At 73.5% G+C, this 228939-nt stretch carries 205 protein-coding genes and 4 pseudogenes (2 of these 209 cut by a window edge); 132 read left to right on the top strand and 77 right to left on the bottom strand.

The features are described from left to right. Positions 1 to 726 carry the 3' portion of a PucR family transcriptional regulator gene (locus tag IE177_RS09230; RefSeq protein ID WP_190014633.1) on the top strand. The gene continues 456 nt to the left of window position 1, outside the view, so only the last 726 of its 1182 coding nucleotides appear in the window; its start codon lies off the left edge, out of view; the stop codon is at positions 724 to 726. A 236-nt stretch (positions 727 to 962) separates the two neighbouring features. Next, positions 963 to 3380, top strand: coding sequence for a SpoIIE family protein phosphatase (locus IE177_RS09225; RefSeq protein WP_190014631.1), 2418 nt, complete (start codon positions 963 to 965; stop codon positions 3378 to 3380). 77 nt (positions 3381 to 3457) lie between these two features. Here IE177_RS09225 and IE177_RS09220 read toward each other — a convergent pair whose 3' ends face one another. The 3 genes from IE177_RS09220 to IE177_RS09210 all read right to left on the bottom strand — a co-directional run bounded on the left by IE177_RS09220 (position 3458) and on the right by IE177_RS09210 (position 5894). Beyond that, complete coding sequence (locus IE177_RS09220) at positions 3458 to 3790, bottom strand: putative quinol monooxygenase (RefSeq protein WP_190014629.1); 333 nt, start codon at positions 3788 to 3790, stop codon at positions 3458 to 3460. Between the two features lie 140 nt (positions 3791 to 3930). After that, positions 3931 to 5547 carry a sodium/solute symporter gene (locus IE177_RS09215; protein ID WP_190014628.1) on the bottom strand — a complete coding sequence of 539 codons (1617 nt, stop codon included), beginning with the start codon at positions 5545 to 5547 and terminating at the stop codon, positions 3931 to 3933. Beyond that, positions 5544 to 5894 (bottom strand): DUF485 domain-containing protein, encoded by a 351-nt coding sequence (locus IE177_RS09210; RefSeq protein ID WP_229815960.1) that lies wholly within the window; start codon positions 5892 to 5894, stop codon positions 5544 to 5546. The genes IE177_RS09215 and IE177_RS09210 overlap by 4 nt, the downstream gene beginning before the upstream one ends. 311 nt (positions 5895 to 6205) lie before the next feature. On the opposite strand from IE177_RS09210, the gene IE177_RS09205 reads away from it, so the two are divergent. The 3 genes from IE177_RS09205 to IE177_RS09195 all read left to right on the top strand — a co-directional run bounded on the left by IE177_RS09205 (position 6206) and on the right by IE177_RS09195 (position 10154). Then, positions 6206 to 7213: an NADP-dependent oxidoreductase gene (locus IE177_RS09205; RefSeq protein ID WP_190014624.1), complete on the top strand. Its 1008-nt coding sequence runs from the start codon at positions 6206 to 6208 to the stop codon at positions 7211 to 7213. Beyond that, positions 7210 to 8013 carry an SDR family NAD(P)-dependent oxidoreductase gene (locus IE177_RS09200; RefSeq protein ID WP_190014621.1) on the top strand — a complete coding sequence of 268 codons (804 nt, stop codon included), beginning with the start codon at positions 7210 to 7212 and terminating at the stop codon, positions 8011 to 8013. The genes IE177_RS09205 and IE177_RS09200 overlap by 4 nt, the downstream gene beginning before the upstream one ends. A gap of 74 nt (positions 8014 to 8087) precedes the next feature. After that, the gene (locus tag IE177_RS09195) at positions 8088 to 10154 is read left to right on the top strand and encodes a SpoIIE family protein phosphatase (RefSeq protein WP_190014620.1); all 2067 of its coding nucleotides are present in this window, start codon (positions 8088 to 8090) and stop codon (positions 10152 to 10154) included. A 101-nt stretch (positions 10155 to 10255) separates the two neighbouring features. Here IE177_RS09195 and IE177_RS09190 read toward each other — a convergent pair whose 3' ends face one another. From IE177_RS09190 to IE177_RS09140, 11 genes are all read right to left on the bottom strand, one after another. Then, positions 10256 to 11101, bottom strand: a complete 846-nt coding sequence (locus IE177_RS09190; RefSeq protein ID WP_190014618.1) for a cytochrome c oxidase assembly protein — start codon at positions 11099 to 11101, stop codon at positions 10256 to 10258. Then, complete coding sequence (locus IE177_RS09185; RefSeq protein ID WP_190014616.1) at positions 11101 to 11655, bottom strand: DUF2243 domain-containing protein; 555 nt, start codon at positions 11653 to 11655, stop codon at positions 11101 to 11103. Before IE177_RS09185 ends, IE177_RS09190 begins: the two co-directional genes overlap by 1 nt. A 220-nt stretch (positions 11656 to 11875) precedes the next feature. Continuing rightward, entirely contained in the window at positions 11876 to 12769 is an 894-nt protein-coding gene (locus IE177_RS09180; protein ID WP_190014614.1) for a S1 family peptidase, read from the bottom strand. 464 nt (positions 12770 to 13233) lie between these two features. Next, positions 13234 to 16596, bottom strand: a complete 3363-nt coding sequence (locus IE177_RS09175) for a tetratricopeptide repeat protein (RefSeq protein WP_190014613.1) — start codon at positions 16594 to 16596, stop codon at positions 13234 to 13236. After that, positions 16593 to 17069, bottom strand: coding sequence for a hypothetical protein (locus IE177_RS09170; protein ID WP_190014611.1), 477 nt, complete (start codon positions 17067 to 17069; stop codon positions 16593 to 16595). The genes IE177_RS09175 and IE177_RS09170 overlap by 4 nt, the downstream gene beginning before the upstream one ends. 93 nt (positions 17070 to 17162) lie before the next feature. Next, positions 17163 to 20480 carry a P-loop NTPase family protein gene (locus IE177_RS09165; protein WP_190014608.1) on the bottom strand — a complete coding sequence of 1106 codons (3318 nt, stop codon included), beginning with the start codon at positions 20478 to 20480 and terminating at the stop codon, positions 17163 to 17165. A gap of 186 nt (positions 20481 to 20666) precedes the next feature. Beyond that, positions 20667 to 21017 carry an ArsR/SmtB family transcription factor gene (locus IE177_RS09160; protein WP_190014606.1) on the bottom strand — a complete coding sequence of 117 codons (351 nt, stop codon included), beginning with the start codon at positions 21015 to 21017 and terminating at the stop codon, positions 20667 to 20669. Positions 21018 to 21146: 129 nt separating this feature from the next. Next, entirely contained in the window at positions 21147 to 21575 is a 429-nt protein-coding gene (locus IE177_RS09155) for an ATP-binding protein (RefSeq protein ID WP_190014604.1), read from the bottom strand. Further along, positions 21572 to 23290 (bottom strand): SulP family inorganic anion transporter, encoded by a 1719-nt coding sequence (locus tag IE177_RS09150; protein ID WP_190014602.1) that lies wholly within the window; start codon positions 23288 to 23290, stop codon positions 21572 to 21574. The genes IE177_RS09155 and IE177_RS09150 overlap by 4 nt, the downstream gene beginning before the upstream one ends. A 187-nt stretch (positions 23291 to 23477) precedes the next feature. Next, positions 23478 to 24863, bottom strand: coding sequence for an MFS transporter (locus IE177_RS09145; RefSeq protein ID WP_190014600.1), 1386 nt, complete (start codon positions 24861 to 24863; stop codon positions 23478 to 23480). Continuing rightward, a complete protein-coding gene (locus IE177_RS09140) occupies positions 24860 to 26770 on the bottom strand; it encodes a glycoside hydrolase family 15 protein (RefSeq protein WP_190014598.1) in 1911 nt (636 codons plus the stop codon). Before IE177_RS09140 ends, IE177_RS09145 begins: the two co-directional genes overlap by 4 nt. A 246-nt stretch (positions 26771 to 27016) precedes the next feature. On the opposite strand from IE177_RS09140, the gene IE177_RS09135 reads away from it, so the two are divergent. The 3 genes from IE177_RS09135 (at position 27017) to IE177_RS09125 (ending at position 30525) form a co-directional block, all read left to right on the top strand. Further along, positions 27017 to 29665 (top strand): winged helix-turn-helix domain-containing protein, encoded by a 2649-nt coding sequence (locus tag IE177_RS09135; RefSeq protein WP_190014596.1) that lies wholly within the window; start codon positions 27017 to 27019, stop codon positions 29663 to 29665. Between the two features lie 2 nt (positions 29666 to 29667). Further along, positions 29668 to 30201, top strand: a complete 534-nt coding sequence (locus tag IE177_RS09130) for a hypothetical protein (protein WP_190014594.1) — start codon at positions 29668 to 29670, stop codon at positions 30199 to 30201. Positions 30202 to 30327: 126 nt separating this feature from the next. Further along, a complete protein-coding gene (locus IE177_RS09125; protein ID WP_190014592.1) occupies positions 30328 to 30525 on the top strand; it encodes a DUF8691 family protein in 198 nt (65 codons plus the stop codon). Positions 30526 to 30618: 93 nt separating this feature from the next. Here the strand turns inward: IE177_RS09125 and IE177_RS09120 are convergent, their stop codons facing one another. Beyond that, a complete protein-coding gene (locus tag IE177_RS09120) occupies positions 30619 to 32028 on the bottom strand; it encodes a DUF2252 domain-containing protein (RefSeq protein WP_190014590.1) in 1410 nt (469 codons plus the stop codon). Positions 32029 to 32222: 194 nt separating this feature from the next. On the opposite strand from IE177_RS09120, the gene IE177_RS09115 reads away from it, so the two are divergent. The 8 genes from IE177_RS09115 to IE177_RS09080 all read left to right on the top strand — a co-directional run bounded on the left by IE177_RS09115 (position 32223) and on the right by IE177_RS09080 (position 39264). Continuing rightward, the gene (locus tag IE177_RS09115; RefSeq protein WP_190014588.1) at positions 32223 to 32927 is read left to right on the top strand and encodes an HdeD family acid-resistance protein; all 705 of its coding nucleotides are present in this window, start codon (positions 32223 to 32225) and stop codon (positions 32925 to 32927) included. A 166-nt stretch (positions 32928 to 33093) separates the two neighbouring features. After that, positions 33094 to 34452: a hypothetical protein gene (locus IE177_RS09110; RefSeq protein WP_190014586.1), complete on the top strand. Its 1359-nt coding sequence runs from the start codon at positions 33094 to 33096 to the stop codon at positions 34450 to 34452. Between the two features lie 112 nt (positions 34453 to 34564). Further along, on the top strand, positions 34565 to 35032 hold the full coding sequence (locus IE177_RS09105; protein WP_190014585.1) for an SHOCT domain-containing protein: 468 nt from the start codon (positions 34565 to 34567) through the stop codon (positions 35030 to 35032). Positions 35033 to 35063: 31 nt separating this feature from the next. Beyond that, entirely contained in the window at positions 35064 to 35516 is a 453-nt protein-coding gene (locus IE177_RS09100) for a DUF7144 family membrane protein (RefSeq protein ID WP_190014583.1), read from the top strand. Positions 35517 to 35567: 51 nt separating this feature from the next. Further along, a complete protein-coding gene (locus IE177_RS09095; RefSeq protein ID WP_373305053.1) occupies positions 35568 to 36935 on the top strand; it encodes a diacylglycerol/lipid kinase family protein in 1368 nt (455 codons plus the stop codon). Positions 36936 to 36958: 23 nt separating this feature from the next. Beyond that, positions 36959 to 37924, top strand: coding sequence for a YihY/virulence factor BrkB family protein (locus IE177_RS09090; protein ID WP_190014579.1), 966 nt, complete (start codon positions 36959 to 36961; stop codon positions 37922 to 37924). 125 nt (positions 37925 to 38049) lie between these two features. Continuing rightward, the gene (locus IE177_RS09085; protein WP_190014577.1) at positions 38050 to 38880 is read left to right on the top strand and encodes a class II glutamine amidotransferase; all 831 of its coding nucleotides are present in this window, start codon (positions 38050 to 38052) and stop codon (positions 38878 to 38880) included. Between the two features lie 96 nt (positions 38881 to 38976). Then, positions 38977 to 39264, top strand: coding sequence for a metal-sensitive transcriptional regulator (locus IE177_RS09080; protein WP_190014575.1), 288 nt, complete (start codon positions 38977 to 38979; stop codon positions 39262 to 39264). A gap of 136 nt (positions 39265 to 39400) precedes the next feature. On the opposite strand, the gene IE177_RS09075 is transcribed toward IE177_RS09080, so the two are convergent. Continuing rightward, positions 39401 to 40276 (bottom strand): universal stress protein, encoded by an 876-nt coding sequence (locus IE177_RS09075; protein ID WP_190015092.1) that lies wholly within the window; start codon positions 40274 to 40276, stop codon positions 39401 to 39403. Positions 40277 to 40372: 96 nt separating this feature from the next. Continuing rightward, entirely contained in the window at positions 40373 to 41293 is a 921-nt protein-coding gene (locus IE177_RS09070; RefSeq protein ID WP_190014565.1) for a pyridoxamine 5'-phosphate oxidase family protein, read from the bottom strand. 424 nt (positions 41294 to 41717) lie between these two features. Here IE177_RS09070 and IE177_RS09065 point away from each other — a divergent pair, with 424 nt between their 5' ends. From IE177_RS09065 to IE177_RS09055, 3 genes are all read left to right on the top strand, one after another. Further along, positions 41718 to 43256: a bifunctional aminoglycoside phosphotransferase/ATP-binding protein gene (locus tag IE177_RS09065; protein WP_190014563.1), complete on the top strand. Its 1539-nt coding sequence runs from the start codon at positions 41718 to 41720 to the stop codon at positions 43254 to 43256. A gap of 76 nt (positions 43257 to 43332) precedes the next feature. Next, positions 43333 to 44361: an alcohol dehydrogenase catalytic domain-containing protein gene (locus IE177_RS09060; protein WP_190015091.1), complete on the top strand. Its 1029-nt coding sequence runs from the start codon at positions 43333 to 43335 to the stop codon at positions 44359 to 44361. 233 nt (positions 44362 to 44594) lie between these two features. Beyond that, entirely contained in the window at positions 44595 to 45038 is a 444-nt protein-coding gene (locus IE177_RS09055; RefSeq protein WP_190014561.1) for a universal stress protein, read from the top strand. A gap of 26 nt (positions 45039 to 45064) precedes the next feature. Here IE177_RS09055 and IE177_RS09050 read toward each other — a convergent pair whose 3' ends face one another. From IE177_RS09050 to IE177_RS09025, 6 genes and pseudogenes are all read right to left on the bottom strand, one after another. Then, positions 45065 to 45850 (bottom strand): potassium channel family protein, encoded by a 786-nt coding sequence (locus IE177_RS09050; protein WP_229815959.1) that lies wholly within the window; start codon positions 45848 to 45850, stop codon positions 45065 to 45067. A gap of 3 nt (positions 45851 to 45853) precedes the next feature. Further along, positions 45854 to 45937 (bottom strand): annotated as a pseudogene (locus tag IE177_RS35710) (cation-transporting P-type ATPase); the annotation flags it as partial. A gap of 186 nt (positions 45938 to 46123) precedes the next feature. Next, positions 46124 to 46582, bottom strand: coding sequence for a CBS domain-containing protein (locus IE177_RS09040; RefSeq protein ID WP_190014559.1), 459 nt, complete (start codon positions 46580 to 46582; stop codon positions 46124 to 46126). Positions 46583 to 46625: 43 nt separating this feature from the next. Continuing rightward, positions 46626 to 47504, bottom strand: a complete 879-nt coding sequence (locus tag IE177_RS09035; protein ID WP_190014552.1) for a universal stress protein — start codon at positions 47502 to 47504, stop codon at positions 46626 to 46628. A 13-nt stretch (positions 47505 to 47517) separates the two neighbouring features. Further along, a pseudogene (locus tag IE177_RS09030) lies at positions 47518 to 47712 on the bottom strand (DUF1918 domain-containing protein); the annotation flags it as partial. A gap of 193 nt (positions 47713 to 47905) precedes the next feature. Beyond that, positions 47906 to 49288 (bottom strand): nicotinate phosphoribosyltransferase, encoded by a 1383-nt coding sequence (locus IE177_RS09025; RefSeq protein ID WP_190014550.1) that lies wholly within the window; start codon positions 49286 to 49288, stop codon positions 47906 to 47908. A 267-nt stretch (positions 49289 to 49555) separates the two neighbouring features. Between IE177_RS09025 and IE177_RS09020 the strand changes: the two genes are divergently transcribed. The 4 genes from IE177_RS09020 (at position 49556) to IE177_RS09005 (ending at position 52906) form a co-directional block, all read left to right on the top strand. Further along, positions 49556 to 50440 (top strand): CBS domain-containing protein, encoded by an 885-nt coding sequence (locus tag IE177_RS09020; RefSeq protein WP_229815957.1) that lies wholly within the window; start codon positions 49556 to 49558, stop codon positions 50438 to 50440. 115 nt (positions 50441 to 50555) lie between these two features. After that, on the top strand, positions 50556 to 51461 hold the full coding sequence (locus IE177_RS09015) for a universal stress protein (protein WP_190014548.1): 906 nt from the start codon (positions 50556 to 50558) through the stop codon (positions 51459 to 51461). Between the two features lie 27 nt (positions 51462 to 51488). Further along, positions 51489 to 52361, top strand: coding sequence for a universal stress protein (locus IE177_RS09010; RefSeq protein WP_190014546.1), 873 nt, complete (start codon positions 51489 to 51491; stop codon positions 52359 to 52361). Positions 52362 to 52408: 47 nt separating this feature from the next. Next, positions 52409 to 52906 (top strand): flavodoxin domain-containing protein, encoded by a 498-nt coding sequence (locus IE177_RS09005; protein ID WP_190014544.1) that lies wholly within the window; start codon positions 52409 to 52411, stop codon positions 52904 to 52906. A gap of 79 nt (positions 52907 to 52985) precedes the next feature. On the opposite strand, the gene IE177_RS09000 is transcribed toward IE177_RS09005, so the two are convergent. Beyond that, positions 52986 to 53213 (bottom strand): hypothetical protein, encoded by a 228-nt coding sequence (locus tag IE177_RS09000; RefSeq protein ID WP_190015133.1) that lies wholly within the window; start codon positions 53211 to 53213, stop codon positions 52986 to 52988. A gap of 350 nt (positions 53214 to 53563) precedes the next feature. Here IE177_RS09000 and IE177_RS08995 point away from each other — a divergent pair, with 350 nt between their 5' ends. Together IE177_RS08995 and IE177_RS35705 are read left to right on the top strand one after the other, a co-directional pair. Continuing rightward, a complete protein-coding gene (locus IE177_RS08995) occupies positions 53564 to 53851 on the top strand; it encodes an SHOCT domain-containing protein (protein ID WP_190014542.1) in 288 nt (95 codons plus the stop codon). Between the two features lie 46 nt (positions 53852 to 53897). Beyond that, a pseudogene (locus tag IE177_RS35705) lies at positions 53898 to 54002 on the top strand (hypothetical protein); the annotation flags it as partial. A gap of 42 nt (positions 54003 to 54044) precedes the next feature. Here the strand turns inward: IE177_RS35705 and IE177_RS08990 are convergent. The 8 genes from IE177_RS08990 to IE177_RS08955 all read right to left on the bottom strand — a co-directional run bounded on the left by IE177_RS08990 (position 54045) and on the right by IE177_RS08955 (position 63144). Then, positions 54045 to 54260 carry a hypothetical protein gene (locus IE177_RS08990; protein ID WP_190014540.1) on the bottom strand — a complete coding sequence of 72 codons (216 nt, stop codon included), beginning with the start codon at positions 54258 to 54260 and terminating at the stop codon, positions 54045 to 54047. Positions 54261 to 54467: 207 nt separating this feature from the next. Beyond that, positions 54468 to 55469 carry a beta-ketoacyl-ACP synthase III gene (locus IE177_RS08985; protein ID WP_373305052.1) on the bottom strand — a complete coding sequence of 334 codons (1002 nt, stop codon included), beginning with the start codon at positions 55467 to 55469 and terminating at the stop codon, positions 54468 to 54470. Continuing rightward, positions 55466 to 57235: a fatty acyl-AMP ligase gene (locus IE177_RS08980; protein WP_229815956.1), complete on the bottom strand. Its 1770-nt coding sequence runs from the start codon at positions 57233 to 57235 to the stop codon at positions 55466 to 55468. The genes IE177_RS08985 and IE177_RS08980 overlap by 4 nt, the downstream gene beginning before the upstream one ends. A gap of 242 nt (positions 57236 to 57477) precedes the next feature. After that, positions 57478 to 58680 (bottom strand): crotonyl-CoA carboxylase/reductase, encoded by a 1203-nt coding sequence (ccrA, locus tag IE177_RS08975; protein WP_229816000.1) that lies wholly within the window; start codon positions 58678 to 58680, stop codon positions 57478 to 57480. 109 nt (positions 58681 to 58789) lie between these two features. Then, entirely contained in the window at positions 58790 to 59716 is a 927-nt protein-coding gene (locus IE177_RS08970; protein WP_229815999.1) for an alpha/beta hydrolase, read from the bottom strand. Between the two features lie 312 nt (positions 59717 to 60028). Continuing rightward, on the bottom strand, positions 60029 to 61024 hold the full coding sequence (locus IE177_RS08965; RefSeq protein ID WP_190014527.1) for a 3-oxoacyl-ACP synthase III family protein: 996 nt from the start codon (positions 61022 to 61024) through the stop codon (positions 60029 to 60031). An 8-nt stretch (positions 61025 to 61032) separates the two neighbouring features. Further along, complete coding sequence (locus IE177_RS08960; RefSeq protein WP_190014525.1) at positions 61033 to 62100, bottom strand: ketoacyl-ACP synthase III family protein; 1068 nt, start codon at positions 62098 to 62100, stop codon at positions 61033 to 61035. A 345-nt stretch (positions 62101 to 62445) separates the two neighbouring features. After that, positions 62446 to 63144, bottom strand: coding sequence for a TetR/AcrR family transcriptional regulator (locus tag IE177_RS08955; protein WP_229815955.1), 699 nt, complete (start codon positions 63142 to 63144; stop codon positions 62446 to 62448). A gap of 206 nt (positions 63145 to 63350) precedes the next feature. Here IE177_RS08955 and IE177_RS08950 point away from each other — a divergent pair, with 206 nt between their 5' ends. The 13 genes from IE177_RS08950 to IE177_RS08890 all read left to right on the top strand — a co-directional run bounded on the left by IE177_RS08950 (position 63351) and on the right by IE177_RS08890 (position 77195). Continuing rightward, the gene (locus IE177_RS08950; protein ID WP_229815954.1) at positions 63351 to 64739 is read left to right on the top strand and encodes a DHA2 family efflux MFS transporter permease subunit; all 1389 of its coding nucleotides are present in this window, start codon (positions 63351 to 63353) and stop codon (positions 64737 to 64739) included. 615 nt (positions 64740 to 65354) lie between these two features. After that, positions 65355 to 66224, top strand: coding sequence for a hypothetical protein (locus IE177_RS08945; RefSeq protein ID WP_190014521.1), 870 nt, complete (start codon positions 65355 to 65357; stop codon positions 66222 to 66224). Between the two features lie 42 nt (positions 66225 to 66266). Next, complete coding sequence (locus IE177_RS08940; protein WP_190014519.1) at positions 66267 to 67145, top strand: diiron oxygenase; 879 nt, start codon at positions 66267 to 66269, stop codon at positions 67143 to 67145. Continuing rightward, positions 67142 to 67390 carry a phosphopantetheine-binding protein gene (locus IE177_RS08935; RefSeq protein WP_229815953.1) on the top strand — a complete coding sequence of 83 codons (249 nt, stop codon included), beginning with the start codon at positions 67142 to 67144 and terminating at the stop codon, positions 67388 to 67390. The genes IE177_RS08940 and IE177_RS08935 overlap by 4 nt, the downstream gene beginning before the upstream one ends. Then, a complete protein-coding gene (locus IE177_RS08930; protein WP_190014517.1) occupies positions 67387 to 68214 on the top strand; it encodes an aminoacyl--tRNA ligase-related protein in 828 nt (275 codons plus the stop codon). The genes IE177_RS08935 and IE177_RS08930 overlap by 4 nt, the downstream gene beginning before the upstream one ends. Further along, positions 68214 to 69215: an NAD(P)H-dependent flavin oxidoreductase gene (locus IE177_RS08925; protein WP_190014515.1), complete on the top strand. Its 1002-nt coding sequence runs from the start codon at positions 68214 to 68216 to the stop codon at positions 69213 to 69215. Before IE177_RS08930 ends, IE177_RS08925 begins: the two co-directional genes overlap by 1 nt. Continuing rightward, on the top strand, positions 69205 to 70059 hold the full coding sequence (locus tag IE177_RS08920) for an alpha/beta fold hydrolase (RefSeq protein WP_190014513.1): 855 nt from the start codon (positions 69205 to 69207) through the stop codon (positions 70057 to 70059). Before IE177_RS08925 ends, IE177_RS08920 begins: the two co-directional genes overlap by 11 nt. Then, the gene (locus IE177_RS08915) at positions 70052 to 70306 is read left to right on the top strand and encodes a phosphopantetheine-binding protein (RefSeq protein ID WP_190014511.1); all 255 of its coding nucleotides are present in this window, start codon (positions 70052 to 70054) and stop codon (positions 70304 to 70306) included. Before IE177_RS08920 ends, IE177_RS08915 begins: the two co-directional genes overlap by 8 nt. 11 nt (positions 70307 to 70317) lie before the next feature. After that, entirely contained in the window at positions 70318 to 70884 is a 567-nt protein-coding gene (locus tag IE177_RS08910; RefSeq protein WP_190014509.1) for a 4'-phosphopantetheinyl transferase superfamily protein, read from the top strand. A gap of 32 nt (positions 70885 to 70916) precedes the next feature. Next, positions 70917 to 71177, top strand: coding sequence for an acyl carrier protein (locus tag IE177_RS08905; protein ID WP_190014507.1), 261 nt, complete (start codon positions 70917 to 70919; stop codon positions 71175 to 71177). Next, on the top strand, positions 71174 to 73906 hold the full coding sequence (locus IE177_RS08900) for an aminotransferase class III-fold pyridoxal phosphate-dependent enzyme (protein ID WP_190014505.1): 2733 nt from the start codon (positions 71174 to 71176) through the stop codon (positions 73904 to 73906). The genes IE177_RS08905 and IE177_RS08900 overlap by 4 nt, the downstream gene beginning before the upstream one ends. Continuing rightward, entirely contained in the window at positions 73903 to 75600 is a 1698-nt protein-coding gene (locus IE177_RS08895) for a fatty acyl-AMP ligase (RefSeq protein ID WP_190014503.1), read from the top strand. The genes IE177_RS08900 and IE177_RS08895 overlap by 4 nt, the downstream gene beginning before the upstream one ends. A gap of 89 nt (positions 75601 to 75689) precedes the next feature. Then, entirely contained in the window at positions 75690 to 77195 is a 1506-nt protein-coding gene (locus IE177_RS08890) for an APC family permease (RefSeq protein WP_190014501.1), read from the top strand. A 111-nt stretch (positions 77196 to 77306) separates the two neighbouring features. Here IE177_RS08890 and IE177_RS08885 read toward each other — a convergent pair whose 3' ends face one another. The 4 genes from IE177_RS08885 to IE177_RS08870 form a co-directional block, all read right to left on the bottom strand. Then, on the bottom strand, positions 77307 to 78068 hold the full coding sequence (locus IE177_RS08885) for an SDR family NAD(P)-dependent oxidoreductase (protein ID WP_190014499.1): 762 nt from the start codon (positions 78066 to 78068) through the stop codon (positions 77307 to 77309). Between the two features lie 115 nt (positions 78069 to 78183). Next, entirely contained in the window at positions 78184 to 79899 is a 1716-nt protein-coding gene (locus IE177_RS08880; RefSeq protein ID WP_190014497.1) for an ABC transporter ATP-binding protein, read from the bottom strand. Next, positions 79896 to 81656: an ABC transporter ATP-binding protein gene (locus tag IE177_RS08875; RefSeq protein WP_229815952.1), complete on the bottom strand. Its 1761-nt coding sequence runs from the start codon at positions 81654 to 81656 to the stop codon at positions 79896 to 79898. Before IE177_RS08875 ends, IE177_RS08880 begins: the two co-directional genes overlap by 4 nt. Before the next feature lie 550 nt (positions 81657 to 82206). Beyond that, positions 82207 to 82812 carry a response regulator transcription factor gene (locus IE177_RS08870; RefSeq protein WP_190014493.1) on the bottom strand — a complete coding sequence of 202 codons (606 nt, stop codon included), beginning with the start codon at positions 82810 to 82812 and terminating at the stop codon, positions 82207 to 82209. 1104 nt (positions 82813 to 83916) lie between these two features. Between IE177_RS08870 and IE177_RS08865 the strand changes: the two genes are divergently transcribed. Both IE177_RS08865 and IE177_RS08860 read left to right on the top strand, forming a co-directional pair. Continuing rightward, positions 83917 to 85023 (top strand): saccharopine dehydrogenase NADP-binding domain-containing protein, encoded by a 1107-nt coding sequence (locus tag IE177_RS08865; protein ID WP_190014492.1) that lies wholly within the window; start codon positions 83917 to 83919, stop codon positions 85021 to 85023. A gap of 1038 nt (positions 85024 to 86061) precedes the next feature. Next, entirely contained in the window at positions 86062 to 88035 is a 1974-nt protein-coding gene (locus IE177_RS08860) for an AfsR/SARP family transcriptional regulator (RefSeq protein ID WP_190014490.1), read from the top strand. A gap of 140 nt (positions 88036 to 88175) precedes the next feature. On the opposite strand, the gene IE177_RS08855 is transcribed toward IE177_RS08860, so the two are convergent. Beyond that, positions 88176 to 89063, bottom strand: coding sequence for an SAM-dependent methyltransferase (locus tag IE177_RS08855; protein ID WP_190014488.1), 888 nt, complete (start codon positions 89061 to 89063; stop codon positions 88176 to 88178). A gap of 154 nt (positions 89064 to 89217) precedes the next feature. Here IE177_RS08855 and IE177_RS08850 point away from each other — a divergent pair, with 154 nt between their 5' ends. Then, a complete protein-coding gene (locus IE177_RS08850) occupies positions 89218 to 90222 on the top strand; it encodes an Lrp/AsnC family transcriptional regulator (RefSeq protein WP_190014486.1) in 1005 nt (334 codons plus the stop codon). A gap of 118 nt (positions 90223 to 90340) precedes the next feature. Continuing rightward, positions 90341 to 91885, top strand: a complete 1545-nt coding sequence (locus IE177_RS08845) for an MFS transporter (protein WP_190014484.1) — start codon at positions 90341 to 90343, stop codon at positions 91883 to 91885. A 154-nt stretch (positions 91886 to 92039) separates the two neighbouring features. On the opposite strand, the gene IE177_RS08840 is transcribed toward IE177_RS08845, so the two are convergent. Further along, positions 92040 to 94181: an AfsR/SARP family transcriptional regulator gene (locus IE177_RS08840; RefSeq protein WP_190014482.1), complete on the bottom strand. Its 2142-nt coding sequence runs from the start codon at positions 94179 to 94181 to the stop codon at positions 92040 to 92042. Between the two features lie 475 nt (positions 94182 to 94656). Here IE177_RS08840 and IE177_RS08835 point away from each other — a divergent pair, with 475 nt between their 5' ends. From IE177_RS08835 to IE177_RS08765, 15 genes are all read left to right on the top strand, one after another. Next, positions 94657 to 96249, top strand: a complete 1593-nt coding sequence (locus IE177_RS08835) for a tryptophan halogenase family protein (protein ID WP_190014480.1) — start codon at positions 94657 to 94659, stop codon at positions 96247 to 96249. A 16-nt stretch (positions 96250 to 96265) separates the two neighbouring features. After that, entirely contained in the window at positions 96266 to 96793 is a 528-nt protein-coding gene (locus IE177_RS08830; protein WP_190014478.1) for a flavin reductase family protein, read from the top strand. Beyond that, positions 96778 to 98187 (top strand): cation:proton antiporter, encoded by a 1410-nt coding sequence (locus IE177_RS08825; protein ID WP_190014476.1) that lies wholly within the window; start codon positions 96778 to 96780, stop codon positions 98185 to 98187. Before IE177_RS08830 ends, IE177_RS08825 begins: the two co-directional genes overlap by 16 nt. 50 nt (positions 98188 to 98237) lie before the next feature. Then, positions 98238 to 99608, top strand: a complete 1371-nt coding sequence (locus IE177_RS08820; RefSeq protein WP_190014474.1) for a salicylate synthase — start codon at positions 98238 to 98240, stop codon at positions 99606 to 99608. Next, positions 99605 to 100660, top strand: a complete 1056-nt coding sequence (locus tag IE177_RS08815) for a ketoacyl-ACP synthase III family protein (protein WP_190014472.1) — start codon at positions 99605 to 99607, stop codon at positions 100658 to 100660. The genes IE177_RS08820 and IE177_RS08815 overlap by 4 nt, the downstream gene beginning before the upstream one ends. Further along, positions 100653 to 102320 (top strand): (2,3-dihydroxybenzoyl)adenylate synthase, encoded by a 1668-nt coding sequence (locus tag IE177_RS08810; protein WP_190014470.1) that lies wholly within the window; start codon positions 100653 to 100655, stop codon positions 102318 to 102320. The genes IE177_RS08815 and IE177_RS08810 overlap by 8 nt, the downstream gene beginning before the upstream one ends. A 74-nt stretch (positions 102321 to 102394) precedes the next feature. After that, positions 102395 to 102679 (top strand): phosphopantetheine-binding protein, encoded by a 285-nt coding sequence (locus IE177_RS08805; RefSeq protein ID WP_190014468.1) that lies wholly within the window; start codon positions 102395 to 102397, stop codon positions 102677 to 102679. After that, positions 102676 to 104244 carry an amidohydrolase family protein gene (locus IE177_RS08800; protein WP_190014466.1) on the top strand — a complete coding sequence of 523 codons (1569 nt, stop codon included), beginning with the start codon at positions 102676 to 102678 and terminating at the stop codon, positions 104242 to 104244. The genes IE177_RS08805 and IE177_RS08800 overlap by 4 nt, the downstream gene beginning before the upstream one ends. 129 nt (positions 104245 to 104373) lie before the next feature. Next, on the top strand, positions 104374 to 105591 hold the full coding sequence (locus IE177_RS08795; protein WP_229815998.1) for a 3-deoxy-7-phosphoheptulonate synthase: 1218 nt from the start codon (positions 104374 to 104376) through the stop codon (positions 105589 to 105591). Further along, positions 105588 to 106358 carry a 2,3-dihydro-2,3-dihydroxybenzoate dehydrogenase gene (locus IE177_RS08790; RefSeq protein ID WP_190014462.1) on the top strand — a complete coding sequence of 257 codons (771 nt, stop codon included), beginning with the start codon at positions 105588 to 105590 and terminating at the stop codon, positions 106356 to 106358. Before IE177_RS08795 ends, IE177_RS08790 begins: the two co-directional genes overlap by 4 nt. A 25-nt stretch (positions 106359 to 106383) precedes the next feature. Beyond that, positions 106384 to 107034, top strand: a complete 651-nt coding sequence (locus tag IE177_RS08785; protein WP_308431544.1) for an isochorismatase family protein — start codon at positions 106384 to 106386, stop codon at positions 107032 to 107034. Continuing rightward, the gene (locus IE177_RS08780) at positions 107031 to 108995 is read left to right on the top strand and encodes an anthranilate synthase family protein (RefSeq protein WP_190014460.1); all 1965 of its coding nucleotides are present in this window, start codon (positions 107031 to 107033) and stop codon (positions 108993 to 108995) included. Before IE177_RS08785 ends, IE177_RS08780 begins: the two co-directional genes overlap by 4 nt. A gap of 296 nt (positions 108996 to 109291) precedes the next feature. Further along, the gene (locus IE177_RS08775) at positions 109292 to 110518 is read left to right on the top strand and encodes a thiolase family protein (RefSeq protein WP_190014458.1); all 1227 of its coding nucleotides are present in this window, start codon (positions 109292 to 109294) and stop codon (positions 110516 to 110518) included. Continuing rightward, entirely contained in the window at positions 110518 to 112074 is a 1557-nt protein-coding gene (locus tag IE177_RS08770) for an AMP-binding protein (RefSeq protein ID WP_190014456.1), read from the top strand. Before IE177_RS08775 ends, IE177_RS08770 begins: the two co-directional genes overlap by 1 nt. A gap of 146 nt (positions 112075 to 112220) precedes the next feature. Continuing rightward, on the top strand, positions 112221 to 112835 hold the full coding sequence (locus tag IE177_RS08765) for a chloramphenicol phosphotransferase CPT family protein (protein ID WP_190015083.1): 615 nt from the start codon (positions 112221 to 112223) through the stop codon (positions 112833 to 112835). Between the two features lie 66 nt (positions 112836 to 112901). Here IE177_RS08765 and IE177_RS08760 read toward each other — a convergent pair whose 3' ends face one another. From IE177_RS08760 to IE177_RS08750, 3 genes are all read right to left on the bottom strand, one after another. Next, a complete protein-coding gene (locus IE177_RS08760) occupies positions 112902 to 113987 on the bottom strand; it encodes an NAD(+)/NADH kinase (protein WP_190014454.1) in 1086 nt (361 codons plus the stop codon). Between the two features lie 94 nt (positions 113988 to 114081). Then, the gene (locus tag IE177_RS08755) at positions 114082 to 114906 is read right to left on the bottom strand and encodes a CAP domain-containing protein (protein WP_190014452.1); all 825 of its coding nucleotides are present in this window, start codon (positions 114904 to 114906) and stop codon (positions 114082 to 114084) included. 432 nt (positions 114907 to 115338) lie between these two features. Beyond that, positions 115339 to 115533, bottom strand: coding sequence for a DUF2795 domain-containing protein (locus tag IE177_RS08750; RefSeq protein ID WP_190014450.1), 195 nt, complete (start codon positions 115531 to 115533; stop codon positions 115339 to 115341). 189 nt (positions 115534 to 115722) lie between these two features. Between IE177_RS08750 and IE177_RS34745 the strand changes: the two genes are divergently transcribed. The 3 genes from IE177_RS34745 (at position 115723) to pqqB (ending at position 117651) form a co-directional block, all read left to right on the top strand. After that, positions 115723 to 116034, top strand: coding sequence for a hypothetical protein (locus tag IE177_RS34745; protein ID WP_229815951.1), 312 nt, complete (start codon positions 115723 to 115725; stop codon positions 116032 to 116034). Positions 116035 to 116160: 126 nt separating this feature from the next. Beyond that, positions 116161 to 116559: an SseB family protein gene (locus tag IE177_RS08740; protein WP_190014448.1), complete on the top strand. Its 399-nt coding sequence runs from the start codon at positions 116161 to 116163 to the stop codon at positions 116557 to 116559. A gap of 201 nt (positions 116560 to 116760) precedes the next feature. Continuing rightward, entirely contained in the window at positions 116761 to 117651 is an 891-nt protein-coding gene (gene pqqB / locus IE177_RS08735) for a pyrroloquinoline quinone biosynthesis protein PqqB (protein ID WP_190014446.1), read from the top strand. Positions 117652 to 117721: 70 nt separating this feature from the next. Here the strand turns inward: pqqB and IE177_RS08730 are convergent, their stop codons facing one another. Together IE177_RS08730 and IE177_RS08725 are read right to left on the bottom strand one after the other, a co-directional pair. Next, positions 117722 to 118120, bottom strand: a complete 399-nt coding sequence (locus IE177_RS08730) for a MarR family winged helix-turn-helix transcriptional regulator (RefSeq protein ID WP_190014444.1) — start codon at positions 118118 to 118120, stop codon at positions 117722 to 117724. Positions 118121 to 118195: 75 nt separating this feature from the next. Beyond that, positions 118196 to 118546 (bottom strand): VOC family protein, encoded by a 351-nt coding sequence (locus tag IE177_RS08725; protein WP_190014442.1) that lies wholly within the window; start codon positions 118544 to 118546, stop codon positions 118196 to 118198. Positions 118547 to 118846: 300 nt separating this feature from the next. Between IE177_RS08725 and IE177_RS08720 the strand changes: the two genes are divergently transcribed. The 10 genes from IE177_RS08720 (at position 118847) to IE177_RS08675 (ending at position 126647) form a co-directional block, all read left to right on the top strand. Then, positions 118847 to 119134, top strand: coding sequence for a helix-turn-helix domain-containing protein (locus IE177_RS08720; protein WP_190014441.1), 288 nt, complete (start codon positions 118847 to 118849; stop codon positions 119132 to 119134). An 81-nt stretch (positions 119135 to 119215) separates the two neighbouring features. Further along, positions 119216 to 120175 (top strand): SMP-30/gluconolactonase/LRE family protein, encoded by a 960-nt coding sequence (locus tag IE177_RS08715; RefSeq protein WP_190014439.1) that lies wholly within the window; start codon positions 119216 to 119218, stop codon positions 120173 to 120175. A gap of 78 nt (positions 120176 to 120253) precedes the next feature. Next, positions 120254 to 120715: a fluoride efflux transporter CrcB gene (gene crcB, locus IE177_RS08710; protein ID WP_190014437.1), complete on the top strand. Its 462-nt coding sequence runs from the start codon at positions 120254 to 120256 to the stop codon at positions 120713 to 120715. Continuing rightward, positions 120712 to 121092 (top strand): DUF190 domain-containing protein, encoded by a 381-nt coding sequence (locus tag IE177_RS08705; protein WP_190014435.1) that lies wholly within the window; start codon positions 120712 to 120714, stop codon positions 121090 to 121092. The genes crcB (IE177_RS08710) and IE177_RS08705 overlap by 4 nt, the downstream gene beginning before the upstream one ends. Continuing rightward, positions 121089 to 121463: a fluoride efflux transporter CrcB gene (gene crcB / locus IE177_RS08700; protein WP_190014433.1), complete on the top strand. Its 375-nt coding sequence runs from the start codon at positions 121089 to 121091 to the stop codon at positions 121461 to 121463. The genes IE177_RS08705 and crcB (IE177_RS08700) overlap by 4 nt, the downstream gene beginning before the upstream one ends. Before the next feature lie 79 nt (positions 121464 to 121542). Further along, the gene (locus IE177_RS08695; RefSeq protein WP_190014431.1) at positions 121543 to 122379 is read left to right on the top strand and encodes an undecaprenyl-diphosphate phosphatase; all 837 of its coding nucleotides are present in this window, start codon (positions 121543 to 121545) and stop codon (positions 122377 to 122379) included. Positions 122380 to 122494: 115 nt separating this feature from the next. Further along, complete coding sequence (locus IE177_RS08690; protein WP_190014429.1) at positions 122495 to 123232, top strand: FadR/GntR family transcriptional regulator; 738 nt, start codon at positions 122495 to 122497, stop codon at positions 123230 to 123232. Between the two features lie 41 nt (positions 123233 to 123273). Continuing rightward, positions 123274 to 124290, top strand: a complete 1017-nt coding sequence (locus tag IE177_RS08685) for an asparaginase (protein ID WP_190014427.1) — start codon at positions 123274 to 123276, stop codon at positions 124288 to 124290. Between the two features lie 310 nt (positions 124291 to 124600). Then, a complete protein-coding gene (locus IE177_RS08680; RefSeq protein WP_190014425.1) occupies positions 124601 to 125326 on the top strand; it encodes a dienelactone hydrolase family protein in 726 nt (241 codons plus the stop codon). Positions 125327 to 125708: 382 nt separating this feature from the next. Continuing rightward, positions 125709 to 126647 (top strand): glutaminase, encoded by a 939-nt coding sequence (locus IE177_RS08675; protein WP_190014423.1) that lies wholly within the window; start codon positions 125709 to 125711, stop codon positions 126645 to 126647. 146 nt (positions 126648 to 126793) lie between these two features. On the opposite strand, the gene IE177_RS08670 is transcribed toward IE177_RS08675, so the two are convergent. Both IE177_RS08670 and rho read right to left on the bottom strand, forming a co-directional pair. Continuing rightward, complete coding sequence (locus IE177_RS08670) at positions 126794 to 127966, bottom strand: D-alanyl-D-alanine carboxypeptidase family protein (protein ID WP_190014421.1); 1173 nt, start codon at positions 127964 to 127966, stop codon at positions 126794 to 126796. Positions 127967 to 128085: 119 nt separating this feature from the next. Next, positions 128086 to 129240: a transcription termination factor Rho gene (gene rho, locus IE177_RS08665; RefSeq protein ID WP_190014419.1), complete on the bottom strand. Its 1155-nt coding sequence runs from the start codon at positions 129238 to 129240 to the stop codon at positions 128086 to 128088. Between the two features lie 376 nt (positions 129241 to 129616). Between rho and IE177_RS08660 the strand changes: the two genes are divergently transcribed. Next, positions 129617 to 130864, top strand: coding sequence for a cytochrome P450 family protein (locus IE177_RS08660; protein ID WP_190014417.1), 1248 nt, complete (start codon positions 129617 to 129619; stop codon positions 130862 to 130864). 166 nt (positions 130865 to 131030) lie between these two features. After that, on the top strand, positions 131031 to 131915 hold the full coding sequence (locus tag IE177_RS08655; protein ID WP_229815950.1) for a hypothetical protein: 885 nt from the start codon (positions 131031 to 131033) through the stop codon (positions 131913 to 131915). Positions 131916 to 131938: 23 nt separating this feature from the next. Here IE177_RS08655 and IE177_RS08650 read toward each other — a convergent pair whose 3' ends face one another. Beyond that, positions 131939 to 132337, bottom strand: a complete 399-nt coding sequence (locus IE177_RS08650; RefSeq protein ID WP_190015081.1) for a nuclear transport factor 2 family protein — start codon at positions 132335 to 132337, stop codon at positions 131939 to 131941. Positions 132338 to 132409: 72 nt separating this feature from the next. Between IE177_RS08650 and IE177_RS08645 the strand changes: the two genes are divergently transcribed. Continuing rightward, a complete protein-coding gene (locus tag IE177_RS08645) occupies positions 132410 to 132973 on the top strand; it encodes a PadR family transcriptional regulator (RefSeq protein WP_190014415.1) in 564 nt (187 codons plus the stop codon). 5 nt (positions 132974 to 132978) lie between these two features. Continuing rightward, on the top strand, positions 132979 to 133722 hold the full coding sequence (locus tag IE177_RS08640) for a class I SAM-dependent methyltransferase (protein ID WP_190014414.1): 744 nt from the start codon (positions 132979 to 132981) through the stop codon (positions 133720 to 133722). On the opposite strand, the gene IE177_RS08635 is transcribed toward IE177_RS08640, so the two are convergent. From IE177_RS08635 to IE177_RS08615, 5 genes are all read right to left on the bottom strand, one after another. Then, a complete protein-coding gene (locus IE177_RS08635; RefSeq protein ID WP_190014412.1) occupies positions 133700 to 134464 on the bottom strand; it encodes a GntR family transcriptional regulator in 765 nt (254 codons plus the stop codon). The genes IE177_RS08640 and IE177_RS08635 overlap by 23 nt on opposite strands. Before the next feature lie 269 nt (positions 134465 to 134733). Further along, complete coding sequence (locus IE177_RS08630) at positions 134734 to 135702, bottom strand: acetylxylan esterase (protein WP_190014410.1); 969 nt, start codon at positions 135700 to 135702, stop codon at positions 134734 to 134736. Positions 135703 to 135893: 191 nt separating this feature from the next. After that, positions 135894 to 136478: an Rv1733c family protein gene (locus tag IE177_RS08625; RefSeq protein WP_190014408.1), complete on the bottom strand. Its 585-nt coding sequence runs from the start codon at positions 136476 to 136478 to the stop codon at positions 135894 to 135896. A 320-nt stretch (positions 136479 to 136798) separates the two neighbouring features. Further along, on the bottom strand, positions 136799 to 137587 hold the full coding sequence (locus IE177_RS08620; protein WP_373305050.1) for a ferredoxin reductase: 789 nt from the start codon (positions 137585 to 137587) through the stop codon (positions 136799 to 136801). Continuing rightward, entirely contained in the window at positions 137580 to 138185 is a 606-nt protein-coding gene (locus IE177_RS08615; RefSeq protein WP_190014406.1) for a sulfite oxidase-like oxidoreductase, read from the bottom strand. Before IE177_RS08615 ends, IE177_RS08620 begins: the two co-directional genes overlap by 8 nt. Before the next feature lie 230 nt (positions 138186 to 138415). Here IE177_RS08615 and IE177_RS08610 point away from each other — a divergent pair, with 230 nt between their 5' ends. Then, positions 138416 to 139177, top strand: coding sequence for a GNAT family N-acetyltransferase (locus tag IE177_RS08610; RefSeq protein WP_229815949.1), 762 nt, complete (start codon positions 138416 to 138418; stop codon positions 139175 to 139177). Between the two features lie 126 nt (positions 139178 to 139303). Here IE177_RS08610 and IE177_RS08605 read toward each other — a convergent pair whose 3' ends face one another. Further along, positions 139304 to 139744 (bottom strand): MarR family winged helix-turn-helix transcriptional regulator, encoded by a 441-nt coding sequence (locus tag IE177_RS08605; RefSeq protein ID WP_190014403.1) that lies wholly within the window; start codon positions 139742 to 139744, stop codon positions 139304 to 139306. A 283-nt stretch (positions 139745 to 140027) separates the two neighbouring features. Between IE177_RS08605 and IE177_RS08600 the strand changes: the two genes are divergently transcribed. Continuing rightward, entirely contained in the window at positions 140028 to 140840 is an 813-nt protein-coding gene (locus IE177_RS08600; protein ID WP_190014401.1) for a putative protein N(5)-glutamine methyltransferase, read from the top strand. 3 nt (positions 140841 to 140843) lie between these two features. Here the strand turns inward: IE177_RS08600 and IE177_RS08595 are convergent, their stop codons facing one another. Next, the gene (locus IE177_RS08595; protein WP_190014399.1) at positions 140844 to 142922 is read right to left on the bottom strand and encodes a SpoIIE family protein phosphatase; all 2079 of its coding nucleotides are present in this window, start codon (positions 142920 to 142922) and stop codon (positions 140844 to 140846) included. A gap of 316 nt (positions 142923 to 143238) precedes the next feature. Between IE177_RS08595 and IE177_RS08590 the strand changes: the two genes are divergently transcribed. From IE177_RS08590 to IE177_RS08575, 4 genes are all read left to right on the top strand, one after another. Next, complete coding sequence (locus IE177_RS08590) at positions 143239 to 144120, top strand: hypothetical protein (protein WP_190014397.1); 882 nt, start codon at positions 143239 to 143241, stop codon at positions 144118 to 144120. 95 nt (positions 144121 to 144215) lie between these two features. After that, positions 144216 to 144587, top strand: coding sequence for a hypothetical protein (locus IE177_RS08585; RefSeq protein ID WP_190014395.1), 372 nt, complete (start codon positions 144216 to 144218; stop codon positions 144585 to 144587). A 185-nt stretch (positions 144588 to 144772) separates the two neighbouring features. Beyond that, the gene (locus tag IE177_RS08580) at positions 144773 to 146788 is read left to right on the top strand and encodes an NADPH-dependent 2,4-dienoyl-CoA reductase (protein WP_190014393.1); all 2016 of its coding nucleotides are present in this window, start codon (positions 144773 to 144775) and stop codon (positions 146786 to 146788) included. 31 nt (positions 146789 to 146819) lie between these two features. Further along, the gene (locus tag IE177_RS08575) at positions 146820 to 147392 is read left to right on the top strand and encodes a PadR family transcriptional regulator (RefSeq protein ID WP_190014391.1); all 573 of its coding nucleotides are present in this window, start codon (positions 146820 to 146822) and stop codon (positions 147390 to 147392) included. Between the two features lie 30 nt (positions 147393 to 147422). Here IE177_RS08575 and IE177_RS08570 read toward each other — a convergent pair whose 3' ends face one another. Together IE177_RS08570 and IE177_RS08565 are read right to left on the bottom strand one after the other, a co-directional pair. Continuing rightward, complete coding sequence (locus IE177_RS08570) at positions 147423 to 147962, bottom strand: hypothetical protein (RefSeq protein WP_190014390.1); 540 nt, start codon at positions 147960 to 147962, stop codon at positions 147423 to 147425. Positions 147963 to 148144: 182 nt separating this feature from the next. Beyond that, positions 148145 to 149119: a fibronectin type III domain-containing protein gene (locus IE177_RS08565; RefSeq protein ID WP_190014387.1), complete on the bottom strand. Its 975-nt coding sequence runs from the start codon at positions 149117 to 149119 to the stop codon at positions 148145 to 148147. Positions 149120 to 149537: 418 nt separating this feature from the next. Between IE177_RS08565 and IE177_RS08560 the strand changes: the two genes are divergently transcribed. After that, complete coding sequence (locus tag IE177_RS08560; RefSeq protein WP_190015079.1) at positions 149538 to 150281, top strand: glycoside hydrolase family 75 protein; 744 nt, start codon at positions 149538 to 149540, stop codon at positions 150279 to 150281. 44 nt (positions 150282 to 150325) lie between these two features. Here the strand turns inward: IE177_RS08560 and IE177_RS08555 are convergent, their stop codons facing one another. The 3 genes from IE177_RS08555 to dhaK all read right to left on the bottom strand — a co-directional run bounded on the left by IE177_RS08555 (position 150326) and on the right by dhaK (position 152407). Further along, positions 150326 to 150736 carry a PTS-dependent dihydroxyacetone kinase phosphotransferase subunit DhaM gene (locus IE177_RS08555; protein ID WP_190014386.1) on the bottom strand — a complete coding sequence of 137 codons (411 nt, stop codon included), beginning with the start codon at positions 150734 to 150736 and terminating at the stop codon, positions 150326 to 150328. Further along, entirely contained in the window at positions 150733 to 151347 is a 615-nt protein-coding gene (dhaL, locus tag IE177_RS08550; protein ID WP_190014384.1) for a dihydroxyacetone kinase subunit DhaL, read from the bottom strand. The genes IE177_RS08555 and dhaL overlap by 4 nt, the downstream gene beginning before the upstream one ends. A 67-nt stretch (positions 151348 to 151414) precedes the next feature. Further along, positions 151415 to 152407, bottom strand: a complete 993-nt coding sequence (gene dhaK / locus IE177_RS08545) for a dihydroxyacetone kinase subunit DhaK (RefSeq protein ID WP_190014382.1) — start codon at positions 152405 to 152407, stop codon at positions 151415 to 151417. Positions 152408 to 152763: 356 nt separating this feature from the next. On the opposite strand from dhaK, the gene IE177_RS08540 reads away from it, so the two are divergent. Further along, positions 152764 to 153108, top strand: coding sequence for a DUF3040 domain-containing protein (locus IE177_RS08540; protein WP_229815948.1), 345 nt, complete (start codon positions 152764 to 152766; stop codon positions 153106 to 153108). A 402-nt stretch (positions 153109 to 153510) separates the two neighbouring features. On the opposite strand, the gene IE177_RS08535 is transcribed toward IE177_RS08540, so the two are convergent. Both IE177_RS08535 and IE177_RS08530 read right to left on the bottom strand, forming a co-directional pair. Further along, on the bottom strand, positions 153511 to 154074 hold the full coding sequence (locus tag IE177_RS08535; RefSeq protein WP_190014380.1) for a hemerythrin domain-containing protein: 564 nt from the start codon (positions 154072 to 154074) through the stop codon (positions 153511 to 153513). Positions 154075 to 154174: 100 nt separating this feature from the next. After that, a complete protein-coding gene (locus IE177_RS08530; RefSeq protein WP_190014378.1) occupies positions 154175 to 155068 on the bottom strand; it encodes a polysaccharide pyruvyl transferase family protein in 894 nt (297 codons plus the stop codon). A 281-nt stretch (positions 155069 to 155349) separates the two neighbouring features. Here IE177_RS08530 and IE177_RS08525 point away from each other — a divergent pair, with 281 nt between their 5' ends. The 15 genes from IE177_RS08525 (at position 155350) to IE177_RS08455 (ending at position 170965) form a co-directional block, all read left to right on the top strand. Continuing rightward, positions 155350 to 156360 carry an NAD-dependent epimerase/dehydratase family protein gene (locus tag IE177_RS08525; protein ID WP_190014376.1) on the top strand — a complete coding sequence of 337 codons (1011 nt, stop codon included), beginning with the start codon at positions 155350 to 155352 and terminating at the stop codon, positions 156358 to 156360. Between the two features lie 38 nt (positions 156361 to 156398). Beyond that, positions 156399 to 158033, top strand: coding sequence for a carbamoyltransferase family protein (locus IE177_RS08520; protein WP_190014374.1), 1635 nt, complete (start codon positions 156399 to 156401; stop codon positions 158031 to 158033). After that, complete coding sequence (locus tag IE177_RS08515; RefSeq protein ID WP_190014372.1) at positions 158030 to 159025, top strand: glycosyltransferase family 2 protein; 996 nt, start codon at positions 158030 to 158032, stop codon at positions 159023 to 159025. The genes IE177_RS08520 and IE177_RS08515 overlap by 4 nt, the downstream gene beginning before the upstream one ends. Further along, positions 159022 to 159603 carry a D-glycero-alpha-D-manno-heptose-1,7-bisphosphate 7-phosphatase gene (locus tag IE177_RS08510; protein ID WP_190014370.1) on the top strand — a complete coding sequence of 194 codons (582 nt, stop codon included), beginning with the start codon at positions 159022 to 159024 and terminating at the stop codon, positions 159601 to 159603. The genes IE177_RS08515 and IE177_RS08510 overlap by 4 nt, the downstream gene beginning before the upstream one ends. Continuing rightward, complete coding sequence (locus tag IE177_RS08505) at positions 159600 to 160610, top strand: glycosyltransferase family 9 protein (protein WP_190014368.1); 1011 nt, start codon at positions 159600 to 159602, stop codon at positions 160608 to 160610. The genes IE177_RS08510 and IE177_RS08505 overlap by 4 nt, the downstream gene beginning before the upstream one ends. Beyond that, positions 160607 to 161569 carry a glycosyltransferase gene (locus IE177_RS08500; RefSeq protein ID WP_190014366.1) on the top strand — a complete coding sequence of 321 codons (963 nt, stop codon included), beginning with the start codon at positions 160607 to 160609 and terminating at the stop codon, positions 161567 to 161569. The genes IE177_RS08505 and IE177_RS08500 overlap by 4 nt, the downstream gene beginning before the upstream one ends. Further along, entirely contained in the window at positions 161566 to 162798 is a 1233-nt protein-coding gene (locus IE177_RS08495; protein ID WP_190014365.1) for a glycosyltransferase, read from the top strand. The genes IE177_RS08500 and IE177_RS08495 overlap by 4 nt, the downstream gene beginning before the upstream one ends. After that, the gene (locus tag IE177_RS08490) at positions 162795 to 163550 is read left to right on the top strand and encodes a D-sedoheptulose-7-phosphate isomerase (RefSeq protein WP_190014363.1); all 756 of its coding nucleotides are present in this window, start codon (positions 162795 to 162797) and stop codon (positions 163548 to 163550) included. The genes IE177_RS08495 and IE177_RS08490 overlap by 4 nt, the downstream gene beginning before the upstream one ends. After that, a complete protein-coding gene (locus tag IE177_RS08485; protein WP_190014361.1) occupies positions 163547 to 164977 on the top strand; it encodes a PfkB family carbohydrate kinase in 1431 nt (476 codons plus the stop codon). The genes IE177_RS08490 and IE177_RS08485 overlap by 4 nt, the downstream gene beginning before the upstream one ends. A gap of 694 nt (positions 164978 to 165671) precedes the next feature. Beyond that, positions 165672 to 166661, top strand: coding sequence for a glycosyltransferase family 9 protein (locus tag IE177_RS08480; protein ID WP_229815997.1), 990 nt, complete (start codon positions 165672 to 165674; stop codon positions 166659 to 166661). Further along, positions 166651 to 167592, top strand: coding sequence for a glycosyltransferase family 2 protein (locus IE177_RS08475; protein WP_190014358.1), 942 nt, complete (start codon positions 166651 to 166653; stop codon positions 167590 to 167592). The genes IE177_RS08480 and IE177_RS08475 overlap by 11 nt, the downstream gene beginning before the upstream one ends. After that, the gene (locus IE177_RS08470; RefSeq protein WP_190014356.1) at positions 167589 to 168497 is read left to right on the top strand and encodes a glycosyltransferase family 2 protein; all 909 of its coding nucleotides are present in this window, start codon (positions 167589 to 167591) and stop codon (positions 168495 to 168497) included. The genes IE177_RS08475 and IE177_RS08470 overlap by 4 nt, the downstream gene beginning before the upstream one ends. 289 nt (positions 168498 to 168786) lie before the next feature. Next, a complete protein-coding gene (locus IE177_RS08465) occupies positions 168787 to 170037 on the top strand; it encodes an ANTAR domain-containing protein (protein WP_190014354.1) in 1251 nt (416 codons plus the stop codon). A gap of 95 nt (positions 170038 to 170132) precedes the next feature. Then, on the top strand, positions 170133 to 170327 hold the full coding sequence (locus IE177_RS08460) for a hypothetical protein (protein WP_190014353.1): 195 nt from the start codon (positions 170133 to 170135) through the stop codon (positions 170325 to 170327). A gap of 176 nt (positions 170328 to 170503) precedes the next feature. Continuing rightward, a complete protein-coding gene (locus IE177_RS08455) occupies positions 170504 to 170965 on the top strand; it encodes an RpiB/LacA/LacB family sugar-phosphate isomerase (protein ID WP_190014351.1) in 462 nt (153 codons plus the stop codon). Positions 170966 to 171080: 115 nt separating this feature from the next. Here the strand turns inward: IE177_RS08455 and IE177_RS08450 are convergent, their stop codons facing one another. Then, a complete protein-coding gene (locus tag IE177_RS08450; RefSeq protein WP_229815947.1) occupies positions 171081 to 171446 on the bottom strand; it encodes a DUF6479 family protein in 366 nt (121 codons plus the stop codon). Positions 171447 to 171616: 170 nt separating this feature from the next. Here IE177_RS08450 and IE177_RS08445 point away from each other — a divergent pair, with 170 nt between their 5' ends. The 3 genes from IE177_RS08445 to IE177_RS08435 all read left to right on the top strand — a co-directional run bounded on the left by IE177_RS08445 (position 171617) and on the right by IE177_RS08435 (position 175232). Further along, the gene (locus IE177_RS08445; RefSeq protein ID WP_190014349.1) at positions 171617 to 171991 is read left to right on the top strand and encodes a four-helix bundle copper-binding protein; all 375 of its coding nucleotides are present in this window, start codon (positions 171617 to 171619) and stop codon (positions 171989 to 171991) included. Positions 171992 to 172108: 117 nt separating this feature from the next. Further along, positions 172109 to 173671, top strand: coding sequence for a phytoene desaturase family protein (locus tag IE177_RS08440; RefSeq protein ID WP_190014347.1), 1563 nt, complete (start codon positions 172109 to 172111; stop codon positions 173669 to 173671). A 58-nt stretch (positions 173672 to 173729) separates the two neighbouring features. Beyond that, positions 173730 to 175232 (top strand): acyl-CoA synthetase, encoded by a 1503-nt coding sequence (locus IE177_RS08435; RefSeq protein WP_190014345.1) that lies wholly within the window; start codon positions 173730 to 173732, stop codon positions 175230 to 175232. 80 nt (positions 175233 to 175312) lie between these two features. On the opposite strand, the gene paaK is transcribed toward IE177_RS08435, so the two are convergent. After that, on the bottom strand, positions 175313 to 176608 hold the full coding sequence (gene paaK, locus IE177_RS08430; protein ID WP_190014342.1) for a phenylacetate--CoA ligase PaaK: 1296 nt from the start codon (positions 176606 to 176608) through the stop codon (positions 175313 to 175315). A gap of 243 nt (positions 176609 to 176851) precedes the next feature. On the opposite strand from paaK, the gene IE177_RS08425 reads away from it, so the two are divergent. The 7 genes from IE177_RS08425 to IE177_RS08395 all read left to right on the top strand — a co-directional run bounded on the left by IE177_RS08425 (position 176852) and on the right by IE177_RS08395 (position 183491). Further along, a complete protein-coding gene (locus IE177_RS08425) occupies positions 176852 to 177727 on the top strand; it encodes an alpha/beta fold hydrolase (protein WP_190014340.1) in 876 nt (291 codons plus the stop codon). A 28-nt stretch (positions 177728 to 177755) separates the two neighbouring features. Further along, positions 177756 to 178460 (top strand): alpha/beta fold hydrolase, encoded by a 705-nt coding sequence (locus tag IE177_RS08420; protein ID WP_190014338.1) that lies wholly within the window; start codon positions 177756 to 177758, stop codon positions 178458 to 178460. 141 nt (positions 178461 to 178601) lie between these two features. Next, positions 178602 to 178844 carry a DUF397 domain-containing protein gene (locus IE177_RS08415; RefSeq protein WP_190014336.1) on the top strand — a complete coding sequence of 81 codons (243 nt, stop codon included), beginning with the start codon at positions 178602 to 178604 and terminating at the stop codon, positions 178842 to 178844. A gap of 115 nt (positions 178845 to 178959) precedes the next feature. Next, positions 178960 to 179862 (top strand): universal stress protein, encoded by a 903-nt coding sequence (locus IE177_RS08410; RefSeq protein WP_190014334.1) that lies wholly within the window; start codon positions 178960 to 178962, stop codon positions 179860 to 179862. Positions 179863 to 180091: 229 nt separating this feature from the next. Continuing rightward, complete coding sequence (locus tag IE177_RS08405; RefSeq protein ID WP_190014333.1) at positions 180092 to 181357, top strand: extracellular catalytic domain type 1 short-chain-length polyhydroxyalkanoate depolymerase; 1266 nt, start codon at positions 180092 to 180094, stop codon at positions 181355 to 181357. Positions 181358 to 181493: 136 nt separating this feature from the next. Continuing rightward, the gene (locus IE177_RS08400) at positions 181494 to 182948 is read left to right on the top strand and encodes a 3-hydroxybutyrate oligomer hydrolase family protein (protein WP_190014330.1); all 1455 of its coding nucleotides are present in this window, start codon (positions 181494 to 181496) and stop codon (positions 182946 to 182948) included. 45 nt (positions 182949 to 182993) lie between these two features. Then, positions 182994 to 183491, top strand: coding sequence for a hypothetical protein (locus IE177_RS08395; protein ID WP_190014328.1), 498 nt, complete (start codon positions 182994 to 182996; stop codon positions 183489 to 183491). A gap of 15 nt (positions 183492 to 183506) precedes the next feature. On the opposite strand, the gene IE177_RS08390 is transcribed toward IE177_RS08395, so the two are convergent. Together IE177_RS08390 and IE177_RS08385 are read right to left on the bottom strand one after the other, a co-directional pair. Continuing rightward, complete coding sequence (locus tag IE177_RS08390) at positions 183507 to 185474, bottom strand: N-acetylmuramoyl-L-alanine amidase (RefSeq protein WP_190014326.1); 1968 nt, start codon at positions 185472 to 185474, stop codon at positions 183507 to 183509. Positions 185475 to 185746: 272 nt separating this feature from the next. Then, entirely contained in the window at positions 185747 to 186892 is a 1146-nt protein-coding gene (locus IE177_RS08385; RefSeq protein WP_190014324.1) for an aminoglycoside phosphotransferase family protein, read from the bottom strand. Positions 186893 to 187171: 279 nt separating this feature from the next. Here IE177_RS08385 and IE177_RS08380 point away from each other — a divergent pair, with 279 nt between their 5' ends. Then, the gene (locus tag IE177_RS08380) at positions 187172 to 188665 is read left to right on the top strand and encodes a DNA-binding protein NsdB (protein ID WP_190014322.1); all 1494 of its coding nucleotides are present in this window, start codon (positions 187172 to 187174) and stop codon (positions 188663 to 188665) included. 25 nt (positions 188666 to 188690) lie between these two features. Here the strand turns inward: IE177_RS08380 and IE177_RS08375 are convergent, their stop codons facing one another. Further along, positions 188691 to 190121 carry a PP2C family protein-serine/threonine phosphatase gene (locus IE177_RS08375; protein WP_190014320.1) on the bottom strand — a complete coding sequence of 477 codons (1431 nt, stop codon included), beginning with the start codon at positions 190119 to 190121 and terminating at the stop codon, positions 188691 to 188693. A gap of 350 nt (positions 190122 to 190471) precedes the next feature. Between IE177_RS08375 and IE177_RS08370 the strand changes: the two genes are divergently transcribed. Then, complete coding sequence (locus IE177_RS08370) at positions 190472 to 190885, top strand: SsgA family sporulation/cell division regulator (RefSeq protein ID WP_190014318.1); 414 nt, start codon at positions 190472 to 190474, stop codon at positions 190883 to 190885. Between the two features lie 31 nt (positions 190886 to 190916). On the opposite strand, the gene IE177_RS08365 is transcribed toward IE177_RS08370, so the two are convergent. Both IE177_RS08365 and IE177_RS08360 read right to left on the bottom strand, forming a co-directional pair. Continuing rightward, positions 190917 to 191945 (bottom strand): Gfo/Idh/MocA family protein, encoded by a 1029-nt coding sequence (locus tag IE177_RS08365; RefSeq protein ID WP_190014317.1) that lies wholly within the window; start codon positions 191943 to 191945, stop codon positions 190917 to 190919. A 91-nt stretch (positions 191946 to 192036) separates the two neighbouring features. Then, positions 192037 to 193131, bottom strand: coding sequence for a baeRF3 domain-containing protein (locus IE177_RS08360; protein WP_190014315.1), 1095 nt, complete (start codon positions 193129 to 193131; stop codon positions 192037 to 192039). Positions 193132 to 193288: 157 nt separating this feature from the next. Here IE177_RS08360 and IE177_RS08355 point away from each other — a divergent pair, with 157 nt between their 5' ends. Continuing rightward, positions 193289 to 194068 carry an alpha/beta fold hydrolase gene (locus IE177_RS08355; RefSeq protein WP_190014313.1) on the top strand — a complete coding sequence of 260 codons (780 nt, stop codon included), beginning with the start codon at positions 193289 to 193291 and terminating at the stop codon, positions 194066 to 194068. Between the two features lie 256 nt (positions 194069 to 194324). On the opposite strand, the gene IE177_RS08350 is transcribed toward IE177_RS08355, so the two are convergent. Then, complete coding sequence (locus IE177_RS08350; RefSeq protein WP_190014311.1) at positions 194325 to 194849, bottom strand: DUF4232 domain-containing protein; 525 nt, start codon at positions 194847 to 194849, stop codon at positions 194325 to 194327. 170 nt (positions 194850 to 195019) lie between these two features. Further along, positions 195020 to 196627, bottom strand: coding sequence for an alpha/beta hydrolase (locus IE177_RS08345; RefSeq protein ID WP_190014309.1), 1608 nt, complete (start codon positions 196625 to 196627; stop codon positions 195020 to 195022). Between the two features lie 263 nt (positions 196628 to 196890). Here IE177_RS08345 and IE177_RS35550 point away from each other — a divergent pair, with 263 nt between their 5' ends. The 4 genes from IE177_RS35550 to IE177_RS08325 all read left to right on the top strand — a co-directional run bounded on the left by IE177_RS35550 (position 196891) and on the right by IE177_RS08325 (position 201091). Then, positions 196891 to 197574: a chaplin family protein gene (locus IE177_RS35550; protein WP_190014307.1), complete on the top strand. Its 684-nt coding sequence runs from the start codon at positions 196891 to 196893 to the stop codon at positions 197572 to 197574. A 173-nt stretch (positions 197575 to 197747) separates the two neighbouring features. Beyond that, entirely contained in the window at positions 197748 to 198602 is an 855-nt protein-coding gene (locus IE177_RS08335; protein ID WP_190014306.1) for a GNAT family N-acetyltransferase, read from the top strand. Between the two features lie 94 nt (positions 198603 to 198696). Next, positions 198697 to 199476 (top strand): GNAT family N-acetyltransferase, encoded by a 780-nt coding sequence (locus tag IE177_RS08330; RefSeq protein ID WP_190014304.1) that lies wholly within the window; start codon positions 198697 to 198699, stop codon positions 199474 to 199476. A 169-nt stretch (positions 199477 to 199645) separates the two neighbouring features. Continuing rightward, positions 199646 to 201091 carry a hydrolase gene (locus IE177_RS08325; protein WP_190014302.1) on the top strand — a complete coding sequence of 482 codons (1446 nt, stop codon included), beginning with the start codon at positions 199646 to 199648 and terminating at the stop codon, positions 201089 to 201091. A 34-nt stretch (positions 201092 to 201125) separates the two neighbouring features. Here the strand turns inward: IE177_RS08325 and IE177_RS08320 are convergent, their stop codons facing one another. After that, entirely contained in the window at positions 201126 to 203846 is a 2721-nt protein-coding gene (locus IE177_RS08320; protein ID WP_190014300.1) for a glycoside hydrolase family 2 protein, read from the bottom strand. Positions 203847 to 204016: 170 nt separating this feature from the next. Between IE177_RS08320 and IE177_RS08315 the strand changes: the two genes are divergently transcribed. Next, positions 204017 to 205450 carry an APC family permease gene (locus IE177_RS08315; protein ID WP_229815946.1) on the top strand — a complete coding sequence of 478 codons (1434 nt, stop codon included), beginning with the start codon at positions 204017 to 204019 and terminating at the stop codon, positions 205448 to 205450. 110 nt (positions 205451 to 205560) lie between these two features. On the opposite strand, the gene IE177_RS08310 is transcribed toward IE177_RS08315, so the two are convergent. Beyond that, entirely contained in the window at positions 205561 to 205998 is a 438-nt protein-coding gene (locus tag IE177_RS08310) for an SPW repeat protein (RefSeq protein ID WP_190014297.1), read from the bottom strand. 246 nt (positions 205999 to 206244) lie between these two features. On the opposite strand from IE177_RS08310, the gene IE177_RS08305 reads away from it, so the two are divergent. The 5 genes from IE177_RS08305 to IE177_RS08285 are packed head-to-tail and all read left to right on the top strand — an operon-like array spanning position 206245 to position 211676. Then, on the top strand, positions 206245 to 207570 hold the full coding sequence (locus IE177_RS08305) for an NAD(P)/FAD-dependent oxidoreductase (protein ID WP_190014295.1): 1326 nt from the start codon (positions 206245 to 206247) through the stop codon (positions 207568 to 207570). Then, a complete protein-coding gene (locus IE177_RS08300; protein ID WP_190014293.1) occupies positions 207567 to 208298 on the top strand; it encodes a DUF1365 domain-containing protein in 732 nt (243 codons plus the stop codon). The genes IE177_RS08305 and IE177_RS08300 overlap by 4 nt, the downstream gene beginning before the upstream one ends. Further along, positions 208295 to 209566 carry a class I SAM-dependent methyltransferase gene (locus IE177_RS08295; protein ID WP_190014291.1) on the top strand — a complete coding sequence of 424 codons (1272 nt, stop codon included), beginning with the start codon at positions 208295 to 208297 and terminating at the stop codon, positions 209564 to 209566. The genes IE177_RS08300 and IE177_RS08295 overlap by 4 nt, the downstream gene beginning before the upstream one ends. After that, the gene (locus IE177_RS08290) at positions 209563 to 210873 is read left to right on the top strand and encodes a class I SAM-dependent methyltransferase (protein WP_190014290.1); all 1311 of its coding nucleotides are present in this window, start codon (positions 209563 to 209565) and stop codon (positions 210871 to 210873) included. Before IE177_RS08295 ends, IE177_RS08290 begins: the two co-directional genes overlap by 4 nt. Then, positions 210870 to 211676 carry a DUF1295 domain-containing protein gene (locus IE177_RS08285; RefSeq protein WP_190014289.1) on the top strand — a complete coding sequence of 269 codons (807 nt, stop codon included), beginning with the start codon at positions 210870 to 210872 and terminating at the stop codon, positions 211674 to 211676. Before IE177_RS08290 ends, IE177_RS08285 begins: the two co-directional genes overlap by 4 nt. Positions 211677 to 211735: 59 nt before the next feature. On the opposite strand, the gene sigK is transcribed toward IE177_RS08285, so the two are convergent. Beyond that, entirely contained in the window at positions 211736 to 212320 is a 585-nt protein-coding gene (gene sigK, locus IE177_RS08280) for an ECF RNA polymerase sigma factor SigK (RefSeq protein WP_190014287.1), read from the bottom strand. Positions 212321 to 212559: 239 nt separating this feature from the next. Between sigK and IE177_RS08275 the strand changes: the two genes are divergently transcribed. The 4 genes from IE177_RS08275 (at position 212560) to IE177_RS08260 (ending at position 216275) form a co-directional block, all read left to right on the top strand. Further along, complete coding sequence (locus tag IE177_RS08275; RefSeq protein ID WP_190014285.1) at positions 212560 to 213555, top strand: MerR family transcriptional regulator; 996 nt, start codon at positions 212560 to 212562, stop codon at positions 213553 to 213555. A gap of 115 nt (positions 213556 to 213670) precedes the next feature. Further along, a complete protein-coding gene (locus IE177_RS08270; RefSeq protein WP_190014283.1) occupies positions 213671 to 213847 on the top strand; it encodes a DUF8839 family protein in 177 nt (58 codons plus the stop codon). 158 nt (positions 213848 to 214005) lie between these two features. Continuing rightward, a complete protein-coding gene (locus IE177_RS08265; RefSeq protein WP_190014281.1) occupies positions 214006 to 215328 on the top strand; it encodes an aldehyde dehydrogenase family protein in 1323 nt (440 codons plus the stop codon). A gap of 38 nt (positions 215329 to 215366) precedes the next feature. Next, entirely contained in the window at positions 215367 to 216275 is a 909-nt protein-coding gene (locus IE177_RS08260; protein ID WP_190014279.1) for an aldo/keto reductase, read from the top strand. A gap of 7 nt (positions 216276 to 216282) precedes the next feature. Here the strand turns inward: IE177_RS08260 and IE177_RS08255 are convergent. After that, positions 216283 to 217584 (bottom strand): annotated as a pseudogene (locus IE177_RS08255) (serine hydrolase domain-containing protein). A 172-nt stretch (positions 217585 to 217756) separates the two neighbouring features. On the opposite strand from IE177_RS08255, the gene IE177_RS08250 reads away from it, so the two are divergent. Together IE177_RS08250 and IE177_RS08245 are read left to right on the top strand one after the other, a co-directional pair. Further along, positions 217757 to 218149 carry a VOC family protein gene (locus IE177_RS08250; protein WP_190014277.1) on the top strand — a complete coding sequence of 131 codons (393 nt, stop codon included), beginning with the start codon at positions 217757 to 217759 and terminating at the stop codon, positions 218147 to 218149. 36 nt (positions 218150 to 218185) lie between these two features. Further along, on the top strand, positions 218186 to 219256 hold the full coding sequence (locus IE177_RS08245; protein ID WP_190014276.1) for an adenosine deaminase: 1071 nt from the start codon (positions 218186 to 218188) through the stop codon (positions 219254 to 219256). On the opposite strand, the gene IE177_RS08240 is transcribed toward IE177_RS08245, so the two are convergent. Further along, on the bottom strand, positions 219238 to 219753 hold the full coding sequence (locus IE177_RS08240; RefSeq protein WP_190014274.1) for a mycothiol transferase: 516 nt from the start codon (positions 219751 to 219753) through the stop codon (positions 219238 to 219240). The genes IE177_RS08245 and IE177_RS08240 overlap by 19 nt on opposite strands. Before the next feature lie 42 nt (positions 219754 to 219795). After that, positions 219796 to 220707 carry a LysR family transcriptional regulator gene (locus IE177_RS08235; protein ID WP_190014272.1) on the bottom strand — a complete coding sequence of 304 codons (912 nt, stop codon included), beginning with the start codon at positions 220705 to 220707 and terminating at the stop codon, positions 219796 to 219798. Positions 220708 to 220818: 111 nt separating this feature from the next. Here IE177_RS08235 and mgrA point away from each other — a divergent pair, with 111 nt between their 5' ends. Then, positions 220819 to 221811: an L-glyceraldehyde 3-phosphate reductase gene (gene mgrA, locus IE177_RS08230; protein ID WP_190014270.1), complete on the top strand. Its 993-nt coding sequence runs from the start codon at positions 220819 to 220821 to the stop codon at positions 221809 to 221811. 110 nt (positions 221812 to 221921) lie between these two features. On the opposite strand, the gene IE177_RS08225 is transcribed toward mgrA, so the two are convergent. Then, complete coding sequence (locus tag IE177_RS08225) at positions 221922 to 222305, bottom strand: nuclear transport factor 2 family protein (protein ID WP_190014268.1); 384 nt, start codon at positions 222303 to 222305, stop codon at positions 221922 to 221924. 315 nt (positions 222306 to 222620) lie between these two features. On the opposite strand from IE177_RS08225, the gene IE177_RS08220 reads away from it, so the two are divergent. From IE177_RS08220 to IE177_RS08205, 4 genes are all read left to right on the top strand, one after another. Continuing rightward, positions 222621 to 223031, top strand: coding sequence for a hypothetical protein (locus IE177_RS08220; protein WP_190014266.1), 411 nt, complete (start codon positions 222621 to 222623; stop codon positions 223029 to 223031). 80 nt (positions 223032 to 223111) lie between these two features. Then, positions 223112 to 225451: an ABC transporter ATP-binding protein/permease gene (locus IE177_RS08215; RefSeq protein ID WP_190014264.1), complete on the top strand. Its 2340-nt coding sequence runs from the start codon at positions 223112 to 223114 to the stop codon at positions 225449 to 225451. Positions 225452 to 225459: 8 nt separating this feature from the next. Further along, positions 225460 to 226011 (top strand): hypothetical protein, encoded by a 552-nt coding sequence (locus IE177_RS08210; RefSeq protein ID WP_190014263.1) that lies wholly within the window; start codon positions 225460 to 225462, stop codon positions 226009 to 226011. Continuing rightward, complete coding sequence (locus IE177_RS08205) at positions 226011 to 226991, top strand: serine/threonine-protein kinase (RefSeq protein WP_190014261.1); 981 nt, start codon at positions 226011 to 226013, stop codon at positions 226989 to 226991. Before IE177_RS08210 ends, IE177_RS08205 begins: the two co-directional genes overlap by 1 nt. A 12-nt stretch (positions 226992 to 227003) precedes the next feature. Here IE177_RS08205 and IE177_RS08200 read toward each other — a convergent pair whose 3' ends face one another. Beyond that, a complete protein-coding gene (locus IE177_RS08200; protein WP_190014259.1) occupies positions 227004 to 228272 on the bottom strand; it encodes a streptophobe family protein in 1269 nt (422 codons plus the stop codon). 197 nt (positions 228273 to 228469) lie between these two features. Here IE177_RS08200 and IE177_RS08195 point away from each other — a divergent pair, with 197 nt between their 5' ends. Further along, on the top strand, positions 228470 to 228939 hold the start of the coding sequence (locus tag IE177_RS08195; RefSeq protein WP_190014257.1) for a DUF6777 domain-containing protein. It continues 901 nt past the right edge of the window; 470 of the gene's 1371 nt are visible here — the first part of the coding sequence; the start codon lies at positions 228470 to 228472; its stop codon lies beyond the right edge, outside the window.

The raw sequence follows: 228939 nt of genomic DNA, 5'->3' as shown, positions 1-228939 counted from the left end.
CTTTCCGACGCCCGCCGCCGCGCCCACTACCTGCGCGGGCTGCTCCACGGCACGCTGAGTGCGGCCGGCATACACAGTGGTGCGGCGGTCTACGGCCTGGACCCGTCGCGGCCGTACCGGGCGGTCAGAGCCGTGCCCAGCGGGGACGGCTCCCCGGAAGCGCTGCGACGCTCCCTGGAGTCCGGCAGCCGAGGGGACGGCCGGGGCGCTCTGCTCACCGTGCTCGACGGGGCTGTCGCCGGAGTCGTCGGGGCGAGGCCGGCGACCGGTGATCTGGAGCTGACGGCGGGACTCGGCCCGCCGACGGACCTGGCAGCGACGCACCGCTCCTTCCGTGCCGCCGGCAGGATGCTGGAGGCCGCCCGTGCGTACGGTCTGCGCGGCGTGTACGACCTGGGTGACCTGTCCTGGCGGGTGGCGGTCGTCGCCGAACGGGAACTCGCCGAGTTGCTGGTCGACCGTTACCTGCGCCCACTGGAGGCGGAGGGGGACTTCGGTGCGCTCGTCGAGGAGTCGGTGCGGGCATACCTGACGACGGGACGGCGCATCCGGGAAGTCGCCCGCGTCGCGCACGTCCACGTCAACACCGTCCGCTACCGGTTGCGTCGTTTCGAGGAGCTGACCGGCACCGACCTGGACGCCCCGGACACCGCGGTGGAGCTGAGCTGGGCCCTGGCGGCACGCGAGCTGGGGAGCGCACTGGTCCGGGCGGAACCTTCTCGCTGAGCGGACCGGGGCGTCCTCCGGACCCTGGTGCCCGACCCGCCGCGCCACGCGGCGGGCGAGGCCGCCACAGTCCCGCCCCGGGTCACTAGGCTTGCAGGGCGTCAGCAGGTCAGCGCGTATCCGGAATGAGGGTCACACCGCACGGGGCGCCGTCACGCGGCCACCCCCCGCGGTCAGGACCAGCGGCGGAACACCGCCGACCGACTACGAGGTGGAGTCCAGCGGTGGAGAAGCGGATGACGGAGCGCACCGAAAGCCACGACGATCCGTTCGCCCCGCATCTCGCCGCCCTGGCGGTGCTCGACGACCGTGGGATCGTGGTCGGCTGGAACCGGCGGGCGCAGGAACTGCTCGGCCACCCGGACACGGCCGTGCTCGGTCACCCGGTGTACGAGGTCCTCGATCCGCGCGACCTGCCTGCCGCGAAGGAGGCCGCGGCGAGCTGCCGCAGAGCCGGCGGCTGGTTCGGGTCACTCAACGTGCGGCACCGCGACGGGCGGCTGGTGGAGATGGGGCTCAGGGCCCAACCGCTCTCCCGCGGCGGCCGGATCCGGGAGTGGCTTCTCGCCGGGGCCCTGGCGGCCGACGTCCTGGAGTGGCAAAGGGACCGTGCGGTGCTCGACGGGCTGTACCGCCGGTGCCCGATCGGCCTGGTCGTGCACGGGCCCGACCTGACGGTTCTCCGGGTCAACCGGGCCATCGAACGCTTCACCGGCGTCCCGGCGGCGAACTTCCGGGGCCTGCCCACCGGCCACATGCTCCTGCCCGACGACGCACGCAAGGCCGTGGACCGGGTGCGCCAGGTGATCGAGACCGGAAGCCCGTTGATCTACTCCGAGCAGTTCGTCCGCCTGGAGTGGGACCCGGCCCGGGAGCGGGTCGCGATGGTCTCCACCTTCCGGATGGAGGATCCGTCCGGTCGCGTCCTGGGTGTGGCCGAGTTGATCGAGGACATCACCGAGCGCCATCGGGCCCAGCGCCGGCTCGCGCTCCTCGACCAGGCCGGCAGGCGTATCGGAACCACGCTCGACGTGGCGGAGACCGCCCGGGAACTCGCCGAGGTGACGGTGCCCCACCTCGCCGACCACGCGTCGGTGGACCTGCTGCATCCGGTCACGCGCGGGGAGGAACCGGTTCGTGCCCTGGCGGGGCCGGTGGTACGGGTGGGAGCCGCCGGCTTCGGTGCCCAGCAGGCCGGCCCGCCGCATCCGCAGGGCCGACCGGTGGAGTTCGCGCCCGGCACGCCCCAGGCCAGATGCCTGATCGAGGGGCGGCCGGTCCTGGAGCCCGTTCTCCCGCCCGACTGGTTCTCGGCGAAGGGCCACCACGGGGCCCACGCACCGGATCCGGGCGCCCACTCGCTGATCGCTGTTCCCGTCGCCGCACGCGGCCTCGTGCTGGGCGTGATGACCCTGTGGCGGTCACGCCGCCCCGATCCCTTCGAGACGGACGATCTCACCCTGGCCCAGGAGCTCGCGTCGCGCGCCGCCGTCGCCATCGACAACGCCCGGCGCTTCACCCAGCAGCAGCAGACCGCGTTCACCCTGCAGAGCAGCCTGCTGCCCCGGCTCGTCGCGGACCAGTCGGCCGTCGAGGTGGCCCTGCGCTACCTGCCGGCCAGTGCGGGCCCGGGCCTGGGGGGCGACTGGTTCGACGTCATCCCCCTGTCCGGGGCCCGGGTCGCCCTGGTCGTCGGCGACGTCGTGGGACGCGGCATCCACGCCGCCGCCACCATGGGGCGGCTGCGGACCGCCGTACACACGCTCGCCAGCCTGGATCTGGAACCCGACGAGCTCCTGTCCCGCCTGGACGACCTGGTCGATCTGCTGGCGGCCGAACAGGAAGCAGCCGGCGAACGGCCCGTGAACGAGCAGGTCGTGGGGGCGACCTGCCTGTACGCCGTGTACGACCCGGTCTCCGGGCGGTGCTCCGTGGCCCGCGCCGGTCACCCGTTGCCGGTGATGACCGCTCCGGACGGACAGGCGGCTCCGCTCGACCTGCCGGCAGGCCCACCGCTCGGTCTGGGCGGCCTGCCGTTCGAGGCCCGCGAGATCGAATTGGCCGAGGGAAGTCTGCTGTGCCTGTACACCAACGGAGTCCTCGGCGAACGCCACATCGACGCCGACACCGCCCTGGCCAAGCTGTGCGCGGCGCTCACCCGCCCCACGGACGCGCTGGAACGGACGTGCCAAGCGGTGGTCGACTCGCTCGTCCCCGCACGCCCCGCCGACGACGTCGCACTGCTGATCGCCCGCACCCGCATGCTGCCACCGGATCACGTCGCCTCCTGGTGTCTGCCCCCGGAGCCCGAAAGCGCCGCCCGGGCCCGGGCGCTGACCTCGGCCAAGCTGGGCGAATGGGGTCTGGAGCACCTGGCGTTCACCACCGAGTTGATCGCCAGTGAACTGGTCACCAACGTCTACCGCTACGCCGGCGGTCCCGCGACCCTGCGGCTGATCCGTGAGCGGCGCCTGGTGTGCGAGGTCAGCGACACCAGTCACACCTCACCTCACCTGCGCCGGGCCCGCACCACCGACGAGGGCGGGCGCGGCCTGTTCCTGGTGGCCCAGATGGCAGAGCGCTGGGGCACCCGCTACTCCCGCGAGGGCAAGACCGTCTGGACCGAACAGCCACTGGCCGGCCTGTCGATCTGACCGTCCCGGCCTCGCGGGATGACCGGGCGCCCCGGAGCCGCCCGCGAAGACTCGCCGTACCGCCGGTGGCGGGACCGCTACTCGTGGCCGGGGACGGCCATCTCGCCGAGCAGCGACCAGTCGTCCTGCGGAACCGTCGTGTTGACGATGCGCGGCGTCTGAGCCAGATGGGGCGGCAGCGTCTGCTGTGCGGCCTTGAAGTGCGCGGACCGCACGTGCGCGGCCCCGGCCTCGTCGTCGCGGAACGCTTCGACGAGGACGTACTCCGTCGGGTCCGCCACGCTGCGCGACCAGTCGAACCACAGGCAGCCCGGCTCGGCGCGCGTGGCCCGGGTGAAGTCGGCGACGATCTCGGGCCAGCGGTCGGCGTGCTCGGGACGGACGCGGAACCTGGCGGTGATGAAGATCATGGGATTCCTCCGCTGGGGGCGCGGCCCGACCGGCTGACCGGACGGGCCACTCGGGGTCTCGCGACAAGATCGTACGGCCCCTGGCCGCCCCCGGCCGGAGAGGGCCCGGCGGTTTCGGGGCCGCCGGGCCGCAGTCGTGGTCACTCGGCCGCGGCGAGCAGCCGTGCCTCGTTCTCCTCGTACAGCCGCCGGGTCGCGAGGCTGTCCGCGGCGCGGCGCCGGTGGTCCAGACGGCTGCCCAGCCAGCCCGCCAGATAGCCGAACGGGACGGAGACCAGACCGGTGGACTGCATGGGGAAGAGGTCGAAGCCGGCGTCGGGGAAGACGGCGGACGGCGTCCCGGACACGGCCTGGGAGAAGGCGAGCAGCAGCAGTGCGCAGGCCGTGCCGCCGTAGAGGGAGGCGAGCAGGCCGGTGCGGGTGAATCCGCGCCAGAACAGGGAGTAGGTGAGCGTGGGCGCCACCGCAGAGGCGCCCACGCAGATCGCCGCGGTGGTGAGCACGCCGACGTTCCAGTCCTGGACCATGGTGGCGAGGCCGATGGCGACGGTCCCCACGGCCACGCTCGCCCAGACCGCCACCGTCATCTCCGTGCGCGGCTTCGCCCGCCCCCGCCGCGCGGCGTGGGCGAACAGGTCGTGGGCGAGCGACGAGGCCGCGGCCAGGGTCATCCCCGCGACCGACGACAGCAGGGTGATGAAGACCATGCCGGCCACCGCCGAGTAGAGGATCGTCGCGCCCGCGGAGCCGGGCGCACCGCCGAGCACCTGCGACAGCATGAGCACCGACGTCCTGCCCTGCGGGTCGGCCGCGGTGATGTACCGGGCCCCCACCAGCGCCGCCGCGCCGGTACCCATGACGATCAGGAGCAGGCAGAACGCGGTAACCGTGCCGACCGCCCACGACATGGAGCGCCGCACGGCCGGCACGTCCGGTGCGGAGTACAGACGCATCGTGATGTGGGGCAGGCAGGCCACGCCGAGGACCACGGTGACCTGGAACCCGATGAAGTCCAGCCGCTCACCCGCCGAGGTGCCCAGCTGCAGGCCCTGCCGCAGGAAGGCGGGGCCCGCGCCGCTGCCGTGCTGGGCGGCCGTGAGCAGTTCGTCCGGGCTCCAGTGGAAGCGGTGCAGGACCAGCACGGCGACGACGGCGCTCGTGCCGACGAGGATCACGATCTTGATCATCTGTATGAGCGCGGTCCCCCTCATCCCGCCGATCGCCGCGTAGATGATCATCAGGCTGCCGACCATGACGATGCACGCGGTCCGGGCGCCCGCAACGTGCGGGATGTCCAGGATGAAGGTGAGCAGCGATCCGGCCCCGGAGAGCTGGACGACCAGGAAGGGCAGGGTCGCCGACAGCGTCACCAGGCAGGCGGCGACACGCACGGCCCGCCCGGGCATGGTGCGGGCCAGGACGTCGCCCATGGTGAAACTGCCGGCGTTGCGCAGGGGCTCGGCCAGCAGGAACATCAGCAGGACCAGGGACAGGGCCGTGCTGACGGCGAGGACGTAGCCGTCGTATCCGGTGAGCGCGATGATGCCGGTGGTACTGAGCACCGTGGCCGCGGAGATGTAGTCACCCGCGATGGCCAGGCCGTTCTTGAGCGGGGTGAGCGAGAGGTAGCCGGTGTAGAAGTTCGCCAGGTCGTCGCGGTCCGGCCCCGCCATCACGCACATCAGCAGGGTGAAGGTGACCAGGGCGGTGAACAGGAGGAGGACGGACGCCTGCGTCCCGGAGCCGAAACCGTTCATCTCGCCGCTCCCGCGCTCCGGCCGGTGGCACGCGCCCGTTCCCTGACGGCGAGGGCCAGCGGATCCACCGAGCGCCGCGCACTGCGTCCGTACCAGAAGACCGCCGCGAACGTGACGAGGAGCTGGAGCACTCCCAGGACCATTCCCAGGCTCAGCTCTCCGGCGATCCTCGCCCCCATCAGGCCGGGCGCGCAGCAGGACAGCGCGATGTACAGCACGAAGGAACCGAGCGCCGCGAGCGTGGAGATCCGGCGGAGCAGGCGGTAGGCCGAGCGCAGGGCGGCGACATCGGCACCGGGCCGGGGACCGTCCTGCGCGTACGGATCGTGTGCGTACGGCTCGCGCATGTACGCATCGTGCGCATACGGTTCGCGTGCATACGGCTCGTGCGCATACGGTTCGCGTGCATACGGCTCGTGCCAGGGGGCTTGATATGTCATCGCATGGCCTTCCGCTACGGCTCGGATCCTTGGAGGGAACTGCGAGGGACCGATATGGCGGCGCACGATACCGACCGGTTGGGATGTGGTTAAGGTGACCGGAGGTCACGTTTCGAGGTCGTTATCATCCCTGCCGGTGAGTGTGTCGAGCATCACAGGAAGCGACATACCTACCGGTCGGTACCCTGCGGTGGTAGCCGTGAACGACAGGAGGCGCGATGTCCGCGACCAACCGCCGGATCCTTCTGGCAGCCCGCCCCTCGGGCGAGGTCCGACCCGATGACTGGCAGCACGATTCCGTACCCGTCGAGGAACCGGGCCCCGGCCGGTTCGCGGGCCGGACACGCGTCATCTCCCTGGATCCGGCGATGCGCGGCTGGCTGGACGACCGTCCCTCCTATCTGCCGCCGGTGGGCATCGGCGAGGTGATGCGGGCCGGATCGGTCATCGAGGTCACCGCGTCCGAGCACCCCGACTTCCAGCCGGGCGACCATGTGGTCGGTACCTTCGGCGTACAGGAGTACGTGGTCTCCGACGGCAAGGGCGCCATGAAGATCGACACCTCCCTCGCCCCGCCCTCGACGTACCTCGGCGCGCTGGGCATGCCCGGCATGACCGCCTACTTCGGCCTGCTGGACGTCGGGGCGCTGAAGGACGGCGAGACCGTCGTGGTGTCGGGGGCGGCCGGTGCGGTCGGCAGCATCGCCGGGCAGATCGCGAAGGCCAGGGGCTGCCGGGTCGTGGGCATCGCCGGCGGGCCGGAGAAGTGCTCCCTGCTCGTCGACGAACTGGGCTTCGACGCGGCCGTCGACTACCGCGCCGAGGACGTCAGGAAGGCGCTGCGCCGGGAGGCGCCCGACGGCATCGACGTCTACTTCGACAACGTCGGGGGCGACATCCTCGACGCGGCCCTGACGCGGCTGGCGATGCACGCGCGTGTCGTGGTCTGCGGGGCGATCAGCCAGTACAACAACGTCACGCCGGTCAAGGGCCCCTCCAACTACCTCTCGCTGCTGGTGCGCCGCGCCCGCATGGAAGGCTTCGTCGTCTTCGACTACGCACAGCGCTACGCGCAGGCCGCGCGGGACATCTCCGCCTGGATCGAGGCCGGGCGCATCAAGGTCAGGGAACACGTGGTGCGCGGCAGCGTGGACGACTTCCCCGAGACGCTCGCGATGCTCTTCCGCGGGGAGAACGTCGGCAAGCTCGTCCTGGAGCTGGCATGACCGCCGTACGGAGCGCCGCCACCGTTCCCGCGGAACGGACGGACGGCGCCGCCCTGAAGGGCAAGGTGGCCATCGTCACCGGCGGCGCCAGCGGGCTCGGCCGGGCCACGGCGCTGACGCTGGCCGAGGCGGGCGCACACGTGGTCGTCGCGGACCTCGACGCGCGGGGCGGCCGTGAGGTGGCCGACCTGGCCGGCGGCCATTTCCACGCCTGCGACGTCTCCGACCCCGACGCCAACCGCGCGCTGGTGGAGTTCACCCAGGAGCACTGCGGCGGTGTCGACATGGCGTTGCTCAACGCCGGGGTCGCGACCGGATGCGGCGTGGACGAGGACTTCGACCTGGCACGCTACCGCCGGGCGATGGGGGCAAACCTCGACGGCGTCGTCTTCGGCACCCACGCGCTGCTGCCCGCGCTGCGGGCCCGCGGCGGAGGGGTGATCGTGGCGACCGCGTCCCTGGCGGGGCTTGCGGCCGTACCGCTCGATCCCCTCTACGCGGCCAACAAGCACGCGGTCGTGGGACTCGCCCGCTCCCTGGGACCGGCTCTCGCGCCGCACAACGTGCGCTTCAACGCCGTCTGCCCCGGGTTCGCCGAGTCGCGCATCATCGATCCGCTGCGCGACATGCTCGCCGAACAGCGACTGCCGATCATTCCGGCCCAGGTCGTGGCGGACACCGTGCTGCGGATCGTCACCGGCGACGGCACCGGGGAGTGCTGGTTCGTCCAGCCGGGCCGCGACCCCGAGCCGTTCCGGTTCCGCAGCGTTCCGGGCCCGCGCGAGCCCGCCGGCGCCTGAAAACGCTTCAGGGCAGGTCGTGCACCCGCCGGTGCGGCGCGAGCCGGGGCGTCGCGCCGGAGGCACAATGAGGCATGGGCACGACGCACTCCTCCCGGGCGGGCGGCGGGCCGCCGGCGGATCCCGCCGTGCCGCCCAGCGGCCTGATCGACCTGCTCAGCGTCGCCGCGGTGGTGCTGAACGCGCAGGGCCGGGTGGTTCTCTGGAGTCCGCACGCGGAGGAACTGTTCGGCTACACCGCGGCCGAGGCGCTGGGCCGGTACGCGGCCCCGTCGACGGTCCACGAGGAGCACCGGGACGAGGTGATCGAACTCTTCGCCGAGGCCATGGGATCCGGCACCGACTGGGCCGGGGCCTTCCCGATCCGGCACAAGGACGGCAGCACCCGCCGGGTGGAGTTCCGCAACATGCGGCTGCTGGACGAGCTCGGCGACGTCTACGCACTGGGCCTCGCCGCGGACCAGGCCACCTTGGAGCGCGTCGAGCGCGACGCCGCGCTGGCCGTACGCCTGGTCTCCCAGTCCCCGGTCGGACTGGCCATCCTGGGACCGGACCTGCGGTACCTGGCCGTCAATCCGGCCCTCGAACGCATCACCGGCCAGCCCGCCGCCGACCGTATCGGCCGGCCGGTCGGCGAGGTCCTGACCTTCCTGGACACGGACCCCGAGGCGCGTCTGCGCCGGGTCCTGGAGACGGGCGAGTCGGTCGTGGACCGGGACATCGTCTGCCGTCCGCCCGCCGACCCCGACCACGAGCACGCCTGGTCCGTCTCGTACTACCGGCTGGAGGACTCCGGCGGGCGGGTGCTCGGCCTGGCCTACTCCGTCATCGACGTCACCGAGCGCCACCGGGCCGCCGCCGAGGCGGCACGGGCCCGGCAGCGGCTGGCGCTGATCGCCAGGGCCTCCGCCTGCGTCGGGACCACCCTCGACCTGGAGACGACGGCGCGCGAGCTCGCCGACCTGGTCGTCCCGGCCGTGGCCGACGTGGCGGCCGTGGACGTACTCGACAGCGCCCTCGACGGCCGGACCGCGCCGCGCGAGGGCCCGGCCCGCTTCCGCGCCCTCGCCGTGAGCGCCGAGCACCCGACCGAGGCGGTCCACGCGGCCGACCCGCCGGGAGAGCTCGCCTCCTACGACGGCGACCGTCTGATCACCGAGTGCGTACGGACCTGCCGGCCGGTACTGGTGCCCCGCACCACCGCCCGGGACCTGGAGCGCATCGCCCGGCACGGCGAGGCCGCCTCCCTCCTCGCGGCGGCCGGCGTGCACTCCTACCTGGCCGTGCCGCTCGTGGCCCGGGGCGAGGTCCTCGGCGCCCTCGACCTCAAACGCACCCGGAACCCCGCGCCGTTCGACGACGACGACGTCTTCCTCGCCCGGGAGCTGGCTGCCCGCTCCGCCGTCTGCATCGACAACGCCCGCGGCTACCAGGCCCAGCGGCACGCGGCCCTCATCCTCCAGCGCAGTCTGCTTCCCGAGCCCCCCTCGCGGCTGCCCGGCCTGGAGGTCGGCTGCCGCTACCAGCCCGCCGGCGCGATGAGCGAGATCGGCGGCGACTGGTTCGACGCCATACCGTTGCGGGGCGACAGGACCGCCCTGGTCGTCGGGGACGTCATGGGCAGCGGCATCAACGCCGCCGCCACGATGGGCCAGCTCCGCAGCGCCGCACGCGCCTTCGCCGAGCTGGCCCTGCCCCCTGCCGCGGCCCTCCGGCACCTCGACCACCTTTCCGAAGGCGTCGAGCAGACCATCACCACCTGCATCTACTGCGTGTACGACCCGCACCGGGGCCAGTGCGAGATATGCATGGCCGGCCACCTGCCCCCGGCCCTGGTCCGCGCCGGGCAACCCGCACGGCTCCTCGACCTGCCCACCGGCGCGCCGCTGGGCGTCGGCGGGGTGCCCTTCGAGCCCGCGACCATCGCCTTCCGCCCCGGCGACGAACTGGTCCTCTACACCGACGGATTGGTCGAGACCCGGAACGAACCCATCGGCGCCCGCCTGGACGCCCTCCTCGACGCGCTCACCGTGACACACGACGACGGTCTGGAGGACACCTGCGACCGCGTCCTGGAGACCCTGCGCGCACCCGGCGGCGAGGACGACGTCGCCCTCCTCATCGCCCGGGCCCGCCCCTGAGCGACCACCCGGCCCGGCGTCGCCACGACCGCGGCGCCCCCGCCGTGTTCCGGTGGCCGCGCCGCGCGGCGCTCGGCGGGCCGCCGCCCCGGCGCGTCCGCTCAGCGGGGTGCCGCGGCGCCCGTGCCCAGGCGCCCGGGGAGCCGCGCCGCCCGGGGGCGGTGGTCGGGCCGCCAGGTGGACACCAGGGCCGCGGCCAGGAGCAGTTCGGCGATGTCGCCGCCGTAGTACATGATCTCCGCGCCCTGCCGTACCTGGTCGACGGGAGCGTGGACGTGGACGAAGAAGCCGCCGTAGACGGCCTGTGCGAGCAGGGCGTGTGCGGCGACGGCGACGCCCAGGTACACCAGCCGGGTCCGCACACCGGGCCTGGCCGGCGCCGGGTCGGGGCCCGCGATGACGTGGGAGAACAGGCAACCCGACGCCAGGAAGTGCGCGGTCATCAGCCAGTGCCCGGCCGCATGGCTCATGGCGGTGTCGTAGAGCGGGGTGAAGTACAGCAGCGCCAGAGTGCCGGTGCTCAGCGCCAACGCGACGGCGGGACGGGTCAGCACCCGCACGGGCCGACTGTGCAGCACCGCCGTCACACGGCGGGCCCGGGGGGCCGGCAGAGTGCGCAGGAGCAGCGTCACGGGTGCGGCCAGGACGAGCCCCAGGGGCGCGTACATGCCGACGAGCATGTGCTGGGCCATGTGCCCGCGGAAGTCGGTGTGCGCCGCGGGCGCCAGCGGGGGCAGAAGGGCGGTGCCGAGCAGGGCCAGCCCGCCGAGGAAGGCGGCGGACCGCCAGCGGCTCCAGCCCTGGGCGGGATTGCGCCGGCGGGCACGGCGCACCAGGCACAGGTATCCGGCGGCCGACCCGAGCAGGATCAGCACGGTCGGTACGGCCGACGCCGCTCCCGGCAGACCGCCGCCCCCGTGCGGGTGGGTGTGGTGCATGCCGTCCATCAGGCGCGGCCACCGGTCCGCCCGGCGCCGTGCCCGAAGGCCCGGTCGCCGCGCTGGAGCAGGTGGCCGACGAGCAGCAGCAGGGCGCCGAAGACGAGGAACGCCGTGTCCCACCATGCCTGGTGCGGCCCGCCGCGAACGTGGTGGATGCCGAGGATCTGGTGGTCGAGGAGCCCCTCGACCAGGTTGAACAGGCCCCAGCCGGCCAGGATCCAGCCCCACAGGGCCCGTGAGGTCCACACCGCCCGCCGGTCGTGGGTGACCCGGGAGTACAGGATGGCCAGGCCCAGCAGGACGCTGAGCCAGCAGACGGTGTGGAAGACGCCGTCCCACACGGTGTTCATCCTCAGTCCGGAGACCGTGTGGGGGTCGTAGTACTTGACCCCGATGCGGTCGTGGTTGGTGCTGGTCAGCATGTGGTGCCACTGCAGGAGCTGGTGCAGCAGGATGCCGTCGAGGAAGCCCCCGAGGCCCACTCCCAGCACGATGCCCGGCAGCCGAATGGCGCCGGCCGCCGCCGGGGCGGTCCGTGTTCCGTCCGTCGTGGTGGTCACGCCCGTTCTCCGTCCTGCCGCGAGTGCGCTCGAACCTCGCGGACACGGTTCCCCCACCCGGCGCCGCCGTCACCCGGGGGCGTGACACTTGCCCTGATTCAACCGTCCGGAGACACGCCGCCCGCGCCGGGGAGCCGGCGGCGCGCGTCGACCGGACCGGCATCCGCGGAAAGCCCCGTTCACCCGGTAACTCGGGGGAACGGGGCACCACGTCACCGGATCAGCGGCCGAGCAGCCGCTTCACCTTCCGCCCCGCGGCGGACTCGGACAGCGTGTCCCACAGCTTGGCCGAACCCGTGTACGTGTACACGCCCGGGGCCCCCTGCGCCGCACAGCCGTCGCCGTACGAGACGATGCCCGTCTGGTAGACCCCGCGGCGGCCCGGCAGCTTGCGGAACATCGGGCCGCCGCTGTCGCCCTGGCAGGAGTCCCTGCCCTCGACGCCCGCGCAGACGTTGACCTTCTTGTCGTAGCCCGGGTAGGAGGCCTTGCACTCGATGTGCGACACGACGGGGACGTCCACCGCCCGCAGCCGGTCCGGGTAGTCCGGCACCTCGGTGTCGGTGTTGCCCCAGCCGATGACCGTGGCCTTGGAACCCGGGCGGATGAGCGCGTCCGTGCCCGCCGTCGGCAGGTTGACCGGTGCGGTACCGGTGACGGGCTTGTCCAGCATCAGGAACGCGATGTCGTACGCCTCCTGGCCCCGGGCGTAGCGGGGGTGCACGACGATGTCGGTCACGTTGCGCAGGTGGCCCTGGTTCCTCTTGGACAGCACGGTGCGGCCGACGACCGTTTCGAGCTGCTTGGGCCGGGTGTCGACGACGCAGTGCGCGGCCGTCATGACGACGTACGGGTCCAGCAGGCTGCCGCCGCAGAACTGCCGGTCGTGCGGGTTGCCCCGGCCCTTGGCCAGCAGCGCCGCCATGAACGGGTACGAGCCCACGGGCTTCTCGGTGCCGCCGATTACGGGGCTGTCCGGGCGGGCGGGGTGCGCGGGTGCCACCGCGGAGGCCGTCCCGACGGACGTGCCGGCGAGTCCGAGCACCGCGCCGGCGGCGATGACGGCGGACACGGTCCGCCGGGCAGGGGTTCTGTGGGCGCCGGAAAGACGCATGGGGGGTGTCTCCAATCTCCGAGGAAGCCACCACGACGGACACTCCGGAGGCGCTCAACCGGGCCGGGCGACACCGGACCGACCCGTCGGCGGTGGCATGCCGCCCTGTCAGATGTGATCCCCCGGGGCGGGGTTCCCGAAGACGCCGCCGTGTGCGGGAGGGTGCGGTGCCGCGAGGCGACGGTGCCCTTGGTGCACAAGGGCCGGCCGGCCCTGCCCGCCCCGGCCGGCTGTTTCGCGCGCCTGCCGTGTAGGTTCCGCGATTCCGTGGACACTTTCCGAGGGCTTCGAGCCTTCCACGCCGCGATCACGGGGCCCACTGCCCGTCGGTGAGATCACTCGGGTACGGCTTGTTCATGCTCATGCCACAACCCAAGCGAACGCCGGACGTCTGACCGGCGACGTGGCCCAACATCACACCATCGAGCGATGACAAGCCGGATGGAAGATCGCGTACCGCACTCTCACATCCCCAGTACTTCGTATACGGCATCCATGGTGGCTTCTGTCTGGGTCACCATCCTGATGCGATCAGCCCTGGCAGGGGAGCCGAGCTTGTCGAGCACGGCGGCGTAAGTGATCAGTGTGCCTCTCAGGTCGTCCGCGTACTCGTGCGGCGCGTACGCGGCCAACTGCACGAACAGGGCGACCGCTTCCTCCAGCGCGGCCTCGGCCTGCGGCAGCCCGCTGCCCCGGGCGGCCCTCAGTCGGCCCGCTCCCCACAGCGCCTTGGCGATGAAGGGGCGGTAGACAGCCGGGTCGGCCGGAGAGAGGCGGCGCAGGTTCCCGACGACCTCGTCGGCCGCGGTGAGTGCCTCGTCGTACCGCTCACACTTGACCAGCAGGCTGTTGAGCCTGTTCACGGACACGGCGAGATGCGGCAGATGGGCCGCGGGATCCGCTGCGACCAGGCGCCAATAGACGGCCAGCGCCTCGCGCGCGGCCGGCAGCGCCCCGTCCTCCTCGGCCTCGGCCAGCAGACTGCTCAGGTTGACCAGACTCCTGGCGAGGGCCGCCAGGTGGGCCTCGGAGCCGATTCCGGCCAGGCGCCGGTGGATCTCGACCATCTCGCGCAGGGGCACCAGCGTCTCCCGCAAGCGCCCAGCGGCCCGGAGCCGGGTGGCTAACTCCTCCAACAAGGCGATGAGACTGTCGAGTTGGACGTCCGGGTCGGCTTCGGCCAGTCGCCTGCGCACTTCGATCGCCTCCCGCAGGGCGGCCAGCACCTCGGGGCGCCGCGTGCCCCCCAGCAGGGCGCACAGGTTGTCCAGGGTCAGCGCGAAGTCGGGCAGGTGGGCGGCGGGGTCCACATCGGCCAGTCGGCGGCCCACGTCGACCGCTTCCCGTATCACCTGCGACGCCTCGTCCAGACGTCCCAGGCGGGCGAAGACGGCACTCAGGTTGTTCAACGACTTGGCGAGGTCGGGCTCGTGGGCGTCGGGGTTCATCGCGGCCAGCCTGCGGAAGAGCGCCACGGCCTCCTCAAGCGTCGGCACCGCCTCGTCCAGCCATCCGGCGTCGACCTGGTAGCTGCCGAGATTGTCCAGGGCCGCGGCGAGGCCGGGTTCATGGGCACCGGAGTTGGCAGTGACCAGTCGTCTTGAGGTGGTGACGACCTCCTCCAGGGTCAGGGCCGCCTCCTGCGGCAGTCCGAGTTCCCGCAACCACATCGCCCGGTGGCGCAGCGCCCGGGCGAGATCGGGCAGGTAGGCGGAGAGATTCCGCTCCGCGACCAGCTGGAGAAGCTCGATGGCACTGTCGGCCGCCGCCAGCGCGTCCTCCGGCCGCTCCAGGGCGGAGAAGATCATCCCGAGATTGTCCGCCGCGGTGGCGACCGGGACGACGTAACGCTGTCGCGTGGCATCGTCGCCCTGGAGCAGGATGGCCGCCGCCTCCATCGTGACCTGCAGAGCCTCTTGTGGCCGTCGGTGCCGAAGAAGGGCGGAGCCCAGATTGATCAAGGCTCCGGAGAGACCGCTGGGGTCGCTCTCCGGGTCGGCCGCCATCAGTTCCCGCCAGATCGCCGCGGCCTCTTCCGCCACCACCAATTCCTCGGCCTTCCTGCCCACGCCGGGCAGGTAGGCGCTGAGGTTGACCAAAGCTCCTGCCAGGCCTGCCCGGTGGGCCCGAGGATCGGCCGCTGCCAGCGAGCGGAACATAGTGGTGGCACGCTCCGCAGAGGCCACCGCTTTGTCGGCCAGACCGGCATGGGCGTAGCGCGCGGAGAGATGGCTGTGCAGGATCGCCCGGTCGACGGCGGATTCGGTGTCCGCCAGGCGGCGGTCGGTGAGGCGCTCGGCCACCGCGGCGATGCCCGCGTCGAGGTCGATGTGCCGGCTGGCGGGCAGGACCGTGTCGATCGATTCGAGGACCCCGAGCAGGCTGCCGTCCAGCACCTCGCCGTCCGCGATCCTGGCCAGGGCGCCGAGCGCGGCCGAGCCCGCGTCCAGCGCGATCCGGGGATCGGCCTTCACCACCGGGTACAGGTACCCCTCCCCGACGTGCGGCCAGCGGTCCGCCGCCGCCGCGAGGTGGGCGACGGTCCGCGGCGTCCAGGCCGGCACCGCGCCGTCGTCCCCGCGGCGCAGGACCGCGGCGGGAACGGAAGCCGCCCAGTCGTCCGACGGGTACCCGGTGATCGGGCTGCCGGGCAGCATGAGAGCGACGAAGTCCTCTGCCAGGCGATCGGGCAGCAGCGGTTCGAAGGAGTCGACGCGTGCGGGGTCGCCGGGCGGGTAGCAGACGCCGTGGTCCAGGAGGATCCGCTCGGCGGGTGCGTGCGGCATCAGCCGTTCGATGACGCGCCTGGCGGTCCGCCGGTCAGCGGGTCCGATCAAGGTGGCGGCGAACACCGCGCGCGCCATGTCCTTGTCGGGGGTCCGGAAGTCGAGGCCGTGCCGGCCGTTCTCGTACAACTGGCGCCAGTTCTCGTGCTCCCGGTCCAGCAGGTAGACCGTCCGGCCGACCATGTCGGCGGGGGCACGGCGGCCGTGGGCCGCCGCGTCCACCGCCACCAGGGCGGCCATGTGCACCACCAGCGTCACCCCGAAGTCCGGATCGTCCAGGGCATCCGGAGACGTGATCGCCCGGGGTGCGTCGATCTGCGGGTAGTGCCGGGCGAAGCACTCGCACGCCGTGGTGAACATGCGCTGGCGCGCGCTGCCATCGTCGGGCAGCGGCGGCAGGAACTGATCGGACGTGTCGATGAGCTCCCGGAACTGGCCGAGCTTTCCCCGCAGTGCCGGCCATCCGGTCGCCGACCGTCCGATCAGCAGGACCCTCGCCGGGACGGAGTGGCGCAGGATGCGGTTGTGGAGCAGCCAGCTCAGGTCCGCCAGGGGCCAGCGGTCCGCATAGTCGACCAGCAGCAGGATGCCGGTGTGCCCGTCGGGACGCAGGTCCTCGCCGGCTTCTGCCGGCGGGTGGGCGTCGGTGCCGTGCGTCGCGTCGACCACCTTCCAACCCGTGCCCAGGGACGCGGCGGCCAGCAGGTTCGCCAGGCGCGTCTTTCCCTGGCCGCCCTTCCCGTGCAGCCACCGCACCGAGAGACGCGGCCCGGTGTCCCGCCACGTGACCAGCTCCTCCAACTCGGCGGCGCGGCCCGTGAAGTCGACGATCTCCGCGCGTGCGTCGAGCATCCGGCTGGGCTGGGCCCGCAGCCACGGCGACTCCAGGCCCGTCCGCCGACGGTGGCCGAACAGCAGGTACACCGGCCTGCCGTCGCCGAAGACGTGGATGTCCGCGCCGATGCACCCGTAGCCGAAGCCGTTCTCGACGTGCACGACCTGCTGGACACCGGCCGATTCCCCGGACGGCACCTGGGTCATTCGGTGGCCTCGGGCTCGTCGCCCACGACGACCGACGGTGCGGGCGGCGGCTGCGCCGGCCCGTGATGGACGATCACATCGCCGCCGAGCGAGGCGAACACCTGCCCGTGGTCACGGGCGATGTTCGTCTGTCGCTGCTGCCAGACCTGTTGCGCCGACGGCAGTCGCTCCTGGATCTCGCGCACCAGCAGCTGAAGTTCCTCCGCCGCATCGGGATGCTGCCGCAGCAGGGCCGCGAGCTGGAGCCGCCAGACCGGAACCAGGTCCTGACGGACCGCCTCCGCGTTGTCGGAGCTCGCCACCAATGCGGCGTGTCCGTCCAACTGCCCTTCGATGGCGGCTCGTTGGATGTCATCGGCACGGCGGAACAGTCCGGCCATCCGTGCGCGCGCCGTCGACCAGCCGTCGGTGGCCATGGCAGCCACCACCGTTGTCGCCCCGGTCATGGCCAGGGCGGCCACCTCTTCGAACACGACGCTCCCTCGCCATCCGGAATCGGATCCCGCTCCCGCGGCCACTCAACTTATCGGCGCCTACTGTAAGTTGTCCCCCGCCTCGCCCTCCCCTCACTGCGCGACGGCACCGTGGGACGCCACGTCGCCATCGAGCAGGGCGACCGCCAGCGGAGCGAGCTCGGGCCGGGAGAACACCACGGCCGCGAGCCATTCCGGGGTTCTCGTCCGCGTCGCCAGCAGGCGCATGATGTGGCGGCGGCACAGCGCGGGATCGACGGCCACGGCCGCGAGCACCAGCGCCCGCACCTCGCGCTCCTTGTTGGCCAGGCTCCGCGAACCGAGGCTGCCGAAGGCTTCCTCCAGCAGAGCGGCGGCCGCGTCCTGGCCGCCGTCGCGGGCCAGTGCCTCGGCACGGGCGGCGAGCACCGGGATCCGCGGGTTTCGGAGCGCATCGTCCGCGAGATGAAGCATCGCGTCGGCGCGGTCCGGACGGCCTATGCGCGCGGCCACCTCCGCCACGGCCGCCCCTTGCTGCGCCCGTACGCCCTTCGTAGCGTCCGTCCATCCCTCGGCGGCCCGCCGGGCCAGATCCAGGAGGCGGTCGACATGGTCGTCCCTCCCCAGGGCGGCCGCGATCTCCGCGACTCTGAGCAATGCCTGCGCCCTGTTCGGCTCCGTCACCGCCAGCGCCTCGTACTCGGCGCCGCCGAGATCTCCCCCGACCGCGCGCTTCACCGCCGGTCCCGACTGGTCGCTGAACATGTCGGGCATCCGGATCCGGTCGGCGAACCTCCCGGCCCACTCCGGTTCCCCGCTGCGCAGGGCCGCCGACGCCGCAACGGCGGCGGGGTCCTGCTCCAGGCCCCTCCGGGACCTGGAGACCGAGGTCTTGGACACGGACCGGGCCACGGTCAGCAACCGCTCGGCCAGGGCGAAATGGCCCGCCTCGGCGGCTCCGATCGTGGCCTGTTCGAGGGCGAAGACGTAGCTTCTCCCTCCGGCGTGCGAGGCGAACTCCCGGGCGAGGGCGTGGTCTCCGGCGCGTCCGGCACCCCGCCCCAGGATCGCCGCGATGCGGTGCACCGCATCGGCGTCGCCGTTCGAGTTGGCCAGCGCGAACAGGGGTCCCGCCTGGTCGAACCGGCCGTGGTGGGCCACGGCCTCGGCCACTGCCAGGGTCTCCCAGAAATGGCCCGCGCCGGGTGCGCCGAGGTCCCGCAGGATCCGTTCGGCGCGGCCCGGACTCCCGCATCGGGCCAGGGCCACGGCGAGATCGACCCGGCTGTCCGAATGATGGCGCGGACGGTCGATCGAGGCGGCCGCCCGCACGGCGTGTTCCAGATACACCGACGCGGCATCGGAGTTGCCGCCCTCGTGTGCCGCCTCGGCGCAACGTATCAGCGCGGCCAGCCGCGCCTCCGGGTCCACGAGGCCGTCGAGCAGATGCCAGGCCTGAGCGGGGCGGTCGAGCAGCTGGTACAGATGCGCCACGCGGGCGGCCCCCTGCCGGCCCTGCCCGGCCGCCTCTTCCACCAGACGTAGGCAGAGGTCCCGATCGGGCACGCGCGCCGCGGCCTCGGCGAGGGCAAGCACGGCGGAGAACCGTTCCCGGACCGCTCGCAGCACGGCGGCGTCCGTCGCGTCCGGTACGGGAGCGGGCAGCCTGGCCAGCATCTGCTCCGCGACCCGCAGCAGCGCGGCACCGGCCTTGGTCCCCTCCTTGTGGGCGACCCCCCGGGCGAACTCGGCGTACACACGGATCTGCGCACCTGCACCCTGGGGCCGGGGAAAGGCGAGAACGCACCCCTGCGCCCCGCGCACCCGGGCCGAGCGGGCGGCGATGCCGACGAGGGTGTCGTCGCCTCGCCCGCCGGCGCTGTCGGCGAGGCCCTCGGCGGTCCCGAGAATCCGCATGGCGTCGGCGCGGTCGCCGGTCTCCAGGTGGGCCTCGGCCACTGCGGTCAGGGCCACGGCCATGAGATCCGTCCCGGGGCTGGGCGGTGCGACACAGGCGATGTGCTCCGCCTCCCGGAGCAGTTCCAAGGCCGTCGTCCGTGCACCGCAAGCGTGCGCGGTGCGGGCCAGGGCGGCCAGTGAAGGAGCGTTCCAGACTCCGCCGGCCGGATCGTCGAGGGCGATGGCCCGGGCCCGAGCGACGTAGCGGTGGGCGCGCTCGGTGTCCCCCCGGCGTGCGGCCACCTCGGCCATGCCCGTGTACGCCCGGACGGAGTGCCAGATGACCGATGCCAGGCACTCGGCCCAGGACCACTCCCCCTGCTCGGCCCAGGCCACCGGGAGAGCCGGCGGGAAGCCGAAGCTCACATGCCCCGGACGTTCGGTCAGCCGATAGCGGCGCATGGCCAGGACGCACGCCTCGCCCAGGCTGTCCGCCTCCGTCGTGGCCAGGACGTTCAGGACATCGGTGATTTCCTGCCAGGCGGGGGCGGGGTGACCGGCCCGGCGTTGCCACAGCGCGATCCGCTCGGGGGAGGGGAGGGCGGCGAGCGCGGCGATGTCCGCGGCCGCGACGAGCACCGCGGGGTAATGGTCCAGGAGATACGCCGGGGTGTCGTCCGGCCAGGCCCGACGGGCGAACTGTTCGGCCCAGGCGCGCAGAGCGCCGCGATGCCGCTCGGTCTCGGCGTGACCGATCGCGGCGACGGTCTCCCGGCGCAGTGCGTCGTCGGCGAGGTCGAACCGCTCCTGTGACGAGTCCGGGTCGCCACGCGACGCCAGTAGGCCGGAAGGGACCGTTCGCAGCACGGCCCGCGCCTCGTGCGCGTCCATGCCGCCGCCTCGCGCGGCGAGGACCGCTTCGAGGTCGTCCGCGGTCAGGGGGCCGCCGACGGCGAGAGCCCCCAGCAGCGTACGGGCATCACGGTCCGCCAGCACGGTGGCGAGGGGGCTCGCGGACAACCGGACGCGAGGGCAGCGTCGCTCGTCCCGCAGCGGGTGCGACCGGGGTACGGCCTCCGGAATCCGGGGCAGGACGCGGCTGAGGACCAGAACGTGACCGTGGGAGCCCGTCGCGGCGGGCAGCAGGGCCGCGATCGGGGGCGACTCATGGTCCTCGTCGAGGCCGTCCACGAGCAGCAGCAGGTGTCGGCCGCTCGCCTCGGCCCGCGCGCAGGCTCGGGCCCAGAGGCCGTCGAGCGTGCTCGGTCCGGAGAGCGGCGGAGCCGCCTCGCCCAATATCGCCGCGAGCCGGTCGTGGACTTCCTGTCGAAACCGCCTTGTCTGTCCGCCGGAGACGCCCGACGCGAAAAAGGAGACGATGTCGACGTCCCCCGGCGGGTGAGCGGCGAGCCGCTCGGCCAGAGCGGTCTTGCCCGACCCGGGCGGCCCGATAAGCCAGCGGTAGGACTCGTGGGAGCGTGCGAACGCTTGGAGTTCCGCCAGTTCGCCGTCCCGGCCGCGGACGTCGTCCATCAGCTCCCCCTCGCCGGGAGCCCCGGAGGACCACCCTCGTCCCCACGGTGACAGAAAACACTGTCAACGGCCAGGATTAAGAGTACGGCCGGAAGCGGCAGCCCTGATCGCCCGCAAGTCGTCCTCGGAAGGCGGCTGGGCAAGCCGTGCTTTCCCCACGCGGTGGCCGAAGTCCGGCGGCCGTCCCTACGGCGGCGGTCGCCGCTCCGGCTGAGCCGCCTTCAGGTCGGCGAGCAGTTCCGCCTGCCCCGCCAGTACACCGGACAGGATCGCGCGCGCCACCCGGAGCAGCTCCGCCACCTCCGGGCTGGTCAGCGAGTAGTAGACGTTCGACCCCTCCTTGCGCGTACGCACGAGGTTCGCCCGTCGCAGCACGGCCAGCTGCTGGGACAGGTGCGCCGGCTCGATCCCCACCTCGGGCAGCATCTCGGCGACCGCGTGCTCGCGCTCGCTCAGCAGCTCGAGGACGCGGATACGGGCAGGGTGCCCGAGCGTCTTGAAGAACTCGGCCTTCAGCTGGTACAGCGGTGCACTCACCGTGCCGCCTCCTCCTCAGCACGCGACGACGTGACCGGCCGGACCGCTCGGCATCGCATCCACCCACTCCTCCACAACATGCGTCTCATCCTCGCGCGCGGCACCGGCGGACTCCCAATCCGGGGCCGGTCACAGGGGCAGGGTGATCCAGATGCCCTTCCCCCGGCCGTCGGCGTCCGCGCGGACGACCGCGGTACCGCCCAGGCCGAGGGTGAGCTCCATGACGGTGGCCAGACCGCCGCCCCCGGCGCCGGCGAGCGCGCCGTACAGCGGTGGCTGGTACGGGTGGCGGTCGTGCACCGCGAGGACGAGGCAGTCATCGGCGGCGGCGTAGGTGACCGTGACATGGGGTGAGAGGACGGCGGCGTGCCGGACGCTGTTGGTGATCAGCTCGCTCAGGATCAGCAGGGCCGGCCCCACGGTAGGGTGCCGCAGACCTATGCCCCACTCCGCCAGCGCCTGTTCGGCCGTCTCGCGGGCGACGCGGACCGCGGCCGGTTCGGCGGGCAGGGTGAGGACGTGCCGGTGGGGCAGGACCTCCCTGGCCGGGGACGTCATTTCTCCGTCACCGCCATGTGCGCCGGCCTGGCCGGGGCGGCGGGCACGAGGCCCGCCCTCTCCAGGTGGTCGCGCGCTCCGCGGATCGCCTCCGGGGTCGTGGCGTACTCCCCGCCCTCGTGCCGCACGAGATCGAGCGCGCCGACGGAGTCGAGGACCTGCCGCTGTGCGGGCCGCACACCGGAGGTCAGGACGACGATGCCGCGCCGCCGCAGTTTCTCCACGGCGTCCTTGAGGACCAGCGCGCCCGTGGCGTCCACCGTGGACACCCGCGACATGCGCAGGATCACGACCCGTACGTCGGCCACCTCCGTCAGCTCCAGCAGGAAGCGGTGCGCGGCGGCGAAGAACAGCGGGCCGTCGACGCGGTAGGCCACGATGTGCTCGGCCAGCAGCGCGTGCTCCTCGGCGCTGTGGTCGCCGCGGTCGAGCGGCACCTGGTCGAAGCGGGCCTGTCCGGCGATCGCACGCAGGGCCAGGACGCAGGCCACCACCAGGCCGATGACGACGGCGTGGACGAGGTCCAGGGCGAGCGTCGCGACCGCCGTCAGGACGAGGATCACGGCGTCGGAACGGGTGGCCTTCGCCATCGCCCTCAGCGAGCCGACCTCCACCATGCGGACCGCCGTGGCCAGCAGCACGCCCGCCAGCGCCGCGAGCGGGATCGCCGACACCAGCGGCGCGGCCGCGAAGACGATCACGGCCAGGACGGCCGCATGAGTGAGGGCGGCCAGCCGGGAGCCCGCGCCGGTACGGACGTTGACGGCCGTACGGGCGATCGCGCCGGTCGCCGGAACCCCGCCGAACAGCGGGGCGGCGATGTTGGCCAGGCCCTGGCCGAACAGTTCCCGGTCCGGGTCGTGCCGCTGCCCGACCGTCATCGCGTCGGCGGCGGCAGCGGACATCAGCGACTCCAGGGCGGCCAGTGCGGCCACCGCCACCGCCGGGGCGAGCAGCGAGCCGAGCGAGCCGGGGTCGAGGAAGGCGAGGGAGGGCGCGGGCAGCCCGGCGGGCAGATCGCCGATCGGCTCCGCGTCGAGGCCGGCGACCCGGACCACGACCGTGGCGGCGATCACCGCGACGAGGGAGAACGGTACGGCCGGCCGCCACCGGGAACCGGCCAGCATGAGTACGGCCACACAGGCCGCGAGACCGGCGGCGGTGAAGTCCGGCGCCCGCACGAACTCCCCGGCCGCGCGCCAGGCGACGACGAGCACCTTGCCGCCCTCCGGCGCGGGCACGCCGAGCGCGTTCGGCACCTGCTGCAGTGCGATCACCCCGGCGATGCCGAGCGTGAAGCCCTCGGTCACGGACGCCGGCACGTAGCGCATGCCGCGCCCGGCCCGGAGGCCGGCGAGGACGACGAGCATGACGCCGGCCATCAGACCCACGGTGAGGACGGCGGCCGGTCCGTACCGGGCGACGATCGGCACCAGGACCACCGTCATGGCGCCGGTGGGCCCCGACACCTGGAGGCCGGACCCGCCGAACGCGGCGGCGAGCGCGCCGGCCACCACGGCGGTCGCCAGACCCGCCGCGGCGCCCAGCCCGGAGGAGACCCCGAAGCCCAACGCCAGCGGCAGCGCGACGATCGCCACCGTCAGCCCGGCGAGCAGGTCCCGGCGCGGGGCGCGCCGTATCGCCGTCAGGTCGGCGCGGGAGGGCAGCAGCGAGAGGAACCGGGCCCCGATCGCCCGGGCGGAGGGAGTGCTCATCGGGCGGCGGCCCCGGATCCCCGCGGCGGAACGGACACGTGTGAGGCCCTCTCTCTCCCTGACGGCTGACGGCAGCCCTTGCTGACGGGGCCCCGTGGCCGGGGCAGGTGCGGACGCTGTACCCGTGGCTACCGGACGACGGGTACAGCGCACACAGCATCTAACCAATTGCTAAATTTCGCAATTCCTAAATCCCGTCCGTGGCACCCCGGGGAAGGCGTGCCGCCGCCGCTAGGCCCACGAGGCTCAGCACGGCCAGCGTGAGCATCGCCGCGGCGTAGGCGCCGCTGCTCAGTCCGGAGACCAGGATGGTGCCGGCGATGGCCGTCCCGAAGGTGGAGCCGAGATTGGACACGCTGCGCGACAGACCGGAGATCTCCCCCTGCCGGGCCTCCGGGAAGCTCGACTGGACGATGTTCACCGACGGGGTGAGCATCACGCCGAGCCCCAGTCCGATCAGCAGCAGTCCGGGGACGAACGCCCAGGCGGTCGAGTAGGCGCCTGCCAGGACCACCAGGACGACGATGCCGACGACGCACACGCCGAAGCCGGTCATGACGAGCGCGCGCTGCGAGCGCCGCTCGGCCAGACGTCTGGCCGACAGGGACGTGCCGAGCAGGCCCAGCGTGGCCGCGGTGAAGACCACCCCGGTCTGTATCGCGTCGTAGTGGCGGACGACCTGAAGGTAGGCCGCCACGGTGAAGGACGTCCCCATGAGCACGAGCCACTGGACGTTCTGGGTGACGAGCCCCAGGTTGCTGGTGCGGTCGTGGAACAGGCCGAGCGACAGCAGCGGTTCCCGGCCGGACGCCTCCCTGGCGCGCACCCAGTGGAAGAACCACCCGAGCACGGCCGCTCCGGCGGCCAGCAGGACGATCATGAGCCAGATGTCGTTGTCGGCGGCCAGGATGCCCATGACGACGAGCAGGAGACCGGCGGCGGACAGGACCGCCCCGAAGGTGTCGAAGGAGCGGCTGGGATCGGGTGGCAGCGGATCGGCGATGCGCCGGCTGAGCAGGACGATCACCGCGATGACGAGGGCCTGGAAGACGAAGGCCGCGCGCCAGCTGATGGCCGTCGTGATGAGTCCGCCGATCAGCGGACCCGCGGCGGCACCGATGCCGCCCAGCGCCATGATCACGCCGAAGGCGCGGGCGCGGGAGTGCAGGTCCTGGTATAGCAGGGTCGTGAGGATGTAGACGGGCGGGATGAGCAGGGCCGTGCCGACCCCCTCGAGGATCGAGTTGCCGAGGATCAGCACGCCGAGTCCGGGTGAGACCGCGCTCAGCAGGGCGCCGGTCGCGTAGACCACGAGGCCGGTCAGGAAGCACCGCTTGCGGCCGTAACGGTCGGTCAGCTTGCCCCCGGGGATCATCAGCGCGGCCATCACCAGCAGGAACACGGTGATCGCCACCTGTACGCCCTGGACGGTGGTGTCCAGGTCCCGGCTGATGTCGTTGATCATCACGTTCATGTTCGAGCCGGCGAAACTGCAGATGAACTGGGCGAGGGCCAGCGCGGCCAGTGCTCCGCGCTGCCCCGTCGTCTGCTGCCGTACGGCTGCCTTGGTCATGCCGTGCCCTCCCGGGGCGCGCCCTCGGCGGGCACGGTGACGCCGTGGGTCGCCGGGCGGTGGTGGCCGTCGGTCCGCTGCCCGCTGTCCGCCCGGGTCAGTTCCTCGTCCAGTGCCATGGCCGCGGTGACCAGCGCGAGGTGGGTGAACGCCTGCGGGAAGTTGCCGAGCTGCTCCCCCGAGGGGCCGATCTCCTCGGCGAACAGGCCGACGTGGTTGGCGTAGGTGAGCATCTTGTCGAAGGCGTACCGGGCCTGGTTGAGCCTGCCGCTGCGGGCGAGCGCCTCGACGTAGAAGAAGCTGCACAGGTTGAAGGTGCCCTCCGACCCGCGCAGGCCGTCGGGGGACGCGGCGGGGTCGTAGCGGTAGACCAGGCTGTCGCTGACCAGCTCCTCCTCCATTGCGTCGAGGGTGCTGAGCCAGTCCGGGTCGTACGGCGACAGGAAGCCGACCTTCGGCATGAGCAGGAGGGAGGCGTCCAGCACGTCGGCGGCGTAGTGCTGCACGAACGCCTTCCGCTTCTCGTGCCAGCCGTGCTCGGTGATCTGGCGGAAGACCGCGTCACGGGCACCGGTCCAGCGGGCGGTGTCGGCCGGGCGGGAGAAGTCGGTGGCGGCCTTGATGCCGCGGTCGAACGCCACCCAGGTCATGAGCCGGCTGTAGGTGAAGTCCTGCCGGCCGCCACGGGTCTCCCAGATGCCCTCGTCCGGCTGGTCCCAGTGGTCGACCAGCCAGTCCAGGACGTCGGTGAGCGCCTTCCAGCCGCGGATCGCACCGATGTCACCGCCCACGACCAGGGCGTCGGAGGCCTCCCCGTAGATGTCGAGCTGGAGCTGGCCGGCGGCCGCGTTGCCGGCCCGCACCGGATGCGATCGCGCGTAGCCCTCCAGGTGGGGGAGGCTCTCCTCGGTCAGGTGGGGGTCGCCGTCGACGCGGTACATGATCTGCAGGGGGTCGCCCCCGGTGTCGCCCCGGGCCTCGATGCGATCGCGCAGCCAGCGGCGGAAGGCGTGCGCCTCGTTCCGGAAGCCCAGGTCGATCAGTGTCCGGACGGAGAGCGCCGCGTCCCGGATCCAGGTGTAGCGGTAGTCCCAGTTGCGCTCGCCGCCGATCTGTTCGGGCAGCCCCATGGTGGCGGCGGCGACGGGGGCTCCGGTCGGCGCGTACGTGAGCAGCTTGAGGGTGATCGCCGAACGGTTCACCATGTCCTGCCAGCGCCCGTGATAGGTGGACGAGCGCAGCCAGGACAGCCAGAAGGAGCGGCAGGCCTCCAGGTCGTCCACGACCTCCTCCAGGGAGGGGCGCGGCGGGACGGGGGCCCCGCTCTCCGTGCCGGTCAGCACGACCGCGGCCGCCTGGCCGGTACGGAGGGTGAAGCGGGCGGTGACGTCGTCCCCCTCCGCGCGCAGCGGAAGACCGGTGGTGGACTGCAGGCACAGGTCCGTGCCCGGCCCGCGGAACAGCGCGCAGTGCTCGTCGGCCAGGGTGAGCGTGTGTGCGGCGCGCCCGTAGTCGAAACGCGGACGGCAGTCGAGCGCGAAGGGCAGACTGCCCCGGACCACCCGGGCGAGCCTGATCAGGCGGTGCCGGCCGGTGGGCGCGGGGGAGTCGATGGGCACCATGAAGTCGGCCACCTCGCCGACTCCGCCGGGCGCCATGAACCGGGTGACCAGGACGGCGGTGTCCGACAGGTACAGCTGCCGCACCGTCATGCCGTTCCCGGCGGGCAGTTCCACGGCGAGACGGCAGTGCCCGCCGCGTGCGGCGTCCAGCAGCGAGGCGAAGACACTGGGGGAGTCGAAGCGGGGCGTGCACCACCAGTCGACGACTCCGCCGGAGGACACCAGGGCGGCCGTCTGCAGGTCGCCGACCATGCCGTGGGCGGCGATGGGCGGGTAGTCGTTCACGGGAGCTCCTCCGACGCGCGGACGCGCCCTTCGGCACGCGGCCGGGCCGCCCGGCACGCCCCCAGCGTCCGCTCCGCCTCCCGCCGTGGCCTCACCCGGCGCGGGTGAACCGGTCGCCCCGTGCCCGCTCGCCCCGCCGCCCCGCCCCCTCCAGGGCATTGTCATGGGCCCTTCCGTCCTGCCGCGCGCGCCGACGGCGGAGGTGTCATGGTGATGGTGGGGGAGCACTGCAGGTGGTGAAACGTTGTGGAAACGAGCGACGAGATCCCACAGGCCCGCGCCGTCCCGAACGCCGATCCGCTCGGCGACCCGTTCCTGCGGACGCGGTTCGCCCTGCCGACGAGACCCGGGACCTTCCTGCGTCGCGAACGACTGGTCGAACACCTCGACCGGTCGTCGCGGACGCCGCTGGTGATGATCGACGGAGCCGCCGGTGCGGGCAAGACCCTGCTGGTCGCCGACTGGGCCGCGGGCCTCGGGCAGCCGGTCGCCTGGCTCACCCTCGACGCGGCGATCCAGGGGCCGGGCATGTTCTGGGCCCATGTGCTCCAGGCCCTGCGCGCCGTCGGCGTGGAGCTGCCCGCGGGCATAGGCTCTCCCGCCGACGGGAGCCGGGTGGACCACACCCTGCTGAGCCGGCTCGCCGCGCGGCTCAGCAACGGCGGGAGCACCGTGACCCTGGTGCTCGACGACTACGACCGCGCCACCGCGGACATCTCCGACCAGCTGGCGTTCGTCCTGCAGCACGCCCGGCCGGGGCTGCGCCTGGTCCTGGTCAGCCGCACCGAACCGCTGCTGCCGCTGCACCGGTACCGGGCGGCCGGCGAGATCACCGAGATCAGGGACGCCGAACTGGCCTTCACGCCCGAGGAGACCGCCGCCCTGCTCGAGCTGCACGGCCTGTGCCTGACCGTGCCCGCGGCGCGCGACCTGGTGGAGCGCACCCGGGGCTGGGCGGCCGGCCTGCGGCTGTGCGCCCTGGCCGCGGGGCAGAGCCCGGATCCGCAGGTCTACCTGAAGGAGTTCGAGGCGGGGCACAGCACCATCGCCGACTTCCTGCTGGCCGAAGTACTCAGGCGGCAGGAACCCCAGACCCAGGACCTCCTGCTGCGCGTCAGCGTCCTGGAACGCTTCTGCGCCGACCTGGCTAACGAACTGACCGGACGGGCCGACGCCGAGCCCATCCTGGCCGGGCTGCACCGCGAGAACGCGTTCGTGGAGGACCTGGGGCACGCCTGGTACCGCCTCCACCCGCTGTTCCGGGAGATCCTCCGCGTCCACCTGCGCGAGCGCTGCCCCGGACTGGAACCGGAACTGCACCGGCGGGCCGCGCACTGGCTGCGGCGGTCCGGGGCGCTGCCGGAGATGCTCACCCACGGCGCCGCCGCCGGCGACTGGGAGTTCACCGCCCGCGCCCTGGTCGACGACCTGGCGATCGGACAGCTCTTCACCGGCGTGCGCTCCGACGACCTGACGGAACTGTTCGCCGGCATGGAGCCCGGAACGACGAGCAGCGCCACGAACCTCGTGCGGGCCGCGCGCGACCTGGCCCGCCACGACCTCGACCACGGCCTGGCCCACCTGCGCCACGCGGAGCGGCAGCTCGGGGACGACGACCACGACCCGGCCGCGGCCCAGCTGAGCTGCGCCCTGCTGGAGGCCCTCGCCGCTCGCCTCTCCGGATCCCCCCGGCGGGCGGAACAGGCCGCGCGGGCGGCCAGGGAACTGGAGCGGGAGGTGCCCGCCCGACTGCTCGACCAGCACCCGGAGCTGCCCGCCCTGCTGCTCACCCACGTCGGCTCGACGCGGGTGTGGGCCGGTGAGTTCGAGGAGGCGCGCGCCGCGCTGACGGCGGTGGCCGGCGGCCGGGACGGCGCCGCCACGGTGGTCCCGCGTCAGGAGTCCCTCGGGCACCTGGCGCTGATCGACTACCTCGACGGCTGGCCGGGCAGGGCGGAGCGCAACGCCTTCGCCGCGATGTCGGAGTCGGACCGCTTCGGCCTGCCCCGGCTCTCCGGATCCGGTCTCGGACGGACGGTCCTTGCCGCGGTGGCCGTCGAACGCGGTGAACTGCGCCGCGCGCAGGGGCTGATCGACCAGACGCCCGGGTCCGCGGCGCGGGACCCGGTGACGGCGGCCGCCAGGTCCATCGCCCTGGCCCGGCTGCTCCTGGCCCGGGGCAGGGCGCGCGCCGCGGCCGAGGCGGCGCGGGCCGCGGTGGCCACCGACGTCGCGTCACCCTGGGCACAGGGCCAGGCCGCGCTCGTCGCCTCGGCCGCCCACCTGGCCGAGGGCCGCCCGGACGCCGCCGCCGAGGTGGTGCGGGACGCGGCCGCCGAACAACCTGCGTGCGCCGTCGCCGAGGCGCGCGCGCACCTCGCGGGGGGCGACCGGTGGACGGCCCTGAAGGTCCTCGACGCGATGACCGCCGACCGACGGGTCGGCCCCGCGGTCCGCGTCCGCGCCGTGCTCGTGCGGGCGGAGGCCGCGCACGCGCAAGGGGACCGGGCCGCCGCCCGCCGGCTGCTCGCCGACGCCCTGCTGGACGCCCGCCGCGACGCCCTGCGCCGCCCGTTCCGGGAAGCCGGGCCGTGGGTGGGGCCGTTCCTGTCGGCGCCGCCGTTGCGGGATCTGGCGGCGGGCTGGCTCACCCCGGGCACCGCGGCGCCCGGCCCCGAGGCCGAGGCGGCGCCCGTGCTCGTGGAGCAGCTGAGCGGGCGGGAGCGCGACGTGCTGACGCGGCTCGCCCAGATGATGTCGACCGAGGAGATCGCCGCCGACCTGTTCGTGTCGGTGAACACGGTGAAGACCCACATCAAGAGCGTCTACCGGAAACTGGCGGTGAACCGCAGGCACGACGCGGTGCGACGGGCACGCGGGCTGGGACTGCTGTGACCGTGACCCCGCAACGCGACCACGCGGCCGCGCGCGAGCAGCGGCGCGCGCGCCGGCGCGACCGGCGGGCCCACGCCGACTACACCGGCGGCGTCTACGGCTCCATGCTCGCCGCCTCCGTGGTCATCGGAGCCGGCACGCTGGGTTCCTTCCCCCGCCTGGAGCTGGCCCTGCTGCTCCTCCTCAGCGGCGTGGCCTTCTGGGTGGCGCACGTGCACGCCCAGCTGTTCGGCGCCCGCCTGGCGCAGCAGTCCCTCGACCGGCACGTCGTGCTGCACGTGTGCCGGGACGAGTGGCCCATCGTCAAGGCGGCCGTCCCGCCCGCCCTGGCCGTGGTCGTCAGCCCGCTGCTGGTGCCGGACGTGGCGGGAGCCGTGTGGCTGGCCCTTGCCGTGGCGGTGACCGGACAGGTGGGGTGGTCGGTGGCGGCGGCCCGGCGGGCCGGTGCCTCGGCTTCCCAGATGGTCCTGACCGCGTCGGTCAACCTGGTCCTCGGCCTGCTGATCATCTCCTTCAAGATCTTCCTCAAACACTGACACGGGTGGCGCGAAGGCCCGGCAGGTCACCTGCGCCGGGTGAGGTCCGAGGCCCTCGACGGGCAGGACGATGACTGAGGCAGAGCACCATGGAACTGCCATCGGCTGTCGGCGGGAGAGCGGCACATGCGCTACGAGATCCGCGTCGAGGGACATGTCTCGGAGACCCTGGCCAAGGTCTTTCCGGAGCTGGACCACGTGGTCGTCGCAGGCCAGACGCTGCTCTTCGGCCCCGTGGTCGACGAGGCCCACCTGTACGGGCTGCTGGCCCGCTTCAGGTCGGTGGGGCTCCGGGTCGTCGAGATGAGGCAGCTGCCCGAATAGCCCCGAGGCGGCTACCCGAACGGCCCCCGGCGATCCCCCTCGCCCCCTGCCCCCTGCCCCCTGCACCCCTTGCCCCCTGCCCGTGCCGGCTCGTCAGAGGGCGGTCGCACGCACCCTGCCCGAGCGGACGGCCGCGTCCAGCGCGCGGGCGTCCCGCTCGTTCTGGTCGGCGTACGCCTGCGCGAACCCCACCAGAGCGCGGTCGAAGCGATCGCTGCCGCCCAGGTAGGAGGCGAGGGCGACGGGGTCGCCGGAGCGGGCGTGGGCACGGGCGAGGCTCGCCCCGCACAGGTGACCGAACAGGCGGAGCATGCGCGGGTCCCAGCTGTCCGGCCGGGCGATGCCCTTCCAGTCCAGCAGCTGGCGCACGTAGAAGTCCCGGCCGCGGCCGTCGAGGCCCACCGCGTGGGTCCAGCCCAGGAAGATGTCGCTCGTCGTCTGGATCAGCCGCTGCCCGGCCACCACCCGGCGCCCCTGGTTGTCGTAGGAGCGGCCGCCGGTGTACGCGGCCAGTACGGACTCCTGCGCCTCCTTGGCCTGCAGCAGCAGCGGATCGTCGTCCCCGCCGCCGAGCAGGAGCACGATCCAGCAGCGCATCCCCACACTGCCGACCCCCACCACCTTGCGCGCCGTGTCCACCAGGCGGTAGCGGCGCAGCAGGTGCCGGCGCTCGGAGGACAGGGTGCGCGCGTAGTCCGCCACGACGGCGCCCACGTCGTACTCCTGGGCGCCCCCGGACGCGTCGGTCAGCAGGTCACGGAGCGGCGTGATGAGCGGCGGATCGGGAGTGATCCGCCGCCCATCGGCCGTGACCCGGGTGAGTTTCCCGTAGGCCTGGAGGTGGGTGCGGGTCCTGGCCCGTGCCGTGGCCTCCGCGGTCCGGCGCCGGGCCTCCTTGGTCATCGACGAGGCCAGCAGCTCGCGCATCCGGTCGGCGTCGTCCTGCGCGTACCAGATGTCCAGGGTGCGCATGCCGGCGAACTCCCGCATCCGCGTGCGGTACGACCGGACGCACTCCAGCACGGCCTTGTCCTGCTGCGCCGTGGAGAACCCGTTGTGCCGGCCCGCGATCGCCAGACTGGCCGCGAGCCGCTTGACGTCCCACTCGAACGGGCCGGCCAGGGTCTCGTCGAAGTCGTTGATGTCGAAGACCAGGTGCCTCTCGGGCGACGCCAGCAGCCGGAAGTTCAGCAGGTGGGCGTCTCCGCAGAGCTGCACCGTCAGACCGGTGCTGGGCAGCTGGCCGAGGTCCGCGGCCATGACGGCGGCGGCACCGCGGTAGAAGCGGAACGGCGACTCGAGCATGCGGGCGTAGCGCAGCGGCACCAGCTCGGGGACGCGCGTGGCGGACTGGCGCTCCAGCACGTCCACCGGGTCGGGGCGCCCCTGCGCCGCCTCGAACCAGCCGTGACAGGAACGGGAGGCGCGCCTGCGGGCGTCCCTGCCGTACACCGCTCGTTCGCCGCGCGTCAGCGCGGCGTCCGGGGTCGTCGATGCCGTCATGAGTCGCCCTCCGCTTCTCCGTGCGAGACCCGGGGCCTCTCGTCCGGTCCAGCCCACCGTGGCGCCACCGTCCGCGGATCACCCCTCAGGGGTGACCCGGCCCCCGGCGGCGCGCGCGACGCTGACGGGGTGCGGACACCGCACACCGTCCCGCCGTCGGTCCGGTCGCGGACCGCGTCACGCGAGGAGGAGCCATGACCGTGTCGCGTGATCCGGCGCCGCGCACCGGACCAGAACCTCCCCACGGCGGGACGGTCCCCGCCCCGGACAGCGGCCCGCGACGCCCCGCCGGCGAGGCCGTTCCGGTCCCCGACAGCGACCTCGAACGCCAGCTGGCCAGGCTCGGCGGTTCCTGGACCTGGCTGCTGGGCTCGGCGGTGGCGACGCTGGTGCCGGGGATCCTGGCACTGGTCTGGCCGGAGGGGACTCTGCACGTCCTGGCCGTGATCATCGGGCTGTACCTGCTGGTGACGGGCGCGTTCCGGTTCGTCGCCGCCTTCGCGCGCGAGCCCGGCGACCGGCTCACCGGACTGCTGGTGGCGGTGCTGTACGTCCTGGCCGGCGTGCTGTGCCTGCGCAACCCCCTGCAGACGATCGCCGCGCTCTCGCTGATCACCGGCGCCGTCTGGCTCGTCACCGGCATGGTGACCGCCTACACCGCCCTGACCGCCAGGGGACTGCCCCACCGCGGCCTGGTGCTCGGCGTCGCGGCACTCGCCGTCGTCGCGGGCATCGTGGTGCTCGCCCTGCCCACCGAATCGGCCCGCGCCCTGACCCGGCTGCTCGGCCTGTGGCTGGTGCTGCTCGGCGTGGCCGAGCTGGGACTCGCCCTCGCCCTGCGGTCGGCACTGCGCCGGGCACGCTCCGGCCTTCCTCCCGGCACGCCGGCGGCGGCATGACGCCCCGAGCGCCGGCGGCATGACGCGCTGAGCGCTCCGCCGCCGCCCGCGGATCACCGCGCGCCCGCGCGCGCAGCCGCCGTGCCGTCCCCCGAGCCGGGCGGATCCGCCGCTTCGACCGGGCACCGACGAACCCCACCCGGTCACTGACGAACGAGGAGTCCCGATGGCCCCCAAGACGCCCCCCGAACCCCCGGGTTCCGGCCGCGACGGCGAGAGCCATGTGGTGCTGAGCGGCGAGGAGTACGACAGGTACGAACGGCTTCGCAAGACCGCCGCCGTACGCCACCGCAGGCTGCGCTACGCCGGCGCGTCGGTGCTGCTCGTCCTCACCCTGCTGCTGGCCCCGCTGGCCGTCGTGGCGGCCTGGGTGGACAACACGGTCACCGACACCGACCGGTACGTCCAGACCGTCGCCCCCCTGGCGTCGGAGCCGGCCGTGCAGAACGTCGTCACCGACCGGCTCACCAACCGCGTCGTCTCCGAGCTGGACATCGACGCGGTCACGGCGGCGCTCAGCAAGGCGCTGGCGGACTCGGGCGCGCCACCGGCCGTCGTGGACCATTCCTCGGCCCTCGACGGGCCGCTGCGCGCCGCCGTGACGAACGTCGTGCACCGCGTCGTGCACCGCGTGGTCACCAGCGACGCCTTCGACCAGGCCTGGACGGCCGCCAACCGGCGCGCCCAGACGGCCGTGGTGGGCATGCTCACCGGGGAGAAGAACACGGCCCTGCGAGCCCAGGGGAACACCGTCACCCTCGACCTCGGCACGGTGGTCGACCAGGTCAAGCAGCGTCTCGTCGACCAGGGCTTCGCGAAGGCCTCCGCCATACCGGCGCCCGACCGGCAGATCACCCTGTTCAAGACCGACAAGCTGTCCAAGGCGCAGAACCTCATGCGGCTGCTGGACATCATGGGCGCGTGGCTGCCCGTGCTCACCCTCGTCCTGGCCGCCCTCGCCGTGTGGGCCGCGCCGGCGCACCGGGTGATGCTGCTGGCCACGGCCGCGGGCATCGGCGTGATGATGATCGTGCTGCTCATCGCGCTGGCCGTCGTTCGCCGGGTCTACCTCGACTCCGTGCCCCCCGCGACGCTGCCGCCCGACGCCGCCGCGGTGGTCTTCGACACCTTCGTCCGCTTCCTGCGCAGCAGCACCCGCACCCTGCTCGTGATCGCCGTCGTCACGGCGCTGGCCGCCTTCCTGTACGGCCCGAGCAGGGTGGCCACAGGGGTGCGCTCCCTGGCGGGGCGCGGCACCGGCGCCGCGGGCCGCGCCCTGGAGGACGCCGGAATGCACACCGGCGCGACCGGCCGCTGGCTCGACAGCCACCGCTCGTGGACCACCGGCGTGGTCATCGGGGGCGGGGCCCTGGCGCTGCTGCTCTGGAACTACCCCACGGTCGGAGCCGTGGCCCTGGTCCTCGTGCTCGTCCTCGTGGTCCTCGCGGTCCTGGCCGTACTCGCCTCCGCGGCCGGCCGGCCCCCGCGCGGGGCGGCCGGCGCGCCGGGCCGGGCAGGCCCCTGAGCCGCGGCCCGCAACTTCACCCGCCCCGGGTGAGGCCCGCCCCCCGAGGGCCCGCGCACGCTGAGAACAGCCGGAGACGGCGGTCGGGCACGGCCCGGAACGGAGGAGACACATGAGCACCGAGACGTACCTCGCCTACGACTACCCGCTGCTGAGCATGTTCTGGACCCTGCTGTGGTTCTTCCTCTGGATCATGTGGTTCATCCTGCTCTTCAGGATCATCGGCGACATCTTCCGCGACGACGGCCTGAGCGGGTGGGGCAAGACAGGGTGGCTGGTACTGGTCATCGTGCTGCCCTTCCTCGGCGTCTTCATCTACCTCATCGCCCGTGGCAGGGGCATGGGCCGCAGGGAGATAGACCACGCCCGCGCCCAGCAGGCCGAGTTCGAGGCCTACATCAAGCAGACGGCGGGCGAGAGCGGCCGGCGGACCAGCGCCGACGAACTCGCCAAGCTGTCCGACATGCGGGCGCGCGGGGACATCACGGACGAGGAGTTCCGCCGCGCCAAGGAGCTCGTCCTCAGCGGCACCGGCTCACCGGGCCCGTCCGGCACCGTCACCACACCGTCGTCCAACTGAGCACGGACAAGGACAAGGAAGCGAGACAGACATGACCGCCACCCCCACGTCAAGGGAGCACACGGCGAAGTACGCATGGGCCGCGGGCCTGATGCTCTTCGCCGCCGTCATGCTCACCCTCGTCGGCCTTCTCGACATCTTCCGCGGCATCATGGCGATCGCCCAGGACCAGGTCTTCGTCACCACACGCAACTACGTCTTCCAGTTCGACCTCACCGGCTGGGGCTGGATCCACCTCATCCTGGGAGTCGTGGCCGTGATGGTCAGCATCGGGCTCTACCAGGCGGCGACGTGGGCGCGGGTGGCCGGCGTGGCCATCGCCGGGCTGGTGATCATCGCCAACTTCCTCTCCCTGCCGTACTTCCCGGTGTGGTCCGTCCTCATGATCGCGATGAGCGGGTTCATCATCTGGGCCCTGTGCGTCGCCCGGCAGGAAGACGTCGCCCCCGGCTCCTACGACACCATGCCGCGCGGCGGCAGGTAGGCCGCCGCCATGCCGTGCGGCCCGGGGACGACGGCAGGGGAGGACCTTCCCGTGGAGCCACCCGCACCCGGCGCGGGCCCGGACCGTCCGGGCCCGCACGACGGCGACCCCGGCGCCGGCAGGATCTGGCTGGCGCGCGCGGCACTCCTCGGCGGCGTACTGGTCCCCCTCGTGGCCGCCGGACTGCGCGGCGTGCTGTGGGTGCTGCTCGGTGTGGCCGGGCTGGCGCTCACCGGGGCCGGGCTGTGGTGGACCCTGGCGCACACGGGAGCCGTGCGGGCCTGCGGTGCGGCCCTCGCGGTGGCCGCACCGCTCACCGTGCTCGGCCTGTACGCCACCCACGGCATGCTCGGTCCGGCCGTCGCCTCCCTCGCCCTTGTGCTGCTCGCCGTCGCGGCGGCCGGCCGCGTCCTCTCACCCCGTTCCCGCGCGGGCGGCGCCGCACCCGCGCCGGCGACGGCGCCGCGGCACCCCTGGATCCTGATGAACCCGCACTCCGGCGGCGGCAAGGTCGGCCGCTTCCACCTGGTCGAGCGGGCCCGCGCGGCGGGCGCCCGGGTGACGGTGCTCACCGGCCGGCAGGACGTGACCGCGCTCGCCCGGCGCGCCGTCGCCGAAGGCGCCGACCTCCTCGCCGTGGCGGGCGGGGACGGCACCCAGGCCCTGGTGGCGGAGGTGGCCCACGAGAACGACCTGCCGTTCGTGGTGATCCCCGCGGGCACCCGCAACCACTTCGCCCTCGACCTCGGCCTCGACCGCGAGGACCCGGCCGCCGCGCTGGAAGCCCTCACCGACGGCGTCGAACGCCGGGTGGACCTCGGGTTCGCCGGTGACCGGGTCTTCGTCAACAACGCGTCCTTCGGCACCTACGCCGCCGTGGTCGGCAACCCCGGTTACCGCGGCGCACAGCTGCGCACGGCACTGCACGACCTGCCCGAACTGCTCACGGGCGAGCGCACCCCCCGACTGCGGATGCGGTCCGGACACCGGCGCGCGCAGGGACTGCAGGCGGTGCTGGTCAGCAACAACCCCTACCGGTACGCCGTCGGACCGGGGCGCGGTCACCGGGGGAGCCTGGACTCGGGACTGCTCGGCGTGCTGTGCGTGCACGTCGACAACACCGTGCAGGCGGCACGGACGGCAGGGGGACGCAAGGGCGGCCTCACCCGGCTGACCGGCACGGAGGTGACCGTCGACGCGGACGCGGCGACCGTACCGGTCGGCATCGACGGAGAACACGTCATGCTGCCCGTGCCCGTGGTGTGCCGGATCGTGCCCGGGGCGCTGCGGGTGCGCGTGCCGCGCGGCCGCGGCGCGCCCCGCGGCAGCCGGCCCTCGGCCGACTGGCACCGCGTGCTGCACCTCGCACGCCGGTCCGGGCCGGTGTGGCACCACCGGCCGCACACGACCGGCGGTTAAGCTCGCGCCGTCCACCGAGTGCCATGATCCCCGCGGAGGGCAGGAGGGCGAGCATCAACCGAGAGCGCCTGGTCAGGACGCTGACGTTCTGGCTGCGTCCCGCCTTCGCCCTGCGCGTCCTCAACCGCTTCCAGAAGGTCGTCGGGTTCGACCGCTCGATGGCCCTGGCGTCCAGCGCCCTCACCGCGCTCGTGCCGCTCGGCATCCTCGCCGGCGCCGTGCTGAGCAACCTCGTCCCCCACGACACCGCCGAGCGCATCATCAGGCGCTACGGGCTCACCGGAGCCGGCGCCCAGGCGGTCGACGACCTGTTCTCCCCGGCCGAGAACGCCAGCGGGGGCGCGGGCGTCTTCGGACTGGTCTTCCTGACCATCTCGGTGCTCAGCTTCGCGCGCGCCCTGCAGCGGCTCTTCGAGCAGACCTGGCAGCTCAGGCCGCTCAGTGTGCGCAACTCCCGCAACGGCCTGTACTGGATCCTCACCCTCGGCGGCTACGTCCTGGTCACCGGGTGGATCTCCGCGGCGCTCGGCGGACGCCGCACGCTGAACCTGGTGCCCGCGCTCGTCGAGGCGCCGGTGACCGCGGTGTTCCTCGTATGGAGCGGCTGGATCCTGTCGGCGAAACGGATCGCCTGGATCGAGCTGATCCCCTTCGGCGTCACCGCCGCCGTCCTGGCGACCCTCTACTCCTGGGGCGCCGCCCTCTACATGCCGCACCTGTTCAACACCTACGCGTCCCGCTACGGCGTGGTCGGCGCCGTGTTCGCGATGCTCTCGGCCCTCTTCGCGGCCATGTTCCTGCTCGTCGTCTCGGCCGCGCTGGGACGGGAGACGGCGGAGGAACTCACCCGGATCCGGCAGGGCAGACGCCCCTCCGACCACGAGGTCCGCCAGCAATGGGAGAACGTGGTCGAGCAGACGCGCTCCCAGTGGCGCTCGGTCCGCAAGCACGTGTCCCGCCCGCGCCGGGGCGGCGGGGACGACCGCTGACGGGGTACCGGACGACCGCTGACGGTGCACCTGACGACCGCCGACGGGGCACCGGACGGCAGGGCGCGCCACCCGCCCGCGCACGACCCATACTGGTGGCAGCCTCGACGAAGTGGGGTGCACGCATGTGCCGGTGGATCGCCTACTCGGGTACGCCCATTCTGCTCAGCCAGGTCCTGTTCGAACCCAGACACAGTCTGATCGACCAGAGCCTGCACTCCCGCCTGGGGGTGGAGACCACCAACGGCGACGGATTCGGCGTCGGCTGGTACGCACCGGACCTGACCACACCCGCGGTGCTGAGGGACGTGGGCCCCGCCTGGAACAACCGCAACCTCCAGGAGGTCGCCCACCACGTCCGCTCGGGCCTGTTCTTCGCCCACGTCAGGGCCACGACCGGCACGGCCGTGCAGCAGACCAACTGCCATCCCTTCCGCCGGGACCGCTGGATGTGGATGCACAACGGAGCCATCAGGGAGTTCCACCGCCTCCGGCGTGACCTCGCCCTGGCCGTCGATCCCGCCCTCTACGCCGAGATCGAGGGTTCCACCGACTCCGAGCTGATGTTCTACCTCGCCCTCACCTTCGGCCTCACGGACGATCCGCCCGGCGCCGTGGCGCGCATGGCGACCCTGGTGGAGGAGACGGGGCACCGGCACGACGTGGAGCACCCCCTGCAGATGACCGTGGCGGTGGCCGACGGCCGGCGGCTGTGGGTCTTCCGCCACTCGAGCGAGGGCGCCTCGCGGTCGCTGTACTACAGCACCCGAGTCGACACGCTGCGCGCGCTCCACCCGGACGCCGGGTATCTCAGGGAGGTCTCCGAGGAGACCCGCCTGGTCGTGTCGGAGCCGCTCGGGGATCTCCCCGGGGCTTGGAACGAGGTCCCGGAGAACCACTACGGCGTCGTCGAGCCGGGCCTTGACGAGCTCCACGCGTTCCGGCCGGTTGCCTGACCCGCGTCCGCGGAGCACACCGGTACGCCGGCATGGTCGCCGCCGTCCCGAATCGGGACGTAGAGTACCCCGAGGGGTATTCTCGGAGGAGTGATCGTGGAACTGGAACTCGAGGGCGCGTCCCTGAAGGCCGTGCTGAACCGGCTGCGGCGTGCGCAGGGCCAGATCTCGGGCGTCATCCGGATGATCGAGGAGGGCCGGGACTGCGAGGACGTCGTCACGCAGCTGGCCGCGGCGTCCCGGGCGCTAGACCGGGCGGGGTTCGCCATCATCGCCACCGGCCTGCAGCAGTGCGTCACCGACATCGAGTCCGGCCGGAAGACCGGTGAGGACCCGGAGGCGATGCGCGCGCGGCTGGAGAAGCTCTTCCTGTCGCTGGCGTGAGCGAGCGGGCCGCGCCGGCCCGCGTTCAGCCTCCGGGCGGCACGAGCGTGCGCGTCTTGCCGGGTGCGACGGTCACGGCGCGCTCGGCCGGCGCCACGCGGACCGGGCCTCCTCCGACTCGGGCGCGCGGTGCGTGTCAGGCCGGTTCGGGAACGACGGCCACCGGGCAGCGCGCGTGGTGCAGCAGGGCGTGGGCGACCCTGCCGAGCTGCAGGCCGAAACGGCCGTGCCGGCGCACCGCGCCGACGACGACCAGATCGGCACCGGCAGACGCCTCGATGAGCACCCGGTGGGTGGGGCCCTCGGCCGTCCGGCGCTCGATGCCGACCCGGGGGTGATCCCGCGCCGCCTCGCGCAGCGCGTCATCGAGACCGGCCGAGGCCCGCTCCTTGCGCAGCCGGGCGCCGTCGTCGGCGATCAGCATGTGGTCCACGGGGTCCACGGCCGGACTGCGCCAGGCGCGTACGGCGGTCAGGGCGCAGCCGCGGACCTCGGCCTCACGGACGGCGAACCGTAGGGCGCCCGCGCCGCCGGCCCGGTCCCCGATCCCCACCACGACACGGCCGGCGCCCTGCGGGCGGTCCGGCTCCGCACCCCGGACCACGATCACCGGACACGTGGCACGCGCCGCCACCGCGAGGCCGACCGACCCCAGCAGCAGCCCCGCGAAGCCGCCACGCCCCCGAGAGCCCGTGACCAGTGCGAACGCCTCGGGCCCGGCACGCAGCAGCACCGACGCCGCGTCCTCGGCCAGCACCTTGCCCGACACCTTCACCCCGGGATCGCGCCGCCGGGCACGTTCCACGCAGGAGGCGACGATGTGCTCCGCCATGACCTCCTCGGCGGGGCGCTCGGTACGGAAGGACGGCTGGGCCCCCTCGTAGATCTCCCACAGGGAGGCGTGGACCAGGCGGAGCGGCAGCCCGTGCCGTGCCGCCTCGTCCACCGCCCAGTCGACCGCCAGCAGACTCGGCTCCGAACCGTCGACGCCCACGACCAGCGGACGTTCCATCACCGCCACCGCCTCTCCGCCCGGCTCCCGGAGACTTCCCGCCACCGCCACCGCCTCTCCGCCCGGCTCCCGGAGACTTCCCGCCCCCGCCGCCGTCTACTGGTCGGCCGGGACGATACGACGGCCCGTCAGGCTCGTGGGCCGGATCGCGATCCACATCTCGCGCGCCCCGCCCGCCCACGGTGTGGTGTGGGCGCTCTGGGCGAGCCTGCGCGCCGCTTCGGGATCCGTGACGACGCTCGCGGGGCCGACGGCGAGCACGCTCCAGCCCTGGCTCATGGCCTCGTCCACGTGATCGACCTCGAAGGCGACCTCCGTCTCCGCGGCCGCCGCGGCGATGGAGTCCGGTGCCGTCCGGAAGACGATGGCCTCACCGACGACCTCGTAGTTGACCGGGACCACCGCCGGACGGCCCTCGGACGCCGACACCGCGATCCGCCCCACCCCGTGCGTGGCGAGCAGGGAGCGGCACTCCCGCGGACCGAGGTCCAGCAGCCGGGGGTGCAGCAGCGCGTGCCCCTGCCCCGGGGGGAGGTCCGTGCCCGCGCCGCGCAGCGCGGCGACCGTGGTCCCCAGCGCGTCGGCGAGCCTGATGACGGTGGCCGGCGTCAGGTCGGCGGGCCGCTCCTCCAGGTACGCCAGATAGTCGGGCGACATACGGGCGCGGCGGGCCGTCTCCTCCCGGCTGAGCCCCTGCCTGCGCCGCTCGGCGGCCACGCGGCGGCCGATGTCGCCGGGGTCGGCCCGGCCGGCGGGCGCGGCGGCCCGGGACGCGTCCGCCGCCCCACCGGTCCCCGGCCGCGCGGCCGGGGCGAATCCGGGCTCTCCGTGCCCCAGGTGCCGGACGTGCGCGTCGGGCCCGGGGAACACCAGTGTCACCTCGTCGGTGTCCGACCAGCGCACGTCGTAGGGGGGAGTTCCGTCGTCGTGGTGGATTCCGACGATCTCGCCGTCGCGCCTGGCGGCACCGGTCGTGGCACTTTCGATGACGAGTTGGTCGCCGAGGTGAGCTCGCATGATCGCCGCCCTCCGCTCGCAGTGGTGCTGTATCCAACGTGCCACGCGCGGCAGGCCACCGCACGGGGCGGGGCCACCGGCCGGCACCAGCACCCTCGGCACCGGCGCCCTTCGTATCCGGGGAGCGCTTCAGATCCGGGGCACGCGTCATGTCCGGGGAACGACGGCGACGGGGACACGCCGCGTGGTGCGGCGGCGTGTGGGCGACCGGACCGAGCCGCAGCCCCGTCCGCCCCCGTTCGCCCGGTCCGCGTGCGCCGCCGGACGGGCCGGGTGATCCTCGTACGAGGGAATGCCCCACCCCAACATGCGGTGCCGCCCGGAGCACCCGTCCGGCCGGGCCCGACCACCGCCCTGTCCGGCTTCCAGCTTCGTACGGGACGGAGCCCGCCATGCAAACAGCCGCCGCCGACCCGGGCTCCGCATGACCGGGCCCGGCTCCCGCGGGACGGCCCCGCACGACGGCCCGCCGCCGGTGCGCGCGGAGGTGCGGGAAACCCACACCGCCGTGCTGTTCTTCGTCGGCGACCGCGTCTGCAAGGTCAAGAAGCCGGTCGACCTGGGCTTCCTTGACTACTCCACGGCGGCGTCTCGCCGGGCCGCGTGCGAGCGCGAGGTCGCCGTCAACCGCCGCTTCGCCCCCGACGTCTACCTCGGCGTGGGCGAGTTCCACGGCCCCGGCGCACCGGCGCCCGAGCCGGTCGTGGTGATGCGCCGCATGCCGGAAGGCCGCCGTCTCGCCCGCCTGGTGCGGGCCGGGGCCCCCGTCGACGACGTGCTCAGGGCCGTCGCCCGGCACCTCGCCGCCTGGCACGCGGACGCGCCGCGCGGCCCCGAAGTGGACGAACAGGGCACGCGGGACGCGCTCTCGGCACGGTGGGAGGCGACCTTCGCCCAGATCCGGGCGCTGGCCGCCGACGGCCTCGTCCTCGACGAGGCGGCCGAGGCCGAACGGCTGGTGCGCCGCTACCTCGCCGGCCGCGAGCCGCTGTTCGGCGCCCGCATCGAGCAGCGACGCGTGGTCGACGGCCACGGCGACCTGCTCGCCGACGACATCTTCTGCCTGGACGACGGCCCCCGCGTCCTCGACTGCCTCGAGTTCGACGACGCCCTGCGCCATGTCGACGGCCTGGACGACGCGGCCTTCCTCGCCATGGACCTGGAACAGCTGGGCGCCCCCGAGGCCGCGGCGTACTTCCTCGCCCAGTACGGCGAGTACTCCGGCGACCCGGCGCCCCCGTCGCTGTGGCACCACTACATCGCCTACCGGGCGTTCGTCCGCGCCAAGGTCTCCCTGATCCAGGCCGGCCAGGGCGCGCCCGGCGCCGAGGCGGCGGCGCGGCGGCTCGCCGCCGCCGCGCTGCGCCATCTGCGTACCGCCGCCGTCCGCCTGACCCTCGTCGGCGGACTGCCGGGCAGCGGGAAGTCCACCCTCTCGGGGGCGCTGGCCGACCGGCTCGGAGTCACCCTGCTCAGCAGCGACCGCCTGCGCAAGGAACTGGCGGGCATCCCACCGGAACAGTCCGCGGCGGCCCCTTACGGCGAGGGCCTGTACACACCCGAGTGGACGGCCAGGACCTACGGCGCCCTGCTCGACCGCGCGGCCGTCCTGCTGTCCCGCGGTGAGAGCGTGGTGCTGGACGCCACCTGGTCCGACGCGGGACAGCGCGAGGCGGCCCTGCGCGTCGCCGACCGCACCAGCGCCGACCTGGTGGCCCTGCGCTGCCACGTGCCCGGCGAGGTCTCGGCGGCGCGCCTGAGCACGCGCGCCCCCGGCGCGTCCGACGCCGACGCCGCAGTCGCCGCCGCCATGGCGGCCGGCGAACCGCCGTGGCCCGGCGCCGTCGCCGTCGACACCAGCGGTTCCCTGGAGGCCGCGGTCGCCCGGGCCCTGACCGCCGTGCGCCCCTGGGGCAGCGGGCAGGCCCCCGTCCTGCGCCGCCCCTACATGGAGCCGGACTGAGACGCACGGGCGGCCGTGTTGCCCGGCGGTCCCGCGGGGGCCACCGTGGAGGTGGGGGACCGAGGAAGTGAGTAGGGTGCGAGCGCTCGTCTACCAGGGCCCGGCGCGAAGTTCCTGGGACACCGTCCAGGACCCCGCGATCCAGGAGGCGACCGATGCGATCGTGCGCGTCGACGCCACCAGCGTCTGCGGCAGCGATCTGCACATCCTGGCCGGAGACCTCCCCGAGGTGAAGCCGGGGACGGTCCTCGGCCACGAGGCCGTCGGCGAGATCGAGGAGGTCGGCGCCGAGGTCCACCACCTGCGCCCCGGGGACCAGGTGATCGTGTCCTCCGTCTCCGCGTGCGGTCACTGCCGGGCGTGCCGTGACGCCATGTACGGCCAGTGCGGCGGAGGCGGAGGCTGGATCCTGGGCAACCTCATCGACGGGACCCAGGCCGAATGGGTGCGGGTGCCCTTCGCCGACCACTCCACCACCCGCTGCCCCTGCGAGCTCGCACCCGACGACGCGGTGCTGCTCGCCGAACTCCTCCCGACCGCGTACGAGGTCGGCGTACGCAACGGGCACGTGTCCCCGGGAGACACCGTCGTGGTGGTCGGCGCCGGCCCCGTCGGCCTCGCCACGGTGGTCGTCGCCCGGCTCTACTCGCCGCGCCGGATCATCGTGGTGGACCTGGCCGACGCCCGGCTGGAGACCGCCCTGCGGGTGGGCGCCGACGCGGCCGAGTCGCCGGGCGGCTTGATCGCCGACCTGTCCGACGGACCGGGCGCCGATGTCGTCGTCGAGGCGTCGGGCGACCCGGACGGCTTCGTGCTGTGCACCCGGGCCGTCCGCACCGGAGGGCACATCGCCAACATCGGCGCGCACGGCAGGCCCGCGACGCTGCATCTCGAGTCCCTGTGGCGCAAGAACGTGACGATCAGCACCGGTCAGGTGGACACCTCCTCCACACCCAGACTGCTGGACCTGGTGAGGTTCGGACGCCTGCCGGTCTCCGGACTGGTCACCCACACCTTCGGTCTGGACCGGATACGGGACGCCTACGACGTGTTCGCCCGCGGCGCCACCACGGGAGCCCTCAAAGTCGTGCTGCACCGCGAGTGAAGCCCCTAAAGGACGACGGGCCGACGTGAACACGTGAACGAGCCGTCCGCGTGACCGTGGACCGCGGGTGAGCGGTGCGGCGGGCGTACGAGGAAGGCCGCGGGCACTGACGGCGGCGCCGTCCGTCATGCCGCTGGATGCTCTTCTCTGGCGGTGCGGCGGCGCGTCACGCAGCGTGGAGTACGGGGATGGTCCGGTCGGCCGGGCCGGACGCCGCAGGAGAGGTGGAACGCATGGACAGGGATGTCTCCGAGCCGCGGATCGTGGTCGGCGTCGACGGGTCGCAGTCCTCCTACGCGGCGCTTCGCTGGGCCGTGGGGTACGCCGGCCTCGTCGGCGGCGTCGTGGAGGCGGTCGCCGTGTGGGAGCTGCCGGGTCTGTACGGCTGGTCGGCGCCCGCCGTCGACATGGACGTCGACGAGGACGAGACCCGGCAGAAGATGCGACGGGAGCTGACCGACGTGCTCGGCGCGGACGTGGCCGACTCGGTCAGGACCCATGTGGTGCACGGCAACCCCGCCGACGTCCTGTTGCGGGCCGCGGAGGGGGCCGAGGCCCTGGTCGTCGGCAGCCGGGGCAGGGGCGGGTTCGCCCGCGCCCTGCTCGGCTCCGTCAGCCAGCACGTGTCCCAGCACGCCACCTGCCCGGTCGTCCTGGTGCGCGTGGGCAAGAAGTGATCCGGCGGCCCGCGCCGGGTTCCCCGCTACTGGAAGGCCGCGTGGATCTCCTGCTCCGTGGCCTCGTGCGACACGAGCAGGAGCTCGTCGCCCGGCATCAGCCGCACCCCGGGACCGGGGACCGTGGGCCGGCCGTCGCGCACGACGGTGGCGACGACCGTGCCCGCCGGCAGCGTGATCTCGCCCAGGGCGCGCCCGGCCGCCCGGGCCTCCTCGGTGATCGCGGTCTCGATGACCTCGGCACCCGCCTTGCTCAGCCGCGGCAGCGCCACCGTGTCCGTGGCGCCGGTGGCCTCCTCGATCAGGGAGATCAGCGGGGTGGCGGCCGGCACCGCGACGTCCACGCCCCACCGCCCGTCGAAGAGCCAGGCGTTCTCCGCCTCGTTGACGCGCGCGGCCACCCGGCCGGCACCGAACCGGCACTTGGCGAGCAGGCTGACGACGAGGTTGTCCTCGTCACGGCCGGTGGCGGCGACGACCAGGTCGCGGGTGAGGGCTCCCGCCCGCTCCAGCACCACCGGGTCGCAGGCGTCCCCGGTCGGCAGGCGCACCCGGGGGAGGCCTTCGGGTTCGGCCACCCGGTCCTCGTCACGCTCGACCAGGACGACGGCCTGCAGGGACTGGGCCGTGCGCTCGGCGGAGTACTCCCGCGCGAAACCGATGCCCGCGTTCAGCAGCACCACGCCGAGGATCGCCACGGCCAGCTGGAGCGTGGCGGGATCCCGCGGCCGCCCCAGCGCGTAGGCCAGGAAGGTGATCGCCGAGGCGACGAGCAGCAGCACCGCGAACAGGCCGGTGAACTGCGCGAGCAACCGCCGCCCCACGTGCGTGCGGCCCGCGGCGGGCAGTGTGTTGGGGCCGTGCCGGGCCAGCCGGGCGGCGGCCTCGGCCGCCGGCAGACCCCGCGGCCCGCTGCCCAGGGCGGCGAAGACCTCGGCGGCCGGCAGCGACGGGAGCGCCGCGACGGGGGACCACGGTCCCTCCCGCGGCGGTCCCCGGCCGCGGCCGGGACGTCCGGCGGGCCGGCCTCGTGCAGTGCGGCCGTCCCGGACGCGCCGCGCGGGCCCGCTCCCCGGCCGGCCGGCTCAGGGCTCACGAGGCGGCCCGTCGGCCGACGGCGGGCCGGGCGGCTCGTGCAGCACGCTCCAGGCGACCGGTCCCAGCAGGTCCGCCAGCCGCCGGAAGACGTCCAGGAACAGGTCGTCGATCGTCAGCACGCCGACCACCCGCCGCCCGTCCAGGACCGGAAGCCGGCGCACCCCGGTGCGGCGGAACGTCCCGTACGCCGTCAGGAGGTCGTCGTCGGCGTCGACCGTGACGACCCGCGCCGACATGACCGCGTCCACCCGCGCCTCCCGGTCCAGGCCGCCGCCCAGGCCGCGCACAGCGAGGTCGCGGTCGGTGACGATGCCCCGCAGCAGCCCGTCCTCGACGACCAGTACCGACCCGACGGAGGACTCGGCCATCCGCCGGGTCGCCTCCAGGAGACCGACGTGCGGGGCGACGCTCACCGGCGGAGCGGTCATCACCTCGGAGACCTTCACACGACCACCTCTCGTCCTGGCCGCACAGCGGCCGGCGCGCTGTTCACTCCGCCGCGGGCGGAACCGCGATGACGGGACAACGGGCGTGCTGGAGCACACCCTGGACGACCGAGCCCAGCAGCATTCCGGCGAAGCCGCCGTGACCGCGTGTGCCCACGACCAGGCCCAGCGCGTGGGCCGAGGCGTCCGTGAGCTCCCGCACGGGATGGCCGACGACCAGTTCGTGACGCAGGTCGACTTCCGGGTAGCGGGCGTGGCGGCCGGCCACGATCTCGGACAGCAGCCGGCGGCACTCCTGCTGCGACTCGTACTCGTCGAAGATCCTCAGGTGCCCGGGCTGCCAGACGAACAGGGCCCGCAGCTCGGCGCCCTGCAGGGCCGCCTCCTCGAACGCCACGTCGACCGCGGCGGCGGAACGCTCACTGCCGTCGACGCCGACGACGTAGTACGCGGGTTCCTGCGTGACGTGCTCGGGCTCCGGCACGGCCACCACCGGGCAGTGCGCGCCGGCCATCACGGGCAGGGCGACCGAGACGGAGCCGAACACCTCCTGGGACCGGGTCAGATGCCGGGAGCCCAGGACGACGGCCGTGGCGTCCCGGCTCTGCTCGCGCAGTACCCACACCGGGTCGCCCTCGGCGAGCAGGGTCTGCACCTCGGCCCGCGGATGCCGGTCCGTGACGAAGGCCGCCGCCATGTCGAGGACCCGCTTCCCGGTTTCGTGCAGCGCCTCGTTCCACTCCTCCCACGACGGCGGGACCTGCCCGCGCCGGCCGCGGGTCGGCACACCCTCGGCGTGGACCACGCGCAACGGCAGCCGGCGGCGGGCCGCCTCGTCGGACGCCCAGGCCAGCGCCATGCGCAGGGAGGGGTCCGGGTCCACGCCCACCACGACCGGGCGGCGGTCACTCGGCCGGGCCACGACCGTCTCCGGCCGGTGCGTGCGTCAGGTGCCTGACGTGGGCGTCGGGCCCCGGGAAGTACAGGGTCACCCGCCCGTTCTCGGCCCAGCGCACGTCGTAGGGCGGGCTGCCGTCCGGGTGGTGGAGCCCCACGACCTCGCCGTCCCGGGCCACGACCCCCGCCGTCGTGCCCCGTACGACGATCTCGTCGCCCACCCGTGCCCGCATCGAGGCACCGGTACCCTCCGTGCGGGCCGTCCGGTCCGCCCTGCTCGCCGTTGCGGGAGCGGTCATCGTCCTCGCCTCCTCGCTGTGGCGGCGTACGGTGATGCCGCCGCCGATCCCATGGAAACCCCACGGCGCCCGTGGCTCCATGGGCCATTGGTCCCCGTGCCGGGCCCGAGGCCCGGGCACCGGGAGGTCACGTCCGGCCGGACGGCCGCGCGGCACGTGAGGTCACGGGTGCGGCGGCGGGTTCCGGGCGGAACCGGGCCTCCAGGTCCTCGCGCACCCTCGCGGTCAGCTCGCCCAGGGCCCGGGACACGACCGGCCGCACCGGTTCGGGGTCCCGGATCCTGCACGCCGGGCCGGGCAGGTCCGCGATGTCCGCGCGCAGCCGCTCACGGGCGTCCTGCCAGCGGTCCGGCGGGACCGTCCGCCGCCCGCCGCGCATCACCGTGCGCAGCAGCGGGCGCGCGGAGTCCGGCGGTTCCTCCCCGTCGAGGCCGATGACGTCGGGCCGCCCGGCGGTGCGGAAGACCTGCTTGCGGCCCGGGGCGGTGACCTTGGCCGAGGACAGCTTCATCACGGGGCGGCCGTCGTACTCGACGAGCTTGTACGCGGCGTCCAGGTACGGCGCGTCCGCGGCCACCCCGGCCTTCGTGCCCACGGCGTACACGTCGATCGGGGCCCCGGCGCGCACCAGCCGGGCCACGCCGTACTCGTCGAGCCCGCCGCTCGCCACGATGCCCACGCCGGTCAGCCCGGCGGCGTCCAGCACGGCGCGCGCCCGGCGCGAGAGCGCGTCGAGGTCCCCGCTGTCCAGGCGGACGGCGCAGCCCGGACCGCGCCGCAGGTCCGCCAGGACCCGGGCGGCGATCTCCACGCCCGCCACCGTGTCGTAGGTGTCGACGAGGAAGGTGACCGGACCGGGATGACAGCGGGCGAAGGCGCGGAACGCCGCCTCCTCGTCCCGGAACGCCTCGATGTAGGAGTGGGCCATGGTGCCCGAGGCCGGTATGCCGAGGGCCGTGGCGGCGGCGACGTTGCTGGTGCCCGCGAAACCCGCCAGGGCGCCCAGCCGGGCCGCCTGGAACCCGGCCCACGGTCCGTGGGTGCGGCGCAGCGAGAAGTCCACCACGGCGTGCCCCGCCGCGGCCAGGACACAGCGTGCCGCCTTGGACGCCACCGCCGTCTGGTGGCACACCTGGTTCAGCAGGTACGTCTCGGCCAGCTGGGCCTGCGGCAGCGGGGCGGTCACCTCCAGCAAGGGCTCCCCGGCGAACACCGCGCGGCCCTCCGGCACGGCGCGTACCTCGCCGTCGAAGGCGAGCCCGAGGAGCGGCTCGAGGTCCCGTGCGGGCCGGTGCAGGGCGTCCGCGAACTCCTCGACGTCCTGCCGCTCGACGCGATACCCGGCCAGGAAGTCCATTGCGCACTCCAGGCCCGCGGCGACCAGGAAGCCGCGGCCGGGCGGGAGGTCGCGGACGAAGAGGCTGAAGGTGGCCGGCGCCCGCACGTCCTCGCGGAGGTAGGACAGGGCCATGGTCACTTCGTAGAGGTCGGTGGTGGTGACATCGGACATGGTGATCGCCGCCGGATGTGTTCGTACCCCGCACACCAGTCTGGCCCCGGGCGGCCGGCGGGGCAGGTCCGTCAGGGCCGTCCCGAGGAGGGTCCCGGTTCGGCGGCGCCCTCCGCCCCACGCCCGGCGGGCACGCCGGTGGCTGAGGCGCCCGGCGTGCCCGCCGGGCGGAACCGCTCCAGGGAGCCCCAGGGCCGTTCGGCTCTTCGCGCGCGCGGGAAAGGCGGAAGACTGGGACGGTAGGCAGTCCGAGGCAGTCCGGAGGCCATGGTGAATTCGCACGAGAACTTCTCCACCGAAGCCGACGCCCGGCGGTCCGCGCCCGCCCGCCCCTGGAGCCCCGGCGCGACGGCACGGCAGGACATGCTGGTCCGCTACCTGGGCGCCGTCGCCACGGCCGCGGCGGAGCACGCCGGGCACACCGGGGCCGGGGCGCCGCCGGTCCAGGCCGGTGGCACGGCGGCTCAGCCCGCGCCGGCGGCGGCCGCCGACGCGTGGACACGGCCTGGTGCCGGGCTCCCCCTGGTACGGGACGTGATGGACGTGCCCGCCGCGTCCCTCCACGACGACCTGCCCTACCGCGACATAGCCCGCCTGCTGGCACGCGAACGAGTCGGCGCGGTCCCGGTGGTGGACGCCGAGGACCACGTGGTCGGGGTCGTCTCGGAGTCCGATCTGCTGGCGAAGGTGGCCTTCGACGCGTCCGGTCACCGGCCCGGCCCCGTCGGCAGGCTGCGCGAGCGCCGCCTGCACGGCAGGGCCCACGGTGAGACGGCGGCCGACCTCATGACGAGCCCCGCGATCACGGTGCTGCCCGGGGCGAGCGTCGCGGAGGCCGCCTGGCTCGCCGCACTGTCCCGGCTGAAGCGCATCCCCGTCACCGACCGCGAGGGCCGCCTGGTCGGCGTCGTGCGCCGTGACGCGCTGCTGCAGGCGCTCATCCGCGACGACGCCGCCGTACGGGCGGAGGCCGAGGCCCGGATCGGGGCCTGCTGCCCGCCGGGTGATCGGGAGGCCCTGCGGGTGGCCGTGCACGAGGGCGTCGTGGAGCTGACGGGACGGGTGCCGGCCGCGACGCTGCACCGGATGGTGGCCGAGGTGGAGGCGATCGCCGACGTCGTCGAGGTCAGGAACCTGCTCACCGCCGTCTGACGCAGGGCTCGTCGCGGAGGGTCGGTCGGGCCCGACCGGGGACATGTGGCCCCTGGCCCGGCCGCCACCGCCCGCCCACGCTGGAGGCGGACCTTTCACCAGGGAGGTGGAGAGCATGCCCCGACCCATCACCGTGGGACTCGACGGTTCCGCCGAGAGCCGTGCCGCCGCCGAATGGGCGGCGTGCGAGGCCGGGCTGCGCGGTCTGCCGCTGAACATCCTCCACGTGGGGGAACCGGTCCCCGAGCCCATGGCCGAGGCCCCCGTGCCCGGACGCGGGACGCGGCAGCACTGGACGGAGAGGATCCCGCGCGAGGCCGCGGAGGACGTCCGGCTGCGCCACGCCGGCATCGAGGTGCTGAGCGACCAGGTCACCGGGAACCCGGCCGAGGCCCTGGCCGAGGCGGCGGACGCCGCCGAGCTGCTGGTGCTCGGCTCACGCGGGTTCGGCGGGATCGGCGGATTCATGATCGGTTCGGTCAGCCTGTCCGTCATCGCCCACACGGCGCGTCCCGTCGTGCTGGTCCGGGCGGGTGAGCAGGCCGCCGACGAGCACCGGCCGGACCCGGCCGGCGGGCCGTCCGCGGCGACCGGCTTCCGGCCCGTCGTCCTCGGCCTCGACACCGGCGCCCCGGACCGGACACTGCTGGAGTTCGCCTTCGACGCCGCCGCCCGCCGCGCGAGTCCGCTGCGGATCGTGCACGGCTGGAGCCCGCCGCCCACCTACCTGTACGGCATGTCGGCCGACATCGGCCCCCGCGGCTCGCTCGCCCGGCACGAGGCGACGGTCCTGACCGAGGTGCTGCGCCCCTGGCGGCAGAAGTTCCCGGACGTCCCCGTCGTCGAGGCGAGCCGGTACGGGAACGCCGCGCCGGCACTGGTCAACGCGTCCCGCGACGCCTCGCTGGTGGTCGTCGGCCGGCGCATCCGCACCCGCCCCCTCGGCGCCCACATCGGCCACGTCACTCACGCCGTCCTGCACCACGTCACCGCACCCGTCGCCGTCGTCGCACACGGCTGAGCCGCCGCCGAGCGGAGGAGAACGATGATGGACCTTCCGATCGTCGTCGGTGTCGACGGCTCCGAGCCGAGCGCCAGGGCCGTGGACTGGGCAGCCGACGAGGCCTCGCTGCGCGGTACGTCGCTCCGGCTGGTGTACGCCTCCCTCTGGGAGCGCTACGAGGGCGTCTCCCTCGCGCACGACCTCGCCGAACCCGAGGAGCAGGTGCGGGCCGAGGACATCGTCGAAGCCGCCGAACGGCGCGCCCGCCGCCGGCAGCCGGCGGTGAAGGTCACGTCCGAGGTGCTGCCGGAGGAGCCGGAGTACGCGCTGGTGCGCGAGAGCCGCACGGCCTTCGCGATGGTCCTCGGTTGCCGGGGCCGCAGCGGCATGACCGAGGCGCTCCTCGGCTCCGTCAGCCTGATGGTGGCCGGGCACGCGCACTGCCCGGTGATCGTGCTGCGCGGCGACCACGACAACCAGGCCCGCGCGGGTACGCACGGGCGCATCGTCTGCGGCGCGGGCGACGGAACGGCGGGCACCGCGGCCGTGCGCTTCGCGGCCGACGAGGCCCTGCTGCGGGGCGTCGAGCTGGAGGCCGTCCGGGCCTGGCAGCGCCCCGCGCACTCGGCCACCGGGCATCCGCTGATCGTCGGCGACCCGGGCCGGCTGCGGCAGCAGCAGGCGGCGGAGGTGCTGGAGGAGGCGCTGCGCGACGTGCCGGCCGGGCTGCGGGTGCAGCGGCGGGTGCTGGAGGGCCGCGCCCGTGACGCCCTGCTGGCCGTGTCCCGCGAGGCCGACCTGCTGGTCGTCGGCGCCCGTCGCCGGCCGGGGCACTTCGGCCTCCAGCTCGGCCGCGTCGCCCACGGCGTGCTGCACCGGGCCGCGTGCCCGGTGGCCGTCGTACCGGAGCCGGCCTGATCACGACACTGACGTCCGATCACGACATTGAAGGAAGGCGCACCGTCATGACGAGAAGGGTGCTGGTCGCGTACGGGACCACGAACGGGTCCACGGCCCAGCTCGCGAACGCCGTCGCCGAGGTCCTGCGCGAGGCCGGGCTGGCGGTCGAGACACGGCCGGCCCGGGAGGTGACGAGCCTCGAGTCCTGCGACGCCGTCGTGGTCGGCGGCGCCCTGTACGCCGGCCGCTGGCACAGGGACGCCCGCCGCCTCGTCCACCGCCGGCGCGGCGACCTCGCGGCCCGGCCCGTGTGGTTCTTCAGCAGCGGACCGCTGGACGCCTCGGCCTCCGAACGCGACATCCCGCCGGTGCGCGGGGTGCGGCGCGCCATGATCCGCGTGGACGCCCGCGGTCACGCCACCTTCGGGGGACGCCTGGAGCAGGGGGCGAAGGGGAGGATGGCGAAAATGATCATCGACTCCGGGAAGGGCGGGGACTACCGGGACTTCGCCGCGGTCCGGCGGTGGGCGACCGGCGTCGCCGACGAGCTGACACGGGGATGAGCCGCCGGTGACCGGTGACCGGTGACCGGTGACCGGTGACCGGTGACCGGTGGGAGCCGCCCGGCCCGCGGGGCCGGCCTCACCCGGCCAGCGAGAAGTAGCTCTCCTCCTCCTGCGTGAAATGCAGGCGCAGCACGGTGTGCAGGCCGTACAGACAGGAACGCAGATCGTCGAGCTGGCCGGGGGACAGGCCGCCCTCGGCACGGGCCAGCGTCAGGTGGGTGGCGATGCGGCGGGACAGACGCTCGCCGGCGGGATCGCGGACAGCGTGCCAGGGCCCACAGGAGGCCGGCGAGCCGCTCGGCACCGGCGAGCCAGGAGGCGCCCCCAGCGGTCAGGGCCGCCGCCGTGACGGCCAGCAGGACCGGCTCCAGCCGTACCCGGGCGCCCGCCCCGGTCACGGGGCTCGGACGTGCTGTGCGTGCGGAGCGGTTCATGGTCACCTCGGTCCGTCCGGCATCACCCGCCGTGGGTCACTTCCGTCCATCACAGCCCCGGTGGCCGGCCCCGGGACAGGGACGAACGGCCCGGTGCGGTGGCGTCACCGGCCCATGACAGGCCCGGCGGTCCGGGCGAGCGTGGGAGGAAGACACCCCCGAGCCGCGCGCGGTGCCCCGGTGTCGCCCCGCGGCACCGTGGAGGAGAGGAGTCGCCGTGATGTTCTGGTACGACCACGATGGCGGCGGGTGGGGCTGGTTCGCCATGTCGGCCGGCATGATCCTCTTCTGGATCCTGATCGTCGCCGTCGGCGTCCTCGTGTACCGCGCCGTGGCGGGGTCCCGGCGAGACGGCGCCCTGCCCCGCGCCCAGCCGCCCGGGCCGCCCCCCGAGCAGCTCCTCGCCGAACGCTTCGCCCGGGGCGAGATCGACGAGGACGAGTACCACCGCCGCCTGACCGTCCTGAGGGAGTCCGCCGGCGGCGTTCCCCGGCCGGGCCGGCGGTGATCCGGAGGAGGAAGCCGGGGACGAGAGGCCGGTGGTGGGCGCCGTGATGAACGGGGCGCCGTACTCGGTCGGTGAGGAGGAGACCGTCCTGAGGGCCTGGGAGGTCATGGAGCGGTCCGGTCAGCGTCATCTGCCGGTGGTCCGCCAGGACGGGGTGTGCGGTCAGCGGGTGCCGGGCGGACGGGGTGTGCGGTCAGCCTGTCTCGCGGTCCAGGACGCGGCGGGCCGCCTCGGCCTCCGCGGCCCGCGGGGACAGCTCGTCGAGGGTGTCGAGTTCGTCGTCCGCCTCCAGTTCCCGCTCCCAGGCCGCCGCGAGCTGCCGCTGTTCCTCGCCGGGCCTGGCGCCGACGGCCTGTCGGTGCTCGGGGTCCAGCGCCGCGAGGAATCGCGCGACCGGGTCCGTCGGCATGCCGTGCTCCTTGTCGCCGGGAAGGGTTGGCTTTCCGCCCAGCATGGCGAACCCCTCCGGTGCCGGCCGCCCGACACGGCCCGCGGCCACCCGGATGGCGCCGCCGACGTGGCGGAGCGCGCCTGCCCCCGGCCGGCACCACCGGTCCGCGGACGCCGGGCGCTCGGCGGCGGCAGCCCACGCCGTGCGCCCGGCGTCCGGGATCCGTCACGGCAGGGCCACCACCTGGGCGGCATGGGCCAGCCCCGCGCCGAAGCCGACGAGGAGGGCCAGGCCGCCGCTGGACGCCGCTCCCTGGGACAGGAGCTGGTCCATGGCCAGCGGGATCGACGCGGCGGAGGTGTTGCCGCTCGTGACGATGTCCCTGGCCACCGCGGTGTGCGGTGCGAGGCCCAGGGACGTGGCGGCCGTGTCGATGATGCGGGCGTTGGCCTGGTGGGGCACGAAGGCGTCCAGGTCGGCGGCCTCCACACCCGCCTTCCGAAGCGCCTGCCGGGAGATCTCCGGTACCACGCGGGTCGCCCAGCGGAACACCTCCGGGCCGGTCATGCGCAGCGTGGGCCACGGGCCCGGCGAGTTGCGGGCGTCCAGCCAGGTGCGGTCGTGGGCGATCATGTGGTGGTTCTCGCCGTCGGAGCCCCACACCACCGGGCCGATGCCGGGCGTGTCCGACGGGCCGACCACCACCGCCCCCGCGCCGTCGCCGAAGAGGAAGGCCGTGCCGCGGTCGGTGGGGTCGACGATGTCGCTCATCTTCTCCGAGCCGACCACGACGACGGTACGGGCGTGCCCGGAACTGACCAGAGAGTCGGCCAGACCCAGGCAGTAGCAGAAGCCCGAGCAGGCGGCGCTGATGTCCAGACCGCCGGCGGAACGGGCGCCCAGCAGGTGCGCCACCCGGGGCGCGGCGGTCGGCGCCTGTTCCAGGAAGGACATGGTGGCCAGCAGCACCATGTCGACCTCGTCCGGCTGGGTGCCGGACTGGGCCATCGCCTTGCGGGCCGCCTCCGCCGCCATGCCGATGACCGTCTCGTCGGGCCCCGCGAAGCGCCGGGAGGCGATGCCGGACCGGCGGCGGATCCACTCGTCGCTCGAGTCGATCCGGCGGCAGATCTCGTCGTTGCCCACCACGCGGGCCGGCCGGTACGCACCCACACCGAGGATGCGCGACCCGGCCGGCCGGCCGGGCAGCCGGAGCCGGGCCATCACGCCTCGCCCGCGGCCGCGGCGACGGCGGGCGTCAGCGCGACCAGCTCGCCCTGCTCGTAGCGCCGCTTGCACTCCCGGCGCTGCACCTTGCCGCTGGAGGTCTTCGGCAGGGCGCCGCGCCGTACGACCAGGACCTCGTCCGGGCGGATCCGCTGCCGGTCGCCCACGGCGTGGTACACGCGGTCGCGTATCGCCTCGGCGCCCAGTGAGTTGAGGAGCCGGCCGTCGGTCTCGACGACCACCACGAGCCGCTCGCGCTCACCGTCGTCGCAGGAGAAGGCGGCCGCGCAGTTCGGGTGCAGGCCCGCCACGGCGCGTTCGGCGGACAGCTCGATGTCCTGCGGGTAGTGGTTGCGGCCCTTGCGGATGATGACGTCCTTCAGGCGTCCGTTGACGTACAGCTCGCCGTCGTACAGCAGCCCCAGGTCACCGGTGCGCAGGTACGTTTCGCCGTCGTCGTCCGCGCCGGCGGTCCGGGCCCGGAAGGTCTCCTCGGTCACCACCGGGCGTCCCAGGTAACCGCCCGCCACGCAGGGGCCGTTGATCCAGATCTCACCCACCCGTCCCTCGGGCAGGACCTCCCGGGTGTCGGGGGCCACGATCCGCACCCGGGTGCCGCCGACCGTCCTGCCGCTGCCGACGAGGGGCACGGCCCCGTCGGTGTGCTCGTCGACGAGCTGGGCGCGGCCGTCGCGCAGTGCCTCGGCGGACAGCCACAGCACCGACGGCCTCTCGTCCTGGCGCGAGCCGGTGGCCTTGAGGGTGTTCTCCGCCAGGCCGTAACCGGGGCACATGGCACGGGCGTCGAAGCCGTACGGCGCGAACGCCTCGGTGAAGGACCGGATGGTGGCCCAGCGCACGGGCTCGGCCCCGTTGGCGGCCACCCGCCAGCTGGACAGATCGCCCACGGCGCCGGTCCTGCCCTCCGCGGCGGCCCGCGCGCACAACTCGTAGGCGAAGCTGGGCGCGGCGGCGTGCGTTCCGCGGAACCGGGCGATGGCCTCCAGCCAGCGGGCCGGGCGGCGGATGAACGCGTCCGGCGCCATCAGGTAGGAGGGGATGCCCGCCCACAGGGGCAGCACGACGCCGAACAACATGCCCATGTCGTGGAAGAGCGGCAGCCAGCTGACCACGGTGCCGTTCGGCTCGCACGGCCACAGCTCGTCGGTCTCCACCACGTTGGCGAGGAAGTTGGCGTGGCTGACGACGACTCCCTTGGGGTCCCCCGTGGAACCGGAGGTGTACTGCAGCAGCGCGGTGTCCGCGGGGCCGGGGGGCGCCGGCACGGCCGCGCCGGCGGGGTATGCGAAAGCGTCGGTGGCCAGCAGGGTGAGCCCGGCGAGGGCGGGCATGTCGCCGAAGCGCTCCCGGAGGTCGCGGACGACCTCCGTGGTGGTCAGGACGGTCGTCGTGCCGGCGTCGTCGGCGATCCGGCGCAGCCGCAGGACCTCCTCGCGGCGCCGGGGCACCTGCACCGGGGCGCTGGCCACACCGCCGTACATGCAGCCCAGCAGGGTCCGCACGAACTCCAGGCCCGAGGGGTACAGCAGCACGGCGCTCCGGCCGGACAGGCCCGCGGCGCCGAAGGCGGCGGCCCGCGCACCGGCGTCGGCGTGCAGTTCGCGGTAGGTCAGTGACTCGTGCGGCTCCTCGCCGTTCAGCAGGAAGACGTAGGCGGTCTCGTCGGGCTGCTTCTCGCTGCGCAGCCGCAGGGCGTCGGGCAGAGTGCGCACGTCCGCGCTCGTATGCGGTCCGGTGGTGCTCACGGTCAGATCTCCTTGTCGGCCGGTCGTCGTGCACAGAGGTGGGTGGTTGGCGGCGGGCCTGGGCGGCGTGCTGCTCGTCCGGGCGCCCGCGTCCGGTACCGAGGTGTCGGCGGTCGCGTGCGTCCGGAAAGGACCCTGGAGTCGAAGTTCGTGCCGGGGGAGGGGAGTCGCCTGCCGGGACCTGGGGGAGCCGGCGGTTCGCGCGGTGGGGGCGGCGGGAGCGGCGGATGCCGTACGGGTGGTTACTCGTCCTCGGCGCGGGCGTTGACGCGCACGGCCATGTTCCCCGACGGGTGCAGGTTGTCGTGCATCTGCTGGTGCAGCTTGCCGACCTCGGCGAAGTCGCCGGCGTAGCTGAGGCACGGGTCGACGTAACCCTTCGCGACGAGCTGCGTCAGTTCGTGGCACTGCTTGAGGTTGAAGCCGTGCGAACCCTGGAGCCGCTTCTGCCGCATCCACAGGAACCGGAGGTCGACGTCGCCGTGGTAGCCGCTCGTGCCTCCGCACAGCACGACCATTCCGGCGCTGTCGCACAGGTAGATCGAGGTGGGAATGGTGTTCTGCCCGACGTGCTCGAACACGATCCGGGGGGAGCGGCGTTCCCCGAGCTTCTCCCAGAACGCCTTGCCGAACTTCCTGACCCCCTGCAGCCATTGTCCGAACGCCGCCTGGTCCTGGATGTCCGGGAGCCGGCCCCAGTGGTCGAAGTCGTTGCGGTTGAGGACACCCTGGGCGCCCAGTTTCATGCAGTAGTCGGCGCGGTCGTCACTGGAGACGACGGCTATCGGGACTCCGCCGTAGGCCCTGGTGATCTGGATCGCCATGGAGCCGAGTCCACCGGAGCCGCCCCAGATCAGCACCGGGTCACCGGGGTGGACGTTGTTCGGCTGCCAGCCCGTCAGCTGCCGGTAGGCGGTCGCGCCGGACAGGACGTAGGCGGCGGCCTCCGTCCACGACAGCCGGTCCGGCTTCGGCACGCACTGGTAGTCGCCCACCAGCGCGAACTGGGCGAAGGAGCCGAAGTTGGTCTCGTAGCCCCAGGCCAGGTTCGAGGCCGCGGTCATGGGGTCGGCGCCCAGCCTGATGTCCTGCGCGGTCTCGTCCCACACGCCTCCGGAGACCACGACGTGGTCGCCGACCCTCACGCTGCTCACGCCTTCGCCGACGGCCCAGACGATGCCCGAGGCCTCGGAGCCGCCGATGTGGAAGTCCTCGGGTTCGCCCTTGCGCTGCCGGGCCCCGATGACGTCCACCGGCTTGCCCAGCGCCGCCCAGACGTTGTTGTAGTTGATGCCCGCGGCCATCACGTACAGGAGCACCTGTCCCCGTCCGACGGCGGGCACGTCGACGACCTCGGCCTGGAAGGCCTGATCGGGGCGGCCGAACCGCTCGCGCCTGATGACCGACGCGTGCATCTTCGCCGGCACGACGCCGGTGGGAGGCATCTCGCCGAGTTCGTACAGTTCCTTCACGGTGAACTCCCTAACCTTCTCGGAAATGCGTACGGCGGTTTCCGGAGCGGACATCTCCTGAATGCCCGGCGCCCCGGACGATTCACAGCATCGGTACCGAGGCCAGCGTCCGTTCCACCGCCGCCAGCAATTCGCGCGTCGCCGCTTCGGCCGCGGGGATGATGTCCGCCATGAGGAGATATCCGTGCACCAGACCCGGCGCCGGAATGTGCTGCACCTCGACACCGGCGGTCTGCAGCCGGTTCGCGAGTTCGACGCCCTCGTCGTGCAGCGCGTCGAATTCCGCGGTGCCGACGACCGTCGGCGGCAGCCCGCGGTGGTCGGCGCCCAGCAGATCGATCGCCGGGTCGGATCTGCGCTCGGGGTCCGGCATGTACTGCTCGTAGTACCAGCGCAGATCGTCGATGTCCTCCAGGTAGCCCGCGCCGTAGGTGTGGATGGACTCGGACTTCAGGTCCGGATCGGCCGGGGGGTACACCAGCAGCTGCGCGGCGAACGGGATGCCGCCGAGGTCACGGTGGTGCATCGCGACCCCCAGGGCCAGGGACGCCCCCGAACTGTCACCGGCGATGACGTGGTCGCGTTCGGGAAAGGCGCCGGCCGCCCACTCGGCCGCGGCGATCGCGTCCTGGAGCGGCCCGGGGTAGGGGTGTTCGGGCGCGCGGCGGTAGTCGACGGAGACGACGACCGCACCGAGGGAGGCGGCGATGCGGCGGCACACCCGGTCATGGGTGTCGACGTCGCCGACGGTCCAGCCCCCGCCGTGCAGATAGGTCACCAGCCGGTTCCGGTCGGTCACCGGCCGGTACGTGCGGACGCCGAACTTGCCGCCCCTGCCGTGGATCAGCTGGTTCGCCACCGTGGCCACCGGCTGCGGCACGTGGCCCTCGCACCAGCGGGCCGCGCGTTCGGCGTAACGGCGGCGGACCTCCCGCACGGTGAGTGAGCGCGCCGGTGCCGGCCGGTCGAGGGCCTGCCATTGGATCAGGGCGCGGATGAAACGGTCCATAGGCACGGGACTCTCCTCGGGTCACACCGGCGCGGGCTTCGGCGAACCGAACCCGCGCGGTCGGCAGTACGCGGAACACGGATACGGCGGGATCACCGCGCGGGTGCCGCCTGGCCGGGCCCGGCCGGCCCGGCGGCGGGTGACCTCATCGGCCGCCCCCGACGAAGTCGCATGCCCCACAAGGAGGGACCCGGCCGGAACGGGCGCTCGCGCCCGTGAACCCGCGCGGTCGGGTTCCGGTGACCAGGTCCCGTGCGCCCGTGTCCGCGGCGGCGGCCGTGGACGGCCGTCCGCTGCCCGCGGACACGGCCGTCACCACTCGACCAGGGTGAGACCGATCGAGACCCCGCCGCCCATGCCGACGAGCAGGATCTGGTCCCCCCGGCGCAGCGCACCGGAGCGGGCCGCCCGGTCCAGGGTCAACGGGATGGACGCGCTACCGGTGTTGCCGAACTCGCTCACCGTGCGGTGCAGGGTGGCGTTCGGCAGGTCCAGCTTCGCCGCCAGCTCGTCGAGCATGACGCCGTTGGGCTGGTGCGGGATCACATGGGCGACGTCGTACGGCAGTACGGCGCTGTCGTGCAGGAACTGCTTCACGAGCCCCGGCACGGTGGCCCCGGCGAACTCGCGGGCCGTGCGTCCGTCCATCCGGAAGTAGTGCAGACCGGCGTCGTGCGTCGCCGGGTCGTACGGCCTCCTGCTGCCGCCGCCCGGGACCTGGATCAGCTCGGTCATGTCGCTGTAGAAGTGGAACGCGGAGGTCCGTACGCCGCGACCGGAGCCGGCCGGGCCGACGACCGCCGCACCGGCGCCGTCCCCGAACAGCACGACGGACCTGGCGTCGGCCGGGTCGAGGATCCGCGAGTACACGTCGGCGCCGATGGCCAGCCCGTACCCGCCGCTGCGGGAGACCAGCGCGTGCACCACGTCGAGCGCGTAGACGAACCCGGCGCAGACGGCGTTCACGTCGAACGCGGCGACCTCGGTGCCGGACACCCCCAGGTTGCGGTGCACGAAGGCCGCCGTCGCCGGCTGCTGCTGGTCCGGCGTCGAGGTCGCGACGACGATGGTGGACAGCTGGTCGGCGGTGATGCCGGCGGCTTCCAGCGCCCGCCGGGCCGCGCCGGTGGCCAGGTCGGAGGTGGCCTGGTCCGGCTCGGCCCAACGGCGCTCGCGGATGGCCGTCTTGCGCACGATCCAGGCGTCGTCGACACCGGCGGGCGCGCCGACCTCGGCGTTGGACACGACGCGGTCGGGTGCGCAGGATCCGGTGCCGAGGACGGCGACGGGCGTCGCGTGCTCCCTCATCGGCCGTCTCATTCCGTGACGTCGGCGGGGAGGGCGAAGTCCGTGGTGACCTCCGGCCAGTCCGGCACGCTCTCGATCTCCACGACCGCCACGGTCAGCGAGTACCCGCCGCCGGCGCTGACCAGGAGCACGTGGTCGCCCTGCTCGAGCTGCTTCGTCTCGGCCAGCCGGGCCACGCCGGCGATGAGGTCGCCCGCGCCCAGGTGACCGGTGTAGCGGCCCCAGTCCATCAGGGTGCGCTCGCTGGTGATGCCCAGCGGCTTGAGGAACTGGACCTGCATCAGACCGTGCCCCATGTTGGGCATCAGGATCCTGGCGAAGTCGTCGAGCTTGTGCCCGGTCCTGCCGAGCACCGAGCGGACGAGGGTCACCAGCGCCTCCTCGCAGCGCTGCAGGACCGACTCCTTGCCGACCTCCTCCAGGTACGACTTCTTCGGCGAGCGCAGGTCGTGCACGACCTCGCCGAACGACGTGGTGAACGGCTCGCTGCCGCGCCACAGCGGTTCCAGGGAGGCGTCGGTGAGCGACTCGATCGCGTGGATGCGGGCGAAGCCGCCGTTCTTGGAGAGCACCATGGCGGTGGAGCCGTCGCCGCCGACGATGCCGTACGCGCCCCGCCACCGGTTGATGCCCGGGGCGAGGAACCGGTCCGCGGTGGTGACCATGGCGCTCGTCCCGCGGCCCGCCTCCAGCTGGCCCACCGCGAAGTCGAGGGCGGCCATGCCGCCGTTGGAGAGCCCGTCCAGGTTGATCGAGAAGGCGCCGGTGAGCCCCAGCTCGCGCTGGATGTAGGGCCCGGAGGTCCAGCCCCAGTCACGGCCCTGGTGGTAGAGCGAGGCGTGCACGAGCAGGTCGATGCCGTCGCCGACGACGTCCGAGGCCCGCTCCAGCGCCCGGCGCGCCGCGAGCACACCCATGTCCGGAACCGAGATCTCGCCCGTGGCGGCCGGCAGACACAGGATGTTATTGACTTCGAAATCCTCGGCGACGTATTTGCCCTCGGCCACCGCTTCCTTCGCCGATTCCGCCGGCGGAATCCAGGCCGCGGCCGACGTAATGTAGACAGGTGCGCTCATTCTCTGCTCCTCCGAGGTCGATACCCGTCCGAGTCCTATGCCCGTCGAGCCGAATGAAGCCCACGCTACTGCCTTGGTCCCGATCATTCGCATATGTATTTCTCACAAGTTGCAGTTAAAACTGCATGTGCGCGCGAAGGGGGCTGGGGAGGAGAATGACGCCCAGGGATTCCTACCGCTAATTAGAACTGACGAGTAGCGATCTTTGGAACACCCCGGATGCTTGCGAGTGGGCCCTCGGCGGCCGTACCCGCGCCGTGTGCGAAACGCACGCGGCGCGGGGAGGAGCGGCCGCGTGCGGGCGGCCGCTCCCGCGGCGTGCGGCGGGAGCGGCGCGGCCGGTCGTCACCGGTGCTTCGGCGCCGCCGACGTGGCCTGTGCGAGCAGCCCGTCGACGAAGGCGGCCAGCCCCTGCCGGTAGGTGTCCTGCGAGGCCAGCGTGCCCCATTCCTCGCCGAGCGCGGCCAGGCTGGGCAGCCGGGACGCGTCGAGGCCGGCGATGAAGGCCTCGAGGTAGGCGGGCTGCTCGTCGTCGTCGCGTCCGCGGGCCGAGTGCGCGCGCACGAGGATCTCGCCCACGGTGTAGTACCAGATGCTGCGGAAGACGCGGACGGCCTGCTGTGGTGTGCAGCCGTGGTCGACGGCCCCGGCCACGATGGTCTCCACGAGCCACAGCGCCGAGTCGCCGAGCCGGGCGATGAACCCGTCGGTGGTGAGGACCTCCGCGGCCCACGGCCAGGCGGCGAGGGCGTCGTGGATCGCGGCGGTGGCCGCGACGATGCGGTCCCGCGGCTCGTCGGGCATCTGCGGGTGCGGGATCTGGTCCGCGTATTCGCGGATCAGCAGGAACAGCAGATCCTCCTTGTCGCGCACATGGTGGTACATGGTCGTCGCCCCGATGCCGATCTCGGCGGCGAGCCGGCGGATCGTCAGCTTCTCCCAGCCGTCACGGTCGATGAGCCGGCGGGCCGCGGTGAGGATCTGCGTGCGGGACGTCACGGGGGGGCGGCCGACACGGCCGTGCTGTGCGTTGAGTTGGGACACCGCCCCATCATGCCTTTCCGCTGGACCTGAGGGCTCCGACCTGGGTGCTCGACAGCTGACTGGTCCCGGTGATAATTTCAGAACATGTTCGAAAAGTCTACTGGCACGAGAGCGCAGAGGACTGTGTTGCGGTGACAAACACGGAAGCAGCAAGCGAAGCAGGGGTCGTCGACCGGAGTGCTCGACCAGGGCTCACCCTCGCCGCGGTGGCCGTCGTGCAGTTCATGGTGTCGCTGGACCTGTCGGTCGTGAACGTCGCACTCCCGGACATCGGCTCCGACCTCGGCTTCAGCCAGGTGGGGCTGACCTGGGTCATCCATGCCTACGCCCTGGCCTTCGGCGGGTTACTCCTGCTGGGCGGCAAGGTCGCCGACCGGTACGGCCACAAGCGGATCCTGCTGGTCGGGCTCCCGCTGTTCGGCCTCGGTTCCCTGCTCGGGGGCTTCGCCCAGGAACCCGGTCATCTGGTGGCGGCCCGCGCCGCCCAGGGCGTGGGCGCCGCCGCGCTGGCCCCGGCCGCGCTGGCCCTGCTGGCCTCGACCTTCCCCGAGGGCAAGGAACGGGTGAAGGCGTTCGGCGTGTGGAGCGCGGTGAACGCCGCGGGCGGCGCCCTCGGCGTCCTCATCGGCGGCCTGCTCACCCAGTACGCCAGCTGGCGCTGGGTGATGTTCGTGAACGTGCCGATGGCCGTCGGCGCTCTGGCCCTCGCCTACCGCGGCGTCGCCAACGATCCGCCCGCCGAGCGCCGCGGCCGCCCGGACGTGGTGGGCGCCGTCCTCGCCACGGCGGGGATGTCCCTGCTCGTCTTCGGCGTCGTCCGCACCGACCAGCATCCGTGGAGCTCCGGCACCACCCTGACGACCCTGGCGATCGCCGTCGCGCTGCTGGCCGCCTTCGTCGTCGTCGAGAAGACCACCGCCCGGGACCCGCTGATCCGGCTCGGCCTGTTCACCAACCGCTCCGTCGCCGGCGCCAACGCCTACACGCTCCTGCTGGGCGGCGCCATGGCCTCGGCGTTCTACTTCATGTCCCTCTATCTGCAGCGCGTGCTCGGCAACGGTCCGGCCCGCACCGGCGTGGAGTTCCTGCCGTTCGCGTTCGGCGTGGTCTTCGGCTCCGTACTCGCCATCAAGCTCGGCCTGCGCCTCGCGCCCCGCAACCTCCTGATCGGCGGCGGGCTGCTGACCGCGGCCGGGTTCGCCTGGTTCGGCATGATGAGCGCCGACGGCTCGTTCAGCGCCGACATCCTGGGCCCGTCGATCATCACCAGCATCGGCATCGGCCTGTGCCTCGCACCTGCCGTCTCCATCGCCACCGAGGGCGTCGCCGCCCACGAGACGGGCACCGCCTCCGGCCTGCTCAACAGCACCCGGCAGATCGGCGCCTCGCTCGGGCTCGCCGCCCTCGGCACCGCCGCCCACGACCGCACCGGCAACCGGGCCACGCTCGACGGACTCAGCGACGGGTACGCGCTCGGCATGTCCATCGCCGCCGTGATCGTGGCCGCCGCCGTGCTGATCGCCGTCGCCGTCCTGCCCCGTACCAAGGCGCCGGCGCCGGCCGGGAGCGACACCGGCGCCCTGCTGCCCGACTGACGCGGCGCCCCGGGCGCCCGCCCGCCGGGTGTGCGTTCCTCACGAAGCGGGATGAGGAACGCACACCCGGATGTGTCCTGATGGACCGCGCACCGTCGCGCGGACACGGTGAACGCGACCTCTGACGATCTCCGGCTCCCCGAGCCGTGGACCGGAACAGGGGTCGCGTTCGCATGCCGGCCCTGTCCCTCACCCTCGCCGAGCTGCGGCTTTCCGGCCCGCCCCCGGCGTTTCCACACGTGCCGACCGCCGTGACGGCCCGCGCACCGCCCGCCTCGATTCCACCATTCCGCCCATGTGAAACGCACGCACAGGCGTGCGGGATTAATCTGTCGCGGCCCGATATCCGGCTGATACCGTCGAGATCGTTCCGCAGATTCAGGCAGGGGGCCGGCGGGAATGCGCACCACTCTTTGCATCTCTCGCTGTGGGCATCCGCAAAATTACCGAGGTGTCGCGGTGATGACCGTAATCGAGTCGTCGCCGCGGTCGTTGTGCCTGGAAGGATAGGCTGTGCCACAGCAAGCTGCAACCGTGAACACGCCCTGGGAAGAAGTGGCGAGTTCCATCGAATTCATTCCCGTCCAGTATTCCAGCAAAACCCAGCCGGAATCCGTGGCGCAGGAGATGCTGCGCTGTGAGCCGGCGGAGATCGACCGGCTCGTCGACGCGGGTCTGCCGTTCGAGGACCGGGCGGGCGAGCGCTTCTTCGACCCGAACGACCTGTACAACCTCGGCATGTACTCGAACAGGACGAACACGCAGCCGGAGCTCGCGTTCCGCATGCTGTTCCGCTTCGCCGGCCGCTCGGTCGAGGACCTGCTGCGCGAGAAGGCGTGGGACTTCCGGGTCCGGCTGGAGTGCGTCGAGTGCGAGGGGACCGCCCCCTGGCGCTTCGAGGCACCCGACGTCGTCCGGTTCGGGGGACGTGTGGCCGGCGGGGCGGCGCCGGAGGCTTGCGCGGGGTCGGCCGAGTACGCGGCCACGATCACCACGACAGGCGCACGGACACCCCTGGTCTCCACCGAGCTGCGCCGGCTGACCCGCGAGTACCTCGACGCCGGCTACCGCTGGCAGATGATCCCCGTCGCCATGCAGGCCGACCACGAGCTGGTGCACGCCCTGGGCGCGACGAGCTGCATCGCGGCGAGCCTCCACCTGGCCGAGCGCTTCCGCGCGGCCGGCTACCGGGCCGAGGCCAAGCGGGGCTGGTTCTGCGGCGTGCTCGGCGGCGCCCTCGACCTGCCGCACGCCTGCGTGGAGGTGGAGGACGAGGACGGCGCGCTCAGGACCGTCGACATCGCCAAGGCGCAGCTGGCCGCCCGGCTGTCGCCGGACACGGGTGCCTTCCAGGAGCTGTGCGTCGGATCGATCTACAACAAGGTCATCCCCTCCACCGCTTCCGGCAATGCGTCCTTCGGCCATCACGAATGTGGTTCACCGCTCCCGGTCCAGGTGCGCGCGGATATTCGAGCGGCGCGTTGAAGCTGAGTTTTCGAGCCACTCCGTCAGGAAGGACGAGTGAAAATGGCGGTACGTGAAGTCGCCCCGGTTCAGCTCGACACGAACCGGTTGGAGCAGCTGGCCGAGTCCGGCTACTACAACCCCTACACGATGTTCGACTGGCCCGACGCCATCGAGCCCGACCTGCCGTGGATGAGCGAGAACCTGACCACGCTGGCCGGCACACCGATGTGGGACGAGCTGACCCGCGAGCAGCAGATCGCGCTGACCAAGTACGAGTCGATCAACTTCTTCAGCCTCAACATCCACGGCATCCGTGAACTGATGAGCGAAGTCGTGATGCGCATCCACGAGCCGACCTACGCGAACGTCTCGGAGTTCCTGCACCACTTCATCGGTGAGGAAAACGAGCACATGTGGTTCTTCGCGAAGTTCTGCCTGAAGTACGGCGGCAAGCTGTACCCCGCGCAGCCGACGCTGAAGGCCGGCTCGGTCGACCACCTCTCCCGGGTGGCCCGCGAGATGATCGTGTTCGCGCGGATCCTGATCTTCGAGGAGATCGTCGACTACTACAACGCGCACATGGCGACCGACCAGTCGCTGCCGCACATCGCCCGCGAGATCAACCGCGTCCACCACGTGGACGAGAGCCGCCATGTCGCGTTCGGCCGGATGATCTTCACCAACCTGCTGGAGCAGGTCACCGAGCGCGACCCGGAAGAGGTGCCGGTGCTCGCCGAGTACCTCGAGGACTACCTGCAGTACAGCATCGCCACCCTCTACAACCCGGCCGCCTACCGCGACGCGGGCATCCCCGACCCGCTGGCCGTGCGGCGGCGCGCGCTGGAGCACCCGGCGCGGGCGGAGGCGCACGAGCAGGTGCTCAAGCGCACACGGAAGTTCCTCTCGAAGGCGGGCGTGGGCAGGGAGGCCATCAAGTGACGAACGAACCCATGCAGGCCGTCCGGGAGTTCATCCTCGGCCGCAACCCCAGGCTCGGCCTGCTCTCCGACGACCTGGACCTGATCGACAGCCGGGCCATCAACTCGCTGGCCTTCGTCGAGTTCATCTTCCTGCTGGAGGAACTGACGGGCGAGCCGATCGACCCCGAGGACCTGGACCTGGACGACTTCCGCACCCTCAACGCGCTGGAAGCCCGATTCTTCAAGAAGGAAGCGGCCCGATGACCACAGCGACCGACAACGGCCTCGGCGTTCTCGACGGCAGCCAGCTGCGGTTGCTGCGGGCGCTCGACGCCGTGTTCCTCCGGCTGGCCGACGACTGGCAGGCGCCGGAGTTCCGGTTCCCGTTCCTGATGCGGTGCCAGGACCTCGACACCTTCGACTACTACGACAACTTCCCGCACCTGGGCCTGACCGCGACGCGGCTCGAACCCGAGCGCCTGGCCGCCCTGCTGGCCGAGTCGTCCCGGCCGGTCGACCGGATGCCGACCGAGGTCATGGAGCCGACCGCGTTCGCGCTGCCCTCGGCCGCGTGCTACTCGATCTACCTCCACCTGGCGAACTCCACACTGCCGGCCGAGGGCACGATGCGGACCACCGTCGGCACCTGTTTCCGCAACGAGACCCACTACCAGGGCCTGCAGCGGCTGCTCGGCTTCTCCATGCGGGAGATCGTCTGCGTCGGACCGGAGGAGCGGGCCAAGAACCACCTGCTGCGCGCCAAGGACGCCGTCACGGCCCTGCTCGGCGAACTCGGGCTGGACTACAAGCTCGAAGTCGCCACCGACCCGTTCTTCGACAAGAACAGCGGCAAGGCGAAGATGCAGCGGCTGTTCCCGGTGAAGGAGGAGTTCGTCGTCAACGGTCTGGCGATCGGCTCCGTCAACTACCACCGCAACTTCTTCGGCGAGCGGTGCGACATCCGGGCCGGCGAGGAGACGGCGCACACCAGCTGCCTCGCCTTCGGCCTGGAGCGCTGGGTGCACACACTGACCGAGCGGTTCGGCGGCGCGGACGCCGCGGTGGCCGCCGTCGAGGGCCTGAGCTGATGCGTCCCACACTGGCGGACGTCCTCGGCCTGGACGTGAGCCTGCTGCAGTCGGGCATGGGCGGCGTCGCCGGTTCGGAACTGGCGTGCGCCGTCTCCAACGCCGGCGCGGCGGGCTGCGCGGGCGGCTACAAGCTGGTCGACGGCGCGCTGTCGGCCATGCTCGAGCGGCTGACCACCGGGACCGACCGGCCGGTCGGCGTGAACCTGATCCCGGAGGTGGTCGGGCCGGACGACCTCGACCGCCAGGTGGCGCAGGTGCTCGCCGAGACACCCGGCCGGGTGCACCTCTCCTTCTTCGGCATGCCCGGTGACGCGGTGCTCGAACGCGTCACCGCGGCGGGGCGGCAACTGGTGGTCCAGGTCGGGACCGTCGAGGACGGTGTGCACGCGGCCGGCGCCGGCGCCGTGGTGGTGGCCCAGGGCATCGAGGCCGGCGGTCATCTCCTCGGCACGTGGCGGCGGGACGAGCTGGTCGCCGCGCTACGCGCGGAGCTTCCCGACGCCTGCGTCGCCGCCGCCGGCGGGATCGGCTCGCCCGGGGACGCCGAGCGGGCACTGGCCGCCGGAGCCGACGGCGTGCTGCTCGGCACCGCCTTCGTCGTCGCGCACGAGTCCCGGGCCCACGGCCGGTTCAAGGCGGCGGTGACCGCCGCCGACGACACGGACACCGTGATCACCGACGTCTACGAGATCGGCTGGCCCGGCAGGCGGCACCGCGTGCTGGCGACCGCCGTCACCGCGGACCCCGGGCAGCCCAAGAAGTTCATCGGCCGGACGGTCGTCGAGGGCAAGCCCTACCTGGTGCCGCGCTTCAGCTCGGCGGTGCCGACCGACGCGACCAGCGGCCGGATCGAGGAGATGGCGATGTACTGCGGCGAGTCCTGCAGCGCCGTGTCCGGCGAACTGTCGGCGGCCGACGTCGTCGCCGCCTTCGCGCGTGTCCTTCCGGGCCCCGAAGTCTCCGAGAACGAGCAAAGGATGGAAAGCCATGTCCGGTGAAGACCACCACGACCTCTCGTACCACGACACGCCGCGCATCCGGACCCGTGAGGGCGTCGAGCTCTACTACGAGTCCACCGGCGAGGGCACGGCCATCACGTGCCTGAACAACTTCTTCATCAACGCGCCGTTCTGGCGTGAGTACACCGACGAACTGGTCCAGCACCACCGCGTCGTGACCTACGACTTCTGCAACCACGGCGCCTCCTCGCGCATCGCCCAGGAACCGACCTGGGAGGAGCACGCCGCGGACGTGATCGGGCTCCTCGACGCGCTGGAGATCGAGTCGACGTACCTCATCGGCACGTCGGCCTCCACCCAGCTCGCCCGCGACGTGGCCCTGGAGTACCCGGACCGGGTCAAGGGCCTGATCCTGGCCGGCCCGGTCCTCGGCACCAAGGGCATGCGGCGCCACCGGCAGCTGAACCGTTCGTGGCTGCTGACGCTGAAGAGCCACGGCATGGCCGCGCTGTACGCCCAGATGTACCCCGAGGTGATCAGCGGCGAGATGAACGAGGAGTCCGGCACCCCGGGCTTCCTGGGCCTGCGCGAGAGCTTCATGGCGATGTCCACGCCCGAGGAGCTGACCAACGGCCTGACCCTCGTCCAGTCCGGCGACACCAGCTCCGAGCTGCTGTCCCGCGTCCAGCAGCCGACGGTGATCGTCCTCGGCGACGACGACATCCTGCTGAGCCCTACCCGCGGGCACGAGGTGGCCGCGCTGTTCCCGAACGGCCGCTGCGAGATCATGCCGAACGCCGGCCACGTGCCGTTCCTCGACGATCCCGCGGGTTTCCAGGCCATCGTCCGCAAGTTCGTCGAAGAAGCGGAAGCGCATGTCTGACACGTCGGTCGAGGTCCGGCAGCGCATCCGTGAACTGCTGGTCGATCTCTTCAACGGCGATCGTTTCGTCGGGACCGTGTCGGACAGCGTGTCGCTCCGCGAGGCGGGGGTGTCCTCCACCGCACTGGTCAGTCTGCTGGTGGCGATGGAGGACGCGTTCGGGTTCGAATGGGACGACGACGTCCAGCCGGAGGTGCTGCGCTCGATCGACTCGCTCGCGGGATACGTCGTGGCGCTGCGCAACTGAGGGCCGTGACAGTGGCTGCTGAGCTTCGCGTTCCCGCAGGCGTCGACCCGGACGCGGTGATCGGCTGCCGTCCGGTGCCCTGGCCGCACGGACCGGCTCAGCAGTTCGCGGCAGGTCGTCGGGCGGCGGCCGCGGCTCTGGCCTCGGCCGGGTCGGCCGACCGGGACGTACCCCGTGATCCCGACGGCCGGCCGTGCTTCCCGCGCGGATTCGCCGGGTCCATCTCGCACACCGATCACCTGGCGGTCGCGGTGGTGGTGCCCGGCGCCGAGGCCGTCGGCGTCGACATCGAGGACATGACCGTCACTCCTCGCATGGCGAGGTTCGTCCTCCGTGAGCGGGAGCGGCGCACGCTGCTCCCGCCGGTCGGGGTGTTCACCCCGCGTGACCTGTTCGCCGTCAAGGAAGCAGCCTTCAAGGCCATGAACGGCGCCGGCGCCCTGGGCGAGTTCCTGTTCTGGCGGATCGAACTCAGCCGGTCCGATGACGCGTTGGTCGCTTCCTACCGCGGCGAACCGGTACCGGTGTGGGTTCGCTCGGAGGCAGATCTCTCGTTCGCCGTGGCGATACGGCGTTGAACTCTACGATTCGCCCTGGGGGAAAGAACGTAATGAATCCCGACATTCTCCAGGTCGTCGACGAGCTGTTCCGTCGCCGACTGCAAGTACCCGAACTCGACCCCGACGTTCCGCTGGTCGACTACGGCCTCGACTCGATCCGGTCCATCGACTGCGTGGTCGAGATGGAGTCCGTGTTCGACGTGAACATCTCGGACGAACAGGCGGCTTCCATGCGGACACTGCGCGAAGTCGTGGACCAGATCACCGCCTCGCTGGCAGTGCGGGCCGGACAAGGAGGCGGTGCCGCATGAGTGCCGAGTCAGGATTCGCACGGTACGCCAGGCCGGAGTTCGCGCGGCTCTTCCGCGCACTCCATCTGGACGTCGTCTACCGGGCCGGCCAGGGGGACCACCTGACCCGGGAGCTGCCGGGCGCCGAGGACGGGCCCCCGGCCACCGAACAGGTGCTGGACCTGGTCGGCGGTGCGGGGTCCTCGCTGTTCGGGCACAACCACCCCGAGCTGCTCGAGGTGGCGCGGCGCTGCTTCGACGAGCAGATCCCGTTCAACGCGCAGGCCAGCGTCCGCCCGGGCGCCGCCGAGCTGGCGGAGCGGTTGTCCACGGTCGTCGGCGCCACCACCGGCGCGAGCTACGTGGTCACCCTCGGCAGCACCGGCGCGGACGCCGTGGAGGGCGCGGTGAAGCACGCGACGGTCGAGCACCGGCGGCGCCTCGGCGCCCTCCAGGAGGATGTCGAACTGTCCCTGCGGCGCGTGCGGCGGGACGGCCTCGCGGACGTCGCCTGCGCGAGCGGGCCGGCGGCCGGCCGGCCGTGCGCCGAGGTGCTCGGCGAGGCCCTGGACCGGATCGCCGAACTGCGGCGCGAGGCACCGGTGTTCGTCTCGCTGCGCAATGCCTTCCACGGCAAGACGGCCGGCGCCGGCACCCTGACGCACGGCGGCAACGTGCCCGAGGACCTGAAGGTACCGGGACCGCGGCACCGCCGGCTGGGCGACTGGACGCCCGAGGCGGTGGTGGGCGCGCTCGACGCCGACCGCGTCGAGATCTCCACGATCACCGTCGACGCCGCCGGAGTGCCGCACTCCGCCGCCCGCCACCTGTCGCCGGTGGCGGCGTGCTTCGTCGAGCCCATCCAGGGCGAGTCCGGGGTACACGAGGTACCGGCCGAGACGCTCGCCGCGCTGCGCGAACTGGCCGACCGGCACGAAGCGGCGCTGGTCTTCGACGAGATCCAGTGCGGCATGGGGCGCACGGGGACCTTCCTCGCGTCCGAGGGCTCCGGCGTGGCCGCCGACTACTACCTGTTCTCCAAGTCCCTCGGCGGCGGGCTGGCCAAGGTGTCCGCCCTGCTGGTCGACGAGAAGCGGTACGTGCCGGAGTTCGGCCGCCACCACACCTCCACCTTCGCCGACGACGACTTCTCCTCGAGGATCGCCACGGCCGCCGTGGACCTCTCCTTCGCCTACCGCGACCGCATCACCGAGACCGGCAGGCTGCTGCGCGAGCGGCTGACCGAGGTGGCGGCGCGCTGGCCGGACGTCATCGTCGAGGTGCGCGGCCGTGGACTGCTGCTGGGCGTCGAGTTCGTCCTGCCGCGGCCCGAGTCGGGTCTGCTGCGCGAGGCCATCGACTCCGAGTCGCTCGGATACCTCATCGCGGGCCGGCTGCTGCACACGCACCGGATGCGGGTCATCCCCACCCTGTCCGCCCCCACGACGGTGCGCGTCCAGCCGTCGGCGCTGCTCGAACCGGCGGACGTGGACCGCATCGCCGCCGCCTTCGACGACGTCGCCGGCCTGCTCTCCCGCGGTGACTACGCCACGCTGCTGGCACACCTGACCGTGCCGCCCGCCGAGCCGTGGCAGCCGCCGCAGCACGTGCCGTCGCCCCGCCGCGACCGCCCCGCGCAGCACGGCGGGCTCCGTCCCGGTGTGCCTCGCGTCGCGTTCCTCGCCAACCTGGACGTGCCGAGCAAGCTGTGGCACATGGCGCCGGAGCTGGCCGACTGGTCGGACGAACAGTGCGAGGCGGCGCTCGACCGCATGTGGGGGGAACTCGACCCCTTCGAGGTCACCCGGCACCGCATCACCTCCGAGGCCCAGGGCGAGGTCGAGGTCGTCATGGTGGCGGCACCCTTCACCGCCGCCCAGGCCAACGTCGCGCTGCGGGCCGGGCAGGGAGCGTGGCTGCGCCGCACGGTGCTCGACGCGGTGGAACTGGGCGTCTCGCTCGGCGCCCGGGTCATCGGGCTCGGCGGTCACACGTCCATCGTCACCAACGCCGCCCGGGACGTGGTCGAGAGCGACATCAAGGTGACGTCGGGCAACTCGCTGACCGCCGCCTGCGCCTACGACCTGCTGCGACTGCAGCTGGCCGAGTCCGGCGCCGGGGAACGCCGCGTCGGACTCGTCGGCGCCATCGGCAACATCGGCGCGGTGATGGCCGAACTCATCGCCGAACACTGCGAGTCGATGGTGCTGGTCGGCCGGCCCGGTTCGGCCCGGCGGCTGGCGGCGGTCGCCGAGCGGCTCGCCCACCACCGGGTGGACGTGTCGATCGCCGAGGGTCTCGACGCCCTGCGGGACTGCCCGATCGTGGTCAGCGCCACCAACTCGGCGGACCCGGTGATCCTGCCGAGCCACCTGGCCGGCGACCGGAAGGTCCTCGTCTGCGACCTCGCGGTCCCCGGTGACGTCCACCCGGCGGTGGCCGGACTGTCGAACGTCACGCTGGTGTCCGGCGGGCGCATCCAGCTCCCCGGCATGCAGACCCCGCACTTCCCGGGCATCACGCTGCCCCCGGGAATCCTGTACTCCTGCATGGCCGAAACGATGCTGCTCGGCCTCGAACCCGGGACGCCGAGCCCGTCGTACGGCGGCCTGACCTCGGCCGGGGTGCTGGCCGCGCGGGACCTGGCGGTCCGGCACGGGTTCCACCCCGCCCGCATCGTCTCCGACGACGTGTCCGTACAACCGTGGATCACCGACAAGTTCAGCACTTACGAGGAGCACATCGGATGACCGGACTTCGCCCGCGTTTCCCGAGCATCTTGCACGCCCTGGTGGAACACGCGGAACGCGGCTCGGACGGATCGCACGTGACGCTGATCCCGGAGCCGGGCAAGGAGGTGCCCCTGCGGTACGACGCTCTCGTGGAGAGCGCCGCACGGTGCGCGGCCGCCCTCGCGGAGTACGGCGTCGGCCACGGCGACCGGGTGGTGTTCTGCCTGCAGACGGGCCCGCAGTTCGTCACCGCCTTCTTCGGGGCCCAGCTGCTCGGAGCGATGCCCACGGCGATCTCGCTGCCCGTCTCCTTCGGGGGAGCGGCGGGGTTCGAGGGCCAGCTGAAGGACCTCGTGGACTACCTGCGGCCCGCCGCGGTCATCACCACCAAGGCGGTGATCGACGGACTGCCCAGCCTCTCCGGCACCCATGTGGTCGACGCCGACGCGCTGTACGCCCGCGCCATGGCGAGCGACGCGCCGGCACACCCCGTACGCCTCCCCAAGGGCGACGACCTGTCGCTGATCCAGTGCACCTCCGGGTCGACGGGCCGGCCCAAGGGCGTCATGATCTCGCACGCCAACCTGGCCGCCAACTGCGAGCAGTTCGTCGGCGCCGTCGGCTGGTCGAGCGAGGACACCACCGTCAGCTGGGCACCGCTCTACCATGACATGGGCCTGATCACCGGCCTGCTGTGCCCCGTCTTCTCCGGCGGCAGCACGGTGCTCATGCCGCCCACGCGCTTCCTGCGCGCGCCGGCCGAGTGGCTCCGGTACATCAGCACCTACCGCGGCGCCTTCTCCGCCGCGCCCAACTTCGCCTACGGCTATGTCACCACCCGGGTGCGCGACGAGGAACTCGACGGCGTGGACCTGTCGTCCTGGCGGGTGGCGCTCTGCGGGGCCGAGCCAATCCAGCCCGGCACCGTGCGGCGCTTCGTCGACCGCTTCACCCGGTGGGGCCTGCCCGCCACCGCGTTCACCCCCGCCTACGGAATGGCCGAGGCCTCGCTGGTCATCACCAGCACCCGGCAGGACGAGACGCTGGTGTACGACACCATCGACCGCCAAGCCGCCGCCGCCGACGCCACGGCGACCGACGCCGGCCCGCAGGACGAGGACGCGCTGCGGATCGTCGACTGCGGCCGGCCGGTGGCCGGCACCGAGGTGCGCGTCGTGGACGGCGAGGGACGGCCGCTGGGGGAGAACCGGATCGGCCACGTGCAGTTCCGCAGCCCCTCGCGCACGGTCGGCTACTTCGACCTGCCGCAGGAGACCGCCGCGGCGATCGACGAGCCGGACTGGTGGAAGACCGGTGACATCGGCTACCTGCGCGACGGCGGCCTGCGGATCACCGGCCGGGCCAAGGACCTGGTCATCATCCGCGGCGCCAACTACTTCCCCTCGGACTTCGAGCAGGCCGCCGAGACGGTGCCCGGAGTCCGCCTCGGAGCCGTGATCGCGGTCGGGCACCGCCCGCAGGACAGCGACTCGGAGGAGCTGCACCTGATCGTGGAGACGGAACTGGACAGCGAGCTGCACGCGTCGCTGCGCCAGTCCATCACCGCCGCCGTCAGCTCGCGGACCGGTGTCCGGCCCGACGGCATCCATCTGGTTCCGCGCAAATCCATCCCCAAGACCACCAGCGGCAAGCTGCAGCGGTCGAAGGCGCGGGAACTGTTCGTCGAACAGGCGGCCGCCCCGGGCGTCTGACGGTCAGCACAGCGGTACGGCCAAGACCGGTTGGGGTCCGGTGGCAGGGCGGTGGCCCTGCCACCGGACCCGTCGAGATAGGAACACCCATGAGCAGGACCTCGTCCCCGTCCGCCCCGCCGTCCGCCGGCGGGCAACTCTCGCTCAGCCTCACCACCCCCAAGATCGTCTTCCTGATCATCGCGGCCGCCGCTCCCCTGGCGGCCATGGTCGGCACCGTGCCGCTGGCGTTCGCCCTCGGCAACGGGCCCGGCGTACCAGCCATGTTCGTGTTCGCGGGCCTGACGCTGATGTGCTTCTGCGTCGGCTACGCCGCGATCAGCCGCAGGGTGGTCAACGCGGGAGGCTTCTACACCTACATCTCGTGCGGCCTGGGCCGGCCGCCCGCGGTGGCCGGCGGCCTCATCGCCGTGGTCGCCTACAACACCGCGTCCGTCGGACTGCTCGGCTCGTTCGCCTACTTCGCCCAGCTCGTCGCCGCCTCGCACGGGCTCGACCTGCCGTGGGAGGCATGGGCGGCGGCCGGCCTGCTCCTGGTCGCGGTGCTGGGGTACCGGCAGATCGACCTCAGCGTCCGGGTGCTCGGCGTGGCCATGTGCTGCGAGGTGGGCATCCTCCTGCTCCTGGCCGCGGCCGTGCTGGTCCGGCACGGAGCCGCCGCGCTGCCGGGCACGTCCTTCAGCCCGCACACGCTCTCCGGCTCCGGCATCGGCGTCTCCATGATGTTCGCGTTCATCTCGTTCATCGGGATCGAGTCGGCCGCGCTGTACGGCGAGGAGGCGCACAACCCGGAGCGGAGCGTCTCCCGCGCCACGTACATCTCCATATCGCTCATCGCCCTGTTCTACGGGTTCATCAGCTGGATCGCGGTCGGCGCCGTCGGCCCGCACAGCATCCAGAAGGTGGCCGGCGCCCAGTTGGGCGACCTCTTCTTCAGCCTGAGCGACGACTACCTCACCGAGGCGTTCACCACGGCCATGCAGGTGCTGCTGTGCCTGAGCCTGTTCGCCGGCTGGCTCGCCCTGCACAACGCCGCGAACCGCTACATGTTCGTGCTGGGCCGTGAGGGAGTGCTGCCGCGGGTCCTCGGCACGGCACACGCCCGGTACGCCTCCCCGTACCGGGCCAGCCTCACGCAGACGGCGTTCAGCCTGGTCACGGCCGCCGTCTTCGCGGTCGCCGGACTCGATCCCTACCTAGGCCTGACCACCAGCATGCTCGGCCTCGGCACGCTCGGCATCATCTTCCTGCAGGCCGTGGCGTGCCTGTCGGTCATCGGCTACTTCTGGCGCAGGCCGGACCGGCACTGGTGGCGTACGGCGCTCGCACCGGCGCTCGGCTTCGCCGGGCTCGCCGTCGCCACGTCCCTCGTCGTGATCAACTTCGACACCATGACCGGCACGAAGAACCCGGTGGTGGACTCCCTGCCCTGGCTGATCCTGGTCGGAGCGGTGCTCGGGCCCGCGTACGCCCTGTGGATCCGCTCCGCGCACCCCGAGCGCTATGCGCGCCTGGCGGGCGTGGAGACCCGGCGGGGCGAGCCGGTCGAGTTCGCCGGGCGCACTGTCACCGAGGCCGTACCGACGGGGAGTTGAGCACGAGCGGCACCGGGCGACAGCCCGAGGAGCGGGGCCCGGCGGGTCGGCCGGGCCCCGCTCCCGTCCGTCCGGACGGGCGGCAGCGGGGCCCGTGAGCCGGTGGGCAGGTCACCGGAGCAGCCCCAGGCGGGTGGCCCCGTCCAGCCGGATGGTCTCGCCGTTGAGCATGGGGTTGTCCACGACATGGGCCACGAGCGAGGCGAAGTCGTCGGGATTGCCCAGCCGTCGCGGGTGCACCGTCCCCTGGAGCAGCATGTCGCGCAGCTGGTCCGACGCTCCGTCCAGCATCGGGGTCTCGAAGGGACCCGGTGCCACCGTCACGATCCGGATGGCGTACCGGGCCAGATCGCGGGCGATCGGCAGGGTCATCCCGGCTATCCCGGCCTTGGACGCCGCATAGGCGGCCTGTCCCTCCTGACCGTCGAAGGCGGTGATGGACCCCGTGCAGACGATGACGCCGCGGTCGCCGTCCTGCGGGTCGTTCCCCGCCATCGCCTCGGCGGCGAGCCGCACCACGTTGAATGTGCCCGTCAGATTGGCCTGGACGACGTGGGCGAACGATTCGAGGGCCAGCGGCCCCGAACGCCCCAGCACCCTGCCCATCCGGGCGGTTCCCGCGCAGTTGACGGCGATGCCCAGCCGGCCCAGCCGGGTCGCGGCCTCGACCGCGGCGCGGACGTCCGCCTCATCGGCCACGTCGCCCACCACGGTCACCGCGCCCCCCAGCTCGGCGGCGGCCTTCTCGGCGCGCTCCGGCGAGCGGCCCATCAGCACCACCTGGGCCCCGGCGTCCAGCAGACGGCGTGCCGTCGCCATGCCCAGACCTGACGTGCCGCCGGTGATCAGGGCCACGTTCCCCTGGATGTCCACGTGCGTTCCCCCTGTTTGCTCGGTTGGTTCGCTGTGTGCCGTGCTCCGGCCGGTACGGCGCCCGCGGCAGCCGCGGACGCCGTACACCACCGTGACCCCAGTGCGTCCGCCCGGCTCAGTCGCCCGCCGCGGGTGCCATGGAGATGCTCCAGAAATCGGCGTAGCGGCCCCCGCGGCGCAGCAGTTCCTCGTGGCTGCCCTCCTCCGCGATCCGGCCGTCCTCCAGGAAGACGACGCGGTCGGCGCGCTGGACGGTCCGCATCCGGTGCGCCACCATCACCACCGTGCGGCCCGCCATCAGGCGCTCGATTCCGTCGTGGACGGCCGCCTCGTTCACCGGGTCCAGCGCGGACGTCACCTCGTCCAGCAGCACGACGGGCGCGTCCTTCAGCAGGGCCCGCGCGATGGAGACGCGCTGGCGTTCACCGCCCGACAGCAGGGCGCCGCCCTCGCCGACGTTCGCCTCCCAGCCACCGGGCAGCCGCTCGACCACCTCGTCGAGCCGTGCCGCGGCCGCCGCCGCCCGCACCTCCTCCTCGGTGGCGTCGGGACGGCCCAGCCGCACGTTCTCCTCGATCGTGCCGTCGAAGAGGTAGACGTTCTGGAAGACGATGGCGATCTGCTCCATCAGCACCTCGGGCTGGACGGAGCGCACGTCCACACCGCCCATGCGGACCACGCCCGCGTCGACGTCGTAGAACCGCGCGAGCAACTGCAGCAGGGTGCTCTTGCCCGTGCCCGACGGCCCGACGACGGCCAGCCGCTGACCCTGCGGCACGGACAGCGACATCGCGTCGATCACCGTGCGGTCGCCGTGCCGGAACACGACGGACTCCAGCTCCAGGTCGTGGCCGGCCGGCCGGACCGGGTCGGTGGCCTCCGGCAGCGGCTCGGCCTGCAGCACCGCGTCCAGTCCGGCGAGAACGGAGCGTGCGCCGCGCAGCTTTCCGCCGGTCTCCGACAGCGAGAGCAGCGGATCGGCGCAGCGGGCCGCCAGGACCAGGATCGTCAGCACTTCCGCCACCCCGATGTCCCCGCCGAGCGCCAGATAGGCACCCAGGGCCAGCAGCCCGGTGAACATGGCCTGCACCGTCAGGTTCAGGCCCAGGGTGCCGGGCAGCGACGACACCGTCGCCCGCCGGGACGCCTGCTCCACTCCCTTCAGCGCGTCGTCCAGCAGTCCGAAGCGCTCGTTCGTACGGCCGCCGGCGCGCAGCACGGGCTGGGCCTGGAGGTATTCGATGACCCGCCCGGTGGCCTCGTGGTCGCGCTCGGTGCGCTCCGCGTCGCGGGCGGCCATCGAACGCCCCGTCCAGACCTGGATCGCCGCCACGACCGGTGCGGCGGCCAGCGCGGCCAGCCCCATCTGCCAGTTGAACGCGAGCATCACGGCGACGATGGTCAGCGGGGTCAGACATGCGGAGACGAACGGTGCCAGCAGATGGGCGATCACCCCCATGGCCTGCAGGACACCGCGACTGGCCAGGACGGACACCTCGCCGAGCCGGCTCGCGCTGTACCAGCCGATCGGCAGCTTGGCCAGGTGGTCGCCGAACCGGTGGTACAGGCCGCGCAGCATCCCGGCCGCGACTAGGAATCCGGACAGGTCGCTGGCGTAGCGCAGCGCCGCGTAGACGGCGACCGAGGCCCCGAACCCGATCAGCCAGGGCCAGGCGTCCCCGGGCGAGCTGCCGAACAGCTCCCGCAGGACGGGGACCAGCAGGGCGTAGGACAGACCCTCGACGATCGCGGTCGTCGCCATCAGGGCCACCGTGCGACGCAACGGCCGGGCGTACTCGCGTCCCAGCACGCGCAACAGCAGTCGGATCATCGCCGTTCGTCTCCTTGCAGTACGCCGCCGTGGGTTTCGACCCCGTCACCGGCCGCGGACCGGTGGGATTGCCAGAACGCGGCGAACCTGCCGCCCCGGGCGAGGAGTTCGGCCGGCCTGCCGCGCTCGGCGATCTGCCCGCCGTCCAGCATCACGACGGTGTCGGCGTCGGCGACCGTCTCCAGGCGATGGGCGATGACCAGCACGGTCCGGTCGCCCTGGAGTGTCGCCAGGGCCTGGCGCACCGCCTGCTCGGTCTGCGGGTCGGCGAAGGCGGTGGCTTCGTCGAGCACGAGCACCGGTGTGTCGGCGAGCAACGCGCGGGCGATGGCGATCCGCTGCGCCTCGCCGCCCGAGAGCCCCGCGTCCTCGCCGATCACCGAGTCGTAGCCGCGGGGCAGTTCGCACACGCGGTCGTGGATGTTCGCCAGCCTGGCCGCGCGGACCACGTCGTCGAGGTCGGCGTGCGGTACGGCCAGGGCGATGTTCTCCGCGACCGACGCGCGCAGCAGGCGGACGTCCTGGAAGACGAACGAGACCCTGCGGTAGAGCTCCCGGCTGCCGATCTCGCGCAGGTCGACACCGCCCAGGGAGACCGAGCCGTGGGTCGGGTCGAAGAACCGCGGCAGCAGCTGGACCAGCGTGGACTTGCCGCTTCCCGACGGCCCGACGAGCGCGGTGACGGTACCCGGTTCGAGCACCAGGTCGATCCCGCGCAGCACCTCGTGGCCGTCGTCGTACCCGAAGCGGACGTCACGCAGTTCGACCCGGTGGCCCTGCGGGGCGACCGGGTGCGCGGGTTCGGCCAGCGGCTCCTCCCGCAGCACCTCCTTGATCCGGCCGACCGCGCGCCCGGCGGCCTGCAGGTCGTCGAAGCCGTGGCTGAGAGCGCCGATCGGTGCGGTCAGGCCCAGTCCGAGGAGCAGGAAGGGCAGCAGGTCGGCCGGGGCCATGTGGTGGCTCGTGATCAGGGGCGTACCGCCGAGCAGGACGACCAGCAGCACGAACGGCGGTGACAGCACCGTCTGCATCGCGGCGCCGATTCTGGCGATGCCGCGCACCCACCGGTAGAAGATGCCGCCGAAGTCGTCCGCGGCGGTGAGGAACTTGCGGTGGGCTCGGCCGGATCCGCCGAAGGCCTTCACGACCGAGATGCCCTGCACGAACTCGATGACGGAACTCGAGATGCGGGCCATGCCCCCGTCGAACTCCTGCTGCTCGCGCTTGCGGGCGTCGGTCTCCATCAGGGGGACCAGCGCGATGGCGACCAGCACCGGCGCCAGTGTGATCAGCGTGAGCCGCCAGTCGATGGTGAACAGGTAGATCAGCGACGCCAGCGGCACCACGAACGCCGCCGTGAGTTCGCCGGGGGCGTGGGCGATGAACGGGTGCACGGCACTGACGTCCTCACCGACCAGCTTGGCCAGCTCACCGGTCCGGCGCCGGGAGAACCAGCCGATCGGCACGCGTCCGAGCCGCGCCGCCAGTTGCCGGCGCAGCGACAGCTGCACCCGGCCGTCGAGGACGTGCCCCAGGGCGGACGACGCCGCCGTCAGCAGCAGCCGGACGAACAGGCCGGCGGCGCCAACGATCACTACGTTCCAGACGTGGTCGTGGTCGGCCGGGCCCGGCGCCAACAGGCTGCGGCCCAGCTCGACGACCGCCAGCAGCGGTGCCAGGCCCGCCAGGGCCCCGATGACCTGCAGGATCGCAACGGTCGCGAAGGTCCCGACATAGGGGCGCAGTAACTGCCCCATGTTCTCTTCCGCTGCGGAGCCGGCTTCCGGTAACGACCTGGACCGATCGCTCGCCTCGACAGGGACGCTCGCGCTCATCGCTCTCCCCTCGGGTTTTGAAACGCGTACGAATATTACTCTACCGCGCCCCTGGCCTGATGCGCCGTCGCTGTCGGGGATCGCCCGGCGGGGTGGTGGTCGGTTTCCGGCCGGTGGCGGTGCGGGCGGCCGGGCCCGCCTGCCGGGGAGGCCGCCGCTGTCACGCTGCGGCCGGGAAGGAGAACCGGGGCCGGCGGGAACGCTTCGAATCGGCCAGCCTCCGGCGGCGGAAGTGAAAATCGCCCGGCCGATTATTAGAATCTCATTCGGCGGCGGTGACATCGCGCGATCCGCGGGACATTGCGCGGGCGGTGTGCCGGTGGTAAATCTTGGTCCCGCATCCGGCCGGGCGCCGAAGTGTGCCCGTCGCCCGGCGCGTAGTTGACGGAGGATGCGCGTGAAGTTATCGTGGCCGGTCGCCGAGAATAGGGGGATCCCATTCCCGGCGACCGTCACCCGCAATTCGCGGAGATCAGATCCAGTTGGCTTCGCGGGCTATCCGCAAGGCGTCGATTCGGTTGCGGGCTCCGAGTTTCGCAACCATGGAAGAAAGGTAGTTGCGCACGGTCCCCTGGGAGAGGTGCAGCCGTGACGCTATCTCGACCACCGTGTCACCCCGCGAGACGTACTCGAGCACGGAGAACTCCCGCAGGGTCAGCGGGCAGTCCCCGTTGCCGAGGGCGGCGACCGTCAGCTCCACGTCGAAGACCCGCTCACCGTGATGCACCCGGTGGATGGCTTCGAAGAACTGGCGGGGAGGCACGCTGCGCTTGACCATGCCGCCGATGCCGGCGGCGAAGGCCTGGCGGACGACCGAGCGGGTGAAGGCCGTCGCCAGCAGCATGCTGCGGCACCCCGGCAGGCCGGCGATCTTCTCGGCGATGGCGAGCGCGTCACTGTCCGCGCCCTCGAAACTGATGACGACGACGTCCGGCCTGTGTATCTCGGCCAGTTCCAGTGCGTCGAGATTGCTGTCCGCGGTTCCGACCACGCGGATCTCCTCGTGGCGCTCGAGTAAAGCGGTGAGCGCGAAACGGGACAGGTGCAGGTCGTCGGACACCACTACATCGATTCCCACTCGATCCCCCAATTTAGTTCGTCGTCCGCCCCGCAGGGCTGCGGCGTAGAACTCGAGTCCGAACCGCAGGCATGTGCAGAATTCAGAATCTCGGTCCGCAGTCCTACTTCGCACAACGTGCGAATGTGCAGCTCTGCCCTGGCGAAACGATTCCGTTCGTTGACACCCACTGAGATGCAGACGGTCGGTGCGATGAGATTGGTTCCGGTCAGGATTGGTGTGCGTCCGGTCCGGCGGGCACGCTGAACATCGATGTCCGTCAATGCCGCGTGCGTTGTGCTTCCCCGGGCCGGGCCGGCGGCCGGCCGGAGTCGAGCAGTCCGTCACCGCCACAGCAGAGGCTGCTGTCCGCGGGGTGCACCTGGTCCGGTGCGTCCGGTGTGCCACGGGCCGGGCCGGCCCCGTCCGGCCCGTCGCCACGGCACCTGTTCGTCGAGGACGACCCGGTCCTCCCGGTCGCGTGACCGACCCCCTTCGCCGTGGGCGGAGGCGGGCCGGCGGGTTCGGTGCCGGTCTCGTCACGGTCCAACGCGAGCATGTGCGTCCCCTAGGGCTTGCTGAGGGATCAGTCAGTTGCGCGCGAAGGTCGTCCGGCGCAGGCGTCGTCATTCTGGGACAGCCCCGCTGGGGGAAGTATGTATGCCGTCTGGATGGACGACACGGCCGTACGCACCGGCCGTGAGGTACTCCCGCGAGCGTGCACGGCCGGCCGCGGGAGTCCGCAGATCTTGGTCAACTCCTCTACTGAGCAGGGATTTTCAGGCCAACCCGCCGCCGGCCCGATGAGCTGCCGGCCGACCCGCCGCACCGTGCCGGCCCCGTCCGGCGGACCCCGCTCCGGGCAGCGCGTTCGGCACGTGGCCGCCCGTGTCCGGCGTCCGCGGTCACCGGCCGGCACGCCTGCCGGAGCGGGACCAAGGCGGTCCGGGCGGTGGCCAGGAGCCGCCGTTGACCGGGTCCGTCACCGCACACCACGTGTGAAGCTGGCCTGCGCCCCCACACCGTCCTGGCCTGACCCGTCCGGGTCCGCCGGCACGGCGGAGCGAGGGGCACAGCACCATGTGTCCCGGAGCATGCTCCCCAACTCACCGCAGGCGGCACGGCATGAGCCCCCAGCGCACCCCTCTCATCGGCATCATCGGCGGCTACGGCTCGGTCGGCCGGAGCGCGGCGATCAGCCTCGCCACCCACGGCCGGTTCCGGCTGCGGATCGGCGGGCGCGACGGCGACGCCGCGCGTGCCTGCGCCGCACGGCTCACCGTGCGCGCCGAGGCCACGACGGTGGACGCCACCGACACCGACAGCGTCGTCCGCTTCAGCCAGGGCTGCCGTACCGTGCTCGACTGTTCGGGGCCGGCGCACCTGCTGGCCGACCGGGCCAGCCGCGCCGTGTTCGCCGCGGGCGCGGACTACGTGCATGTCATGGGTCACGGCCGCGCGATCGATCCGGTGCCGGGACGCACCGCGGTGTCGGCGGCCGGCCTGGCGCCCGGACTGTCCGGTCTCCTTCCGGGTCTGCTGGCCCAAGGCCTTTGCCCTGGAGGGAAGTTCACGGGCTGTTACGCCCGCCGGGGCGCCTTCACCCGCGCCGGTGCCGTCGATCACCTGCTGAGCATGGAGCACGGTGACGGCGTCCCCAGGGCCGTGTGGCGGGGCGGGGCGGTGCACACGGCGGCCGGGGTCCAGGAGAACTTCCTGGTGCCCGGCGTGTCCGGGCCGCTCGTCGCGCATCCGTTCCTGACCGGGGAACTGGCAGACCGGGCCCGGGAACTCGGTCTGGAAGAGGCCCGCTGGTACCACGCCTTCGACGGTCCCGCCCTGCCCGGCGTCCTGAACTGTTCACGCGATGGCCACCTCACGGTGCGGGACGTCGGCGTGCGGGCCGAGGAGCTGGTGCGTTCCAGCGTCCGCGACGTGGCCGGCCGCACGCCGTACCACGTGCTGTGGGGGAGCCTGGAGGGCGTCAACCAGGAGGGGAACGCCGTCACCCGGACGGTTCTCGTCCGTGTCGAGGACGGCTCACGACTGGCCGGCGCCGTCGGGGCGTTCGCCGCCGCCGCGGTGAGCAACGGCCAGGTGCTGCGCGGGGCGCACGAGGCTTCGTCGGTCCTGTCGCCGCAGGCCGTGGCCGACTGGCTGCGACGGTGCGTACCCGGTGTGAGCGTGCGGCAGACCACCTCCGCGGCGCCCGGTTCGTTCAGAAGTCGCTGATCCGGCGCGACGTGTCGCTCTTGAGTCCTCTTTGTCGCCGAGTATGGTGGGGGTGACAATCAGACACGGCGCCGCTACTGTGACCCTACGTACAGGCTTTCGGGTAAAAACGGGGGGAAACGTGGTTAGTAGATTCTTGACCATTGGTTTGCTCGAGGGCCCTGTAGTACCTGCGCAGACGCGTGTGCGTCCGGCACCTTCGCTGGCACTCGGACGCTTCGCCGGCCACCGCGAGACGGTAGTAGCTATTTCAATCAGGTGTTGATTCGGCCAACGCCTCCTGGCTAATCTGACTGCGCGGTTCGCACGGGTGAGTGGCGTCGGCCACGTCGGTGCGCATGTCCGGGGTGTGGTGGTCGGCGGTACCCGCATCCTCGGACGACGCCCGGACCGGGGCGCCCTGTCGATGCTCTCACCAGGGTGTTCGTAGCGTCGCTCAGGTCCATGCCCACTGCCCCGGTGTCACGACGCAACGCTGCGTCCTCTTCGTGTGAGCGCGGGCCGCGCGGCGCGGCTCGCTCATGAGGAACCTCTTGGGCCGGTCCGCTGCCGGCCGATATGTCCTCGGGTGAAACCTCGATGTGATCGCCCATGCTCGGAGGGGGGATATGGAAATCGACGGGCATGTGATGGTGGCGGGAGTGCGGCGAGATCCCTCGATATCGAAAACGGATCCATTACCTCCGATAGTTTTATCACACAGCTTGTGTGTGGGGAACCCGGGTGCCGGTCGATATCCAGCCGATTGACGACTGAATTACTCCTTACGTCTCGGCGTATTCCGGCCCACGGGAATGGAAACGGCGCCGAGGAAGCCGGCAGGGGCGCCGCCGTCGTCGAGCGACGGGGCCGGGTGCCGGGGGAGGACGGCGAGAAGCCCAGGTCTTGTGTCCGCGTCCCCGTCGCCGGGGCGCGCGTGGCCAGGTGCCGCGGAACCGGCCGGTGACATCGGCGCGGCGGGCCGACCACCCGTCGTGCCGCTGTGGGGGAGTCGGTACGGGAACGGACGGAACACCACTTCAGGGAGGCGAATGACCCATGGCCACCACGGGAGGACCCCTGCGCATTCAGCTCTTAGGGCCGGTGCGTGCCTGGCGGAAGGGGGTGGAGGTGGCGCTGGGCCCGCCCAAACAGCGGGCCGTGCTGGGCCTGCTCGCGAGCCGCGCCAACGATGTAGTCGGCGTCGAGAACATCGTGGACGCCCTCTGGGGCAGTGACGTGCCGCAGACGGCGGCCAACGGTGTGCACACATACGTGGGCGGGCTCCGCCGGGCCCTGGAGCCCGGACGCGGACGGAGGGCGGCGGGCGCGGTCCTCACCTCCGAGTCGGGCGGTTACTGTCTGCGGCTGGACCCCGTGGACGTCGACGCCGCCCTCTTCGCCCGGGACTTGGGCGACGCGCGTAGATCGCGGGGCGAGGGTGACGTGGACGCGACTCTGCGGCGGTACGAGCAGGCGCTGTCGCTCTGGCACGGCGAGGCCTACTCCGGAGTACCCGGCCCGTTCGCGGCGATGGAGCGCACCCGGCTGCGCGATCTGCGGCTGACGGCCGTGGAGGAGTGGGCCGCCGACATGCTGGCCGTCGGACGGCACGCCGAGGTCGTCACCGAACTGACCGGCGCGGTGTCCGAGGAGCCGCTGCGGGAGAAGCTTCGCTGGCTGCTGATCCTGGCGCTCTGCCGCAGCGGCCGGCAGGCCCACGCCCTGCGGCTGTACGAGGAGACCCGGCGGCTGCTCAGCAGCGAGCTGGGCATAGAGCCCGGCGCCGACCTGCGCAACCTCTACCAGCAGATCCTCTCCGGGCACCCGGAGCTGCGCTCGCCCGGCGGGGACCCCACCCGCGTACTGGTCGCCGGCCGCGCGAGCCCGCTCCGTGTCGCTCCCAAGCCGGTGCAACTTCCGCCCCTGGCACGCGGGTTCGTCGGCAGGGGCAGGCAACTGGCCCTGCTGGAGCAGGTGCTGAGCGAGGAGAGCGCACGGCACGGAGCGACGACACCGGTGGCGGTGGTCGACGGCCCGGCCGGGGTCGGCAAGTCCGCGTTCGTGCTGGAACTGGCACACCGTCTCATCGACCGTTTCCCGGACGGCCAGTTGTACGTGGACCTGCGCGGCACCGGGCTGCAGGGCACCCCGGTGAGCGCCGGGGACGCCCTGGGCCAGCTCCTGGGCAGTCTGGGCGTCGACGCCTCGCGGATCCCCGCGGGCCTGGCCGCCCGCGCCACCCTCTACCGCAGCCTGCTGCACGGCCAGCGCATGCTGGTGGTCATCGACGACGCGCCGAGCGCCGACCAGCTGCGGCCCCTCATCCCGCGCGGCTCGTCCTGCGTCCTCGCGACCAGCAGGCAGCGCTTCGGTGGACTCGCGGCGCGGGACGGTGCCCACCTGGTCACGATCGGACCGCTCGCCGACGAGGAGTCGGCGCAGCTGCTCACCGGTCTCAGCGGCGGACGGCTCGACGGCCAGGCCGGCGCCACCGCGCGCCTGGTGGCGCTGTGCGGGGGGCTGCCGCTGGCGCTGCGCATCGTCGCCGACGGGCTGGCCGCCAGCCCCGGAGTGCCGCTGAGCGCGCTGGTCGAGCAGTACGCCGCCGAACACGGCCGGCTCGACCGGCTCACGGTGAAGGACGACGCGGCGGCCAGCATGCGCAGTGTCTTCGAGGCGTCGTACCAGGCGCTGTCCGCCGACGCGGCGCGCATGTTCCGCCATCTGGGCCTGCACGGAGGTCCGTTCACGGTCCAGGTCGCCGCCACGCTCGCGGACACGGACTGGGAGACCACCCGCAGGCTGCTCGCGCTCCTGGTCGCCAACCACCTGCTGGAGGAGGAACCGGGCCATCGGTACCGCTTCAACAGCCTCATCGGCGTCTACGCCGCCGAGTGCGCGCAGCGCGAGCCGCCGGCCCGCCGGCAGGAGGCACTCGACCGGATGGTCCGGCTGGAGACGGCCATTCCGGCCTCGCGGTCCGCGAGCGGGGACCACGCCTGGCGGGAGGCACGGGCCATCGCGTTCTGAGGCCCCGGACGCGCCGGTGGGCGCAGGCCGGGGGAACGGGGGGAAGCGTTCCGCGGGCCCGGCCGGCGCCGTGGCTCGCGGGGAGGCCGGGGTGCCCGGCAGCGGCGCACGGCGGCCGGGCCACGGTCCGTCCGGGGTGGTCATCGCACCGCACTGATCAGCCACATGTGCCCGTCGCCGCCGGCGTGCGCGCCCAGCAGGCCGGGCACCTCCCGCCCGCTGCGGCGGGCGAGCTCCGCCGGATCGGTCAGGCCGAACGACCAGCCGTGCGGGGCGAGCCAGGCGTCGGGAACCTCCAGGGTGGAGCGCCAGTGCGCGCCGACCGCCCGCAACACCTCGGTCGCCGGCGCCAGACGTCCCGAGCCCCGCAGCGCCCTGTCGAAGTGATCCACCACCAGCCGGCTGCCCGCCGCCGACATCGCCGTGATGCCGCTCAGCAGCCGGTCGTTCTCGGCACGGCTCAGATAGGGCAGCAGCTCCTCCGCGCACCACACCGTGGGCCGCCACGGATGGAAGCCCGCGGCCCGCAGCGCCCCCGGCCAGTCGCCCCGCAGGTCCGCGCCCACCTCCACACACGCGCAGCGGGGCGGCTCGCCCGTCCTGGCCACGATGCCGTGCTTGAAGCGCAGGACGTCGCCGCGGTCCAGTTCGTACACCTCAGTGCCGCGCGCCCAGTCGAGACGGTAGACCCGGGAGTCCAGCCCCGAACCCAGCAGCACCACCTGACGGCATCGCTCGGACGCGGCGCGCAGTTCCTCGTCGAAGAACCGGGTGCGCAGGGCGACGAAGTCCCGCATGGACGCCCGGTCCGCGACGGCTGGCCCCTCCGTCCGGCCGGCCGCCCGGGGGGACCGGTCGATCACCTCCGTCAGCGTCTGCGCGACACGGTCCTCGAAGAGCCGGTCGGGACGGCGGTTCTCCGCGCCCCGCTCCCTGGCCGTGCACAGTGCCGTGAGACCGACACCGGCCGGCAGGCCCGGTACGGCGGCCCTGCGGCCCCTTGTCGGATGCGTTGCCTCCACGAGCATGCCCGTCCCTTCCTACGCGACCGGCCCCGGCCGGGGCCGCGGGCCACCCGCGCCGGGCGGCGCCACCTGCTCCGTGATGTTCGGCGTTGCCGGAGGAAGGCGCCACCCAGCGTGGCCCTCGTGCCCGATGGCGACATCAACTAGCCTGCCGCAGATGGAATTCGACCCACTGGACGAGTTGGACCGCCGCCTGGTGCACGCCCTGCAGCTCGACGGGCGGGCACCGCTGAAGTTCATCGCCGAGGTCCTCGGCGTCTCCGACCAGACCGTGGCACGGCGCTACCGCCGGCTGCGCGGATCCGGGGCGATGCGCGTGCTGGGGCTGCCCGACGCCCGGCGCTTCGGGCACATCGAATGGCTGGTGCGGGTCCGGTGCACCCCGGACACCGCGGCCGGCGTCGCCGGCGCCCTGGCCCGCCGGGACGACACCTCGTGGGTGAGTCTCACCGCGGGCGGCACCGAGATCGTCTGTCTGACACGTGCCCCGCACCGTGCCGAGGGGGCGTCGCTCTTACTGCAGAAACTCCCGCGCACGCCCCGGGTGGTCGACATCTCCGCGCACTACATCCTGCACACGTTCTTCGGGGGACCCACGGGCTGGCACGGCAAGACCCACGCCCTCACCGACGAGCAGGCGGAACTGCTCCGGCCCCGGCTGCCCGAGCCGCCGCCGCGGAGCGCGCGTGTGGAGATGCGCGAGGGCGACGCCGAACTGCTGGCGGCGCTCGCCTCGGACGGCCGGGCCGGCTACGCCGAACTCGCCCTCGCCACGGGATGGTCGGAGTCGACCGCGAGGCGCCGGCTGGAACACCTGCGTGAGATGCGGGCACTGTTCTTCGACGTCGAGATCGATGCCACGCTGCTCGGGTACGAGGCGGACATCATGCTCTGGCTCACCGTACCGCCGGCCGAACTGGTCGGGGTCGCCGAGGAGCTGTCCCACCACCCCGAGGTGGTGTTCACGGCGGCCACGTCCGGGCAGTCGAACCTGGTGGCGTTCCTCGTGTGCAGGGACATCGACGCCTTCTACGACTACCTGAGCACACGCATCGGCGCGCTGAGGACCGTGAGTCATGTGGAGAGCGCGCCGGTACTGCAGTCGGTGAAACGAGCAGGCCGTCTCGTTCCCGTACGCAGCTCCCCGTTTCCGTCACGGTAGACGCCTGGGTGTCGATTTCCGTCACTTCACTCGCCGTGTGTAGGCAGGGGCGCCCCGGACCCCGAAGGTGGCAGGAGCAACGGGAGCCGTGGGCTCCCGGACTCGGGAAGGGGTTCGTATGCGTAAGTGGTGGCCCTTGGCGGCGATCAGCCTGGGCACCTTCATGCTTCTGGTGGACGTCACGATCGTGACCGTGGCACTGCCCGACATGGCGGCGGATTTCGACACCACGCTCCCCGACCTGGAGTGGGTTGTCGACATCTACGCCCTCGCGCTGGCGTCGCTGCTGCTCGGTGTGGGCTCCTCGGCCGACCGGATCGGCCGCAAGAAGGTCTACCTGTGGGGCCTGATCGTGTTCACCGCGGCCTCCCTGGTGTGCGCCGTCGCCCCGAACGCGGACGTGCTGATCGCCGCCAGGGCGGTGCAGGGGCTCGGTGCCGCCGGCATGTTCGGGACGACGCTCGCCCTGCTGGGCATGCATTACGACGGCCGGGAGCGCGGTGTCGCGTTCGCGGTCTGGGGCGCCACCAACGCGATCGCGGCGGCGGCCGGCCCGGTGGTCGGCGGTCTGCTCACCGAGTACCTCGACTGGCGGTGGATCTTCTTCGTCAACCTGCCGGTCTGCCTGATCGCCGTCGTGATGACCCTGCGCGTGGTACGCGAGGAGAAGAGCGCCGCCGGGCAGCGTCCCGACGTCCTCGGCATCCTCACCTTCACCGTGGCGAGCGGGGCGCTCACCTTCGCGCTGATCCGGGCCCACTCCGACGGCTGGGGCGCGTCCCTCACGCTCACCATGTTCGCCGTCGCCGTCGTCGCCCTGGCTCTCTTCGTGGTGGTCGAGTCCAGGCACGAGCACCCCATCCTCGACCTGTCCCTGTTCCGCCGGCCCTCGTTCACCGGCATCATGGTCAGCGCCCTCATCCTGCAGGCCGCCGCCTTCGCCTACCTGCTGTTCGAGTCGCTGTGGATGCAGTCCGTGCTGGGCTACGGGCCGGTCAAGGCCGGCCTGTACATCCTGCCCATGTGCGGCGCCGCGTTCGTCGTCTCGATCCTCGTCGGCCGCTTCGGGCCCTTTCCGCCCCGGGTGTCCATGGGAGTGGGGCTTGCGCTGATCGCCGGGGGTTCCGCACTGCAGGCCATGCTCGACGCGGGCTCCTCCGCCGACGCCATCGTGCTGGGCCTCGTCGTCTCCGGCCTGGGCGTCGGGCTCGTGACGCCGAGCCTGTCGGCTGCGGCGCTGGCCTCGGTGCCGCCGGAGCGCGGGGGCATGGCGGGCGGTGCGGTCAACACCTTCCGGCAGCTTGGCTTCGCGCTGGGCATCGCGGTCTTCGGAGTGATCTTCCAGTCGCGGATCGAGAGCGTGCTCGAGGACAACGGCCATGTCGCGGACCCGCACCAGGCCGCCGTCGCGCTCAGCGGCGGACAGGCGGACTCGATCGTCTCCGCCGCGCCGGCGGGCGAACGCGCCGGAGTGGAGCACCTGGTGCACGAGGCGTTCGCGTCCGGCCTGAACGTCATGCTGGGCGTGGCGGCGGTGCTCGGTGCCGTGGCCGCCCTGCTCGCCTTCGCGATGGTCCGCGTTCCGGCCGGCGGTGCTCCCCAGCAGGGGCGGCCCGCGCAGGCGGCACCCGGACAGCAGACCCGGGCCGACGCCGCACTGTAGCGACGGCCCCGAAGGACACGCGGCTGGTGTCCCGGTGAGCATTGACCCCCGGTGCTCACCGCCGTCCACCGCGTAGCCCCGGCGCTGCGAGCGGCCCATGGCCGCAGCGCCGGGGCGCCATCCGTGGCCGGCGAGTACGGCCGGGCGAGCGGCGTCAGACGGTCCCGGCGGACACGGCCGTGAGCGGCGCGTCCATCGCTCTCGGCCCCGGGTCGGCGCCCGCACGCGACCGGCCGGTCCCGCCCGGGGGCGCGCCGTGGGCCGCGCCACTGAGCGTGCGCAGTTCCGTCAGGGCACGGGCGAGCGAGCGGGCCGTGGAGTCGTGCCCCTCGCGGTCCGCCTGACGGAACGCCGCGACGAGGCCGTGTTTCTCGGCCTCGAACCACAGCAGCGCCCTGCTCCCCGCCACGTGCCGCCCGTCGTTCAGGGTGCGGGCGGCGGCGCGGGCCCGCATCAGCCACGCGGTGAGCGCCCGCTCGACCGTCGAGCGGCGTTCGGCGGCGGTGGTCCCGGCCTGCGCGCACTCACCGGCGAACAGGCGGACGACCGGGTGCATCCGGCAGCGCAGCCGGCCCGTGCCGTCGGTACCGCGCACCTCCAGCAGCCGGGCGTCGACCAGGGTCTCGAGGACGTCCTCGGCCCCGGCCTCGTCGGTCTCCAGCACCACGGCCGCCAGCCAGACCGGTATCTCCGTCCCGTGCAGCAGGGACAGCCGGCACAGCGCCGTCCTGGCCCTGGCCGGCAGGCGCAGATATCCCGGACGCAGCGAGGCGCGGACGTCGATGTCGCCGAGGCGCAGCTCGTCCAGCGGACGCCGTGCGCCGTCGGCCATCCTGCGCGCCATCTCGCCCAGCGTCCAGTGCGGTTTGGCGGCCAGCCGTCCGGCCACCACCCGCACGGCGATCGGCAGCCGGCCGCACCGGGCGACCAGCGAGTCGGCCACCTCGTGCTCCCGCGCGACGCGGCCGGCGCCGACCACGCGACGCAGCAGGGCCAGCGCCTCGGCTCGGTCGAAGACGTCCAGCTCCAGCGGCCGCGCGCCCTCCAGTGCGGTGAGACGGGACCGGGTCGTCACGATCACCCGGCTGCCGGCGGCCCCGGGAAGCAGCGGCCGCACCTGCTGCTCGTCCTGGACGTTGTCGAGCACGATCAGCACCCGGCGTTCGGCGAGCACGCTGCGGTAGAGCTGGGTGCGCGCCTCGACCGTGGCGGGGACGGGACTCCCGGGTCCGCACAGCGCCTGGAGGAACCACTCCAGTACGTCGCTGGGGTCCCGGGGGCGGTCCCGCGGCCCGCCCAGGTCCGCGTACAGCTGGCCGTCGGGGAAGGCGTCGAGGCACATCCGCGCGGCCTGGACGGCGAGGGCGCTCTTGCCCACGCCCGCGGTGCCGGTCACCACGACCGGTGCCGCCCCCGCCCGGTCGCCGCACAGCAGGCCGGACAGTTCCCGCAACTGGCGCTCGCGCCCGGTGAAGTCGGCGACGCACGGAGGCAGCATGGCGGGCCGCACCTGCCCGCGGGACAGCACCCGGACCTCCTGGGGCGGGTCGGCCGGAGCGGTGAGCTGGGGGTCCCCGGACAGGATGGACTGGAAGACGTCGTTGAGCGCGGAGCTGGGGTCGATGCCCAGCTCCTCGGCGAGTATCTCCCGCCCGCGCTGGTACTCGGCCAGGGCGTCGGCCTGCCGGCCGGCCCGGTAGAGCGCGGTCATGAGCTGGGCGCGCAGCCGCTCCCGCACCGGGTGCGCCTCCACCAGACCGGCGAGTTCGGGGACCAGGGCGTCGTGCCGGCCGAGCGCGAGGTCGGCCGCGATGCGGCCCTCCAGCGCCGCCATGCGGGCCTCCTCCAGCCGGGGCAGCTCGACCCGCGCCAGGTGCTCGGTCACCCCGCCGAGCGCCGGGCCCCGCCACAGTGCGAGTGCCGCGGCGAGGTGCTCGGCGGCCACGGCGTAGCGGCGCTCCTTCAGGGCGTCGTAGCCGAGGCCGGCCAGCCGGTCGAACTCGGCGTGGTCCAGCGTCGCGTCGGTCCGCAGCAGCCGGTAGCCCGGCCGGTGACGCAGGATCGTGGCACCGCCGGACAGCAGCTTGCGCAGCCGTGAGACGTACGTGTAGAGCTGCTGGTCGACCGTGGCGGGCGGCGTGGGTCCCCAGGTGACCTCGCGCAGGTACGCGTCGGAGACGACGCGGTCGCCCGCCAGGAGCAGTGCGGCGAGTATCGTCTTCGGCTTCTCCGCGACCAGCGTCAGCCCTCGCTCCGCCCGACGGACTCCGACTGGTCCGAGAACGCGGAATTCCACCCGTACCCCCTTGCTTGTTCACGGTCCGGATCAGCCGAAACGGCCTGGTGACATGAGGTCGAGGGGAACGGGAGGGCGATTTGGTGGATGACCGTGCGAGCGGCCGATGACGAATGCGCCGTCCGGCGTACAGGAGCAGGGACACGGTCCGTGAGAACCCGGGCGCGGTTCCCCCTCGTCCTTCACCACGCTTCAGCCTCGAACAGCACGCCAGAACTGTTCCCGACGCTACAGCAGGCGTTCGCGGCGCAGAACATTATTTCCGCACACGTACCCGTGTGTTTCACATGTGCGGGCTGGAGGAACCAATGCCCGGCGGACGGGCCGCGAAGGCCCGCTCCACCGCTCTGACCTGCGGAGTATAGCTCCGATATGGCTCTCTTCCGCCTCGGTATAGAAACCGTCCGCAAGATGTGGACCTGAGTGGACAGCCGGGCGGAGATACCGCTGAATCAAAAGCCGATGGGGGAGTGCCATGAGCGACGGGCGAATCAGGAGACTGGTCATTCTCGGCGGCGGTACGGCCGGTTGGATGACGGCGTCGTACCTCGGTAAGGCCCTGCAGGGGGAGGTGGACATCACACTGCTCGAGGCTCCCACCATTCCCCGTATCGGCGTGGGGGAAGCGACGGTCCCGAACCTGCATTCCGCTTTCTTCGACTTCCTGGGCATTCCCGAGCACGAGTGGATGCGGGAAGTCAACGCCAGCTTCAAGGCGGGAATCAAGTTCGTGAACTGGCGCACGCCGGGTGCCGGCGCGCCGGAGCCGCGCCCGCTCGGGGCGGAGACGGACTACTTCTACCACCACTTCGCGCACCTGCAGCAGCACGACGGTGTCCCGCTGCCGCAGTACTGGTACCTCAAGCAGCAGCGCGGCGACGACCCCGGCCCGTTCGACCGGGCGTGTTTCCCGGAGACAGCGGTCCTGGACGCGAAGAAGGGCCCCTGGAAGGCGGACGGCACCCGGGCCATGGACTACGCCTGGCACTTCGACGCCGCGCTGGTCGCCGATTTCCTGCGCCGCTTCGCCACCCAGAAGCAGGGTGTCCGGCACGTCCAGGGCGAGATGGCGGAGGTCGTCCAGGACGAGCGCGGCTTCATCACCGCGCTGCGGACGAAGGACGACGAACTCCTGGAAGGCGACCTGTTCGTCGACTGCTCCGGTTTCCGGGGCCTGCTGATCAACAAGGCCATGGGCGAGCCGTTCGTCGACATGGGGCACAAGCTGCTGAACGACAGCGCGGTGGCCACCGCCGTGCCGCACGACGACGCCGCGAACGGCGTCGAGCCCTTCACCTCGTCGATCGCCATGTCCAACGGCTGGACCTGGAAGATCCCGATGCTGTCACGGTTCGGGACGGGCTACGTCTTCTCCAGCAAGTTCACCACCCGCGAGGCCGCGACGAAGGAGTTCTGCGAGCTGTGGGGGCTCGACCCGGAGAACACCGAGTTCAACCACGTCTCCTTCCGGGTGGGCCGCAACCGCCGGGCCTGGGTGCGCAACTGCGTCTCCATCGGCCTGGCCTCCTGCTTCGTGGAGCCCCTGGAGTCGACGGGCATCTACTTCATCTACACGGCCGTCGAGCAGCTCGCCAAGCACTTCCCGGACAAGCGGTTCGACCCGAGGCTGATCAACCGGTTCAACCGGGAGATCGAGAGCATGTTCGACTTCACGATCGACTTCATCCAGACCCACTTCGCCTTCTCGCCCCGCACGGACACCGAGTTCTGGCGGGCGAACAAGAAGCTGCCGCTCGGTGACGACCTGCAGGAGAAGGTCGAGCTGTACCGGGCCGGTCTCCCCGTCAACCCGTACGGCTCCGGCGAGCAGGTGCTGCACGGCACGTCCGAGACGGGCAACAAGAACTTCTGGAACAACACCAACTACTGGTGCATGTTCGCCGGCCTCGGCCACCTCCCGGAGCAGGTGCTGCCCGCCCTGCGGTACAAGCCCGCGTCGGTCGAGAGCGTGGAGGCGATCTTCGCCGACGTACCGCGCCGCGCGGCCGAACAGCTCCGGGAACTGCCCGCCACGTACGACATCCTGCGTTCCCTGCACGGCAAGTAGAGCGCGGAGACCTTCCATGAACCCAGCGACGCGTACGGACGTGGGCGAACGGGCTCGCCTCGAAGGTTCCGACGGGCTGCGGCAGTTGATGGCGGGGTTCCCGACCGGCGTAGGAATCGTCACCGCCTTCGACGCCGAGGCCCGTCCCTGGGGCATGACGTGCACCTCTCTGGTGAGCGTCGCCCTGGAACCGCCCACCCTCCTGGTGTGCCTGCGCAGCGGCAGCCCCACGCTGGGTGCCGCGCTCAGCGCCGGTGAGTTCGTCATGAACCTCCTCCACGAAGGGGCGCGGCCGACGGCGGAGCTGTTCGCCTCCGGCGCGCCGGACCGCTTCGACCGCGTCGAGTGGACCGTGCCCCCGGGGGCCGCGGGGCCGCACCTGCGCACAGACGCCCACGCGGTGGCCAACTGCGCGATCGCGCACCACACCACCCACGGCGATCACGTCGTCGTCTTCGCCGAGGTGCGCGACGTCCTGCTGAACCCCACCCCCGCGCCGCTGCTGTACGGGCTGCGGCAGTACGCGTCATGGCCGACGATCTGAGGCTGGCGCCCCCGGTGCGGCGGGGGCGCACCCGACAGGTCTACGTGCTGCTGGTGCTCGTCCCGGCGGTCCTGGTGGTGGCCGTGCTGCGCCTCGGCGGCACGGTCACCGGCACGGGCGACGCCGCGGGCGGCGCGGACCGGGCGCACACCCCCTCGGGAGCCTTCGCCGCCCTGCTGCTCGCCCTGCCGGTGATGCTGCTCGCCTGCCACCTGACGGCAAGCGCCTTCCGGCGGCTGGGCCAGCCCGCCGTCATCGGCGAGATCGTCGCCGGCATCCTCCTCGGTCCCTCGCTGCTCGGACTGCTGTGGCCGTCCGGATACCACTGGCTGTTCCCCGCGCGGCTGACGGCGCCGATCGACAACCTCGCACAACTCGGGCTGGTCAGCTTCATGTTCATGGTCGGCCACGAGCTGGACCTGGGCGCGGTGCGCGGGCGCGGCAGGGCCGTCCTGGCCATCAGCCATGTCGGCGTCGCCGTGCCCCTGCTCGCCGGCGCCCTGCTGGCGCTGGGGATGTACGGCACGTACGCCCCGGACGGCATGGACTTCACGGCCTTCGGTCTGTTCGTCGCCGTCGCGATGAGCATCACGGCGTTCCCGGTCCTGGCCCGCATCATCGCGGAGCGGCGCTCCGCCGACCTGCCGGCCGGGCCGGTCGCGCTCTCCTGCGCCGCCGTGGGGGACATCACGGCCTGGTGCCTGCTCGCCGTGGTCGTCGCCGTGGCGGGGCACACCCCGCCGTTCGGCGTGGTCCGCATCCTGGTCCTCACCGCACTGTTCTGCGCGCTGCTGCACCTCGTCGTACGGCCCCTGCTGGAGCGCACGCTGAGCGCCCGGCCGTGGTCCCGCGGCTCCGTGCTGCCGGTGCTCTTCTCCGGCATCCTGCTGTGCGCCCTGGCCACGGACGAGATAGGCATCCACGCGATCTTCGGGCCCTTCCTGCTGGGAGCCGTCACGCCCCGGGGCTGCGCGCCGGTCGAGTGGGCCGTCGCACGGCTGCGGTCGGTGACCGAGGCGCTGCTGCTGCCGCTCTTCTTCGTCTTCTCCGGGCTGCGTACCTCGATCGGGCTGCTCGGCGGCCCGCAGGCATGGTGCTGGTGCCTGGCGGTCGTGCTGACGGCGACGGTCGCGAAGTGGGGCAGCAGCACGCTCGCCGCCCGCGGCTGCGGCCTGGGCTGGGAGGACTCCCTGTCCATCGGCGCGCTGATGAACTGCCGCGGCCTGACCGAGCTGGTGGTGCTCAACATCGGCCTGGACCTCGGGGTCATCACACCGACGGTGTTCACGATGTTCGTCGTCATGGCGCTCGTCTCCACCATGCTCACGGCCCCCGCGCTCGCGCTGATCGCACGGCTGTCCCCGGGGCCGCGCGCCGGCCCGTGCCCGCGGTGAAGCCCTCACCCCGCTTTTCCCTTTCGGCTGTCGAGAAGAGGACATTCGCGATGTACCAGTCCCCCAGGCACTACTTCGAGACCAGGTTGCGGCTCGCCGCGGACCCGATGACCGCCGCCGCCCGCCTGGCCTCGTCCGGTCTGCACCCGGACTACGTGGTCTACGAGAACGGCGGCACCTGGTCCTACGCCGGCGGCGCGACGGCCGAGATCACCCTGGACCGCACCGGAGCCCGGCTGCGGCAGGGGGAGGAGGTGCACCTGCCGTGGGACGGCCGTCCGCTGCGGCAGGTGCAGAACCTGCTGGACGCCGTGCAGGTCAAGGACTGGCGGGCCTACGGCTGGGCGGCGTTCGAGCTGAGTTACGCCAAGGACGGAGACCTGCGGCACGTCGGCGACCAGCGGCTGCTCCACCTCGTCGTCCCGCACACCGAGGTCAGGATCGACAGCGGCGAGGCGTATCTGCGCTCCGCCGACCAGGCCACCCTCTCGGCGGTGCTGGAGGTGCTGACGGCACAGGGAGCCGAGCCGCGCTCGGTGCCCGACCCCGTGGACGTGCGGCAGGCCGGAGCGGACGACTACCGCAGGGCCGTCGGCGCCGCGGTGGACGCGATCAACGACCAGCGGCTGCAGAAGGTGATCTTCTCGCGGGTGGTCCCGGTCGACCACGAGGTCGACTTCGTGGGCACCTACCTGGCGGGCCGGCGCGGCAACAATCCCGCGCGGTCGTTCCTGCTCAGCCTCGGCGGCATCGAGGCGACCGGCTTCAGTCCGGAGATCGTCGTCCAGGTCCAGCCGGACGGCAGGGTCGTCAGCCAGCCCCTCGCCGGTACCCGGGCGCTGACCGGTGACCGGACCGAGGACGCGCGGCTGCGCGCCGAACTCCTCGCCGACCCCAAGGAGATCTACGAGCACGCGATCTCCGTCAAGATCGCCTGCGACGAACTGCTCGACGTGTGCGCCCCCGGCACCGTCGACGTCGAGGAGTTCATGGTCGTCAAGGAGCGCGGCACCGTGCAGCACCTCGCCTCCCGGGTGGGCGGCCGGCTCGCCGCCGGCCGGCGCGCCTGGGACGCCTTCGGCGCGGTGTTCCCCGCGGTCACCGCCTCCGGTGTGCCCAAGGACGCCGCGTACGAGAGCATCCGCAGCAACGAGTCCGAGGCCCGGGGACTGTACAGCGGCGCCGTGCTGACGGTGGACCACCAGGGCGCCATGGACGCGGCCCTGGTCCTGCGCAGCGTCTACCGGCAGGCCGGCCGCACCTGGCTGCGGGCCGGCGCGGGCATCGTGGGCCAGTCCCGCCCCGAGCGGGAACTGGAGGAGACCTGCGAGAAGCTCGGCAGCGTCGGACGCTTCCTGGTGCCGGCCGCCCAGCCCGTGAACGCGGGCGCCGCCGCGATGGCGGGAGGGGCCCGCTCATGAAGGCCGACGGCATCCATCTCGCGGGCATCGCCGCGTACCTGCCCGAGCGGTACCCGACCCAGCGCGCCGTCGACGAGGGCGCGTACGGCGCCGAGGACCGGGAGGAGTCGGGGATCGAGTCCGTTCCGGTCGCGGGCGACACCCCGGGACCCGACCTGGCGGTGCGCGCCGCCGGGACGGCGCTGGCCCGCTCCGGGCACGAGCCCGGGGACTTCGGCGCGCTGCTGCACAGCAGCGTCCACTTCCAGGGCCCCGACGGCTGGTCCGCCCAGCACTACGTCCTGCGGCACACCCTCGACCGCCCGGTCACGGCCGTCGAGGTCCGCCAGGGCTGCCTCGGCATGCTCTCCGCCCTGGAGCTGGCCGCCGGCCGCCTCATGGCCACGCCCGACGGGCCCCCGGCGGTGCTGCTGACCTCCGGCGACAACTTCTCCACCCCGCTGGTCGACCGCTGGCGGGCCTCGAAGCTCTTCCTGCTCGGCGACGGCGGAGCGGCTGCCGTGGTGTCCCGCCGCGGCGGCTTCGCCCGAGTGCTGGCCGTCGGCTCCGTGTCGACCCCGTCGATGGAGGAGCTGCACCGCGGCGGGGAGACCCTGTTCCCGCCCGGCCCCACCGTGGGACGCACCCTCAACCTGGAGGAGCGCAGGGAGTTCTGGCGTCAGGAGTGGGCGCGGGGAGTCCCTCCGCCCATGGGCAACTTCGGCGACACGGTCGCCGCCGCCGCTCACCGGACGCTGGCGGAGGCCGGCGTCACCATGGCCGACATCTCCCGGGTCTGCCACATCGGCTTCTCGCAGTTCCCGTTGCAGGCGTCCTTCCTCGACCCCCTGGAGATCGACGAGAAGCGCGGCATCTGGGAGTTCACCCGCACCACCGGCCACATGGGCGCCGCCGACCCGGTCGCCGGACTGGAACACCTGTGGCGGACCGGACAGGTGGACACCGGAGACCTGGTGATGGTCATCGGGGCCTCACCCGGCATGGAGGCGGGCTGTGCCGTCGTGGAGATCACCGCGTCCCGCTACGCGGAGGGGGACGACGACCATGCTTGAGGGATGCACGCCGTGGCCCGCGGAACGGGCCCGGCACTACCGGACGGCCGGCCACTGGCGCGGGGAGAGCCTCGGCGACCTGCTGGCCGCCGCCGCGGCGGCACACGCCGGGCGCACCGCGCTGGTGCTGGGGCGGCGCCGTCTGACCTACGCGGAACTCGACCGCCGCGTCTCCCGGACGGCCGCGGGCTTCGTCGAGCAGGGCATCCGGGCGGGTGACCGGGTCGTCGTACAGCTGCCGAACGTGCCCGAGTTCGTCATCGTCTGCTTCGCCCTCTTCCGCATGGGCGCCAAGCCGGTGTTCTCGCTGGTCTCGCACCGGGCCAACGAGATCCGTCACCTCGTCGCGCTCTCCGGGGCGGTCGCCTACGTGGTGCCGGGCACCTACCAGGGCTTCGACCACACGCGGCTCGCCCTCGACCTGGTGGCCGAGCACGACGCCCTGCGCACGGTCTTCGTCCTCGACCCCGCGGCTAAAGCCGCGGCCGACGCCCCCGCCGGAGTGCTCGTCGCGCTGGACGAGGCGGACGCCGAGCCCCGGCCGATGCCCGCGCCCGACCCGTCCGACGTGGCCTTCTTCCTGCTGTCCGGGGGCACGACGGCGCTGCCGAAGCTGATCCCCAGGACCCACGACGACTACGCGTACCAGACCAGGGCGGCCGCCGAACTGCTGGGACTCGGCTCCGACGACGTCTACCTCGCGGTCCTCCCGGCGGAGTTCAACTTCACCTGGGGATGCCCCGGCGTGGTGGGAACCCTGCGCTCCGGCGGCACCGTCGTCCTCATGGACGCGCCCATCGCCGACGAGTGCTTCGAGACCATCGAGCGCGAACGGGTCACGTTCACCTCGCTCGTCCCGACCGTGGCCCAGCTGTGGCTGGAGGCCGCCGAGTGGAACGAGGCCGACCTGTCGAGCCTGAAGCTCGTGCAGATCGGCGGTGCCCGGCTGCACCGCGCCATCGCGGAGCGCATCACCCCCGTCCTCGGCTGCCGGCTGCAGCAGGTCTTCGGGATGGCGGAGGGCCTGCTCACCCTCACCCGCGCCACCGACAGCGAGGAGACCGTCCTGAGCACGCAGGGCCGTCCCCTCTCGCCCGACGACGAGGTGCGGATCGCCGGCCCCGACGGCGACGACCTGCCGCCGGGCGGCACCGGCGAACTGCTCGCCCGCGGCCCCTACACCCTGCAGGGCTACTACCGGGCGCCGGAACACAACGCCCGCGCCTTCACCGACGACGGCTTCTACCGCACCGGCGACCTCGCCCGGCTCACCGAGGACGGCGCCCTCGTCATCGAGGGCCGCATCAAGGACGTCATCATCCGCGGCGGGGACAAGGTGTCCGCCTCAGAGGTGGAGGAACACCTCCTCGCCCACCCGGCGGTGGCCGAGGTCGCCGTCGTACCGGTGCCCGACCCGTTCCTGGGCGAGCGCGTCGGAGCCTATGTGGTCCCGGCCGGACCGCCGCCCTCGCTGCGGGAGCTGAAGGAGGCACTGCACGCGGCCGGGCTGGCCGACTACAAGCTGCCCGACTGGCTGGAGATCGTCGTGAAGCTGCCGCTGACCGGGCTCGGCAAGGTCGACAAGAAGGTCCTCGCGGCCGATGCCGCGGCCCGGATCGAGGCGGCGGACGCCCCGTCCGAAGCGGCGGCCGCCCGATGACCGCCCCGGGACCGGCCGACGGCACCGGCCCCGCCCCCGCACACCCCACCGACCCCGAAGGACGCAGGACAACCATGGAGACCACAGCGGACGGCTCGGGGCAGGCACCGGCTCAGGTGTCCGCCGCGCTGCGAGAGGCCGTCGCGGCCATGATCGGCACCGACCCCGGCGCCATCGCTCCGGACGCCAACCTCATCCACCTGGGGCTCGGCTCCCTGGAGATGATGCGGCTGGTCAACCGGTGGCGCAGGGAGGGCCTGCCGGTGCAGTTCCGCGAACTGGCCGCCGAGCCCACGCTCGACGCCTGGCAGCGGCACTTCGACGCCGTCGCGGCGGCCCCGGGGGAGGCCTCGGCATGAACGCCGCCCCGCTCCCAGCCGACGAGGGGCTGCCCGCCCGCCCGCCGGCGTTGCTGATCCACGGCGGACACGTCTGCACGGCGGACGCCGCGGCCCGGGTGCACCCCACCGGGTCCGTGCTCGTCGTCGGCGACCGGATCGCCGCCGTCGGCCCGGCCGAGGAGGTGGCGCAGGCCGTCACCGCGCTCACCCCCGCACAGCGGGCGGGGCTGCGGACACTCGACGCCGGGTCCATGCTCGTGATGCCCGGCTTCGTGAACAACCACTGGCACGACCTGTTCGCGGTCCGGCTGCCCTTCAAGGGCGCCCTGCGCCCGGCGGACGACCGGGCCGACGAGCCGGGATTCATGGCCCTGGGCGGGGACATCGCCAAGGTCTCCGCCGGGTTCGAGGGCTTCCGCCGCCTGGTGGACGCCCTGGAGCCCGACGAGGCACGGGCCGTCGCCCGGTACGCGCTGTGGACGCAGCTGCGCTCCGGGACCACCACCCTCGGCGACGTCGGATCCGTCAACCGCCCCGAGGCACTGGCCGACGCGGCACTGGACCTGGGCATCCGCTGCTCGGTGAGCGCCTGGGTGGCGGACACCGTGTGCGGCACGGGCAGCGGGGCCCCCGAACGCACCCGCGACGCCGACACCGAACTGGCCTGGATCCAAGGGGTACTGGACCGGTGCGCCGCGGACCGCACCGGCCGGCTGCGGGCCTGGCCCACGGCCCCCTACCTCACCAACATGAGCGACGAGCTCGGCCGCGGCCTGGCCCGTCTGTCCACCGAGTACGACGTCCCGTTCGCCACGCACGTCGGCGCCCTGCGCAACGAGGCGGAGGCGGTGCGCACCCACTTCGGCACCACACCCGTGCGCAGGCTGGACCGGCTCGGACTGCTCAACGACCGGCTCATGGCGGTGCACTGCGCGTTCGCCGACCCCGAGGAGCAGCGGATGCTGCTCGACGCCGGGGTGCACATCAGCCACTCGCCCGCGAAGTACGGCCCCACCGGTGAGTCCACCCTGTCCGAGACCGGTCTCATCCCGGACCTCAAGCGCTCCGGGCTCGATGTGTCCCTGTCCACGGACGGGGGGGTCTTCCCCGTCATGGGGATGGCCGAGGAGATGCGGGCCGCCTGGCAGATGTACAACGAACTCGCCGCGGACCACACCACCCTGCCCGCCAGCGAGGCGCTCGCCATGGCCACCCGGATCGGGGCGCGCGGCCTCGGCTGGGAGCGGGAGGTCGGCAGCCTGGAGGCGGGCAAACAGGCCGACCTGGTGCTCGTACCCGTCGACGACTGGCGCTACCTGCTCAACCCGCGTCCGCTGGAGGGCTACCTGACGCTGGGCGGCACGGCCGACGTGCACACCGTGCTGGTGGCCGGCCGGATGCTGCTGGAGAACGGCCGCACGCCGCACGTCGACGAGGCCGCGCTGCGGGACGCGTACCTGGACGCCCTGCGGTCGTTCTCCGCCCGGGTGCTCGGCATCGCCGAGAAGGAGCTCACCGCCCTGTTCGACGACAACGCCCGGCTGCGCACGGGGGGAACCGCCCGGGCCGCCCACCGGGCCTGACGGCGCACACCGCGTTCCGCGCCCTCTCCCGCCCTGCTCGCGCCCCTGTACGGAGGTAGCGCAACGATGTCCGACAACACCGCTCTGCTGCTCGCCGAGGACGAGGGCGCCGCTCTCTCCTCCGACGAGATGCGCCGATGGCGGGCGCTTCCCGCCCGGCAGCAGCCCGACTGGCTCGACGACCCGCAACTCGAATCCGTACGTGAACATCTCAGCACCCGGCCCGCCCTGGTCACCCGGGACGAGGTCGCGACACTGCGAGCCCTGCTCGCCGAGGTCGCCCAGGGCCGGTTCCAGGTGCTGCAGGCCGGCGACTGCGCGGAGGATCCGGCGGAGTGCGCGGCCGGCCCCGTCTCCCGCAAGGCGGACCTGCTCGACGAACTCGCCGAGGTGATGCGCTCCCGTTCCGGCAGGCCCGTCCTGCGCGTCGGCCGCATCGCCGGCCAGTTCGCCAAACCCCGCTCCCGGCCCGTGGAACTGGTCGGCGGACGCGAACTCCCCGTCTACCGCGGGCACATGGTCAACCGCCCCGAGCCCGACGACCGGGCCCGGCGCCCGGTGCCCTCGTGGATGGCGGCCTGCTACGACGCCGCGGCCGTGGCCGTGGACGCGCTGCGCCTGCGCGGCACCGGCGAGGCGATGGGGCCGTACGCCCATGTGTGGACCAGTCACGAGGCCCTCGTACTCGACTACGAACTGCCCCTGCTGCGCCGCGACCGCGACGGCCGGCTGCTGCTGACCTCCACGCACTGGCCGTGGATCGGCGAGCGCACCCGGCAGGCCGACGGGGCCCACGTGCGCCTGCTCGCGTCCGTGGACAACCCCGTCGCCTGCAAGGTCGGACCGTCCGCCGACACCGACGACCTGGTGCGCCTGTGCTCACTGCTCGACCCCGACCGGACCCCCGGCAGGCTCACCCTGATCGCCCGGATGGGCGCCGACGCCGTCACCGAGCGGCTGCCCGCGCTGGTGGCCGCCGTGCGGGCCGCGGGACATCCCGTCAGCTGGCTGTCCGACCCGATGCACGGCAACACCGTGAACGCTCCCGGCGGCATGAAGACACGGCACGTCGACTCCATCGTGCGCGAGGTCGTCGGCTTCCAGGACGCCGTCGCGGCCGCGGGCGGAGTCGCGGGCGGCCTGCACCTGGAGGCGACGCCGTACGACGTCACCGAGTGCGTGGCGGACGCCTCCCGGGCGGACGGGCTGGACGGCGCGTACACCACGCTGTGCGACCCGCGCCTCAATCCCTGGCAGGCGCTCGAAGTGGTCTCCGCGTGGCACGACCGGGACCGGCGACGCACGACGACGGCACACATGACAAGGGGAGAGGAGTTCCGCCGATGAAGGACACGATCGCGGTGGTGACCGGCGCGGCAGGCGGCATCGGCGGCGCGGTCGCCGGGACGCTCGCCGCGCGCGGCGCCTCGGTCGCGCTGCTGGACCGGGACGCCGGCCGGCTGGAGGTGGTGGCCAAGGAACTGAGGGAGGCCGGGTACCGGGCGACGGCCTTCCCGGTCGACGTCACCTCGAGCGCCCAGGTCGACGCGGTGATCGAGGCCGTGGAGGAGCGGCTCGGCCCGGTCGACCGGCTCGTCAACGCCGCCGGGGTGCTGCGCACCGGGCGGGTCGGCGACCTCACCGACGAGGACTGGCAGGCGACCTTCGCCGTGAACACGACCGGCGTGTTCCACGTGTCGCGCGCCGTCGTGCGCCGGATGATGCCGCGGCGGCGCGGCGCCCTGGTCACGATCGCCTCCAACGCCGCGGGTACCGCGCGGATGGAGATGGGCGCCTACGCGGCGTCCAAGGCCGCGGCGTCCATGTTCACCAAGTGCCTCGGCCTGGAGAGCGCCGCGTACGGCATCCGCTGCAACGTGGTCGCCCCCGGCTCGACCGACACCCCCATGCTGACCTCGCTGTGGGACGACGAGTCCGCGGCGCGCGCCTCGATCGAGGGTGTTCCGGAGGCCTTCCGCGTCGGCATCCCGCTGGCGAAGGTGGCCCGCCCCCAGGACGTCGCCGACGCCGTCCTGTTCCTGCTGTCCGACGAGGCGGCGCACATCACCATGCACCACCTCACCGTCGACGGCGGGGCCGCGCTCGGCGCGTGATCCCCGCCACGGAAAGGAGTCGGCTGTGGCCATCCCCGCGATCGAGCCCTACCCGATGCCCACACAGGGTGACCTGCCGGCCAACACGGCCTCGTGGTCCCTGAGTCCGTCACGTGCCGTGCTGCTCGTGCACGACATGCAGTACTACTTCCTGCGGCCGTTCCCCGCCGGCCGGTCGCCCGTGGACGCGCTGGTGAGCAACGCGACCCGGCTCAAGCAGGCCTGCGACCGGCTCGGCGTGCCCGTCGCCTACACCGCCCAGCCGGGCGACATGACCGAGGAGCAGCGCGGGCTGCTGAAGGACTTCTGGGGCCCGGGCATGACCGCCGGGCCGCGGGACCGCGCCGTCGTCGACGAACTGGCGCCGGGCGGGACGGACACGGTGCTCACCAAGTGGCGGCCGAGTGCCTTCTTCAACACGAGTCTGCTCGACCTGATGCGCTCCACGGGACGCGACCAGCTGATCGTGTGCGGCGTCTACGCCCACGTCGGCATCCTCATGACGACGGGGGAGGCGTACGCGCACGACATCCAGACGTTCGTCGTGGCCGACGCCGTCGCCGACTTCACCCTGGCCGACCACCGCATGACGCTCCAGTACGTCGCGACGCGGTGCGGCATGGCACTGCCCACCGACACCGTGCTGCGGCAGCTGGAGGAGGCGAACCCGTCATGAGACCGGGTGCCCACGACACGGCCCCCGGCGGACCGCACGCGCTGCTGCGGCGGATCCTCGACGGCGAGCCACCGCCCTTCGCCCTGCTGCACCGGCCGCAGACCACCGGAGCGGACCGGCTGGAGCTGATGACCGGAACGGTCTCCCGGCCCGCCTCGCTCGCCGAACTCCCCCTGCCCGAGGCCCCGGGCGCGAACCGGCACGACGTCCTCGCCGTACTGCCCTACCGGCAGCTGGCCGAGCGCGGCTACACCTGCCCGGACGACGGCACCCCCCTGATCGCGCTGACGGTCGGGGAACAGTGCGGCCTGTCCCGGCAGGAGTTCCTGCGGCACGTCCCGGACCTGCCCCTCAGGATGGACGAGCACGGCTTCGACATCGACGACGACACCTACGCCGACACCGTCCGCCGCATCATCGAGGACGAGATCGGCCGGGGAACCGGCGCCAACTTCGTGTTCCGGCGCACCTACCGGGCCCGGCTGGACGGGTGGGGCGCCGCCACCGCCCTGGCCTTCTTCCGCCGGCTCCTGCAGCGCGAACCGGGCGCCTACTGGACGTTCCTGATCCACACCGGTGACCGTTACCTCGTCGGAGCCACGCCGGAGCAGCACGTGAGTCTGGCCGGCGGGGCCGTGACCATGAACCCGATCAGCGGCACCTACCGCTATCCCGAGGGCGGACCCGATCCCGCCGGCGTGATGGGCTTCCTGCGGGACACCAAGGAGTCGGACGAACTCTTCATGGTCCTCGACGAGGAACTGAAGATGATGGGCCGGGTCTGTGACCGGGGAGGCCGGGTCCGCGGCCCGTACCTGAAGGAGATGGAACGCCTCGCCCACACCGAGTACCTCATCGAGGGCACCAGCAGCCGCGGCGTGCGCGACATCCTCCGCGAGACCCTGTTCGCGCCGACGGTCACCGGAAGCCCGCTGGAGAGCGCCTGCCGCGTCATCACCAAGTACGAACCGCACGGCCGGGGTTACTACAGCGGTGTGGCCGCACTCATCGGCCGCGACGGCGACGGCGAGGCGGTCCTGGACTCGTCGATCCTCATCCGCACGGCGGACGTCGACCGCACCGGCGGCCTGTCCATCGGCGTCGGCGCCACCCTGGTCCGGCACTCCTCCCCGTGGGCCGAGGTGGCCGAGACCCGTGCGAAGGCCGCCGGGCTGCTGTCCGCCCTGCGCAGCGACCCCGACACCCCGGGCACCGCAGGCCCGGCACGGCGGGACACCGCGGCGCCGCACCGGGCGCCTGGCCTGCGGACGCACCCGGACGTGACGGCCGCCCTCGCGACCCGGAACGCGACGCTGGCCGGCTACTGGCTGGCGGACCCCGACGACCGGGACCGGCCCGTCGGCCGGCTGGCCGGGCGGCGGCTCCTCGTCGTCGACGCCGAGGACACCTTCACCTCCATGGCCCGGCACTGCCTCGGCTCACTGGGCCTGGACGTCACGGTGCGCCGTTTCGACGAGCCGTACACACTCGACGGCCAGGACTTAGTGATCGTGGGACCCGGCCCCGGAGACCCGGGCCGGCACTCGGACGCCAAGATCGCCCACCTCCGGGACCTCACCCGGGGCCTGCTGCGGTCCCGGATCCCGTTCCTCTCCGTGTGCCTCGGCCACCAGGTGCTCAGTTCCCTCCTGGGCCTCGACATCGTGCGCAAACCGGAGCCGAACCAGGGTTCCCAGCAGAAGATCGACTTCTTCGGCCGGCCCGAACTCGTCGGGTTCTACAACACATTCGCCGCACGCTCGGCCGCGCCCGTCCTTTCCTGCCCCTTCCGCCGCGGCGAGATCCGGGTCTGCCATGATCCGGGCAGTGGTGAGGTGCACGCACTGCGCGGCCCCGGGTACGGCTCCGTCCAGTTCCACCCCGCCTCCGTACTGACCCGCAACGGAACCGCCATCCTGCGCGACCTGCTCGTCGGCGTGCTCGAGGACGGCATTCCGTAGGCCGGGGGGAACATGGACCGGCCGTGAGGAACACGCCCGTGACCGTGCGGTTCTCATATTGCGGCGCGTTGATCGACGCCGGTACCGTGGCCGGGAATTCAGGTGAAAAGCCACCCGGGAATTGAGCGCCGGAAAGTCCGAGCGCTCGGCGACATCCCATTGTCCACCGGATATCGATGATTTCGGCGACGACGCCGGGCACGCCGAGAACTTGAGACGTCTTTTCCCCACCTGTTCATGTCAGCGCCGTCGCCCCGGTACGGCGGACACCATCGCACCAGCCGAAGGAGCAGCTCGTGGCGGAGCCGGTATGGATCGTCGGGGTGGGGATGACGCGCTTCGGCCGTCACACCGATCGCGGCGTGCCGGATCTGACGGCCGAGGCGGTCCGGGAGGCCCTGGCCGACGCGGGGCTGGAGCAACGCCACGTCCAGGCGGCCTTCTTCGGGAACACGACCCAGGGCGCGCTCGAGGGGCAGCTCATGGTCGGCGGCCAGATCGCCCTGCGCGCGATGGGGTTCGAGCGCATTCCCGTCTTCAACGTCGAGAACGCCTGCGCCACCGGCGCCACCGCCCTGCACCTGGCGGTCGCCCAGATCCGTTCCGGCGCGGCCGACATCGCGCTCGCCGTCGGTGTGGAGAAGATGAACGTGGCCGACCGGGGCCGGGCGATGGCGGTCTTCGAGGGCGCCTACGACGTGTCGGATCCGGCCGGCCTGTCCGCGACGCTGACCGCGCTGGGCGGCGAGGTCGACAACTCCGGCGCCGGCAAGCGCAGCGTGTTCATGGACATCTACGCGGCCATGGCCCGGGCGCACATGAACAGGTTCGGCACCACCCAGCGGCAGATCGCGGCCGTCGCGGCGAAGAATCACCGGCACGCCGAGCACAACGACAGGGCGCACCACCGCACCCCGCTCACCGTCGAGGAGATCCTCGCGGCCCGGGCGCTGTCGTATCCGCTGACGGTGCCGATGTGCGCCCCGATCACCGACGGGGCGGCGGCCGCCGTGGTGTGCGGGGAGCGCGGGCTGCGGCGGCTGAGCGGCACCGGCCGGAGCGTGCGCGTCCTGGCCTGTGTGATCGGCACCGGTGTGGAGCGGCCGCTGGACGCCCTGGACCGGCACGTCGTCCGGCTGCTGGCCGAGCGGGCGTACGAGGAGGCCGGTGCCGGGCCGCGGGACGTCGACGTGGCCGAGGTGCACGACGCGACGGCCTTCGCCGAGATCCAGCTGACCGAGCTGCTCGGGCTGTGCGATCCCGGCACCGGTGGCGAGGCCGCCGAGAAGGGCGACACCACGCTGGGCGGGCGCCTGCCGGTCAATCCGTCCGGCGGCCTGGAGTCGAAGGGGCATCCGCTGGGCGCGACGGGACTGGGCCAGGTCTACGAGCTGGTCCGGCAGTTGCGGGGCGACGCGGGCGCCCGGCAGGTGCCCGGGGCGCGGACGGCGCTCGCGGAGAACTGCGGCGGGTTCCACGGCGGCGAGGAAGCAGTCGCCGCCATCACGATATTGGGGGTCTGATGGCGATCATCGATTTCTTCGACCGGGGCTGGCGCAACCACCCGGACGCCACCGCGTACGTCGGCGGCGGCCGGAGCTGGACGTTCACCGAGGCCGGAAAGCTGTCCTGCCGGGTGTCCCACGCGCTCCTGCGGTCCGGGCTCGCGCGCGAGTCCAAGGCCGGCGTGCTGTCGCCGAACGACCCGGTCGCCTGGATCTGCGTGCTCGGCATCTGGCGCGCAGGCCTGGCCTGGGTGCCGCTCAACCCCGGCGTTCCCGCCTCCGACCTGCAGGGCGTGATCGACGGCTTCGACTGCGAGGTGCTGTTCTACCACCCGTCGATGGCCGGCAAGGTGGCCGAGCTGGCGCCGCGGCTGCCCAAGGTCAAGCACTACGTGTGCCTGGAGGACGACGCCTCGGAAGCCCCGTCGCTGGCGGACTGGACGGCCGGTCTGCCCGACACGCCGCCCGACGTGCACTACGACATGGACGACGTGGTGGCCATCGCGTCCACCGGAGGCACGACCGGCCTGCCCAAGGGCGTGATGAACACCCACCGTTCCTTCTCGGTGTACCTCGCCCACCAGATGATCGCCCTGCAGTACCGCGCCGACGAGCACATCGTCGACCTGGCCGCGCTGCCGATGACCCACGCCTCCGGGATCTTCTCCCTGACCACCACGGCGCGCGGCGGCACGGTGGTGGTCCTGCCCAAGGGCGAACCGAACGCCGTCCTCGACGCGATCGAACGGCACCGCGTGACCGAGCTGTTCCTCGCGCCCACCGTCATCTACCGGCTGATGGAGACACCGGGGATCGAGCGGCGCGACCTGTCCTCCCTGCGCTACCTGGTCTACGGCGCGGCGCCCATGTCGACCGGGAAGCTGCGCCGTGCCATCGAGCTGTTCGGCCCCGTGCTGACGGAGGGGTACGGCCAGGTGGAGGCCTTCGCCGGCATCTCCTTCATGAGGCCCGAGGAGCACTTCGCCGACGGACAGGTGGCCCCCGACTCGCGGCTGGCGTCGTGCGGCCGGCCCAATCCCCTGATCACCGTCGAGATCCGCGACGCCGACGACCGGCCGGCCCCCGCCGGGCAGTCAGGCGAAATCTGCGTGCGCGGCGACCTCGTGATGAAGGGCTACTACAAGGCGCCCGAGAAGACGGCCGAGACGGTCGTCGACGGATGGCTGCACACGGGGGACATCGGCCATCTCGACCGGGACGGCTACCTGTTCATCACCGACCGCAAGAAGGACATGATCATCTCCGGTGGGCTGAACGTCTACCCGAGCGAGATCGAGCAGGTCATCTGGAGCCACCCGGCCGTGCAGGACTGCGCCGTGATCGGCGTACCGCACGAGGACTGGGGCGAGGCGGTCACCGCGGTCGTCGAACTCAACCCCGGCTCACAGGTGGGCGGTGACGAGCTGATCGCGCTGTGCAAGGAGCGGCTGGGCAGTGTCCGGTCCCCCAAGCGGGTGGAGTTCGTCGACACCCTGCCCCGCAGCGCCAACGGCAAGGTGCTGAAGCGGACCATCCGCGAGCGGTACTGGGCCGACCGGGCCCGGCAGATCTGACCGGTCCCGCCGACGCAGGTGGCGTGCACGGGAGTTGCGGCACGCCACCCGCCGGACCGCCGTGCGGGCCGCCCCGTAGACTCGGCCGCGTGAGAGATCGGCCTGCAGCAGACGGGGACGGCGTCGCGCGGCGGTCGCCGGCGGCCGTGGCCGCGGGCGCCCCGGACCACGCACGCATCCCCGGGACCCCCGCGACGGGCACGGTCGTCCTGCTCAACGGCACCTCCAGCTCAGGCAAGTCCAGCATCGCCCGGGCCCTGCTCGACGTGCTCGGCGGGATCTGGTTCCACATGCCGGTCGACGCCTTCCACGCCATGCGCTGCCGTCGGCCCATCGCCGACGAGAACCTGCGGGACGAGATCGACCGCACGGTCAAGGGCTTCCACCGCGCCGTCGCCGGAATGGCCGCCGCGGGCAACAACGTCGTGGTGGACCATCCGCTCAGCCGCCCCTGGCGACTGCTGGACCTCCTCGATCTGCTCGCCCCCGAGGACACGGTCCTGGTCGGCGTCCGCTGCCCGCTGCCGGAGCTGGAGCGGCGCGAACGCGAGCGCGGGGACCGACCGCCGGGGCTGGCCGCCCTGCAGTACGAGCGGGTCCACGCGCACGGAGCACACGACCTGGACGTCGACACCGGCGTGCTGTCACCGCGGGAGTGCGCCCTGCGCATCCGCGACTTCCTGTCGCGGCGGCTGCGCCCCACCGCCTTCGAGGAGCTCCGGCGGACCCTCGCGGCCCCGGACGTCCCCGCCCGGCCCTGAACCGGCGTCGGCGGCCGTGCCGCTCGGCGGCGCGCCGGCCCTGGCGGCGCACCGGTCCCGGCGCCGTCACCCGGGGCGGCCCGGAGGCCGTGACCCCGCCTGCGGCGCCGACGGCAGCGCGAGGTGGGCGAGGTCGCCGGGCGGGGGAGTGGTCACCGGCCACAGCGGAGCGGCGCTCCCGTCGGCGAGGGCGGCCGGGGCGTCGGTGAGGTTCATGCGCTCGCGCAGCCGGCCGTAGAAGTCCATCGGGCCCAGCCGGACCGCCCTGAGCCGGCGGGGGGCGGCGTACACACCGATCCAGTCCCCGGGTCCGAGCACCCCGCGCAGCTGGCCGTCGATGCTGACGGCCGCCTGACCCGACCGTTCCAGCACCCGGAGCGCGACGGGCTCGTCGGGAGCGGCGACCACCGATCGGTCGAACACCATGTGCGGGGCGACCGGTGTGAACACCAGGCCCTCCGCGCGGGGCGAGACGACCGGGCCGCCGGCGGCGAAGCTGTACGCCGTGGAGCCGGTCGGTGTCGCCACCAGCAGCGCGTCGGCGGAGTAGCAGGCGAGGAGGCGGCCGGCCAGGTAGACCGCGACCGACACCTGCCGGTCGCGGGCCAGCTTCTCCAGGACGACGTCGTTCAGGGCGGTGACGTCGAGGGCCACGCCCCAGTCGCCGCCCGCCTCGCACTCCATGCGCACCGGGGGCGGAGGCAGCCGCGGACCGCGGCCGTAGCGCAGCAGCGCCTCCATGTGCGCGGGGACCTCCAGCCGGCACGACGCCCGCAGCGTCAGCAGCATCCGGTGCTCGACGCTGATCCGTTCCTCCCGGACCGCGTCCAGTGCCGCGCGCACCGCCGGTGCGGGGACCTCCGTCAGGAAGCCGACCCGGCCGAGGTCGACACCGAGCACCAGGGCGTCGTTGCCGGCCGCCAGCCGGGCGCCGCGCAGGAAGGTGCCGTCGCCGCCGAGCGTGACGATGAGGTCGGGGTCGCCCGCGGCGTCGACCTCCTCCCGGGCGCTGTGCCGGGCGCCCTCCCGCCACACGTCGATGTCCACGCACCCCACGGAACGCTCGGCGCACCACTCGCGCACGGCCCGCGCGGCGGTCACGGCCTCGGCGCGCCCGCCGTGCACGACCAGGCCGACCCGGTTCACCGTCATGGCAGCCTCCCAGCCGACTGTCGTCACCGGGCGACATCTTCGCCGCGGACCGGGCCGGTCCGGCGCGCGCCACGCCGTCGGCTGCCGCGACCGCCTACCGGGCCGTGCCGAAGTCCTGGGTCCAGTAGCTGTTGGGCTGCGCGAGACCGACGCCGATCTCCTTGAACGCGCAGTTGAGGATGTTCTCCCGGTGCCCGGGGCTGGCCATCCAGCCCGCCATGACCTGGTCCGCCGTGGCATAGCCGTAGGCGACGTTCTCCCCGTAACTGCTCCAGACATAGCCGGCGCGCGTGATGCGGTCGCCCGGCATCGACCCGTCGGACCCGGTGTGCGACATGTTCTGGTGGGCCGCCATGTCCGCGCTGTGGGCCTGCGCGGCCTTGGTCAGCGCCGAGTTCAGGGTCAGCGCCTGGCAACCGACTTTGGCGCGCTCGGCGTTGACGAGTTCCAGGATGCGGGCGGTGACCCCGGAAGCCGTGGCGGTGGCCTTCGGCGCGCTCGGCGCGGCAGCGGGCGCTGAGGGTGTGGCGCCGGCCGTGGAGGCGGAGGGGGTGGGGGCCGGGGCCGTCCGGGGCGTGCCGGCGGCGGCACTCGTCGGCCGGTGGACCCTGACCTTCTTCTTGTGGACCTTCTTGTGGACGCCGGCCTTGTGCTCCGCACCCGCGTCAGCGGTGGCCCGGGGCGCGGGCGGCGTGGTGGTCCGCGGTGCGCCGGTCTCCACGATGTTGCGGTGGTGATGCCTCTGGACGTGCTGCCACTGCGTGACGGGCGTGCTCGTCGGGGCGGCGTACGACGCGTCCTGCGTGCCGTCCGGCCAGTCGGTGCACGCGAGGGCGGCTGATGGCACACCCACGGCGCCGATGGCGACGGCAGTGACGACTATCCGCCGGTACTTCTGTGTCCTGCGATGCTGGCCCATACGTCAACCTCACTCGTTGATCGCCGAGCGCTCATTCTCAGGACGGCTTCACATCGAACGCAAAGACCCCTTCCTACGACCTCGCCTAGTAGGTCTGGAGGGGCCTTGTCAGGGCGGCCGAGAGGTGCCGACTTTGCTGTCGCGATCTTTGCTGCCGGCTGAGGTGCCGTCAGGGGCGCGCCGGTGTCGGCGAATGCGGGGAGCCGTCGACCGGGTGGTGCGTCATCCTCGCGCCCGTCGAACGCCGCCATGGCAAGTCGGACAAGTCCCCTTTATCGCCGGAGGCCTGTCTACTATCCGGGGCGCTTAGTCGCGGCCGGGCGCGTGACGGATGTCACCTCCGGTCAGGGCAACCGGAACGGCCGGGCGCCGCGGAACCAGGAGCGCACCCGGGCCGGGGGCCCGGGTGCGCGCGATCGGGTTCCCTCCGGGTCACTCGTTGCGGAAGACTTCCTTGCTCACCTCGGCCGGGTTCTGGAACTCCTTCTTCCCGAGGTGGGAGATCCGCTCGGTGATCTCCTTCGGCGCGTGGTTGTCCTCGGCTACCTTGCGGAGCTGTTCCGAGTCGGCCGGGTACTCCGCGCCGGACAGGGCTTTCTGCAGATCGGTTGGGCTGACACCCGCCATGGCTCCTCCAGGCGGTGAGATGGTCCGCGGTCCTTGCGCCGGCGCCGCATGCTGCGCCGGACCGGTCAGGTACCCCGCCGCGGACGGCGGATTCACGGATCGGGGCGCTGATCCGCGACGGGTGATGGGACGCCGTACGGGCGGGTACCCGGGACCTTCGTACGGGCACGGACGTGACGGGAGGCCCTGATGAGCGAGTACACCCCCTCCCAGGCGGAGGGCGAATCCGATGCGGACGCCGCTGCGGCCGAGCAGCCGCCGCGCACCACTCCGTCCCAGGCGGAGGGCGAGGACACCAGCGACGGGGACACCGGTGACGAGGACGCCGACGACGAGGACGCCGGCCGTCAGGAGATGACCGGACCGGTTGCGGAGGACCCGGACCCCGGCCGCGACGCCCCGCAGCGCGCGGAGCAGGCACGCCGCGGTGGCCGGCCCGGGATCTCCCAGCACTTCAGGGAGGAGCCGAGGACGCCGATCCAGGAGGAGTTCGACCGCTGAAGCCTGCCGGGACCTCTCCCGCCCCGAGCGCATGCCCCCGACCCCACTGGGTACGCGAGGCGGAGCATGCCCGGGCGCGAACCCGTCCGGGAGGCCCGCACGACCGCCGCTACCAGGGGATCTACCATGGAGACACCCGCACACGACGACCTGCCCACGCCCGCCCAGCGGGCGCTGGACGCGCTGACCGTGAACGCAGAGGACCAGGTCGCCCTGGACACCCTCGCCCGCACCGACGTGCTCGTCCCGGTGCCGGACGACGCGGTGGACGGAGAGGGCGCCGACGCCACGACCGTGTCCCTGCCCGTCCTCGAACAGCCCGGCGGCGATCCGGTCGTCCCGGTGTTCACCTCCGAGGGCGAGATGACCGACCTGCTGCCGTTCGTCTCGCGCTACCGCCTGATACCGCTCGGCGCGCTCGCCTCGCAGTGGCCCGAGGACGACCTCTCCCTCGCCATCGACGGCAGTTCCACCCATGCGCTGACCCTCACCTCACAGGGGGTACGCACCTTGCTGGCCCGCTGATGGCCACAGGGGGTGAGCGGTGACCGACGGCCTCCCGCTCACCCCCTGTCCTGTCGGATCATCGGATGATCGCGGCGCGGAAGACGCCGCGCACCGCTCACAGGACGGCCGGAACTGCTCCCCGCCACCGGTGGTCACCGGGCCTTCGGGAGGGAAGATCCCAGTCGGGTCAGGTCCCGAGAGCGCGAAGGAGCCGATGTCGTGAGGGTCGTCCTGCTGGGCACCGCCGCCGGGGGCGGCTTCCCGCAGTGGAACTGCGCCTGCGGGCTGTGCAAGTCCGCCCGGGAGGGCCGGCTGCCGTCCCGCACCCAGGAGTGCGCCGCGGTCACGGGCAACGGCCGTGACTGGTGGCTGCTGAACGCCTCGCCCGACCTGCGCACCCAGCTCCTGGCCACGCCCGCCCTGTGGCCGGGGCCGGGTCCGCGGGACACGCCACTGCGCGGGGTGCTGCTCACCGACGCCGAGGCGGACCACGTCACCGGCCTGTCCGAACTGCGCGGGGCGCCGGGCCTCCAGGTCTACGCGGCCCCACCGGTGCGCGCCGCCCTCGCCGGAGCGCGGACGGCGCTGGAGCGGTACGCGGCCTGGGAGTGGGCGGACAGCCTGGCCGACGGCGGATTCGTCCTGGCGGGCGGGCTGGTCGTGACGGCCCACCCGGTGGGCGTGAAAGTCCCCAAGTACGTGCCCGCGCCGCAGCCGAACGCCGGTGGTCCGTGGGTGACGGCGTACCGAATCGAGGACCTGGCCAGCGGGGGAGTGCTGCTCTACGCCCCCTGCGTCGGCGCCTGGAGCCCCGCGCTGGACGGGCTGTGCGGCGAGGCCGACTGCGTGCTGCTGGACGGCACCTTCCACGCGGCCGACGAGATGGGCACGGCGGTCCGGGCCGGCGGGGGGCAGGCGGCCATGGGCCACCTGCCCGTCACGGGCCCGGACGGCACCCTCACCGCACTGGCCCGGCATGCCGGCGCACGCCGGATCTACACCCACCTCAACAACACCAACCCGCTCCTCGACCCTTCCTCGCCGGCGCGCGCGCGTGCCGCCGCGGAAGGCGTCGAGGTACTCACGGACGGGGCCGAGTTGGTGCTCTAGGGGGTGTCAGCGAAGCCGCGTCACGGGCCTGACCTCGCGAAGACGGCCCGGCGGGCATGCCGGACGCCCCTCAGCGCTCCTGTCCGGCCAGCATGCGCTGGAGCACCGCCCGCTGCAGGGGCAGCACCTCGGCGTGCAGGTCGCGGCCCTTGCGGGTGAGCGCGACCCAGACCCCGCGCCGGTCCTCCGCGCACACCGAGCGCTGTACCAGACCGTCCTTCTCCAGCCGGCCGATCAGCCGGGACAGCGCGCTCTGGCTGAGGTGGACCCGGCCGACGAGGTTCTGCACCCGGCACTGGTCCCCCTCCGCGGGCGACTCGGACGCCAGGATGTCCAGCACCTCGAAGTCGCTGGCGCCCAGCCCGTGCGGGTGCAGGGCGCGGTCGATCTCGCACATGGTGCGCGCGTGGACCGAGAGGATGTCCCGCCAGCGTTCCTCGAGCCGGGCGTCGGCCGTCCTGACTGTCATACCCGCACCGTAGCACCGATCCGGCCAGTCGTTGAGTGTGCAACTAATGTGGGCCGCGGGAAAGCCGGTCGTGGCTCAGGCCGCCGGGTCCTGGAGCAGGCCCACCAGGTTGCCGTCCGGGTCCTTGACGGAGGCCACGAGCCTGCCGTTGCCCACGTCCCGCACGTCCTGGACGATCTCGGCGCCCGCCGCGAGCAGAGCGGCGAGCCGCTCGCGCAGATCGGTGACGTGCCAGAACGGCACCGGACCGGTCAGGCCCTGGGCATGCCCGTTCGGGTCCAGCCCGACGTCCTGGCCGGCGGCCCTGAAACCGATGTAGTACGGCTCGTCGACGAACGGCTCGGCACCCAGCAGGGCGGTGAAGAGGGCCTTGGCCCGCTCCGCGTCCTTGACCGGGTAGATGATCGTCTGCAGGCCGGCGGTCATGGCACTCACTCCTTCGTGACGCGTGATCCGACGCGTTGTTCCGTCGGTGCTCCCACGCTAGGGCGGGGGAGCCCGTCACGGCTTCTCCGATCCTGACCGGTCGCCGGCTCCCCCGGCGGTCCGCCCACACTCGCCGTGGCGGCCGGGCGCCTCCCCGTGACCCCGGGGCCGCGGACCGGCGGCCCGGTCGCGCGGACGTTCGATACCGGACAACGGCCGCCGAGTCCCCTGCGCGACGGCATCGCCGGCGTCACAGTGGGGAGAATGCGTACGAGGAGGCCGGGGACGGAAGGCGGACGGATGACGGGTACTCCCTCGGGCCGCGTTCGGCAGACCATCCTGGAACTGCTCAAGGACCCATCGGCCCACTTCCCGGCCCCGTACCGCCGCGACCTCGCCGAGACCGGCGTCACGGCACGGGCTCTCGCCGCCAGGCTCGGCGTGCCCCGCCGGACCGCGCTCGCCCACCTGGACTTCCTCACCCGCCTCGGCCTGCTGCGCACCCGGCGGACCTGCTGGCGCACCCGCTACCGGCGCGACGAGATCCGCATCGCAGAGGTGGCCCGGGTGTTCGAGAAGGGCTGGTGACGGCACAGGCACCGGCCCGCGTCGACGCACCCGGCGGCCGGGCTGCCAGGATGGGCCGATCCGACGGCGAAGGGCACGCACATGCACCCACCCACGGCACTCGTTCCGCTGCACTACGTCTCGCTGGGCGCCCGCGGTCCCGAGGACGTGGTGGCCGACGCGCACGGGCGCGTCCTGACCGGAGTGGAGGACGGGCGCATCCTGCGTCTGCACGATCCCGGCGATCCGCGCACCGCCCGGGTCGAGGTGCTGGCCGAGACCGGCGGCCGTCCCCTCGGCCTCGAACTCCACCCGGACGGTGCCCTCCTCGTGTGCGACGCGGAACGCGGCCTGCTGCGCGTCGACCCGGCGACCGGCACCGTCCGCGTCCTCGCCGACACCGTGGCGGGGGAGCGGATCCGCTTCTGCAGCAACGCCGTCGCCCTGCCCGACGGCAGCGTGTACTTCACCGTCTCCAGCCGCCGTCACCCCCTCGACCGGTGGATCGGCGACATCGTCGAACACACCGGCACCGGACGGCTGCTCCGCCTCGCCCCCGGGGCCCGTGAAGCCGAAGTCCTGCTGGAGGGACTGCAGTTCGCCAACGGGCTCGCCGCGAGTGCCGACGGCTCCTTCCTGGTGCTCGCCGAGACCGGCGCCCGCCGTCTGACCCGCTACCACCTCACCGGCCCGCGCGCCGGGCACGCCGGCCCCTTCGCCGCTCTCCCCGGCATGCCGGACAACCTCTGGCGGGAGGGCCCCGACGGCCCGATCTGGGTCGCTCTCGCCGGTCCGCGCGTACCGCCGCTGGACCTCCTGCACCGGACCGGGCCCGCCGTCCGCGCCGCCGCCGCACGGATCGCCGTCCACGTGCCGTTCCGCCCGGGTGGAACCGTCGGCGTGCTGGCCCTGGACGACCACGGCCGCACCGTCCACCACCTCACCCGCCGCCGCTCCGGCTACCGTATGGTCACCAGTGTCTGCTCGACCGGCGAGCACCTGGTCCTCGGCAGCCTCCGGGAACCCGGCGTCGCCGTCTGCGCACGGCCCGCCGCCGGGTGAGCCGGCGCGGTACCGGCGGTACCCTGGTGCCCGGCGTGATCACCCGACGGGGCAGGGCCGAACAGGAGACGCACGGACATGACAGCCCCGGGCACCGAGAGCATCAGCGTCCGCCCCGCAGCGCGGCGACGGTCCGAGTGGCGCACCCAGGCCCCGGTCGTCGCGGTGGTGGCGCTCGGCGGCGCCCTCGGCGCGTCGGGCCGCTACGCCCTGACCCTGGCGTGGCCCACACCCACGGGGGGCTTCCCCTGGGCGACCTTCTGGACCAACGTCAGCGGCTGCGCGGTGATCGGCGTCTTCATGGTGCTCATCACCGACGTGTGGGCCGCCCACCGGCTCGTCCGCCCCTTCTTCGGCACCGGCGTCCTCGGCGGCTTCACCACCTTCTCCACGTGGGCCGTGGACATCCGCAGGCTGACCGACGCGGGCCGCCCCGCTGCGGGACTCGCCTACCTCGCCGCGACGCTGCTCGGGGCCCTCGCGGCGGTGTGGCTCGCCTCGGCCGCCGCCCGCCGGGTGCTGACCGGGAGGCGGCGATGACGTCACCGACCGGCCGTGCCCTGCGGCTGACCGTCTACATCGGCGAGGACGACACCTGGCACCACAGGCCCCTCTACTCCGAGATCGTGCACCGCGCGCACGCGGCCGGCCTCGCCGGGGCCAGCGTCTTCCGGGGCGTCGAGGGCTTCGGCGCGTCCTCGCGCATCCACACCTCGCGGCTGCTGTCCCTGAGCGAGGACCTGCCGGTCGCGGTGGTCGTCGTGGACACCGAGGAGCGGGTCCGCGCGTTCCTGCCCCGGATCGACGAACTGGTCTCGGAGGGCCTCGTGACCCTGGAGGAGTGCGAGGTCGTCAAGTACACCGGTCGCGGGGAGCGCCCCGACGCGGCGGACCCGGAGGGTAAGAGGTCGTTGTGAACTGGCTGCTGGTCGTCGCGGGGGCCGTGGTCGGCGCTCCGCTGCGCTACCTCACCGACCGCGCGGTGCAGGCCCGCCACGACTCGCTCTTCCCCTGGGGTACCTTCGTGGTCAATGTCGCCGGCTCGCTGGTCCTGGGGCTGCTCACGGGCGCCGCCTCCGCTGGGGTCGCGGGGCCCCACCTCCAGCTCCTGCTCGGCACCGGGCTGTGCGGGGCGCTGACGACGTACTCGACCTTCTCCTACGAGACCCTGCGGCTGACCGAGGCCGGCTCCGGCCTCTACGCTGCCGTGAACGTGGTCGCGAGTGTGGTGGCGGGACTCGCGGCGGCCTTCGCCGGCGTCTCGCTCGCCGGCGCCCTCTGGGCCTAGGCACCTGCCGTGCGACCGGGCATGGTAAGTACTGTCTACAGCACTGTCGACCAACTGTCCCTCCTCAGAACTGGATCCCATGAGCGCCATCTCCGTCGGTCAGGCCGTCGTCCTCGGGGTAGTCGAGGGGGTGACCGAGTTCCTCCCGGTGTCCTCCACCGGTCACCTGAAGATCACCGAGGGGCTCATGGACATCCCCGTCGACGACAAGTCCGTCGTCGGGTTCTCCGCCGTCATCCAGGTCGGCGCCATCGCCGCCGTGCTCGTGTACTTCTTCAAGGACATCAAGCGGATCGTTTCCGCCTGGTTCCGCGGCCTGGGCAACCGTGAGGAGCGCTACCACCACGACTACAAGTTCGCCTGGTGGGTGATCGCCGCCACCGTCCCGATCGTCGCGGTGGGCCTGGCGGCCAAGCCGCTCATCGACGGCCCGCTGGCCTCGCTCTGGGTGGTCGCCGGTTCGCTGATCGTCGGCTCGGGCGTGATGTGGGCCGCCGACCAGATGGGCCGCCACAAGCGAGGCGAGGACGACACGTCCTTCAAGGACGCGATGTGGGTCGGCTGCTCCCAGATCCTCGCCCTGCTCTTCCCCGGCTTCTCCCGCTCCGGCGCGACCATGTCCACGGCGCTCATCCTCGATCTGGACCGGGTCGCCGCCACCCGGCTGTCCTTCTTCCTCGGCATCCCGGCGCTCACCGGCGCGGGCCTGTACGAGCTGAAGGACGCCCTCGGCGCGGGCGTGGGCGCGGCCCCGCTGGCCGTCGGGACGATCGTGTCCTTCGTGGTCGCCTACGCCTCCATCGCCTGGCTGCTCAAGTTCGTCGCCAAGCACTCCTTCAACGCGTTCGTCATCTACCGGATCGTCGTCGGCGTGGCGCTCCTCGGCCTGCTGGGCACCGGCACGCTCAGCAGCTGAGCTGAACCGCTGATCACCCACGGGGTGCGGATGCCTGTGACAGGCGCCGCACCCCGTGTCCGTTCCCACCCCGACCGCCTTGACAGGGCCCGCCGGCAGGCCGCAGGATCGCTCCGTGAACCTGTCAGACAGCCAGACAGGTGGCGCGGCTCCCCGGCGTGTGAGCGCCATGGAAGCGGTCCTCGCCCACCTGCGCGGCGCCATCGAACGCGGGCAGTACGCCGTCGGCGACAAGCTCCCCTCCGAGGCCGAGCTGTGCCGCACCCTCGAGGTGTCCCGGCCCGTGCTGCGCGAGGCACTGCGGGCGCTGCAGACGATGGGCCTGACCGTCTCGCGGACCGGGAAGGGCACCTTCGTCGTCGCCGGCGCCGTCGAGGACCCCACGTTCGGCGACTACGCGGCCAGTGACCTGCTCGAGGTGCGCCGGCACATCGAGATCCCGGTCGCCGGGTACGCCGCCGTGCGCCGCACGCCGGACAACCTCGACCACCTGGCGCACCTGCTCGACCGCATGGAACGGGAGACGGACACCACCGCCTGGGTCGCGATGGACACCCTCTTCCACCTCGCCGTGGCCGAGGCCGCCCAGAACCCGGTCTTCCGCCGGGTCATCGAGGAGATCCGCGACGCACTGGCGCGTCAGTCGGCCTTCCTCGACCAGCTGGGCGGGCGCCGCGAGCAGTCCAACCGCGAGCACCGGGCGATCCTGGAGGCGCTGACCGACGGCTGTGAGCACGACGCCGTCGCGGCCATGAGCCACCACCTCGACCGCGTCGAGACGACCCTCACCGACATCATGCGCTCCAGGCCCGCGGAACCCGCGGAGCGCCCGTCCACCGGCGCCGGCGCGTGACCCGCGAACCGGCCCGCCCCGACTCACCGATGCAGGCAGTCATGCACCACACCTCTCCCGCGGACGCACCCGTCGTCCGGGAACCCCGTCACGAGCCCGTCGCCCACCTCATACGCGGCGGGGTCGTCGAGGGCGTCCACTACGGCTCCGTCGTCGTCCTCGACGCCGACGGGCAGGTCACGTTCCGACTCGGCGACACCGAGGCCGCCTTCCACCCCCGCTCGGCCGTCAAGCCCGTCCAGGCCGTGGCCATGCTGCGGGCCGGGCTGCCCCTGGAGGGCGAACTGCTGTCGCTGGCCGGCGCGAGCCACTCCGGCGAGGAGCGGCACATCGCCGGGACCCGGCGCATCCTCGCGCTCGCCGGACTCACCGAGGACGACCTGCGCAACGTCCCCGACATGCCGTTCGACCCGGTCGTGCGGGACGCCTGGGTCCGCGAGGGCCGCACGCCCTCCCGGCTCGCCCAGAACTGCTCGGGGAAGCACGCGGCCATGCTGTGGACCGCGAAGCTGAACGGCTGGTCCCTGGAGGACTACCTGGACCCCTCGCACCCGCTCCAGCGGGCGGTCAGGGACACGGTCGAGGACCTCACCGGCCGCCGCGTCGCCGGCGTCACCGTCGACGGCTGCGGCGCCCCGCTGTTCTCCATCTCCCTGCTCGGCCTCGCCCGCGCGCTGTCCCGGATCGCCTCGGCCGCGCCCGGCACGCCCGAGGACCGGGTCGCCGGCGCGATGCGGGAGCACGCCGAGATGGCCTCCGGCGCCGGCCGTGACGTCGCCGCGCTGATGCGGGCCGTTCCGGGCCTGATCGCCAAGGACGGGTTCGAGGGTGTCCAGGTGGCCGCGCTGCCCGACGGGCGCGCCATCGCCGTAAAGATCGCCGACGGGGCGAACCGGGCGCGGATCCCGGTCGCGGCCGCGGCCCTGGTCCGCGCGGGCGTCGACCCGGCCCTGCTCACGCAGTTCGCCGGGGAGCCGCTGCTGGGCGGCGGGGAGCCGGTGGGCCGGGTGCGCCCGGTGCGCGCGCTGGACCCGGCCGACCTCACCGCCTGCGCGTAGCACCCGCCGGGTGCCGTTCGTCCGGGAGACGCGGGCCGCCGCCGGTCCGCGGCCCGTTCCGGGACGGGCCGTGCCGGTGTGCCCCCGGGCGCGGTGCCGTCACCGGGCCACGTCGCCGGCCGGACGGGTCCGTGCGGCGCCGACGGCCCGGGGAGGACGGTGCGCCCGCCCTTCGGGCGGACGGCGGTTCGTTCACAGGCTCTGAGCTGAACCGCTGACGCGGTGGTTCCGGAATGCGCCGGAGACCTGTCTTCTGCCAGCGGCAGAACACCGGCCCGACCGGGCTCGACGATCACTACAGTCCAGGCTCATGACGACGGTCACCACGCGCACGGTCGAATACGCGGCCGACGGCCTGACGATGATCGGGTATCTCGCGCTCCCGGCCGGTGCCGGCCGCCGGCCCGCGGTCCTGGTCGGGCCCGAGGGGGTGGGGCTCAGCGACGTCGAGCGCCGGCGCGCCGATGTGCTCGCCGAGCTGGGATACGTGGCCCTGGCGTTCGACCTCCACGGCGGGCGCTACCTGGCCGACCCTGAGGAGATGCTGGCCCGTTGCATGCCCCTGCTCGCCGACCCCGACCGGATGCGAGGCATCGGCCACGCGGCGCTCGACGTGCTCCGCGCCGAGCCGCGGACCGACCCGGACCGGATCGCCGCCGTCGGCTACGGAACCGGGGGCGCCATCGCGCTGGAACTCGGGCGCGACGGCGTCGACCTGCGCGCGATCGCGACAGTCAACGCACTGACCACGGGCCGACCCGGCGAGACGGCGCGCATTCACTGCCCGGTGTGGGCCGGGGTCGGGTCGGAAGACCCGATCATGCCGACCGCGCAACGGGACGCATTCACCGCCGAGATGCAGGCTGCGGGCGTTGACTGGCGCCTCGTGGTCTACGGCGGCGCCTTGCACGCCTTCCATCACCCACCGGTCGACCACATCGTGCGTCCTGGGGTCGGTTTTCACCCTCAGCACGCGCAGCGAGCTTGGCGTGACGTCGTCGACCTGCTCGCCGAGTGCCTGCCCGTATCGGAGTGATCCGGCCGGCAACCACGATGTCGAAAATCACGGACGCCCCGTCCTCCAACTCCGGAAGGCGGGGGCGTCGTCGTACCTGGCTCACGTCTGGCACTGCTTCGTCACGGCTCCGCTCCAGTTGCTCCACGCCCCGCCGGCCGGCCGCAGACGCGGTCGGTGTTGCCGATCTCGTTCCGTACGGCTCCGGATCGTCAGCGGTGATCTCCCCCCGGACGCCGACGATGGCCGCCGTGCATGCGTCCAGGCCCTCCCTGTTCTCGGCGACAAGGAATCGTGGACGTCGTCGGGTCGTCGCGGGCGGCGGCGCACCGATCGCCTGACCTGCGACGAAGTCAGAAGCGAGCGGGGTGCGGCGGCGCGCCGGGACCGGCCGGAAGGCACAATGGCGCACATGACAGCGACGTCGTCCCACGCCTTCCTGCCGGTGCTGGAGCGCATAGCCGAGGAGATCGGCCGCACACCCGGACGCGGCCGTCCCGCCGACTACATCCCGGCCCTCGCGGCCCGCGATCCGCGCAGCTTCGGCATGGCCGTCGCCGAGCTGGACGGCACGGTGTACGGGGTGGGGGACTGGCGGCAGCCGTTCTCGGCGCAGTCCATCACCAAGGTTTTCACGCTCGCCCTGGACCTCGCCCGCGAGGGCGACGAGCTCTGGGAACACGTGGGCCGCGAGCCCTCCGGCAACCCGTTCAACTCCCTGGTGCAGCTGGAGTACGAGAACGGCATCCCGCGCAACCCCTTCATCAACGCGGGCGCGCTGGTCGTCACCGACCGCCTCCGGACCCGTACCGGGGACGCGGCCGGGGAACTGCTGACCTTCCTGCGCACCGAGAGCGGCAATCCCGCCCTGGACTTCGACAAGGAGGTCGCCGACTCCGAGACCCGGCACGGCGACCGCAACGCCGCGCTCGCCCACTTCATGGCGTCCTACGGCAACATCGACAACGACGTGCCGGTCCTGCTCGACGAGTACTTCCGGCAGTGCTCCGTCGCCGCCTCCTGCGCCGACCTGGCGCTCGCCGCGGGCTTCCTGGCCCGCCACGGGATCCGCGCCGACGGCTCCCGGCTGCTCACCCGCAGCCAGGCCAAACAGGTCAACGCGGTGATGCTGACCTGCGGCACCTACGACGCGGCCGGTGACTTCGCCTACCGGGTGGGCCTGCCCGGCAAGAGCGGGGTCGGGGGCGGGATCATCGCCGTCGTCCCGGGCCGGTGCACCCTGTGCGTGTGGAGCCCGGGCCTGGACGAGCGCGGCAACTCGGTGGCCGGCGTGGCCGCACTGGACCGGTTCACGACACTCACCGGCCTGTCCGTGTTCTGAGGATGCCGCCCACGCCCGCCGCCCGGTCCGCGGCCCATCCGGCCTTGCGCGGGCTCGCCGTCGGTGGGGTCCGGCCCGGCGCGCCGTCGGCGTGGTTTCCGGGCGGTCCGGTCGCGCGTCGGTGACGCCGCCGGTCCGGCGGCCGCTCAGCCCTGCCCGGTCCTGTGGTGTCTGGAGCGCAGCCGCAGCGCCACCGCCGCCGCGCCGATCCCGGACAGGCCCGCGACCACGGCGGTGCCGGTCCAGCCCGGATCGTCGTCCGGTGATCCCGACGTGGCCGCCGCCACCGGTACGGCCGCCGCCGGCCGGGACTTCACGCGCAGCCCGTCCAGCGAGCCGACCGGGTCCACCAGCCCCGCCGACGCGAAGCCCCAGTCGAGCAGCTGCCGGGCCTCCTCGTACACCTCGAGACCACCGCCCGCCTGCGGGTTCATCACGGTCACCACGAGGGTGCGCCCGCCCCGGTGGGCCGCGGCCACCAGGGTGTTGCCCGCGTTGCTGGTGTAGCCGTTCTTGATCCCGATCAGCCCCGGGTACGGCGCCACGCCGTCCTCCCCGGTCAGCAGCCGGTTGGTGTTCTCGATCGGGTACGGCGATCCGTCACCGGGGAAGCTGGCCGCGACGGTGCCGCAGTAGCGCGCGAAGTCGGGGTTGTGCAGCCCCGCCCGGCCGAAGACCGCCAGGTCGAAGGCGGAGGAGACCTGACCGGGGCTGTCGTAGCCGTCGGGGGAGACCACGTGGGTGTCGAGCGCGCCGAGCGCACGGGCCTTCTCCTGCATCCGCGCCGTCGTGGTCCGCCAGCCGCCGTTCAGCGCGGCGAGCACGTGCACGGCGTCGTTCCCGGAGCTGAGGAAGACCCCGTGCCACAGGTCGGACACCTGGTAGGTGTGCCCCTCCTCGACCCCGACCAGGCTGCTGCCCTCGCCGACGTCCGCCAGCTCCTCGTAGCGCACGGTGTGTTGCAGGCCACCGGGCAGCTCGGGCAGCACGGTCAGGGCGAACAGGGTCTTCAGGGTGCTCGCGGGCGGCAGCCTGCGGTGGGCGTCGCTCGCGGCCAGCACCTCCCCGCTGCCGGCGTCGGCGACCAGCCAGGACAGCGCCGAGACCTCCGGGACCTCGGGTGCTCCCCGGTGCGGCCGGACCTGCGTGCCGGAGCGGTAGAGCACGGACGGCCCCGGCATCACCGCCCGGGGCGGTGGTGGAGCGGGGTCCCCGGCCCGGGAGCCGGCGGCGGCGGTGGCCGGCGCCAGTGCCAGCAGGCCCGCCACGCACAGGGCACAGGTCGCCACGGTCGCCCGATGAGAAAGTCCGGTGATCATATGATTCAACCTACGAATGCGCGCTGCTTTCGCGCGCCGGCCGGGCCGTTCGGCCCATGGGGGCAACCCGGATGCCGCACCCGGCCGCGACGGGACCGGCGCCGGCCCGGGACCGGCCGTCAGCCGGCCGGCAGGGTGGGCCGGACCTCCCGGAGGAACGTGGCGTTGTCGGGGGTGGTCCGCAGCCGCTCCAGCAGGGCGCCCAGGCCGGCCGAGGCACCGGCGCCCTCGCGGGCGAGCAGGGCGCGGCGCAGTCCGCGTACGGCCGTCAACTCTCCCGGTGACAGGAGCAGTTCCTCGCGCCGGGTGCCGGTGCCCTCGATGTCCACGGCCGGGAAGACGCCGCGGCCGGCGATGTCCCGGTCCAGGCGCAGCTCCATGTTGCCCGTGCTCTTCAGCTCCTCGAAGAAGTAGCCGTCGGCACGCGAGCCGGTGTCCACGAGCGCGGTGGCGAGGATGGTGAGCGAGCCGCCCTCCTCCGCCTGGCGGGCGGCGCCGAAGAACCGCTTGGGGCCGAGCAGCGCGCCCGCGTCCACACCGCCGCTCAATGTGCGGCCGCCGGCGGCGGCGCCGTTGTTGTGCGCCCGGCACAGCCGGGTCAGCGAGTCCAGCAGGACGACGACGTCCTGACCGGCCTCCACCAGGCGCTTCGCCCGTTCGACGACGAGTTCGGCGAGGGCGGTGTGCTCCCGGGCCGGCCGGTCGAAGGTGGAGGCGTACACCTCGCCGCGGACCGAGCGGCGCATCTCGGTGACCTCCTCGGGGCGTTCGTCCAGCAGGAGGACCATCAGCCGGCACTCCGGGTGGTTGCCGGCCACGGCGGCGGCCAGCTGCTGGAGCAGCACGGTCTTGCCGCTCCTGGGCGGGGCCACGAGGAGGCCGCGCTGACCCTTGCCGACCGGCGCCAGGAGATCGGTGACGCGCCCGGCGAGTCCGGACGCGGGGTGCTCGAGGCGGAGGCGCCGGTGCGGGTGGAGGGGGGTGAGGTCGCGGAAGTGACGGCGCGACGGGAGGTCCGAGGGGGCGTGGCCTTCGACGCGCGCGATCCCGGCCAGGGCGTGCTGGGCGCCCCGCACGCCTTCGACCAGGTCACCCTTGCGCAGGCCGTACCGGCGGATCAACGCGGCGGGCACCTGCGGGTCGGCGGGAGTGGGCAGGAGGCTTGCGGCCCTGAGCCTGCCCTTCCCCTGCGCGTCGATGTCGAGCACGCCGGCGACGAGCCGGGCGGCCGGAGCCTGCTGGTCCACGGGAGGGTGTTCGAGTGCTGTGGTCATGGACGGGAGTCCTTCCAGGGACGGAGAGGGGGGAAGTGAAGAGGAGTAAGCCGCGGAGGCAGGCCTGCGTCATTGCCGCCGGGCGGCGCAACGGCACCTCGGGTACGGCACTGAAGGCCTGCTCACGAGGTGGTGCCGGGAAGCTGACGCGCTGGAGGACCGGACGTCCGGGAGACCGCGAGCGGATCAGCGGAAGAGGGGGAATCCGCACTGGCGCCTCTGGCGGGGCGTACAACAGTGCTCACGCAACGGTACCACTCGCCGGATCGCCGTGTCCGTGACGACGCCGGGAGGCCGCCGGATCGGGCTGTTCCCGGAGCCGGCCGGATGGGCCTACGATCGGGTCTCCTCGTCGGGAAAGCGTCAGGAGGGTGCCGTGGAGGCCTCGCCCGCCCGCAGACCACACCGTCTGGACCCCGCCGGCGGCTGCCCGCACGCCGTCAACGCCCGGCTGCTGGCCCGCGGTGCCGTGACCCCGGTCGAGCTGCCCGGCGGGATCGAGGGCATGGCCGTGCTCGGGCACGCGGCGCTGAAGGAGTTCCTTCAGCATCCCGAAGTCGCCAAGAACCAAAGGCACTTCACAGCCCTGCGGGAGGGGAGGATCGCCGCGGGATGGCCGCTGCTGACCTTCGCGACCGTCCAGGGCATGACGACCGCCGACGGCGACGACCACCGGCGGTTGCGGTCACTGGCAGGTCGCGCCTTCACGCCCCGCCGGGTAGAGGAACTGCGGCCTCGGATCGAGAGGTTGGTCGCCGAACTGCTCGACGGCCTGGAACGGGCCGCCGAGGCCGGGGGCGGAGTCGCCGATCTGCGCCGGCACCTCGCCCTCCCCCTGCCGATGAGCGTCATCAGCGAACTCCTGGGCGTGGACGTCGAGTTCCGCGACCGGCTGCATCACCTCAGCAGCGTGGTCGTGGCCACGGACACCGGACCCGCCGACGCCGTCGCCGCCAACCGTGAACTCGTCGCCGTCCTGGGCGAGATCGTCGCGGCGAAGGCCGCCCGCCCCGGCGGCGACCTCACCAGCGCACTCATCGCCGCCCGCGACGAGGGCGGCGACCGGCTCAGCCACCAGGAGCTGATCGGCACGCTCCTGCTGATGATCGTCGCCGGGCACGAGACCACCCTGAACCTGATCACCAACGCCGTCCGCGCCCTGTGCGCCCACCCCGGACAGCTGGACCTGGTCCGCGCGGGCCGGGCGAGCTGGGCCGATGTGGTGGAGGAGACACTGCGCTGGGACTCGCCGGTCAGCTACTTCCCGTTCCGCTACCCCGTGCGGGACATCACCGTCGACGGCACGCTCATCCCCGCGGGCACACCCGTGCTGGCCGGCTACTCCGCCGCCGGCCGCGACCCGGCCGCGCACGGCGCCGACGCCGGCCGCTTCGACGTCACCCGCCCCGCCCGGCCCGGCTCCGTACGCCATCTCTCCCTCGGGCACGGCACCCACTACTGCCTGGGCGCACCGCTGGCCCGCCTGGAGGCCACGGTCGCGCTGGAGCGGCTGTTCACCCGTTTCCCCGGACTCGGACTCGGCGTACCGGAGGCCGGCCTGACGCCGCACGCCGGCTTCGTCGGCAACAGCGTGCACGCCCTGCCGGTGCTGCTCCGCCGCTGAGCCCACGGGACCCCAGGGCGGGGGCCGGGCGGCATGACCAGGCCCTGTCGCGAGGTCAAGGCCCTGTCGTGACCGCTGTGTCACAGAACCGCAGCAGATGTCCCCGGCGCATAACGATCGCTTTCCTCAGGGGACTTGCCCGTCAAGCGTCCACTATGTTCGAGACATGTCCACCCCACCGCAGTCGCCGCAGCCGGCCGACCAGCCGCCCCAGCAGCCCGCGCAGCAGCCGGCCATTCCGTCCCAGCCGACGGCGTACCCCTACCCGAACCCGCAGTCCCCTCCGCCGGGGAGCTTCTACGCGCAGCCCACCCTGGTAGGCCAGCCCGCCGTCCAGCCGCCGGCCGGAGCGCCGCAGCCGGGCAATCCCTACGCCCAGGCGCCGCAGTACGGGCCGGTGCCCGTCCCGTCCGCGGGTGGTGGGGGCGGGGCCGGGAAAGCGGTGCTGTGGGCCGTGGTCGGCGCGGCCGTGGCCTCGGCCGCGTGGGCGGGCGGCGTCTTCCTGCTCGGCGGCAAGGGCGACAGCGCGGACCTGCGGGGCTACTCGTCGCCGGCCGACATGTGCTCCAGCGCCGACTACTCGTCCTTCAAGGACGAGTACACCGAGCAGGACTCCTCGCCGACCCACACGGCGCTCAAGGACACGGCGCTCGACGAGAGCTACTGCAGCCTCAGTCTGAAGAAGTCCGGCTCCACGTATGCCGACGCGTACCTCTCCATGACGCTGGACATGCACAAGAAGACCGATCCGGGGCCCGAGTTCACGGCCACCTGGAAGAAGTACGGCGACAGCCACAAGAACTACGACGTCGACCCGGTCCAGGGCATAGGTGACGAGGCGTACCTCGTCACCCAGGACACCACCAGCGGCTCCTCCAGCGGTTCCCGGTACGCGACGCTCGCCGTCCGCGACGGCTGGGTGACGTACACCATGAGCTACAGCGCCTACCTCAGCTCGTACGACGACGACAAGGACCCGCCCGTGATCAGCGAGGTGAGCGACTGGCTGAAGACGGACGCCAAGGCCACGCTGGGGCAGCTCAAGGACTGACGCCGGCCGCGAAGGCGCGTCGCTCAGGCGGACCGCGCCTCCGCCTCCTTCGCGATCTGCTCGAACCGCGCGCCCATGGCCTCGGCGAGCGCCTGGGCGCCGGACAGCGGGCGGACCATGACCGTGAAGTCGTCGATCAGGCCGTCCTCGCCCACGTGCAGGAAGTCGCAGCCGGTCAGCATGCGGTCGCCCACCCGGGCGGTGAACACCAGCGCGTGGTCGGGGCCGGCCGGGTCACCGATCTCCCGCACGTACCGGAAGTCCTCGAAGACCTCGGCGACCCCCCGCAGGATCGCCGCGGTGACATCCCTGCCGGCGTACGGCTTGAAGACGACGGGGCTGGTGAAGGCGACGTCCTCGGCCAGCAGCGCCTCGACGGCATCCATGTCTCCGGCCTCGACCGCCTCGCGGAACGCGCGCATCGAATCACCTCGCATGCTCAATTTTTTGAATAGGTGCGGAGGAGAGTAGTCAACGGCTGCTAGCCTGTCCACATGTCGCTCAAGTACGCCGTCCTGGCCGCCCTGCTGGAGGGCGAGGCCTCGGGCTACGAGCTGTCCAAGTCGTTCGACGTGGCCTTCACGAACTTCTGGCCCGCCGCGCCGCAGCAGCTCTACCGCGAACTGGAGCGCCTCGCGCAGGACGGCCTCGTGCAGGCCCGCACGGTGCAGCAGGAACGCCGGCCCAACAAGCGGCTCTTCACGCTCACCGACGCCGGCCGGGCCGAGCTGAGCGCGTTCGCCGCCGAGCCGCCGAGGCGGCCCACTGCCGTCCGCGACGAACTCCTCATCAAGATCCAGGCGATGGACGGCGGCGACCCGGAGACCACCCGCGCGTTGATCGAGGAGCGCATGGGCTGGGCGCGCGGGAAGCTCGACCGCTACCTGCGGGTGCGTGACCGCCTCCTCGACGGCCGCAGCGAGGAGGAGTACCTGCGCACCGCCGGCCGTGTCGGGCCGTACCTCACCCTCATGGCCGGGATCGGCTTCGAGGAGCAGAACCTGCGCTGGTGCGAGCGCGCTCTGACACTCGTGCGGCAGCGCGTGGCCGCGCACTGACGCCCGTGTTCGGTCCCGAAGGCCCTTCCCTGCGCGAACTCGCCGTCCAGGCGCTGTCGTCCGTCGAGCACGGCTACGACCTGCTGGCGCCGAAGTTCGACCGCACACCCTTCCGTACCCCCGGCGCGGTGCTGGACGCCGTGGCGGGGGCGCTCGCCCCGGCCGGCCCGTTCGGGGACGGACTCGACCTGTGCTGCGGCACGGGAGCCGGCACGGAGCTGCTCACCGGGCTGTGCCACCGCAGTGTCACGGGGGTCGACTTCAGCGCGGGGATGCTCGAGGTCGCCCGGCGCCGGGTGCGCCCGGCCGGCGGACCCGGGGTCGCCTGGGTGCGCGGCGACGCCCGGGCCCTGCCCTTCACGGCCGCCTTCGACCTCGTCGTCTCCTTCGGGGCGTTCGGGCACTTCCTGCCCGGCGAACTGCCCGGCCTCTTCCGCCAGGTGCGCTCGGTCCTGCGGCCCGGGGGCCGCTTCGCCTTCCCGGTGTTCGCGCCGCCCCGGCCCGCACGGGCCGCGTTCTGGACCCTGCTCGGCTTCGACGCGGCGATGCGGGTGCGCAACGCGCTGTGGCGGCCGCCGTTCGTCATGTACTACCGGACGTTCCGGCTCGGCGAGGTGCTGGGCGGGCTGCGAGACGCCGGATTCGGCGTCGAGCTGTACCCCCTGCCGGAGTTCGGGTGGCGCGCGGACGGCAGCCCGCGGGCCCGGCTGGTGGCCGCCCGGCGCCTCACCCCGCGGCCGGCAGCGTGAACTCGTAGACCAGCGCGTCCTGTTCGGCGTTCACCACCAGGTCCGTGATCTCCAGGGGGCGGGCGTACTGGTCGTGCACCCGCCGGGTGACCCGGACACAGGAGGCGTCGCCGACCTGGGTGATGGAGTCGCGGTGGTGCAGGGTCAGACCGGCCTTGCGCATCCAGTCGTACGCCCGCCGCAGCTGTGCGGGGGTCGCACCGTCGGCCCGGTCCCGGTAGCGCGCCAGCTCGGTGACCTCCGCCAGCGCCACCGCGGAGAAGGAGGTCACCGCCGTCCGCAGCGACCGGCCGTCCGGCGTGACCGACCGGTAGCGGTGCACGAGGGTCGGGCGCTGCGGAGCCAGGCACAGCGCCCGGGCGTGCTCCGGGGGCGGCGCCTCCCACGTCACGGTGGCCCGGTCGACCGCACACGGCTCCGCGGACTGCGCGCCCACCGGGAAGGTGAGCGACTCCGGCGCCTCGACCGGCCGGCCGGGCAGCGTGGCATGGCTGCCCCGCCGGTCGGTGGCGACCAGGCCGCCGCGGCGCAGCACCTCGAGTGCCTGCCGGACGGTCTCCCGGCTGACCTCGAAGTGCGCCGCCAGGTGCCGCTCGCCCGGCAGCCGTTCACCGGGCGGGATGGTGCCGTCGCGCAGTTCGCCGAGCAGCAGCGTCGCGACCCTCGCGTACAGGGGCTGGTCCTCGCTGTTCGGGGATCGGTACGGGTTGGTGGTGCGCTGGGGGGTGGTGGTGCGGGCCATGCCGCGACCTCCTGTTGGTGACAAGACGTAGCCACGCGGGCTCATTGCGCGACCACAATTAGCATTGGTCTAAACCACAAGGGAAGGGGCGTCTGCCGGTTCGGCCGAAACCCACCCCGCTGTTCAGGGGGCCGGCCCTTCGCGTGATGACGGCACCGCGCCCGGGGCGGCGGGCGCGCGAACCGCCCGCCGTTGTGACCGAAAGCCCACCGGCCCTAGGGGTGTCTCGTCGATCAGGCCGGGCTCCCGGCCTGATCGACGAGACACCCCTAGGCGTAGGACCGCAGCCAGCGCATCTGGGCCGCTTCCTGGAAGGGGCCGCCGCCCTCGTGGTCGTTGAAGTCGTACACCTCGATGGCCTTGTCCTCGTGCGCCCAGGCGTTGAACGCGGCGAACACCGTCGACGGCGGGCACGTCTCGTCCTCCAGGGCCGCCGAGAACAGGGCCGGGGCCCGGCCGCGGGCCGCGAAGTGCACGCCGTCGAAGTAGGACAGCGTGCGCAGCACGTCCGCCGCGCGGCCGCGGTGCGTCTTCAGGAAGAGGCCTATCTCCCGATAGGGGTGACGGTCCGTCAGTGTCGTCGCGCGCGGGAAGTCGCACAGGAAGGGCACGTCCGGCGCGACCGCGACCAGATCGGGGACCAGGCCGCCGACGGCGAGCGTGATGCCGCCGCCCTGGCTCGCGCCGGTCGCCACGGTCCGCGCCGCGTCCGCCAGCGGGTGCGAGCGGGCCGCCTCGACCGCGCGCACGGCGTCGGTGAACACCCGGCGGTAGTAGTAGTTCTCGGGCGCGTCGATGCCCCGCGTCATGAAACCGGGGTAGGCCGGCGCCGCGCCCACCGGGTCCGCCGTGCCGCCACCGCCGCCCCAGGCGCTGCCCTGCCCGCGGGTGTCCATCGTGAAGTGCGCCCGGCCCGTCGACGCCCACAGCAGGTTCTCGTGCGGCAGCCCGCGCCCGCCGCCGTAGCCGATGAACTCCACTACAAGCGGCAGGGGTTCGCTCGCGTCGGCCGGCAGCCGCAGCCAGCCCTTGACGGGGTGACCGCCGAACCCGGCGAACGTCACGTCGTACACGTCGACCGTGGCCAGTCCGGTGTCCACCGGCTCGAAGCGGGCGTCCAGTTCGTGCCCGCGCGCCTCCTGGAGGGTCTTCTCCCAGAAGGCGTCGAAGTCCTCGGGCCCGGTGGACCCGCTGCGGTACTCGCGCAGTTCGTCCAGTGGAAGGTCGAACAGGGACATCCGGCGACCGCCTTCGGGAAGGAGACTGTGTCGGCTCACGGTACGTGGGCGGTCCGACCGCTGACCAGGGCCGGACGGGGTGGCCCCCGGGTGTTCCGGGCGATCACCTCTTCGCTGGTCAGCGGTCGGGCAAGCGATTGCCGCCGTTGTCCGGCCGCTGACCAGCCGCCGCCGGGCACGGCGGGCCGCCCTCAGGTCCTCGGCCGGGTCCACCTCGGCCCGGTCCGGGCCCATTCCCGTTCCCAGTCGGCCAGTCGGCGGCGCATCGCGATCCGGCGTTCCACGGCGTACCCGAGGAGCACGGCGCCCGCGGCCCCGCCCGCCGAGCACAGGCCGACGGTGACCGCGTGCTGCCAGACCGCCACGTCGTCCGGCGGCGGGGCGACACCGCGGCCCCGGGAGTCGATCCACACCGTGACCACGTCACCGGTCAGGGTTCCCGCCCGTACCCGGGCCCACGTCGTGTGGGCCCCCTTGCCGGGCTCGGTCCAGCGGACCTGGGCGCGGTAGGGGTGCTCACGGTCGCCGTGCGTCGTGGCCGACCGCCGGGGCGGGTCACCGACCACGGTCGCGCGCACCTGATGGCGTTCGGCCCGCTGCGCCGCGGCTCCCGCCTGACCCTGGTCATGGGCGCGCAGGCCCGTGGCGATCCCGACCAGGGGGACGACCACGCACAGCAGGACGGCGACGACCAGCACCGTCCACGCCTCCACCATGTCCGACCTGCGCCGCAGCGGATTGCGCCGCCAACGCCAACCCCGCACCCGGGTACGCATGTCCACCTCCTCGCCACGGCCGGAGCCGGGGAGCCGGACGGCCGGTCCGTGGGCCGGCCGCCCCCGCCGCTCGCGCGTGCGAGCGTTCACCACTCGTCTCGTACCCCGTACGGCGCACCTCCGCGCACCCCGTGGGCCGTCAGTTCAAGCCCACCTGCGGCGCGGAACGCGCCATGCGCCCACGATCGCGCGGCCGGCCCCGCCGCGCGACCCGGGCGCTCGGCCACGGCCTTCGACGGCCTTCCGGCGCGGCCCTCCGGCGCGGGCATCCCCGGGGGCCGGCCGCGGAGTGGCGGCACGCGGCGGAGCGGCGGCGGAGGTCAGCCGAAACGCTCGATGCGGATGCGCTCCACCGGCTGGCCCGCCTCGACCAGCAGCCGGGAGGCGTGCTCGGCGAACCCGTTGGACCCGCACACATAGGCCTCCCACCCACCGGGGGGCTGCTCGGCGAGGAGCGGCGCCACATGTGCGGCCGTCATACGTCCCACCGGAACATTCGGCGGCGCAACGCGGGTGAACACGGTCCTCGTCTCCGGCCCCAGTTCCCGTGCGTAGATGAGCTCCCCGGGGCTCCGCGCCGACACCAGCATCCGCAGCGGGACGGTGAGGCCGCGCGCCCGGTGGTGGCGGACCATCGACATCAGCGGCACGATTCCGGAGCCGGCGCCCAGCAGCAGCGCCGGCCGGTCGCCGGGCCAGGCGAAGAAGCCGCTCAGCGGACCGCGTACCTCCACCGTGTCACCGGGCCGGGCCACCGTGTGGAACCAGCCGGACACCTCGCCGTCCGGCACGTGGTCCAGGGTCAGCTCGATGTGTCCGGAACCGTCCGGCGCCGACGCCATCGAGTAGTGGCGCTGTGCCGTGTAGCCGTCCTCGGCGGTCAGCCGCAGCATCAGGTGCTGTCCGGGCAGATGGCCGGCCCACCGCGGCACCGCCAGGCGGAACGTGGCCGCGTGCGGGGTCTCCCGCCGGATCCCGGTCAGCGTGGCGGTCTGCCACGCCGTCGCGGCCTGCGGGCTCACCGCGATGCGCCCGGGCACCGCGAAGCGCCTCGCCGTGACGCCGGGGCCGAAGGGGATCGCGAGGGCGGGGGTGGTCGTCTCAGTCACCGGAGTACCGCTGCTCCTGCCAGGGGTTGCCGCGCGCGTGGTAGCCGTTCCGCTCCCAGAAGCCCGGCTCGTCGTGGTCGAGCAGCGTGAGGCCGGCGATCCACTTGGCGCTCTTCCAGAAGTACAGGTGGGGTACCAGCAGCCGCGCCGGACCGCCGTGCTCCGGGGGCAGCGGAGCGCCGTCGTACTCCCAGACGATCCAGGCACGCCCGCCGGTCAGGTCGGCCAGCGGCAGGCCGGTGGTGTAGCCGGTGTGGGAACGGGCGAGGACATGGGTGGCGGACCCGTGTGGCCGCACCATACGGAAGAAGGCGTCCAGCGAGACACCGCCGAACCGCACGCCGAACTTCGACCAGCCGGTCACGCAGTGGATGTCACCGTCGTACGCCGACGCGGGCAGGGCGTGCGCCGCGTCCCAGTCCCAGGTGTGCGGCCGCTCCACCAGGCCGTCGATGCCGAAGGACCAGTCGGCGGGCGCGAGATCGGGGGTGACCTCGGCGGACAGGACGGGCCAGTCGTCGCCCGCGTCGTACTGCCCGGGCGGCAGTCCCGGATCGTGGACGCGCGGGCGGCCCGTGAAGCCTCGCGTGACGTTCATGCTTCAACCGTACGCTGTGGTTCCGTACGCCCTCGCCCCGGCCGGCCGCCGGCCGTTGCGGCCGTGTGAACTCTCCCGCACCGGGCCGGGAGGCGGGAATACGGGCCCGGCGCCGCTCCTTGGCGCTCAGTGCCGGCCGTTCGCGCCGGCGGCGGCGCGAGAGGAGTGAGGGAGAGGGAATGAAGGATGCCCAAGGCCCGCGTCTTCAGGACAGTCACCGGGGTGCCCGCGTGAGCCCGGCCGGGAGCCACGGCGTCCCCGGCACGGCCGCCGCGGGTGCCCCGCACGTCCTCGACAACCCCGCCCACGCCTCCCTCACCGGGCCGCACGCCCGTTTCGCCGAGCGGCGCGGCCGGGTGCTGCGCTACCCCGTCGACGTGTCCCCCTGGTCGGCGCTGCCCGACGAGCCGGACGCGCGGGACTGGTCGGACCTCGCCGCGCTGGCCGGACCCGGATGCGAGGTCCCGCTGGCCGGCTTCCGCGGCGAGGTGCCGGAGGGCTGGGAGGTCACCTTCCGGATGGCGGGCGTGCAGTTCGTGGACGACGGCCTCGCCGCCGCGCCGGACGCGGAGGCGGTCCGTCTCGGTCCGGCGGACGTGCCCGAGATGCTGGACCTCGTGCGACGCGCGCGGCCGGGACCGTTCCTGGCGCGCACCGTCGAGCTCGGCACCTATCTCGGCATCCGCCGCGACGGCGCGCTGATCGCCATGGCGGGGGAGCGGCTGCACCCGCCGGGCTGGACCGAGATCAGCGCGGTCTGCACCGACGCGGCCTTCCGCGGCGAGGGTCTCGCCACCCGCCTGATCCTCGCGGTGGCGCACGGCATCCGGGAGCGCGGCGAGACACCGTTCCTGCACACGGGCGCCGGCAACACGGGCGCCATCCGGCTGTACGAGTCCCTCGGCTTCCGGCTGCGCCGCCGTACGGAGTTCCTGGCGGCCCGGGCCCCGCGGCGGCTCACGGACGACCGGGCGGCGCTGCCGGTGGCATGACCGGCCACCGGCACGGTCGCGGTCATCACCGGTCGGCCACGTCCCCCGCCGGCACGGCCGAGCCCCCACCGGCACCGGCGCGCCCCCACCGGGACTGCCGCGTCCCACCACCGGCCGGCCCCCGGCTCACTGAGGCTCCGCGCCGCCCGCGCCCCCGTTGTACCGCTCCAGGTAGGCGGCGAACCGCACCAGGTCCTCCTCCGGCCAGTCCGCGAGCCGCTCCCGGAACGCGGACCGGCGGCTGCGGGTCACCTGGGCGAGGATCTCCTGGCCGGCCCCGGTCAGGTGCAGCACCTGCACCCGGTGGTCCTCCGGGTCCGGACGGCGTTCGATCAGCCCGGCCCGCTCCAGCGCGGCCACCTGGCGGCTCACCGTGGACTTGTCCAGGGCGTAGTGGGCGGCCAGGTCGGTCGCCCGGCACCCGCCGCTCTCCTCCAGGTGCCCCAGCAGGGTGTAGGAGACCAGTGACAGCTCGGGGTGCATGCGTCCCGCCGAGGCACGGGCCCGGCGGGCGAAGACCGTCATCTCGCGCTGGATGATCTCGACGGCCGACTCCGCTGCGCTCACGGCGACACCTCCTCGGCGTTCTGGTTGCAGAGTACAACTTGAGGGGGGTCCTCGGCGTCCGAGCGGCCGCACCCCGTGAACTCCGCGCGCTCCACGGCCCGTAGGGGCCTTGGGGTAGGGTGGCCCCCGGCCGCGGACGCCCGCGGCCCCGACGTGGAGGAGGTGAGACCCATTACCGCTGTGTCAGCTGGGGTGCTCTCTCCCGAAGACGGCGCGGAACACCGGCAGCGGTGACCGCGGGAGCGCCCTCAGGCCTCGCGCTCCCGAAAGGCTTCCGGCTCCCGTGCCCTCCTCGTTTCCCGACCTGCCCGCTTCCCCCGATTCCCCCCCTCCCGCTCCCGCGGTCGTCGCCGCGCTGCGCGCCGCCGGCTGCGTCTTCGCCGAGGAGGAGGCGGAACTCATCCTCGCGGCCGCCCGCACCCCTGCCGAGCTGACCTCGATGGTCGACCGGCGTGTGGCCGGTCTCCCGCTCGAACAGGTCCTCGGCTGGGCCGAGTTCCACGGACTGCGCGTCACGGTGGAGCCGGGGGTGTTCGTCCCCCGCCGCCGTACCGAGTTCCTCGTCGGCCAGGCGCTGGCCACGGCGCCCCGGGCGACCGTGGTCGTGGACCTGTGCTGCGGATCCGGCGCGATCGGCGCGGCCCTCGCGGCCGGCCTGGACGGTGCCGAGGTGCACGCGGCCGACATCGATCCGGCCGCCGTGCGCTGCGCCCGCGGCAACCTCGCCGCCTTCGGCGGCCGGGCCCACGAGGGCGACCTGTACGACGCCCTGCCCGCCGTTCTGCGCGGTCGCGTCGAGATCCTGACGGCCAACGTGCCCTATGTCCCCACCGCCGAGGTGCCCCTGCTGCCGGCCGAGGCGCGCGACCACGAGCCGGCCGTCGCCCTCGACGGCGGCGCGGACGGCCTCGACGTGCTGCGCCGCGTGGCCGCCGCGGCCCCCGAATGGCTCGCGCCCGGCGGCTGTCTGCTGACCGAGACCAGCGAACGCCAGGCCCCGGCGGCCCTCGGGGTCCTCGCCGAGGCGGGCCTGACCGCCCGTCTGGCCGTGTCGGAGGAGTGGTACGCGCACGTCGTGATCGGCCTGCTGCCGTGACCGCTACGGCAGTCGCTGCGCCCGGGCGATGAGCAGGGCCACGTCGTCGTGGTTGTCGGGCTGGTGCAGCGTCCGCAGGAGGAGGTCGCAGGTCTCCTCCAGGGGGCGCGCGGGGTCGTCGAGCAGGGAGAGCAGGAAGTCCAGCCGCTCGTCCAGCGAGTGACGGCGGGTCTCCACCAGACCGTCGGTGTAGAACACCAGCACGTCACCGGGCTCGAAATCGACCGTGACGGTGGAGAACTCGACCCCGCCCACGCCGAGCGGCACACCGGTGGGCAGGTCGAGCAGTTCCGGCGGACGGCCCGGCCGCACCCGGGCGGGCGGCAGGTGGCCGGCGTTGGCGATCCGGCACTGACGCAGCTGCGGGTCGTGGACGGCGTAGACGCAGGTGGCGATGGAGTGGTCCAGGGCGGAGGTCGTCTTGTCCAGGTGCTCCAGCAGCAGGGCCGGGTCGAGGCCGAGCGCGGCCAGGGTGGTCGTCGCGGTGCGCAGCCGGCCCATGGTCGCGGCCGCGCTGATGCCGCTGCCCATCACGTCGCCCACCACGAGCGCGGTCCTGCCGCCCTCCAGCGGGATGACGTCGAACCAGTCGCCGCCCACCTCGCTGGTGGCGCCCGCGGGCTGGTACCGCGAGGCCACTTCCAGGCCCGTGGTCACCGGGGGATGGCTCGGCAGCAGGCTGCGCTGCAGGGTGAGCGCGGTGGTGCGGGCGTTCTGGTACCAGCGCGCGTTGTCGATCTGCACCGCCGCGCGGGCGGCCAGTTCGCGGGCGAGCAGGACGTCGTCCTCGTCGAAAGGCGCCGGATTGCGGGTGCGTTTGAGGTCGAGGGCGCCCAGGACCTCGCCGCGCGCGATCAGGGGCACCGCGAGGTAGGAGTGCAGGCCCGCACGGCCCAGCAGCACGGCCGCCTCGGCGGAGCGGGCGATGCGCGGCAGGTCCTCCTCCGTCACCCGCGGGACGAGGACCGCCTCGCCCGTACGGACGCATTCGGTGACCAGGCGGTCGGGCGCGTACCGGGCGATCCGGCCGGGTTCGTCGGCGGCCCGCACGGCGTCGGTGTCCTCCGCCGGGCGTACGGCGAGCGCGCGGATCACCGCCGACTCCGAGGGACTGAGCGTGCTGGGCCGGCCCTCCACCACAGCGTCCAGCAGGTCCACGGCCGCCACGTCCGCCAGGTCCGGTACGGCGACTTCGGCCAGCTCGCAGGCGGTGCGCTCCAGCTCGAGCGTCGTACCGATCCGCGCCGAGGCGTCGGCGATGACCGCGAGACGGCGCCGCGCGGCCTCCGCCGCCAGCCAGGTCCGGTGCTGCTCGGTGACGTCGACCTGCGAGGCGGCCACGCCGAGCACGTTGCCCATCGTGTCCTCGAGCCGGTACAGCGAGTGCGACCACGTGTGGTCCCGGCCGGGGTCCGCGGCGGTACGGCCGACGAGCGTGTGGTCGACCAGGGCCACGCCCGTCTCCAGCACCCGCCGGGCGACGGCCTCCAGGGAGCCGGCGTACTCCGGCGGCAGCACCTCCCGCAGCCCCTTGCCGACGTGGTCGGCGGCCGGGAGGCCGTTGATCCGCTCCAGGGCCGGGTTCACCGAGACGAAGCGCAGGTCCGTGTCCAGGACGCCGTACCCGATCGGTGACTGCTCCACCATCCGCTCGGACAGGGCCACGTCCTGCTCCAGCCGCCGTACGGTCGACTGGTCGGCGGCGAGCCCGAGGGCGTAGACGTCACCGCGGTCGTCGAGCAGCCGCATGTTGCGGAACTCCACCAGGCGGGTGCTGCCGTCCTTGCGCCGGATCGGGAAGCCGCCGGCCCAGCTCTGCCCGGTGCGCATGACGTCGGCGAAGAGTCTGCCGACCAGCTTGATGTGCCGTTCGTGCACCATCAGCCGGGCCGCGTACTGGCCGAGGGCCTCCCGCGAGGAGTACCCGAACAGCTCCTCCGCCTGCGGGCTCCACAGCACCACCCGGCCGTCGCTGTCGAGCACCACCGACGCGACGCGCAGCACGTCGAGCAGCCCGCCCGGCCGCAGCGGCCCCCGCGCGGGCTCCTCGCCCTCGGACACCGGAGCCTCGGCTGCACTCATGCCACGCACCGCCTTCGCCCGCTCGCACGGCACGCCGTCCCCCGTGCCGACTCCCCTTGTTCCACCGCGCTCACACGACTCTCCGAGGCCCTCGCCGTCCACCTCCACCATCCCTCACCACGGCGGCCGGCGTCCGCCGACGCGGCCACCCGGGGGTGCGCGCGACGCGGACCGCCCGGAGGCCGACCGTACCGGGCGAAGTCCGTGCGCCGTGAGAGTTCACACCCATGTTCCGCATTTGGTCTGTACATGACTACCGTGCCACGCCAGACTGTCCGCCGACCGAGTGCCCCCATCCCCGTCCGAGGAGTCGGCCATGCCCGCGCCCGCCCGGCAACGTTGCCACGCAGTCCTCGCCGGACTCGTCACCCTCGCCACCGCCGCAGTCGTGTCCCTCGCCGCGACCCCGCCGGCCGCCGCGGCGGACACCTGGACCGAGATCGGCTCGGACCGCGCCGATCCGCTGACCGAGAGCCAGGGCCTGGCCTCGGTGGAGGTGCCGGCGAACAGCCCCAACCGCTACACCGGCATCGGCACCGTCCCGCTGGGTCTCTCCACTCGCGGCTGGAACCACGTCGGTGACCCGGACGCCTCGTACGACGGCCACTACATCGAGCCCTACCAGCGGGACGACGGCAACTCGAAGATGTTCCGCGTGCGGGCGCCCGGCGGCGCCTGGTCGGAGTACGTCCACGCGCTCGGTCCCGGCGAGGCCCTGAACAACTCCTGGGACGCCGTCTCGCCCGACGGCCAGTGGATGCTGGCGGGGGAGTGGGGCACGATGACCCGGCTGCTGGTCTTCCCGACCCCGGGGGTCAACGCGAGCACCTCGCCGTCGGCGAACCTCCCGCAGGTCTCGGCCGTCGGCCTCGACCACGCCGTCCGCGACGTGCAGGGCTGCGACTTCTCCGGCCCCACGACCCTGCTGTGCTCCTCCGACGACCCCGACGGGAGCCTGTTCGGCATCACCAAGCCGCTGCTGCGCATCGACCTCTCCGCCCCGCCGAACGGCTCCGCGGACGTCTCCGGCCATGTCACGGCGCTGCGCCCGCTGCCGCTGCGCAGCGCCTGCCCGGGCGGCTTCGAGGCGGAGGGCATCGACTACGACCGGCGCACCGGCATCCTGCGGGTGATCGTTATCTCGCCCGGCTTCTGCGTGCTGACGGACAGCAAGACGTACAAGTTCTCGCTCGGCTGAGGTGTGCGCCGGGGCCCGCGGTGATTTCCTGAGGATGGACGCCGCTCGGCGGGGTACCCCGTTCCACCGCAGCGCGGCCACGAGAGGAGCGATCCATGGCAGACACGGAGCGGTCGCATCCGGAAACCGTCACGGTGGAGATCAGCGGCTCGAAGGAGGATGCCCGCCTGGTCTTCCAGGCACTGAGGTCCTGCTTCGCGACCGACCGGGGCGCGGACGAGGAACCCCAGCAGCTCCACGAGACCCGGCCCATGGTGTGGCTCGGCACGTACGACGTGGCGGACGCCCGTGAACAGGGCTGTCCACCGGTCCACCTCCAGGCGTCCGTCCAGGCGGACGTCCAGGGCGGATACTGGGCCGTCGACCGGTTCCGCACCACCCTGGACTCGATGTTCACCGTGCAGGAGACCTGCACGGCCTCCGGCGACCAGGAGCGGGACCTGCACCTGAGGCTGGAGAGCCGCTGACGCACCCGACACCAGGGCGGTACGCCCCGGCCGGCCCACCGCCGGCCGGGGCGTACCGCGTGTGCCCCCGGCACCGGCGGCCACGGAGTGGCTCGCATCACCCGTCCGTGGTTGTGCAACTTGTTGCACAAACCTGTGCGCGTCCTCTAGAACAAGAGGCGACCGCACCGCGCACGGAGGGCCCGATGAGCCGATACCCGCACCTGATGACCCCGCTCGACCTCGGCTTCACCACCTTGCCCAACCGCGTGCTCATGGGTTCCATGCACGTCGGCCTGGAGGAGGCCGAGCACGGATTCGAGCGCATGGCGGCCTTCTACGCGGCCCGCGCGCGAGGGGGAGTCGGGCTCATCGTCACCGGCGGCATCGCGCCCAACGACGAGGGCCGGCCGTACGAGGGGGGCGCGAAGCTCACCACCGAGGCCGAGGCCGAGCAGCACCGGATGGTCACCGAGGCCGTGCACCGCGAGGGCGGCCGGATCGCGATGCAGATCCTGCACTTCGGCCGGTACGCCTACCACAAGGACCTCGTCGCCCCGAGCCCGCTGCAGGCGCCGATCAGCCCCTTCGTGCCGAACGAGCTGAGCGACGCCGACGTCGAGCGGACCATCGACGACTACGCCCGCGCCGCCCGCCTCGCCCGGCAGGCCGGCTACGACGGCGTCGAGATCATGGGCTCCGAGGGCTACCTCGTCAACGAGTTCACCGCTGCCCGGACCAACCGGCGCACCGACCGCTGGGGCGGCTCCTACGAGAACCGCATGCGCTTCCCCGTCGAGATCGTCAGGCGGGTGCGCGAGGCCGTCGGCGAGGACTTCATCGTCATCTACCGGCTGTCCATGCTGGACCTGGTCCCCGGCGGCTCCTCCCTGGCGGAGGTGATCGCCCTCGGCAGGGCCGTCGAGGACGCCGGCGCGACCATCATCAACACCGGCATAGGCTGGCACGAGGCCCGCATCCCGACCATCGCCACCTCCGTGCCGCGCGGCGCGTACACCTGGGTCACCAAGCGGCTCATGGGCGAGGTCTCCGTCCCGCTGGTGACCACCAACCGCATCAACACCCCCGAGCTGGCGGAGGAGCTGCTGGCCGGCGGCTGCGCGGACATGGTGTCCATGGCCCGCCCGATGCTCGCCGACCCCGACTTCGTCGCCAAGGCCGCCGCCGGGACGCCGGAGGCCATCAACACCTGCATCGGCTGCAACCAGGCCTGCCTCGACCACACCTTCAGCGGGCAGATCACCTCCTGCCTGGTCAACCCGCGCGCCTGCCACGAGACCGAGCTGGTGCTGACGCCCACCCGGCTGAAGAAGCGCGTCGCCGTCGTCGGCGCCGGCCCGGCCGGCCTCGCCTGCGCGGTCTCCGCCGCCGAACGCGGCCACCAGGTCACCCTGTTCGACGCCGGGAGCGAGATCGGCGGCCAGCTCAACGTCGCCCGCAGGGTCCCCGGCAAGCAGGAGTTCGACGAGACCCTGCGCTACTTCCGCCACCAGCTGCGGGCCCACGACGTCGACGTGCGCCTCGGCACCTGGGTCACCCCCGAGACCGTGGCCGGCTACGACGAGGTCGTCGTCGCCACCGGCGTCACCCCGCGCACCCCCGACATCCCCGGCGTCGACCACCCCAGCGTCCTCGGCTACCTCGACGTGCTGCAGGGCGGCGCATCCGTCGGCGAGCGCGTCGCCGTCCTCGGCGCCGGCGGCATCGGCTTCGACGTCGCCGAGTACCTCACCGACGCCGGCGACAAGGCGAGCGAGGACCCGCGGACGTACTTCGCGCACTGGGGCGTCGACATGGAATACCGGGAGGCGGGCGGCCTGGCCGCGCCGCGGCGCCCCGCCCCGCCCCGCACCGTCCACCTGCTCCAGCGCAAGCCCACCAAGGTCGGCGCGGGACTCGGCAAGACCACCGGCTGGATCCACCGCACCGAGCTGAAGCACCGCGGCGTGACCATGGTCCCGGGCGTGCGCTACGACCGCATCGACGACGCCGGCCTGCACATCACGGTCGGCGAGGAGAGCACCGTGCTGGAGGTCGACACGGTGGTGCTGTGCACCGGCCAGGAGCCGCGGCGCGACCTGTACGAGGAACTGGTCGCCGCCGGGTGCAGCGCCCACCTGATCGGCGGTGCCGACGTCGCGGCCGAGCTGGACGCCAAGCGGGCCATCAAGCAGGGCACGGAGCTGGCGGCGGCGCTGTAGGGTCCGCGTCCGGCATCCCTAGGATGAGTCCATGTCACTCCCGCACGCGATCCTCACCGCCCTGCTGGAAAAGCCGTCGTCGGGGCTGGAGCTGACGCGCCGGTTCGACAAGTCGATCGGCTACTTCTGGTCCGCGACGCACCAGCAGATCTACCGCGAGCTGGGGAGACTGGAGGCGGAAGGGCTCATCCGCACGCTGCCGGCCGAGCAGCCGGCCCGCGGGCAGCGCAAGAACTACGAGGTCCTGCCCGCGGGCCGCGCCGAACTGGCGCGCTGGACCGCGGCCGCGCACGATCCCAAGCCCCACCGGGACGTCCTGTTCCTGCGGCTGCGCGCCGCGGCCGTGGTCGGCACGGGGGGCCTGGAGGCCGATCTGCGCCGCCATCTGGAACTGCACCGGCGTCAGCTGGCCAAGTATCAGGAGATCGAGGACCGCGACTTCCCGCCGGACCGGGACAGCCCGCAGGACCGGCTGCGCCATCTGGTCCTGCGGGCCGGCATCGACCTGGAGACGTTCTGGACCCAGTGGCTCACCCACGCCCTGTCGGAGTTCGCCGAACTGTCCGGCGAGGGAGCGGGGAACCGCGAGCCGGCCGACGGCTGACGGCCGCCGGCCGGGACGCGCGGCGGTGTTTCAGAGCCGGTACGGCTTCGAGCGGCGGCGCAGGAACCAGCCCGCGGCGACGGCACCGGCGCCGACCAGGGCCGCGCCGATGCCCAGTGTCAGCGCGCCGTAGTCGCGGACGGCCCCGCCCAGACCGCCCGCCACACCCCGGGAGGGGGCCGGCTTGGTCGTCGCCGAGATCGTCGGGCGCGAGGAGGCGGAGACGATGACCGACTGGCTGCCCGCGGTGCTGCCGCTGGAGCAGACCACGACCACGGTGTAGGTCCCCGGGCTCACCCCCGTCCAGGCCGCGGACTGGCTGACGGTCGTGCCCGACAGGGCCACCTGGCGGCCCTGGGAGAAGCTCGCCTGACGGCTCGTGAGCAGCGCCGCGCTGCCCCAGCTGCCGTTGATCTGGGTGCACGCGCTGGTGACCACCGACACGGTGGATCCGGTGGTGCTCACGGAGATGCCCGAGGCCGCGGCGGACGGCCCGGCGAGCGCGGCCGGGAGCGTGGCGGCGGCCGCCAGCGTCAGGCCGGAACGGAGGAGAAGTCGCGAGTTGTCCATGGGCTTGCCTCCGACGGCACGGTTGGCGGTACGTCATGTGCGCCGCCGTAGGGTCGGGAGTCGTCCGTGCTGCCTCAACCGCAGCAAACGCGGTGCCGGGGCCGCCCGCACTCGGGACACGCCCGCTCGGGTGACGCCTTCCGCCGTCCGGCGCAAGGCGACACGCCGACGGCGTGCGCCCGTCAGCCTTCCGTGGTCACGGTCCGCTCCGCCGAATAGCCGCCCCAGGTCCCGTCGGGCAGCCGCGCCCGCAGCCGCACCCGGTGTTCCTCTCCGGCGGTCCGGCCCGCGTAGAAGCTGTAGTGTGCCCGGCCGCGCGGCGGGGTGCCGCCCCACACCAGCGAGGTGGCCGCGGCCCCGTCGAGCTGGACGCGGTACTCGGTGACCAGACCGTCCGTGCGGGGCGGGACCCAGGACAGGTCGATGTAGTAGGCCCCGCCCGCGCGGTGGGTGGCCGCGGTGAAGCCGGTGGGTGCGGTGGCCCGGCCGTCGTCGGTGCCCGGGGTGGCGAGACGGACCGTGCCGCTCGCCGCGGAGACGTTCCCGGCGGCGTCCCGGGCCCGCACCGTGAAGACGTAGGCGGTGCCGGGACGCAGTCCGGTGACCACGGTCGCGGTCCGGTTCCCGCCGACGCTGTGGATCTTCACACCGCCCTGGTGGACGTCGTACGACACCACGCCCCGGTCGTCCCGGGACGCGCCCCAGGACAGTCGCACCGCGCGACTGCCGACGGCCCGCCCGGCGGGACCGGGCGGCCGGCTCGGTGCCGACCGGTCGGCCGCAGTCATGGCCGGTGTACGGGCCCGCACCGCCCGGCTCGGCGGGCCGAGGCGCCCCTGGGTGTCCCGGGCCCGCACGGTGAACGCGTACACGGTGGACGGCCTGAGCCTGGTGACGTCCACCATGTGCTGCGAACCCGGCACCTCCTTCACCTTCGTGGCGCCGCGGAATATCTCGTAGACGCGGATGCCGGGCGTGTCCGTGACGGCGTTCCACATCACGTGCACGCTGGTGGCGCTGCCCGCCGCCGCGGTCACCCCGGCCGGCGCCCCGGGCGCCCGGCCCTCGTCCCCGCCGGCGGGCCGGCCCCAGCCGCAGGACGCGACGAGCAGCAGGGCCCCGCAGGCCAGTACGGGCGGGAGGGGAACGCGTCGCACGGCTCTGCCCTCCCGGGGACGGCATCGGCATCTCGGAAAAGGTCCGGACCAATATGGCCCGGCGTGTGCGGCCCCGGCAAGAGGGCGGCGCGAGCGGCCGTTCGGGTGGCCGTGCTGGTGGCCGGCCGGGGAAGTTACGTATGCTGAACCTGCCTGCGGCTGAACTCCCCCGGAACGAGGGGAAGTTCGCCGCCCGTGGCGCGGACACGCTGTCGTCGCCGATCCCGCGCCGACGTGGACGGCCGGGGGTCCGGGCCGGCACCGGCCCGGACGCCCCGGCCCCTGTTGTCCCCTCACCGGGTGTCAGAAACGTGCTCCATCCGGCCTCTTCGGTGCGGCCCGGAGGGCCACGAGCCCCGGCACACACCACAGTGGGCGGGTCCCCGCGTCCCCGAGGAGAGGGTCTCTCATCGTGCGTGTGCGTGTCCCGTCGCTGACGCTGGCCGTGGCCGGCGCCGCCCTGCTCGCCCCCGCGTCGCTGCCCGCCACGGCCGCCGCCGTCCCGCCCCGGCAGGAGCCCCGGCCGCGCGGCGAGAGCGCCGTCTCCGCCGCCGATCTGCTGGCCCGGCTCGGCCCGTGCACCCAGGTCTCCCGGGGCCGCTACCGCTCGGACGCCGACAGCCGTGCGAACGTGCCCGTCTGCGGCACCAGGGACGCCGTCTACTGGAAGTCCGACCTGGACGTCGACTGCGACGGACAGTCCACCGCCCGCTGCAACCGCCGCACCGACCCGCTGTTCGCCGCCGCCACCGCCTATCAGCAGTCCGACGGCCGCCACCTGAACGCCGAGAAGCTCCCCTACATCGTGATCCCGGCGCCCAGCCGCATCTGGAACCCCCTCGCACAGGGCGTGCGGGGCGGCTCCGTCGTGGCCGTCGTCTACCGGGACCGGGTGCGGTACGCCGTGGTCGGCGACACCGGCCCGCGCGACATCATCGGCGAGGCCTCCTACGCCACCGCGCGGGCCCTCGGTATCCGGGCGAACCCGCTCGACGGCGGCACGGACTCGGGAGTCACCTACATCGTCTTCAAGGACTCCCGGGTGCTCCCGATCGAGAACCACGCGGCGGCGGTGGCGGCGGGGGAGCGGCTGGCCAGGCGTTTCGTCGAGGACGGGGACGATGGCGGGGACGGTGAGAACGGCGGTGACGGGGACGGATGACCCGCCGTGCCGGGACACGGGGTCCCGACACGGGCCGTGTCCCGTCACACCTTCCGGTAGCCGTACGCCTCCGTCGCCGCCGCCTCCACAGCGTCCAGGCCTGCACCCGTGGCCGCGGTGACGACCGCGGCCACCGCGCCCTCCAGGAACGGGGCGTCCACCAGCCGCGTGCCCTCCGGCAGCTCGTCGCCCTCGGCGAGCAGTGCCTTCACGGTGAGCACGGCACTGCCCAGGTCCGTGAGCACCGCGACCCCGCCGCCCCGGTCGGCCGAGGCGGCGGCGGCGGAGATCAGCTCGGCGCTGGTGCCGAGCCCGCCGCCCTCCCTGCCGCCCGCCGCGGCCACGGGCACCGCCTCGGCCCCGCCCGCCAGCCCCTTCGCCAGCTCCGCCACCGAGGCGGCGACCTCCGCGCTGTGGGACACCAGCACGATCCCGACCGGCTTGCCGTCGCTCACCGTGAGCCCTCCGCCCCCGAGGCCGCTTCCTCGAGCGCGGCGATCAGCAGCGCCGACGAGGTCGCCCCCGGGTCCTGGTGGCCGATGCTGCGCTCGCCGAGGTAGCTCGCCCGGCCCTTGCGGGCCTGCAGCGGGACGGTGGCCACCGCACCCGCCTCGGCGGCCGCCCGCGCCGCGGCGAAGCCGTCGGCGAGCGCGTCCACGGCGGGGATCAGGGCGTCCAGCATGGTCTTGTCGCCGGGAGCCGCCCCGCCGAGGGCCATCACCCCGTCCACCCCCGCGCGCAGCGCCTCGGCCAGCTGCGGCGTGCCGACCTCTGCGGCATCGCCGAGCGCCTTGCCGGACCGGCGCAGCAAGGTGCCGTAGAGCGGCCCGGCGGCGCCGCCGACCGTCGAGATCAGCTGCCGCCCCGCCAGCGTCAGGACGGCACCCGGTGTGTCCGTCGCCTCCTTCTCCAGCGCGGCCGTCACGGCCCGGAACCCACGCTGCAGATTGCTGCCGTGGTCGGCGTCCCCGATGGCCGCGTCGAGGGCGGTGAGCCGGTCCGCCTCGCGGTCGACGGACGCGGCGGCCACCGTCATCCAACGGCGGAAGAAGTCGGCGTCGAGCACTTGATCTCCTTGCGTGGTAGGGCTGTCGACCGGCATGCGGGATTCCGTGATCACCTGGTCCGCGGTATCACATCCCCCAGCGCAACGCAGGGGTCCGCACCGGCGCGTCCCACAGACGCAGCAGTTCCTCGTCGACCTGGCACAGCGTCACCGAAGTGCCCGCCATGTCCAGGGAGGTGACGTAGTTGCCCACGAGGGTGCGGGCCACGGCGACACCGCGCTCGCGCAGCACCCGCTGCACCTCGGCGTTGAACCCGAACAGCTCCAGCAGCGGAGTCGCGCCCATGCCGTTGACCAGCACGAGCACGGGACTGCTCGGGGGCATGTCCTCCAGGATCGCGTTCACCGCGAAGTCGGCGATCTCCCCGGAAGTCATCATCGGGCGCCGCTCCCGGCCCGGTTCGCCGTGGATGCCGATGCCCAGCTCCAGCTCGCCGTCCGGCAGGTCGAAGGTGGGGCTGCCCTTCGCCGGCGTCGTGCAGGCGCTGAGCGCCACACCGAAGCTGCGGGAGTTCTCGTTCACCTGGCGGGCGATGGACTCCACCCGTTCCAGCGTCCGGCCCTCCGCCGCCGCGGCGCCCGCGATCTTCTCCACGAACAGGGTCCCGCCGGTGCCGCGCCGGCCGGCCGTGTAGAGGCTGTCGGTGACGGCCACGTCGTCGTTCACGAGCACCTTGGCGACCTGGACGCCCTCGTCCTCGGCCAGCTCGGCGGCCATGTCGAAGTTGAGTACGTCGCCGGTGTAGTTCTTCACGATGAACAGCACCCCGGCCCCGCTGTCCACGGCGGCCGCGGCGCGGGCCATCTGGTCCGGCACCGGTGAGGTGAAGACCTCCCCGGGGCAGGCGGCGGACAGCATGCCCGGGCCGACGAACCCGCCGTGCAACGGCTCGTGCCCGGATCCGCCGCCCGACACCAGGCCGACCTGCCCGGCCACGGGCGCGTCCCGCCGGACGATCACCCGGTTCTCCACGTCCACCGTCAGATCGGGGTACGCGGCCGCCATGCCGCGCAGCGCGTCCGCCACGACGGTCTCCGGCACGTTGATCAGCATCCTCATGGGTGTCTCCCTGTCGCGGACTCCGTGCTGACTCGGGTGACGGGGCGTCAGGTACCGGCGGCCGCCCCGGGAGGCGGCCGCCTGTCCCGTCTACTGGCAGTATCGGCCTTGCGGCGGCGAAGGTCACCTGAGACGACACGGCCTCACGGCCCGTAGCGGCCCGTGAACCGGCCGTCCCCGCCGTGGACCGAGCGCATCGCCCGCCCTTGGGCACGGGCGGCGCGCGGCACCCCCGCGGAGCGCCGGCGCCGGGGACCGGGGACGGCCCCGCATCGGCACGGCCGTCCGGGGAACCCGGGGACCGGAAACCTCGGGGCCGGGGGACCGGGAGACCGCCGACCGGCGGAGGAGGTGCCGTGGCCGTGGACGACTGGGAGATGCGGGAGATGCACGACAAGGTACGGCTGTCGCGGAGCGAACGGCTCGCGCTGCTGCGGATCGAGGCGGTCCTGCGGCAGGACCGCCGGTTCACGCGCCGCATGGGCACGCCGCGCCGCGAGTTCTGGCTGCCGGCGGCGGTACTGCTGCTCGGGGCCGCTTCGGTCTTCGTGGCCGTCATGGGCATCCGGACCTACGACCCCGCGCTGCTGTGGTGCTTCGCGCTGCTGTGGCCGCTGACCCTCTTCCAGGCGTTCCGGCTGCGGTGCCGGTCGGCCCGCCCCCGGCCCCGCCCGGACGCCGGAACCACCCACTGGCTCTGAACAGCTCCGGTACGGGGGCCGCGCCGGGTACATGACGCCGCCCCACCCGGCGCACGGCGCCCGCCCGACCCGGCCCCTGCCACCCGCCCGGCTCGGCATCGGGCGGACGCCCGCGACTCGGCGCACGGCGCCCGTCCGGCTCGGCTCCTGCCGCCCCTCCTGCCGCCCCTCCGGCTCGGCACCCGGCGGAGGCCTGCGACTCGGCACACGGCGTCCCCCGGCCGCCGTGCACCGCGTCCGCCCGACCCGGTGCACGGCACCGCCGCCGCCGGGGCCTGCGCACGGCGTCCGTCCGGTCGGGCGCGCGGCACCGCGGACCCGGTACGGCCCCGTACGAAGGAAGCCCGCCCGCCGGTTCCGGCGGGCGGGCCAGGTGCGTCGCGCGATCAGTGTGCTGCGCGCTCAGCCCTCCTTGCCGCGTCCCGACATCGCGTCGCGCAGCCGGTCCACCAGGCCGGCACCCGGGGCCAGCATCTTGTTGGCCGGGGGCTTGTCCGGCGCCGCCGGGTGCGGGCGGGTCGGCGCCGTCTTCTTCGCCCGGCGGACTTTGTCGCCCAGGTCCATCAGCGCGTCGGCGGAGCAGGCCTGCTCCAGCTTCGGGAAGAGGTTCTGCTCCTCGTCGGTCACATGGGACCGGATCTCGCTCATCAGCCGGGCCATGAGCGTGTCGAACCGCGGATCGTCCGCCTCCAGGCCCTCCAGGTCCTTCATGATCCGTTCGGCCCCGGCGTGGTCCTCGAGCTCCTTGTCGGCGATGGCATCGCCGCCCGGCACGTGCTCCCGCACCGCCGGGTACAGGTAGGACTCCTCCGCGATCGAGTGCCGGACCAGCTCCATGGTGGCCTGGTCGGCGAGGACCTTGCGGTTCTTGGAGCCGGGCGGCAGCGCCTCGATACGGCCGAAGATCTCCTCGACCTCGCGGTGATCGGTCGTCAGCTCCTGAATGACGTTTCCGCCGTGACCCATGTCGTTACCTCCTGCGAGCATCGCGGCGGCCCGTGAGCGGCCGGCCGTCGCCGCCCCGGGTGCCCCCCGCGCCGCGCGTTACACGGCCCGCTCCGCGCTGTCAGCGCATCGAGTGGCAGGCGGCGGCCGTCCGGCCCGGCTCGGACAGCGCCCACTCCCACCAGCGGTCCAGGATCCCGTCCGACAGCGCTTCCGCCCCGACCAGCGCGGGCCAGCGCACGGCCCTGGCCTGCGCGCTGACCTTGGCGCCGCCCGCGACCGGGTCGACGGCGATCACCGGCACACCCGTGCGCAGCGCCAGCACCAGACCGTGCAGCCGGGTGGTGACGACCACGTCGAAGCGGGAGACGAGAGCCAGGAACTGCTCGGCCGTCGCGCACAGCCGCCAGTCGTCCACGGCGAGCCGGGTGTCGGCCGGCACCCGCGCGCAGTCCTTGCCGGCCAGCCAGCCGGTGAGCCGCTCGTTGACCTCCCCGTGCCGGCGGCGTCCGCCGTACTCGCCCTGCCCCGCACAGAGAACGACCCCCGCCACGGGCGGCAGCGGACCCGCCGGAGCCCGGGACGCGAGGTCGTGGCGGGCGGCGGCCGCGGTGCCGTCCCGGGCCACGATCTCGTCGAACCCGGTGGCCGCCGGGTCCGCCGGGTCGACGACCGACACTCCGGCCGCGAGTCGCCGACAGGTTCTGAACCTGGCATGCAGCGCGGCGACCTGCGGCCCGTGCACCGGACCGCACACGAAGACCAGGGTGTCGTACGCGCCCGGTTCGGCCGTCTCCAGGGACAGGGCGCCGGGACGGAAGCCGGGGCTCCACGCCGTGTCGTGCCGGATACCGGCCCCGGACAGCGCCGCGGACACCTGCCGCTGGGCCAGCACGTCCCCGGCGGTCGCCTCCCCGTCGAAGAAGCTGAACCAGCCCGTGAGCAGCGTCCGCCCGGGGCCCCGGGCGGACGCCCGCAGGGAGCGCAGCAGGGTGGCCGCGAGGTCGTCGTGCATGTCCCACATCCACCGTGGTCGGTCGCCGGAGTCGCGCGAGTACCCCCCTGCCCGGAGAATAAGAACCAACGTGTGAACCCAACCGGCAGGGGAACTCAGCTGCCAGTGCCGTCCAGCAGGCGGCGGCCGACCAGGGCGGCCCCAGGTATCAGGGGCCCGGGCCCTGTCCTCTCATCCCCCGACGGGCCGGCGACGTCGGACCCGGCGACGCGACGCGCACCCGAACGCCCAGGCAGGGACGTTCCGAGGGGCGCGGACGACGCGGACGAAGGAATAGCCCCATGACTGGTGACACACCGTTCTCCTGGCGGCGCGCCCTCGTGACCGGCGGCGCCGGCTTCCTCGGCTCCCATCTGTGCGAACGGCTGCTGGATTCAGGTGTCGAAGTCGACTGCGCCGACAACCTGGCCTGCGGCCGCCGCGAGAACGTCGCTCACCTGGAGAACCGGCCCGGGTTCCGTTACGTGCACTGCGACGTCTGCGCCCCCGGCTGCCCCGGGCTGCTGCCCGGCCCCTACGACCTGGTGCTGCACTTCGCCTGCCCGGCGTCGCCCGCCGACTACCTGCGCATGCCCCTGCAGACCCTGGACGTGGGCAGCCTCGGCACCCGCAACGCCCTGGCGGTCACCGAACGCGACGGGGCGCGCTTCCTGCTCGCCTCCACCTCCGAGGTGTACGGCGACCCGCTCGTCCACCCGCAGCACGAGGGCTACTGGGGCAACGTGAACCCGGTGGGTCCGCGCAGCGTCTACGACGAGTCCAAACGCTTCGCCGAGGCACTGGTCACCGCGCACGCCGGAACCAGGGGCACGGACGCCGGAATAGTACGGCTGTTCAACACCTACGGTCCGCGCATGCGCGCCCACGACGGCCGCGCCGTACCGACCTTCATCTGTCAGGCCCTGGCCGGTGAACCGCTCACCGTCACCGGCGACGGCAGCCAGACCCGCTCGCTGTGCTACGTGGACGACACCGTCGACGGCGTCCTGCGGGTGGCCGCGAGCCGGTCCGTGCGCCCGGTGAACATCGGCGGCAGCGACGAGATCACCGTCGCCGACCTGGCCCGCCGGGTGGTCGCCCTCACCGGTTCCCGCTCACCGATCGCGTTCGTCGACCGGCCCGTCGACGACCCCGGCCGGCGCCGCCCCGACACCAACCTCGCGCGCGAACTGCTCGGCTGGTCGCCGCAGATCCCCTGGGAGGAGGGCCTGAAGCAGACCATCGCCTACTTCGCGGCCCTGCCGCCGCAGCTTCTCCCGGCCGAGGAGGACCCGGCCCCGCAGCAGTCCTGACCCCGACCCCCGACCGTCCCCGGCCCAGGAGACAGCGCATGCACGTCCTCGGTATCAACGCACTCTTCCACGACCCCGCCGCAGCCCTGATCACCGACGGCGAGGTCGTGGCGGCGGCGGAGGAGGAGCGGTTCTCACGCCGCAAGCACGGCAAGCGTCCCGTGCCCTTCTCGGCCTGGGAGCTGCCCGAGCAGTCGGCCCGCTGGTGCCTGCGGCAGGCCGGTCTCACCCCGTCCGACCTGGACGCCGTCGCCTACTCCTACGACCCCGCGCTCGCCCGGCCCGCCGAACGCATGGGCCTCGACGACCCCTGGGACCACCTGCGCCAGGAGTACGCCCGCCGGGCCCCCGCCTTCCTCGCCGAGGCACTGCCCGGACTCGACCCGGCGAAGGTGCGGTTCGTCCCGCACCACGTCGCGCACGCCGCCTCCGCCGGTCCCCTCTCGCCGTACCCGGACTGCGCCGTCCTCGTGCTGGACGGCCGCGGCGAGTGCGGCTCGCACCTGGCCGGCCGCTGCACCAACCGGGAACTGACCGTCCTCGGCACCCAGGAACTGCCCGACTCCCTGGGCCTGTTCTACGAGGACCTCACCCAGCACCTCGGCTTCCTGCGCAGCAGCGACGAGTTCAAGGTGATGGCACTGGCCTCCTACGGCACCCCGCGCTTCGCCGACCGGCTGCGCACCCACGTCCTGGCCGACAACCGGGGCGGCTTCCGGGCCCGCCCGGTGCCCTGGGCCGACCTCGTCCCGCCGCGCCCGCCGGACGGAGCCTGGAGCCAGAACCACGCCGACCTCGCGGCCAGCGCCCAGCTGTGCCTGGAGGAGACCGTGCTGGCCCTCGCCCGGTGGCTGCGCGAACGAACCGGCGAGGACGCGCTCGCCATGGCCGGCGGTGTCGCCCTGAACTGCGTGGCCAACACCCGCCTGTGGCGGGAGAGCGGCTTCCGGCACGTATGGGTGCAGCCCGCGGCCGGAGACGCCGGCACCGCTCTGGGCGCCGCCGCCCACGTGGCCGGCCAGAAGGACACCCTGGAGCCGATGCCGACCGCCGCCCTCGGCCGCGGCTGGAGCGACGCCGAGCTGCGGGAGTGGCTGGAGCGGGCGGCCGTGCCGTACGAGGAGCCCGCCGACATAGCGGAGACGGCCGCCGAGGCGCTGGCCGCCGACGGGATCGTCGCCTGGTTCCAGGGCCGCAGCGAGTACGGGCCGCGCGCGCTGGGCCACCGCTCGCTGCTCGCGCATCCCGGCAGGGCGGCGAACGTCGAACGGCTCAACGCCGTCAAGGGCCGCGAGGAGTTCCGGCCCGTCGCCCCGATGGTGCTCGCCGAACGCGCGGCCGAGATCTTCGACGGGCCGCTGCCCAGTCCTCACATGCTCTTCGTGCACGACGTGGCCGATGCCTGGAAGGACCGCATCCCGGCGGTCGTCCACGTCGACGGCACCGCCCGCGTCCAGACCGTGGACCGCGTCCAGGAGCCCCTGGTGGCCCGGATGATCGACGGCTTCGAGCGGCGCACCGGACTGCCGGTGGTCGTCAACACCAGCCTGAACACCGCCGGCCGGCCCATGGTCGACGACCCCCGGGACGCCCTGGAGTGCTTCGGATCGGCGCCCGTGGACCTGCTGGTGCTCGGCCCGTTCGCCGTCCGCCGAGGGAAGGCGTTCGCATGAGCGACGCGCCCGCCTACACCGTCGTGGTCCCCACGATCGGCCGCGCCTGCCTCGCCGAGTGCCTGCGCGCCCTCGCCGAGGCCCGGGGCCACCCGCCCCACGAGGTGGTCGTCGTGGACGACCGGCCCGTGCCGGACGGCGACCTGCCGGTCCAGGCCGCCGGACAGCTCCTGGACCGGGTGCGCGTCCTCCGCACCGGAGGCGAGGGCCCGGCCGCTGCCCGCAACACCGGCTGGCGGACCGTCCGCACGCCCTGGACGGTCTTCCTCGACGACGACGTCCAGGTCCTGCCGGACTGGTCCCGGCTGCTCGCCGAGGACCTGCGCCAGGCCGGCGAGGACGTCGGCGGCATCCAGGGACGGCTGCAGGTCCCCCTGCCCCCGGACCGCCGGCCCACCGACTGGGAACGCAACACCAAGGGCCTGGAGAACGCCGCCTGGGCCACCGCCGACATGGCCTACCGCACGCAGGCGCTGACCCGGGTCGGCGGATTCGACGAACGCTTCCCGCGGGCCTTCCGCGAGGACGCCGACCTCGCCCTGCGCGTCGAGCGGGCCGGCTGGTCCCTGGTCCGCGGCAAGCGGGTCACCCGGCACCCGGTCCGCGCCGCCCACTGGTGGGCCTCGCTGCCCGCGCAGCGCGGCAACGCCGACGACGCCCTGATGAACCGGCTGCACGGCCGCGACTGGTGGGACCGCGCCCAGGCGCCGCGCGGACGGCTGCGCCGCCACCTGGCGGTCACCGGCGCGGCCCTCGCCGCCGCCTCCTGCGCCCTCACCGGCCGGCGCCGCGCCGCGACCGCCTGGGCGGCCCTGTGGACGCTCGGCACCGCCGAGTTCGCCCTCGCGCGCATCCTCCCCGGCCCCCGGACCGCCGGCGAGATCGCCGGGATGCTCGGCACCAGCGTGCTCATCCCACCCCTCGCCGTCCGGCACTGGCTGCGCGGAACCGTCCGTCACCGGCACGCCCGGCCCCTGGGAGGTACCGGGTGAACGACGTCCGCGCCGTCCTCTTCGACCGCGACGGCACCCTCGTGGCCGACGTGCCGTACAACGGCGACCCTGGCCGGGTCCGGCTGCTGCCGGGCGCCGCCGAGGCCGTCGCGCTGGCCCGCTCCCACGGCCTGGCCACCGCAGTGGTGAGCAACCAGTCCGGCATCGGGCGGGGACTGCTCACCGCCGGGCAGGTGCGCCGCGTCAACGAGCGCGCCGACGCACTGCTCGGCGGGGTGGACGCCTGGCTGTTCTGCCCGCACGCCCCGGACGCCGGCTGCGACTGCCGCAAACCCCGGCCCGGCCTGGTCCTCGACGCCGCCGCACGGCTCGGCGTCGACCCCGCCCGGTGCCTGGTGATCGGTGACATCGCCGCCGACGTCCTGGCCGCCCACGCGGCCGGCGCCCGCGGGGTGCTCGTCCCGAACGCGGCCACCGCCCCCGGCGAGGTGGCGCGGTTCGCCGATCTGAGCGCCCCCGACGTGCTCACGGCGGTGCGCACGGCGCTGGCCCCCGCCCGTCCGCCCCGCCCGCCGCGTCCGCTGCGTCCGGCCTCGTCCGGCAGGGGGGCGCGATGAAGACCCTCGTCGTGCGTCTCGACAGCTTCGGCGACGTGCTGCTCGCCGGCCCCGCCGTGCGCGCCGTCGCCGCCCGCTCCTCGCACGTCACCCTGCTGTGCGGCCCGCGCGGCGCGGACGCCGCCCGGCTGCTGCCCGGCGTCGACGGCGTTCTGGTGTGGGAGGCCCCCTGGGAGGGCTTCGACCCGCCCCCCGTCCGGGCCCGGGACGTCGACGCCCTGGTCGGCCGGCTGCGCTCCGGAGCCTACGACCGCGCCCTGATCCTCACCTCCTTCCACCAGAGCCCGCTGCCCACCGCGCTGCTGCTGCGGCTCGCGGGCGTCGGCCGGATCGGCGCCGACAGCGCCGACCACCCCGGGAGCCTGCTGGACGTGCGCCACCGGCGGGCCCCCGGCCGCCACGAGGCCGAGGCGGCCCTCGACACCGCCGCCGCCATGGGCTTCCCGCCGCCGCCCGGGGACGACGGCCGGCTGCGGGTGCTGCCGCCGCCGGACACCAGCGGTCTGACCGGCCCCGGCCCGTACGTCGTCCTGCATCCCGGGGCCAGCGCACCCGCCCGCGCGTGGAGCCCGCACCGGTGCGAGGAGGCCGTCGCGCTGCTCGCCGACGCAGGTCACCGCGTGGTCGTCACCGGAGGGGCCGGAGAGACGGAACTGACCCGGCGGGTCAGCGGGGACCTGGCCGTGGACCTCGGCGGCCGGACCGGTCCCCGCACCCTCGCCGGGGTGCTGCGCATGGCCGACGCCGTGGTCAGCGCCAACACCGGCCCCGCCCACCTCGCCGCCGCGGTCGGCACCCCCGTGGTGTCGCTGTTCGCGCCGGTGGTCCCGGCCGGCCGCTGGGCGCCGTACGGCGTCCCCACCATCCTGCTCGGCGACCAGTCGGCGCCGTGCGCGGGCACCCGGGCCCTCACCTGCCCGGTGCCCGGCCACCCCTGCCTGGACGAGGTCACCGGGCAGGACGTGGTGCGCGCGGTGCACAAGCTCATCCAGGAGCGGCGCTCATGAACATCCTCGTCTGGCACGTGCACGGATCCTGGCTCACCGCCTTCGTGCGGGGCCCGCACACCTACCTGGTCCCGGTCACCGAGGACCGGGGACCGGACGGGCTCGGCCGGGCCGTCACCTGGGACTGGCCGCCCACCGTGCGCGAACTCACCCCGCGGCAGCTGCGGGACCACGCCGTCGACCTGATGGTCCTGCAGCGGCCCCACGAACCCGGCCTGGCCCTGCGCTGGACCGGCCGCCGGCCCGGCGTCGACGTGCCCGCCGTGTACGTCGAGCACAACAGCCCCGACGCCTCCCCGGAGCGTCAGCTCCACCCGCTGGCCGGACAGTCCGCGATCCCCGTCGTCCACGTCACCCACTTCAACCGGCTGATGTGGGACAACGGCCGGGCGCCGGCCGAGGTCGTGGAGCACGGCATCGTCGACCCGGGCCCGCTGTGGACCGGCACCGAGCGGCGCGCCGCCGTCGTGGTCAACGAGCCCGTGCGCAGGGGCCGCACCACCGGCACCGACCTGCTGCCCCGGTTCGCGCGGTCCGCGCCCCTGGACGTCTTCGGCATGAGCACCGAAGGACTCGCCGGGCACCTCGGCCTGCCGCCGGAGCGCTGCCGCACCCGGGACCTGCCGCAGTACGAACTGCACCGGGAGATGGCCAGGTGCCGCCTCTACCTGCACCCCGTGCGCTGGACGTCGCTCGGCCTGTCCCTGCTGGAGGCCATGTTCCTGGGCATGCCGGTGGTCGCCCTCGACACCACGGAGATCCGGGAGGCCGTACCCGACGGCGCCGGGGTCGTCTCGAACCGCCTCGACGTACTCGAGGACGCCGTACGGGAGTTCCTCGCCGAACCGGAGCACGCCCGCCGCACCGGCGAGGCCGCCCGGGCCTCGGTGCAGGCCCGCTACGGAGAGCGGCGCTTCCTGGACGACTGGGAACGCCTGATCAAGGAGGTCACCCGATGAGCCGTACTCCGCACACGGCCGGGCGCGTCGCCATGGTCTCCGAGCACGCCAGCCCACTGGCCGCGCTCGGCGGACCGGACGCGGGCGGCCAGAACGTGTACGTGGCACAGGTCGCCCGGCAGCTCGCCAGGAAGGGACACCGGGTCACGGTGTACACCCGGCGGGACTCGGCGGGCCTGCCGGACCGGATGACCCTCATCGACGGCGTACAGGTGGTGCACGTGCCCGCCGGACCGCCCGCGCCCGTCCCCAAGGACGAACTCCTGCCCCACATGGCCGAGTTCGGGGAGTTCCTCGCCCGCGCATGGGTGAAGAGCCCGCCCGGCGTGGTGCACGCCCACTTCTGGATGTCCGGCCTCGCCGCCCTGACCGGCACCCGGGGCCTCGGCATCCCCGTCGTGCAGACCTACCACGCGCTGGGCACCGTGAAGAAGCGCTACCAGGGCGCCGCCGACACCAGCCCGGCCGCACGCCTCGCGATCGAGGAGGCCATCGGTCACGAGTGCGCCAGGATCATCGCCACGTGCAGCGACGAGGTGGCCGAACTCAAGGCCATGGGCCTGCCGGAGGACCGGATCGACGTCGTGCCCTGCGGCGTCGACCCCGACCAGTTCGCGCCCGTCGCCCCGCCCCGGCCGGCCGGCGCGCGCAAGCGTCTGCTGGCCGTCGGCCGGCTCGTGCCCCGCAAGGGATTCGACCGCGCCATCCGCGCCCTGGCGGGCGTTCCCGACGCCCAGCTCATCGTCGCGGGCGGCCCCGAGGCCGACCTGCTCGGCGCCGACCCCGAGGCCGCGCGCCTGCGGGCCGTCGCCGGCGAGTACGGCGTCCTGGACCGGGTGACCCTGCTCGGCGGCGTCGGCCGGGCCAGCATGCCCCGGCTGATGTCCAGCGCCGACCTCGTGCTCTCGCTGCCCCGGTACGAGCCCTTCGGCATCGTCCCATTGGAGGCCATGGCCTGCGCCACCCCGGTCGTGGCCACCGCGGTGGGCGGCCAGCTCGACACGGTCGTCGACGGCACCACGGGCGTCCTGGTCCCGGCCGACGACGACCACGACCTCGGCGCGGTGATCCGCTCCCTGCTCGCCGACCCGGACCGGCTCGCCCGCTACGGCGCCGCCGGCCGCGAACGGGTGCTCGCCCACTACACCTGGGACCGCGTCGCGGACGGTGTGGCCGGGGTGTACGACGCCGTGTCCTCGATCCGCTCGCTCTCGGGAGTCGTCCGATGAAGACCGCCAACGGCACGAAGACCGGCACCGGCACCACGCACTGCGACGACCTGGCGACGGCGCTGGAGACGTTCCGCGACCGCGCAGCGCTCATCGAACGCTGGGGCGCCGAACTCGCCCGCCGCCTGGGCGGCGGCTCCCGGCTGCTCGTCGCGGGCAACGGCGGCAGCGCCGCGCAGGCGCAGCACCTGACGGCCGAACTCGTGGGCCGCTACCGGGACGACCGGCCGCCGTTCTCCGCGGTCGCCCTGCACGCCGACACCTCCTCCACCACCGCGATCGCCAACGACTACGGCGTCCAGGAGGTGTTCGCCCGCCAGACCGCCGCCCACGGCCGCCCCGGGGACGTCCTCATGCTGCTGTCCACCAGTGGCGCGAGCGCCAACCTGCTGGAGGCCGCCGAGCGCGCCCACCGGCTCGGCATGACGGTGTGGGCACTCACCGGCCGGGCCCCCAATCCACTGCAGCTGGGCGCGGACGAGGCCCTGTGCGTGGACGCCCCGGTCTCCGCCACCGTGCAGGAACTGCACCTGGTCGCGGTGCACATGCTCTGCGAGTCCTTCGACCGGGCCGTCGAGCGGGGCGAGGCCGACCGGGCCGGCGACACGGGAGCGGACGGCGGGCCGCGCCCGGCCGGCGGGCCCGGCGCCGATGGCAGGCCGAGCGTCGTCGGCCGGCTCGTCGGCCGGGCCCGAACCGTCGGCCGGTCCGCGCCCGACGGGCCCGTGGCCCCCAGGAAGGGACACACATGACCACCTCGCGCACACCCCTGGTCGTCGTCGGCGACGCGCTCCTCGACCACGACCTGTGCGGCCGGGCCGAACGGCTGGCGCCGGACGCGCCCGTGCCCGTGGTGCACGGCACCCGGCGCAGCTCCCGCCCGGGCGGCGCGGCCCTCGCCGCCTGCCTCGCGGCCTGTGACGGCCGCCCCGTCACCCTCGTCACCGCGCTCGGCCGGGACGCGGCCAGCGACACCCTGCGCGAGCTGCTGGCCGGCCGGGTCGACCTGGTGGAGGTTCCGCTGGAGGGCACCCTCAGCAGCAAGACCCGCGTCCTCGCCGGCGACCGGCCGCTGTTGCGCCTCGACGACGGCGACGGCCGCGCCCGCGCGGCGACCGGTCCCGCCGAGGCCACCGTGACCGGGGCCGGCGGCGTGCTCGTGGCCGACTACGGCCGCGGCACCGCCGACGTCCTCCGGGCCGCCCTGGCCACCGCGGCCACCCGGGCACCCGTCGTGTGGGACCCCCATGTGCGCGGCCGCGCACCGGTCCCCGGCATCCTGCTGGCCACCCCCTCGGCGCAGGAGGCCCGCGCCTTCGCCCGCCGGGCGGACGACGGCGAGGACACGGGCGACGAGGCCGGACTGCGCACCGCGGCCCGTGACGCCCGCACCCTGGTGCGGGCCTGGCGGGCCCGGGCCGTCGCCGTGACCCTGGGCGAGCGCGGCGCGCTGCTCTCCCACGGCGAGACCCCGCTGCTCGTACCGACCCCGGCCGCCGCGGCGGGCGATCCGTGCGGGGCCGGCGACCGGTTCGCCGCGGCCGCCGCCGGCCTGCTCGCCGACGGCGGACTCACCGAGGACGCCGTCCAGGCCGCCGTGCACGCCGCGAGCCGTTACGTGGCCGAGGGCGGGGCACGAGCGGTCGCCGCCGTCCGGGAGCCGGAGACGTCCGCCCCGCACCAGGCCGACGGCCACTCCAGCGCGGACGCCGTGCGCACGGCCGCCCGGGTGCGGGCCGCCGGCGGCACCGTCGTGGCCGCGGGCGGCTGCTTCGACCTGCTGCACGCCGGTCACGTCGCCCTGCTCCAGGCCGCCCGCCGGGCCGGCGACTGCCTGGTCGTCTGCGTCAACTCCGACGACTCGGTGCGCCGCCGCAAGGGCGACTCCCGTCCCCTCGTCCCGGTCGCCGACCGGGTCCGGGTGCTGCGCGCCCTGGAGTGCGTGGACGCCGTCGCCGTCTTCGACGAGGACACCCCCGAGCGCGTCCTCGGTGAACTGCGCCCGCACATCTGGGCCAAGGGCGGCGACTACGCACGCACCCGGCTGCCCGAACAGCCGCTCGTGGAGAGCTGGGGCGGGCAGGTCCTGCTCCTGCCCTACCTCGACGGCCGCTCCACCACGGGCCTGGCCCGCCGCGCGGCCCTGACCCCCACACGGCCGGGGAGCCCGACACGATGAATCACGCGCCCCCTCCCGCGGCCCCCGCGCTCCCGCCACCCGGCCCGCCCGCACCAGGTGACGTCCTCCCGGCCCGGCCGGCACCGCCCGCCCCTGCCCGGCCGCGGCGGACCTGCCCGGCCGCCCGGCTCCACCCGCGAACGGAGCCGCCGAGGTCACACGGCGTCCTGCCGGCCCGGACGGCGTTCTCCGTCCCCGCCCGGAAGATGGGCGGCCCCCCGAAAGCCGTTCAGCCGGCCCGGCGGCGCCCGCGGGCGGGGCTGCCCGCGTGGGGCGGCGGGTCGCCCGGCCGGTGGGTGGTTCTCGTCTCCGGCCGGTCACGGGGCGGCTCGCGACGGGCCGTTGCGGCGGATCGGTCGCGCCTGCGGGTCGGGCTGTGCGCCTGGTGTGGTGCTTCGTCCGGCCGCGCGGCAGGTGCGGCCTCTGCGCGGGTGCGGTGCGGTGCGCGGGGTGTCCTTGCGGTGGTCTGGCCGTGCCCGCGGGCGGGGTCGCCCGCGTGGGGCGGCGGGTCGCCCGGCCGGGAGGCGTTCCTCGCGTCCGTTCGGCCACGGCGCGGCTCGAGGAGGGACCTCCCGGTGGTCGGGGTCCCGCTGCGGGCGGGGCCGTCGGGGGCATGTGGCGGCTCGTCGGGCCGGGGGGCCGCTGTGGCCGGCCGTCCGGGCGGGGCCTCATCGCGCACCGGAGGGCACGCCGGGTGACCAGGATCCCGAGTCGTCCGACCGTCCTGGTGCTGCGTGCGCTGGGGCTGGGCGACCTGCTGGCCGGGGTGCCCGCGCTGCGTGGTGTCCGGCGGGCCTTTCCCGGCCATCGGATCGTGCTCGCCCAGCCACCGTGGCTCACCGAACTCGCCCTGGCCACCGGCGCGGTCGACGCCGTGTTCCCGGCCGAGGCGCCGGGGCGGGCGGTGCCGTCCCTCGCGCACTGGACCGGGCCGCCGCCCGACGTGGCGATCGACCTGCACGGCAACGGACCCGAGAGCCGCGACGCGCTCGCCGCCCTGCACCCGCGCCGCCTGCTCGCCCACGCCTGCCCGGACGCGCCGCCATGGCATGGACACGCCCACGAACGGGACCGCTGGTGCGCCTTCCTGGAGGGCTTCGCCATCCCGGCCGACCCCCTCGACCTGCGCCTGCCCCGGCCCTCCGGGCCGTCCCCGGCGCCGGGTGCGGTGGTCGTGCATCCGGGGGCGGCCTCGGGTTCCCGCCGCTGGCCGGGGGAGCGGTTCGCCGTCGTCGCCAGGTGTCTGCGCGCCGCCGGACACCGCGTGGTGCTCACCGGAGGACCCGGCGAGGAACCCCTGCTGCGCCCCGTCGCCGAGCGAGGCGGACAGCGCGCGTGCGACGTACTGACCGGCCTGGCCCTCGGGGAACTGTCCGCGCTGGTCGCCGAGGCCGCCCTGGTGCTCAGCGGAGACACCGGACCGGCCCATCTCGCGGTGGCCCACGGCACCCGCTCCGTCACCCTCTTCGGCCCCGTCTCCCCCCGTCTGTGGGGGCCGCCGCCCAGTCCGGACCACCTGGCCCTGTGGAAACCCGGGCCGCCCGGCGACCCGCACGGCCGCACCCCCGACGCCCGCTTGCTGCGCATCGGCACCGGTGAGGTGGCCGCGGCCTGTCTGACACTGCTGCGGCCGGCCCGCGGCGGCCCACGCGGCACCGGAACGGAGGTGGCGCATGTCCACTGAGCGGGCCCCCCGCTTCGCCCCGCGCCCCACCCAGGGCGGCGATCCGAGGACCACGGTCGCCGTCATCACCCGCGACCGGTGCGCCAGTCTGCTGCGCACCCTCGACGCGCTGGCCGCCCTGCCCGAGCGCCCACCGGTGATCGTCGTCGACAACTCCCGCCACGACACCACCCTGCGGGCGGTCCGCGACCACCCGGCCGTCTCCCGCCTGCTGCGGCCCGCCGCCAACACCGGCGCCCTCGGCCGCAACCTGGCCGTCCGTCACGCCCGCACCCCCTACGTCGCCTTCAGCGACGACGACTCCTGGTGGGAGCCGGGCAGCCTGAGCCGGGCCGCCGACCTCCTGGACGGCCACCCCCGGCTCGGTCTGCTCGCCGCCCGCACCCTGGTCGGCGACGCCGCCGCCGAGGACCCCCTCAACGAGATCCTCGCCGCCTCGCCCCTGCCGCCCGAGCCGGACCTGCCCGGCCGCCCGGTGCTCGGCTTCCTCGCCTGCGCCTGCGTGGTGCGCCGGGAGGCCTTCCTGGGCGCCGGCGGCTTCCACCCGCTGCTCTTCTTCGGTGGCGAGGAGACCCTGCTCGCCTACGACCTGGCCGCACAGGGCTGGGGCGTCGCCTACGAGCCCACCCTGCGCGCCCGGCACCACCCCGAGGACCACGGCCGCACGGGCCGTTCCTTCCTCGTCCGGCGCAACCACGTCCTCACCTCCTGCCTGCGCCGTCCCTGGCCCGTGGCACTGCGCGCCGGCGCCGACCTGGTCCTGGCCGCCGCGGCCGGCCGCCCCGGCGCCCGCCGCGCCCTGCGCGAGACCCTCGCCCGGTTCCCGGCCACGCTCGCCCGCCGGCGCCCGCTGCCCCCGCACGTCGAGCACGCCGCCCGCATCCTCGACGGGCAGGCTGCCGGGCACCCGGACGGAGAGGCCGCCCCATGACCCGGACGCTCCCCGACGACCGCACCACGGTCGTCCTGATCACCCACAACCGGCGCGAGGAACTCCTGCGCACCCTCGCCGTGCTGAGCCGGCTGCCCGAACGCCCCCCGGTGATCGTCACCGACAACGCTTCGACCGACGGCACCGCCGAAGCCGTCGCCCGGGAGTTCCCCCGGATGACGCTGCTCCGCCCCGGCCGCAACCTCGGGGCCATCGGCCGCAACCTGGCCGTCCGGCGCGTACGCACCCCCTACGTCGCCTTCTGCGACGACGACACCTGGTGGGAGCCGGGCAGCCTGCGCCGGGCCGCCGACCTGCTCGGCACCCGCCCCCGGCTCGCCGCCGTCACCGCGCGGATCGTCGTCGAACCCGCGGGCACCGAGGACCCGGTCGTGCGCGAACTGCGCGAATCCCCGCTGACCGGCCCCGACTGGCTCCCGGGACCCGCGCTCGGCTCCTTCCTCGCCGCCGCCACCGTCCTGCGCACCGAGGCCTTCCGCGCCGGCGGCGGCTTCCACCCCGGCCTCTGGCTCGGCGGCGAGGAGGAACTGCTCGCCTGCGACCTGCTGCGGCAGGGCTGGTGGCTCGCCTACGCCGACGAGCTGACCGTCCACCACCACGCCTCCCGGCTGCGCGACAGCACCGCCCGCCGCGTCCTCGGCCTGCGCAACACGCTGTGGTTCACCTGGCTGCGCCGCCCCCTGCTCCCGGCGCTGCGCCGCACCGGGCACCTGATCCGCACCGTGCCCCACGACGCCGCCTCGGCGCGCGCGTTCGCCCACGCCACCGCCGGGCTGCCCTGGGTGCTGCGCCAGCGCGACCCCGTACCGCCGGAACTGGAACGCCGGCTCGCCGCACTGGAGCGGGCACGCCGCGACTCACCCGCACGGCGGTATGTCGGCTGAGTTCCCGGGGCCGCGCCCGAGGGCCGCCCGTGGGCCACGCCGGCCGGGGCCGGGGCGGGCGCACGGCGGCGGCCGGGCCCGGCACATCGCGCGCCCCGCCCCCGCGGGCGGCGCATGCCGGGGCCGGCCGGACTGCCGGGGGCCCGGGCGCGTGCCACGATGACGTCAGCTGCCCTGTGCGAGGCGGTCCGAGCTCACGAAGAGGCCGATCGAGCCGTCCGTGACTCATGTCCGGGTGAAACCGCGACCCCTGTCCCGGGTGAAGCCGAGAAAGTGTCTGGGTGATGCCATGAAAGCCTCCGCCGCCCGCCCCGGCGCACCGGCCCCCCTGGTCATCGAGTCCTCCGTCGTGGAGGGACTGCCGGCCGAGGGCGCCCTGCTCCTGCGCATGTCCGGCAGCCTCGACCCACAGGGGGCGGAGGCCTGGTCGGCGGAGCTGCGCGGCCATCTGGAGCAGGCCGATCGCGCCGGGTTGCGGCCCGTCCTCGACATGGGCCACGTCCAGCTCGGCGGCGCCGCCGTGCTGCGCACGCTCAGCGAGACGGCCCACCAGCGCACCGGACGCCCCGACCTGATCATCGTCCGGGCCCGTCCGGGGGTGCGCGAGGCGGTGCATCTGGCCCGCCTGGACGGCGTCCGGCTGTACGCCACCCTCGACGACGCGCTGCGCGAGCTGGCCCGCACCCCGACGCGGGCGGAGGAACTGCCCGCCTGGCGGTCGCAGATCGCCGATCCGCTGCGGCCGTCGTACGACGAGCTGTACAAGGAGGTCCGCGCGCTGCGCGCCCGGGTGCGCACCGCGCCGGTCATCGGCATGGCCCAGGGCATCCTCATGGTCCGCTACGACCTGCCCGACGCCGGCAGTGCCTTCACGGTGCTGCGTGAGACCTCGCAGCGGTTCAACGTGCCGTTGCGTGTCCTCGTCTCCGCCGTGGTGGCGGCCCGCCCCCCGGACGGCGAGGTGTGGTTCCCGGGCCGCCGCTCCCTGCCCGTGCCGCAGCTGAGGCTGCCGGCCCGCGGCTGCCGGGACCCGCGCTACCGGCGGCAGATGATCGACGCGGTGCTCCACGAGGCGCTGGCCGCCGGCCGGGCGCCCGCCGGGTACGTGCAGCTGGTGGACCCGGCCGTCAACGCGCTGACGCCGGAGACCCACCACGGCTGCGCCGAGGCCTTCCTCGACCACCTGGTGCGCGGCCGGGACGAGGGCACGGCCGACGCGGTCGCCCGGGCGACGGGGCGCGCGGTGAGCGTGCCGGACGTGGCCGCCGACGCGCTGCTGGGCGACGACTGCCGGCGCGTCCTGCTGGCCACCGGAACCCGTGCCCTGCACAGCGTCCCCGTCCTGTCCTCGGCCGGTGCCTGCACCGGCGTGATCACCGTGCACTGGCCGGACACCGGGCACCGGCCGACCGCCGCACAGGCCCGGACCCTCGGTGTGCTGGCCGCCGACGCGGCGGCATGGCTGAGCTGGTACCACCGGTCGGTGCTGCTCGACGCCCTCGAGCACCTTCACCAGACGCTGATCCGCGCCACCGTCTGAGGTTGAGGTGTCCGGCCGGTGGGGTGCGTCAGCCGTGCCGCCCTGGGAACCCGGACGGCGCACGCAGCACGCACGACCCGGAGGGAGTCCGGCGCATGTCCAATCCGCAGCAGCCCGAACAACGGCGCAGTGACAAGGGAGGCGCCACCCCGCAGGACAGCGGCGAGCTCAAGGCCCGCCAGACGGCCGACGGGGGCGCGGGCGGCCGCCCGCACGGCACGGACAAGGGCAAGAAGGGCGGCGGCGAGGGCGGCGGCGTGCCCCCGGCGCAGCAGCCCGAGCACCCCTGACGAACCCGTACCGGTCACCTACGGCCCCGCGGGCGACAGCGATGCCCGCGGGGCCCTCGCGCGCGTGGCGGCGGCACGCCCACTCCCGTGCGCGGTGCGGAGGACCACGGCGGATTCCGTACCGTCGTGCCCGGGGCAGGAGCCGTGCCCGGGGCAGGGGCGTTACGCTCCGCGGTATGCGGATCTCCGTCTCCTCAGACATGGACGAACCCGTGGCCCGCCTCGTCGTGGCGGAGCTGCGCCGCCGCGGCCACCGGGTGCGCGAGCACGGCGCGCTGCGGCCCGGCGCCGACGCGCGGTGGGCGGCCTGCTCGGAGGCGGCGGCCCGGGACGTCGCCGAGGGACTGGCCGAGCAGGCGGTGGTGTGCTGCTGGACCGGTACCGGCGCCTCCATCGCGGCCAACAAGGTGCCGGGCGTACGCGCGGCCCTGTGCACGGACGCCGCCACGGCGGACGGTGCACGCCGCTGGAACGACGCCAACGTGCTGGCGCTCAGCCTGCGGCTGGTCTCGGAGCCGGTGCTCAAGGAGATCCTCGACGCCTGGTTCGCCGCCGAGCCCAGCACCGATCCGGAGGACGTGCGGAACGTGGCCCGCGTCGGCCGCCTGGACGCCGTCCGGAAGGACTCCCAGGCCTGACGTGACCCGGGGGCGGCCGGCGGTCCGGCACGGGCCGGGACCGGTTGGTCGGGACGTGGTGGTCGGTGGGGCGACGAGTGGGCGCGGTGACAGGGGGCGTGCCGGGCGCTGCGGCTCAGTGGGCGCCGAGTCCGCCGCCGCCGAACGAGCCGCTGGACCCCCGGCTCCAGCGCGGCCGCTCCTTGGAGGCGCTGGGCCTGCTGTCCATGTTGCTCAGCTCGTACGGGGTGAGCGGACGACCGCCCTTGGGTGTCACGGGAACCTCCTGGGATTCCCGGTTCTCCCGGATCTCGCGCACCGGTCCCTCCGGCGGCAGCTTGGGCTGCTCCTCGGGCCGCGGGCGCGGGGGTTCGCGGTACTTGATGCGGGAGTTCATCCAGAAGCCACCGGCGAGCAGTGCCAGCAGAGCCACGGCTATGCCGAACAGAACGAGGCTCGCCAGGCCGCTCGTCGCGGCCAGCTGCATCGATGCGGTATCCATGGAACAGGAATACCCATCTCAAAAGGGAATGAATCGGACATCATTCGTGGCCGGAATCCGACCTGTGGCGACGGGGGCCGTGACCGCTCGGCCGGTCCTGTTCCGCAGACGGGCGCCCGGGCGGACCGGGCCGGTGGTTTGCCGCGTTCCGACCCGGCTACCCGCACGGTGTGACATCGCCCGCTTCGCAGCAGCAGCTCTACCGGTTCCTGGAGGACCGTTTCACCTGCGCCCAGGCGTGCACCGAATGCGCCCGGGCCTGCGCGGTGCGCGCGAGCCTGGTCGACCCGGACGGCACCGAGCACCAGGAGCGCGTGCGCCGGCTGGGCATCATGTGCGCCGAGGTGTGCGACGCGACCTGCCGTGCGCTGTGCGAGGAGTCCCGCCAGGACGAGGAGGGCATCCGCGTCCGGCTGGAGTGGTGCCGCTCCGTGTGCCTCGAATGCGCCCGCGCCTTCGACGAGCACCCGGACGCCGAACCGGCGGCGAAGACCTGCCGGGCCTGCGCGGACGCCTGCTCGGCGTTCCTGGAGACACTTTCCTGACCGGCCTCCCGCCTCGTTCGTCGGCACCGCCCGGCGCACCCGGCACACCGCTGATCGCGTACCACTCGGTGGACGCACGCCTCTGGTCACCTTGATCACCCCGTGTTACGAAGGACCATGCCTGCCAACGAGGGAACCCGGACGTACGACGCCGTCATCGTCGGCGGCGGCCACAACGGCCTGGTGGCCGCCGCCTACCTGGCCCGTGCCGGACGGTCCGTGCTGGTGCTGGAGCGACTCGACCACACCGGCGGCGCCGCCGTCTCGACGCGCCCCTTCGCCGGGGTGGACGCACGGCTGTCGCGCTACTCGTACCTGGTCAGCCTGCTGCCCCGGAAGATCGTGCGCGACCTCGGTCTGCGGTTCCGGGTCCGCGGGCGCACCGTCTCCTCGTACACCCCCACCGAGCGCGGCGGGCGGCCCACCGGACTGCTCGTCGGCGGCGGGGAGCGGCGCACCCGGGAGGCCTTCGCCCGGCTGACCGGAGGCGAGCGCGAGTACGGGGCGTGGCAGCGCTTCTACGGCATGACCGGGCGCGTGGCCGAGCGGGTGTTCCCGACGCTCACCGAACCGCTGCCCGAGCGGGAGGAACTGCGCCGCCGCATCGACGACGAGACCTCCTGGCGGGCGCTTTTCGAGGAGCCCGTCGGGGTCGCCGTGGAGAAGACCTTCACCGACGACCTGGTGCGGGGCGTGGTCCTCACCGATGCGCTCATCGGCACCTTCGCCGACGCCCACGACGCCTCCCTCGCCCAGAACCGCTGCTTCCTCTACCACGTCATCGGAGGCGGAACCGGCTCCTGGGACGTGCCGGTCGGCGGCATGGGCGCCCTGACCGACGCGCTGGCCGCAGCGGCCCGAGCGGCGGGAGCGGTGATCGCGACGGGACACGAGGCGGTGCGCATCGACACCGACGGGCACGGCGCCGAGGTCACGTACCGCACGGTGGACGGCGAGGGCGTCGCCGCCGCCCGGCACGTCCTGGTCAACGCCTCGCCCCAGGAGCTGGCCGCCCTCACGGGAGACCCGTCGCCCGAGCCGGCCGAGGGCGCCCAGCTCAAGGTCAACATGCTGCTCAAGCGGCTCCCCAGGCTCCGCGACGCCTCCGTCGACCCCCGCGAGGCCTTCGCCGGCACCTTCCACATCGCCGAGGGCTACCGGCAACTGGCCACCGCCCACGCCGAGGCCGCCGCCGGCCGGCTCCCCGCGGCGCCGCCGTCGGAGATCTACTGCCACTCCCTGACCGACCCCACCATCCTCGGCGCCGGCCTCGCCGGGCGCGGCTACCAGACCCTCACCCTGTTCGGCCTGCACACCCCCGCCCGGCTCTTCGCCGGGGACAACGACGGCGTCCGCGAGGAGCTGCTGAGGTCCACCCTCGCCCAGCTCGACGCCCACCTCGCCGAGCCCCTCGCCGACTGCCTCGCCACCGACGCCGACGGCCGCCCCTGCATCGAGGCGAAGACCCCGCTCGACCTCGAACGTGACCTGCGCCTGCCCGGCGGCAACATCTTCCACCGCGCGCTGTCCTGGCCGTACGCCCAGGAGGGCACCGGGCGCTGGGGCGTGGAGACCCGGCACGCCGGCGTCCTGCTGTGCGGCGCGGGCGCGGTGCGCGGGGGAGGGGTGAGCGGGGTGCCGGGGCACAACGCGGCGATGGCGGTGCTGGAGCAGGTGTGACCGGCCGCGGCCGCGCGGTCCTTGACCGGCGCGTCCGGCGGCCCGAGGATCGGCTGTCATGACCCAGGGACACGGCAGCACGGTCGACGGGGTGCTGCGGCGCAGCGCCAGGCGCACTCCGGCGCGCACCGCGGTGGAGTACGGCGAGCGCACGTGGACGTACGGGGAACTCGACGACGCCGTCTCCCGCGCGGCCGCGCTGCTGCTCGCCGAAGGCCTGGAACCGGGCGACCGGGTCGCCGCCTACGGCCACAACTCCGACGCCTACCTGATCGCCTTCCTCGCCTGCGCCCGCGCCGGCCTGGTCCACGTGCCGGTCAACCAGAACCTCACCGGCGACGACCTGGCGTATCTCGTGGGCCAGTCGGGCAGCACCCTGGTGCTCACCGACCCGGACCTCGCCGGGCGGCTCCCCGGCGGGGCACGGATACTGCCCCTGCGGGACGCCGGCGACTCGCTCCTGGCCCGGCTGGCGGACACCCCGGTGTACGAGGGCCCCGAACCGCGTACCGAGGACCTGGTCCAGCTGCTGTACACCTCCGGCACCACCGCCCTGCCCAAGGGCGCGATGATGACCCACCGGGCGCTGGTGCACGAGTACCTGAGCGCGATCACCGCCCTGGACCTGAGCGCCGGCGACCGGCCCGCGCACGCGCTGCCGCTGTACCACTCGGCGCAGATGCACGTGTTCCTGCTGCCCTACCTCACGGTCGGCGCGACCAGCGTCATCCTGGACGCGCCGGACGGGGACCGGCTGTTCGACCTCATCGAAGCGGGCCGCGTGGACAGCCTGTTCGCGCCCCCCACGGTGTGGATCGGCCTGGCGAACCGGCCCGACTTCGCCACCCGCGACCTCGGCGGCCTGCGCAAGGCCTACTACGGCGCGTCGATCATGCCCGTGCCGGTGCTGCGGCGGCTGCGCGACCGGCTTCCGGGGCTCGCCCTCTACAACTGCTTCGGGCAGAGCGAGATCGGCCCCCTGGCGACGGTGCTCGCCCCCGACGAGCACGAGGGCCGGCTCGACTCCTGCGGACGGACCGTCCTGTTCGTGGACGCGCGCGTGGTCGACGAGGACGGCGAGGACGTGCCCGACGGCACGCCCGGCGAGATCGTCTACCGGTCACCGCAGTTGTGCGAGGGCTACTGGGAGAAGCCCGAGGAGACCGCCGCGGCCTTCCGGGACGGCTGGTTCCACTCCGGCGATCTCGCGGTGCGCGACGCGGACGGCTACCTCACCATCGTCGACCGGGTGAAGGACGCCATCAACTCCGGTGGCGTGCTGGTCGCCTCGCGTCAGGTCGAGGACGCCCTGTACACCCACGAGGCCGTCGCGGAGGCCGCCGTGATCGGCCTGCCGGACGAGCGCTGGGTCGAGGCCGTCACCGCGGTCGTCGTCTCCCGCGGCGAGGTCACCGAGGACGAACTGATCGCCCACGCGCGCGAGAAGCTCTCCCCCTTCAAGGCGCCCAAGCGGGTCCTCTTCGTCGACGAACTGCCGCGCAACGCCAGCGGCAAGATCCTCAAGCGCGAGCTGCGCGACCGGTTCACGAGCCGGCCCTGATCGCACGGACCACGAGCGCTGCCGGCGACGCTCGTGGTCCGTACGACCCCCATCACCAGACGCGACTTCGCGGACACGGCCTAGCGTGGGCGCAGGTCCACGATGCGGCGGATCTTGCCGACCGAGCGCTCCAGCGACTCCGGCTCCACGATCTCCACGGCGACGGAGACGCCGATGCCGTCCTTCACGCCCGCGACGATGGCCCGGGCCGCCTCCTCGCGCACCTCCGGTGTCGCACCGGGGCGGGCCTCGGCCCGGACGGTGAGCGCGTCCAGGCGGCCCTCGCGGGTCAGACACAGCTGGAAGTGCGGCGCCACCCCGGGCGTACGCAGCACGATCTCCTCGATCTGGGTCGGGAACAGGTTCACCCCGCGCAGGATCACCATGTCGTCGCTGCGCCCGGTGACCTTCTCCATCCGCCGGAACACCCGGGCCGTCCCGGGCAGCAGCCGGGTCAGGTCCCGGGTCCGGTACCGGACGATCGGCATGGCCTCCTTGGTCAGCGAGGTGAACACCAGCTCGCCCTGCTCGCCCTCCGGCAGCACCTCACCCGTGATCGGGTCGACCACCTCCGGATAGAAGTGGTCCTCCCACACGGTCAGGCCGTCCTTGGTCTCCACGCACTCCTGGGCCACGCCCGGGCCTATCACCTCGGACAGGCCGTAGATGTCGACGGCGTCGATCGCGAACCGCTCCTCGATCTCGCGCCGCATCCGCTCGGTCCAGGGCTCGGCGCCGAAGACGCCCACGCGCAGCGAGGTGCCGCGCGGGTCCACGCCCTGCCGTTCGAACTCGTCCAGCAGCGTCAGCATGTAGGAAGGGGTCACCATGATGACGGCCGGCCGCAGATCCTGGATCAGCTGCACCTGCCGCGCCGTCATGCCACCTGACGCCGGGACGACCGTACAGCCCAGGCGCTCGGCACCGTAGTGGGCGCCCAGACCACCGGTGAAGAGCCCGTAGCCGTACGCGACGTGCACGACGTCACCCGGCCGCCCGCCGGCCGCACGGATCGACCGGGCCACCATGTCGGCCCACAGGGAGAGATCGCCGTCCGTGTATCCCACCACCGTGGGGCGTCCCGTGGTGCCGCTGGAGGCGTGCAGGCGGCGGATCCGTTCACGGGGGACGGCGAACATGCCGTACGGGTAGTTCTCCCGCAGGTCGGCCTTGGTCGTGAACGGGAAGTGGGCCAGATCCGCGAGGGAACGGCAGTCCTCCGGGCGGACACCGGCCCCGTCGAACGCGCTCCGGTAGAACGGCACGTTGTCGTAGGCGTGCCGCAGCGAGGCGCGCAGCCGCTTCAACTGCAGAGCGCGCAGCTCCTCGGGCCCGAGCCGTTCGCCCGCGTCGAGCGGGTCCGTCGCATCCGCCATCGAGACGTCTCCCTCGTCACCCTCACATTCCGGGCGACCGATCATTCGGTCGAGCTGTCCGGGCCAGTAATTCAGGCCACGCGCTTCCGGGCAAGAGGGTGACGGAGATTTTTCCGCGGGGCACCCGCCGACATCCCCCTCAGGAGCGGCCGGCCGCAGCGCGACGGCGGGTGACCTGCGCATGACCGCGCAATGCCGGAAAGGCGTTGCGCGAGGGCGGCGCGCACCTGGATGATCACCCGCATGCCGACCTTCACCGCGAGCGACGGGACCCGGCTCGCCTACCACCTGCGGGGAGCGGGCGAACCACTCGCCGTCCTGCCCGGCGGCCCCATGCGCGCCTCCGCCTACCTCGGCGACCTCGGCGGACTGACCGCGCACCGCCGGCTCGCCCTGCTCGACCTGCGGGGCACCGGCGACTCCGCGGCGGCACCGGACCCGGCGGCCTACCGCTGCGACCGGATGGTCGAGGACGTGGAGGTGTGGCGTGCCCACATGGGTCTGACGCATATGGATCTCCTCGCGCACTCGGCGGGCGCCGCCCTGGCGATGCTCTACGCTGCCCGCCACCCGCACCGGATCCGCCGGCTGGCGCTGATCACCCCCAACCCGTCCGCCCTGGGGCTGCGCACGACCCCCGACGACCGGCTGGCGGCAGCGGAACTGCGCGCGCACGAGCCGTGGTTCGCCGACGCGTTCCCCGCCTTCCGGGCCTGGCTCGCAGGCGACGCCGACTTCGACGACGTGTTCCTGCCGTTCTTCCACGGCCGCTGGGACGACACCGCCCGGGCGCACACGGAGGCCGAGCCGGAGCAGACCAACGACGAAGCGGCCGAGCGCTACTTCGCCGACGGCGCCTTCAGCCCCGCCGCGACCCGCGCGGCCCTCGCCGGCCTGACCGCCCCCGTCCTCGTGTACGCGGGCGAGCTCGACGGCGGCCCCCGTCCCGGCCTGGCCCGCAGCGCCGCCCAGGCCTTCCCGCACGCCGAGGTCACCGTCCAGCCCGGAGCCGGCCACTATCCCTGGCTCGACGACCCGGAGCGGTTCCGCGGCGACGTCCTCGCCTTCCTCGGCCGCCCCGTACCCCCGGCCGCGCCGTCGGCGGACCAGCCCGTCTGACACCGGCCTGCCCGCTACCGTGCCTGGCATGGACACTCCCGTACTGTGCCCCGTCGAGACGAACGGCATCACCCTGCTCTGCCGCGTCTGGGGCCCGGCCGAGGCCCCGCCCGTCCTGCTGCTGCACTGCCGGGGAGCCGACGGCGCCGACTGGACCCGGATCGCCGAACGGCTCGCGGCGCCACCTGTCCCGCGCCGCGTGTACGCCCCGGACCTGCGCGGCCACGGACGCAGCGACTGGCCGGGCGACTACACGGCCGAGACGATGTGCGAGGACGTCCGTGCCCTGCTGACCACCCTCGGACCCGGCAGGGCCGACGTCGTCGGCCATTCGCTGGGCGGTCTCGTCGCGTACCTCCTCGCGCAGCGCCATCCCGGTGCCGTACGGCGCCTGGTGCTGGAGGACGTGTGCGCACCGGTGCCGCTCGACCCGCCCCGGCCGCCCGCCGAGCGGCCGGACGGCGAGCTGCCGTTCGACTGGGCGGTGGTCCGTGCCACCGATGAGCAGCGCAACGCGCCCGATCCTGTGTGGTGGGACCACATGGACCGCATCACCATGCCGACGCTGGTCATCGGCGGTGGCCCCACCAGCCCCATCCCGCAGGACCAGGTCGCGCGGCTGGCGCGGCTGATCCCGGACGCCCGGCTGGTGACCGTCGACGCGGGGCACCTGGTGCACGAGAAACGCCCGGAGGAGTTCCTCACCGTGGTGCGGGAGTTCCTCGACGCGTGAGCGGACCCGCCACCGGCGTGCGCGAGGGCGGCCGGCGGCACCGGGGCCCGATTCCCGGAAGGTCCTGACCATGTGGCCTGTCGGGCGTCGTGAGCGGTCGCTAGGCTGACCCGCGGACGACGAACCGGGAGGAGCACGGACGTGGCCGAGAGCACCATCCAGCAGCAGCCGCTCGCGGGTTGGGACAAGCCGGAGCTGGATCTCAGCAGGGCCGAGTGGCAGTCCAGCAGCCGCGGTCTGGGCGATGTCCAGATCGCCTTCGTCGAGGGCTTCATCGCGATGCGCAACAGCGGCCGGCCGGAGAGCCCCTCCTTGATCTTCACACCCGCGGAATGGGGCGCCTTCGTCTGCGGCGCGAGGGAGGGCGAGTTCGACCTGACCTGAGCGAGGGGTGTTCCGGCCGGAATCGCGGACACGCGATCGGCAGGGCCCTGCCGGGGCCGAGCCTGAGCGAGGCTGGCCCCAGCAAGGGCAAGGTCGCGTTCCGGAGGTGGGAGAGATGAGCACTGCGCCGGTCATCGCCGCGGTCGACGGTTCCGAGGACAGCACGCGGGCTCTGGAGTGGGCCCTCGACACCGCCCGCCGCCGCGCGGCACCCCTCAGGGTGGTGCACGTACGGCAGTACGCCGCCTGGGGCCAGGCCGACGTGCTGGTCGCCGCGCCACCCGAGGCCGAGGGCGATCCCGTGCTCGACGAGGTGCGCGCCCGGCTCGCCGACCGCACCGGGACACCGGCCGTGGAGTACGTCGCCGTCGAAGGCGTGCCGGGTGCCGTGCTGCCCGAACTCGGCTCCCAGGCCGCCCTGTTGGTCCTCGGCTCCCGGGGGCGCGGCGGATTCGCCAGCCTGCTGCTCGGCTCCAACAGCCTCGCCGCGGCACGGGACGCCGAGTGCCCGGTGGTCGTCGTACCGCCACCCGGCCGCCAGGTGCACGAGGGCGGACCCGCCGGACCGGGACCCCGGGTGGTCGTCGGCCTGCACGCCGACAGCCCCGACGAGGCCGTCCTGGACTTCGCGTTCGCGGAGGCCGCCCTGCGCGACGCCCGGCTGCAGGTGGTCGCCGCCTACCCGTGGCCGGTGCAGACCTGGTCCGCCCCCGGACAGATGGTGCCGCCGCCGGTCGACCAGGACGCCGTCGAGAACGAGACCCGCGCCCTCGCCGAGGGCTTCCTCGCCCCGCACCGCAAGCGGCACCCCGGGGTCCGCGCCGACGCCGAGGCGCTGCCCGGCGACGCCGCGGGCCACCTCGTCGCCGCCTCCGCGGACGCCGAACTGGTCGTCGTCGGACGGCACCGCCGCCGGCTGCTCGCCCCCGCCCGCATGATGGGCTCGGTCACCCAGGCGGTGCTGCTGCACGCGGCGAGCCCCGTCGCGGTGGTGCCGCCGGCCCCGCCGCAGGAGTGACGCGGCGCGGCACGGCCGGGACATCCCCCACACGGCACGGCCGAGTCCGGTAGCAGAGCACGCCGGTCGCCGCAATCGGTCCGCCGCCGCCTCACCAGGAGACGGCTGTGGAGCCCGGGGCCATGGTGCCGCCCAGCGCGGGAACCTACGGTTCCGCCACGCCCGGTGCCCCAGGCGCCGCCCGTGCGCCGGGGCGGCCGGGACCCGCGCGTCCACCGAAGGAGCCGCCATGCCGCAGAACCCGCCGCCGCAGCCACCCGGACCACCCCGCACACCCGGCGTCCGCCCACGGCCGACCCGCCTCCTCGCGAGCCGGCTCCTGGCCGTCCTCGCCGTCGTCCTGGGCGCCGTGCTCACCGGACCCGCGCCCGCCGCCCGGGCCTCCGTCGCGCTCACCAGGGTCGGTGACTTCGGGTCCGACCCGGGCGCCCTGGACATGTACGTGTACCGGCCCGCGTCGCTGCCGGCCCACCCGCCGGTCGTCGTGGCACTGCACGGATGCACCCAGAGCGCCCAGGTCTACGCCGACAACTCCGGGCTGCCCCAACTCGCCGAGCAGGACGGGTTCCTGCTGGTGCTCGCGCAGACCACCAGCGCCAACAACCCGAGCAAGTGCTTCAACTGGTTCCAGGACACCGACAACCGCCGCGACCGGGGCGAGGCCCTGTCCATCCGGCAGATGGCGGACCACGCCGTCACCGCCTACGGCGCCGACCCCCGGCGCGTGTACGTCACCGGTCTGTCCGCGGGCGGCGCCATGACCTCGGTCATGCTCGCCACCTACCCCGACGTCTTCTCCGCCGGCGCGGTCGTCGCCGGACTGCCTTACGACTGCACCAGCGACAACAGCCCCTACACCTGCATGAACCCCGGCGTCGACCTGACGCCCGACCAGTGGGCCCAGCGGGTGCGCGACGCCTACCCGTCCTACCGGGGACCGTGGCCGCGCACGGCCGTCTGGTACGGCGACCAGGACACCACCGTCGTACCGCGCGACGCCACCGAGCTGCGCGACCAGTGGACGGCCCTGCACGGCCTGTCGCAGACCCCCACGCGCACGACGGCCATCGGACCGGACGCCACCCGGCAGGAGCAGTACCTGGCCGCCGACGGCACGGTCGCCGTCGAGGTCGACCGCGTGCCCGGTATCGGCCACGGCACCCCGGTCGATCCGGGCACCGGCGGCGAGAGCTGCGGCAGCACCGGCGCCCCGTACTTCCCCGACTCGATCTGCTCCAGCCGCTGGATCGCCCGCTTCTTCGGCCTGGACACCTCCGTACCGGGTGGCTCCGACCCGGGGGACGGCGGCGGCGCGGCCTGCTGGAGCGGGAGCAACTACGCCCACGTGCGGGCCGGACGGGCCACCACCAGCGGCGGCTACACCTACGCGGCCGGCTCCCACCAGAACATGGGCCTGTACAACACGTTCGTCACCCACACCCTGAAGGAGTCACCCGCCGGCTACTACACCGTCGCCGACGGCGGCTGTCCCTGACGGAACACCAGAGACGGGCCGTCATGGTGGCCGGCGACGCCCTACGGGCCGCCGTCATGGCGGCCCGCCACATGTTCCGGCACCGCCATCGCCCCTAGCCTCCAGCGCGTCCCCAACTCCGCCGGAGGAAGACCGCATGTTCCCACACCACACGGCATCGTTCGGACGGCCGGTACGGCGCGCCGCGCTGGGTGCGCTGTCGCTCGCCGCCGCCTGCTCCCTGCTGATCACCCCGGCCACGGCGGCGCCCCCCGGCACCCGGACACCGGACGGCCACTGCGCCGGCCGCGCCGGGATCCGGGTGCCGGGCGCCGCCCGCCAGCAGGCCGACTGCCTGGACGAACTGACCACCGCCGGGACCGTGGCCAGCGGCCACACCGACCCGGCCGACTACGCTGGTCTCACCCCCAAGGACCTGCCCACGCCCAGCGGCGTCCCCGGGATCCAGCTCGACGGCTACTTCCCCGACACCTCCACCACCAACACCGACCACGGCTGGAACCACGACTCCCAGTTCGTGATCCGCCTGCCCGACCACTGGAACGGCGGCCTGGTGGTCGCCGGGACCCCGGGCAACCGCGAGCAGTACGCGGGCGACCGGGCGATCGCCGACTGGGTGCTCGCCCGCGGCTACGCCTACGCCGCGACCGACAAGGGCAACACCGGCACGTCCTTCTACCGGGACGGCCGCCGGCCCGGCGACGCCATCGCCGAATGGAACACCCGCCTCACCCAGCTCACCCGCGCGGCCCGCGCCGTGGTCACCCAGCGCTACCACCGGCCCCCGGACCGCACGATCGCCACCGGCCTGTCCAACGGCGGCTACCTCGTGCGCTGGCAGCTGGAGAACCACCCCGAGCTGTACGACGGGGGAGTCGACTGGGAAGGCACGCTCTGGCGCCCGGACGGCCCCAACCTGTTCACATCGCTGCCCGCCGCACTGCGCCACTACCCCGCCTACGCCGCCGGCGGCGCCGGAGCCGCCGACGCCGAGGCGGCCCTGCACCGGGCGGGCTTCCCGGCCGGCTCGGAATTCCTGTGGCCGTACCACTACCAGGTCTACTGGGACCTCACCCAGCGCATCTACCGCGAGGAACTCGACCCCGGCTACGACGGCGCCGCCGAGGCGGGCACCCCGTACTGCGCCACCGGCACCCACGCCTGCGACGCCGACTACGACTACGCGGCCCGCCCCGCCGCCGTGCACCGCGCCGTCGGCCGCATCGCCCTCACCGGCCGCATCGGCAAACCCCTGATCACCCTGCAGGGCACCCTCGACGTGCTGCTGCCGATCAGCGAGGACTCCGACGTGTACGCCCGCATGGTCCACGCGAGCGGACGAGGCGGTCTGCTGCGCTACTACCGCATCGAGGACGGCACGCACACCGACTCGCTGGTCGACGCCTTCCCCGGCCGGCTCCGCCCGATGGTCCCCTGCCACCGCACGGCGTTCACGGCACTGGAACGGTGGATCGGCGGCCGGGGCCTCCCGCCCGCCGGCCACACCGTCACCCGACCGGCCGACGCGGACCCGGCCACCCTGCTCACCAGCTGCCCCCTCGGCCAGCCGGCACCGGGCCCCGCTGCCTGACGCCTGCGGGTCACCCACCGGGGCCCGGACACGTACCATGGCCGCATGTCGTTCCTCCGCCGCCGCAGCGCCACTCCCGCCGGACCCGACTTCGACGTGCTGGCCATGGACCCGGGCGACTGGCCGGGCAACCTCGGCGCGGGCCTGCTGCCCGCCCCCGACGGCACCTGCCAGGGTGTCTTCCTCCGCTACGACCTCTTCGGCGGCCGCGGCCCCGCCATGATCATCGGCAATCTGCCGGAGGGGTCCCCGGCCCGCGACGTCGCCGAGGGAGAGATCCCCTTCGAGGTCGGCCAGCTGCTGCTGGCGCTGGAGAACGACGAGGAGATCACCGTCCTCGAAACCGAGGACACGCCCGTCCTCCAGGGCGACAACCTGCTGATCGTACGGCGGCTGAAGCTCTCCGAGGGCCGGATCTCCTGTGTGCAGTTCGACCGCAGCGACGGCGTCCTCGTGACCATCGCCGCCTGGGACCGCCCCATCACCGACGACCTGTACGCCCTGCTGAAGCCGCTCCCGGCGGAGCTTTTCCAGCAGGGCTGACCTCGGCCCGGCCCGCTAGCGGCCCGCACCCCGCAGCGTCACGTCCGCGGCCCGGACGAAGGCGATCCGGTGCCCGTACTGGATCTCGTAGTACAGGTCCTTGCCGACCACGACCCGGTGCGAGTCGGTGGTGAAGGTGACCGCGTAGTAGTACTCGCCCGGCATCTCGTCACCGGCCACGTACCTCTGCCCGGCCGGGATCGTGTACGGCAGCGGCACCACCGACTGCGCGGGCACCCCCGCCGGGTAGGCCTCCTTCTCCGGGTAGGCGCGGCCGTACACCGGGATGCTCGCCAGACCGTCCTTCGGGGTCACCACCAGCCCGCGCGCGGGTACCGCCGTCGGCTCCTCGCGCGGGTTCTCGAACCAGGCCTTCTGCCCCAGGTACCAGACGGCCGTCCAGTCGCCCCAGCGGTCGGCGACCGCGTACTGCTGGCCGGTGGAGACCCGTGAGGACAGGTCGTTCACTCCGTTGGTCGGATCCGTCCGCAGCCCGATGTCCTTGATCAGCGGCGCGTTCACGTCGTGGTCCGAGTACAGCCGCACCTCACTGGAACCGTGTGCCGCGCAGGGCTCGCCCTTGGCGGTGCAGCCCGTGTACACGGGCCGGTTCGCGGCGTAGTCCGGCAGGATCGTCACCATCGCGGACTTCTTGCCGGCCGTCTGCCGCAAAGGGTGGCCCAGCAGCCGGAAGTAGTGCCGCCAGTCCCAGTACGGGCCGGGGTCGGTGTGCATGTTGGGGATGGTCGACGTGGTCGGCCCGGGCACGTTGTCGTGGCCCAGGATGTGCTGCCGGTCCAGCGGAACGCCGTACCTGGCGGCCAGGTACCGCACCAGCCGCGCCGAGGAGCGGTACATCGCCTCCGTGTACCAGGCGTCCGGGCTGGCGAGGAAACCCTCGTGCTCGATCCCGACGGACCGGGAGTTGACGTCCCAGTTGCCCGCGTGCCAGGCCACGTCCTTCGCCTTGACGTGCTGGGCGATCAGGCCGTCGGTGGAGCGGATGGTGTAGTTCCAGGAGACATAGGTCGGGTCCTGGACCAGGTTCAGCACCCCGTCCCAGGCGCCCTCCGTGTCATGGATGACGATGTACCTGATGCGCTGCGAGGCCGGGCGGTCGCCGAGGTCGTGATTGCCGTAGTCGTCGTCGCCGAACTGCGCGTACGGCGCCGGGATCCACTCGCAGGACACCGACCTCGGGCATTCGGTGTCGCCGGCCGGAAGCGTGCGCAGACCGGCCCGCCGCAGCTGGGCGGTGTCGGCGGTGAGGCCCGGCTGGGCGGCCAGGGTGACCAGCTGGCCGTCGTCGGTGGTGCGTTCCTCGCCCGTGCGCAGGACGTCGTAGACCTCGTCGGCGTAGGCCGCGGCGGTCGCCGTGTCGTCGGCCCCCGAGAAGCGGGCGACGGCGCCGTACCAGTCCGCCGGGTCGGCGCTCAGCGGCTCGCCGAGTTCCTTCTGCGCGGCGGCGAGCAGGGCCGCGCCGCCGGCCACGTTCGCCGCCGGGTCGGTGCGCAGCCGCCCGGCCGGGATGCCGGTGAGCTCCGCCGCCTTCGGCAGCGTCCTCAGACGGGCCGGGACCGCCTGGTCGGCCGGCGCTGCCACGACGGGGCGCGTGGCCGCGCGGGCGGCGTCGCCCCGGGCGTCCTCCGTGCCGCCGGCGAAGTGTTCCGTGGCCGCCATCGCGGTCCGGGCGTCGGTGAGGTGCATCGGGCCGTAGCCACCGGTCACGCTGGGCGCGCCGCCGTGCTGGTCCCAGCGCGACTGCAGGTAGGAGACGGCCAGCAGGACGCTCTGCGGCACATGGTGGTCGGCCGCGGCGGTGGTGAACGCCTGCTGCAGCCGGGTGGTGGAGGAGCCCGCGGCGTGGGAGGGGGCCGCGCCGAGCAGCGGAAGCAGCAGGGCCGCGCAGGCGAGTGGGCCGGCGGTCCGGCGGCGATGTCTGTGGCCGGGTGTGGACGTGGGGTCGGTGGCGGATCCTCGCAATGCGGCCTCCTGTGACGGGCGGGCGTGGCGGGGTGTGCGGCGCCGAGCTGGGTCAGTGGTACCGGCTTGCCGACGATCCGTCAATGATGCCTTCAGGAGCGGGAATTCCCACGTCACACAAGGGTCCGGCGAGTTTCGCGACGGCGGCACGCGGGCCTGCGGCCCGTCACTGGCATACACCAGTGGGCACGGCGGCCGGACGCGTTCCGCGGGGTACGCACGAAGGCCCGCGGTGCGCCGCCGCTGAGGGCGCACCGCGGGCCTCCGCCCCGTCAGCGGGTGCCGACCGCAGCTCGGACGGCGCTGCGGGCCATCTGGCAGTCGTCGTGCAGCCGCCTGAGCAACAGCCGCTGTTCCTCACCGGTCTGCGCGGCACCCGGGGCAACCGCTCCCGGTACCGCCGGGGCCGCGTCGTGCATCGAACGCTGTACGGCCGTCTCGTACGTCCGGATCTCCCGGGTGAGCAGCAGCATCAGGTTCACCAGGAAGGCGTCGCGCGACGCCGGTCCGGCCGACTGGGCGATCTGGCTGATCTGGCGCCGGGCCGCCGGCGCGTTCCCGAGGACCAGCCACAGCGTCGCCAGGTCGTACCCCGGCAGGTACCAGCCCGCGTGCTCCCAGTCCACCAGCACTGGACCGGCCGGTGAGAGCAGGATGTTCGAGAGTAGGGCGTCGCCGTGGCAGAACTGCAGCATGCCGTGCCGGCCCACCTGGTGGGCGATGCCGTGCAGCAGCTTCTGCAGGTCCCCGAGGTCCCGGTCCGTGAGCAGGCCCAGCTCGTGGTACCGGGAGATCCGCGCCGCGTAGTCCAGCGGCATGTCGAAGGTGCCCGCCGGGGGCCGCCAGGCGTTCACCCGGCAGACGGCGCCCAGTGCGGTCCGGATGTCCGCGCGGGACGGTGCCTCCGCCGGATGCCGCTGGAACGCCGGCACCCGGCCCGGCATCCGCTCGATCACCAGGGTGCAGTTGTCCGGGTCCGCCGCGATCAGCCTCGGCACGCGGACCGGTGGCCGGTGCCGGACGAACGAGCGGTATGCAGCTATTTCGTGGCGGCTGCGCTCCGCCCAGGCGGGCGAGTGGTCGAGGAGACACTTGGCGACGGCCGTGTTCCGCCCCGTCGTCCCGACGAGCAGGACGGACGGTCCGCTTCGGCGCAGTACCTGTACGGGGGCGAACTCCGGGCAGATGCGGTGCACCGCGGCGATCGCGGTGCGCAGCTGGGCGCCCTGAGGTCCGGACAGGTCGAGTCTGCCGCTGAGCGGTTGGCCGCCGGGCTGACCCGGCACCCGCCGGGGACGGCCCGCGCCCAGCACGGGACCGCCCGGCCGCGCCGCCGGGTCGAGATACGGTCCGCCCCCCGCGGGGCGGGGTCGCGGCGGCCGGGGCGGGGCGGACACGGAGGACGATGCTGCGTACATGGGAGATACAGATCCCTTCGTGTGCCTGCGGTGCCTGACCTGTGGTGCTCACGCGCGCCCCCGTCCGACCGCCCGGGCACATCCTGGGGAATGTGCCCGTCATATGCCGGCATCGCGTCGTCATATGCCCGGTGGCGACCGGTCGGGGAGGCGCGTTCCTACCTGACACCCGATGCCCAGTGGCACACCATCTGGCGCACCCTGGCGAACCCTGGCGAATAGTCGCCCGGCAACCTCCCGGGGGCTACTGTCAACTCAGCCGAGTACCTGGGGGCTTGAGTGAGCGGACGACCCAACACCCGCCTTGCGGACCTGTTCGGCCTGGCCGGCTGGTCGAAGGGCGAACTCGCGAGACTGGTCAACAGACAGGCGGCGGCCATGGGCCACCCCCAGCTGGCGACCGACACCTCCCGGGTGCGGCGGTGGATCGACATGGGAGAGATCCCGCGCGATCCGGTACCGCGGGTGATGGCGGCCCTGTTCACCGAGCGGCTCGGCCGTGTCGTGACCATCGAGGACCTCGGTCTGGTACGGCACGGGCGTGCGGGGAAACGGCAGGGCGACGGGATCGAGGAACGTCCCGACGGAGTGCCGTGGCCGCCCGAACGGACCGCCGCGGTCCTCACCGAATTCACGGGAATGGACCTCATGCTCAACCGACGCGGCTTGGTGGGCGCGGGTGCCGCGCTCGCCGCGGGATCCACACTCAGCAGCGCCATGTACGACTGGTTGCACACCGATCCGGCCCTCAAGGCCGACGCCCCCGTCCTCCACGACCCCCTGCACGCCGCCCCCGCCGGGTTCGACCGCTACGAGGCCGCCCCCGTCGGGGCGCAGGAGATCGAGGAGCTGGAGCGCTCGGTCGAGGTGTTCCGCGCCTGGGACGCGGCCCGTGGCGGCGGGTTGCAGCGCAAGGCGGTCGTGGGTCAGCTCAACGAGGTGGGCGGCATGCTCGCCTACCACCATCCACCCCATCTCCAGCGGCGCCTGTGGGGCGTCGCCGCCAACCTGGCCGTCCTCGCGGGCTGGATGTCGCATGACGTCGGCCTGGAGCCCACGGCCCAGAAGTACTTCGTCATCGCCGCCCACGCCGCCCGCGAGGGCGGTGACCGGCCACGCGCCGGCGAGGCGCTGTCCCGGGCGGCCCGGCAGATGGTGCACCTGGGCCGACCGGACGACGCGCTGGATCTGATGAATCTCGCCCAGTCCGGCGCCGGTGACGGCCTGCAGCCGCGTACGAAGGCCATGTTCCACACCATCGAGGCCTGGGCGCAGGCGTCGATGGGCAAGGGCCAGGCGATGCGGCGCACCCTCGGCCGGGCGGAGGACCTCTTCGTCTCCGACCGGCAGGACGAGCAACCGCCCGACTGGATGCAGACCTTCAAGGACGAGGACCTGTACGGCATGCAGGCCCTCGCCTACCGCACGCTGGCCGAGTTCGACCCGGGTGCGGCCGCGCACGCCCAGTACTACGCGCAGAAGGCCCTCGCCCTGCGCGTCGACGGGCGTGAACGGTCGAAGATCTTCGACCATCTGTCCATGGCGTCGGCCTGCTTCATCGCCGACGACCCGGAACAGGCCGACCGGTACGCGCGGCTGGCCCTGATGTCGATGGGTTCCAACTCCTCCCGTCGCACCTGGGACCGGCTGCGCCAGATGTACCGGCTGACCGCGGAGTACGCCGGTTACCCGAAGATCCATGAACTGCGGGAGGAGATCAGGCTCGCCCTGCCCAGGCCGAGGGCCAAGGGCGACGACAGCGCGCAGGCCTGACGGCCCGTGCGCCGAACGGATCAGGTCACGCGGTCACCCTGGCGACGAGCACGCACGCGTCGTCCTCGCGCCCGGCTCCGCCGAACTCCTCGACGACCGTCCGCACACAGTCCTGTGCGGTACGCGCCGCGGTGAACCGCGGGGCGAGCTCCAGCAGGTGGTCCACGGCCGTCGCGGCGCTGTGCCCCGACAGCAGTCCGTCGGTGTGCAGCAGGAGGAGGTCGCCCGGCTGAAGGGCCTCGTCGGCCTGCTCGTAGACGGCCCCCGAGGTCGCGCCGAGCAGGACGCCGCGCGGTGCGTTCAGCACGCGCCCCGTCCCGCCGCGGTACAGCAGCGGGGCGGGATGTCCCGCCTGTGCCCAGACCAGGGTGCGGCTCTCCGGCCGGTAGCTGCAGCAGAGGGCGCTGCCGAGGGCGGGCTGCACCGTGGCGTCCAGTAACTGGTTGAGCATGGTGAGCAGTTGCCCGGGGGCGGTGCCGGTCATCGCCATGCCGCGAACGGCCCCGAGCAGCATCGCCATGCCCGGGGCGACGGTCACACCGTGTCCGGTGAGGTCGCCGACGCCGAGCAGGGTCCGCCCGTCGGGCAGTTCGAGTGCGTCGTACCAGTTCCCGCCGATCAGCGTGCCGGCCGCCGACGGCATGTGGTGGGCGGCGAGGTCGAGGACCGGTGCTCCTCGGTGAGGGAGCCGCAGGGAGCCGCGCCATGGCGGTAGCACGGCTTCCTGCAGCTCGGCCGCGATCCGGTGCTCGGTCCGCTCCCGCCGGCGGTGGTGCTGCAGCGAGTCACGGGTCTCGCGCACCGTCCGCTGGCTGCGCCGCAGTTCGCTGACGTCCCGCAGCACGGCCCACATCGAGGTGGTGCTGCCGTCGGCGCCGAGTACCGGCTCGCCCATCATGTGCACGGTCCGCACGGAGGCGTCGGGCCGCACGACGTGGAACTCCCCGTCGATCGGCTTGCCGTCGACCAGGCAGCCCGTCACCATCGCGGTCAGTTCCGGCCGGTCCTCCTCCGCCACCAGGGCGGGCAGTTCGTCCAGGGTGAGGGCGGGGCCGGCCGGGTCGAGCCCGAGGATCCCGTACAGCTCCCCGGACCAGGTGGCCTCGTCCGTCAGCAGGTTCCACTCCGCGCTGCCGACTCGGCTCAGCAGTGATCCGGGCGGAGTGCGGGCCGGTGCCGGCCGTGCGGCCCCGGCGTCCGGGGACCGCGCGGGAGCCGGCTCCGGTCCGTCCCGCAGCTGGGTCAAGTGGGTTCCCAGGTCGTCGAGTTGGTGCAGTGCGAGGTCGCACAGGGCGCGTTGCCAGCGTTCCTCCGGGTCCGCACCGTCGTTCCGGGTGTCCCGCCGCACGGCGTCCACATCGCCCTTGAGCCGCCGCGTCTGCGTGATCAGCGCTTCGACCGGGCCGCGTCCGGGTGGTGGGGCGGCTGGGTGGTCCGCGGAGACAGGGGACGGCATGACGCACTCCGATGAGGGACGGTTCGGCCAGAAAGGGCGGTGGGGACCGTTACGACTGTGGCACAGCCCGCGACGCGCCGTAAGGGATTCGGCGACACACGATACGGTGGTGCTTCCGGCATATGCCAGAGTCTTCCCGGACCGATTCCCGGCCCGCGCGGCGTACGCGCCGGAGGGGCGAAGTCGTAGTGATTCTACGGGAGTTGATGTGGGTCTCCGGCCCGCTCGACGCACCCGGCCGTAAGTTCGACGCTCCTTTGTTCCCATGCGATGCGGCGACCGGCCGGTACCCGTCGAACTCTGACCGAATATGGCGCCCTGCGAAGCGCCTTCACGGACTCCATAAAGGCATGGACACCTCCATCGAACAACTCACCCACGCTCGGCTCGTCACCGCCGGGGACCGGGAGGTCCCGGTGTCGACGGTGATCCGGTACTCCACGGACGACCCGCTCGCCGTCTTCGTGGACTTCCCCGCCGAGGCGGCCCTGGACGGCGAGGAGGTCACCTGGACGTTCGCGCGGTCCCTGCTCGACCAGGGGCTGCGGGCCCCGGCCGGCCACGGGGACGTGCGGATATGGCCGTACGACCGCACGCGGACCGTACTGGAGTTCCACTCGCCGTACGGCCTTGCGCTGCTGCAGTTCCCGGCCGCGGCGTTGCGTCGTTTCCTCGTGCGCAGCTACGAGGTGGTGGCGGCCGGGCAGGAGGACATGGCGGCGGTGGTGGAGCGCGGGTTGAGCGCCCTGTTCGACGGCGTCTGAGCCCGGCGGCCCCCGAGCCCGCCCCGTGGCGTCACCTCGCCGTGCCCGGCTGCCGCGAGCCCGGGCGCGGGGCGAGTTCCACGGCGGTCCGGCGGCCCGTCCGCAGGGCGCGGACCCCCGCCTCGGCGACGACGGAGGCGGCGTAGCCGTCCCAGACGTCCGGACCGGTGACCTGTCCGCGCCGGGTGGCGTCGACCCAGGCCTGCACCTCGCGGTCGTAGGCGTCGGCGAAGCGCACGAGGTAGTCCTGCGCCACCTCCTGCGCGGCGCTGCCCCCGGCCGTGACCACCATGGTGTGCTCGTCGCCGATCCGGGCGCTGCCCCGCTCGCACACGGCCTCGCAGCGCACCTGGTAGCCGAAGCCGCAGTTGACGAATACCTCGACGTCGACGAGGGCCTCCCGCTCCGTCTCGAACAGCACGAACTGCGGGTCGACCAGGCCCCCGGGCGCGCCCGGGGAGGGCCCGGGCCGCAGCACGGTCACCGCCGTCAGCTCCTGCCCGAGCAGCCAGCGGGCGGCGTCGATCTCATGGGAGACGGAGCTGTCGATCAGCATGGCGCTGGTGAAACCGGCGGGGGAGGAGACGTTGCGGTGGGTGCAGTGCAGCATCAGGGGCCGGCCGAGACTCCCGTCGTCCAGCAAGGTCTTCAGCCGCCGGTACCCGGCGTCGTAACGGCGCATGAAGCCGATCTGCGCCAGCCGCCGGCCGAGCGCGGCCTCGGCCTCCGCCACCCGCAGCGCGCCGGTGGAGTCGGGCACCATGGGCTTCTCGCAGAGCACCGGCAGCCCCCGGGCGAAGCACGCCAGCAGCGCTTCCTCGTGGGCGGGGCCGGGGGAGGCGACGAGAACGGCCTCCACCCCCGGCGTGTCGAGCGCGGCCGTCGGATCGGTGTGCACGGTCACGCCGGTGAGGCCGGCCGCCGCGTTCTCGGCGCGCTCGGCGTCGGGATCGGCAACCGCCACGACCCTGGCGCCGCTGACTACTTGGGCGAGACGTCGTATGTGGTCGGCTCCCATGTGGCCGGCACCCAGTACCGCAACGCCCAGCAGGTCACCCATGTGCGTGCTCCCTCCCGCCGATGATCACGCCGCAGCGTACGCCGACGGGAGAGTGCCGCACCGGACGGACGCGGAGGGCCCCGGAGGTGCCTCAGTACCGCAGTACGCCCGCGATGCCGTCCGCCTCGTCCAGGGCGCCGTCGGGGACGAAGCGCACGTCGGCACCGGTCTCCAGGCACTGCTCGACGATCTCGTCCACGATGTCGTCGCGGGCGTCCAGGTCACCGGGCTCGGCCGGCACCAGATGCTCGCCGAAGTCGCGGACGACCGCCCGGTAGTTCTCCTCCACGGCGAGCAGCCGCACCCGGCCCTCCCGGGCGTTGCGCCACAGCTCGTCCAGCCCGGCCGCGTAGGTCCGTCGGCCGCGCGCCGACGTCAGCTCGCCGAGCACCGAGTCGGCGCCCCGGCGCGCCTCCTCCTCGAGCGCCGGCCGGATCGCCTGCCACACGGCCTCGGGGCCGCCGTGGGCGAGCCCGCCGTGCGGGACGCGCACGGCGGCCCGGGCGGCGCCGCCGATCTCGTCCAGCAGCGAGAGCGCGGCTTCCTCGCCCGTGACGTAGAGCGGGCGGGGCTGGTCGCGCAGCAGCGCGCTCAGGGCGCCGTCGGCCTCGCGCAGGAACTGCCGCGTGGACTCGTCGGTGAAGGTGCTCGGCATGTCGCCGATGCGCATCTGGCGTTCGGCGTCGAAGTTGACCTGTCTGCGGACGACCGGGAAACCGGCGGAGCGGTCCTCGACCACGCGGTCGACGCCGCCGCTCCACAGGGTGACACGGTCGGCGGAGACGGACAGCACCCAGAACGGATGCCCGGCGGCGTGCGCCGAGACGAGGTTGCGGGTCAGGAAGGTGTCCGAGAGGACCACCCGCTCCGGAACGGTCCGGGCGAGCGACCACACCTGGTGCTCACCCGGTGCCGCGAAGATCACGAGGCCGTCCTCGGCATGCGCCAGGTCCACCTCCGACAGCGCCCGGTCGAGCTGCGCGACCACGTCGGCGCGCCGCTCGCGGGTGACCGCGGGATCGGATTCCAGCCGCTTCTTGGCCTCGGCCACCGCATGACGCAGCCGGATGGGATCCTGGCCGTTCAGCGGATCGCGGCGGTGCGTCGGGGTCAGCACGGACACCGCCGGGTAGGGGCGCGGACGCCGCAGTTCGGCGAGGGCAGCGGGACTCAGTGCGTGCTCCATGAACAGCACGATAGGGCGAATTCGCCCATACGGCATTCGGGGTAACGCGCGGCGCGGGCGCAGCGGTCCCCCGCCGCCGGTGCCGGTGACGCGGTGCCGTGCGGCCGGATACCGTACCCGTCAGTAACCGGACCGCACCGCACCCCAGGAGGCCTTCATGCCGCAGTTCGCAGTCGACGGAGCGGCCCTGACGTACGACGACGAGGGCCCTCGCGACGCGCCGGATGCGCCCCTGGTCTTCGTCCACGGCTGGACCGCGAACCGGCACCGCTGGGACCACCAGATGGCCCACTTCTCCGGCAGGCGGCGGGTGATCCGCCTGGATCTGCGCGGCCACGGGGACAGCACCGGGGCGGGCGTGCGCACGGTCGCGGAACTCGCCGACGACGTCCTCGCCCTGCTGGACCATCTGGGAGTTGGGCGGTTCGTGCTCGTCGGCCACTCCATGGGCGGGATGATCGCGCAGACCATCGCCCTGGCCCACCCCGAGCGGGTGGAGCGGATGGTGCTGGTCAACTCCATCGGCCGGATGACGTACAGCCGCGGGCGGGGCCTGCTCATGGCGGCCTCCACGCTGGTGCCGTACAGGATGTTCGTCGCGGCCAACATCCAGCGGGCCTTCGCGCCCGGACACCCGCGCGAGGAGATCCGCGAGTACGTCCGCGCCTCCGCCGGCACCCCGCGGGAGGTCGTCATGACGCTGTACGGCGCGATGCGCGCCTTCGACGTCCTCGACCGGGCCGGCGAGATCCGCACGCCGACGCTGATGGTCCACGGCTACCACGACGTCCAGCTGCCGGTGCGGCAGATGCTCCGGATGGCCATGGCCTATCCGGACGCCGTCGTGCGCGTTCTGGACGCGGGCCACGAACTGCCGGTGGAGAAGCCGGCCGAACTGACCGCCGTGCTGGACGGGTTCGTGACCGTGAAGCAGTGAACCGCCCGGCATCCGGTGAACCGCCCGCACGTGGCCGGTCCTTGGCGGCGCCGCCCCGGTGCGGGCGGGCCGAGCCGGGACGGCGCGCGAGCCGGGCGCGGGGCGGGCGCAGGCCGGAACGACGGCGTCCCGTGGGCCGTTCGGGTGGCGGCCGCCGGTCCCCGCGGACGTGCGGCACGCCCGCCGCGGCGGGGCTCGGCACGGCGCTACGCGCGCCCTCGGCCCGTCGCCCTGCCCGGGCGGGCTCCGGGCGGCCTCAGCCGAGTCCGATGGCCCGGTCCGCGGCCGCCGCCGTGCGGTGCCACCACGTCGTCACCGGCTCCCACACCGGGACGTGGCCGCCGGCGCCCAGCCGTGCGGCGGTGAAGGAGCGGCCCCAGTGCGCCGCCGACGCGGCCACGGTGAGCGCGTCCACCCGGCGGGCCTCGGGGTCCGCCGGGTCGCCGATGGTCCGCACGTCCGCGTGGGCCGTGCCCCCCGCCGCGAGCCGGTAGGTGCCGGTGCCGCCCCGCGGCACCGGCAGCGCCGCCCCGTCGAGGTCGCCGAACGTCACCGTGGGCACGCGGTCGACGACGCAGGCCCGCGCGCCCCGGTTGGTGACGCTCACCCGCACCACGGTCCGGTCGGCGGCCGCGGCCTTCGCCCGTACCGTCAGCGCCTGCTCGGCGCAGCGCGCGGGCTGGGCGCGGCCCGGGGCGGCCTGGCCCTGGGGCGCGGACAGCAGCAGGGCCGCGGCGGCGGCCGAGACGGCGGGCACGGCGATGGCGGCGCGGATGCGCATGGTGGTCCTCCTTGTCGCGGTCGGCGCGGGAAACGGTGGCCGGCCGCATCCGCCCGGTGTGACGGGCGGGTGCGGCCGGCCGGTCGTCCCGGATGAGGACCTGGTACCCGGTCGCGCCGTTCCCGCCACCTGCCGGCCCCTTGCGCGCCCCGGCCGGCGCGGTGCGCCGCTCAGCCGGCGGTGCGGGCGCCGAGCGGGCCGTGTCCGTCCGCCGGGCAGGAACTGCCGCTGGGGGGCAGGGAGCCGTAGAGCAGGAAGTCGTTGACCTTGCGGTGCACGCAGGTGGAGGAGGAGTAGCCGGTGTGGCCGTCGCCCTTGTTGTCGAGGACCACGGCCGACGGGCCGAGCCGCCGGGCCGTCTCCACGGTCCACCAGTACGGCGTGGCAGGGTCCCCGCGCGTGCCGACGAGCAGCATCCTGGCGGTGTCGAGATCCTTGACCCGGTCGCGGATGAAGTCGGTGCCCCTGGGGCGGCCGTAGCACATCAGCAGCTGCGTGAGCCGGTAGCGGCCGAACACCGGTGAGGCCTGCTCGTACACGTCCCGCAGCCCTTCGATGTCCTTGGCGATGCGGTCGCCGGTGGGCCGGTCCGGGTCGTCGGCGCAGTTGATCGCCATGAGAGCGGCCGGCAGGTTGTCCGGCGGGACCTCGTCGGCGTCGACGAGCCCGGCGTGCCCGTTGTCCTTGCCGTGCTGTCCGCGGGGCAGCCCGACGCCGGACGCGGAGAAGTTCAGCACGCCCCGGGCGTCGCCGTCCTCGACCAGCGAGGCCAGCGCGCGCTCCAGCGAGGGCCACAGGTCCCTGCTGTAGAGGCCCTGCCCGATGGCGCCCACCAGGTCCTGGCCGGAGAACGTGCCGCCGAAGTCCGTCGGCACCGGGTTATCGTCGAGTGAGCGTACGAGCCGGACGACCGCGTCCCCGGCCGCCCGCCGGTCGGTGCCGAACGGACAGGCCCTGTCCGTCGCACACCAGTCCAGGAAGTCGTCCAGTGCGGTCTGCTGCCCCGCGGCGCCCGCGACTCCCTGTTCGGCCAGCGGCTCGGTCAGGGTGTCCACCCCGTCGAGGGCCATCCGGCCCACCTTGTCCGGGAACTGCGCCGCGTACACCGCACCGAGCCGTGTGCCGTAGGAGAAGCCGAGGTAGTTCAGCTTCTTGTCGCCGAGCGCCTGGCGGATGACGTCGAGGTCGCGGGAGGCGTTCACGGTGCCGATGTGGGGCAGCACCCGGCCGGAGTGCCGGGCGCACTCGTCGGCGGCCCGCCGCAGCCGGCTGAGCAGCGCCTGGGGCCGGGCGAGGTCGGCGTTCTCGTTGGTCACGGCGGCCTCTTCGCCACCCTCGCCGCAGCTGACGGGAGAGGAGCGGCCGACGCCGCGCGGATCGAAGGTGACCACGTCGTAGCCGTTGGTCAGGTCCATGAACTGCCGCCCGTCGGCGGCGAGCTCCCTGACGCCCGGGCCGCCGGGGCCGCCGAAGTTCAGCAGCACCGAGCCGCGCGACCTGCCGGTGGCGCGGTAGCGGGCCAGCGCCACGTCCAGCGTGTCCGCGTGCGGGCGGGCGTAGTCGAGCGGCACGGTGACCTTCGCGCACTGGAGGTCCTTGGGCATGTCCGGGCCCTCGCAGGCGGCCCACGACACCTTCTGCCGGTAGAACCGCGTCAGGTCGGGCCGCGGCCCGTCCGCCGCGGCCGCCGGCAGCCCGGCTCCGAGCAGGGCCAGCGCGAGTGCCGAGGCGCCCGCGCAGCGCCGCACGGCGGGCCGTGTGCACAGCATGGTCAGCATCGATGGCCTCCCGGGGCGCCCGCCACGGACCGGAGAGGGGGCCCTGGATCACCATAAGCGGGCCCCGGACGCGCCGCCTCCGGACCGGCGTCCGGCGTCCCGCCCCGCGCCCGGCGCCGATCACCGCGAGGGCTTCGGCCCCCGGTTCGATGACCCGCCACTCGATGGGGTGAAAGACCGATAAGCCATAACCCGGACGGCGCGCACGCGTTTGAAGAGGTGCGGGTGAGCGCCCGCGACGATGTCTGGAAGGCAGGAAACCTATGAGACGGGCCACCCGAAACAGTGTGATCGCCGTCGCCGCCGCGTCCGGCGCGATGGTCATGACGCTGCCGGTGTCCGCCGCATTCGCGGCAGACGGTGCCGCGGCCGACGGCTCCGCGATCGGCTCGCCCGGAGTCCTCTCCGGCAACAACATCCAGCTCCCGGTGCACGTGCCGGTGAACGTGTGCGGCAACACCGTGGACGTCGTGGGGCTGCTCAACCCGGCCGTGGGCAACACCTGCGCCAACACCGGCGGCGGTAAGGAGGAGGGCGGCGGGAAGGCGGGATCGGCCTCCTCCGGCGGGGCGTCGGCCCACGGCGGCGCGCAGGACTCGCCCGGAGTGCTCTCCGGGAACGACATCCAGCTCCCCGTCCACGTGCCGGTGAACGTCAGCGGCAACAGCGTGAACGTGGTCGGTATCGGCAACCCGGCCGTGGGCAACAAGTCGGTCAACGGCCCCAGCGCCCCCACCACCGTCAGCACCCCCCGCACCACCGTCCCGAAGGCGCAGCCGCCCGCCGCGACCCACCCGGGCCCGCGCCACCCCGCCCCGCAGCACACGGTGGCCTCGCTGGCCCACACCGGAGCGGACCTGACGGCTCCCGCCATCGCCGGCAGCGTCGCGTTCCTCCTCACGGGCACGATCCTGTACCGCCGCTTCCGGCCGGGCCGCACCCACTGACGACCCGGCACCCGCGAGGCCCCACCGGACGTCGGCCCGGTGGGGCTCCCTGGTGCCTGCCGGACACCGCATGGCGAGGGCGCGGATACGGCTGATCTCCCCGTGGTGCGGCCTGTGTCGATCGGCGAGGATGCTGTGCGGCAGTCCGCCCCCGACCGATCCGGAGCGCACCGATGACCTCTTCGGCCCCCCTCGACCTCGTCGTCACGCAGGCCACCCTCGCCGACTGGCCGGTGATCAGCGGGTGGGCCGCGGCCGAGGGGTGGAATCCCGGGCGGTCCGACGGACCCGCGTTCTTCGCCCAGGACCCCGACGGCTTCTTCCTCGGCCGGATCGAAGGGGAGCCGGTGTCGGCCATCTCGGTCGTCAACCACGGTCCCGACTACGCCTTCCTCGGCTGCTACCTCGTCCGCCCCGACCTGCGCGGCCAGGGCCATGGCCTCACCACCTGGAAGACCGCCCTCGCGCACGCCGGCGACCGCACCGTCGGCCTGGACGGCGTGGTCGCCCAGCAGGACAACTACCGCCAGTCCGGCTTCGCGCTCGCCCACCGCACGATCCGGTTCACCGGCGTCGCGCCGGAGCGGGAGGCGACCGGCGGAGTGCGGCCCGCCGGCCCCGCCGACCTGGCCGCGATCACGGCCTACGACAGCGCCTGCCACCCGGCCGACCGCCCGCGCTTCCTCGCCGAGTGGCTCACCGGCCCCGGCCACCGCGCCGTCGTCCGCCACGACGGCGCGCGGCTCACCGGCTACGGCGTGATCCGCCCCGGTCACGACACCCTGCGCATCGGGCCCCTCTTCGCGGACTCCGCCGAGGACGCCCGGGCCCTGTTCACCGCCCTCGTCGCCGAGGCCGCCGGACGCGAGGTCGCCATCGACGTGCCCGAGTTCAACACGGCAGGCGTCGCGCTCGCCGAAGAGGCGGGCCTGACCCCTTCCTTCGAGACGGCCCGCATGTACACGGGACCGGTGCGCGACCACGCCCAGGACCACGTCTTCGGCGTCACCACACTCGAACTGGGCTGACCACCGGCCTCCGTCCGCCGTGTCCGGCCCGAGGCGCGGTCCGGGACCCGCAATTCCGTTGCCGTGGGGCCGGCGGGGCGTGTTCAGTGGGCGAATGGATCACGCCGCGGTGCTCGCCCTGTACGACCGGGACATGCGCGAGGGCGCGCGGCCCGACGGCCCCGGTGCCCGGGTCGAGCGGGCCGGCCGGGTGGTGCGGCAGGTCTCGGACGCGCGGGGCTGGAACGGCGTCCTGTGGTCCGGCCTGGACGCGGCGGACGCCGACCGGGCGATCCACGAGCAGATCACGTACTTCACCGGCCTCGGCCGCGCCTTCGAGTGGAAGCTCCACGGTCACGACCGGCCCGCGGACCTCGGCGCCCGTCTCGTCGCGGCGGGGCTGCGGGCCGAGCCCGAGGAGACGCTGATGGTCGGCGAAGCGGCCCGGCTCGGCCACCTGGACGCCGAGCCGCCCGCGGGCATGAGGCTCGTGCGCGCCACCGACCCGGCCGGCGTCGAGCTGGTGGTGGCCGCGCACGAGAAGGCCTTCGGCACCGGCGGCAGCCGCCTGCGGCACCGGCTGCTCGCCCGTCTCGCCGCCGACCCCGGCTCACTCGTCGCCGTGGTCGCGCTCGCGGGTGACGAACCGGTCGGCGCCGCCCGGATGGAACTGGTGCCGGGCACCCGATTCGCCGGCCTGTGGGGCGGCGGCACCGCCGGGGCATGGCGCGGCCGGGGCGTCTACCGCGCCCTGGTCGCCCACCGTGCCCGTGTCGCCGCCGCCCGCGGGTACCGCTACCTCCAGGTGGACGCCTCCGCCATGAGCCGCCCGATCCTCGAGCGCCTCGGTTTCCACGCGCTGACCACCACCACGCCGTACCTCCACGGGGACTGACGCGCAGGAGGAGGGGAATACTCCGGTTGTCGCGGAGCTCCCTGTTCACCGGGCCTTCATGCCATGTACCTTTCAACAAGTCGACGCGTGTAGAAATCTCGACCCGGCTCTACGCGCGCAGACCTGGCGCCCCCACCGCCTCTCCCCACCCCTCATGGAGGTTCGCCGGATGACCCGGACCAGCAGACGCCGCCGCACGCTCACCACCGCCCTGGCCGGATTCGGCCTGCTCCTGACCGGAGCCGCCCTCCAGGTCGGCGCCGGCACCCCCGCCCGCGCGGCGACCACGCACCGCGTCCTCTTCGACAACGCCCACGCCGAGACGGCCGGCAACGCCGACTGGATCATCTCCACCAGCCAGCCCGACCCGCTCGGCCAGGACTCCACCCCGTCCGCCGAGACGGACTGGACCGGCGCCCTGTCCTCCTGGGGCGTCGCGCTGCAGAAGGCCGGCGGCTACAGCCTGAAGACGCTCCCGTCGGGCGGCGCCCTGAGCTACGGCGGCTCGTCCGCGACCGACCTGTCGAACTTCGACACGCTGGTCCTGCCGGAGCCGAACACGCTGTTCACGGCCGCAGAGAAGACGGCGATCATGAACTTCGTGAAGAACGGCGGCGGCCTGTTCATGATCTCCGACCATACCGGCGCCGACCGCAACAACGACGGCCAGGACGCGGTCGAGATCTTCAACGACCTGATGACGAACAACAGCGTCGACTCCACCGACCCGTTCGGCTTCTCCATCGACTCGCTGAGCATCGGCTCCGACCACCCGGCCGCGATCGGCGACAGCTCCGACCCGGTCCTGCACGGCGCGTTCGGCACCGTCACCAAGAGCCTCATCGCCAGCGGCACCACCGCCACGCTCAAGCCCGCCGACAACCCCGCCGTCAAGGGCCTGCTCTACCGCACCGGTTACTCGGGCGACACCGGCGCGTTCTTCGCCACCAGCACCTTCGGCAGCGGCCGGGTCGCCTTCTGGGGCGACAGCTCCCCGGTCGACGACGGCACCGGCCAGTCCGGCAACACCCTCTACGACGGCTGGAACGACTCCAGCGCGACCAACGCGCCCCTCGCCCTGAACGCCACCGCGTGGCTCGCCGGCGCGGGCACCGGCGGCACCGGAGGCGGCACCGGCACCTGCACCGCCGGCCAGGTGCTGGCCAACCCCGGCTTCGAGTCCGGCGCCACCTCCTGGACCGCTTCCAGCGGCGTCGTCACCGACGACACCGGCGAGGCCGCCCGCACCGGCTCCTACAAGGCCTGGCTGAACGGCTACGGCTCGGCGCACAGCGACACCCTCGCGCAGACGGTCGCCATCCCGGCCGGGTGCGCGAACGCCGCCTTCAGCTTCTACCTCCACGTCGACACCGCCGAGACCACCACCTCGACGGCCTACGACACCCTCAAGGCGCAGGTCGTCAACGGCAGCGGCACGGTGCTGTCGACCCTCGCCACCTACTCGAACCTCAACGCGGCGAGCGGCTACACCCGGCGCAGCTTCAGCCTCGCGGGCTACGCGGGACAGACCGTCACGGTCAGGTTCACCGGCACCGAGGGCTCCACGCTCCAGACGTCGTTCGTCGTCGACGACACCGCGCTCGACGTCGGCTGAACCACGCGGGGCGGGCTCCCGGGCCCACTCCGCGTCAGGCCGACGGCACCGTCCGCTCCGGCGTGTTCCACCCGGACACCCGCACGTGCGGTGCCGAGCCGTGCAGGTCGGCCGTGCGGTAGGAGGCGGTCAGCGTCACCGACTCGCCCGGCCACAGGCTCACCTGGTTGTCCGACCAGCGCACGGGCAGCACCGGCCTGCCCTGCGCGTCGACCAGGCGGACGTCCGTCAGCAGCGAAGGGGCCGGCCCGCTCCCGGTGTTGCGCACGGTCACCGTGGTCGTCGAGGTGCCGCCCGCCGACTGGGTCGAGGCCGTCGCCGACACCGGCACCCGCGCCATCGAGGCGAGCCCGGTGAGATCGGCGTAGTCCGTAGTCGGCGTGTGGTACCAGGTGGTGCGGCTCCAGTCGAGGGTGTCGGGCCGGGTGGAGAGCCAGTACACGTTCCGGCTCACCTCGGTGCCGTCCGCGTCCGTCAGCACCAGGCGGAGCAGATGCGTCCGGGACGGTCCGCCCACCGAGGACGGCAGGGTGAGCGGTGTGCCGTGCGCCCCGTCCCCGGCGACCGACACACCGGTGACCGTCCTGTCGTACCTCTGCGTGCCGTCGGGGTCGAACAGCGTGGCCCGCGCGGTGAGGCCCCCGGCGGGCTCGTGCCGGTCGTTCACGACGACGACCGAGCGGTCGTCGTAGGAGTACTGGACGTGCAGCGGCTCGTTCGCCTTCTTCGCGCCGAAGTAGGCGCCGTTCTGGTCGAGGTAGCGGTCCGTCAGCTGCCAGTGCAGGGACGTCCAGCCGCTGTTGAACATCCAGTGGACCACCCCGGTGGCGGGCCGGGCGGCGTCGGCCGCGTTGCGCCGGTACGCCTCGAACTGGGCGCGGACGTTCTCGTACTGCGCCAGCTGGGCCTTGCGGACGTAGTCGGTGAGGCCGGCGGGGGCGCCGTAGCGGCCCGTGAGGGCGTCGTCGTAGATCTTCAGTGTGCCGAAGACGGTGGACGGCGAACGGTGGTACTGGCGGGCGTCCGGGTCCTTCCACAGCGTCTCGAGTTCGGCGGGGGTCATCATCCGCCGCAGGCTGTCCAGGGTGGGGATGCTCGGCCCGGCGCTGGTCTCGGAGTTGAAGCCGGTGGCGCCGCCCTCGCGCTTGGCGTACCAGTAGCCGGGCGGCACCCAGTCGTAGGGGCCGGTCATCTTCATGCCCGAGCGGCCCAGCTGCGGCGAGGACGCCTCGGACGCGGCGGGGACCACGGGGACGGGCCAGTCGGCCGCCTTCAGGGCCTCCAGGTAGCCCTTCTCGATCGTCGCGTCGGGTGCGGCGTCGCTGCCGATCAGGAACGAGAGCACGCTCGGATGGCCGCGCAGCCGGGCGGCCTCGGCCGCCATGGACGCCTTGGCGACCGTGTGGTCGGCGCCGGACCACTTCTCCCCGTGCCCGCCGGGGTTGACGTCGCCCTCCCACTTGTCGCAGCACTCCCAGCCCGGCAGGGTGAGCAGGCCGTGGCGGTCGGCCAGGTCGAAGAACTCGTCCGGCTCCAGGTGCCCTTCCAGCCGGAGGGTGTTCAGGCCGAGGTCGACGGCGTACTTCAGGCGGTCCTCGGTGTAGGTGTGGTCCCAGCGCAGGAACTCGTCCGGCGACCAGCCGCCGCCCCGGATCAGCAGCTTGCGGCCGTTCACCAGGTACTGGCGGTCGCCGTCGGCGTTCAGCGGCGCCCGCACGTCACGGATGCCGAAGGTCTCGTGCGCGGTGTCCGACGTGCTGCCGGCGACCGTGGCGGTCAGGTCGAGGTCGTACAGCGGCCGGCCGCCCATCCCGGCGGGCCACCACACCCTGGGTGAGGTGAGGTGCAGGCGGGGGACGTCGGCCGGGGAGAAGGTGATGGTCCTCTTCTCGTGGGCGGCGAGCGACACGGTCCTGCCGAAGTGCGTCCCGCCGACGCTGCCGCTCACCTCCGCCGTGACGGCCGAGTCCGTGTCGTTGCGGGCCTCGGCCTTCACCGTCAGGTCGGCGGTGGCTAGCGAGGGCACGGCCAGCTCGGTGACCACGTGCGCGTCGCGGAGCGCCACCGGGCCGCCCCTGCGCACGAGGACGTCCCGGACGAGGCCCATGTTCCGGTCGGGCGGCGGCTGGAGCCAGTCCAGCCAGCCCGTCGTGAGGTCCTTGTCCGGGTCGTTGGGCCGCACCCGGAAGGCGACCGTGTTCGTGCCCGGCCCGACCAGCGGGGTGATGTCCAGCTCGTGGTGGGTGTAGGCGCCGGTGACCTGTGCTGCCGGCGCCACCAGGCGGCCGTTGACGTAGACGTCCGCCGCCGAGACCACGCCGCTGAGATCGAGATAGGTGCGCAGCGCGGTGTCCTCGACGGTGAAGTCGGAGCGGTACCACCAGGGGACGTCGAAGTCGGCCTTCGGGATCTTCCGCAGGTTGGTGGAGTGGAACGGGTCGGCGTACACGCCGTCGGCGAGCAGCGCGGCCAGGACCGTCGAGCGCGGGCCCGCCGGATGCCAGCCGGCCGCCGGATAGCCGGGGGAGGAGACGGCCGCCGGGGAGTCGGCCACCTTGGCCGTGGACTGGATGTCGTAGCCGGACAGGGCAGTGCCCGAACCGGCGGCCGAGGGAACCCGGGTGACCCGGACGTCCTCGTGCCGCGGCGCCGGGGGCCGGGGGCCGGCCCAGGCGCCGGTGGCCAGGGAGCCGAGCAGACACACCGTCAGGGTGGCGGCGGCGTAACGGCGTCCGCGTGGAGGGCGAGGGAACACGGGGACTCCAGCCGCGCGAAGTAGGAAGAATTTACCAATTCGGTTCAAAGTAGGGCGCCCTGTGAACCGAGTCAATGACCCCGGCCGTGGTGGGGTTGACCGCGTCAGGTCCCGGCCGTCCCGCGCTCGACCGCCGCGTCGCGCGTGATCCCCCGCGTCAGGAGGCACCCGTGTCCGGTAGCCCGCCGCCCACGGACGGTTTCGTCCGCCGCGTCGGCCTGTTCCAGGCGACCGCCATCAACATGAGCCAGATGTGCGGCATCGGTCCGTTCGTGACGATCCCCCTGATGGTCACCGCGTTCGGCGGTCCCCAGGCGGTCGTCGGGTTCGCCGCGGGCGCCGTCCTGGCGCTGTGCGACGGGCTGGTGTGGGCCGAACTGGGCGCCGCGATGCCCGGCTCCGGCGGCAGCTACGTCTATCTGCGCCAGGCCTTCCAGCACCGCACCGGCCGCCTCGCGCCGTTCCTGTTCGTGTGGACGGCGATGCTGTTCATCCCGCTGATCATGTCCACCGGTGTGGTCGGCCTCGTCCAGTACCTGGGCTATCTGGCCCCCGGCCTCGGCCGGACGGGCGGCGACCTGACCGGCCTCGGCGTCATCGCCCTGGTCGTGGCCCTGCTCTGGCGCGGCATCGACCACATCGCCCGGATCACCGCCGTGCTGTGGACCGTGATGATCGCCTCGGTGCTCCTGGTGATCGCCGCCGCCGCGACGGACTTCGACGCGCACCTGGCCTTCGCCTACCCGGCACACGCCTTCGACCTGACGAGCGGCCGCTTCTGGCCCGGCTTCGCCGCGGGCCTGACCATCGGGATCTACGACTACCTCGGCTACAACACCACCGCCTACATGGGCGCCGAGATCAAGGACCCCGGCCGTACCCTGCCCCGCTCGGTGCTCTTCTCCATCCTCGGCATCATGGCGGTCTACCTGCTGCTGCAGATCGGCACGCTCGGGGTCGTCGACTGGCACCGGATGACCGATCCGCACGACATCGCCTCGACCTCGGTCGCCTCCGCCGTACTGGAGGCGACCTGGGGCGAGGGCGCGGCCCGCACGGTGACCGTGCTGATCCTGATCACCGCGTTCGCCTCCGTCTTCACCGGCCTGCTGGGCGGCTCGCGCGTCCCGTACGACGCCGCCCGCGACCGGGTCTTCTTCCGGCCGTACGAGAAGCTGCACCCCCGGCACCGCTTCCCGGTGCTGGGCCTCGCCACCATGGGCGTGATCACGGCCGTCGGCTTCCTGATCGGCCGCCACACCGACCTCACGACGCTGATCCAGCTGCTCACCACGGTGATGGTCGTCGTGCAGGCGCTGGCCCAGATCGTGGCGCTCACGGCCTTGCGCAGACGCCGCCCGGAGCTGCCCCGCCCGTACCGGATGTGGCTGTACCCCCTGCCGAGCCTCGTCGCCTTCGCCGGCTGGTGCGTGATCTACGGGTACGCCGACCGGAACTCCCCGGGCCGCCACCCCGTCGAGTGGTCCCTGGCCTGGCTGGCACTCGGCGGCGGGGCGTTCCTGGTCTGGGCGCGGCTGGAGCGGGTGTGGCCGTTCGGGGAGCGGGAGACGGGCGAGGGGTACGACGCCGCCGCGGCCGGCTAGGGTCTTTCGTCCGGATCGGGCCGGGACGCCGCGCCGGGCACGGGGGAGGCCGGTCCGCCCGGGCGGACCGGCCTCCCGCTCTGTGTTCTTCCTTTCCTCGTGTCCTGTCCTCAAGGTCCGGGGGTGCTCTTCGCCGCTGTACCGGCGCAGATCAGTCCGAGGAGGAGCGCCAGCGCGCCGATGACGATGTTGTTGACGATCACGCCCGCGTCCGGTGCGGTGCCCACGATCCACGGAGCGATGATCATCCAGATGCCCATGGCGCACATGGCCCAGCTGAGGCCGTACATCCGCTCCGGGGCCCTGGTGAATCCCAGTGCCAGCAGTCCTATCGCTATGCCCATGATGAGGTTGTGGGTCATGAGCGCGGGCTGGGAGGCCGCGTAATGGACGATCCACGGAGATGCGGCGCAGTACAGACCGAGCAGGAAGACCGGCCCGTCCACGAGCGCCACGTCGCGACCGCCGAGCATGCGGGCGTAGCGCTCCCGCATCTCGGAGACATCGGGGTGGGTCGACATGTCACCCCTGTGCGAGACGTTGGCCATGACTCGTCTCCTTCGACTGTGCGGGCCGCACCGCTTCCCCGCGGTGCGGGAACCCCGCTTCCACCCAGTTTGCCCTTATTCCTTCCTTATGTGTAGAGGTCTGGCGCCCGTATCGGACGGGTCGCTCACAAGGTCCGGTGACGTACTCACGAGATCGCGTGAAAAACCCACAACGGCCAATCCGGCACCCGCGCGGTCACGGATTACCCGCGGCAGCCCTGATCACAGTCAGTGGGAGGAGAACCGATGGCGCACACGCCGAGGGAAGCCGCGCGGAGTCCGCTGGACGACGCGCCCGGACCGGGAGGAGGACGCCGGCGCCTGGCCGTCATAGGCAGCGGCGTGGCGGGCCTGACCGCCGCGTACGTACTCCGGCGCGCCGGCCACGTCACGCTCTACGAAGCCGACGCGCGGCTCGGCGGGCACGCCCACACCCATGACGTGACGGCACCCGACGGCCGCCTCCACCACGTGGACTCCGGCTTCATCGTGCACAACCGCCGCACCTACCCGAACCTGTTACGGCTCTTCGGCGAACTCGGCGTCGCCACGCAGGAGTCGGAGATGAGCATGTCCGTGCGGTGCGAGGGCTGCGGGCTCGAGTACGCCGGCGCCCGCGGCCCGGCGGGCCTGTTCGCCCGGCCCCGCAACGCCCGGCGCGGCGCCTACCTGAGGATGCTCACCGAGGTGCCCGCCTTCCACCGGGCGGCCCGCCGGCTGCTCGCCGCCCACGACGGCCGGAGCACGGTGACGCTCGGCGAGTTCCTCGACCGCGAGAACTTCTCGCCCTACTTCCGCGCCCACTTCATGACACCGCTGGTGTCGGCCGTGTGGTCCTGCGACGCCGTCACCGCGCAGCGCTACCCGGCCGCCTACCTGTTCCGGTTCCTGGAGCACCACGGCATGCTCACGGTGAGCGGCTCCCCGGTGTGGCGCACGGTGACCGGCGGTTCGCGCACCTACGTCGAACGCGTCGCCCGGCGGCTCGACGCGGTACGCACCCGCGCCCCCGTCCGCGGCGTCGTCCGGCACGCCGACGGTGCCGACCTCACCACGGACGACGGCACAACCGCCTCCTACGACGCCGTGGTGATCGCCGTCCACCCCGACCAGGCCCTGCGGCTGCTCACCGACGCCACCCCACGGGAGAAGGAGGTGCTCGGCGCGTTCCGCTACTCGCGCAACACCACCCTCCTGCACACCGACACCGCGCTCCTCCCGCGTGCCCGCGGCGCCCGCGCCTCCTGGAACTACCTCATGCCGTCCTGCGCGGCGGGCGCCGACCGGGTCCGCGTCAGCTACGACATGAACCGGCTCCAGCGCCTGGACGCCGCCGAGTCCTTCGTCGTCACCCTGGGCGGCGAGGACCGCGTCGACCCGGACCGGGTGATCGCCCGGATGGTCTACGAACACCCCGTCTACACGCCCGAGTCGGTCGCGGCGCAAGCGCGCCTGCCGGAGCTGGACACCGCCGTCACCGCGTTCGCGGGCGCCTACCACGGCTGGGGCTTCCACGAGGACGGCTGCGCCTCCGGCGTGCGCGCCGCCGCGGCCCTGGGAGCCTGCTGGTGACCGTGACACCCGCCCTCTACCCGTGCACCGTCACCCACGCCCGCACCGCGCCCCTGCGGCACGTCCTGCGGCACCGCACCTACCTCTGGTGCGTCGACCCCGACCACCCGCCCCGGCTGCCGCGCCTCCTGCGCCCGCTGGCCCGCTTCGAGGCCCGCGACCACTTCACCGGCGACCGGCCCACCATCCGGGCCGGGCTGGACGCCTTCCTCGCCGGGCACGGCGTCCACCTCGGCGGTGGACGGATCACGATGCTCACCCACGCCCGCGTCCTCGGACACGTCTTCAACCCGCTGACGCTGTACTGGTGCCACGGCCCCGACGGCCGGCCGGTCTGCGTGGTCGCCGAGGTGCACAACACCTACGGCGGCCGGCACTGCTACCTGCTGCGCCCGGACGAGGCCGGCGCCGCGCGCGCCGGCAAGGAGTTCCACGTATCCCCGTTCTTCCCCGTCGACGGCCACTACCGCATGCGCGTACCGCCGCCCGGCGACCGGCTGGACCTGACCGTCCACCTGGAGCGGGAGGGCGGCCGCCCCTTCACCGCGACCGTGCGCGGCACCCGCCGGGAGGCGACCGGGTCCGCGCTGCTGCGGCTCGCGCTGCGGCACCCGTGGTCCACCCTCGCCGTCTCGGCGGCCATCCGCCTGCACGGCATCCGCCTGTACCTGCGGGGACTGCCCGTACAGCCCCGCCCCGACCAGCGCACTCCGGAGAACGTGACATGAGGACTGCCGAGCCCCGCCCCGCCGGCCTCCGGCGGGACACCGCCGTGGACGCGGCCCGCTGGCCCGACGTCGCCGCGCCACCGCACGCCTCCCGGCCGCGCACGGCCGTCACCGCCGCCGTCCTGCGCCGCACGCTGGACCGGCTGCCCCTGCGCGCCCGGTTCGCCGGCCTCGCCGAAGCGGGCCGGGGCGGACCGCTGCTGGAGGTGCACGACCCGCACCGGTTTCACGCCAGGATCGGCACCCACGGCCTGATCGGTTTCGGCGAGTCGTACCTCGCCGGCGAGTGGGACGCCCCCGACCTGGTCGCCGTGCTCACCGTGCTCGCCTCCCACGCGGCGGACCTGATACCGGCCCCGCTCCAGCGGCTGCGCGGCCTGTGGGCGCCGCGCCGGCCGGGCGCCCAGCTCAACACCCCCAGGGGCGCCCGCGACAACATCAGCCATCACTACGACCTCTCCAACGACCTGTTCGCCCTCTTCCTCGACGACACCCTCACCTACTCCGCGGCGGTCCACGAGAGCCTCCCCGCCCGCTGGGAGACGCTGGCCGCCGACCAGCGGCGCAAGGTCGACCGGCTGCTCGACCTCGCCGGGGTCCGGGACGGCACCCGGCTGCTGGAGATCGGCACCGGCTGGGGGGAACTGGCCATCCGGGCTGCGGCCCGCGGCGCGCACGTGACCTCGCTGACCCTCTCCGGCGAACAGCGCGACCTCGCCCTGCGGCGGGTGCGCGCGGCGGGGCTGGCCGACCGGGTCCGCATCGAACTGTGCGACTACCGCGAGGCACGCGGCGCCCACGACGCCGTCGTCAGCGTGGAGATGGTCGAGGCCGTCGGCGCCGAGTTCTGGCCGGTCTACTTCCGCACCCTCGACGAGCGCCTGGTCCCGGGCGGCCGCGCCGCCGTCCAGGCCATCACCATGCCGCACGAGCGCCTGCTGGCCAGCCGCGACACCTTCACCTGGATCCAGAAGTACATCTTCCCCGGGGGCCTGCTGCCCTCCACCGAGGCCGTGGAGCGGTGCGTCCGGGACCACACCGGGCTGACCGTCGCCCGGCGGGACGCCTTCGGCGCGCACTACGCCGAGACCCTGCGCCTGTGGCGGGAGCGGTTCACCGAACGCGCCGGGGAGGTGGCGGCGCTCGGCTTCGACGAGACCTTCCGGCGGATGTGGACCTTCTACCTCGCCTACTCCGAGGCCGGGTTCCGCTCCGGCTACCTCGACGTCCAGCAGTACCTGTTCACCAAGGAGGGCCCCGCCCGATGACCGTCGTCCGCACCGCTCGCGCCGGTGCCGCCCACCGCGTCGCCGCACTGGCCGAACAGGTCCTCGGCGGCCCCCTGCCGGTACGCCTGCGCGCCTGGGACGGCAGTGAGACCGGCACCGCCGGAGCCCCGGTGGTCGTCGTCCGCTCCCGTCGCGCCCTGCGCCGCCTGGTGTGGCAGCCCGGCGAACTGGGCCTCGCCCGAGCCTACGTCACCGGGGAACTGGACGTGGAGGGCGACCTCGCCGAGGGCCTGCGCACGGTGTGGGCCGCCGTACGCGAGGGCGGGCTGCGGGCCCCGCGGCTCACCCCCGCCGACCGGGTGGCCGCCGCCGGCGCCGCCCTGCGCCTCGGCGCCGTCGGCCCGCGCCCCGCCCCGCCCGCATCCGAGGCCCGGCTGAGCGGCGGCCTGCACAGCAGGGCCCGCGACCGGGCCGCCGTCAGCCACCACTACGACCTGTCCAACGACTTCTACCGCCTCCTCCTCGACGACACCATGGCCTACTCCTGCGGCTACTGGGCGAGCGACGAGCCCGGTTTCACCGCGGCCGACGCCCAGCGCGCCAAGCTGGAGCTGGTCTGCCGCAAGCTCGGCCTCGCCCCCGGCGCCCGGCTCCTCGACATCGGCTGCGGCTGGGGCTCGCTCACCCTGTACGCGGCCGAACGGCACAAGGCGCGGGTCACGGCCGTCACCCTGGCCCGCGAGCAGGCGGCGTACGTGCGCGAACAGGTACGCGAGCGGGGGCTGGACGGACAGGTGGACGTGGTCTGCCAGGACTACCGGGACATCGGAGGCGGCGCCTACGACGCGGTCGCCACGATCGAGATGGGCGAGCACGTAGGAGACGCCGAGTACCCGGGCTTCGCCGCCGCCCTGCACCGGCTGGTGCGCCCGCGCGGGCGGGTGCTAGTGCAGCAGATGTCGCGGGGGCGGGTGGCCCCCGGCGGCGGCGCGTTCATCGAGGCGTACGTCGCGCCCGACATGCACATGCGGCCCGTGGGCGAGACGGTGGGACTGCTGGAGCGGGCCGGGCTGGAGGTGCGTTCCATCGAGTCGATGCGGGAGCACTACGTGCGCACCGTCGCCGCCTGGCACCGCACGCTGGAGGAACGCTGGAACGAGGTGGTGGCCCTGGTCGGTGCCGAGACGGCACGCGTGTGGCGGCTCTACCTGGCGGGCGGGGCGCTCGCGTTCGAGGAGCGCCGGATGGGCGTCGACCAGATCCTGGGCGTGCGGCCCTCCCGGGAGGGCGGGGCCGGGCTGCCCGGCACGCCCGCGGACTGGTACGCGGGACTGGACCGGCCGTGAGCGGCTTCGCCTGGGACGCCTTCGCCCGGAACCTCGCCCTCGCCGCGGCGGCCGCGCTCGCCGTCATGCTCGTCACCTTCGCCGTGGCGGTGCGGCGGGGCGTGCACCGCGTGGTGGACGTCGCGTGGGGGCTCGCCTTCACCGCGGTCGCCCTCGTCACCTGGACGGCGTCGGCCGGCGAGGGGGACCCCGGGCGGCGGGCCCTGGTGACCGTCCTGACGTCCGTGTGGGGGCTGCGGCTCTCCTGGCACATCGCGCGCCGCGGGCGGGGCCACGGCGAGGACCCGCGCTACGACGCCCTGCTCGCCAAGGCGCCCGGCGACCGGAACCGCTACGCCCTGCGCATGGTCTACCTGCTCCAGGGCGCGCTGGTGTGGCTGGTGTCGCTGCCGGTCCAGGCCGCGCAGTACGTGCGCGGCGGGCCGGCCGCCCCCGCCTGGGCCGGTGCGTCGCTGTGGGCGGCCGGGATGGTCTTCGAGGCCGTCGGGGACGCCCAGCTGGCCCGCTTCAAGGCGGATCCCGCCCACCGGGGCCGGATCATGGACCGGGGGCTGTGGCGGTACACCCGGCACCCGAACTACTTCGGGGACTTCCTCGTCTGGTGGGGTCTGTTCCTCCTCGCCTGCGCCGCGCCGGCCTCGGCCGCGGTGTCGGCCGTCTCCCCGGTGGTGATGACGCTGCTGCTCGTCAAGGGCAGCGGAAAGGCACTGCTGGAGCGGCACATGGGCGGACGGCCGGGATACGCCGAGTACTGCGCGCGCACCAGCGGCTTCTTCCCCCTGCCGCCGCGCCGGCGCTCCTGAGGAACGGGCCGTGTCACGGGCCCCGCCGCCGGCGGCGGGGCCCCGGGGCGGCGCCGGGGTCACGCGGTCGCGCCCAGGCAGTCGCGCAGCCGTACGAGACCGTCGCGCAGTCTCGTCTTCACCGTGCCGAGCGGAAGCGCGAGGGCCTCGGCCACCTGCCGGTAGGTCAGCCCGCGGTAGTAGGCGAGGCCGAGGGCCTGCTGCTGGACCTGGGTCAGGGTGCGCAGGCACCGTCTCACCTGCTCCTGTTCCAGGTAGGCCTCGATCCGCTCGGTGACCTCGTCGTACGCGGGTGTGTGGTCCAGCAGGGCCGCCCTGTGCTCACGGACCGCGGCCGCCTCCGCCGAGCGGACCCGGTCCACCGCCCGGCGGTGGGCGAGGGTGAGTATCCAGTTCATGGCCGTGCCGCGGTCGCGGCGGTACCTGGGGGCCGTGCGCCACACCTCCAGGAGCACCTCCTGCGCCACCTCCTCGGACTGCGCCCGGTCCCGCAGCACGCCGCGCACCACGCCCAGTACGGGGCCGGCCACGGTGTCGTAGAGCGCGGCGAAGGCCAGGTGGTCACCCGAGGCGACGCGGTACGTCAGTTCCTCCAGACTCGTGCGCGAGGACGGGATCGTACCGGTGAACAGCGCTTGTTTCACGGGGAGTTCCTTCAGCAGGCGTTGGAGGCGGGCGTCGACGGGCCCGACTCTTCCCGAGGACGGACGGCGGTGGAAGATCGCCGGACCGGCCGGCATCGGCACCGTTTCCGCAGCGTTCGGGTGCACCGCCGCTGAGACGTGCCGGACGGCGGCACGGTTGCCGTGATGGCCCGCCGGCATGGCAGGACCGGGACGCCTATCAGACGAGGCGCATCGATACCGCACCGTATAGTCGTCCCATGGACACGTCCGGAACCGCGCACGCGCCGGAGAGCGGGGAGCCGAGGCTCACGACCGGCGCGCTGGCCCGCCGGCTGGGCGTCTCGCCCACCACCCTGCGGTCCTGGGACCGCCGCTACGGCATCGGACCCGCCGCCCGCACCGACGGCCGGCACCGGCGCTGGACGGCCGACGACGTGGCGATGCTGGAGACGATGTGCCGGCTGACCGCGTCCGGCGTCCCGCCCGCCGAGGCCGCCCGGGCCGCGAAGGAACGGCCGTACCTCGAAACCCGGCGCCCGGCGGACGCACCGGGCCCCGAGGCCGGCCCGCCGCCCTCCGGCGATGCCCGGCAGGAGGGCCGGGGGCTGGCCCGGGCGGCCGTCCGGCTGGACGCCGGAGCCGTCGGGGAGCGACTGGACGCCGCCGTCACCAGCTACGGCGTGGTCGCCGCCTGGCAGGAGGTGATGGTCCCGACGCTGCACGCCGTGGGCCGCCGGTGGGCCTCCTCGGGGGACCGCTACGTCGAGGTCGAGCACCTGCTGTCCTGGCAGGTGTCCACCACGTTGCGCCGGCACACGCGGCAGCGGCCCGCGGCGCCACCGGCCGCCCCCGAGGGCGCCGGGCCGGTGGTCCTGGCGTGCGTCCCGGGGGAGCAGCACACCCTCCCGCTGGAAGCGCTCAACGCCGCGCTGAGTCACCTCGGCGTCCCGACGCGGATGTTCGGCGCCGCGGTGCCGGCGGAGGCGCTCGTGGCGGCGGTGCGGCGCCTGGGCCCGGCCGCGGTGGTGCTGTGGGCGCAGGCCCGCTCCACCGCGAGCCGGCCGCTGGCCGAGTACGTCGCCGCCATGGAGTGGGGAGTCACGGGCGCCCGCAGGCACCCGCTGACGATGCTCGGCGGCCCCGGCTGGTCCGGCCGGCCCGCCCAGGGCATGCTCCGCCCGGCGGGGCTGGCCGACGCCCTCGACACCCTGGCGGCCGCCTACGGAGCCGCGCCGCCCGGCGCTCCGCGCTGACGCGGGCGGCCCTGGGCGGGCGGCGATGACATGTCCGTTGCGATCCGGGGCAACCGACGACGTACAGGACGCACATTCCGTGCGAAACGGTGAACGCTGGAGGTGACCGGCCGTCATGAGTGCGAAGGTGCTGGAGCGGTTCCCCGCCGGGGCTCCGCGCGGATCGTGGCCGGCGGAGGAGTACGCGGCGGCGCGCCGGGCCGAGGGCGAACACGCGACCGTGGTGATGGACCTGAGGTCCGACGCCTTCCTGGTCGTTGTCGAGGCGGGTGACGAGGAGGGTCGCCCCTGAGCCGTGCCGCCGGCGTGCGACGGCCCCCGGGCGAGGTGATCCGCGTCACCGAACGGTGCCGGAATGAACTTCAGGAGCTGAAAGGTTGGTATATACATCCGACCGCCTGATCCTCCGCCCGGGCCCGTCCGGCCCGTGCACGACCCAGCGAGGCACCCGTGACCCACTCCTCCACCGAGCAGCCCGCCGACCTCGTGGCCCGGCTGCGCGCCACCTTCCGCGGTGGCCGCACCAAGCCCGTCGAGTGGCGCACCGGCCAGCTGCGCCGCCTGCGCGCGATGCTCACGGAACGCGGCGCCGACCTCGCCGCGGCGCTCCGCGCCGACCTGGGCAAGAGCGGTACCGAGGCCTACCGCACCGAGATCGACTTCACCGTCCGCGAGATCGACCACACCCTCGCCCACCTGGACGAGTGGCTGCGCCCCGAGCCCGCCCCGGTGCCGGCCCACCTCGGCGCCGACGCCACGGCCTGGACGCAGTACGACCCGCTCGGCGTGGTCCTCGTGATCGCCCCCTGGAACTACCCGGCACAGCTCCTGCTCGCCCCCATGGTCGGCGCGCTCGCCTCCGGCAACGCGGTCGTCGCCAAGCCGAGCGAACTCGCCCCGGCCACCTCGGCCGCGCTCGCCGGACTGATCCCGGCCTACCTCGACACCGACGCGGTCGCCGTGGTGGAGGGCGGCGTCCCGGAGACCACGGCCCTGCTGGCCGAGCGCTTCGACCACATCTTCTACACCGGCAACGGCACCGTCGGCCGTGTCGTGATGCGCGCCGCCGCCGAGCACCTCACCCCGGTCACCCTCGAACTGGGCGGCAAGTCACCGGTGTTCGTCGACCGCGGCACCGACCTCGACGTGGTCGCCGACCGGCTGGCGCGCGGCAAGTTCCTCAACGCCGGCCAGACCTGCGTGGCGCCCGACTACGTCCTCACCGACCCCGGCACCGCCGCCGCCCTGGAAGCCGCGCTGGTCCGCTCGGTCCGGGCACTGTTCGGCACCGACCCGGCGGCCTCGCCCGAGTACGGCCGGATCGTCAACGAGCGGCACTTCGACCGGCTGTCCGGCCTGCTGGGCTCCGGACGGGTGGCGGTCGGCGGCGAGAGCGACCGCGCGAGCAGGTACATCGCGCCCACCGTCCTCGCGGACGTGGACCCCGGATCGCCCGTCATGCGGGAGGAGATCTTCGGTCCCGTCCTGCCCATCGTCACCGTGTCCGGCCTGGACGAGGCGATCGAATTCATCAACGACCGCGACAAGCCGCTCGCGCTGTACGTGTTCAGCGAGTCCGACGCGACCCGGGCGCGCATCGCCGCCGAGACCTCCTCCGGCGGCCTCGGCCACGGCCTGCCGCTCGCTCACCTCACCGTCTCCGACCTGCCGTTCGGAGGCGTGGGGGAGAGCGGCACCGGCAGCTACCACGGCCGCTACTCCATCGAGACCTTCAGCCACCGCAAGGCCGTCCTGGCCAAGCCGCTCGGCTGAACCCGCCTGCGCGACAAGGGATGTGCGAGACTCCGCCGATGACCGCTGAAACGATCACCGCGGAGTCCTCCGGCACCTTCCCGCTCGGCGACCTGCCCGTCCACCGCCTCGGCTTCGGCGCGATGCGGCTGACGGGCAGCGCCGCGTTCCACCTCGGCGTCCCGAGCGACCGGGCCCGCTCGATCGCCGTCCTGCGCCGGGCCGTCGAGCTGGGCGTGAACCACATCGACACCGCCGCCTTCTACTTCTCCTCGCTGCGCTCCGCCAACGAGCTGATCAACACCGCCCTGTCCCCGTACGCCGACGACCTGGTCATAGCCGCCAAGGTGGGCCCCTACCGCGACCACCGCGGCGAGTGGGGCACCTCGGCCCGCCCCGACGAGCTGCGCGGCCACGTCGAGGAGAACCTGCGCCAGCTCGGACGGGACCACCTCGACGTCGTCCACCTGCGCCGGATGGGCCAGGACTCCATCGCCGAACACTTCGGCGCGCTCGCCGAGCTGCGCCGGGCGGGGCTGGTGAGGCACCTCGGCATCTCGGCCGTGGAGCCCCGGCACCTGGCCGAGGCGCTGGAGATCGCACCGGTGGTGGCGGTGCAGAACCGGTACGGACTCGACGGCCCGTACCCGGAGGGCGCGGAACTGCTGCGCCTGTGCGGGGAACGGGGCATCGCCTTCGTGCCCTACTACGCCGTCGCCGGGCAGGGCGGCGAACGCGGCGCCTCCGAGGTGCGCCAGGAGGAGGAGGTGCTCGCCGTGGCCCGCGCGCACGGGGTGAGCCCCGCGCAGGTCCGTATCGCCTGGACGCTGCACCAGGGTCCGCACGTCCTCGCCATCCCCGGCACCGGCGACCCCGGCCACCTGGAGGAGAACATCGCCGCGGGCACCCTCCGGCTCACCGGCGAGGAGCTAGCGCGGCTGGATTCGGCGCGCACGCGCACGGCCTGACGGATCCTCAGCCCGTGCCGGTGGGCAGTCGGAGACCGGCGTAGACCTGGTCGAGGACGGTGGGCAGCAGGGCGTTGGCCGTGGTCCGGCCGTCGGGCGACAGGGTCAGGTTCGTCCAGATCACCAGCGTGACGTCGTTGTCCGGGTCGTGGCCGATGAAGGAGTTGTAGCCGGGGAGTTCACCGCCGTGGTAGTACATCGCCGCGTTTCGGCCGAAGCGCTGGTGGGCGATCCCGTACCCGTACTTCTGCCCGTCGGGTGCCGCCGGGTCCTGGGCCTGCGGGCTGTGCAGCAGCTGCCGCTGGAAGGCGGCGCCGAGGACCTTGCCCGTCACCAGCGCCCGGATCCAGACGGCCAGGTCGTCCGCCGTGGAGACGGCGCCGCCCGCGGCGGTCGCGTAGGAGGGGTTCTGATGGGTGTAGTCCACCGGCCGGAGCCGTCCGGACCGGGCCGCGGCCCGCACGTCGGCCGGGTAGTCCTTGTCGGCCAGCGCGTAGGCCGTGCCGCCGTACATGTAACCGTGTGACCAAGGGGCCGGCAGGCTGGTGTCGTGGGCGCCGGGCAACGACGTCCCCGTCAGGCCGAGTGGGGCGGACAGCCGGTCCCGGAACTGCTCGGCCAGGGGGCGGCCGCCGGCCTTCTCGGCGACGAGGCCCAGCAACGTGTAGTTGGTGTTGCATTACTCGTACGCCGTGCCGGGCGCGAAGTCCGGCGGGCGCCGGAAGGCGATGCCGAGCATCTCGCGCGGGGTGCGCGCCGCGCGCGGACGTGCGTCCAGGGAGGCCGCGAGTTCCGGTGCGGAGGTGTAGTCGTACAGCCCGCTGCGCATCTTCAGCAGTTCGGCGAGCGTGATGTGCGCGCCGCCCGGCACTCCTGGGACGTAGGCGGACACCGGGTCGCTCAGCCGGAGTCTGCCGTCCTGGGCGAGCAGGAGGATCAGCGCCCCGGTCATCGTCTTGGTGTTCGAGGCGATGCGGAAGTGATCGTCCGTCGTGGGCGGCACTGTCCTGGCCCGTTCGGTGGTGCCGACGGTCACCCGGAAGGTGCCCTGCGGGGTGCGCAGCAGCACGACCGCCCCGGGCACCAGGAGTTTCTTCGCCGCACCCGCCACGGCGGATCGCAGGGCGGCCGGATCGATGCGCCGGAGTGCCTCGGGAGCGGGGTCGAAGGCCACCGCCGCGCGTGCGGCCGGCACGGGGAACCGGGCCGTGGCGTGCGCCCCGCAGGGCGCCGCCCAGCCGGAGACCAGCAGGGCCGCACACCCCACGGCCGCGGCCGCGCGGCGGGCACCGGCCCGAGGCTTCCTCATACCGACGTCACAGCCTCGGTGGGACAAGACCGTCAATCTTACCAAGTCTGCGCGAACGGCACCGTTCGCCCCCGGTCGGAACCCCCTGCGGCGACGCGCGTAGACCGGGACTGGCGTGCCAGTAGTTTTACGTATAACCTCACCGGCTAACCGCTCCCCACGGAAGGCACCGATGCGACGCGTCGCCCTGGTCACCCTCGTCGTCGACGACTACGACGAGGCCATCCGCTTCTACACCGAGGCCCTCGGGTTCCGGCTGGCCGAGGGCGCCCCGCGTCCCGACGGCTCCCGCTGGGTCGTCGTGGAGCCCGGCGGCGGCACGGCCGCCACCGCGCTGCTCCTGGCCCGCGCCAAGGGCGAGGGCCAGCGGGCCCGCGTCGGCGACCAGACCGGCGGACGCGTCGGGTTCTTCCTGCACACCGACGACTTCGCCCGCGACCACGCCCGGATGCGCGACGCCGGCGTGACCTTCCTGGAGCAGCCGCGCCACGAGCCGTACGGCACCGTCGCCGTCTTCCAGGACCTGTACGGCAACCGCTGGGACCTGCTCCAGCCCGCCGCCTGATCACCCCAGAACCACCAGCCGAGGAAAGACCCCGCCATGACCGCGCCCCGCATCGACACCGAGACCCTCCGCCGGCTGCCCAAGGCCGTCCTCCACGACCACCTCGACGGCGGCCTGCGCCCCGCCACCGTCGTCGAACTCGCGGCCGCGGTCGGCCACCAGCTGCCCACCACCGACCCCGGCGAGCTGGCCGCCTGGTACTTCGAGGCCGCCAACTCCGGCGACCTGGTGCGCTACATAGCCACCTTCGAGCACACCCTCGCCGTCATGCAGACCCGTGAGGGCCTGCTGCGCACCGCCGAGGAGTACGTCCTCGACCTCGCCGCCGACGGTGTCGTCTACGCCGAGGTGCGCTACGCCCCCGAGCTGAACACGAACGGCGGGCTCTCGCTCGCCGAGGTCGTGGAGACCGTCCAGGAGGGCCTCGCCGCCGGCATGGCCAAGGCGGCCGCCGCCGGCACCCCCGTCCGCGTCGGCACCCTGCTGTGCGGCATGCGGATGTTCGACCGCGTCCGCGAGGCCGCCGACCTGGCGGTCGCCTACCGTGACGCGGGCGTCGTCGGGTTCGACATCGCCGGCGCCGAGGACGGCTTCCCGCCCGCCGACCACCTGGCCGCGTTCGAGCACCTGCGCCGGGAGAGCATGCCGTTCACCATCCACGCCGGCGAGGCGCACGGCCTGCCCAGCATCCACCAGGCGCTGCAGGTGTGCGGCGCCCAGCGCATCGGCCACGGCGTCCGCCTCACCGAGGACATCGTCGACGGCAAGCTCGGCCGCCTCGCCTCCTGGGTGCGCGACCGCCGTGTCGCCCTGGAGATGTGTCCCACGTCCAACCTGCAGACCGGCTGCGCCACCTCGATCGCCGAGCACCCCATCACGGCCCTGAAGGACCTCGGCTTCCGGGTCACCCTCAACACCGACAACCGGCTGGTGTCGGGGACGACCATGACGAGGGAGATGTCCCTGCTGGTCGAGGAGGCCGGCTGGACGGTCGAGGACCTGCGCACCGTCACGGTGAACGCCCTCAAGAGCGCGTTCATCCCGTTCGACGAGCGCAAGGCCCTCATCGAGGACGTGGTCCTGCCGGGTTACGCGGCCGCGCTCTGAAGCAGACCCCTCAGGTAGGCGGCCTGTCCGACGTGCTGAAGATCGTCGGACAGGACGCTCACCAGGCGGACGCCCAGGGTGACCGGGGGATCCCAGCGCTCGTCCACGATCCGTTCGAGGTCCTTGGCGGCCAGGGCACGCAGGGCGCCGAGCGTCTGCTCGTGCACCGCGTCGTGGTACCCGGTCAGCAGGTCCGCCGAGGCCCCCCGCACCTTGGCGACCTTGGCCGGGCTGTGCCCGTAGCCGGTGTCGTGCCGGGGCAGCCCGAGGCCGAAGCGTTTCTCCCAGTCCTGGGAGAGCCACACCTGGTCGAGGCCGAAGGCGTCGGCGACGTGGTCGTCCTGCACCCGGGTGAGGTGCCAGACGAGCCAGGCGACGGAGTTGGCGTCGGGGACCGGGCGGCGCTCCAGTTCCTCCGGTCCGAGGCCGTCGAGGGCGGCATGGACTTCTTCCCGGATGCGGCCGAAGCCGTCGATGAGGATGTCCTTGGCATGCATGGGTCCACCATGGCGCATCGAGCGCGGTCGTGCGCCGGGATGTCAGGAGGCCCCGGACGGCTCCGGTGGCGTCCGGCCCTCTGTCCCGAGCAGTGCGACGAGCGCGCGGGCGGCGGGACTGGTGGCCCGCTCCGGCGGCAGCAGGGCGATGGTCTCGTACTCCGCCTCGCCCGCGGCCTGGAGCGGCAGCGCCGTCAGTGAGGGCCGCTTGTGCCGGAAGTGCCGGGGCACGACCGCGACCCCCAGGTTCTCGTCGACCAGGTCCAGCAGGCTGTGCACGTCGTTGACCTCCAGCGCGACCGTCCGCCGGACACCGGCCGCGGCGAACGCCGCGTCGGTGGTGCGGCGCGGCCCCCGGTCCGGGTGGAAGTCGACGAACACCTCGCCGGCCAGGTCGTCCGGGGAGAGGACGGCGGCGCCCGCGGCCAGGCGGTGACCGGGATGGCACAGCACGGTCATCGGCTCGCTCGTCAGCGACACCGAGCGCAGCTGGTCGGTGTCAGCCTGGGTGCGGTAGGCGAAGGCCAGGTCGAGCCGGCCGGCCGCCACCTCCTCGGCCAGCGCGCCCGAGCCGGTCTGGCGCAGCCGGATCTCCACCTCCGGGTGCCGCCTGCGGAACGCGGCCAGCAGCCGTGCCACGTGCACCCCGGCGATGCACTGCTCGGTGCCCAGCGACAGCGTGCCGCGCAGCACGCCCTGCACCGCCGCCACCGCCTCGTGCGCCGAGCGCACCTGCGCCAGGATCCGCTCGGCCTCCACCAGCAGCGCACGCCCCGCCTCGGTGAGCGTCACCCTGCGGGTGGTCCGCACGAACAGCGGCGCCCGCAGCTCCCGCTCCAGCGCCCGGATCGACGCCGACAGGCCCGACTGGGACACCATCAGGCGCTCGGCGGCCCGGGTGAAGTGCTGGTCCTCGGCGACGGCGACGAAGTGCTGGAGATGACGCAGTTCCATGATTGAGAAGCCTAACCGCACAATTCGATCCGATTCTCCTGTTGGACCGCTGTACGCCGTCCGGGCAAGAGTGGAACCGGTAGACCGTGCGCCAACCCCTCTGGAGTCGCGTTGTACACCGCACACCCCGACCGCTACACCGACATGCCCTACCGGCGCACCGGACGCAGCGGCCTGAAGCTCCCCGCGCTGTCGCTCGGCCTGTGGCACAACTTCGGTCCCGACCGGTCCGTCGACACCCAGCGCGCCATCCTGCGCCGCGCCTTCGACCTCGGCATCACCCACTTCGACCTCGCCAACAACTACGGCCCGCCGCCCGGCGCCGCGGAGTCCGCGCTCGGCGACGCCCTGAAGGCCGACTTCGCGCCCTACCGCGACGAGCTGGTGATCTCCACCAAGGCCGGCTACCTGATGTGGCCCGGCCCCTACGGCGAATGGGGCTCGCGCAAGTACCTGCTGTCCTCGCTCGACCAGAGCCTGAAGCGCATGGGCCTGGACTACGTGGACATCTTCTACTCGCACCGCCCCGACCCGGACACTCCGCTGGAGGAGACGATGGGTGCGCTGCACACGGCGGTGCGGCAGGGCAAGGCGCTCTACGCCGGCGTCTCCAACTACTCCGCCGAGCAGACCCGTCAGGCCGCCCGCATCCTCGCCGACCTCGGTACCCCGCTCCTCGTCCACCAGCCGCGCTACTCGATGCTCGACCGGCGCCCCGAGGACGAGGGCCTGCTGGACGCCCTGGACGAACTCCAGGCCGGCTCCATCGTGTACTCCCCGCTGGAGCAGGGCCTGCTCACCGGCCGCTACCTCGACGGCATCCCGGAGGACTCCCGGGCCGCGGGCGACAGCCCCTTCCTGAACTCGGACGCCGTGACCGAGGACCTGGTCGGCCGCCTGCGCGCCCTCGACGAGATCGCCAGGTCCCGTGGCCAGTCCCTGGCCCAGCTGGCCCTGGCGTGGGTGCTGCGCGGCGGCCGGGTCACCTCCGCGCTGGTCGGCGCGAGCAGCGCGCGGCAGCTCGAGGACAGCGTCGGCGCCATCGCCAACCTCGACTTCGACGCCGAGGAACTGGCACGGATCGACGCGATCGTCCGGCCGTAGGTCACCGGCGGGACGGGTCCGGCGCCCGTCCCGCCGGGCGCGCGCGGTGGACCTTCCCGTTCGCCGGGAGCGGCCACCGCGCGTCGCGCGGCCCACACCGGCGGGTGCCGTCAGGCGCCCGCCGGCATCCGGTCGATGAAGCCGAGCACCTGCTGGATGCGGCCCTCCCGGTCCAGCGTCACCACGTCGAACCCCGCCACCGGCGCCGAGCCGTCGGCCTCGTTGACCAGCTCCCAGGCGAAGCGCGCGGTGTCGTGGTGCCCGTCGACCGCGCCGAAGGGACGGAACACGAAGCCCGGGAACTGCTCGTGCGCCGCCTTGATGACGGCCGCGATCTGCTCGTGCCCGCGGACGTCGGCGAGCGGGTCGGTGTAGGTGCCGTCCGCCGTCCACGCGGCGGCGACCGCCTTCTCGACGGCCGCGGGGTCGGTGGCGTTCCAGGCCTCGAAGTAACGGGCGGCGGCGTGCTCGTAACGGTTCGTGTTCTCGGACATGGTGAATCAGCCTCCATCGAGGTCGTATCCGCTGGTCAGGTCCCGGATCCAGGTGTTCGCCGATCCGGTGTGACAACCATGCCGTCAAGGCGCGGGGCGGGTCGATTACCTCCGGAGTCATGGCCCGGGCGCCTCGCGGTCCCGCACATTCCGGCCAGAACGGGCGGTGAATATGCCAGGACACTGGCCGGAAAGTCGTGGTGACAGTGTTTCCGCAGTGGCGATACTCGAACGGCAGGGGCACTTCACCGCACAGGAGCCGCACGGACAGCCAGAGCCCGGCCGGCCACCAGCGAGGCGACGGGGGAGTGGAACGTGCACGACGAATTCCTGTGCCACGTCACGGCGTACGGCACGTGCGACGGCAGGCGCATCGGCGTACCGCTCGGCACCTACCGGGCGCCGACCCTGGCGCTGGCGCTGTGGTGGCTGCGCGACCGGGCCTCCTGGATCGCCGAGCGGCTCGATCCCAGCCCGGAGGGCGCCGCCTTCCCGGCGGGAGCGCTGGTGCCGGTAGCGGACACGGTGGCCGACGTGCCCGCCCTGCTGCGCGCCTGGTGCGCGGACGACGGCCGGCAGGCGCTGGTCGCCGACGAACTGGCGGGCGGGCGGCTCGTCCGCATCGCCGCCAGCGATGACACCACCGAGTACGAGCTGCTCGCCGAGTCCGTCGACGCCCTGCGGATGCACCGCACCGTCCCGGCGCTCGTCATGCCCGTGGCCTGACACGTGTCCACGGGCGCGAAGCGCCCGCCGGAGACGGGACAGACAGGCGCACACCTGAGCGAATCGGTAGACTTCTGGCCATGGCGGAGCGGCCCGTCGCCCCGGCGGCGCCCGAACTCGTCCTGGAGACCGACACCGTCTCCACGGTGATGAGCCCGGGCCACGACTACCACGTCGGACGCGACCCGTTGAGCGACATCGTCCTCGACGATGCCCGGGTCTCGTGGCACCACGCAGTGCTGAGCTGCGACCACGACCGCTGGACGCTGGCGGACCGGAACAGCACCAACGGCACCTACGCGGACGGCCGCAGGATCGAGCGGTGGGACGTCCACCCCGGCAGCGAGATCCGCTTCGGCAACCCCGCCGACGGCCCCCGAGCCGTCCTCACCGGCGCTCCCGAACCCGCACCGGACCGCCCCTCGGCGGTGTCGATGCCCGAACTGACCGGCACCTTCCGCCGGCCCGACGCCGTCCGCCCGCTGCCCGCGCGCACGATCCGCATCGGCCGGGCCCCGGACAGCGACCTCGTCGTGGACGACCTGGTCGTCTCCCGCCGCCACGCCGAGCTGCGCACCGGCCCCGGAGGCGGGTACGAGATCGCCGACCTCGGCAGCCACAACGGCACCTACCTCAACGGCCGGCCGGTCACCCACGCCCCCGTCGGCCCCGGCGACATCATCGGCATCGGCCACTTCGCCTTCTGCCTGGTCGGCGACGAGCTGCAGGAGTACGTCGACACCGGTGAGGTCTCCCTCGACGTGCAGGACCTCACCGTCGCCGTGGACCGGGGCCGCGAGATCCTGCTGGACAACGTCTCCTTCCCAGTGGGGGAGAAGTGCCTGCTCGCGGTGGTCGGGCCGAGCGGCGCCGGCAAGTCCACGCTGCTGAACGCCCTGACCGGGCTGCGCCCCGCCGACCGCGGCACCGTGCTCTACGACGGCCGCGACCTGTACCGCGACTACGCCGAACTGCGCCAGCGCATCGGCCTGGTCCCGCAGGACGACATCCTGCACCCCCAGCTCACCGTCCGCGCCGCCCTGACCTACGCCGCCGAGCTGCGCTTCCCGCAGGACACCGCGCGGGCCGAGCGGCGGGCCCGGGTGGACGAGGTGATCCGGGAACTCGGCCTGCAGGAGCGCGCCGACCGACCCGTGCACAGCCTCTCCGGCGGCCAGCGCAAGCGGGTCAGCGTGGCCCTGGAGCTGCTCACCAAGCCGTCGCTGCTCTTCCTGGACGAGCCGACCTCAGGCCTCGACCCCGGCATGGACCGCTCGGTGATGACCATGCTGCGCGGTCTCGCGGACGACGGCCGCACGGTCGTCGTGGTCACGCACAGCGTCCTGAGCCTCGGCGTCTGCGACCGCCTGCTGGTGCTCGCCCCCGGCGGCCGGGTCGCCTACTACGGCCCGCCCGGCGACGCCCTCGCCTTCCTCGGTTTCGAGCAGTGGCCGGAGGCCTTCGAGGCGTTCGACCGCGACAGCGAGCGGGACTGGGCGCGGGAGTACCGCGAGTCGCCGTTCCACCGGCACTACGTCGCCGAGGCCACCACGCGGCCCCACCACCCCGGCCCGGCCCCCGTCGTCCCGGCTCCGGCGCCGCGCCCCCGAAGCTGGGGCGCCCAGCTGGCCACCCTGGTCCGCCGCTACACCGCCGTCCTGGCCGCCGACCGCACCTTCCTCCTGGTCTCGATCGCGCTGCCGTTCGTGATGGGCGCCATGGCCCGGGCCCTGGCGGGCGGCGGACTCACCCGGGACAACGCGATGAACACCCTGCTCATCCTGTGTGTGGGGGCCGTCCTGGCCGGCGCGGCCAACGCGGTGCGCGAGCTCGTCAAGGAACGCGTCGTGTACCGGCGCGAACGCGCCGTCGGCCTGCCCAGATCCGCCTACCTGATGTCCAAGGTGGTGGTACTCGGCACGGTCTCGGTCGCCCAGGCCGTCGTCCTCACCCTGGTCGCCCTGCTCGGCGTCGATCTGCACGCTCCCGGCGGCCGGGGCGTCCTGCTGCCGCCGCTCGCCGAGATCGTCCTCGCCGTGGCCCTGCTGGCGTTCACGGCCATGACGCTCGGCCTGCTGATCTCCGCACTGGTGCACCACCAGGAGGTGACGATGCCGCTGCTGGTCCTGCTGGCCATCGTCCAGGTCGTCTTCTGCGGAGCCCTGCTACCGCTCGACGGCGTACCCGGACTCGAGCAGCTGTCCTGGCTCGTGCCCTCCCGCTGGGCGCTCGGCGCCATGGCGGCCACGGTCGGGCTGCACCGGATCGTGCCCGTGGAGCTGACCGCCGACCCGCTGTTCCGGCACTCGGCGGGCGCCTGGCTGCTCGATCTGGCCATGCTGCTGGTGCTGTCCCTCCTCTACGGGTTCGCGGTCGCCCGGCTGCTGCGCCGGCACGAACCCGCCGTGATGCGGAAGTAGGCGTCCCGATGACCAAGGCGACCGGCCCCGGATTCCGTCCCACCCATGTCGTCCCGCCGCACGGCATGCCCGCCTGGGAGGCCCCGGACCCGGGCCGGCCCACCGTGGGCCTCGACCCGCTGCTGCCGGTCCGGCTGGTGGAACGACGCGGCGACTGGGGGCGCGTCCTGTGCGCCAACGGCTGGGCCGCCTGGGTCGACGGCCGCCACCTGGTCGCCGTACCCGCGGATCCGCCCGCCGCCGACGGCCCCGCCGGCACCGACGATCCGCGGCCGTTGCTCGCCGACGCCGAACGGGTCCTGGCCGACTACCGCTCCGCCGTGGAGGAACTCGCGGCAGGCACCCTGGACGGCGAGGACTTCCACGACCGCACCGAGGGCCTGCGCATCGGGATCGTGGTCGACGGCGAGTCCGTGTGGCTCTACGACCCGCGCCAGGAACGGTGGACGTACGGCGACGGACGGCGGCTGTCCACCTACGCCACCGACCGGGCGCCGGGCCGGGAGGACGACACCGGGCACGCGGCCACCCGCCTGGTCGCGCCCGAAGGTGAGCGCTGATGGCGGGGGAGACCGGTGTGTTCTCCGGACGGCCCTCGGAACTGATCGGCCGGCAGGTGGCGGGCTACCTGGTCGAGAGCGAGGTCGGGCGCGGCGGCATGGCCGTCGTCTACCGCGCCCGCGACCTGCGCCTCGGCCGCACCGTCGCCCTGAAGCTGCTCGCCCCGGAGCTGGCCCGCAACGACACCTTCCGCCGGCGTTTCACCCACGAGTCACAGGTGGCGGCGTCGCTCGACCACCCGCACATCGTGCCGGTCTTCGAGGCCGGTGAGACGGACGACGTGCTGTACATCGCGATGCGCTACGTCTCCGGCAGCGATCTGCGCCACCTCCTCGATCTGCGCGGCCCGCTGCCGCCGCCGGACGCCGTGCGGATCACCGCGCAGGTGGCCTCGGCCCTCGACGCCGCCCACGCGCACGGCCTGGTCCACCGCGACGTCAAGCCCGGCAACATCCTGATCGCCGAGGGCACCGACAGCGACCACCCCGAGCACGTCTACCTCACAGACTTCGGACTCACCAAGAAGTCGCTGTCCCTGACCGGGTTCACCAGCGTCGGCCAGTTCGTCGGCACCCTCGACTACGTGGCCCCCGAGCAGATCTCCGGCCGCCCGGTCGACGGCCGCTGCGACGTGTACGGCCTGGCCTGCGTCGTCTACGAGGTCCTCACCGGCCGCCCGCCCTTCCAGCGCGAGGACGACATGGCCCTGCTGTGGGCCCACCAGTACGACGAGCCGCCCCCGCCGAGCGGGGTACGCCCCGGCCTCGCGGCGGACGTCGACACCGTCTTCGCCAAGGCCCTCGCCAAGAGCCCGGACGCCCGCTACGACACCTGCCTGGACTTCGTCGCCGCCCTGCGCGCCGCCACCGCGCCGCCGCCCGCCGCGCCGTCGCCCCCCGGCCCCCGTACGGGGAAGGAGCCGGAAGCCACGCCGCCGCCCGGACCCCCGCACTGGGCGGAGCCCGTGTTCCGGGCCTGACCGCCCCGCCCGCTACGGTCCGCCGACCTGGCCCCGGCGGCGCACCCGCCGGGCCGGCAGGCCGCCCAGGAAGCCCGCGGCCAGGCCCCACACGGCGCCGAGGCCGACCGCCGGCCACAGCCGGGGCTGCAGGAACAGCTCTCCGGACAGCCTGCCACCGAGGTCGCCGATGCCGAGCAGGGAGAGCCCGTAGTGCGCCGAGATCCGCCCCAGCAGGCAGATCATCAGCACGGTCAGGGCCAGCGCGACGGCCAGGTGCAGGGCGTTTCGCCACAGGCGCACCCCGGCCGGGGAACGGACCGCCATCCGGAAGGCCACGCCGAGCAGCAGCACCGCGTCCACGACCACCAGCCACCACCACCGGCCGTCGTACCCGGTGAGGGAACGCAGGTCCAGCGCGGAGACGCCGGGGGTACGCAGGATCGCGTCCAGGACGTGCGGCACCGGCAGTCCGAACGATCCGTCAACGCGGCCGCTCCAGGTCGCCCCGAGGCCCAGGGTGAAGCCCGTCCAGGCAAGGTTGGGCAGGCCGAGCAGGATGAGCGCGAGGATCTCGGGCACGTTGCCGCGGACGGCCGCCGTGAGCAGCGCGGCGACGAGGGCGACGGCGACGCAGGCGAGGAGCAGGGTCGTCATCGCCTGCGCCGCCGGGCGCACCGACTCCTGGAAGCGCAGCAACCGCGCCGGCAGCGGCGCCCCGCGGGCGACCAGAAGCGTCAGCGCCAGCACCCCGGCCAGCCACAGCAGCCCGAACAGCACGGTCAGCGGTACGTCCGTGGTGAACCCGGCCTCGGGCGCGGCGCCGAACAGGTCGGTCAGGTCGCTGAGCGTCCCGCTGCCCACGTCGACGGCGAAGGTCTGCCGGGCCGCGAACGCCAGGCCGATCAGCGCCGGCAGCCACAGCGCCGCGATCCGCGCCGCCCAGCCCGCCAGTTCCCCGGCCGAGGCCACGGCCCGGTACCGCAGGGGGCGCAGGAAGCCCACGCCGATCACCAGGGCGCCGGCGAGGGTCACGGACAGCGGCAGCACGTTGATGCCCGCACCGGTCCGCGCGAGCACACCCGCGTTCCCGGAGAGTTGCACGCTGCCGCCGACCGCCGCGACGAGGGTCGCGGCCACCACCCGCACGAACGCGCCGTCCGGCAGGTCCGCCGCGCCGGCCGCCCACAGCCCCAGCGCCGCCACCAGCACCATCACGGCCAGCCCGGACAGGACCGCGGCGACGGCCCGCGCCCAGCCGGGGCGGGCGAGGGGCCGCTCGGAGATGATCGGAGGGCTCACCCCTGCCACGCTAGGCAGCGCCCCTGCGGCGCGCCCGCCGGGTGGGCCGTCCGCGTCCCGTCCGCCCGGCTTGCGGGCGTCACCCCACTGCTGCGCACAATGAACCGAAGCAGGTGCGAACGCACGGAAAGGGACCCGGGCCCAGCACACGGGAGGTGACTGAGCGAAGCCGCGCACCGCGACGGGAAGAAGTGCTCATGAGCGTCGACCCTCCGTCCTCCGGCCGTCCCACCGGCCCGCCTTCCGGTCCCCTGTCGGGCTCGAACCGGCCACCCGGGCCGCCGCCCCCCTCGGAACCGCCGCCGCCCCCCTCGCAGCCGTCGCGCGGCGGGCCCGCGGAGCCGCACGGGCCCTGGTGGAAGTCGGTGCCGCGGGTGGTCGCCGTCACTGCCGCCGTGGTCGTCGCCGTGGTCCTCGCGGTCGTCCTCACCCGTCCCGGCGGCGCTCCCTCCGCCAAGGGCGGCGAGGTCTTCCTGCAGTCCGCCAACAGCGCGGGCCCGAACCCGTACACGAAGTCGACCGCGCGGCAGAGCTCCGCCCTCCCGCCGCCCTCCGGCTCCGCGGCCCCCTCTACCGGAACGGTCAACGCGGTGCGCGGAGTGAGCGGCGGCGCTCCCGGCCTGTACGGCGGCACGCAGAAGGTGGCCGCCTGCGACGTGGAGCAGCA

Source organism: Streptomyces lucensis JCM 4490 (assembly GCF_014650035.1).
In the GTDB taxonomy this organism is placed as follows: domain Bacteria; phylum Actinomycetota; class Actinomycetes; order Streptomycetales; family Streptomycetaceae; genus Streptomyces; species Streptomyces lucensis.
This window is presented reverse-complemented; position numbering and strand designations above follow the sequence as displayed.

Coding starts and splice junctions, on each gene's coding strand:
- IE177_RS09070 (WP_190014565.1), bottom strand. CDS start 41,293: ATGCGAGCTCACCTCGGCGACCAACTCGTCATCGAAAGTGCCACGACC.
- IE177_RS09210 (WP_229815960.1), bottom strand. CDS start 5,894: ATGCGCGAGCCGTACGCACACGATCCGTACGCGCAGGACGGTCCCCGG.
- IE177_RS09155 (WP_190014604.1), bottom strand. CDS start 21,575: ATGACGTCCCCGGCCAGGGAGGTCCTGCCCCACCGGCACGTCCTCACC.
- IE177_RS08925 (WP_190014515.1), top strand. CDS start 68,214: ATGCGTCCCACACTGGCGGACGTCCTCGGCCTGGACGTGAGCCTGCTG.
- IE177_RS09175 (WP_190014613.1), bottom strand. CDS start 16,596: ATGACCCAGGTGCCGTCCGGGGAATCGGCCGGTGTCCAGCAGGTCGTG.
- IE177_RS08505 (WP_190014368.1), top strand. CDS start 159,600: ATGAAGACCCTCGTCGTGCGTCTCGACAGCTTCGGCGACGTGCTGCTC.
- IE177_RS08530 (WP_190014378.1), bottom strand. CDS start 155,068: ATGCACGACGACCTCGCGGCCACCCTGCTGCGCTCCCTGCGGGCGTCC.
- IE177_RS08890 (WP_190014501.1), top strand. CDS start 75,690: ATGAGCAGGACCTCGTCCCCGTCCGCCCCGCCGTCCGCCGGCGGGCAA.
- IE177_RS08205 (WP_190014261.1), top strand. CDS start 226,011: ATGGCGGGGGAGACCGGTGTGTTCTCCGGACGGCCCTCGGAACTGATC.
- IE177_RS09220 (WP_190014629.1), bottom strand. CDS start 3,790: ATGATCTTCATCACCGCCAGGTTCCGCGTCCGTCCCGAGCACGCCGAC.
- IE177_RS08655 (WP_229815950.1), top strand. CDS start 131,031: ATGTCCACCCCACCGCAGTCGCCGCAGCCGGCCGACCAGCCGCCCCAG.
- IE177_RS08800 (WP_190014466.1), top strand. CDS start 102,676: ATGAACGCCGCCCCGCTCCCAGCCGACGAGGGGCTGCCCGCCCGCCCG.
- IE177_RS08465 (WP_190014354.1), top strand. CDS start 168,787: ATGAAAGCCTCCGCCGCCCGCCCCGGCGCACCGGCCCCCCTGGTCATC.
- dhaK (WP_190014382.1), bottom strand. CDS start 152,407: ATGAGGATGCTGATCAACGTGCCGGAGACCGTCGTGGCGGACGCGCTG.
- IE177_RS08915 (WP_190014511.1), top strand. CDS start 70,052: ATGTCTGACACGTCGGTCGAGGTCCGGCAGCGCATCCGTGAACTGCTG.
- IE177_RS08500 (WP_190014366.1), top strand. CDS start 160,607: ATGAACATCCTCGTCTGGCACGTGCACGGATCCTGGCTCACCGCCTTC.
- IE177_RS08770 (WP_190014456.1), top strand. CDS start 110,518: ATGGCGATCATCGATTTCTTCGACCGGGGCTGGCGCAACCACCCGGAC.
- IE177_RS09105 (WP_190014585.1), top strand. CDS start 34,565: ATGAGCACCGAGACGTACCTCGCCTACGACTACCCGCTGCTGAGCATG.
- IE177_RS08860 (WP_190014490.1), top strand. CDS start 86,062: ATGGCCACCACGGGAGGACCCCTGCGCATTCAGCTCTTAGGGCCGGTG.
- IE177_RS08650 (WP_190015081.1), bottom strand. CDS start 132,337: ATGCGCGCGTTCCGCGAGGCGGTCGAGGCCGGAGACATGGATGCCGTC.
- IE177_RS08425 (WP_190014340.1), top strand. CDS start 176,852: ATGCCGACCTTCACCGCGAGCGACGGGACCCGGCTCGCCTACCACCTG.
- IE177_RS08920 (WP_190014513.1), top strand. CDS start 69,205: ATGTCCGGTGAAGACCACCACGACCTCTCGTACCACGACACGCCGCGC.
- IE177_RS08725 (WP_190014442.1), bottom strand. CDS start 118,546: ATGACCGCCGGCCTGCAGACGATCATCTACCCGGTCAAGGACGCGGAG.
- IE177_RS08475 (WP_190014358.1), top strand. CDS start 166,651: ATGTCCACTGAGCGGGCCCCCCGCTTCGCCCCGCGCCCCACCCAGGGC.
- IE177_RS08625 (WP_190014408.1), bottom strand. CDS start 136,478: ATGCGTACCCGGGTGCGGGGTTGGCGTTGGCGGCGCAATCCGCTGCGG.
- IE177_RS08325 (WP_190014302.1), top strand. CDS start 199,646: ATGACCCGGACCAGCAGACGCCGCCGCACGCTCACCACCGCCCTGGCC.
- IE177_RS08350 (WP_190014311.1), bottom strand. CDS start 194,849: ATGCGCATCCGCGCCGCCATCGCCGTGCCCGCCGTCTCGGCCGCCGCC.
- IE177_RS08990 (WP_190014540.1), bottom strand. CDS start 54,260: ATGCCGACGGACCCGGTCGCGCGATTCCTCGCGGCGCTGGACCCCGAG.
- IE177_RS08485 (WP_190014361.1), top strand. CDS start 163,547: ATGACCACCTCGCGCACACCCCTGGTCGTCGTCGGCGACGCGCTCCTC.
- IE177_RS08930 (WP_190014517.1), top strand. CDS start 67,387: ATGACCACAGCGACCGACAACGGCCTCGGCGTTCTCGACGGCAGCCAG.
- IE177_RS08750 (WP_190014450.1), bottom strand. CDS start 115,533: ATGGCGGGTGTCAGCCCAACCGATCTGCAGAAAGCCCTGTCCGGCGCG.
- IE177_RS08805 (WP_190014468.1), top strand. CDS start 102,395: ATGGAGACCACAGCGGACGGCTCGGGGCAGGCACCGGCTCAGGTGTCC.
- IE177_RS08675 (WP_190014423.1), top strand. CDS start 125,709: ATGGCGCACATGACAGCGACGTCGTCCCACGCCTTCCTGCCGGTGCTG.
- IE177_RS08895 (WP_190014503.1), top strand. CDS start 73,903: ATGACCGGACTTCGCCCGCGTTTCCCGAGCATCTTGCACGCCCTGGTG.
- IE177_RS09025 (WP_190014550.1), bottom strand. CDS start 49,288: ATGTCCGATGTCACCACCACCGACCTCTACGAAGTGACCATGGCCCTG.
- IE177_RS09100 (WP_190014583.1), top strand. CDS start 35,064: ATGACCGCCACCCCCACGTCAAGGGAGCACACGGCGAAGTACGCATGG.
- IE177_RS08615 (WP_190014406.1), bottom strand. CDS start 138,185: ATGAACGTCACGCGAGGCTTCACGGGCCGCCCGCGCGTCCACGATCCG.
- IE177_RS08455 (WP_190014351.1), top strand. CDS start 170,504: ATGCGGATCTCCGTCTCCTCAGACATGGACGAACCCGTGGCCCGCCTC.
- IE177_RS08275 (WP_190014285.1), top strand. CDS start 212,560: ATGGACACGTCCGGAACCGCGCACGCGCCGGAGAGCGGGGAGCCGAGG.
- IE177_RS08760 (WP_190014454.1), bottom strand. CDS start 113,987: ATGACGGTGAACCGGGTCGGCCTGGTCGTGCACGGCGGGCGCGCCGAG.
- IE177_RS09205 (WP_190014624.1), top strand. CDS start 6,206: ATGTCCGCGACCAACCGCCGGATCCTTCTGGCAGCCCGCCCCTCGGGC.
- IE177_RS08375 (WP_190014320.1), bottom strand. CDS start 190,121: ATGCCGTCCCCTGTCTCCGCGGACCACCCAGCCGCCCCACCACCCGGA.
- IE177_RS09115 (WP_190014588.1), top strand. CDS start 32,223: ATGACCGTGTCGCGTGATCCGGCGCCGCGCACCGGACCAGAACCTCCC.
- IE177_RS08330 (WP_190014304.1), top strand. CDS start 198,697: ATGGATCACGCCGCGGTGCTCGCCCTGTACGACCGGGACATGCGCGAG.
- IE177_RS09150 (WP_190014602.1), bottom strand. CDS start 23,290: ATGAGCACTCCCTCCGCCCGGGCGATCGGGGCCCGGTTCCTCTCGCTG.
- IE177_RS08595 (WP_190014399.1), bottom strand. CDS start 142,922: ATGAGTGCAGCCGAGGCTCCGGTGTCCGAGGGCGAGGAGCCCGCGCGG.
- IE177_RS09065 (WP_190014563.1), top strand. CDS start 41,718: ATGACCGGGCCCGGCTCCCGCGGGACGGCCCCGCACGACGGCCCGCCG.
- IE177_RS08720 (WP_190014441.1), top strand. CDS start 118,847: ATGACGGGTACTCCCTCGGGCCGCGTTCGGCAGACCATCCTGGAACTG.
- IE177_RS08345 (WP_190014309.1), bottom strand. CDS start 196,627: ATGCTGACCATGCTGTGCACACGGCCCGCCGTGCGGCGCTGCGCGGGC.
- IE177_RS08880 (WP_190014497.1), bottom strand. CDS start 79,899: ATGATCCGACTGCTGTTGCGCGTGCTGGGACGCGAGTACGCCCGGCCG.
- IE177_RS08630 (WP_190014410.1), bottom strand. CDS start 135,702: ATGTCCCTGTTCGACCTTCCACTGGACGAACTGCGCGAGTACCGCAGC.
- paaK (WP_190014342.1), bottom strand. CDS start 176,608: ATGGCGGATGCGACGGACCCGCTCGACGCGGGCGAACGGCTCGGGCCC.
- IE177_RS08410 (WP_190014334.1), top strand. CDS start 178,960: ATGAGCACTGCGCCGGTCATCGCCGCGGTCGACGGTTCCGAGGACAGC.
- IE177_RS08460 (WP_190014353.1), top strand. CDS start 170,133: ATGTCCAATCCGCAGCAGCCCGAACAACGGCGCAGTGACAAGGGAGGC.
- IE177_RS08905 (WP_190014507.1), top strand. CDS start 70,917: ATGAATCCCGACATTCTCCAGGTCGTCGACGAGCTGTTCCGTCGCCGA.
- IE177_RS09200 (WP_190014621.1), top strand. CDS start 7,210: ATGACCGCCGTACGGAGCGCCGCCACCGTTCCCGCGGAACGGACGGAC.
- IE177_RS08585 (WP_190014395.1), top strand. CDS start 144,216: ATGGCAGACACGGAGCGGTCGCATCCGGAAACCGTCACGGTGGAGATC.
- rho (WP_190014419.1), bottom strand. CDS start 129,240: ATGACCACAGCACTCGAACACCCTCCCGTGGACCAGCAGGCTCCGGCC.
- IE177_RS08290 (WP_190014290.1), top strand. CDS start 209,563: ATGACCGTCGTCCGCACCGCTCGCGCCGGTGCCGCCCACCGCGTCGCC.
- IE177_RS08855 (WP_190014488.1), bottom strand. CDS start 89,063: ATGCTCGTGGAGGCAACGCATCCGACAAGGGGCCGCAGGGCCGCCGTA.
- IE177_RS09090 (WP_190014579.1), top strand. CDS start 36,959: ATGATCCCCGCGGAGGGCAGGAGGGCGAGCATCAACCGAGAGCGCCTG.
- IE177_RS08535 (WP_190014380.1), bottom strand. CDS start 154,074: ATGGGTCACGGCGGAAACGTCATTCAGGAGCTGACGACCGATCACCGC.
- IE177_RS08360 (WP_190014315.1), bottom strand. CDS start 193,131: ATGGAGCACGCACTGAGTCCCGCTGCCCTCGCCGAACTGCGGCGTCCG.
- IE177_RS08685 (WP_190014427.1), top strand. CDS start 123,274: ATGCACCACACCTCTCCCGCGGACGCACCCGTCGTCCGGGAACCCCGT.
- IE177_RS09055 (WP_190014561.1), top strand. CDS start 44,595: ATGGACAGGGATGTCTCCGAGCCGCGGATCGTGGTCGGCGTCGACGGG.
- IE177_RS09010 (WP_190014546.1), top strand. CDS start 51,489: ATGGACCTTCCGATCGTCGTCGGTGTCGACGGCTCCGAGCCGAGCGCC.
- IE177_RS08450 (WP_229815947.1), bottom strand. CDS start 171,446: ATGGATACCGCATCGATGCAGCTGGCCGCGACGAGCGGCCTGGCGAGC.
- IE177_RS34745 (WP_229815951.1), top strand. CDS start 115,723: ATGAGCGAGTACACCCCCTCCCAGGCGGAGGGCGAATCCGATGCGGAC.
- IE177_RS08225 (WP_190014268.1), bottom strand. CDS start 222,305: ATGTCCGAGAACACGAACCGTTACGAGCACGCCGCCGCCCGTTACTTC.
- IE177_RS08385 (WP_190014324.1), bottom strand. CDS start 186,892: ATGTACGCAGCATCGTCCTCCGTGTCCGCCCCGCCCCGGCCGCCGCGA.
- IE177_RS08790 (WP_190014462.1), top strand. CDS start 105,588: ATGAAGGACACGATCGCGGTGGTGACCGGCGCGGCAGGCGGCATCGGC.
- IE177_RS09165 (WP_190014608.1), bottom strand. CDS start 20,480: ATGGACGACGTCCGCGGCCGGGACGGCGAACTGGCGGAACTCCAAGCG.
- IE177_RS08590 (WP_190014397.1), top strand. CDS start 143,239: ATGCCCGCGCCCGCCCGGCAACGTTGCCACGCAGTCCTCGCCGGACTC.
- IE177_RS08635 (WP_190014412.1), bottom strand. CDS start 134,464: ATGGCCCGCACCACCACCCCCCAGCGCACCACCAACCCGTACCGATCC.
- IE177_RS09085 (WP_190014577.1), top strand. CDS start 38,050: ATGTGCCGGTGGATCGCCTACTCGGGTACGCCCATTCTGCTCAGCCAG.
- IE177_RS08395 (WP_190014328.1), top strand. CDS start 182,994: ATGTCGTTCCTCCGCCGCCGCAGCGCCACTCCCGCCGGACCCGACTTC.
- IE177_RS09075 (WP_190015092.1), bottom strand. CDS start 40,276: ATGGAACGTCCGCTGGTCGTGGGCGTCGACGGTTCGGAGCCGAGTCTG.
- IE177_RS09195 (WP_190014620.1), top strand. CDS start 8,088: ATGGGCACGACGCACTCCTCCCGGGCGGGCGGCGGGCCGCCGGCGGAT.
- IE177_RS08645 (WP_190014415.1), top strand. CDS start 132,410: ATGTCGCTCAAGTACGCCGTCCTGGCCGCCCTGCTGGAGGGCGAGGCC.
- IE177_RS08490 (WP_190014363.1), top strand. CDS start 162,795: ATGAAGACCGCCAACGGCACGAAGACCGGCACCGGCACCACGCACTGC.
- IE177_RS08825 (WP_190014476.1), top strand. CDS start 96,778: ATGGCCGACGATCTGAGGCTGGCGCCCCCGGTGCGGCGGGGGCGCACC.
- IE177_RS08400 (WP_190014330.1), top strand. CDS start 181,494: ATGTTCCCACACCACACGGCATCGTTCGGACGGCCGGTACGGCGCGCC.
- IE177_RS09215 (WP_190014628.1), bottom strand. CDS start 5,547: ATGAACGGTTTCGGCTCCGGGACGCAGGCGTCCGTCCTCCTCCTGTTC.
- IE177_RS08830 (WP_190014478.1), top strand. CDS start 96,266: ATGAACCCAGCGACGCGTACGGACGTGGGCGAACGGGCTCGCCTCGAA.
- IE177_RS08520 (WP_190014374.1), top strand. CDS start 156,399: ATGCACGTCCTCGGTATCAACGCACTCTTCCACGACCCCGCCGCAGCC.
- IE177_RS08210 (WP_190014263.1), top strand. CDS start 225,460: ATGACCAAGGCGACCGGCCCCGGATTCCGTCCCACCCATGTCGTCCCG.
- IE177_RS08740 (WP_190014448.1), top strand. CDS start 116,161: ATGGAGACACCCGCACACGACGACCTGCCCACGCCCGCCCAGCGGGCG.
- IE177_RS08900 (WP_190014505.1), top strand. CDS start 71,174: ATGAGTGCCGAGTCAGGATTCGCACGGTACGCCAGGCCGGAGTTCGCG.
- IE177_RS08970 (WP_229815999.1), bottom strand. CDS start 59,716: ATGGACCGTTTCATCCGCGCCCTGATCCAATGGCAGGCCCTCGACCGG.
- IE177_RS08875 (WP_229815952.1), bottom strand. CDS start 81,656: ATGGGGCAGTTACTGCGCCCCTATGTCGGGACCTTCGCGACCGTTGCG.
- IE177_RS08310 (WP_190014297.1), bottom strand. CDS start 205,998: ATGGCCAACGTCTCGCACAGGGGTGACATGTCGACCCACCCCGATGTC.
- IE177_RS35550 (WP_190014307.1), top strand. CDS start 196,891: ATGAGACGGGCCACCCGAAACAGTGTGATCGCCGTCGCCGCCGCGTCC.
- IE177_RS08865 (WP_190014492.1), top strand. CDS start 83,917: ATGAGCCCCCAGCGCACCCCTCTCATCGGCATCATCGGCGGCTACGGC.
- IE177_RS09145 (WP_190014600.1), bottom strand. CDS start 24,863: ATGACCAAGGCAGCCGTACGGCAGCAGACGACGGGGCAGCGCGGAGCA.
- IE177_RS08245 (WP_190014276.1), top strand. CDS start 218,186: ATGACCGCGCCCCGCATCGACACCGAGACCCTCCGCCGGCTGCCCAAG.
- IE177_RS08755 (WP_190014452.1), bottom strand. CDS start 114,906: ATGGGCCAGCATCGCAGGACACAGAAGTACCGGCGGATAGTCGTCACT.
- IE177_RS08795 (WP_229815998.1), top strand. CDS start 104,374: ATGCGCCGATGGCGGGCGCTTCCCGCCCGGCAGCAGCCCGACTGGCTC.
- IE177_RS08960 (WP_190014525.1), bottom strand. CDS start 62,100: ATGAGCGCACCTGTCTACATTACGTCGGCCGCGGCCTGGATTCCGCCG.
- IE177_RS08250 (WP_190014277.1), top strand. CDS start 217,757: ATGCGACGCGTCGCCCTGGTCACCCTCGTCGTCGACGACTACGACGAG.
- IE177_RS08420 (WP_190014338.1), top strand. CDS start 177,756: ATGGACACTCCCGTACTGTGCCCCGTCGAGACGAACGGCATCACCCTG.
- IE177_RS08525 (WP_190014376.1), top strand. CDS start 155,350: ATGACTGGTGACACACCGTTCTCCTGGCGGCGCGCCCTCGTGACCGGC.
- IE177_RS08730 (WP_190014444.1), bottom strand. CDS start 118,120: ATGACAGTCAGGACGGCCGACGCCCGGCTCGAGGAACGCTGGCGGGAC.
- crcB (WP_190014437.1), top strand. CDS start 120,254: ATGACAGCCCCGGGCACCGAGAGCATCAGCGTCCGCCCCGCAGCGCGG.
- IE177_RS08355 (WP_190014313.1), top strand. CDS start 193,289: ATGCCGCAGTTCGCAGTCGACGGAGCGGCCCTGACGTACGACGACGAG.
- IE177_RS08845 (WP_190014484.1), top strand. CDS start 90,341: ATGCGTAAGTGGTGGCCCTTGGCGGCGATCAGCCTGGGCACCTTCATG.
- IE177_RS08365 (WP_190014317.1), bottom strand. CDS start 191,945: ATGGGTGACCTGCTGGGCGTTGCGGTACTGGGTGCCGGCCACATGGGA.
- IE177_RS08780 (WP_190014460.1), top strand. CDS start 107,031: ATGAGACCGGGTGCCCACGACACGGCCCCCGGCGGACCGCACGCGCTG.
- IE177_RS08435 (WP_190014345.1), top strand. CDS start 173,730: ATGACCCAGGGACACGGCAGCACGGTCGACGGGGTGCTGCGGCGCAGC.
- IE177_RS08260 (WP_190014279.1), top strand. CDS start 215,367: ATGACCGCTGAAACGATCACCGCGGAGTCCTCCGGCACCTTCCCGCTC.
- IE177_RS09180 (WP_190014614.1), bottom strand. CDS start 12,769: ATGCGTCTTTCCGGCGCCCACAGAACCCCTGCCCGGCGGACCGTGTCC.
- IE177_RS08295 (WP_190014291.1), top strand. CDS start 208,295: ATGAGGACTGCCGAGCCCCGCCCCGCCGGCCTCCGGCGGGACACCGCC.
- IE177_RS08270 (WP_190014283.1), top strand. CDS start 213,671: ATGAGTGCGAAGGTGCTGGAGCGGTTCCCCGCCGGGGCTCCGCGCGGA.
- IE177_RS08305 (WP_190014295.1), top strand. CDS start 206,245: ATGGCGCACACGCCGAGGGAAGCCGCGCGGAGTCCGCTGGACGACGCG.
- IE177_RS08515 (WP_190014372.1), top strand. CDS start 158,030: ATGAGCGACGCGCCCGCCTACACCGTCGTGGTCCCCACGATCGGCCGC.
- IE177_RS08850 (WP_190014486.1), top strand. CDS start 89,218: ATGGAATTCGACCCACTGGACGAGTTGGACCGCCGCCTGGTGCACGCC.
- IE177_RS08470 (WP_190014356.1), top strand. CDS start 167,589: ATGACCCGGACGCTCCCCGACGACCGCACCACGGTCGTCCTGATCACC.
- IE177_RS09225 (WP_190014631.1), top strand. CDS start 963: ATGACGGAGCGCACCGAAAGCCACGACGATCCGTTCGCCCCGCATCTC.
- IE177_RS09015 (WP_190014548.1), top strand. CDS start 50,556: ATGCCCCGACCCATCACCGTGGGACTCGACGGTTCCGCCGAGAGCCGT.
- IE177_RS08575 (WP_190014391.1), top strand. CDS start 146,820: ATGTCACTCCCGCACGCGATCCTCACCGCCCTGCTGGAAAAGCCGTCG.
- IE177_RS09005 (WP_190014544.1), top strand. CDS start 52,409: ATGACGAGAAGGGTGCTGGTCGCGTACGGGACCACGAACGGGTCCACG.
- IE177_RS09125 (WP_190014592.1), top strand. CDS start 30,328: ATGCGCTACGAGATCCGCGTCGAGGGACATGTCTCGGAGACCCTGGCC.
- IE177_RS08820 (WP_190014474.1), top strand. CDS start 98,238: ATGTACCAGTCCCCCAGGCACTACTTCGAGACCAGGTTGCGGCTCGCC.
- IE177_RS08965 (WP_190014527.1), bottom strand. CDS start 61,024: ATGAGGGAGCACGCGACGCCCGTCGCCGTCCTCGGCACCGGATCCTGC.
- IE177_RS08235 (WP_190014272.1), bottom strand. CDS start 220,707: ATGGAACTGCGTCATCTCCAGCACTTCGTCGCCGTCGCCGAGGACCAG.
- IE177_RS08580 (WP_190014393.1), top strand. CDS start 144,773: ATGAGCCGATACCCGCACCTGATGACCCCGCTCGACCTCGGCTTCACC.
- IE177_RS09120 (WP_190014590.1), bottom strand. CDS start 32,028: ATGACGGCATCGACGACCCCGGACGCCGCGCTGACGCGCGGCGAACGA.
- IE177_RS09020 (WP_229815957.1), top strand. CDS start 49,556: ATGGTGAATTCGCACGAGAACTTCTCCACCGAAGCCGACGCCCGGCGG.
- IE177_RS08695 (WP_190014431.1), top strand. CDS start 121,543: ATGAGCGCCATCTCCGTCGGTCAGGCCGTCGTCCTCGGGGTAGTCGAG.
- IE177_RS08995 (WP_190014542.1), top strand. CDS start 53,564: ATGTTCTGGTACGACCACGATGGCGGCGGGTGGGGCTGGTTCGCCATG.
- IE177_RS08335 (WP_190014306.1), top strand. CDS start 197,748: ATGACCTCTTCGGCCCCCCTCGACCTCGTCGTCACGCAGGCCACCCTC.
- IE177_RS08570 (WP_190014390.1), bottom strand. CDS start 147,962: ATGGACAACTCGCGACTTCTCCTCCGTTCCGGCCTGACGCTGGCGGCC.
- IE177_RS08370 (WP_190014318.1), top strand. CDS start 190,472: ATGGACACCTCCATCGAACAACTCACCCACGCTCGGCTCGTCACCGCC.
- IE177_RS08405 (WP_190014333.1), top strand. CDS start 180,092: ATGCCGCAGAACCCGCCGCCGCAGCCACCCGGACCACCCCGCACACCC.
- IE177_RS08680 (WP_190014425.1), top strand. CDS start 124,601: ATGACGACGGTCACCACGCGCACGGTCGAATACGCGGCCGACGGCCTG.
- IE177_RS09110 (WP_190014586.1), top strand. CDS start 33,094: ATGGCCCCCAAGACGCCCCCCGAACCCCCGGGTTCCGGCCGCGACGGC.
- IE177_RS08940 (WP_190014519.1), top strand. CDS start 66,267: ATGGCGGTACGTGAAGTCGCCCCGGTTCAGCTCGACACGAACCGGTTG.
- IE177_RS08715 (WP_190014439.1), top strand. CDS start 119,216: ATGCACCCACCCACGGCACTCGTTCCGCTGCACTACGTCTCGCTGGGC.
- IE177_RS08240 (WP_190014274.1), bottom strand. CDS start 219,753: ATGCATGCCAAGGACATCCTCATCGACGGCTTCGGCCGCATCCGGGAA.
- IE177_RS09190 (WP_190014618.1), bottom strand. CDS start 11,101: ATGGACGGCATGCACCACACCCACCCGCACGGGGGCGGCGGTCTGCCG.
- IE177_RS08810 (WP_190014470.1), top strand. CDS start 100,653: ATGCTTGAGGGATGCACGCCGTGGCCCGCGGAACGGGCCCGGCACTAC.
- IE177_RS08670 (WP_190014421.1), bottom strand. CDS start 127,966: ATGATCACCGGACTTTCTCATCGGGCGACCGTGGCGACCTGTGCCCTG.
- IE177_RS08705 (WP_190014435.1), top strand. CDS start 120,712: ATGACGTCACCGACCGGCCGTGCCCTGCGGCTGACCGTCTACATCGGC.
- IE177_RS08495 (WP_190014365.1), top strand. CDS start 161,566: ATGAGCCGTACTCCGCACACGGCCGGGCGCGTCGCCATGGTCTCCGAG.
- IE177_RS08815 (WP_190014472.1), top strand. CDS start 99,605: ATGAAGGCCGACGGCATCCATCTCGCGGGCATCGCCGCGTACCTGCCC.
- ccrA (WP_229816000.1), bottom strand. CDS start 58,680: ATGCCTCCCACCGGCGTCGTGCCGGCGAAGATGCACGCGTCGGTCATC.
- IE177_RS08215 (WP_190014264.1), top strand. CDS start 223,112: ATGGCGGAGCGGCCCGTCGCCCCGGCGGCGCCCGAACTCGTCCTGGAG.
- IE177_RS08440 (WP_190014347.1), top strand. CDS start 172,109: ATGCCTGCCAACGAGGGAACCCGGACGTACGACGCCGTCATCGTCGGC.
- IE177_RS08835 (WP_190014480.1), top strand. CDS start 94,657: ATGAGCGACGGGCGAATCAGGAGACTGGTCATTCTCGGCGGCGGTACG.